Below are 230686 nucleotides of genomic sequence, written 5' to 3' on the forward strand. Positions count from 1 at the left end.
CACGAAGATCGAGGTTGAGACCGCGAAGCCTGCGAGCGCTGCCGCGCCGGTCGTCGCGATGACACCGAAGCGGCCGCCGCGATCGGAGACTTACGCGCGGATGGCGCGGGAGACCGCCGTGCGCGTTATCCCGCCGCTCGTCGTGGTCGCGTTGCTCATGCTGATATGGGAGCTGGTCTGCCGTCGCGCCGGCTCGGCGCTGCCGCCGCCGTCAAAAGTCTTCAAGGACACCAAGGAGCTGATCCTCGATCCGTTCTTCGACCATGGCGGCATCGACAAGGGTCTGTTCTGGCATCTCTCCGCCAGTCTCCAGCGCGTCGCGCTCGGCTATTCGCTCTCCGCCATCGCCGGCATCGCGCTCGGCGTCCTGGTCGGCCAGTCGGTCTGGGCCATGCGCGGGCTCGATCCGCTGTTCCAGGTCTTGCGCACGATCCCACCGCTGGCCTGGCTGCCGCTTTCGCTCGCGGCCTTCCGTGACGGCCAGCCGTCGGCGATCTTCGTCATCTTCATTACCTCGGTCTGGCCGATCATCATCAACACCGCGGTCGGCATCCGCAACATTCCGCAGGACTATCGCAACGTCGCCGCAGTGGTGCAGCTCAACCCGCTCGAGTTCTTTGCCAAGATCATGATCCCTGCCGCCGCGCCCTACATCTTCACGGGACTTCGCATCGGCATCGGCCTGTCATGGCTCGCGATCGTCGCCGCGGAAATGCTGATCGGCGGCGTCGGCATCGGCTTCTTCATCTGGGACGCCTGGAACTCCTCGCATATCAGCGAAATCATCCTGGCGCTGTTCTATGTCGGCATCATCGGCTTCGTGCTCGACCGCCTGATCGCGGGCGCCGGCAAGATCGTCACCCGCGGCACCGCGCTGAACTAAAAGGGGAAGCACATGACCGCTTATCTGAAGCTCGACCATATCGACAAGATTTTCACCCGCGGCGCAGCCTCCACGGAGGTGCTGAAGGATATCAATCTCACCATCGACAAGGGCGAATACGTCTCGATCATCGGCCATTCCGGTTGCGGCAAGTCGACCCTGCTCAACATCATCGCAGGCCTGACCAACGCCACCATGGGCGGCGTGCTGCTCGAGAACCGCGAGGTGAACTCGCCGGGACCGGATCGCGCGGTGGTGTTCCAGAACCACAGCCTGTTGCCATGGCTGACCGTGTACGAGAACGTCCGGCTCGGCGTCGACAAGGTCTTCGCCAAGACCAAGAAGCGCGCCGAACGCGACGCCTGGGTCATGCACAATCTCAACCTCGTGCAGATGGCCCATGCCAAGGACAAGCGGCCCTCGGAAATCTCCGGCGGCATGAAGCAACGCGTCGGCATTGCCCGCGCGCTTGCCATGGAGCCGAAAGTATTGCTGCTCGACGAGCCTTTCGGCGCGCTCGACGCACTGACCCGCGCGCATTTGCAGGATTCGGTGATGGCGCTGCATCAGAAGCTCGGCAACACCATTCTGATGATCACCCACGACGTCGACGAGGCGGTGCTGCTGTCCGATCGCATCGTCATGATGACGAATGGGCCGAGCGCGCGCATCGGCGAGGTGCTGGAGGTGCCGCTGGCGCGGCCGCGCAAGCGGCTCGAACTCGCGACCAACGTCACTTACCTGAAGTGCCGGCAGCGCGTGCTCGAATTCCTCTATGAGCGTCATCGCTTCGTCGAAGCCGCGTAGGCGCGTCACCAACAGATGCTCACGCAACGCCTAATTTTGAATCATCAAGCTCAATCCTTGTGCGGCGCACAGGGATTGAGCGAATCGCAAAATTTGCGTGCGAAATAGTGCTGCAAGAATTTGGGGCACGACGAACAAGCTCCTGAATTTCCTGCGTTTCCGGAATGCGCGCAGTTGGCACGGAAATTGAAACACCGACCGCGACGCCAACGACGACGTCCCTCAACATCATCAATCAGCATCGTGAACTCGCCACCGGGGCTTGGCCTCGGCGCGCGCCTCCGTGGCCGGAGGCTGAGCCTGCAACGACGCAGCGGTGAGGCAAGAAGGGATACTCAATGACGAAGAATCCAACCTGGATTTCAGACTGGCGCCCCGAAGATGAGGCGTTCTGGAATGCGACTGGCAAGACTATCGCGCGACGCAACCTGATCTGGTCGATCGTGGCCGAACATATCGGCTTCTCGGTCTGGCTGATCTGGAGCATCGTCACCACCAAGCTGCCGCAGGCGGGCTTCCACTACACCACCGACCAGCTGTTCCAGCTCGTCGCGGTGCCCGGGCTGATCGGCGCGTTGATGCGCTTTCCCTACACCTTCGCGGTGACGACCTTCGGCGGGCGCAACTGGACCATCTTCAGCGCGGCGATCCTGCTCATTCCGACGCTTTCGCTGGCTTATTTCGTCGGCCAGCCCGACACGCCGTTCTGGCTGATGCTGCTGATTGCCTCGACCGCCGGTCTCGGCGGCGGCAATTTTGCCTCCAGCATGACGAACATCTCGTTCTTCTTCCCCGACCGGATGAAGGGGTGGGCGCTCGGACTGAATGCGGCCGGCGGCAATATCGGCGTCTCCAGCGTGCAGCTCCTGACCCCGATCCTGATGACGCTCGCCGTCATCAACCTGTTCCAGGCATCGCCCGTCGACGGCGTCTTCCTCCAGAACGCCGGCCTGATGTGGGTGCTGCCGATCGCGATCGCGGTGTTCGGCGCAGTGTTCTTCATGAACAACCTGACCACGGCCAAGTCGTCGATCAAGAACCAGCTCGCCGTGGTCAGGCGCAAGCACACCTGGATCATGGCGTATCTCTATATCGGCACGTTCGGCTCCTTCATCGGCTACTCGGCTGCATTTCCGCTGTTGATCAAGACCCAGTTCCCGCAAGTCACCATTGCGATCGCGTTCCTGGGGCCGCTGGTCGGCTCGCTGTCGCGGCCGCTCGGCGGCTGGCTTGCCGACAGGATCGGCGGCTCGGTGATCACGTTCTGGAATTTCATCGTGATGGCAGGCGCGACGATCGGCGTGCTCTACTTCGTCGGGCACAAGGATTTCATCGGCTTTCTGTCGATGTTCCTGGTCCTGTTCGTGACGACGGGCATCGGCAACGGCTCGACCTACCGCATGATCCCCTCGATCTTCCGCGAGCAGAATTTGTTCAGGGTGCGCGGCAAGGGCGATGCGGAGCGCGCGGTCGCCTTGAAGACGGCGAGCATCGAGAGCGGTGCTGCGGTCGGCTTCATCGGCGCGGTCGGCGCCGTTGGCGGCTATCTGATCCCGACCGGGTTCGGCAAGTCGATCGCGCTGACCGGCGGGCCGCAGCTCGCGCTCGCGATCTATCTCGGCTTCTACGCCTCCTGCCTCGCGCTGACCTGGTGGTTCTATCTGCGTCGCAGCCCGCAGGGCGAAGGCGCGTCAAGCCTCGCCGGCGCGCGTGTCTAATACTTGGTACGAATCTCGCTTCTCCCCATACGCGGGGAGAAGCATTGCCCGACAGTTTGACAATGAACCTGGTTCGCAATGGCGCGCACCAAGGCAAACCCAACAGGCAGGAGAACATCATGACGCCGGAACAGATCACCCTCGTGCAGCAGAGCTTTGCCAAGGTCGCGCCGATTTCCGCGCAGGCCGCGGTGCTGTTCTACGATCGCCTGTTCGAGGTGGCGCCATCCGTGCGCGCGATGTTCCCCGAGGACATGACCGAGCAGCGCAAGAAGCTGATGGGCATGCTCGCCGCCGTCGTCGGCGGTCTGTCGAATCTGGACTCGATTCTTCCGGCGGCCTCCGCGCTTGCGAAGCGTCACGTCGGCTACGGCGCCAAGGCCGAGCACTACCCCGTGGTCGGCGCGACCTTGCTGTGGACCCTGGAGAAGGGCCTTGGCGAGGCCTGGACGCCCGAACTCGCTACCGCCTGGACCGACGCCTACGGCGTGTTGTCCGGCTACATGATGTCCGAGGCCTACGGCGCACAGTCGCAGGCCGCTGAATAGGAGATGCGTTGTGAGTGAACCGCTGGTCATTGTCGGAAACGGTATGGCGGCCGCGCGTCTGGTCGACGAGCTCGCCAAGACCGCACTCGGCCGCTACGCGGTCGCCGTCATCGGCGAAGAGCCGCGGCTCGCTTACAACCGTGTTCTGCTCTCCTCCGTGCTGGCCGGCGAGACCGGCTCGCACGAGATCGAGCTCCGACCCGCCGACTGGTGGCGCCATCGCGGTGTCACGGTGCGCTACGGCTATCGGGTCACCGAGATCGACACCGGCCGACGCGAGCTCAAGATCGAAGGCGAAGAGAGCATGGAATATTCCAAGCTCGTGCTCGCCGTCGGCTCGACGCCGCTACGGCTCAACGTGCCCGGCGCCGATCTCGCCGGCGTGCACACCTTTCGCGATACCCGCGACGTCGACCTGCTGCTGACGCTCGCGGCCGCCAGGAAGCGCGTCGTCGTGGTCGGCGGTGGTCTGCTCGGACTCGAAGCGGCCTACGGCCTCGCCAAGGCCGGAGCGCCGGTGACGCTGCTGCACCTGATGGACCGGCTGATGGAGCGCCAGCTCGATGCCTCCGCCGCGGACCTGCTCAAGACACTGGTCGAGCGCAAGGGCATTCGTATCCTGCTCAATGCATCCACAGCGCGCATCCACGGCGAAGGTCATGTCCAAGCGGTCGAGCTTGCCGACGGCAGCCGCATCGAGGCCGATGCGGTGATCTTCGCCGCCGGCATCAGGCCCAACATTGCGCTCGCAAAGGACGCCGGCATCGCAGTCAACCGCGGCATCGTCGTCAACGACGAGATGCAGACGGCGTCACCCGATATCTACGCGCTTGGCGAATGCGCCGAGCATCGCGGCACCTGCTACGGCCTCGTCGAGCCTGCCTACGAGCAGGCGCGCGTGCTGGCGCGGCATCTCGCGGGCCGTCCCGCGGCCTATCAGGGCAGCGTGGTCTCGACCAATCTGAAGGTGTCGGGCGTCAGCGTATTCTCCGCGGGCGACTTCATGGGCGGGGAGGGCAGCGAGAGCCTCGTGCTGTCAGACCGCAGGCGCGGCACCTACAAGAAGCTCGTCATCTCCGACGGCCGGCTCACCGGCGCGGTGCTGATCGGCGATACCGTCGATGCGCTCTGGTATCTCGAGCTGATCCGCAATCGTGACAAGGTGGCGGCGATCCGCACCGACATGATGTTCGGCCGCGCGCTCGCGCGTCCCTCCAAAGCGGCTTGATTGAGGCGGCTCGATATGACGGCGATCGATCCCACGCTCCGCGCTACCAAAACGACCTGTCCGTATTGCGGCGTCGGCTGCGGCGTGCTGGCGACGCCAGACGGCAAGGGCGGCGCGGCGATCGCGGGCGATCCCGATCATCCTGCCAATTTCGGCCGGCTGTGCTCCAAGGGCTCGGCGCTCGGCGAGACGGTCGGGCTCGAAAGCCGGCTGCTCTATCCGATGATCCGCTGCAAGGGCGTGCTCGAACGCGTCGCCTGGAGCGATGCGCTCGATCACGTCGCCCACCGCATGCAGCACATCGTCGCGCGCGACGGCGCCGACGCGGTCGCATTCTATCTCTCGGGCCAGCTGCTGACCGAGGACTATTACGTCGCCAACAAGCTGATGAAGGGCTTTGTCGGCACTGCGAACGTCGACACCAATTCGCGGCTCTGCATGTCGTCATCGGTCGCCGGTCACCGCCGCGCCTTCGGCGCCGACACCGTGCCCGGCTGCTACGAGGATCTCGACCAGGCCGATCTTCTGGTGTTCGTCGGCTCGAATGCCGCCTGGTGCCATCCCGTGCTGTTCCAGCGCATGCTGAAGAACCGGCAGGAGCGCGGCGCGCGCATGATCGTGATCGATCCGCGCCGCACCGACACCGCGACCGACGTCGATCTGTTCCTCGGCCTCAAGCCCGGCACCGACACGGCGTTGTTCTCCGGCCTGTGCGTTCACCTCGCCGACAATGGTGCCCTGGATCAGGACTACATCGGGCAAAACACGTCGGGCTTTGACGACGCGCTGGCGCGCGCACGCAGCATCGCCGGCAGCATCACCGCGACCGCACTGGCGACCGGCCTCTCCGAGCAGGACGTTGCCACCTTCTTCAAGATGTTCCGTGACACGCCCCGCGTCGTCACGCTGTACTCGCAGGGTGTCAATCAGTCGGCGCAGGGCACCGACAAGGTCAACGCGATCCTGAACTGCCATCTCGCCACGGGGCGCATCGGCAAGCCCGGTGCCTCGCCGTTCTCGCTCACCGGCCAGCCCAACGCGATGGGCGGCCGCGAGGTCGGCGGCCTCGCCAACCAGCTCGCCGCACACATGAACTTCACGGCGCCGGACATCGATCGCGTGCGGCGGTTCTGGAAGGCGCCGCGTATCGCGACCCATGAAGGGTTGAAGGCGGTGCAGCTGTTCGAAGCCATCAACCGCGGCGAGGTCAAGGCGCTGTGGGTGATGGGCACCAACCCCGCGGTGTCGCTGCCCGACGCGGACTTCGTGCGCGAGGCGCTGAAGAAGCTCGAGCTGTTCGTGGTCTCCGAGAACGTGCTCTCCAACGACACGGTCGATGCCGGGCCGCACGTGCTGCTGCCCGCGCTGGCCTGGGGCGAGAAGTCGGGCACCGTGACCAATTCCGAGCGCCGGATCTCGCGCCAGCGTTCGTTCCTGCCGGCGCCCGGCGAGGCACGGCCGGACTGGTGGATCCTGAGCGAAACCGCAAAACGCCTCGGCTTCGGCGACAGTTTTAATTACAAATCCGCAGCCGACATCTTTCGCGAGCACGCCGCGCTCTCGGCGTTCGAGAACGATGGCAGCCGCGACTTCGACATCGGCGCGCTGACCTCGCTGTCCGACGAGGGCTTCGACGCGTTGAAGCCCGTGCAGTGGCCCGCGCGCGAAGGCGAGGCGCCCGGCGAGCGCTTCTTCGCGGCCGGCGGGTTCTTCACCAATGACGGCAAGGGCCGCTTCGTCGCGCCGGAGGTGCCGGCGCTGCGCGGCGAGACCGGGCCGTCGCGGCCGCTGCGGCTCAACACCGGGCGCATCCGCGACCAGTGGCACACCATGACGCGCACGGGCCTCAGCCCGCGGCTCGGCGCGCATCTGCCCGAGCCGTTCGTCGAGATTCATCCCGATGACGCCGGCAGATACAACATCGTCCACGACGGCTATGCCCGCATCACCACCGACTACGGCCAGTGCACCCTCAAGGTCGTCGTCAGCGACCGCCAGCAGCGCGGCACGCTGTTCGCGCCGATCCACTGGAGTGCGATGAACGCCTCGCACGGTCGCGTCGGGGCGCTGGTCGCACCGTTCACCGATCCGTTCTCGGGGCAGCCGGAGTCCAAGGCGACACCAGCCGCGATCGTGCCTTGTGAATACGTCTTCCGCGGCTTTGCGTTGTCGCGCAAGCAGCTGGAGCTGCCGCCGAACCTGATGTGGACCCGCGTCACTGTTACCGGCGGCTTCGGCTACCACTTCGCCGACAATGCGGACCTGTCGCGCTGGCCGGCCTGGCTCGGTGGCGTTGCCGGCGAGGACGTCGCCGACTATCGCGACCTCGGCGGCGGCGTTTATCGCGCGGCCTCGTTTGCCGGCGACCGCATCGAAACCTGCCTGTTCGTCGGCCCCGCGCATGATGCCGGGGACTGGGAGGTGGTGAAGAGCCTGTTCGTGGCCGACCACGTCACCGATGAGCAGCGGCGCATGCTGCTGTCCGGCAAGTCGAGCGAGGGCGCGGCTTCGACCGGTCCTGTCGTCTGTGCCTGCTTCGGCGTCGGCCGCGGCACCATCTGCGACACCATCGCCGCAGGCGCGCGCACAGCCGCCGAGATCGGCGCAAAGCTCAAGGCCGGCACCAATTGCGGCTCCTGCATCCCCGAGCTGAAGCGCCTGATCGCGACGACCGAGGTGGCTCCGGCGATGCGGGCGAAGGTCGCGGGCGCTGCCGGGTAGCCGCGACTTTCTCGGTCGCCGCTGCATGCTCCGCCGTCATCGCCGGGCTTGACCGGGCGATCCAGTACACCGAGCCGCCTGTGATCAAGCGGTGAGGCTGCGGCGTACTGGATTCCCCGCTTTCGCGGGGAATGACAGCGATGGCGGCGCGCTATGCCTCAGCCTAATCGACGCACGCCCCATTATGCCCTATGGTGCCGCGCTCTCCCATCAACAACGACAAAAACAACAATGATGTACCTGGAAACGCCGCCGCGCCTGATCGAGACCAGGCTCTTTTCCGCCATGCCCGACAAATTCCGCCGTAAAGGCGAGCGGACGGATTGGGCCGATGCCAACCGGCCGGGTGTGCCGACGGACTCCTTCATCGAGGGCCCGTCGTTCGACAAGGATGCCAATCTCTACATCGTCGACATTCCCTTCGGCCGCATCTTCCGCATTGCGCCCGACGGTGAGTGGTCGCTGGCGATTGAATATGAGGGCTGGCCGAACGGGTTGAAGATCGCAGCCGACGGCCGCATCCTGGTCGCCGACTACAGGCACGGCATCATGGAGTTCGTCGCCCGGGCAGGCCGCATCAAGCCGGTTCTGACGGCGCGCAACTCGGAGTCTTTCCGGGGCTGCAACGATCTGCATCTCGCGTCCAACAGCGACATCTATTTCACCGACCAGGGACAGACCGGCCTGCATGACCCCAGCGGCCGTGTCTATCGCCTGACGCCGGGCGGCCGACTGGATTGCCTGATCGACACCGGTATCAGCCCGAATGGCCTGGTGCTCGATCCAACCGAGACGGTGCTGTTCGTCGCGATGACGCGCGACAACGCGGTGTGGCGGCTGCCGTTCATGAAGGACGGCAGCGTGTCGAAGGTTGGCCGCTTCTGCTCGCTGTTCGGCACCAGCGGCCCTGATGGCATGACAATGGATGCCAAGGGCCGCCTGTTCGTCGGTCACGCCTCACTCGGCCATGTCTTCGTGTTCGCGCCCAACGGCGAATTGATTGCGCGGGTCAAGTCGTGTGCAGGTCCGAATTGCACCAATGTCGCCATTGGTGGCGCGAAGAAGGATCGACTCTACATCACGGAGTCCGCAACCGGTAGCGTATTGGTCGCTGACATCGGCGTATTGAACTCTTGAGCGCGACGGCGGTTGCCTCAGCGAACGAGTGGTATCGGAGCAAATATGAACACGAAACCCTTCGGCAAAACGGGTGCCAGCGTCTCCGTCATCGGGCAGGGCACATGGTATCTCGACCAAGGCGATCGCAAGCGCGCGATCGCGGCGCTTCAGCGCGGGCTCGACCTCGGCATGACCCACATCGATACCGCCGAGATGTATGGCGATGCCGAACTCGTCATTGCGGATGCGATCGCGGGCCGACGCGACGAGGTTTTCTTGGTGTCAAAGGTGCTGCCGAGCAACGCCTCGCGCCGCGGAACCATCACCGCCTGTGAGCGCTCGCTGAAGCGGCTGAAAACCGATCGGCTCGACTGCTATCTGCTGCATTGGCGCGGCTCGTATCCGCTGGAGGACACCGTCGCCGCATTCGAGGAACTGGTGAAGGCCGGCAAGATCAAATCCTGGGGCGTCTCCAATTTCGATGCCGATGATCTAGACGAGATCCTCGACGCCGCCGGCGAACACCGCATCGCCTGCAATCAGGTGCTCTATCATCTGAAGGAACGCGCGATCGAGCACGCGGTGATCCCGTGGTGCGAACGGCATGGTGTCGCCGTCGTCGCCTATTCGCCATTCGGCCACGATGATTTCCCTGCGAGCAACAGCAAGGGCGGCGCGGTGCTGGCGCGCATCGCGGAGGCGCGTCGCGCGACGCCGCGCCAGGTCGCACTGAGCTTCCTCACCCGTGCAACTACGGTGTTCGCGATCCCGAAGGCGTCGTCCGCGGAACATGCCGGCGACAATGCTGCGGCCGGCGATCTGGTGCTGACGAAAGACGAGATCGCGGCGCTCGATGCGGCGTTTCCGCGCGGTCCGAAGCCGCGCGGCCTGCCCATGCTGTAGTGCACAAACGCCCGTTATTAATGGAGTCTTGACGTGCGCGGACGTGAGCGCATATCGGCATCCTGTTTTCGGAAGTTGTGAAAGCGGCGCAATTATCGTTTTTTACGATCATTCCCGATTCGCATTCCTAGGTTCCAGCCGTGACCCCGCCGCCCGCCGCAGCCGCAAGGCTCGACAGTATTCCCATGCCCATGCCGGAAAAGAAGCCGCAGGCGCGACGGGCGCCGGCGCGCGTCGATCACCCGTTCAAAGGCATCGCGCTGGTGCTGCTGTCGACGATCTTTCTCGGCTGCTCCGATGTTACCGCGAAATATCTGTCGTCGAGCCTGCCGTCGATCGAGATCACCTGGATCCGCTTCGTGACGTTTGCGCTGATGTTCACGCCGGTGATGCTGCCGGGCTCGCCGCTCCATGCGATGCGCACCGAGCGCCTCGGCCTGCAGTTGATGCGCGGCGCGGCATTGCTCGGCTCTTCGCTGTTCTTCATCACCGGCCTGAGCTTCCTGCCGATCGCAGAAGCGTCCGCGACCGGCTTCGTCTCGCCGCTGTTCGTCACCGCGCTCTCGATCGTCTTCCTGAGCGAGAAGGTCGGCATGCGCCGTTGGATCGCGACCGCGATCGGCCTGACCGGCGTGCTGATCATCCTGCGCCCGGGCTCCAGCGCGTTTCACGCCGCCGCCTTCTTCCCGATCGTCTCGGCGTTCTGCTGGGCCGCGGCGCTGATCCTGACGCGCATGATGAGCGGGCGTGAAGCCGTCCTCACCACGATGGCCTATTCGGCGCTGACGGGCGTTGCGATCCTCTCCCTGATGGTACCGTTCGTCTGGGTCACGCCGACCTGGACGGCGATCGGGCTTGGCATCGTGATCGGCGTCGCCTCCACCGTCGGCCAGTGGATCATCGTGCTGGCCTATCGCTACGGCGATGCCTCGGTACTGGCGCCGTTCTCCTACACGCAGTTGCTGTGGGTGAGCATCCTCGGCTTCTTCCTGTTCGGCGAAGTGCCTGATGTCTGGACCGTCACCGGTGCGGCCTTCATCGTCGCCAGCGGCCTCTACATCGCCCATCGCGAGCGCATCCGCCGCGCCCAGCTCCTGATCCTGGAAGAGCGTTCCCCGAACCCCTGACGCAAGATCGCGCGTCCGCTTCGTGCTATCGACGGCTCCAACAAGACGGGAGGAGCCGGATGCGCGCTGCGATTTTCAGGAACGGTGAGATTGTCGTCGACCGGATGGCCGAGCCAAAGCCCGGCCCCGGCCAGGTGCTGGTCAAGACGCTCGCCTGCGGCATCTGCGGCTCCGATCTGCACGCGCGCCAGCACGCCCACCGCATGGTGGAGATGGCGCGAAAGACCGGCCGCAAGCCGATGGATCTCGCCCGCGACGTCGTGTTCGGCCACGAGTTCTGCTGCGAGATCGTCGACTTCGGCCCGGGGACCGTGCGCAAGCTCAAGTCGGGCACGCGCGTCTGCTCGCTGCCAGCCCTCGTAACGCCGCAGGGCATCGAAGGTATCGGTTACTCCAACGACAATATTGGCGGCTATGCCGAGGCGATGCTGCTGAGCGAAGCGCTGCTGCTCGAGGTGCCCAACGGTCTCGCGCCGGAGCATGCCGCGCTCACCGAACCGCTCGCGGTCGGCGTTCACGCCGTCGCCAAGGCCAACATCCGAGGCGGCGAAGTGCCGCTCGTGATCGGCTGCGGTCCGGTTGGGCTCGCGGTGATTGCGGCGCTAAAGCTCAAGGGCCTGCATCCGATCGTCGCGGCCGACTATTCGCCGGCGCGGCGCGCGCTTGCGGCAAAACTCGGCGCCGATGTCGTCGTGGATCCACGGGTGTCGCAGCCCTATGCCACCTGGGCCGAGCATGCGCAGATGTCCGATGCCGAAAAGGCGGCCCGGCCGCCGTTCCAGGCGATGCTGCCCGCGCTGAAGCCCGCGATCATCTTCGAATGCGTCGGCGTGCCCGGTCTGTTGCAGCAGGTGTTCGAAGGCGCGCCGCGCGATGCGAGGATCGTCGTGGTCGGTGTGTGCATGGAGACCGACAGGAGCGAGCCCATGCTCGGCATCATGAAAGAGCTCAACGTCCAGTATGTGCTCGGCTACACGCCGGACGAATTCGCGGCGTCACTGCGCCTGATCGCGGAGGGGCAGGTGGATGCGGCGGCAATGGTGACGGCGGAAGTCGGCATCGACGGTGTCGCAAAGGCTTTCGCAGATCTCGCCAACCCTGAGGCTCACACCAAGATCATCGTGCAGCCGTGGCGGTGATGCCTTACACCGGCAGCGCGATCGAATATTTCACCTGGCTGAGCGCAAAGCTGGACTCGATCGAGGCGATGCCGTCGAGCCGGGTCAGCTTGGTCTTCAGGAAAGTCTCGTAGGAGGCGAGGTCGGCGGCGACCACGCGCAAGAGATAGTCGCGATTGCCGGTCATCAGATAGCATTCCAGCACCTCGTCCCATTTCGAGATCGCGCGCGCGAAGCGGTTGAGGTCCTCCTCCTTCTGCCGGGCCAGCTTGATCGAGATGAAGACGCTGACATGCAGCCCCAGCGCCTTCTGGTCCACGGTCGCGATGTAGCGCGAGATGACGCCGCGTTCCTCGAGCAGCTTGACCCGGCGATGGCATGGCGACACCGAAAGCCCGACCTTGTCGGCGAGTTCCTGCATGGTCAGTCGGCTGTCGTTCTGGAGCAGAGCGAGGATTTTTCGGTCAATGGCGTCGAGGTCGGGCATTGGGATGAACCTGTCGTTTTTTCCTGCTGATTGGAAAGCTATCCCAATATTGGCTGGTATTGCGCGAAAAATTGAGAAGTTTGGCGCTTCCTGCAGGGGTATCATCGGGCACCTGTTTTCCGGGAGCATTGCCATGCCCGTTGATACCGCCCGCCTCGACACACTGACCGCGCTGGCTCGCAAGGCGCTGTGGCTGTCGTCATGGACCATCCATCACGCCAACCACATCCGCCCGAATGCGGACGGCCTGAAGGTCGGGGGACATCAGGCCTCGTCGGCCTCGCTCGCCACCATCATGTCGGCGCTGTATTTCCACGTGCTGAAACCCGAAGATCGCGTCGCGGTGAAGCCGCATGCGAGCCCGGTGTTCCACGCCATCCAGTATCTGTTCGGCCGGCAGAGCCGCGAGAAGCTGGAGAACTTTCGCGGCTTCAAGGGCGCGCAGTCCTATCCCTCGCGCACCAAGGACGTCGACGACGTCGATTTTTCCACCGGCTCGGTCGGCCTCGGCGTTGCGCAGACGCTGTTCGCCTCGCTGGTGCAGGACTACGTCAAGGCGCATGGCTGGATGAAGGATCGCCGCGAGGGGCGGATGATTGCGCTGGTCGGCGATGCCGAGATGGACGAGGGCAACATCTTCGAGGCGCTGGCGGAAGGCTGGAAGCACGGCCTGCGCAACACCTGGTGGGTGGTCGACTACAACAGGCAGTCGCTCGATGCCGTCGTCCGCGAAGGTCTCTGGGAAAAGTTCGAGACCGTATTCCGCAATTTCGGTTGGGACGTGGTGATCGTGAAATACGGCCGCCTGATGCGCGAGGCCTTTGCCGAGCCCGGCGGCGAGGCGCTGAAGCGCTGGATCGACAATTGCCCGAACGCACTCTACGCCGCACTGTGTTTTCAGGGCGGCGCGGCGTTCCGCAAACATTTGCACGACGAGATCGGCGATCAGGGCCCCATCACCAAACTGATCGACAAGCGCAGCGACGACGAGCTACTGGCGCTGATGTCGAACCTCGGCGGCCATGACATGGCGAGCATGCTGGACGCCTTTGAATCCATCGATCACGATCGCCCGGTCTGCTTCATCGCCTACACCATCAAGGGCGTCGGCCTGCCGTTCCAGGGCCACAAGGACAATCATGCCGGCCTGATGACGGTCGCGCAGATGGAGAAATATCGCGACAGCCAGAACATCCGGCCCGGACACGAATGGGACAGATACGAGGGTCTCGCGCAAAGTGCCGCCGAGCTCGACGCCTTCCTCGCGGGCGTGCCGTTCAACCAGGACGGCCGCCGGCTCACCGCGCCTGTTATCGAGGTGCCGTCGCAGCTTGCCTTCAAGCCGGCGCCGCAGATGTCGACCCAGCAGGGTTTTGGGCTGGTGCTGAACGAGATCGCGCGCGGCGACAGCGAGCTCGCCAAGCGCATCGTGACGACATCGCCTGACGTCACCGTCTCGACCAATCTCGGTCCGTGGGTGAACCGGCGCGGCCTGTTTGCGCTCGGCGAGAAGGCGGACTTATTCCGCAGCGAGAAAATTCCATCCACCTTCAACTGGGACTTCTCGCCCAAGGGCCAGCATCTCGAACTCGGCATCGCCGAGATGAACCTGTTCATCATGCTCTCGGCGCTCGGCCTGTCGCACCAGATCAACGGCGAGCGGCTGCTGCCGGTCGGCACGCTCTACGATCCCTTCATCGAGCGCGGTCTCGATGCGCTGAACTATGCCTGTTACCAGGATGCGCGCTTCATGGTGGCGGCGACCCCCTCAGGTATCACGCTCGCGCCCGAAGGCGGCGCGCATCAGTCGATCGCAACCCCTTTGATCGGCATGGCGCAGGATGGCCTTGCCTCGTTCGAGCCGGCCTTTGTCGACGAGCTCGCCGTGATCATGGGGTGGGGCTTCAATCACATGCAGCGCGATCCGGGTGAGGGCGGCTCGGTCTATCTGCGGCTCTCGACGCGCTCGATCGAGCAGGCGCAGCGGATCATGACGCCCGAGCTCGCACAGGGCATCACCGACGGCGCGTATTGGTTGCGCAAGCCGGGCCCCAATGCCGAAGCCGTCATCGCCTATACCGGCGCCGTTGCGCCAGAAGCGATCGAAGCGACCGGCTTCATCGGCGAGAGCCGGCGCGACATCGGCCTGCTCGCGATCACGTCCGCAGATCGTCTGCATGCGGGATGGACCGCCGCACGGAAATTGCGCCGTGATCGGCGCGGCGTGCAGCATCTCAGCCACATCGAAAAACTGCTCGCACCGCTGCCGCGCGACTGCGGCATCGTGACCGTGATCGACGGCCATCCGGCGGCGCTCGGCTGGCTCGGCAGCGTCCGCGGCCATCGCGTCGAGGCGCTCGGCGTCGAGCAATTCGGCCAGACCGGCACCATCGCCGACCTCTACCGCCACCACGGCATCGACGCCAACGCCATCATCGATGCGGCCGAAAGCCTCACCACCGGCGCGCCGGTGTTGCATCGGAAGATGGCGGTGTAGTTCTCCGTCGTCGTCCTAGCCCCCGTGCGCAATTGCGCACTAGGCCAGGACGAGGGCAATCGAGACCTTGCCACCCCTCCGCCATCGGCTCATATAACCTCCGTCCGCCGCAATGCTGGCCCCGCACATGGCGGGTTCAATTGCCGGCGCTTTCGTGCAAGGATGCCTGCCGAAACGCCCCCTCCAAGCCCCCAAGAAGAGGTTCACTATGGTCAATCGCATGCAATTCTACATCGACGGCGCCTGGGTCGATCCCGCCGTCAAGAAGTCCACCGCCGTGGTCAATCCGGCGACGGAAGAGGCGATGTACGAGGTTGCGCTGGGCTCCAAGGCCGACGTTGACAAAGCCGTTGCCGCAGCCAAGCGCGCGTTCGTGACGTTCTCTCAGACCAGCCGTGACGAGCGCGTCGCGCTGCTCACCAAGGTCATCGAGATCTACAAGGGCCGCCTTAAGGAGATCGGTGCCGCCGTCTCGGACGAGATGGGTGCGCCGCTGCCGATGGCCGAAAAGCTGCAGGCCGGCGCCGGCCTCGGCCACCTCATGACCACGCTCGACGTGCTCAAGAACTATCATTTCGAGGAACCGGTCGGCACCGCCATGGTGCTGCGCGAGCCGGTCGGCGTGGTCGGCATGATCACGCCCTGGAACTGGCCGCTCAACCAGATCGCCTGCAAGGTCGCGCCCGCGCTCGCCGCCGGCTGCACCATGATCCTGAAGCCGTCGGAGTTCACCCCGACCTCGGCGCTGATCTTCGCGGAAATCCTTCACGAAGCCGGCGTGCCGAAGGGCGTGTTCAACCTCGTCAACGGTCTCGGCCCCGAGGTTGGCGCCGCCATGAGCGAGCACCCCGACATCGACATGATCTCGTTCACCGGCTCAACCCGCGCCGGCATCGACGTGGCCAAGCGTGCGGCACCGACCGTGAAGCGCGTCAGCCAGGAGCTTGGCGGCAAGTCACCGAACGTCATCCTCGAAGGCGCCGACCTCACGAAGGCGGTGACGGGCGGCGTGATGCACATGTTCAACAACTCCGGCCAGTCCTGCAACGCGCCCTCGCGCATGATCGTGCCGGCCTCGAAGATGAAGGAAGTCGCCGCGATCGCGAAGGCTGTCGCCGACAAGACCAAGGCAGGCGATCCGCGCGCCGAAGGCACCACCATCGGTCCCGTGGTCAACCGCGGCCAGTGGGACAAGATCCAGGATCTGATCAAGAAGGGCATCGACGAGGGCGCAACGCTCGTCGCCGGCGGTCCGGGCCTGCCCGAAGGCGTTAACAAGGGCTTCTATGTCCGTCCGACCATCTTCGCCGACGTCACGCCCGACATGACCATCGCCCGCGAAGAGATATTCGGACCGGTGCTGACCATCATCGGCGCCAAGGACGAAGCCGAAGCGGTGCACATCGCCAACGACACGCCCTATGGGCTTGCCGGCTACGTCACGGGCGCTTCCGTCGAGGACGCCAAGCGCGTCGGCCGGCAGATCCGCGCCGGCAACGTCAACCTGCAGGGTGTGCCCAACGACCGCTCCGCACCGTTCGGCGGCTACAAGCAGTCCGGCAACGGCCGCGAGTGGGGCAAGTACGGCCTCGAGGACTTCCTCGAAGTGAAGGCCGTCGCCGGCTTCAACGCGGCGTAAGCGTTAGCGCCTGGGTGAATATGACGCCGGAGCGGCCAACTGCTCCGGCGTTTTGTTTGTTCGTCATTGCGAGCGAAGCGAAGCAATCCAGAAATCTTTCTGCGGAGACAGTCTGGATTGCTTCGTCGCAAGAGCTCCTCGCAATGACGAGGAGAGAGTTGGGAAGACTATCCCCCGACCGCGCCCTGCGTGTTCACATACAACGCGTAGATCGACTGGCTCGCGGCCATGAACAGGCGGTTGCGCTTGACGCCGCCAAAGCAGAGATTGGCGCAGCGTTCGGGCAGCGCGATGCGGCCGATCATGACGCCGTCGGGCGCGAACACCACCACGCCGTCGAGCTCGGGATCGCCCATGCCCCAGCCGCACCAGAGATTGCCGTCGATGTCGCAGCGCATGCCGTCCGGCGTGCCGGGGCCGGCGTCGATGTGGACGCGCTTGTTCGAGATCGTGGTGCCGTCCGCCGAGACGTCATAGGCGAGGATCTTGCGGTTCGGCACGCCGCGTGATTCCACGACGTAGAGGATTTTCTCGTCCGGCGAGAAGCACAGGCCGTTGGGCCCGAGCACGCCTTCGGCAACGATGGTCGCCTTGCCGGTCGCGGGATCGAACCTGTAGACGTTCGGCTCGATCTCGGGCTCGGCCTTGTAGCCCTCGTAATTGCCGAGCAGGCCGAAGGTGGGATCGGTGAACCAAACCGCGCCGTCGGACTTCACCACGACGTCGTTCGGCGAGTTGAGCTTCTTGCCGCCGAACGAGTCCATCAGCACGGTGATACTGCCGTCATATTCGGTTCGGGTGACGCGTCGCCCGCCATGCTCGCAGGTGACGAGCCGGCCCTGGCGATCCCTGGTGTTGCCGTTCGCAAAATTGGAGGGCTTGCGGAACACGCTGACGGCGCCGGTCTCCTCTTCCCATTTGACGATGCGCTGGTTCGGAATGTCGCTGCACAGGAGATAGCGCCCGTCGCCGAACCACACCGGACCCTCGGCCCAGCGCAGGCCGGTCGTCAGCCGCTCCACCGCCGAGAGTTTCAGCCAGTATTTTTCGAAGCGGGGATCGAGTGCCTTTATCGCCGGATCGGGATAGTAGCTCGCCGGCCGCCAGTCTGGCCGCTCCTGGGGATGGGACGATGCCTCATTCATGTCGGTTCTCTCGTTTCGTTCCCTCTGGACAATCCTGCTATCATTAGAGACATGTGACCGCAAATTGGTTGCCAAAGGCGAGGAAAGACATGGCGCGCATCTTGATGACGGGAGCTTCGGGCGGGATAGGAACGCGTCTGCGAAAACTGTTGCCGCCGATCTATCCGGACCTGTTGCTCAGCGACATCCGCCCGCCCGCCGATCTCGGCCCCAACGAACAATTCAAGGCGGCGGACCTCTCTGACCTGGCGCAGTGCGAGGCGATCTGCGAGGGCGTCGACGGCATCATCCATTTCGGCGGCTATTCGGTCGAAGGTCCCTGGAACGACATCCTCCAGGCCAACATCATCGGCGGCTACAATCTGTTCGAGGCCGCGTATCGCAAGGGCGTCAAGCGCGTGGTGTTCGCCTCCTCGAACCATGCCGTCGGATTCTATCCCCGCCACCACAAGATCGGCACCGACGTGACCCCGCGCCCCGACGGCCGCTATGGCGTCAGCAAGGTATTCGGCGAAGCGGTCGGCGCGCTCTATGCTGACAAGCATGGCCTGAAGGTGACTTGCCTTCGCATTGGCAATTTCGGCGACGTGCCGCTGGACCATCGCCGGATCTCGATCTGGCTGAAGCCGGAAGATCTGGTGCAGCTCTGCCGGATCGGGCTCGAGCATCCCGACATTCATTTCGAGATCTTCTACGGCGTGTCCCTGAACGAGCGTGCCTGGTGGGACAACCACCGCGCCTACGAGTTCGGTTACCGTCCGACGGGGCGCTCCGAGGATCATGTGGCACATGCGATGGCCGAGCAGGCCAAGCTGAAGCCCGATCCGGTCGGCGATCACTATCAGGGCGGCGCGTTCTGCAGCAACGAGTTCGACGGCGACACAAGTCGCATCATCGATTGGACCAAGCGGTAGGAGCGCATTCGCAAATCCAGGGCGTCGGAATCGACGCGCTAAACAACGCGTTTGCCGGCCTGGGCCGCGATGGGCCTCTGTACAAAGTACATCAGGATCAGGGAAATCACCGCCGTCGTCACGACGACGTATCCCAGCCGGTCGAAATGCCGGAGCGTACCGTCGGCGTCCTGCGCGATGAGTGCGGCGGCGAGCACGGAGCCGAGCCCGCCGGAGAGCTGTTGCAGCGACGCGCCGACCGCGCTGAAGGAGCCGCGTTGCGCCGGCTCGGGGATTGCCGAAATCAACGCCTGCGAAGGAATCATGCGGGAGAAGATGCCGACGAACATCAGGACGTTGACCAGGATCGCGACCGTCAGGCTCACCTCGCCGAGATGGGTGTAGATCAGCACCATCACGATGGACATGGCGCTGCCGAAGACGAAGGTGGGGTATTTGCCGAAGGCATCGCTCGCGCGTCCCACCAGCGGGCCGATGACAATGCTGAACAGGCCGGAGACGAGATAGATCGTCGGCAGATGCACGATGTCGATGCCGAGATTGTGCACGGTGTAGGCGCTGCCGAACGGCATCAGCATGTAGCCGCCGGTCGCCAGCAGGGTCGTTACCGAAAACGCCATCCAATAACGCGGCTGCGAGACCGTGGCGATCAGATGCCGGAACGGATTTCGATCCTGCTTCAGCCCGAGATGGCCGTTCACCGGCTTCATCAGGAGCATCACTGCGGTCATCCCGATCACCGACAGTCCGACCAGCGCGCCGAACGCGACGTGCCAGTTCCACTGGTTGGCGAGGAAAAGACCGGCCGGGATGCCCAGCACCTGGCTTGCAGCGAAGGCGGTTTGCACGAAACCCATGACGCGGCCGCGCAATTGCAGCGTGAACAAATCGGTGACGATGGCGAGCACGACCGAGCCGATCACGCCGCCGAACAGGCCGGTCACGATCCGCCCCAGCAGCAACAGATGATAGTTGGGCGCGATCGCGCACAGCATCGTGCCAAGGGTGAAGCCGGCGTAGAAGAACAACAGCAGCCGCTTGCGATCAAACCGGTCGGCAAAGCCGGCCGCCAGGATGCCGGAAATCCCCGCGCTGAACGCATAGGCCGAGACCGCCACGCCGAACTGAGCGGCCGAAATATCGAGCGCCGGCATCATGATGGCGCCGAGCGGCGACATGATCATGAAATCGATGATGATCGTGAACTGGACCAGCGCCAGCAGCGCAACGAGGATCGCCTGGTAGCGCGAGAAGCCTCGGGATGGCGCTTGCCGCTCGGCGATCGGCTCCGTCAGGGTTTGTTCGGTCATGGCATTCATTTGGGAGGGAGTGGAGGAGGACGCGCGACGTGGCGCCGGAGCCCGGCCATATTTATTTCCGGCTCTGCGAAATTTCGATGGCTTGACAAACAGTTTTAGTGCCCGTCCCGCCGTGGTGCCTCGATTCACACAGGGCGAGCGACGCAAAGGCCTGAGCCTCGCTTTGGTCGTTCCGGCCATTGATCCAGATCAACGTTGCTCTGGCCGTCTGGCTCTCGATTTTGCGAGACCGCAATTCGGCAATCGGTGCCTCGATCACGGCTCAACGGCGGCAGCGCGAGTCAGGACAATGAAAATCGAATTGCCAGCCGCCGTACTGCTCACGCTGTTCATGTCGGGACCGGCGCGGGCCGCGATGCTCGGCGACGCCGAGGCGACGTTTCTCGACCAGCTCGTCACCGCATCCGCGGTGCTCGAACAACGATGTGTCGGCTACGAGGTCGATGGTGCCGGCAGTGTACAGTTCGGCGCCCGACTTCTCGGCAGCACGGATGCCGCGATGGCGATGATCGACGCCTATGCTGCAGCCATCAAGGCCCGCGATGGCGAGAGCTCCGATCCCGGTAAATTCCGCCCCGAAGTGTCCGACGCTGCCGGCAAAACGTTCAGGCGCGTCCGGACCGATCTGATCAGAAACCCGAAGAGAGCCTGCGCCGACTATGGCGATGCCAGCGTGGATCGCGGTCTGCTGAGGCGGTACTGAACCGGGACTTGAGGGATTCAGATCTGCGCAAACGAAAGGGCCGTCTCGAAAGACGGCCCTTGGTTGTTATTCGACGATCTCAACGATCCGGTGGGTTCGCGGTTCGACCAGAACCGTGCGACCGTTCACCACCGTGTAACGATACTCACGGGCGCCGTACTCGGGCGGCACCTCGTAATAGGTCACGCCCTCTTCCGGAAGAACCGCCCCGACTCTCACATCCTCGCGGTACTGATATGAGGGCCGCCGCTGTTCGACGACGTAGGAGTGAAAGCGAGGACGTTGATCGACACCAAGGACTCCCGCCACGCCGCCAACGACGCCGCCGACGACGCCACCCACAACTGCACCGACAGGCCCTGCCGCTCGCTCACCATCCCGCGCACCGCGTTCGACGCCTCCGGGAACGCCCTGGGCCTGGGTCGTTGCGGGAAGCAGGACGGCGACGGCAACAGCGGCGGCTCCGACTAAACGGCAAATCATGGCAGCTCCTATGGTGGGGGATTGGTGCAAGACCAAGTACCAAGCCGACCATAGGTTCCCCAGAAGTTGTGGACTGCGGGCGTTATTGCCCGAATGGGCTCGTGCGGCCTGCAATTGCGAGCAATCCAGCGCGCCCGTACCGCGTGAACTGCACCACCGCGCGAAGCGAACGTCTCCCATCTATGAACGCGGGCCCTGCTGTTCGGCTTGCTCACCCCCAATCCGCGCCAGATAGTCCGACTTGCTGAACTGCATATGATCGACGCACAGCTGGGCCAGCGCCCAGCTGTCACGGCCTTTCAACAGCTCGATCATCAGCTCGTGCTGGCGCCTTGATTGCGCGAGGCCGTCTCGGTCGGCGAGGTTCTTGGCGCGCATCGGCAGCGTCAGGTTCATGTAGTCCTGCAGCGAGCGCACCAGATAGGGATTGCCGCAGGCCGAGAACAGCGCGAGGTGGAAGGCGTCGTTGGCCTCGTGGATACCGCGCAGGTCCTGCAAATCCGCTCTCGCGCAATATTGCCGTTGCAATGCGGAGAGCTCGTCGATCAGGCCTTGTTGCGCGGGCAGGGGAATCATCAGCGCCGCCTGCCGCGTCAGCATCTCCCGGACCTCGTAGATCTGCCGGACCTCTTCGGCCGAGTAAAACCGCACGGTGGCGCCGACATTCTTCTCGCGGCGGACGATGCCCCGGCGCTCCGCATCCACCAAGGCCTGCCGCACGAAATGGCGCGAAGTGCCGTAAGCCGACATCAGCGCGTCCTCTGTGAGGCGCGCGCCTGGCGCAAGTCGGCCGAAGATGATGTCCTCTTCGAGCCGCGCGACGATGTCGTCCGGATCGTCGCGCCGGACCATCGTGGCGTCTGCGATGTGAATGTCGGACATGCCCTCGGCCTCCCGGCGCTTGGCCGGTCGTCCTGTGGAGCAGGGAAGGCCCTGATTGTCAATAATCTGGTCTCCCACCAGCGCGCAATACGGGTAAATGGCAGGTTTGACGTCTGTCTTATTGACAATCAAGGGGCAGTCTGTAGGACAATGACCCGGTAATGGGAGTGGTATGATGACGAGTGGGTTGCGCAAAGGGCTGACGAGCTATGGCGATGCCGGCTTCTCGCTGTTCTTGCGCAAGGCGTTCATCAAGGCCATGGGCTATTCCGACGACGCGCTGGAGCGTCCGATCGTCGGCATCACCAACACCTATAGCGACTACAATCCCTGCCACGGCAACGTCCCGCAGATCATCGAGGCCGCCAAGCGCGGCGTGATGCTGTCGGGCGCGATGCCGTTCGTGTTCCCGACGATCTCGATCGCGGAGAGTTTTGCGCATCCGACCTCGATGTATCTGCGCAATCTGATGGCGATGGACACCGAGGAGATGATCCGCGCGCAGCCGATGGATTCGGTGATCGTCATCGGCGGCTGCGACAAGACTCTTCCTGCGCAGGTGATGGCGGCGATCAGCGCCGACCTGCCGACGGTGGTCATCCCCGTTGGCCCCATGGTGGTTGGTCATCACAAGGGCGAGGTGCTGGGCGCCTGCACCGATTGCCGTCGCCTCTGGGGCAAGTATCGCGCCGGCGAAATGGATGATGTCGAGATCGAGGCGGTCAACGGCCGCCTTGCGCCGTCGGTCGGCACCTGCATGGTGATGGGCACCGCCTCCACCATGGCCTGCATGATCGAGGCCATGGGTCTGTCGCTGCCGATGAGCGCGACGATTCCCGCCCCGCATGCGGAGCGCTTTCGGCTTGCCGAGGCGAGCGGCAGGGTGGCGGCCGAGATGGCCAAGACCAAGGGGCCGAAGCCGAGCGAATTGCTGACGCCGGCATCTTTCAAGAATGCGCAGGTTGTGCTCCAGGCGATCGGCGGCTCGACCAACGGCCTGATCCATTTGACCGCGATGGCACATCGTTCGCCACACCGGCTCGACCTCGGGGTGTTCGACCAGATCGGCCGCGAGGTGCCGGTGCTGATCGATCTGAAGCCGTCGGGCGAGCATTACATGGAGCATTTCCATCACGCCGGCGGCGTGCCGAAACTGCTGGCGCAGCTCGGCGATCTCATCGATCTCGATGCCAAGACGATCACCGGCCAGACGCTGCGCGATATCGCGGCGAACGCGGAAGACGTGCCCGGCCAGGACGCGATCCGTCCGCGGGACAATCCGATCAAGAAGGAAGGCGGCCTCGCCGTCCTGCACGGCAATCTCGCGCCGCGCGGCGCAGTCATCAAGCAGTCGGCTGCAAGCCCAAAGCTGCTGCAACACACGGGCCGTGCGGTGGTGTTCGAATCCGTCGAGGATATGACGCTGCGGGTGGACGATCCCGATCTCGACGTCACGGCCGATGACGTGCTGGTGCTGCGCAACGCCGGCCCCAAGGGCGCGCCCGGCATGCCGGAGGCGGGCTATCTGCCGATCCCGAAGAAGCTCGCGCGCGCTGGGACCAAGGACATGGTGCGCATTTCGGATGCGCGCATGAGCGGCACCGCATTCGGCACCATCGTGCTGCACATCACGCCGGAATCCGCCGTCGGCGGCCCGCTGGCGCTGGTGAAGAACGGCGACATGATCCGGCTCGACGTCGCCAAGCGCAGCATCGAGCTTCTGGTGGATGCTACCGAGCTGGAACGGCGGCGTACGGCATTGAAGCCCGCGGCTGCGCCGGATGAGGCGCGGCGCGGCTATGCGTGGCTGTTCAACGAAACCATCATGCAGGCCGACGAGGGCTGCGACTTCGATTTCATGCAGAGGACTGGGAAGAAGACTGAGCAGAAAAATAAAAGTGGGTGACCAACCACCCGGAAGCGTAGCCCAGACCGCTAAAGCGGCGGGCGTTAAAACAGGGGGAAACGATGATTGCACGATCCATGCCAAGATTCTTACATCGGCTGGCGGCAACGGCCGCAATCCTGTTCGTCACGGGCGCATCGGCGCAGGAGGTGAAGCATTATCGCTTCGCCTACGACCAGCCGCGCAATACCGGCTACTCCATCGCGGGCGACCTCTTTGCCGAAAAGCTCAAGGAATTGAGCAAAGGCACCATGATCATCGATCAATATCCGGGCGCGCAGCTCGGGCAGGAGCCGCAGGTGCTCCAGCTCGTGAAGGCGGGCGACGTCGAGTTCTCGATCATCTCCTCGGCGAACACCGCGACGATCTCGCCGCAAGCGGGCGTGATGTCGTTGCACTTCCTGTTCCGCGACGAGAACCACGTGGTCAAGGGTCTGGCCGATCCAAAAGTGTTCGAGGCGCTCAAGACCATGATCGACGAGACCACACAGGGTCTGCACGTCATCGCGACCGGCTCGCAGGGCGTGCGCCACATGTACTCGAAGAGGGAGATCCACAATGTCGGCGACATCAAGGGCCTGAAGATCCGGGTGCAGGCGACTGCGACCGAGGACACCATGTTCCCGGCCTACGGCGCCCAGACCGTGCACATGCCGTTCGGCAGCGTCTACACGAGCCTGCAGACCGGCGTCGTCGACGTCGCCGAGAACAGCATCAACGTCTACCTCGTCAACAAGCACTACGAGGTCGCGCCGGTCCTGAACATCACCGAGCACGAAGCCAACAACGCGCTGGTGTTCATCTCGGACAAGCTCTGGCAGAGCCTGTCGGCCGAGCAGAAGAGATGGGTCCAGGCGGCGGGGAACGAGGTCAGCTCCAAGGAGCCGCAGAAGGCCTTCGACCTCGAACGCACCGCGGCAGAGAAGCTGAAGAAGATGGGCGTGAAGATCGTCGACAACGTCGACAAGAAGACCTTCACGGCGATCGCCGATCCCTATCTCGACAAGCTCGCCAAGGAGCTCGGCCCGCACGCCGAGAAGATCAAGGATTTGATCCGCTCGATCAACTAGGCCGCGTACCGTTGCCTCCGCGTCGTCCCGGCGAAAGCCGGGACCCATACGCCGCGGCGGAGCTTGGGGCAGGATAGCCGCCAGCTTGCTTTGACCACACGCAGCTGGGGATATGGGTCGCGGCTTTCGCCGGGACGACGGGGATAGTGATGACAATCGCCGACAAACTGCTGGTGCAACGCCAACGGCACCTCAAATGGCGCGGGCTGGACTGGCTCGAGCTCGCCTTGATGATCCTCTGCGGCGTGCTCTGCTTCGGCTTCTCGCTGTCGGTGACCGCCGACATCGTCACCCGTACCATCGGCCATCCCTGGCTCTGGCTCCAGGAAGTGACCTCGACGCTGTTCATCTATGCGATTTTCGTCGGCACCGCGGCCGCGACCCGGCGCAACGACCACCTCTATCTCACCGCGATCTCCGAGGCGATGCACGGCACGCCGCGTCTGATCGTCGAAGTCATCATCCGGATCGTGGTGCTCGGCGTCGCCTTCTGCCTGATCTTGTACGGATATCAGAACTATCTCCGCGGCTTCGGCAGTTTTCGCCTGCCGTCGGGCACGCCGATCGCCTCGCTCTACGCGATCATCCCGCTGTCGGGCGTGCTGGTCGGCCTGTTCACCATCGAGCAGCTCGTCAACGGTCTGCGCAACGGCTTTGACCACCCCGAGCCGCCCGAAGAGGACGACGGGGCGCCTGTCATCAGCGACGTACAGATGAGGGCGCAGCCGTGAGCGCACCCATTGTTCTGGCGTTGATGACGGTCTGCTTCCTGTCGTTCGGCTATCTCGGCGTGCCCGTGCCGTTCTCGCTGATGGCCGGTGTCTTCATCGGCGCGCTGCTGTCGGACGTCTCGCTCGCCGCAATCATCCAGAAAATCTTCGACGGCGTCGATTCCGAGGCGCTGCTGGCGATCCCCTTTTTCCTGCTGGTCGGCGAGCTCATGAGCTCGGCCAATGTGGTGGTCCGGATAGCCAACCTCTCGGTGTCGCTGGTGGGGCACATCAGAGGTGGCCTGTCGCAGGTCGTGGTGGTCTTCAGCATGTTCTTCTCGGAAATGTCGGGTTCGACCACCGCCGACGTCGCCGTGATGAGCCGCGCTCTGGGCGGCCCGATGAAGCGCGAGGGTTACGAGCCCGCCTTCATCGCCGCGATCATCGCATCCGCATCGACCATCGCGGCGCTGGTGCCGCCGAGCATCACCGCGGTGGTCTATGGCGCCGTCGGCAATGTCTCGATCGCCGGCCTGTTCATGGCAGGCGTCGTGCCGGGCCTGATGATCGGCTTCGGGTTGATGATCTATTGCTATTTCTTCGGCCCGTCCGGCCTGCGCAAGCCGCGCGCGCCGCTGCGGCAGGTGGTGTTCGCGGCCGGCGATGCGGCGCTGCCGCTGATGATTCCGGTGATCCTGTTGGGGGGCATCCTGACCGGCTGGTTCACGCCGACGGAAGCCGGTGTCGTCGCCGTGGTCTGGATTGTCGTCGTCGTGATCCCAGCGCTCAACCGCGGGCATATCAGGAAGATTCCGTACGATTTCTGTCTCGCCGGCCTGATCTTCTCGCTGCCGCTGATCACGATCGGCGCCGCCAATGCGTTCGGCTGGATGCTCGCCTATTTGCGCGGTGCAAGCTACATCGCCGAAGTCATCACCTCGCTCGCCGGCAACGACCCGCATCTGATCATGCTGCTGATGGTGCTGCTGTTCACGGTCGTCGGCGATTTCATCGAGCCGGTGCCGACCATCATCATTTTCATGCCGCTGGTCAACACACTGACGGAAGCCGGCGACATCAACGCCGTGCATATGGGCGTGGTGCTGATCGCCACGCTCGCCTTCGGCCTGATCACGCCGCCTTACGGCTTGGTGCTGCTGATGGCCTCGAAATTCGTCGGCGTCAGTTTCGCAAAGGCGCTACGCGCCGCTTTGCCGATCTATCTGGTGTTCCTCGGGACGATCGCGTTTGCGATCTATTTCCCGAGTGTGGTGCTGTGGCTGCCGCAGAAAGTGCTGCCGGAATCGGTCGGATGCTTCAAGTCGCCGGCGGGCACGGGCTATATCTGTCCCAAGTAAGCCTGCTCGAGTGAACGCTACTTGCTCTTGCTGGTGAATTTCTTCACGGCGGTTCGAAACTCCGCAGTGTTCATCGCCATGATGATCTTGTGCTCCTCGGCATCGAGTTGCTGTTTCACCGGCGTGGTGGCGGCCTGGTAGACCAGCGACTTGGTGTCGGCAATCGCGGCGAGCGGGTTCTGCGCCAGCCGCTCGGCGAGGGTTCGCGTTGCCGCCTTCAGCTCGGCGGCGGGAACGAGCTTCGCAACCAGACCCCATTCATGGGCCTGCTGCGCGGTAAAATTATCCTCTGCCAGGAAAATCTGCAGCGCGCGGCGGGAACCGACCGTGTTGACGATGCCGACCGTAGATCCGCCATCCGGCGACACGCCGATCTTGGCATAGGCCGGCGTGAATTTGGCATCCTCCGCGGCGATGCAGAGATCGGTGACGAACGCGAGGCCCATGCCGGCGCCGGCCGCCGAGCCGTGCACGCTGGACAGCGAGACCTTCGGCATGCGCCGGAGGATCTCGATGAAGGCGTGATAGTGCTTCAACAGCTCGCCGACGACCGGTGTCACCGTGCCCGCTTCGGCGGCGGCGCCGATCGTCTGCAGATCGCCGCCAGCCGAGAAGGCGCGGCCTTCGCCTTCGAGGACCACGACCCTGATGTCGTCGGCGCCCTCAATGTAAGCCGCGAGCTGTTCGAGCTGTTGTGCAATCGCCAGATTGATCGAGTTGAACGCGGCGGGCCGGTTGAGCGTGATGGTCGCGATCGGGCCATCGATCCGCAGCAAGGCGGGATCGTCGGGTCGGGAAACGGGAGCGGTCATCGGAAATCCCCGGCATGAGGTCGATGCACGAACTAAATCGCAGAAGGCGAGGAGTGACAATCCCCGCCTGGTGCTCTTGCGCAAGCCGGAACGATAGGCTCAAATGGGCCGGCCTTCGTTTAGGGACGGACACGAGCGCCGGCTCCTCCTAGGCTAGCAAGCCAAAATCAGCGCGAGAGGAGACGACATGGGTGACGCTCGTGTCTTGCGGAAATGGGCTGTCCAATGACGGACGGTCCGGTGATCATTGTCGGTGCCGGCCATGGCGGCTATCAGGTCGCGGCATCGCTGCGTCAGGCGGGATTTTCCGCTGCTATCTGCCTGATCAACGACGAGGCGCATCTGCCCTATCAGCGGCCGCCTTTGTCCAAGGCTTACATCAAGGGGACCGCCGGGCCGGAGAGCCTGATGTTCCGGCCGGGGAAATTCTACCAGGACCAGAGCATCGAGCTGGTCGCGGGCCGCGCCGTGTCGATCGACCGCGCGGGGCGCAAGGTGCTGCTCGCCTCGGGCAGGCCGCTGCCCTACGGCCACCTCGTGCTGGCGACCGGCGCCCGCAACCGCCTGCTCGATCTGCCCAATGCGAACCTTCCCGACGTGAAATATCTGCGCATCCTTGACGACAGCGAGGCGCTGCGGCAGATCATGCCGTCAAAGACGCGGGTCGTGGTGATCGGCGCCGGCTTCATCGGCCTCGAATTCGCGGCCACCGCGCGCATCAAGGGGCTAGAGGTCGACGTGCTCGAACTCGCCCCGCGCGTGATGGCGCGCGCGGTGACGGCTGAGGTGTCGGAGTATTTTCAGGCGCGGCATCGCGAGGCCGGCATCCGCATCCACCTCGGCGTGCAAGCAACCGCGATCGAGGCGGAGGACGGCAAGGTCACCGGCGTCTCCTTGAGCGACGGAAGGCATTTGCCGGCGGATCTTGTCGTGGTCGGCGTCGGCGTGCTGCCGAACATCGAGCTTGCGGCGGAGGCGGGGCTGCCGGTCGCGGCCGGGATCATCGTCGACGAATATCTCTCGACGGCCGATCCTGATATCTCGGCGATCGGCGATTGCGCGCTGTTCAACAGCCCGCGCTTCGGCGGATCGCAGCGGCTGGAATCGGTGCAGAATGCCACCGATCACGCGCGCTGCCTCGCGGCGCGGCTGACTGGCGACCGCAAGGCCTATGACAGCCATCCCTGGTTCTGGAGCGACCAGGGCGAGGACAAGCTCCAGATCGCGGGCCTCACCACCGGCTACGACCGCGTCGTCCTGCGCGGCGATCCCACCAGGAAGGCATTCTCGGCGTTCTGCTACAAGGGCGACAATCTGCTCGGCATCGAATCGATCAACCGTGCCGGCGACCACATGTTCGGCCGCCGCCTGTTCGGCCTGGATCGCTCGATCACGCCGGAGCAGGCCGCCGACGAAAGTTTCGACCTGAAGGGCGCGCTGGCGTGATCAGTTCGCATTGAGGACGGCGGCGACTTCCGCGGCCGTCGGCATCGACGGCCCCGCGCCCATGCGCCGCACGGAGATCGAGGCGGCCGCATTGGCGAAGGCGAGTGCTGCGCGCAAGTCGAGGCCGTCGGCGAGTTGCGCCGCGAGTGCTCCCACAAAACAATCGCCTGCGCCCGTGGTGTCGACCGCCTTCACCACGCGGCCTTGCACCGAAATCTCCTCGCGTCCCGCGAGCGCCAGCACGCCGCGCTTGCCGAGGGTCACGCAGATGGTCTGGTCCTCGCGCGCCTGAAGTTTTCGTGCGACGTCGAGGATCCGCGCGGCCTCGTCACTGTCGGACAACTCCACGCCGGCGAGGAGGCCGAGCTCGGTCTCGTTCAGCACGAGGATGTCGATCAGCGCGAGCAATTCGCTCGACATGGTTTGTGCCGGAGCCGGATTGAGCAGCGTCGTGGCGCCAATGTCGCGAGCCCGCCGGAAGAACGCGGCGATCGTCGGCAGCGGGATCTCGAGTTGGCTGACCGCGACGTCGCCCTTGGCCAGCGGGACGGCCGCGACGTCATCGACGCCGACAAGCGCATTGCTGCCGGGAATGACGACGATGGTGTTGTCGGCCTCCGCCACCGTGATGATGGCCGTGCCTGTGTGCGCCTCGGCCGTCTCTCGGATCGCGCCGAGATCGATGCCTTGCGCGCCGAGGAACGTCCTCAGCTCACCGCCGAACGAATCCTTGCCCAGCCGGCCGATCAGCGTGGTCCGCGCGCCAAGCCGCGACGCCGCCACCGCCTGGTTGGCGCCCTTGCCGCCCGGAAAATACAGCACCTGCTTGCCGGCGACGGTCTCGCCGACCCTGGGATGGCGATCGGCTGTCGCCACCACATCCATGTTGATGCTGCCGGCGACGAAGACGCGCCCCATGAGAGACCCCTGCGAGCGCTAGACCCTAACCTCGAACTCGTGCCTGACCTTGGCGATGTCGACAAGAGTCGGCAGGCCAGCTTCGTTGCCAAGACGCTGGATCTTGAAGGTCGAGGCTGCCCGGGCAAAATCGAAATGCTCGCGCCAGCTTTTGCCGGGATGGGCGAGATAGGAATAGACATAGGCGCCATGGAAGACGTCGCCGGCGCCGTTGGTGTCGATCACGCGCTCGCGCGGAATCGGCATCGCCGGCATCACCTGCACCGTTCCGGTCTCGTCGTACCAGAGCAGGCCCTTCTCGCCCATGGTGATGCCGCCGATCTTGCAGCCGCGGCTCTTGAGATAGTCCAGCATCTTTTCCGGCGTGAGATCCATCTGCTCGCACAGGCGCTCGGCGACGATCGCGACGTCGATGAATTCCAATAGCTCATGCGTGTTGGTGCGCAGGCCGCCACCGTCGAGGGAGGTCAAGATGCCGGCCTCGCGGCAGACTTTTGCGTAGTGGATCGCGGCATCGGGCTGATGGCCGTCGACATGCAGCGCGCGGCAGCCGCCGAGATTGAGCATCGGGAAGGGATGGATGTGGTCGTCGTCGCGGCAGCGGACGATGGCGCGCTTGCCGTCCTTGGGCATGATGAAGGACAGCGAGGACTGATTGACCTTCCGCCCATGGAGCGAAATCGCATATTTCGCGCACATGTCCATGAACATGCGGCCGAGCCAGTCATTGGCCGCGGTGGCGATCAGATCGGGCACGATGCCGAGCTTGGCGCAGCAGAACGCCGCGGTCACCGCATTGCCGCCGAAGGAAACCGCGTAGTCGGAGGCCACGTGCTTCTCGTCGCCGGTCGGCATGTGGTCGGTGATGAAGACGACGTCGATATAGGTCTGTCCGATGAAGAGAGCCTGCATTGCTTGTCCGTGATGCGCTTTGTGGTCCCGGCCGGCGTGCTTACTGTAACACCGGTTCCGTCGCGGGACCGCTGAAATTATTCGCAAAACCGCCGCTGGGAGTGCTTGAGGTCGGCATGCGGCCGGAATACGACCATCACCGGGCAATGCCAAGCCCGGACAAACGCCGTCTCTCGGTCCACGGTTCCGGGCCGCTCAACAGGGGGAAGCATGATCACCGGCCTCGATCACGTCGTCGCACTGGTCAGGGATATCGGTGCGGCCAAGGCGGCCTATCAGACGCTGCTCGGGCGCGCGCCGGCCTGGCAGAACTCGGGCGAGGGCGCTGACCGGGTGCTGTTCACTCTCGCGAACATGACGATCGAATTGATGGCGCCGAACGGCTTCAGCCTGACCGCCGACCGCATGCGCGCGCTGCTTGGCGACCAGGAAGGCGTGCTCGCCAGCCTGTGCTTTCGTGTCGCGGACATGAGCAAAACGCACCGGCGGCTGGAGCGGGTGGCGCTCAAGCCGGATCCGGTTGCCGAGGTCGAAAGCAGCGACGCGGAGAGCGGCGCGGTCCTGCACTGGAAGCGGACGCGCGCCGCCACGGAGCTCACGCGCGGCGTGCGCACGTTCTTCCTCGAACTGGCTGATGAGCGTCCGCTTTCACCGGCGACCGGTATCGCGCCGATCGATGCGCTCGACCACGTCGTGATCACCACCGAGGACTCCGATCGCGCCGCCGCGCTCTATGGCGCGCGGCTCGGGCTCGATCTGGCGCTCGACCGCTCGCACCAGGATTGGGGCCAGCTGATGTTCTTCCGCTGCGGCGATCTCGTCGTCGAGGTGGTGCGCCGCCCCGTTGCGGGCGGCGATTCCCTGCATGACCGCCTCTGGGGCCTGAGCTGGCGGGTGGCCGATATCGACGCCACGCGCGCCCGCCTGATTGCCGCCGGCCTCGACGTCAGCGACGTGCGCAACGGCCGCAAGCCGGGCACGCGGGTGATGACGGTGCGGACCGGCACCTGCGGCACCCAGACGGTCCTGCTGGAGCGCTCGTCGAAGCCGGTGGATTGAGGTTCAGTCCTCCCCTCGTCATTGCGAGGAGCTCTTGCGACGAAGCAACCCAGACTGCCTCCGTGGTGGCAGTCTGGATTGGGTCGCTACGCTCGCAATGACGAAACTATGCGGCGGGCCGAGCGCGTGTTACACGGCATCCTGATAGCACCCAGCGAGCAACCGGTTTGGCGAAAGCAGCGGCAAAGCGAACTCTGAAATGGCAGCGCGATCCCGAGGGGATGCGGCTGCGCATTCTCGAAGCCGCCAAGCAGGAATTCTCGGCGCACGGGCTTGCCGGTGCGCGCGTCGACCGCATCGCGGCCAACGCCGGCGCCAACAAGCGGATGCTGTATTATCACGTCGGCAACAAGGACGAGCTCTATCTCGCGGTGCTCGAAGGCGCCTATGACAAGATCCGCAGCGAGGAGCGCGGGCTCGATCTCGAACATCTCGATCCGCCCGAGGCCATCCGCCGCCTGATTGAGTTCACCTGGAATTATTTCCTGCGCAATCCCGAATTCCTGTCGCTGCTCCAGACCGAGAATCTCGCGCGCGCAAAGCATCTCAAGAAATCGACCAAGGTGAAGTCGATGCACTCGCCCTTCGTCGAGATGATCGGCACCGTGGTGCGGCGCGGTGTGTCCGGCGGCGACTTCAAGGTCGCGGTCGATCCTGTCCAGCTCTACATCTCGATCGCGGGACTCTGCTTCTTCTATCTGTCGAACTCGGCGACGCTTAGCGTGATCTTCGGTCGCGATTTGCTGGCCAAGGACGCCAAGGACGAGCGGCTGGACCACATGGTCGGCCTCGTGCTGGCAGCGCTGACGGGGCAGTCGGCCGCACTGTTAGCTATGACGAAGGCGCCGAAGTCGCGCGCCGCGGTGGCGCAGACGGTTTAGCGGTGTAACTCGCTACAGCTCGATGGATTATCGGCGCTTCTCCGAACTCAGCCGTCATCGTCCGGCTTGACCGGACGATCCAGTACTCCGAGACGGTTTTGGTTGAGCCGACGGGTCGCGGCGTACTGGATTCCCCGCCTTCGCGGGGAATGACACCGAAGACGTGGCGCTGCCGACGCGTCCCTCAAGCCACCCGGAACCCGCCCAAAACGTCGCAGGAAAACCGCTGGACAGTATTTACCCAACGGGTTAATTTCTCGCCCAACGAACAAGACTGCCGGGAGTGAGACGTGGCTGAGCTGAAGCCGCAGAGTGCGGTGTCCAAGATGCTGAATGCGGCCTGGATTCGGCCGTTTTTGTTCCTGGTGTTCATCGTCGTGGCCTGGGATCTCGCCATCCGGCTGTTCAAGATTCCCGCCTACCAGATCCCGTCGCCGGGCGATGTCATTGCGGTGCTGCGCACCGATTGGCCGGAACTGTTGCGCCAGTCCTGGCCGACGACTTATGCCACCGTCTGCGGTTTCGCGCTCTCGGCGTTGTTTGGCATCCCCATCGCGATGCTGATCGCGGGCTCCAAGACGGTGGAGAGCTACGTCTATCCGCTGCTGGTGTTCTCGCAATCCGTGCCGAAGATCGCGATCGCGCCGCTGTTCGTAGTCTGGTTTGGCTTCGGCATCATTCCGAAAGTGATTTCGGCGTTCCTGCTCGGCTTCTTTCCGGTGGTGGTCTCCGCCGTGCAGGGCTTCAAATCGGTCGATCCAGATATGGTCGATCTCGCCCGCGCCATGCAGGGCAGCCGCTTCCAGGTGTTTTGCGCGGTGAACCTGCCGCATGCGCTGCCCGCGATCTTCTCCGGCCTCAAAGTGTCAGTGACGCTCGCCGTGGTCGGCGCCGTCGTCGGCGAGTTCGTCGGCTCCAATTCCGGCATCGGCTATGTGATGCAGCGCTCGATCGGCACCTTCGACCTGCCCACGATGTTCGCAGCGCTCGTGATCCTCGCGCTGCTCGGCGTCATCCTGTTCTGGATCGTGGACCGGATCGAGAAGCTGGTCATTCCCTGGCATGTCAGCCAGCGCGAGGACGTGATTTTCGCCTCTTAACAGCAACCAAAGCAACGAACGGCCGCCAAAGGCCGGCGCAACAACGATAAGGGAGAGTGACGATGAAGCGGTGGATAGGAGCTGTCTCGGCGGCGCTGATGGTGTTCGCAGCCATGCCGGCGCAAGCGGCCGACAAGGTCGTGCTGATGCTCAACTGGTACGTCTATGGCGAGCACGCGCCGTTTTATTACGGCAAGGCCAAGGGCATCTACGCCGCCGAAGGCATCGACCTCGAGATCCAGGAAGGCCGCGGCTCGGCTGCGACCACGCAGGCGGTGGCCGCCAAGACCGCCGATTTCGGCTATGTCGACGTGCCCACCATGATGCGCGCCGCGATCAAGGGCGCCCCGGTGGTCGCGACCGGCGTGCTGCTCCAGACCAGCCCGATGTCCGCGATGGGTTTCGTCGACAAGAACATCAGGAAGCCCGAGGACATCAAGGGCAAGACGGTGGCGATCACGCCGGCCGATTCCATGACGCAGATCTGGCCGCTGTTCCTGAAGAAGACCAGCCTGAAGGAAAGCGACTTCCAGACGGTGGCGGGCGATGGCCAGACCAAGCTCAACGCGGTCATCAACGGCCAGGCTGACCTCTTGCTCGGCTACGTCATGGACCAGTCGATGAAGATCAAGGACGCCACTGGCAAGGACGTCTATCCGATCAAGTTCGCCGACTACGGCATCAACATGGTCTCCTCGGGGATCATCGCCAACACTGACTATGTGAAAGCCAATGCCGACCTCGTCCGCCGCTTCATGTCGGCGACGACGAAAGCGGTCGAAGCCGCCGAGAAGGAGCCGAAGGCCGCGGCACAGTCGATCCTCGATGCCAACCCCAAGGGCGGCAAGATCGACACGCTGACGCAGGGTTTTGAGCTAACCATTCCGCTCTACCGGACTGCTGAGACCAAGAGCAAGCGGCCGTTCCAGGTCACCGACCAGAACATGACCGACAGCGTCAATCTGATGGTCGAATATGGCGGGCTCGATGCCAAGGCCAAGGAGAACCCGAAGGCGTTCTATACCAACGACTATCTGCCGAAGAGCGGTTCGTGAAACCCGCGACAGCCCTGAGTGAAACCCTGCAACCGGCCGCGCATCTGAGACTGGTGAGCGACCGGGCTGCGGGCGATGCGTCGGGCATCAAACTGTCCGGCGTGTCGAAGACCTATAGGACGCGCGACGGCGATGTGCCGTCGTTGCGGCCGCTCGACTTTCACATCAACGACGGCGAGTTCTTCGTCGTGGTCGGCCCATCCGGCTGCGGCAAGTCCACGCTGCTCAAGCTGATCTCGGGACTGCTGCCGCCGACGACGGGCGAGATCCTGGTCGAGGGTGAGAAGGTGACGACGCCGCACGGCAATGTCGGCATCGTGTTCCAGAACGCGCTGCTGCTGCCATGGCGCAACATCCTGTCCAACGTGATGCTGCCGATCGACATGAAGCGGCTGCCGCGGCAGACATATCTCGACCGCGCCAAGGCGCTGTTGAAGCTGGTCGGGCTCGAAGGCTTCGAGAAGAAGCTGCCGTGGCAGCTCTCCGGGGGCATGCAGCAGCGCGCCTCGATCTGCCGCGCGCTGGTGCATGATCCCAGGATCATGCTGATGGACGAGCCGTTCGGCGCCCTCGACGCGTTGACGCGCGAGCGCATGAATGTCGAGCTGATGCGGATCCAGCGCGAGACCAGAAAGACGGTGCTGCTGATCACGCATTCGATCCCCGAGGCCGTGTTCCTCGCCGATCGCGTGCTGGTCATGACCGAGCGGCCCGGCGCGGTCGCCGCGATCTACGACGTCCCGCTGCCGCGCCCGCGCTCGCTCGACGTGATGGCCGACCCTGTGTTCACCGAACTCGTACAGCGCATACGCAAGCATTTCTTCTCGCAAGGTTCGCTGGACTAAAGCCATGGCGCCGCGTCTGAAGCTGCGAGATATCGCGTTCTTCGAACGTCCCGTGCAGTTCGCGCGGCCGTTCCGCTTTGGCGCGATCACGATCAACGCGACGCCGCAGCTGTTCGTGCGGGTCGAGATCGAGGTGGAGGGCCGGGGAAGCGCGGTCGGTGCCAGCGCCGAGCTGCTGGTGCCGAAATGGTTCGACAAGCGGCCGGAACTGTCGCCGGCGCAGACTGTCGATGATTTGCGCCGCGCGCTGGAGATCGCGCGGGGGCTTTATCTCGCGCGAACCGGGTTTTTGACGGCATTCGATCTGCATGCCTCGTGCATCGGTGCCCAGGTCGCGACATGTGCGAAAAAGAACATTCCGGCGCTTGCGGCGGCTTACGGCCCCGCCGAAATCGACAAAGCGATCCTCGATGCGCTGCTCCGCGCTGCCGAGACCAATTTTTTCGACGGCATGGCCGGCAACATCGCCGGCATCGACGCGCGGCTTTCGCCCGACCTGAAGGAGACGGATCTCACGACGTTTCTATCCGGCCGGAAGCCGCTGCCGCGTGTTGCCATCAGGCATACCGTCGGCCTCGACGACACCGTTGAAGGCGAGGGCGGGGTGGCCGATGCCCGCGAGAACTCCGGGGCAAGATACTTCAAGCTGAAGCTATCGGGGGACCCCGTCGCCGATGCAGCGCGGCTGGCGCGCATCGGCAAGGAGCTCGATGCGCTGGACCGTGACTACAACCTGACGCTCGATGCCAACGAGCAATATGCCGATCTCGCAGCCTTGCATGAACTCATCGGCCGGCTCGACCATGACACTGCGCTGCGATCGATTTCATCCAGGCTGCTCTATATCGAGCAGCCAATGCCGCGCGATGTTACGAGGCTGTCGCCGCTCGGCTCTCTCGCTGCGCGCGGTTTCATCATCGACGAAGCCGACGATTCCTACGATACGTTTCCTGCGGCACGGGCGCTTGGCTATCACGGCATCTCGTCGAAATCGTGCAAAGGGCTTTACAAGTCCATCGTCAACGCGACGCGCGCGGCGAAATGGAGCGTGGCCGGCGAAAGATTCTTCGTGACGGGCGAGGACCTGACCTGCCAGGCGGGCGTCGCCGTGCAGCAGGACCTTGCGCTCGGTGCCTTCATCGGCATCACCCATGCCGAACGTAACGGCCACCATTACGTCGATGGCTTCGGTGATACGCCCGCCGCGGAGGCCCAGGTTTGCGCCGTCGCGCATCCCGATCTCTACGCGGATGCCGGGCAGGGCATCCGCCTCTCTATTCACAACGGCGATCTCCTCACGGGATCGCTCAATGCAACGGGATTTGCGACGTCGGTCCATCCGGACTGGTCGGCGCTACGCCCGCTCGAACAGCCCAAATCACTGCAGGAGCAATCGGCATGACCACCCAACGCCTCGGCCTCATCATGAACGGCGTTACCGGCCGCATGGGCCTCAACCAGCATCTGATCCGCTCGATCGTCGCGATCCGCGAGCAGGGCGGCGTCCGCTTGAAGAACGGCGACCGCGTGATGCCGGACCCGATCCTGGTCGGCCGCAGCGCCGAGAAGGTCGAGGCCCTTGCCAAGCGCTACAACGTCACGCGCTGGACCACCGATCTCGATGCCGCCCTCGCCGACAAGAACGACACCATGTTCTTCGATGCCGCGACCACACAGGCACGGCCGGGCCTTCTGACCCAGGCCATCAATGCCGGCAAGCACGTTTATTGCGAGAAGCCGATCGCGACGAACTTCGAGGCGGCGCTCGAGGTCGTCAAGCTCGCCAATTCCAAGGGCATCAAGCACGGCACGGTGCAGGACAAGCTGTTCCTGCCCGGCCTGAAGAAGATCGCCTTCCTGCGCGACTCCGGCTTCTTCGGCCGTATTCTCTCGGTGCGCGGCGAGTTCGGCTATTGGGTGTTCGAAGGCGGCTGGCAGGAGGCGCAGCGGCCGTCATGGAATTACCGCGACGAGGATGGCGGCGGCATCATCCTCGACATGGTTTGCCACTGGCGCTACGTGCTCGACAATCTCTTTGGCGAGGTCGAGAGCGTGAGCTGCATCGGCAACACCGACATCCCCGAGCGTTTCGACGAGCAGGGCAAGAAGTACAAGGCGACCGCCGACGACTCCGCCTATGCCACGTTCCAGCTCAAGGGCGGCGCCATCGCCCACATCAACATGTCCTGGGTGACGCGCGTCTATCGCGACGATCTCGTCACCTTCCAGGTCGACGGCACGCTGGGCTCGGCCGTCGCCGGCCTTTCCGACTGCATGATCCAGGCGCGGCAGGCGACGCCCCGGCCGGTATGGAATCCCGACGAGAAGCGGCTGCACGATTTCTACGGCGACTGGCAGAAGCTGCCTGACAACGTCACCTACGACAACGGCTTCAAGGAGCAGTGGGAGATGTTCATCCGCCACGTCTACGAGGATGCGCCCTACAAGTTCACGCTGCTCGAAGGCGTCAAGGGCGTGCAGCTCGCCGAATGCGCGCTGAAGAGCTGGAAGGAGCGGCGCTGGATCGACGTCGCGCCGATTAAGGTCTGAGGAGGGAATAATGAACAAGCCCGTCCAGCCCAAGCCCGTTCCGTCAACGTCGTCCCTGTCGCTCAAGCTGCCGAAAGCCGATCGCTCGATCGAGACCTACCGGCTCGCGGCCTCGCGAACGTTTCCGGCAAAGCTCGAGGGGCCGCTGAGCCGCATCGCGTTCTCGGCCGTCCATACCGTGACCGATCCCTTTGCCGACAACGACCCGTGGCTCTCCGCCGCTGTCGACTGGGACAAGACTATCGCCTTCCGCGAGCACGTCTGGGACCTCGGGCTTGGCGTTGCGGAAGCCATGGACACCGCGCAACGCGGCATGGGGCTGGACTGGCCGACCTCGCTGGAGCTGATCACGCGCTCGGTGTCTGCCGCCAAGCGTCGCAACGCGCTGGTGTTTTCCGGAGCGGGCACCGACCATCTCGCGGTGGAGGACGCCAGAAATATGGACGACGTGATCCGCGCCTATGAGGAGCAGACATCGGCGGTCGAGAAGGTCGGCGGCCGCATCATCTTGATGGCGTCGCGCGCGCTGGCGAAGCTTGGCCGTAATGCCGACGATTACGCAAAGGTCTATGATCGCGTGCTGTCGCAGGTTCGCGAGCCCGTGATCATCCACTGGCTCGGCGACATGTTCGATCCGGCGCTGACGGGATATTGGGGCACCAACGATCTCGACAAGGCGATGGATATTGCGGTCGCCATCATCAACGGCAACGCCGCCAAGGTCGACGGTGTCAAGGTATCGCTGCTCGACAAGCAGCGCGAGATCGACATGCGCCGTCGTCTCGACAAGCGCATCAAGATGTATACGGGCGACGATTTCAATTATGCGGAGCTGATCGCCGGCGACGTCGAAGGCTTTTCGCACGCGCTGCTCGGCATTTTTGACGCGATCGCGCCGGCGGCGTCCTACGCCTTGTCGCGCCTGGCAGCGGGTGACGAAGCCGGCTTCCACGACGTGCTGGGGCCGACGGTGCCGCTGTCGCGGCACATCTTCAAGGCGCCGACGCGGTTCTACAAGACCGGCGTGGTTTTCATGGCCTATCTCAACGGCCACCAGGACCACTTCACCATGGTCGGCGGGCAGGAGAGCACGCGCTCGACGCTGCATCTGGCCGAACTGTTCCGGCTGGCCGACAAGGCCGGACTGCTCGCCGATCCGGAGCTGGCGACGCGGCGGATGCAGGCGGTGCTCTCAACGCACGGAATCGAATCCTGATGCGTGATTTCTCGTCCGACCATCGTTGGCTGTCGCTCAACACGGCGACAATCCGGAAACAGGGTGATCTCGTCGAGATCATCCACGCCTGTGCCAGGCACGGTATCCGCGCCATCGACCCCTGGCGCGACCAGGTCGCAACCGTCGGCCTCGATCGTGCCGCGCGTGCGGTGCGCGATGCCGGTCTCGACCTATCGGGCTATTGCCGTGGCGGCATGTTCACCTCCGACGCAGCGCGCCGCGGCGAGGTGCGAGACGACAACCGGCGCTGCGTCGATGAAGCCAAGGCACTGGGCGCCCCCTGCGTCGTGCTCGTCGTCGGCGGCCTGCCGCAATATTCGCGGCCGGGCAGCGAGGCGTCGAAGGACATCGCCGGCGCGCGGACGCAGGTCGAGGAAGCGCTCGCCGATATGCTCGATTACGCCAGACAGGCGCAGCTGCCGCTGGCGATCGAGCCGCTGCATCCGGCTTATGCGGCCGACCGCGCCTGCGTCAACACGACGAAGCAGGCGCTCGACATCTGCGACCGGCTCGACCCTGATCGCAGCGGCATGCTCGGCGTCGCGCTCGACGTCTATCACATCTGGTGGGATCCGGAGCTGATGGGGCAGATCGCCCGCGCCGGCCAAGATCGCCTGCTCGCCTTCCATGTCTGCGACTGGCTGGTGCCGACCAGGGACATTCTCAACGACCGCGGCATGATGGGCGACGGCGTGATCGACATCAAATCGGTGCGCGAAGCGGTCGAAGCGCAGGGCTTTGCCGGCTATTCGGAGATCGAAATCTTCTCCAACGACTGGTGGGGTAAACCGTTGGACGAGGTGCTGCAAACCTGCATCGCGCGGCACAAGACGGTGGTTTAGGCCTTCCGGCAATTGTTGCGCGCGGCGGCGCTGATGGCCTGAGATGTCAAATGGTTGCGCGGAATCGCTGGCCCATCCCGCGCCGGTAACCTTCTACTGTGCATGGGGTTGTTTTCGCGTTTTTTCGTTTGAGGCCTCAGCCGATCGCGCAGGGCACGCTCAAAAAGCCGCGGAACCGCACCCGTCCACCCCTGACCGGCCGTCCGCTCACGGCATAGTTCGGGAAGCGCGCCAAGAAGCGTGAGACCGCGATGGCGCCTTCCAATCGTGCCAGCGCCATGCCGGCGCATTGATGCGCGCCGGTGGCGAAGGCGAGATGCCGGTTCGGCGTGCGCGCGATGTCGAATCTCTCGGGGTCCGGAAACTGCGCCGGATCGCGGTTGGCAGCGCCGATGCACAGCGTGATCGACGTGCCCGCTTCGAGCATGACGCCGCCGAGCTCGACCCGCTCCGTGGTCATGCGGTTGCCGAGCTGGTTCGAGGTCTCGTAGCGCAGCATCTCTTCGACCGCAGTCTTGATCAGCTCGGGATGGTCGATCAGCCGCCGCTTCTGATCCGGGTTCCGGTCGAGCGCCACGAGGCCGTTGCCGATCAGGTTGGTGGTGGTCTCGTGGCCGGCATTGAGCAGGAAGATGCAGTTGTGCAGCAGCTCCTTCTCGGTCAGCCGCTCGCCGTTGTCTTCACCGTGTATCAGGCGCGTCAGCACGTCGCGCTCGGAGTTGCCGGGCCTTTCGCGCCGGCGCGCGACCAGCGTTCGGAGGTAGGCGAGGAAGTCCGTCACCGCCTTGTTGCCGCGGGCAGCCACTTCAGGCGACACCACCGGTTCGAGGGCGCCCAGGATCGCCAGCGACCAGTCGCGCAGCGGCGCGCGCTCGTCATGGGGCACGTCAAGCAGATTGCCGATCACCTCGATCGGGATCGAGGCGGCGAAGTCCTCGATCAGTTCGCAATCACCTTTGGCGGCAATGGCGTCAAGCAAGCTGTCGACCAGCTTGATGATGTCAGGCTCCATCCCCGCGATCGCGCGCGGCGACAGCGCGCCCATGATCAGACGCCGCACGCGGGTATGCGCCGGCGGATCGTTGAAGACGAGGCTCGTGGTGTGGTGCTCGTAGAGCGGGGTGTCGCCGTATTTCGGCGCGAACTCGCGCTTCTTGTCCGAGCTGAACGATTTTGTGTTCTTGTAGGTCGTAACGAGGTCGTCATAGCGGGTCAGGAACACGGTGCCGTTGCGCAGGCGCTTGACCGGCTCGTTCTCCCGCAGTGCACGATAGGTCGGGTAGGGATTGTCGTAGAATTCCGCCGTCAGCTGTTCCAGATCGAAACTGGCCGCCAGTTCATTCGCACTTGCGTTCATGCCGCCATACTCGCCGGTTGAGTCCGATATGCTGTATTCGCTCTTTTGAGCGGCTCGGTTCACCGTCTACAGTCGAGCCGCGATTTGCAAGCCGACCGGACAGGAAAATGCACGCCCGCGCTGACGCTGCCGACACGGCCGCCGAGTCCAGCACTCATTGGCCCGACGATATTTTCGCGACCTTGCAACGCTTCGACGTTCGGCAGGTGCCCTACGTGCCCGACGCCGGCCATTCAAAGCTGATCCAGCGCGTGCTGGCATCGTCCACGATGCGCGGCATTCCGCTCACGACGGAGGAGGAGGGCGTGGCGCTTCTCGCCGGCGCATGGACGGGGGGCCAGCGCGGCGTGCTGTTGATGCAGTCGAGCGGGGTCGGCAATTGCATTAACATGCTCTCGCTGATCCCGATCCTGCGCTTTCCCTTCCTCACGCTGGTGACGATGCGTGGCGAGTGGGGCGAGTTCAATCCATGGCAGGTGCCGATGGGATCGACCACGCAGGGCGTGTTCGAACTCTCGGGCGTCAAGGTGCTGCGGGCTTCGACCGCAGCAGAGGTGCCGGCCGTGCTCGAGGCGGCGGCCGCGCAGGCCTACAACGCGCTCACACCCACCGCCGTCCTGCTGTCGCAGCGCCTGATCGGCGCCAAGGTTTTCACCAAATGAGCAAGGCCAATCTCCTCGACCGCCGTCAGGTGGTGTCCACGCTTCTCGCGGACCGCAAGGACGTGGTTGCGATCGGCGGCCTCGGCGCCTCCACCAACGACATGTGCGCAGCCGGCGACCATGCGCGCAATTTCTACCTCTGGGGCGGCATGGGCGGGGCGGCGATGATCGGGTTGGGCCTCGCTCTGGCGCAGCCAAAATTGCCGGTGCTGGTCATCACCGGCGACGGCGAGATGCTGATGGGCATGGGCAGCCTTGCCACTATCGGTCTGCAAAAGCCGTCCAATCTCTCGATCGCGGTGCTCGACAACGAGGCCTATGGTGAGACCGGCGGTCAGACCAGCCACACGGCCGCGGCCGCCGACCTGGTCGGCGTCGCCCGGGCCTGCGGCATCGGGGATAGCCGGTCTGTGACGACCATGGCCGAGGTCGAGGCCTTTGCCAAAGCCGTCCACGACGTCACGGCCGGGCCGCGCTTTGCCAATGTGAAGATCGACAGCGCCAATCTGAAGCGGATTTTGCCCAGCCGGGATGGGACTTACATTCTCAACCGGATCCGCGGCGACCTCGGCTTCCGCCCGATTTAGAACTTGGGATACCTCTAAGAGACGATTCTTGTAGGTTGCATCGCACCATTCGGCTTGACTTTTGCGTGGGTGAGTGCTTACTCACTAGCATGAGCTCATTGCGTATGACGAGCGACCTGAGGCGTCAATTGATCCTCGGCGCCGCAAAGCGTTGCTTTGCCCGACACGGCTATACCGGCACCACGACCAAGAGCGTGGCGGCCGCCGCTGCCATTTCCGAAGCGCTGCTGTTCAAGCATTTCCCGTCCAAGGCCGCGCTTTACGCCGAAATTCTCAGCGATGAATGCGAGGCGGACCCGGCGCTCATGGAGCTGCTCGAACGTGAGCCGTCGACCGCTACGTTGGTCGAAGTGATCCGCGGCATGGTCGGGCATTTCATGCACATCGCCGATGGCCCTGACCAGGAAGAGGCCCAGCGCCTGCGACTGATGACCACGAGTCATTTGGAGGATGGCGAATTTGCCCGGTTGCTATATGCCAAGATCGAGGCGCTGATCGGGGCGGCCTTCGTCGCCTCGCTCGAGCGTGCGGTTGCCGCGGGGGACGCGCGGCCATACAACGGCGAACCGCTCAACCTGTTCTGGTTTGCGCATCACACCGTGATGACGGCTGCGCTGACCAGGCTGCCGGCCACGCCGTGTCTCGCTTACGGCAAGGCGAACGACCTCGAGCGGCAGCTCTGTGAGTTTCTCCTGAGGGGTATCGGACTTAACGACGCCGCAATTGTTTCGCATTTGGGCCGCGATCAGGCCGGTTGTGCGGGCAAGACGGCGATTGCAGAAAGTGCATGACATGAACATCGTGACCGAACACAAGATTTCGGGCGAACCGATCGACAACAAGGCTCCCAAGCGTCCGGTCCGGCCGGTGCTCTGGTTCATCGTCGTCGGCACGCTTCTGGCCGTGCTCGTCGGTGGCCTCGTCTGGTTCAATTATTTCCGCGGCCAGATGATCAAGCAGTTCTTCGCCAACAACAAGCCGCCGCCGGTCGCGGTCAGCGCCGCCGAGGCGAAGTCCGAGGTGGTGCCGAACCTGTTGACCGCCGTCGGTGGTCTCGCCGCCGTGCACCAGGTCGACGTCAGCGCCGACGTCAACGGCCGTGTCACCGAGATCAAGTTCGAGCCGGGCACGCATGTCGAGGCCGGCACACCGCTCGTGCAGATGTTCGACGCGCCGGAGCAGGGCGACCTCGCCAATTACAAGGCGCAGGCCACCGTCGCACAGCTGTCGCTCGATCGCGCCAAGCAACTGGCGTCGCGCCAGTTCGGGCCGCAGGCAACCGTCGACACCGCGCAGGCCGCGTACGATCAGGCGCAGGCGGGTATCGCCAAGACCGAAGCGTTGATCTCGCAGAAGCTGGTCCGCGCGCCGTTCTCCGGCGATCTCGGCGTCCGCAAGGTCGAGGTCGGCCAGTATCTGACCGCCGGCACGGCCATCGTTTCGCTGACGGATCTGTCGGAGCTGTGGGCCAACTTCACGGTGACGGAAAAGGACTCGGGCAGCCTCAAGGTCGGTCAACCGGTCCGGTTGAAGGTCGACGCCTATCCGGGCCGCACCTTCGACGCCAAGATCACCACGATCGAGCCGCAGATCTCGGCCGACACCCGCAACATCCGCGTGCAGGCGACCATCTCCAATCCGGAGAAGATCCTGAAGCCCGGTATGTTCGTGACCACCACGGTGGTGCTGCCGGACAAGCCGGCCGTGGTCACCGTGCCGGAGACGGCGGTCGACTACACTCTGTACGGCGACTCGGTGTTCGTGATCACCGAGAAGAAGGAAGCCGACGGCAAGACCAGCCTGAGCGCGGTGCGCACTTTCGTGCAGACCGGCAACCGGGTCGAAGGCCGCGTCGAAATCGTCAAGGGCGTGAAGCCGGGCGACAAGGTCGTCGCCGTCGGCCAGCTCAAGCTGCAATCGGGCGCGGCGGTGTCGATTTCGACCGACCCGGCTCCGCAGATCCCGGCGCAGCCGCCGCGCTACTGACATCGTACACGTTGCAGCATGATCCGGCACGGCCGGGTCATGCGCTTTGCAAGTCAAAGAAATCGAGATCGCCGCGATGCGCTTTACTGATATTTTCATCAAACGCCCGGTCCTGTCGGTCGTCGTCAGCCTGCTGATCCTGCTGATCGGCCTGCGGGCGGCGACGACGCTGCCGATCCGGCAATATCCGAAGCTGTCGAACACGGTCATCAACATCACGACCGTCTATCCGGGCGCGTCCGCGGACCTGATCCAGGGCTTCATCACCACGCCGATCGAGCAGGCGGTCGCCTCCGCCGAAGGTGTCGACTACATCACCTCGTCCTCGGTGCTCGGCACCTCGACGATCCAGGTCTACATCAAGCTGAACTTCGATCCGAACCAGGCGCTGACCGAGGTTCTGGCCAAGACGAACTCGGTCAAATACCTGATTCCGAAAGAATCCAACGACCCGATCGTCACCAAGACCACGGGCCAGACCACGGCCGTGATGTATCTCGGATTCTCGTCCGAAGAGCTGTCGGGCTCGGCGATCTCGGACTACCTGACGCGCGTTGTGCAACCGGTGCTGTCGACCGTCGACGGCGTCGCCTCCGCCGACATTCTCGGCGGCCAGACCTTTGCGATGCGGCTGTGGCTTGATCCCCTGAAGATGGCCGGCCGCAACGTGTCGCCTGCGGATGTCGCGACCGCGATCACCGCCAACAACTTCCAGTCTGCGGCGGGGCAGACCAAGGGCTATCTCATCGTCTCGAACGTATCGACCAATACGGGCCTGACCGACGTCAACCAGTTCAAGAAGATGATCGTCAAGGCCAAGGACGGCGGCTTCGTGCGGATGGAGGACATTGCCACCGTCGAACTTGCGGCCCAAAGCACGGACGCGAGCGTCGCCTTCAACGGCGAGCACGCCATCTTCATCGGTGTGCAGGCGACGCCGCAGGGCAACCCGCTGACGCTGGTCAAGGGCGTGCGGGCGCTATTCCCCGAGCTGGAGCGCAATCTGCCACCGTCGATGAAGATGAAGGTCGCCTACGATTCGACCAAGTTCATCCAATCCTCGATCGACGAGGTCGAGAAGACACTGGGTGAAGCCGTGATCATCGTGATCGTGGTGATCTTCCTGTTCCTGGCGTCGTTCCGTTCGGTCATCATTCCCGTTGTCACCATCCCGTTATCGATGATCGGCGTCTGCACGCTGATGCTGGCGCTGGGCTTCAGCTTCAACCTGTTGACCCTGCTCGCGATGGTGCTGGCGATCGGCCTCGTGGTCGACGACGCCATCGTCGTGGTGGAAAACATCCATCGTCATCTGGAGGAAGGGAAAACGCCGGTCCAGGCGTCGCTGGAAGGCGCGCGCGAAATCGTGGGTCCCGTCGTCTCGATGACCATCACGCTCGCAGCCGTGTACGCGCCGATCGGTTTCCTCGGCGGCCTGACCGGCTCGCTGTTTCGCGAATTCGCCTTCACGCTTGCGGGCTCGGTGATCGTGTCCGGCGTGATCGCGCTGACGCTGTCGCCGATGATGTGCTCGGTGCTGCTGAAGAACACCGAAGAGGGGCGCTTTGCGAAGCTCGTCAACAGGGTGTTTGGCGCGCTGACGCGGTGGTACGGGCGCAGGCTCGACCGGTCGCTCGACTACAAGGCCATCACCGGCCTGTTTGCGGTGACCATCCTCGGGCTCGTCGGCTTCCTCTACATGCACACGTCGAAGGAGCTGGCGCCTGAGGAAGACCAGGGCATCGTGTTTGCGGTGACCAAGGCGCCGAAATACGCCAACATCGACTACGTCGACTTTTATGGCGAGAAGCTCGACACGGAATTCCAGAAATTCCCCGAGACCGATCTGCGCTTCGTGCTGAACGGGATCAACGGCCCGCAGGGCGGTATCGCCGGCATGCTGCTCAAGCCCTGGGAGGAGCGCAAGCGCTCGTCGATCCAGCTGAAGTCGTTGGTGCAGGCCGAGCTTTCCAAGATCGAGGGCGTGCAGGCGTTCGCGTTCAACCTGCCGCCGCTGCCGGGCGGCCCGGGCGGCCTCCCGGTGCAGATGGTGATCAACTCCACCGCCAGTTTCCAGACTGTCTACGAACAGATGGAGAAGCTGAAGGCCGCCGCCCGCAAGAGCGGAATGTTCATCGTCTCCGACAGTGATCTTGCCTACAACCAGCCGAACGTGAAGGTGACGATCAACCGCACCAAGGCGCAGGATCTCGGCGTCAACATGCAGAACCTCGGCAGCACGCTCGCGGTGCTGCTCGGCGGCAACTACATCAACCGGTTCAACCTCGAGGGCCGTTCCTATCAGGTCATCCCGCAGGTGCCGCGCGGCCAGCGGCTCTCGCCGGAATCGCTTGCCGGCTACTATGTGACCACCAACACCGGCCAGCAGCTTCCGCTCTCGACGGTTGTGTCGATCGAGACCAAGACCGAGCCGAATTCGCTGACACATTATAATCAGCTCAATTCGGCGACCTTCTCGGCCGTGCCGATGCCGGGCGTGACCGTCGGTGCGGCGGTCGACTTCCTCGAGAGCGAGGCCAAAAACCTGCCGCAAGGCTTCAGCCATGCTTATCTGGCTGACAGCAGACAGTATGTGCAGGAAGGCAACCAGCTTGCGATCACCTTCGGCTTCGCGCTGATCATCATCTTCCTGGTGCTGGCGGCGCAGTTTGAGAGCTTGCGCGATCCGCTGGTCATCATGATCTCGGTGCCAATGGCGATCGTTGGCGCACTGATCCCGCTGTTCTTCGGCGTGGCGACCATGAACATCTACACCCAGGTCGGCCTGCTGACCTTGGTGGGCCTGATCACCAAGCACGGCATCCTGATGGTGGAGTTCGCCAACGAGCTCCAGATCAACGAGCGGCTCGATCGCCGCTCCGCCATCGAAATGTCGGCCCGTATTCGTCTGCGGCCGATCCTCATGACCACGGCCGCGATGGTGACGGGCCTGATCCCGCTCCTGACCGCGACCGGCGCAGGGGCCGCCAGCCGCTTCTCGATCGGTCTGGTGGTCGTGGCCGGCATGTCGATCGGCACGTTGTTCACGCTGTTCGTGTTGCCGGCGGTCTACGTGGTGCTGGCGACCGACCATCGCGCGGCGGCCGATTCCGAGCGGAACAAGCAGGTCAACGACCTCGACCTCAACGCCAAGGCGCTGCGGCCGACCTGAGGCCACCGATAAAGCGAACCCGAGGGCGGCAGCGGCCAATCCGCTGCCGCCCTTTTCTATTTGCCTCGGGGGCCCGGCTGCCATCAGGCTTTCCCGCGCTCGCGAGAGACAAGGTCCGGTCTTCTTGCTAGGTTCAGCGGGATGAGCCTTCCCCTCCATCCCGACACCCCGCAAGCACGGACGCTGCCGAGCGCCGCGGGGGATGGCGTCGCGTCCGGTACGATGCCGGGGCAGGGAATCAGGACGCGGCTGTTCACCAAATATGTCGCGTTGTTCGTGGCCGTCGTCGCGATCGCGCTGCTGGCCAACGGCCTGTTCGAGGTCGTCTTTTATTATCGCGAGCACAAGGCCGCGCTGATCCGCGTTCAGCATGAACAGGCCGAGGCGGCCGCTGCCAAGATCGGTCAGTTCGTCAAGGAGATCGAGAGCCAGCTCGGCTGGACCACGCAGCTGCCCTGGTCGGCGGGCTCGCTCGAGCAGCGCCGCTTCGATGCGCTGCGGCTGCTGCGCCAGGTCCCTGCGGTCACCGAGCTCGCGCAGGTCGATGCGACCGGCAAGGAGCGGCTGCGGGTCTCGCGGCTTGCCATGGACGCGACCGACAGCGGGATCGACCTGTCGGAGGATCCGAAGTTTACCGAGGCGGTCGCGCACAAGGTCTATTACGGTCCGGTCTATTTCCGCAGGGAGTCCGAGCCGTATATGACCCTGGCGCAGGCTGGGTCGCGCAAGGATGCCGGCGTCAGTATCGCGGAGGTCAATCTCAAGCTGATCTGGGACGTCGTCTCCCAGATCAAGGTCGGCGAGCACGGACACGCCTACGTGGTGGGTCCGGAGGGACGCCTGATCGCGCACCCCGATATCAGCCTGGTCCTGCGCAACACCGACATGTCTGGTCTCACCCAGGTGCGCGCCGCGCTTGCCGGAGGCAGCGCCGCGTTCGACCCGCTTTCCGAAGCGCGCAATCTCCAGGGACAGACGGTGCTGACCGCGTCGGCCCCGATCGCGCCGCTGCACTGGACCATGTTCGTCGAGCTCCCGGTCGAGGAGGCCTATGCGACGCTCTATGCCGCGTTGGAACGGCTTGCATTCGTGCTGCTCGCGGCGTCGATCTTCGCGGTGCTTGCCGGGATATTCCTCGCGCGCCGCATGGTCGGGCCGATCCAGGCGCTGCGCAGCGGTGCCGAGCGCATCGGCAGTGGCGATTTCTCCCAGCGCATCTCGATCCGAACCGGAGACGAACTGGAGGGGCTCGCGGACCAGTTCAATGACATGGGCGAGCGCCTGCAGGAATCCTATGCGGACCTGGAGAAGAAGGTCGAGGTGAGAACCGCCGAGTTGACCGAGTCGCTCGAGCAGCAGACGGCGACGTCGGAAGTGTTGCAGGTCATCAGTTCGTCTCCGGGCGAACTCGCACCGGTGTTCCACAAGATGCTCGAGAATGCCACACGAGTCTGTGGCGCGAGTTTCGGCGTCATGAATTTGTGGGATGGAGAGAATTTCACAATTGCTGCGGACTACAATGTGCCGCCTGCGTTCGCGGCTTCGCGGAAAGATATGGCGATCCGTCCCCATCCGGAGAGCGCGCTTGCCGTGGTCGTCAGAACACGTCAAGTCGTCCACGTTCACGATGTGCAACAAACTCCGGCCTATCTTGCCGGAGGTCCGACCATTCGTGGAATCTCAGACGTCGCCGGCGCCCGTACGATCGTAATCGTGCCCATGATGAGGGAAAGCGAGCTGATCGGAACCGTCGCGGTTTATCGCAAGGAGGTCCGGCCGTTCACCGACAAGCAAATCGCGTTGGTTGAGAACTTCACGAAGCAAGCCGTCATCGCCATCGAGAATACGCGACTGCTGAACGAATTGCGCAAGCGCACGACGGAGCTGTCGCAATCCCTCGACGATCTTCGCACCGCGCAGGACCGCCTGGTCCAGACCGAGAAGCTCGCGTCGCTCGGCCAGCTCACGGCGGGAATCGCGCACGAGATCAAGAACCCACTCAATTTCGTCAACAATTTCTCGGCGGTGTCGACCGAGTTGATCGACGAGCTCAACGAGGCGCTGCAGGCGGCCTCGCTCGACGGCAAGACGAAGGCGGAGGTCGACGAGCTGACTGGCATGCTCAGGAGCAACCTCGAAAAGGTGGTGCAGCACGGCAAGCGCGCCGATTCCATCGTCAGGAACATGCTCCTGCATTCGCGCGAGGGCTCCGGAGAGCGCCGTCCGGCGGACATCAATGCCATCGTCGAGGAAAGCCTCAACCTCGCCTATCACGGCGCGCGAGCCGAGAAGCCTGGCTTCAACGTCACGATAGAGCGCGGCTTCGACCCCGCCGCAGGCATGGTCGATATCTATCCGCAGGAAATTACGCGAGTCGTCCTCAATCTGATCTCGAATGGCTTCTACGCCACTGCCCAGCGCAAGGAGAGCGCCGCAGACGCCTTCGAGCCCACCCTGCGCGCAGCAACCAGAACGCTCGGCGACAGGGTCGAAATCCGCATTCGCGACAACGGCACCGGGATCCCGTCCGAGGTGAAGGAGAAGATGTTCAATCCCTTCTTCACCACCAAGCCGGCCGGCGAGGGCACCGGGCTCGGCCTTTCCATGAGCCATGACATCGTGGTGAAACAGCACGGCGGCACGATCGACGTGAACACCGCACCAGGCGTATTCACCGAATTCATCATCACCCTGCCGCGCGTAATGGCGGCGGACGGCACTTCCGGAGGCAAGACTTGAACGTTTACATCCTGGTCGTCGATGACGAGCCCGACGTCGAGGCGCTGTTCCGGCAGCAGTTTCGGCGCGATTTGCGCGCCGGCCGCTTCCAGATGGAATTCGCGTCGTCGGCACCCGATGCGCTGAAGCTCGCCGCCGAGGTGCGCGATCCCTCGTTGATCCTGATTTTGTCCGACATCAACATGCCCGGCATGAGCGGGCTCGACATGCTGCCGAAGGTGCGTCTTGCGCATCCGGACGTTCCCGTCATTATGATCACCGCCTATGGCGACGCCGAGACGCGCCGGAAGGCGATCGAGCGCGGCGCGGTCGCACTCCTCACCAAGCCGATCGATTTCGCGCTGCTGCGGCAGGAAATCGACACAAGGCTCGAGAAAGCCGCATGACCGCGACCATCCTCTTCGTCGACGACGAGCCGGATCTCGAGGCGTTGGTCCTGCAAAAATTCCGCAAGCAGATTCGCGATGGGTCGGTGACCATCATGTTCGCGCGAGACGGCGTCGAGGCGTTGCAATCGCTCGAGCAGAATCCGCATGTCGACGTGGTGGTCTCCGACATCAACATGCCAAGGATGGATGGGTTGTCACTGCTGGCGAAGCTCCAGGAAGCGGACGACAAGAAGTCCACCATCATCTTGTCGGCCTATGGCGATATGAGCAACATTCGCACTGCGATGAACCGCGGCGCGTTCGACTTTCTGACCAAACCGATCGATTTCGCCGACCTGGAGATGACGATCGAGAAGACCATCCGCCATATCGAGATGCTGCGGGAGGTGCGGCGCCGCCAGACGGAAGCCGAGCGCGCTCACGCCGCGCTCTCGCGTCATTTCTCGCCCGAGCTCGCCAAGCGTCTGGCGGCCGGCGGTGAGAGCGAGGGAATCGAAGTGCAGTGGCGCGATATCGCGACCATCTTCACGGATATAACGGGCTTCACCTCGCTGGTCGAGAGTGCGCCGCCGGAGACGCTGGGCGCGCTTCTCAACGAATATGTCGGCGGCATGACCGAAATCGTCTTCACGCATGAGGGGACGGTTGCCAAGATCATCGGCGATGCAATCCAGGTGCTCTTCAATGCGCCCGGAGATCAGCCCGATTATGCGACGCGTGCGGTTGCCTGCGCGCACGATCTCGACGCCTGGGCGGAGGATTTTTCCGCGCGCTGGAAGCCGAGAGGGGTGAATTTCGGCACCACCCGCATCGGCATTCACGCCGGGCCGGCACTGGTCGGAAATTTCGGCGGCAACCGGTTTTTCGACTACACCGCGTATGGCGACTCCATCAACATCGCGGCGCGACTGGAAGCCGCGAACAAGCATCTGGGCACGCGGATTTGCGTCAGTACCGGCATCGCCGAGGCGGCTGAGAATTTTCGAGGTCGTCCCGTCGGGGAGCTGATGCTGCGCGGACGCAGCGAAGCGTTGCGCGCGTTCGAGCCGCTGACGCCGGCCCAATTCGCTGCGCCGGAAACGGCGCTGTATTCCGAAGCTTTTGCCAAGATGGAAGCCGGTGATGCCGCCGCCATGCCGGCTTTCGCGGCGCTGGTCGGCATGCATGCCGGCGATTCCCTGGCCGGCTTTCACCTGAAGCGCCTGCTTAACGGCGACAAGGGCATTCGCATGCAACTGGAATAGGAGTCCGACATGATTGGTGAATTCTCCGCCGGCAACTACCGTTTCATTCCGTCCGTATTCCAGTATTCGGCCGGTGCGGCCGCAGACGATGGCTATGAGATCGAGCGCGTCCGCTTCGACCGGCTGGTGCCGCTCGCCGAAGGCTTTGCGCTTGCCGCGAAGTATATTCAGGAGGCGGGGCGGCCGCTGACGGCCTTCTGCGCTTGCGAACTGCGCTCGCCCGCGGCCTTCAGCGAAGAAGGTTTTCGCGCGTTCAACCTGCACTATGTGAAGACGTTGTCCGAATGGGGCATCTTCGACGGCACCACCAATCCGGTGGCGCGCAGCAATGTCTGTCCAGAGATCGATCCACCGGCCGAGCCGTCGTTCTACGCGTTCTCCTTCACGCGGCCGACAAGCTCGAAGACGCCGAGCTTCGTGATTTCCGGCGGCGCCGAGGCGCGCGAGGGCGGCGGGACCTATGTCGAGCGCACCGTGCGCTACCGCGACCTCAGCCCGGAAGGCCTTCGCGAGAAGGTGCGCTTCACGGCGACGTCCCAGATGGAGAACAGGATGACGGCCTTCGGCTTCGGCTGGAAGGACACGACCGGCGTGCAGGCCTATTCCGTGCACGACTTCCACCACGCGCTGGTCGACGAACTCGTCCGCCGCGGGGCGTTGCGGTCCGGCCTGACCTGGCACTATGCCCGGCCGCCGGTGGTCGATCTCGAATACGAGATGGATTGCCGCCGCGTGATGCGCGAGGTCGTGATCTAGCGCTGGCGTGGATCGAGCGCGTCGCGCAGGCCGTCGCCGAGTAGGTTCAGCGACAGCACCACGAGGAAGATCGCAAGCCCCGGCCAGATCGCCATCCACGGCGCCTGGGTCAGGAAGCGCTGCGCTGCGTTGAGCATGCTGCCCCAGGATGGCGCCGGCGGCTGCTGGCCGAGGCCAAGGAAGGACAGCGCGGCTTCGGCGATAATGGCGGCCGCAATCGACAGCGTCGCCTGCACTAGCAGCGCCGGCAGGATGTTCGGCAGGATGTGCGAGAACGCAATCCGCCACGGCGGATTGCCGAGCGCGCGCGCCGCCTCGACATAGTCCTCAGCCTTGACAACCAGCACCTGGCCGCGGGTCAGGCGGATGAAAATCGGGGTTGCCGAGATGCCGATCGCGATCATGGCGTTGCCAAGGCTCGGACCGAGGAATGCGGCGAGTGCGATCGCCAGGATCAGGAATGGGCAGGCCAGCATCGCGTCAGTCATCCGGCTGATCAGTGCATCGACGAAGCCGCCGCGATAGCCGGCAAGCAGGCCGAGCGGAACGCCGACGCCCAGAGCGATCGCCACCGAGGTGAGGCCGGCGAGCAGCGAGGCGCGGGCGCCGTAGACCACGCGGCTCAGGATGTCGCGACCGAGCTCGTCGGTGCCGAACCAGTGCGCCGCCGTGGGCGGCTTGCGAACCAGGCTCCAGCTCGTCGCGATGGGATCGTAGGGAACGACGAGCGGCGCGAGAGCCGCGAAGCCGACGAACAAACTGATCATGACAAGTCCGAACACTGCGGCCTTGCGTTTAAACAGGCGCCGCCGGGCGCGACGCGCCGGGCTGTCCAGCTCGTCAGCTTGCGCGATGGGAGCAGCGGGCAGGGCGGCATCGGTCATGAGTCTAGCCCCGTAGCCGCGGATTGACGAGGATGTAGGCGACATCGGCAACCAGGTTCAGTGTGATGTAGACCGTCGCCGTCACCAGCACGACGCCCTGTACCACCGCGTAGTCGCGGTTGAACACGGCGTCCACGATCAGTTTGCCGAAGCCCGGAATGGAGAAGATCTGCTCAGTCAGAACCGCGCCCGACAAGAGCGTGCCGAGCTCGAGCGCGCCGAGCGTAATGATTGGCGTGAGTGCGTTGCGCATGGCGTGCTTGAGGATGACCGAGCGTTCGGACAATCCCTTGGCGCGCGCGGTGCGGACATAGTCGCTTTCCAGCACCTGCAGCATGGCGCTCCGGGTGTGCCGCATTAGGACCGCGGAAATTGCGTTGCCGAGCACGAAGGCCGGCATGATGGTGGCGGCGAGGCTCGCGCGCCAGTTCTCAGTCAACGGCACGTAGCCGGACGCCGGCAGCCAGCCGAGTTCGATCGAGAACAGGAAGATCAGCATGATGCCGAGCCAGAAATTCGGCGTCGAGATGCCCCACAGCGCGAACAAATTGGCACCATAATCCCAGACGGTGCCCCTTTTCACGGCGGAGACGATGCCGGCGGGAATGCCGATCAAGAGCGCGATCAACATTGCCATCGAGCCGAGCTGGAGCGTCACCGGCAGCTTCTGCGCGATCAGCTCGCGCACCGGCATCTTGTTGCGCAGCGATTCACCGAAATTGCCTGATAGAACGCCCTTGAGCCAATAAACGTACTGCACGGGGATCGGCTGATCGAGCCGGTATTGCTGGCGGATCTGCTCGATCACGGCGGGATCGCGCTCCTCACCGGCCATCACCAGCGCTGGATCACCTGGCAACAATTGCTGGAGCGAGAAGATCAGCACCGACACGAAGAACAGTGTCGGCACGATCTGCGCGATGCGGCGGGCGAGGAAGTTCAGCATGGCGCCAGCCGCGTGTCAGGCGAGGCCACGCTCACTTGAACTTCAGCCCGACCACGCGCACGAGGCCATCCGGCATCTGCTTATAGCCCTGGAGTTTAGTCGTATGCGCAATCAGAAGCGTGCGGTGGTAGATGTAGATGATCGGCAAATCGTTGAGCACGATCCCGGTCAGCTTTTCGTAGATCGCCTTGCGCTCATCGAATTTGGCGGTCAGCCGGCCGTCTTCCATCAGCTTGTCGGCTTCCGGGTTCGAATAGACGCCATCGTTCTGCGGTGCCTTGCTGCGCATGAAGATGTAGGAGTTGCCGTCGGGATCGATGCGGCCGCTCCAGTTGATCTGGAAGATCTGGAACTCGCCGGCCTGGGCCTGCTTGAAGGTGGTCGCGAATTCGACCGCGCGGATCTTGATGTCGAAGCCCGCTTCCGCCGCCATCGACTGGATCACCTGGGCAACCGCTTCGTTCTCCGCGCCCTTGGGGATCATGTAGTCGACGGTCACCGGCGAGGTGATGCCCGCTTCCTTCAGCAGCGCCTTGGCCTTCGCGACGTCGCGGCCGTGGACCGGGAACGCCTTCTGGTAATAGGGATGTGTCGGGCTGACCCATTGATTGCCTGGGGTGAACTCGCCGTTAAAGACAACTTGGTTGAGAGCTTCGCGATCGATCGACAGATCGAGCGCTTGGCGTACTTTCGCCGACTGGCTGAGCGGCCCCTTTGCTTTGTCGTTGCCGATATTGACGGTCAGGCCGTAATAGCCGAGCTCCGGTGCCGTCGACAGCACGAGCCGCGAATCCGCACGCACGTCCTTGATGTCGGTGGCGAGCACGCGCTCGATTAGATCGAGTCCGCCGGACTTCAGGTTGGCAAGGCGCACCGTGGCGTCAACGATCGGCAGGAAGACCACCCGGTCGATATGGATGTTGTCCTTGTTCCAATAGTCGGCGAATTTTTCGAAGACCATGCGGTCCTGCTGCACGCGCTCGACGAACTTGTAGGGACCGGCGCAGACCGGATGCAGGCCGAACTTGTCGCCGGCCTCCTTGGCAGCCTTCGGCGACACCATCATGCCGGAGCGGTCGGTCAGCTGGGCGATCAGCGGGGAGTAAGGTGTCTTAAGCACCAGCTTGATGGTCAGAGGGTCTACGATTTCGACATGGTCGACGCTGGCGAGCTCGGACTTGCGGAACGAGGTCGGCAGCGTCATGTGACGCTCGATCGAGAACTTTGCGGCTTCCGCGTCGAGCGGCTCGCCGTCGTGGAATTTCACGTTGGGCCGGAGCTTGATCGTCATCTCCTTGCCGTCGGGCGAGGTCTCATGCGACAGCGCGAGCTGCGGCACGATGTTGAGCTTCTCGTCGATGTCGAACAGCTTGTCGCAGAAGGCGGAGAACACGATGCGGCCGACATAGGTGCGGCCGATGCTGGGATCGAGGATGTCAGGATCCTCGGCGATGCCGATGCGAAGTGTGGTCTGGGCTTGGGCCGCGCCTACGAGCGACGTCAGCAATGCCGACGCCAGGAGTGCCAAACGCATAGGACTCATCGCTCTCAACCTCTGTTTTACGGCTATGCCGGGTTCGTCCCCAATGAACTAACCCCGCTGCCGCGGGCTGCTTCCGGGCCGCCGCTGAAGGCGGCGACCAATTTTTCGAGAACCGGGGAGAAGCCGCCGTCCGTTGGGACGATCGCTTCGGACGACGGCAGTTCCGACGTTCGGTGGCAGGCCGTTGCATGTCCGATGCCATAAGGCACGAGCTGAGGCATTTCGTTGCGGCAACGGTCGACCACGTAGGGGCAGCGGGTGTGGAAGCGGCATCCCGGCGGCGGACTGAGCGCGCTGGGGATTTCGCCCTGCAGCACAATGTGGCTGCGCTTTGCCCGCGGTTTAGGCACGGGAATCGCGGACAATAAAGCCCGGCTGTAGGGATGACGCGGTGCGGCAAACAGCGCGTCCGCCGCCGCCGTCTCGACGATCTGGCCGAGATTCATCACCGCCACGTGGTCGGCGATGTGCTTGACCACCGCGAGGTCGTGCGAGACGAAAATGTAGGCCAGCCCGAGCCGGTCCTGCAGCTCGCGCAGCAGATTGAGGATCTGCGAGCGGATCGAGACGTCGAGCGCCGAGACCGGCTCATCGCAGATGATCAGTTTCGGCTCGACCGCGAGCGCGCGGGCGATGGCGATACGCTGGCGCTGGCCGCCGGAAAACTCGTGCGGGTAACGACGCGCCAGCCGCGGCTCCAGCCCGACCAGCCGCAGGATCTCCTCGACGCGTTCGCGCCGCCGGGCGGGCGGCACCAGATTGTGCAGCGCCAGCGGCTCGGTCAGGATCTGGCCGACGGTCATGCGCGGATTGAGCGAGGCGTAGGGGTCCTGGAAGATGATCTGCGCCTCGCGGCGAAAGGCGCGCAGTGCGCCGGCGTCGAGCGAGAGCAGATCGCGGCCTTCGAAACGGATCGTGCCTGCATCCGGCTCGATCAGCCGCAGCACCAGGCGGCTAACGGTGGATTTGCCGCAGCCGGATTCACCGACCAGCGCTAGCGTCTTGCCGGCATCGAGCGAGAAGGAAACGCCATCGACGGCTTTGACATGCGCCAGCGCCCGGCCGAACAGCGAACGCTCGGCGACGAAATGCTTGAGCAGACCCTGAACCTCGAGCAGAGCCATCACGACACCAGACGTTCGAGCGGGGCGCGCAGGCAGCGCGAGAGGTGGCCGGGGCTGACTTCGAGCAGCGGGGGCGGCGCCTTGGTGCAGGCGTCCAGCACGAAGGGGCAGCGTGCGGCGAAGCGGCATCCCGCGGGCGGCTGCATCATGTTCGGGACCATGCCCTCGATCGTGGCGAGCTGGTCGGCGCGATGGTCAAGCCGCGGGATCGAGCCGAGCAGGCCGACGGTGTAGGGATGCTGCGGCGCTGAGAACAGCTCGTCCACCGGCGCGCGCTCGACGATCTCGCCGGCATACATCACCGCGACCTCGTCGCAGACTTCGGCGACGACGCCGAGATCGTGGGTGATCAGGATGATGGCCGCGCCGCTCGCCGCCTTCAATTCGCGCATCAGCTCCAGGATCTGCGCCTGCAGCGTGACATCGAGCGCGGTGGTCGGCTCGTCCGCGATCAGCAGCCGCGGGTCGCAGGCGAGCGCCATCGCGATCATGACGCGCTGGCGCATGCCGCCGGAGAGCTTGTGCGGATATTCGTCGATCCGCCGCTCGGGCGAGGGGATGTGGACGCGGCGCAGCAGATCGATCGCCCGCTCGCGCGCACTCCTGCGCGAACCGCCGCGGTGGCGCAAAATCGTCTCGATGATCTGGTCGCCGATGGTGAAGCTCGGATTGAGCGAGGTCATCGGCTCCTGAAAGATCATCGCGAGCCGGTTGCCGCGAAGGTCGCGCAGCGTCTGGTCCGACGTCTTAAGCAGGTCGAAACCGTCGAAGCTGATCGCGCCGGAGATCTCCGCACTCTGCTTTGGCAGCAGGCCCATGATCGCCAGCGACGTCACGCTCTTGCCGCAGCCGGATTCGCCGACGAGGCCGAGCGTCGCGCCATTGGCGACGCTGAGATCGACGCTGTCGACCGCATGGGTGACGCGGCCGTCGTCGCCGTGAAAACGAATGCGCAGATCGCTGATCTCGATGAGAGGGCTCGGGTTCATGAGCGTTTTGCGCGCGCTGCGGCGATGCTGGCGTCGATGACGCTGCGATCGGTGTTGCCGGCAGGGTTCTGCCGGGTTGGCATGGAAGCGCGGAAGTGGACCCAGAGCTCGTGGCTGACGCGCTCGAGCCGCTCGAGCTCGCCGAGCGGATCGGGATGATCGTCGGCGCGCAGGTCCAGCGCCGGCCATTCCTCCTCGCCGTGGATCAGGAGCGCGGCGGACTGCTTGCCGCGCTTGTCGCCGCCAGCGGCCTCGCCTGCGTGCATCGCGGCGAGCAGGCGGCGCGGGAAGGGCAGGCTGTCATTGGCGATATAGGTTTTTGCGGTCTCGTCGAGCACATCGGCGCCCGCGAGCATGTTGCCGGCGATCGAGAAGCCGCTGCCCGCGATGTGTCCGCACCAATCGACGCAGTCGCCCCCGGTATGCGCGGCAATCGCGCCGCTGGCGTCCATGATGTGGATCTGGCGACTCTCGCGGCCGTCGTCGGTCGCGAGCAGGGCGGCCAGCACGTCGTGCGCGTTGAGGCCCTCACGCAGCAGCTTGACGCCATCGATGCCGTAGTAGGGATTGACGAAAGCCTGCGTCGCGATGGCGCCAAGGCCCGCCGCGACGTAGGGGACACGCGCGCCGACGGCGAAGAAGCGCGTGGCAACGGCGATGCCAAACTGGCCGGTAGCGGAATCGCGCGCGATGATCGACCAGGTCATGTGCTGCCTTTAGCGCCCTGCGGCGTAGCCCTGCATGCCGCGCGGATTGGCGGCGGCGCGGCGGCGCGGACCGACGCGCGAGGCCGCGGTGAGGCGGCCTTCCGACCAGTCCGGTCCGACCTCGACGATATGTCCGCGTTCGCGAAGATTCGCGATCGTCGCCTTCGGCACGCGGTTCTCGACCACGAGCACGCCGGGGCGCGCGGTGCGGGGCCAGAACGAGATCGGGAAATGCTCGGAATGCCAGGCCGGCGCGTCGATCGACTCCTGGAGATTGAGATTGCAGTGGACGTGTCGAAGGAAAAACTGCGTGATCCACTGGTCCTGCTGGTCGCCGCCGGGCGAGCCCCAGGCGAGATAAGGCTCGCCGTCGCGCAGTGCCATGGTCGGCGACAGCGTGGTGCGGGGCCGTTTGCCCGGCGCGAGCGAGCTCGGTTGGTTCTCCTCCAAATCGAACATTTGTGCGCGACTGCCGAGGCAGAAACCCAGCTCGGGAATGACAGGCGAGGATTGCAGCCAGCCTCCCGACGGCGTCGAGGACACCATGTTGCCGACCTTGTCAATGATGTCGAAATGCACGGTGTCGCCGCGCACCTCGCCGAAGCGCCCCACGGTTGGCTCGCCGGCGCCGAGCGCGCCGACGGCCTCGCGCTGGCCCTCGGCTCGGCGCAGCTTGACCACGCCGCCAAGGCCCTCGACCGTGCCGGGCCGGAGATCGAGCGAAGCTTTCTCGGTAACCAACTTACGACGTTCGTCGTTATAGGCATTAGACAGCAGCGTTGCGATCGGGATTTCGCTGAACTTGGGGTCGCCGTAGAATTTTTCGCGATCGGCAAAGGCGAGTTTTGCGCATTCGATCTGGAGATGGATGAACTCCGGTCCGGTCGGATCGAGCCCATCGAGGGCAAAGCCCTTCAGCAGCGCGAGTTGCTGCAGCGTCACGGGACCCTGGCTCCAGACCCCGGCCTTGCAGACCGTGTAGCGGCCATAATCGTAGGTGAGCGGAGCCTCGACCGTCGGCTGCCAGCGCGCCATGTCGTCGGCCGACAGCACACCGCGATGCGGCGAGCCGCTGACGTCCATCACGTCCTGCGTCCGGCAGAATTTGTCGATGGCTTCCGCGACGAAGCCCTGCGACCAGGCCTTGCGTGCGCGCTCGATCTCGGCATCGCGGCCGCCGCCGCCGCTTTCGGCCTCGCTCAGGATTCGCGCATAGGTCGCCGCAAGTGTCTTGTTGGTGAAGAGCGTGCCGGGCTTTGGCACTTCGCCGTTCGGGAGATAGACGGCGGCCGATGTCGGCCAGTGCGTGCGGAATAATTGCTCGACGGTCTGGATTGTGGCGCAGGCGCGCTCGACCAGCGGATAGCCGTCGCGCGCATAGGAGATCGCGGGCTCCAGCACGTCGCGTACGCGCATCGTGCCGTAGTCACGCAGCAGCATCATCCAGGATTCGAAGGTGCCGGGGACGCAGGCCGCGAGCAGGCCGGTGCCGGGCACCATGTCGAGGCCTTCGCTCTTGTAATGCGCGATGGTGGCGCGGGCCGGTGCCGGGCCCTGGCCGCAGATCACCTCGGTGCGGCCGCGCTTCACGTCGTGCACGATGATCGGAACGTCGCCGCCGGGGCCGTTCAGATGCGGCTCGACCACCTGGAGCGTGAAAGCGGTGGCGACGCCGGCGTCAAAGGCATTGCCGCCCTTTTCCAGGATGGCCATCCCGATAGCGGTCGCGATCCAGTGCGTGGTCGCAACGACCCCGAAGGTGCCTTCGATCTCGGGGCGTGTCGTGAAGGGATCGGGATTGACGATGCTGGCCATGGACTACCTCATTTGCGGCGCGCGCAATTGATCACAGGGCCAGGCCGCCGCCAAATGCGCAGGCTGCATGGCACGCGCGCGTCACGCCGGTACCGGCGCGGTGTTGACCGCGTGGCAGGCGACGCCGTCGATCAATTCAGGTGCTTCCCTGCGGCAGAGATCGAACGCCAGCGGGCAGCGCGGATTAAAGGCGCACCCGGACGGCGGGTTGATCGGGTTCGGGATCTCGCCCTTCACGGGGATGCGCTGGCGGCCGCTCATGGCAAGATCAGGCACGGCGCCAAGCAGCATCTTGGTATAGGGCATGCGCGGATGGGCAAACAGCTCGCGCCCTTCCGCGATCTCGACGATGCGGCCGAGATACATCACACCGACGCGGCTCGCCATGTGGCGGACGACGGCGAGGTTGTGGCTGATGAACATGTAGGTCAAGCCGAACTTGTCCTGGAGGTCGCGCATCAGGTTCAGGATCTGCGCCTGCACGGAGACGTCAAGCGCGGAGGTCGGCTCGTCGCAGACGATGAATTCGGCGTCGGAGGCGAGCGCGCGCGCGATCGCGATGCGCTGGCGCTGGCCGCCCGAGAATTCGTGCGGAAATTTCAACCTGTCGTCGGGATGCAGCCCGACGAGGGTGAGAAGCTCTCCGACCCGCGCCTGGATGTCGCGCTCGCCCTCGATCAGGTCGAACGCGCGGATTGGCTCGGAGATGATGGCGTCGACTCGGAAGCGTGGGTTCAGGCTCGCATAGGGATCCTGAAAGATCATCTGGATGCGGCGGCGCAGTTTCCGCCGCGCCTGGGCCTGCCGCGGATCGGTCATTGAGATGCCGTCGATCAAGACGTTGCCGGAGCTTGGCGGCAGCAAGCCGACGACCATCCGCGCCACCGTGGTCTTGCCCGAGCCGGATTCGCCGACCAGTGCAAAGGTCTCGCCCTTCCTGATATCGAAGGTGACGCCATCGACGGCCTTGAGATATTCGAGCTGCCCGCCTTCGAGCATGCGGTTGAGCCAGGGTTTCGAGACGTCGAAGACGCGGCGCAGATTCGTGGCCTGGACGAAGGGAGTGCTCATGCCGCGCTCTCGGCCGGCACGCCGTCATAGAGATGGCAGGCGACGGATTGCGTGCCGCGCGGCAGCGGCTCCGGCCTCTCCACGCGGCATCGGTCGAATGCGAATGCGCAGCGCGGATTGAACGAACAGCCGCGCGGGATCGCCGACAGGCGCGGCATGGAGCCGGGGATCTGCACCAGACGCTTGTCGTCGCCGGCAAGGGTCGGGATCGCGCCCATCAGGCCCTTGGCGTAGGGGTGCAGCGGGTTTCTGACCACGTCCTGCACCGGACCGATCTCGGCGACGCGGCCGGCATACATCACCGCGACCCGGTCGGAGGTCTCGGCGATCACGCCCATGTCGTGGGTCACCAGCATCACCGCAGTGCCATGATCGCGGCCGAGACGCTTGATCAGCGAGATGATCTGCGCCTGCACGGAAACGTCGAGCGCGGTGGTCGGCTCGTCGGCGATGATCAGCTCCGGTTCGGCGCAGATCGCGAGCGCAATCACAACGCGCTGGCGCATGCCGCCGGAGAATTCGTGCGGATAGCCGTCGATGCGCTTTTCCGGAGCCGGGATTCCAACTTCGGCGAGCAGGTCGATGGCTCGGCGGCGGGCGGCGGTCTCGGACAGGTTCAGATGCGTTCTGATCGTCTCGATGAGCTGGTCGCCGACGCGGTAGAGCGGATTGAGCGAGGTGAGGGGGTCCTGGAAGATCATGCCGATCCGTTTTCCCCGGATACGGCGCAGCTCCTCCGCCGGCAAATTGTCGATGCGCAGGCCCGCAAGGCGAATCTCGCCGCCGGCGATGCGGCCCGGCGGATCGATCAGGCCGATCACAGCCAAGCCCGTCACGGACTTGCCGGCGCCGGATTCGCCGACCACGCCGAGTACCTCGCCCTTGGCGATGTCGAAGGAGACGCCATCGATGGCGCGTAGCGTGCCGCGGCGGGAGGCGAACTCGACCTGAAGATTACGCACGGAGAGGATGGGGTCGGTCATGAGCGAGACGCTCTCATCCAGGTTTTGCTCATCCGAATCATGCTTGTCCAGGTCTTGCTCATCCAAGTCTTGCTCATCCGAGTCTTGCCCATCGAAATGTTGCTCATCGGAGCTTGGGGTTGAGCGCGTCGCGCAGCCAGTCGCCGAGCAGGTTGATCGACAGGATCAAGGCAGCGAGCGCGATACCAGGAAAGGCCACGATCCACCATTCGCCCGCGAACAGGTAGTTGTTGCCGATGCGGATCAACGTGCCGAGCGAGGGCATTGTGTCGGGCAGGCCGACGCCAAGGAAGGACAGCGTTGCCTCGGTGATGATGGCGAGCGCAAGGTTGATCGTGGCGATGACCAGGATCGGACCCATCGTGTTTGGCAGCACATGGCGGAACATGATCTTTGGTGCGGGAAGGCCGATCAATTGCGCGGCCGCCACGTAATCCTTGTTCTTCTCGACCATCACGGAACCGCGCACCGTGCGGGCATACCCGACCCAGAAACTCAGGCCAATCGAGATCACCAGCACCACCAGCATGCTGGTTGCATCCAGCCGGTTGCCGAGGATCGATTTGGCGATGCCGTTGACCAGCAGCGCGATCAGGATGGCGGGGAAAGTGAGTTGCACGTCGGCGATCCGCATGATCACGCCGTCCACCGCGCCCCCGAAATAGCCGGCGACCAGGCCAAGCGCGATGCCGAGCGCGCCGGCGAAGATCACGCCGGCCACGCCGACGGCGAGCGAGATGCGCAGCCCGTAGAGAATGGCGGAGAACACGTCGCGGCCCTGCTCGTCGGTGCCGAGCAGGAACGGGCTCTGCCCCTCGGCGGTCCAGAGCGGTGAGATCCGGGAATTCATCAATTGGAGCTGTGCCGGATCGAACGGGTCCTGCACCGCGAGCGCGGAGGCAAAGATCGCGAGCAGGAAGAACAGCACGGTAATGACTGCCGCCACCATGGTCAGCTTGGATCGGCGAAACGAATAGAAGATGTCGCTGTTGAGTGCGCGACTGAACCAGCTGCGGGCGGCATGCGTCGGCAGCGTGCTCGGCTTGTCGGGATGAGAGGCGACCACTTCGGACATACAGGCTGCCTTATGTGGCGCGGCCGACGGTCGCGCGCAGGCGCGGATCGACGACGGTGTAGAGGATGTCGACCACCAGATTGATGGTGACGAAAATCAGTGAGACCATCAACAAGTAGGCGGCCATAATCGGGATATCGACGTTTTGCACGGCCTGTACGAACAGAAGTCCCATGCCGGGCCATTGGAACACGGTTTCGGTGATGATCGAAAATGCAATAACCGAGCCAAACTGCAGGCCGGCTACCGTGATCACCGGAATCAGCGTGTTCTTCAGCGCGTGGCCGAAATGAATGGCACGGGTTGTCAGCCCGCGGGCGCGGGCAAAGCGGATATAATCTGTCCGAAGCACTTCCAGCATCTCCGCGCGCACCAGCCGCATGATCAGGGTCATCTGGAACAGGCCGAGCGTGATCGAGGGCATGATCAGCGCCTTCAGGCCCGACAATGTGAGCAGGCCCGTGGTCCACCAACCCAGCTTGACGACTTCGCCCCGGCCGAACGAGGGCAACCAGCCCAACGTCACCGCGAACAGGTAAATCAGAAGGATGCCGATCAGGAAAGTCGGCAGCGAGATGCCGATCAGCGAAACCGCCTGGAATAATTTGGCGAGCAGGGTGTCGCGCCTGAGCGCCGAATAGACGCCCATCAGGATGCCGGAGACCATTGCAAATACGGTCGCGCAGATCGCAAGTTCCAGCGTTGCCGGCATACGCTCCATCAACAGCGTCGAGACCGGCTGGCGGAACTGATAGGAGACGCCGAACTTGAATTGCGCCGCATCGGCGAAATAGCGCACGAACTGCACCGGCACGGGATCATCGAGGCCCAGCGACTTGCGCACGGCGGCGCGTTCGGCCGCCGGCGTATCAAGCGAGACGATCTGGTTGATGGGGTCGCCGGCGAAGCGGAACATCGAGAACGCGATGATGCCGACGGCGAACATGACGCCGATGGCCTGAACGGCCCGGCGAAGCGTGAAAGCGAGCATGCCTTCCACTTTCCTTGAGTGTGCGTCTGGCCGACGTCTTTGTCAGCCGAAAAAGGAAAGGTCCCGGTAGCCTGACGCTGCCGGGACCTTGTGTTCAACTGACGCTATTCCTTCTTGGTCGCCCAGTGGAACATGACCAGATTGTCGGCGCGCTGCGGCAGGTTGACCTTTTTCGATACGCCCCAGGCCAGCGCCTGCTGGTGCAGCGGAATATAAGCCCAGTCCTTGATGCTGATCTCATACGCTTGCTTGATCAGCTGGTTGCGCTTGGTGGTGTCGGTTTCGACCAGCACCTTGTCGGTGATGGCGTCGAATTCCTTGTTGCAATAGCCGCCGAGATTGGCCTCGCCGCGCGATGATTTCGCATCGTCGCGACAGCCCATGATGTCGTAGAGCACGTTATGGGAGTCCATCGTGCTCGGCGTCCAGCCCAGCATGTAGAACGAGGTCTGATAGCCGCCCTGCTTCAACACCTTGGCGAAGTATTGCGCCTTGGGCTGCGCCAGCAGATTGATCTTGACGCCGATGCGGGCAAGCATGCCCACGACGGCCTGGCAGATCGCCGCGTCGTTGACGTACCGATCGTTCGGGCAATCCATGGTGACCTCGAAGCCTTCGGGGTACCCGGCCTCGGCCAGGAGCTTCTTGGCACCATCTGGATCGAACTTCGGCCGGGTGAACTCCTTGGACAGCACGAACAATTCCGGAGCGATCATCAGCGCCGAGGGCGTGGACAGCCCGCGCATCACCCGCGTCTTGATCAGCTCGATGTCGATGGCTTTGTAGAAGGCTTCGCGGACCTTGACATCCTTGAACGGGTTCTTGCCCTTGATGTTGGAGTAGAGCAGCTCGTCACGCGTCTGATCGAATCCGATGAAGATGGTGCGCAACTCAGGGGCCTTCAGCACCTGGGCATTCGGGCTCGCATCGACGCGGGAGATGTCCTGGATCGGCACCGGCTCGATCACGTCCACTTCACCCGAGAGCAGCGCGGCGACGCGGGTGGCATCGGACGAGATCGGGGTGAAGATAATCTCCTTCAGGTTACCTTCCATCTTGCCCCAGTAGTTGGGATTGGCCTTGAACACGGTCTTCACACCGGGCTGATGGCTTTCGATGATGAAGGGACCGGTGCCGTTCTCGTGAAGCGAGGCATAGCTCGGAGAGGTCGCGGACACCGGCGTCGGCTCGACCGCTTTGTTCTCCTCAGCCCATTTCTTGTCCATGATGTACCAGACATCCCACGACGAATTTAGGATGGGATTGGGCGAGGGCAGGACGAAATCGACTGTGTAGTCGTCGACCTTGACGACCTTGACGTTGGGCGCCAGCCGGGTCTGCATGTTCGAGTTCTTGTTGCGGACGCGATCGGCGGAGAACAGCACGTCGTCGGCGGTGAAGGGGTCGCCGTTATGAAATTTGACGCCCTTGCGCAAATGGAAGCGCCAGCGGGTCGGCTCCGGTGTCTCCCAGCTCTCAGCCAGCGCCGGGATGATCTTCAGGTCCTTGTCGCGCGCGGTGAGGCCTTGATAGACGTGACCGAGATGAGCGTGCGTGGTGGACTCGTTCAGCGAATACGGATCAAGCGACTTGAGATCGCCCTGGTTGGCGTAGCGCAGCGTCTGGCTCGACGCCGGCGAGACCGCCAACGCAAGCATACTGGCGAGCGTCGCCGCAAACAGACTTCGTCCGACTGACATTCTTGACCTCTCCACTCGCCCGCACCGTCATTTTTGATTGTTCGGCGGGGCTGATCGAACCATGTTGCCCAGAGTTCTCGACCCGTGCAAGCGCCATTCCAGCAAGGAACGCGCCAAGTTGCACCGCTGTGCAGCAATGCTGACCGGCATGACGGGAGGACGGGCGCGGCCGCGGCCGATTTTGATTGACCATATCCGCCGATCGGGGAAGCCGGAGCGCCGCCACCGGCTTCAGGTCGCTTGCGTTGTACACCGCCTCGCGGCGATACTGCAGTAGGCCGCTCGAATCTCATCTGGAGGGGACATGAAAGTTAACATCGAAATCGACTGTACCCCCCTCGAAGCCCGTCAGTTCATCGGATTGCCCGACCTGGCACCAATGCAGACGGCGGTCATGGACAAGCTGCAGCAGCAGGTTCTGAGCAACATCGACAAGGTCTCGCCGGAATCGCTGATCCAGAGCTGGTTCACCTTCGATCCAAAGCTTGCCGAGCGATTTCAGGACATGTTCGTCACCATGGCCGGCCTCGGCGGCACGCGCAGCGGCGATAAGAAGAAATAATGCCGCCCGGTCCGGACGGGCCGCAGACCTCAGGCCGGCTTCGTCCGCCGGGCCTTGCTTTGCTGCTCGCCGAAGCCCGTGGGTTGCTCGAACTCAACGCCAGCCTGCTGCTGTCGCCGGTCCTGATGCGGGCGCCAAAAGGCGACGGCCATCCGGTGCTGGCGCTGCCTGGCTTCCTCGCCAGCGATCTCTCGATGGCGCCGATGCGGCGCTATCTCAGCGAGCTTGGCTATGAGGCACATGCCTGGCGGATGGGCCGAAATTTCGGCGGGTTCGGACGGATGCGGGATTCGTTGCGCGCCCGTCTAGCCGAAATCCATGCTGCGAGCGGCCGCAAGGTCAGCCTGGTCGGATGGAGTCTCGGCGGCGTCTATGCGCGCGATCTCGCGCTCCAGGCGCCCGACATGGTCCGCAATGCCATCACGCTCGGCAGCCCTTTTGCCAATGACATACGGGCGACCAATGCGACGCGGCTCTACGAGATGATGTCCGGCGAGCGTGTCGAGGATTTCGCCGAGCTGCGCGTGGCGATCGCCGGCGATCTTCCGGTGCCGGCGACGTCGATCTATTCGCGCGCCGACGGGATTGTGAACTGGCGGACCTGCCTGCTGCGTCCCTCCGACCGTGCCGAGAACATCGAGGTGCACCTGGCGAGCCATATCGGGCTTGGGGTGAATCCCGCGGCGCTGTGGGCCGTGGCGGACCGCCTTGCGCAACCGGAGGGAGAGTTCTGGCCATTTGACAGGGCAGGGCCGTTTGCCATTGCATATGCCCCGCCGGAACAGGCAGTATCGGCCTGACGAGAAGCGCCGCCTAAGGCGCCCGTCAAATACTCGGGAGGGAACTATGGCTGACGGTAAGAAGCTGTCGTCGCTGGACGCGTCGTTTCTCTATCTGGAAACGCCGGAAATGCCGATGCATGTCGGGAGCATGGCGATCTTTCGTCTGCCGGACGACTACAAGGGCGACTTCTTCGAAGATTTCAAGGCGATGATCGTCTCGCGCCTGCACATCGCGCCGATCCTCAAAGCGCGGCTGGAGAAGGCGCCGCTCGATATCGATCATCCCTCCTGGATCGAGGACGATCAGTTCGACATTGACCGTCACATCTTCCGCGCCAGCCTGCCGCAGCCGCGCGACCGCGCTACGCTCGAACGCATAGTGGGCTGGATGCACGCCAAGCTCTTGAACCGTGCCCGCCCGCTCTGGGAGTTCTACGTGTTCGAGGGCATGAAGGACAACGAGGTCGGGCTCTATTCCAAGATGCATCATGCCGCCATCGACGGCGGCGCCGGTGCGGCGCTGACCAACATGATCTACGACATCTCGCCGATCCCGCGGAAGGTCGATCCGCCGACCGCGGGAGCGAAGCCCGGGCAGGAGCCGCGCGACATCGCAGCGAACCTGGTCGATTCCTACCAGCAGCTTTTCACCCAGCCGCTCGATGCATCGGCGGCCGCGAAGAATCTGCAGCTGCCACGCACCGGCAAGAGCGATATCGGTTCGATCCTGTTCGACAATGCGATGTACCAGATCGAGAGTGCGGTGCGCTTTGCCGGCAACATCCCAACCATGGTCAAGAGCGTCTCGGACGTGCTCGGCAAGATATCCGATCCAAAATCGCGCGAGAGCCTCGCCAGCATGGTCTCGCCGCCGACCATGCTCAACAAATCGATCTCGTCCGAGCGCAGCTTCGCCGGTGTCTCGATTTCGCTGTCGCGATCCAAGGCGCTGGCCAAGCAGGCCGGCGGCAAACTCAACGACGTCGTGCTGGCGCTCGCTTCCGGGGTGGTCCGGCGCTACCTGCAGCAACATGGAACGCTGCCGGCGAAGTCCTTGACCGCTGCCGTACCGATCTCGCTGCGCGAGGAGGGCAACACCGACGCCAACAACCAGGTGTTCGGCATGATCTGCTCGATCGCAACCAACATCGACGATCCCAAGGCACGCCTGGAAGCCATTATCGCGCAATCGACCAAGTCCAAGGAGATGTCGCATCCACTACGGGCTCTGATGCCGCAGATCTCCAATATCTCGATGCTGGGCGCGCCGATTGTCGTGCAGATCATGGCGCTGCTCTACAGCCGCTCCGACTTGTCGAATGTGTTGCCGCCGGCTGCGAACATTACGGTGTCCAACGTGCCGGGGCCGCGGCAGACGCTCTACGCCGCGGGCGCGGAGCTGTTGCACATCTTCCCGGTATCGATCTCGACGCACGGACAGGCGCTCAACATCACCGTGCAGAGCTATCGCGACCAGCTCGATTTCGGCTTCATCGTCGGCGCCAACATCATTCCGCACGTGGAGGTGATGTGCGACATGCTGCCGGAAGAATTCGCCGCGCTCGAGGCTGCCTATGCTTCGCCCGCGGCGGACATCAAGGGCGCCGCTGAGTAGGAATGTTCCGATGATTGAAATGCCACCGCTCAAGTTCGTACAGACGAACGGAATCCGCATGGGCTATTACGAGGCGGGCCCGGTTACAGACAAGCCGCCGATGGTGCTGTGCCATGGCTGGCCCGAACTCGCATTTTCCTGGCGCCACCAGATCAAGGCGCTGAGCGAGGCCGGCATCCGCGTGATCGCGCCGGACCAGCGCGGCTACGGCGCGACCGACCGGCCAGAGCCGGTCGAGGACTACGACATCGAGCACCTGACCGGCGATCTGATCGGCCTGCTCGACCATCTTCAGATCGACAAGGCGATCTTCGTCGGCCATGACTGGGGCGGTTTTATCGTCTGGCAGATGCCACTCCGGCACATCGACCGGGTCGCCGGCGTGGTCGGCATCAATACGCCTCATACCAACCGCGCCTGGGCCGATCCGATCGAGCTCCTGCGCGCGCGCTTCGGCGAAAAGATGTATATCGTGCAGTTCCAGGATCCCGCGCGTGAGCCCGACAACATCTTTGGCAGTCGCGTCGAGCAGACCTTCGATGCCTTCATGCGCAAGCCCGTAGCGCGCCCGGCAGATGCTCCGGCGGAGGAAGTCGTCGCGGGTGTCGGTGCCTCCCCGCGACTGAACCTGGCATTTCCGCAGATGATCGCGGGCTACGATGCGAAGCACGATCCTCGCACGCCGATCCTGTCGCCGGAAGAGAAAAAGGTGTTCGTGGACAATTTCACCAGGACGGGCTTCACCGGCGGCATCAACTGGTACCGCAATATGTCCCGCAACTGGATGCGCGCCGAAGGGCTCGATCATACGGTGCGCGTGCCGTCGCTGATGATCATGGCCGAGAACGACGCGGTGTTGCCGCCGTCTTCCGCCGATGGCATGGACAAGCTGATCCCCGATCTGGAAAAATATCTGGTCCGCGACAGCGGCCATTGGACGCAGCAGGAGAAGCCGGAGGAAGTCAGCGCCAAGCTGATCGAATGGCGTAGAAGGCGGTTTGGCTAGCTCGCAACGACGGCGTTGAATACCGAGGCAGGGGAAGCACTTTTAATGTCATCGAAGAACCGTCTGGACCCGATCCCGCAGCCGCCGACCAAGCCGGTGGTCGGCAACATGCTGTCGCTGGATTCGGCCGCACCGGTGCAGCATCTGACCCGGCTTGCCAAGGAGCTGGGGCCGATCTTCTGGCTCGACATGATGGGCTCGCCGATCGTGGTCGTCTCCGGCCACGATCTCGTCGACGAGCTCTCCGACGAGAAGCGTTTCGACAAGACGGTGCGCGGTGCCCTGCGGCGGGTGCGCGCGGTCGGCGGCGACGGCTTGTTCACGGCCGACACCAGGGAGCCGAACTGGAGCAAGGCGCACAACATCCTGCTCCAGCCTTTCGGCAACCGCGCCATGCAGTCCTATCACCCGAGCATGGTCGACATCGCGGAGCAGCTCGTGGGCAAATGGGAACGGCTCAACGCCGACGACGAGATCGACGTCGTCCACGACATGACGGCGCTGACGCTGGATACGATCGGCCTGTGCGGCTTCGACTACCGCTTCAATTCGTTCTACCGGCGCGATTACCACCCCTTCGTCGAGTCGCTGGTGCGCTCGCTCGAAACCATCATGATGACGCGCGGCCTGCCGTTCGAGCAGCTCTGGATGCAGAAGCGGCGCAAGACCATGGCTGAAGATGTCGACTTCATGAACAGGATGGTCGACGAGATCATTGCGGAGCGCCGCAAGGGAGGCGAGGCGACCGACGACAAGAAGGATATGCTTGCGGCGATGATGACGGGCGTCGATCGCTCGACCGGCGAGCAGCTCGACGACGTCAACATCCGCTACCAGATCAACACGTTCCTGATCGCAGGCCACGAGACCACCAGCGGCCTGTTGTCCTGCGCGCTCTATGCGTTGCTCAAGCACCCCGACATTCTAAAAAAAGCCTATGACGAGGTCGACCGCGTCCTCGGTCCCAATGTCGACGTGCGTCCGACCTATCAACAGGTCACGCAGCTCACTTACATCACGCAGATCCTCAAGGAGGCGCTGCGGCTATGGCCGCCGGCGCCGGCCTATGGCATCTCCCCACTGAACGACGAGGCTATCGGCGGCGGCAAGTACAAGCTCAGGAAGGGCACGTTCACCACCATCCTGGTGACCGCGCTGCATCGCGATCCCTCTGTCTGGGGTCCCAACCCGGATGCGTTCGATCCGGAGAATTTCAGCCGGGAGGCGGAAGCCAAACGGCCGATCAATGCCTGGAAGCCGTTCGGCAACGGCCAGCGCGCCTGCATCGGCCGCGGCTTCGCCATGCACGAGGCCGCGCTCGCGCTCGGCATGATCCTCCAGCGCTTCAAGCTGGTCGACCACCAGCGCTACCAGATGCATCTGAAGGAAACGCTCACGATGAAGCCGGAAGGCTTCAAGATCAAGGTCCGTCCGCGCGCCGATCGCGAGCGCGGCGCTTATGGTGGACCTGTAGCGGTGTCGTCGGCGCCGAAGGCACCGCGCCAGCCCACCGCGCGTCCCGGCCACAACACGCCGATGCTCGTACTTTACGGCTCCAATCTCGGCACCGCCGAAGAGCTGGCGACGCGGATGGCCGACCTTGCCGAGATCAACGGCTTTGCCGTGCATTTGGGGCCGCTCGACGATTACGTCGGCAAGCTGCCGCGGGAGGGCGGCGTCCTGATCATCTGCGCCTCCTATAACGGCGCGCCGCCGGACAATGCGACACAATTTGTCAAATGGCTCGGCGACGAGCTGCCGAAGGATGCGTTTGCCGATGTGCGCTACGCCGTGTTCGGCTGCGGCAACAGCGACTGGGCCGCGACCTATCAATCGGTACCGCGCTTCATCGATGAACAATTATCGGCGCATGGTGCGCGCGCGGTCTATCCGCGTGGCGAAGGCGATGCGCGCAGCGATCTCGACGGCCAGTTTCAGAAATGGTTCCCGGCGGCCGCCCAGGTCGCGACCAAGGAATTCGGCATCGACTGGAATTTCACCCGTACCGCGGAGGATGATCCGCTCTACGCGATCGAGCCGGTCGCGGTGACCGCCGTCAACACCATCGTCGCCCAGGGCGGCGCGGTGGCCATGAAGGTGGTGGTCAATGACGAGCTTCAGAACAAGGCCGGTTCCAATCCGTCGGAGCGCTCGACGCGCCACATCGAGGTGCAGCTGCCGTCCAACATCACGTACCGCGTCGGCGATCATCTGAGTGTGGTCCCGCGCAACGATCCGACGCTGGTGGATTCGGTTGCCCGTCGCTTCGGCTTCCTGCCGGCCGACCAAATCAGGCTTCAGGTCGCCGAAGGCCGCCGCGCGCAATTGCCGGTCGGCGATGCCGTGTCAGTGGGCCGCCTGCTCAGCGAGTTCGTCGAGCTCCAGCAAGTGGCGACACGGAAGCAGATTCAGATCATGACCGAGCATACGCGTTGTCCGGTCACGAAACCAAAACTGCTGGCCTTCGTTGGCGAGGAGGCTGAAACACTCGAGCGTTATCGCAGCGAGATTCTGGCCAGGCGAAAATCGGTGTTCGATCTGCTGCTCGAATATCCGGCCTGCGAATTGCCGTTCCACGTCTATCTGGAAATGCTCTCGCTGCTGGCGCCGCGCTATTACTCGATCTCGTCTTCGCCGTCGGTCGACCCGGTTCGTTGCAGCGTCACGGTCGGGGTGGTTGAAGGACCGGCCGCCTCCGGCCGCGGCACCTACAAGGGTATCTGCTCGAACTATCTCGCCAATCGACGCGCGGGCGACGTGATCCATGCAACCGTGCGTGAGACCAAGGCCGGCTTCCGGCTCCCGGACGATCCATCCGTGCCGATCGTCATGATCGGCCCGGGCACGGGACTGGCGCCGTTCCGCGGCTTCCTCCAGGAGCGCGCCGCGCGCAAGGTCAAGGGCGACGCGCTCGGTCCGGCCATGCTGTTTTTCGGCTGCCGTCATCCCGATCAGGATTTTCTCTACGCGGACGAGCTGAAGGCGCTGGGGGCGAGCGGCATCACCGAGCTGTTCACGGCGTTCTCGCGCGCGGAGGGGCCAAAGACCTATGTGCAGCACGTCCTCGCTGCGCAGAAGGACAAGGTCTGGCCGCTGATCGAGCAGGGCGCGATCGTCTATGTCTGTGGCGACGGCAGCAAGATGGAGCCCGACGTGAAGGCGGCGCTGGTCGCGATCCATCGCGAGAAGAGCGGCAGCGATGCCGCCACGGCTGCCCGCTGGATCGAGGAGATGGGTGCAAAGAACCGGTATGTGCTGGACGTATGGGCGGGTGGATAACCCGGCAGCCGGACGTGCTAAAGCTCTCGCATGATTCCCTGGGAAAAGATCGACACCGCCAAAATCCCCGGCTCCGATGAAGAGCTTCGCCTGATGCGGCGAGGCAAGGAGTTCTCCATCAAGCTCGGCACCAACGAGCTGATGAACAACCGCCTGTCGGGCTCCGAGGCCGCGCTCGCCACGCTCGCGGCGAAGCAGATCGAGACGGTCGCAAAACCTGTCGTCCTCATCGGGGGCCTGGGCATGGGTTTTACGCTGCGTGCTGCGCTGACCGTGCTCGGAAGCAAGGCGAAGATCGTTGTCTCCGAGCTCGTGCCGGCGGTGGTCGCCTGGGCGCGGGGTCCGATGGCGCAGGTGTTCGGCGACAGCCTCGATGACTCCAGGGTGAGCATTCGGGAAACCGACGTTGGCGAAATCATCCGGGCGCAGCGGTCGGCATTCGATGCCATCCTCCTCGACGTCGATAACGGGCCGGAAGGGCTGACCCGGAAGGGCAATGATGCGCTCTACAATGCGAGCGGGTTGAAGGCGGCGAAGACGGCGCTGCGGACGGGCGGCGTGCTCGCGGTCTGGTCCTCGGGGCCCAACCCGGCCTTCACCAAGCGGCTCGGGAGCGCCGGATTCGACGTCAACGAAGTCAATATCCGCGCCACCGGAAGAGGCGGTGGCGCACGTCACGTGATCTGGATGGCGAGGAAGAGCTAGGCCGCCTGCCCAGCAACCGGTTCGATCCGTCAGAACATCGTGTTGTTGTTCGCCGGATTTTCCGGGATCGGTTGCACGACGTCCCAGTGTTCGACAACCTTGCCGTTCTCCAGCTTGAAGATGTCGACGATCGCATTGCCCCTGCTGCCGGGCTCGCGAACCGCGTGAACGTGCAGGATGACGTAGTCGCCATCCACGAAGCTGCGCTTGATCTCGCTGTGCGAGTTCGGGAATTTATCCCGGAGGAAGCCGATGAACTTTCGGAATCCGTCCGGACCATCGGCCGCGTTTGGATTGTGCTGGACGTAGCGGTCGCCGACATAGGCGAGGGCTGCATCGGCGTCCTTTTGGTTGAGCCCCTTCTCGTAGAACGCAAGGACAGTTTTGCGATTGGCTTCTTCTTGCGCGCCACCCGCCATCGCGGCGCCGCTGGCGAGGGACAGCGTGAGGACTGAAGCAGCGACGATTGCGGCCGACCGGACGATGAGATGCATGTGAACTCCGAGAGGCCGCGGCCTCTTTGTTGGCGATTGAGGTTCTCGGCGATTGAAGGAGGCCTGTATAGCTTTCGCACCGGCACGCGTTAAGAGAGTAACCGGCAGCTCACATGGTCACCGTGAGGAGACTGTCTGCGTCGGTCAATCTACGCCGCCTGCACCGCCGCGCCATGGGCGTGCTTGGCGATGGCGTCGATGATGTCCGGCCAGAATCGCATCGGCAGCGCGTGGCCCATGCCGTCGATCATCAGCAGCTTGGCCCCCGAAATTGACTCTGCCGTGTCCCTGCCGCCCTCGGGACGGACCAGCGGATCGACGGTGCCGTGGATGACGAGTGTCGGCGTCTTGACGCCATGCAGCCGCTCCTTGCGGCTACCCGAGGCGAGCACCGCGCGGAGCTGCCGGCCGACACCGGCCGGATTGAGCCCGCGCGCGAACACGCGCTCGGCACGACCGGGATCGAGCGCCTCTTCCTCCGGGAAGGACCCGGCCCGCAACACCTTCCAAGTCTGGCCGTAGCGGACGATGAACTCCTCCTTGCTGCGCGGCGGCGGCGCCATCAGCATCGCGGCGGCCTCGCGAGTCGGGGGCGGCAGGCGCGGATTGCCGGTCGTCGACATGATCGAGGTGAGCGAGCGCACCCGCTCGGGAAACGACAACGTCACTTCCTGCGCAATCATTCCGCCCATGGACGCCCCGACCAGGTGCGCCGACTTGATGCCGAGCGCATCCATCAGCCCGACAGTGTCTTTTGCCATGTCGATCAGCTTGTAGGTTGCGGCCACGGGAATCCTGAGGAATCGGAGCTTCAACAGCTCGAGCGGCGTCAGACGCTTGCCGCCTGTGAGATGGCTCGACTTGCCGATGTCGCGATTGTCGAACCGGATGACGCGAAAGCCGTGCGCGGCGAGCTGCTCACAGAACGCATCGTCCCAGTGGATCATCTGGGCGCCTAACCCCATGATCAGAAGCAGCGGCTCGGCACTGTCGTTGCCGAAAGTCTCGTAACAGATGTCGATGCCGTTGGCGTGGACGGTTTGCGGCGGATGATAGGCGTTCACGGGTGCGTTCCCTCGGCTTTTGATTAATGCTGTATCGCACGGTTTCCCCTCGCAATGAAGCCGCGTTCGCGACACCGGACCCGCTGCTTGCCGGTTGACCGGCACCGCGCAACGGTGTGGTATGGCGAAAAAGGAAGGGCATCGAAGCTCTCGCTTTCAGGAGGACGCCGATGACCGACAAAAGCAACGACCCCATTGCCATGTGGCAGAAGATGGTTGGCGAGATGGAGAAGGGGTTCAACTCCTTCGCCAATCAGGCCATGTCGTCGCCCGAGTTTTCGCAAGCCGTGAACCGAGCCGGCGGCGTTGCTGCAGGTGCTCAGAAGCAGCTCGGCGACCTCATGGAGAAATATCTGGTTTCCATGAATCTGCCGAGCCGGGACCAGGTCACCGGCCTTGCGGAACGGCTACAGTCCATCGAAGGACAGATCGGTGAGATCAAGTCGATGCTGAGCCAGATGGCGGCAAGTTCCGGCATTTCTCAGGGCTCCGATACTGCATTGCGCCCGCCGCGCACCAAGCGCCCGCCGTCTGAAGGCGGAGAGAAGACATGAATGCACCCGCCGGATTAGACTTCGCAGGGATCCCGGAGCGCATCCAGTCCGAGGTGCAACGCGCCATCCAGCGAAGCATCAAGGGCGTCGAATATTTCTCGACGTCCGGCCCCACGCTCGGCTCGACGCCGAAGGACGTGCTGCATTCACGCGGCACGATGAGCCTCTATCACTATCGACCGATGTCCGACGAGATCTATCGAATTCCGATCTTGATCGTGATGGCGACCACCAATCGCGGTTACATTCTCGACCTCGTGCCCGGCCAGAGTTTCATCGAGTTCCTGTTGAAGCGCGGCTACGACGTCTACATGCTCGACTGGAGCGCGCCACGGCCGGAGGAGAAGAGCCTCCGCATGGAGGACTATGTCCTCGACTTCATCCCGGACTGCATCCGCCGCGTGCAGCAGGATTCCGGCGAACAGGACGTCTCCGTCATCGGCTATTGCTTCGGCGGCGTGCTGTCGCTGCTCTACGGCTCGATCCACAAGGACGGGCCGATGAAGAATTTGATCTGCTTCACCACGCCGATCGACTTTCGCGAGATGAAGCTGTTCTCGAACTTCTCCGACCGTCGCTATTTCGACGTCGATCGCCTCGTCGACAGCGTCGGCAACGTGCCGCCCGAGATGATCCTGTCGTCGTTCGAGATGCTGCGCCCGGCCTCCCGCACCGTCAGCCAGATCCAGCTCTGGGAAAACATCTGGAACGACGAGTTCGTCAAATCCTACCGGATGTTCGACCGCTGGGCGACCGACACGCTGCCGCTGGCCGGCGAATATTTCCGCACCATCACCAAGGACCTGATGTGGGACAACAAGCTGTTCAACGACACCATGTCGGTCGGCGGCCGTGCTGCGAAGCTCGAGGACATCAAGGCGCCGTTCCTGCATGCGGTCGCCGAGCATGACCACATCGTGCCTTATGAGGCTGCAAAGCACCTGATCGCCAAGATCGGATCGGCGGACAAGGAGGAGGTGATGCTGAAGGGCGGTCACGTCTCGCTCGTCGCCGGCGCCAATGCGGTGAAGCGGCTATGGCCGAAACTGGATTCCTGGCTGGGGAAGAGATCGACATGAGTGAGCAGCGTTCCTATCCGCGCCATGTGAAGACGGACGCGGGCGATATCGAGATCCGCCTGATGTCCCCGGCGGACGAAGCCGCGGTGCTCGCCTTCGGCAAGGGCCTGCCGACCCACGACCTGTTGTTCCTGCCGCGCAACATCAGTGAGCCGAAAGTGCTCTCCGCCTGGGTCAAGGAGATCGCGCGCGGCGCGATCACGAGCCTGCTCGCGGTCAGGGACGGCACGGTGGTCGGCTGCGGCACGCTGGTGCGCGATCCGCACTCCTGGTCGCCTCATGTCGGCGAGATCCGGATGGTGGTTTCGCTCGACGTGCGCGGGAAGGGGGTAGGAAGGACGCTGTCGCAGGAGACCTTCGCCCTCGCGCTCGGGGCCGGCCTCGAGAAGCTCTCGGTCCAAATGACGGTCGATCAGCAGGCGGCGATCACGCTGTTCGAGAGCCTCGGCTTCAAGGCCGAGGCACTGCTGCGCGACCATGTTCGCGACGTCGACGGCAAGACCCACGATATCGTCGTGCTCGGGCACAACATCGCGCAGGTCCAGGCCCAGATGGAGGCCTATGGGCTGCCTGGCGCCGTCCAGCATTGAGAACCGCTGGACGGATGTTCGGGAACCCGGATGGTCGGGGAGGCGCCAGTTGCCTATGGCTATTCACGGTTTCGTGATATCGCACTGCAATATGGATATTGCATCGCACAATTAACTATGGCATATAAGCCGTGCCCCGGGCCAAACCGGACGGGGTGAGCCCATAGCTCAACCAATGAGGATGGAGAGACCCCAATGACCACCGAAACCAACACCGCTTTCGCAGGCTTCAAGGACGCGTTCAAGAACATCCAGAACCTGGAAGTTCCCGAGGCCGCCCGCGAGTTCGTCAAGAAGTCCGCCAACACTGCCAAGGACCGTGCTGCCGAGGTGTTCGCTGGCTCCGAGCGCGTGACCGCCGCCGTCGAAAACGCGGTGACCGAGTCCGTCACCGAAGCCGGCAAGATCAGCCGCAACATCCAGCAGGCGATCTACGAGGACGCCGAGGCATTCTTCGCGGGCATCGACAAGCTCGCGTCCGCCAAGTCGTTCAGCGAAGCTGTCGAGATCCAGTCCGGCCTGCTCCGCGCCCGCGGCGAAGCGTTCGTCTCGCGCGCCAAGGCGACCACCGACTATTTCGGCAAGCTCGCCGCTAACGGTGCGAAGTCCGCTCAGGACAATTTTGCCAAGGTCTACAACAAGACCGCCTGATACGGCCCCCTGAGTAAAAACTGAATTTGAGGCCCGCTTCGGCGGGCCTTTTGTTATTCCGCCGTAGCTGTCATTGCGAGCGAAGCGAAGCAATCCAGTCTGCCTCCTTGGAAAGACTCTGGATTGCTTCGCTTCGTTCGCAATGACGGATAGGGTGATGCTGTGATGACTCCATCAGGCGCCTTCTCTTTCGACACTCCCGGCGACGCCGAACGCGCAGCCGAATTGCGCCGCGTGAAAGCGCTGGCGACGCTGGTGTTGGGCTCGACGCTTGTCCTGTTCGTCGTCGCGAAATGGCTGCTGCCCGTGCATCCCGTGTTCGGATTCATCGCTGCCTTCGCGGAAGCCGCGACCATCGGCGGGCTCGCCGATTGGTATGCGGTGGTGGCGCTGTTCAAGCGTCCACTCGGCCTGCCGATCCCGCACACCGCGATCATCCAGAGCAACCAGGCCCGTATCGCCGACAAGCTCGGCGAATTCATCCAGGTGCATTTCCTCGAGGCTGCTCCCGTCGAGGCCAAGCTGAAGGAGATCGATTTCGGCTCCTTCGTCGCCGACTGGCTGCGCGATCGCAAGCGCAGCGATGACCTCGCGCGCTTTGCGCTGCGCCTGCTGCCGGAGGCTGTCTCCGCGACCGAGAGCTCCGGTCTGATGACCTTCATCATCCGCCGCATGTCCTCGCAGCTCCAGGCCGTCGATCTGGCGCCGCTCGCGGCCGGCACGTTGCGCGGCTTCGTCGCGGAAGGGCGGCACCAGATCCTGTTCGACGATCTTCTGCGCGTGATGCACGAGACGCTGAACCAGACCGAGACGATGGCGATCATCCGCGAGAAGGTGCGCGCGGAATTGCCGACCTTGCTCAGGCTCTATCGCGCCGACAAGTTTCTGGTGAACAAGATCGTGGCCTCCGCCACCGCGTTCTTCAATGAAGTGCGCAGCGATCCCAAACATCCTTTTCGCGGCGAGTTCGATCGCATGGTGCTGAGCTTCGTCGACCGGCTCGGCACCGACCAGGCCTATATCGACCGCATCGACGGCTTGAAGCGCGATCTGCTCGCGCGTCCCGAGCTTGCCGATCTCGCCCGCACCGTCTGGGCCAATACGCGGTCCTTCATCCAACGTAGTGCAAGCGGCGAGACGCAGGTGCTGCAGCATCATCTCGCGGGCATGTGTGTCGCGGCGGGCGAAGCGCTTGCGGGCGATGCCGAGCTGCGCGGCGAGATCAACAAGGGGCTGGTCGCGGTGCTGCGCAGTTTCGTCGCGGACCAGAAGAGCGGCGTCTCGACCTTCATCTCCGACCAGGTCAAATCGTGGGATATGGCGCAGCTGATTTCGCTGATCGAAATCAACATTGGCCGCGACCTGCAATACATCCGCTTCAACGGCTCGCTGATCGGCGGGCTGGCGGGTCTTGCGCTTTACTCCGTAGAATTCCTGCTTCGATTGTTGTGACTTTTGCGTCACGGACGTCAGCATTAACGCGCGGGCCTATTGTGGCCCGGGGTGTCTCCCGCTTGAATGTCGGGAACCCGCTGCCTAGCTGATTCATGTTGCGTTGCGGAACGATCAAGAAGCCGGCGTGTTGGAATCCCATACCCATTTGCCGGCAAACAACCGGTGGCCTTTTCAGCAATTTTCCCAAGGGGACCATTGATGACCGCTACTGCCCAGACGCTGAGCCCGCCGTCTCGCACCCTGATGTTCCTGGAAGGGCGAGCGATCCACGAGTTCGGCGCCTTCCTCGGCGCGCTGCCGCTGCTCAGCCTCGCGCCGCGCGGCGATGGGCATCCGGTGCTGGTTCTGCCGGGCCTCGTGGCCTCCGACGGGTCCACGCGTGCACTGCGCACCTTTCTGTCCGGCAAGGGCTATGCGGTGAGCGGCTGGCGCCAAGGCCGCAACTATGGCCTGCGCGAGGGCGTGCAGCACGCGATGGTGGATCTGGTTCAGGAGCTCAGCGACAGGCACGGCCGCAAGATCAGCCTGGTCGGCTGGAGCCTCGGCGGTCTCTATGCGCGCCAGCTCGCCAAGATGATGCCCGACCGCGTACGTCAGGTGATCACGCTCGGCAGCCCCTTTGCCGGCGATCCGCATTCGACGAATGCCTGGCGCGTCTATGAATGGGCGAGCGGGCGGAAGTCCAATGAGGTCGATCCGCAGTTCGGCGGCGATCTCGCCGTTCCGCCGCCGGTGCCGACCACGGCGATCTTCAGCCGCACCGACGGCGTCTGCGCTTGGCAGGGCTGCATGGAGAAGACGGGCGCGCAGACCGAGAGCATCGAGATCGAGAGCAGCCATTGCGGCATGGGCCATCATCCCGCCGCTGTCTTCGCGGTGGCTGATCGCCTTGCGCAGAAGGAAGGCAGCTGGCGGCCCTTCGACCGCAGCGGCTGGCGCAGCGTGGTCTATCCCGATCCGCATCGGTAATTCTTTGCCTCCGTAAGACGGGGCAAGGGAGAAGAGCGTCGCACCCGTCCATTGTCGTGCCCGCACCAAACGCGCTATGCCTCGCGCATGGCGCATCCGTTGTCCCGCATCATCGATCAGCTCAAGCGCGAGCCGTCGCGCACCGGCTCTATCGTCATCACGGTATTCGGTGATGCCATCGTGCCGCGTGGCGGTTCGGTATGGCTCGGCACGCTGCTGGAATTCTTCGAGACCCTGGACATCGACAGCGGCGTGGTGCGTACCGCGATGTCGCGGCTTGCTGCCGATGGCTGGCTGACGCGCGAAAAGGTCGGCCGCAATAGTTTTTACCGCTTGGCCGACAAGGGCCGCCAGATCTTCGAGGCCGCGACACGCCATATCTACGATCCGCCGCCATCCGACTGGACCGGGCGCTTCGAGCTGCTTCTGATCGGCAATGGCGAGGATCGCGATGCCTCGCGCGAGGCGCTCCGCAACGCCGGCTTCGGTAGCCCGCTGCCGGGCGTGTGGGTCGCCCCGTCAGGCGTGCCAGTGCCCGGCGAGGCCGCGGGCGCCATCCGTCTGGAGGTCTCGGCCGAGGATGACAGTGGTCGCCGGCTGCTCAGTGCGAGCTGGCCGCTGGAGCGCACCGCGGACGCCTATCTCAAGTTCATGAAGACGTTCGAGCCGCTGCGCGCCGCGATCGCGCGCGGCAGCGACTTGTCCGAGGCCGACGCCTTCACGGCGCGCATCCTCCTGATCCACCATTATCGCCGAGTCGTGCTGCGCGATCCGCTGCTGCCCGAAAGCCTGCTTCCGGCGAACTGGCCAGGCAAGGCCGCCCGTGCGTTGTGCGGCGACATCTATCGCGCGCTGCTTGTCCCATCGGAACAATGGCTTGATGGTCATGGGACCAATGAAAAGAGGCCATTGCCGCCGGCGCGGAAACTCCTGGAGAGGAGATTCGAGACTTGATTGTTATGTTACAGAAATATCTTGCGTGATCTGATTCTTGTTATATATTGCCCCTCGATAAAATGGGAGGATGCGCATGTATACCCAGGCGCTGAACACGGCCGAGACCGATGATCGCGGCCTCGAGGATGCGGCCAACGCTGCGCAGTTCCAGACGCGCATCGATGCCGAGGAGCGCATCGAGCCGAACGACTGGATGCCGGCGGCTTATCGCAAGACGCTGACCCGCCAGATCTCCCAGCACGCTCATTCCGAAATCGTCGGCATGCTGCCCGAAGGCAACTGGATCACGCGAGCGCCGTCCTTGCGCCGCAAGGCCGCGCTGCTCGCCAAGGTGCAGGACGAGTGCGGCCACGGGCTTTACCTCTATGCCGCGGCCGAGACGCTCGGCACTTCGCGCGAAGAGCTGGTCGACGCCATGCTCGCGGGCAAGGCAAAATATTCCTCGATCTTCAATTATCCGACGCTGACCTGGGCCGACATCGGCACCATCGGCTGGCTGGTCGACGGCGCCGCGATCATGAACCAGATCCCGCTGTGCCGCTGCTCCTACGGTCCCTATGCCCGCGCGATGATCCGCGTCTGCAAGGAGGAGTCGTTCCACCAGCGCCAGGGCTACGAGATCATGCTGACGCTGTGCCGTGGCTCGGACGAGCAGAAGGCGATGGCGCAGGATGCCTTGAATAGGTGGTGGTGGCCGGTGCTGATGATGTTTGGCCCGCCCGATGCCACCAGCCAGCACAGCGACACCTCGACGAAGTGGAAGATCAAGCGCTTCTCCAATGACGAGCTGCGGCAGAAGTTCGTCGACGCCACCGTGCCGCAGGCGCAATATCTCGGCCTGACCATTCCCGATCCCGGCATGATTCAGGACGCCGACGGGCACTGGCGCTACAGCGAGATCGACTGGACCGAGTTCAAGCAGGTGCTCGCCGGCAACGGCCCATGCAACCGGGATCGCATCGCGGCACGCCGCAAGGCGCACGATGAGGGCGCCTGGGTGCGCGAGGCGGCAGCTAGCTATGCCGCAAAGCGCACGCAGCGTCGAACTGCACAAGCGGCAGAGTAGGGAGATCGCGATGGCCACGCCGAACACGCCGCTGTGGGAAGTCTTCATTCGCAGCCGCAACGGGCTCGCGCACAAGCATGTCGGCTCGCTGCATGCGAGCGACGCCACGATGGCTTTGCAAGCCGCCCGCGATATCTACACGCGTCGCGGTGAGGGCCTTTCGATCTGGGTGGTGCCGTCGACGGCGATCACCGCAAGCGATCCCGCCGAGAAGGGCATGATGTTCGAGCCGGCGGAATCAAAGATCTACCGCCACCCGACGTTTTACGAGGTGCCTGAGGAAGTAGGACACATGTGATGGCGAACATCGAGGTCTCCGAAACACCGCTGGTGCTCTACGCATTACGCCGCGCCGACGACGCGCTGATCCTCGGCCACCGCCTGTCGGAATGGTGCGGGCATGCGCCGATGATGGAAGAGGACATGGCGCTCTCCAACATCGCGCTCGACCTTATCGGCCAGGCCCGGGAGCTCTACACCTACGCAGCCAAAGCCGAAGGCAAGGACAACGACGAAGACAAGCTCGCCTACCTTCGCGATGTCAGGCAGTATCGCAATCTGCTGCTCCTCGAGCAGCCGAACGGCGACTTTGGCCAGACGCTGGTGCGGCAGTTCTTCTATTCCGCCTTCGCCGATCTCTACTGGCGCGCCATGATGACCTCGCGCGATACGACGCTCGCTGCGATTGCCGCGAAGTCGGAGAAGGAGAGCGCCTATCACTTGCGGCATTCCTCGGAGTGGATGATCCGGCTCGGCGACGGCACCGACGAGAGCCATGCCCGCGCGCAGGCTGCGATCGATCATCTCTGGGCTTTCACCGGCGAGATGTTTGCCGTCGACGACGGCGAGCACGCCTTGATCCATGCCGGTATCGCCGTAGACCCAGGCACCTTGCGGGGTCGTTGGCTGACGACACTTTCGGATGTGATCGGCGAAGCAACGCTCAAGCTGCCGCAGAACGACTGGATGCAGCAGGGCGGCCGCGTGGGCCGGCACAGCGAGCATCTCGGCCATCTCCTCTCAGAGCTGCAATCGATACAGCGTACCTTCCCGGGGCAGACATGGTGACGGTGCTGGAGCCCCATAGCGACCTGCGCCGACGGGCCTGGGATGCCGCGGCGAGCGTGGTCGATCCCGAAATCCCGGTTTTGACCATCGCCGATCTCGGCGTGCTCCGTGATGTCGTCCTCGACGGCGATCAGGTCGAGGTCGCGATCACCCCGACCTATTCGGGCTGTCCGGCCATGAACATGATCGCGCTGGAAATCGAGGTCGCGCTGGAGCGCGCCGGTTTCCGCAGTCCAAAGGTCCGCACCGTGCTGTCGCCGGCCTGGACCACCGACTGGATGAGCGAAGAGGGCCGCCGGAAGCTTCATGCCTACGGCATCGCACCGCCGCAGGCCTCGAATTCACGCCGCGCGCTGTTCGGCGAGCAAGCCGTTGTGTGCCCGCAATGCGGCTCGGCGAATACCGAGCTGCTGTCCGAATTCGGCTCCACCTCCTGCAAGGCACTCTGGCGCTGCAGGGCGTGCCGCGAACCCTTCGATTATTTCAAGTGTCATTGACTATGTCAGCAGTCGCACCACGCTTTCATCGCCTGGCCGTCAACGACCTCCGCCGCGAGGCGTCGGACGCCATATCGCTGACATTCGCCATCCCGACGGAGCTTGCGACCGACTACGCTTTCACGCCCGGCCAATACCTCACACTCCGCACCATGCTGGATGGCGAGGAAGTGCGCCGCTCCTATTCGATCTGCTCCGGCCCCGACGACGGCGAGATACGGATCGCCGTCAAGAAGGTTGATGGAGGCGCGTTTTCGAGCTGGGCAGCGGACGATTTGAAGTGTGGCGACGCGCTGGACGTGATGACGCCCACGGGACGCTTCGGCGTGATCCCGCCGGCCGGCGGCGGCCGCATCCATGTCGGCTTTGCCGCTGGGTCCGGCATCACGCCGATCCTGTCGATCGTCAAGGGCGTCCTCGCGCGCGAAGCCGACAGCCGCTTCTTCCTGTTCTACGGCAATCGCACGACCGACAACATCATGTTCCTCGAGGCGCTCGAAGAGCTCAAGGATCGCTTCATCGACCGCCTCTCGATCTTCCACGTCATCTCGGGCGAGGAACAGGACATTCCGATCCTGCACGGCCGGCTCGACGGCGACAAGGTGAGGGTGGTGCTGCGCTCGCTGGTACCGGCGGAAAGCGTCGATCACGTCTTCATCTGCGGTCCGTCCGGCATGAGCGAGGACATCGAAGCGACCTGTCGCGATCTCGGCATCGCGGAGGAGCGTATCCATGTCGAGCGGTTTGTCTCGAAGTTCGGTGGCAAGCCGCGGCCGAAGAAGATCGTTGCGCCGGACGCGCCGCCGAAAGCGATCGCGTCGCTGATCATCGACGGCAAGCGCCGCGACGTGCCGGTGGCAGAGGACGAGGCGATCCTCGATGCCGCGCTACGCGCCGGTGTCGATCTGCCCTTCGCCTGTAAGGGCGGCATGTGCTCGACCTGCCGTGCCAAACTGGTGGAGGGCGAGGCGCCGATGGACATCAACTACTCGCTGGAACCCTGGGAGCTGAAGGCCGGCTTTGTCCTGACCTGTCAGGCCAAGCCATCGTCGGAGCGGGTCGTGGTCGACTACGACCACGTTTGACAGTTTTAGCCAGGCAGCAGAACATCGTGTCCAAACAATCGGACGGGAGAAGCGCGTGAACGTCAAAGCCGCCTTGTCGCCCGAGGATATTGCCCGCGCCTGCGCCGATGCGATGTGGGCGGAGGACGATGCCTCCAAAGGACTCGGCATGGAGATCGTCGAGATCGGCCCGGGGTTCGCGACGCTGGCGATGAATGTGCGGCCGGATATGGTCAACGGTCAGCGCATCGTCCATGGCGGCTTCATCTTCACGCTGGCCGATTCCGCCTTCGCTTTCGCGTGCAACTCGCACAACGACCGCGTCGTGGCGGCGCAGGGACAGATCACCTTCATCAAGCCGGGCAAGCTCGGCGATCGCCTCGTCGCAAAGGCCCGCGAGGTTACGCGCGGCGGCCGCTCCGGCATCTATGACGTGCGCGTCTCCGCCGGCGATACAGTCATCGCCGAATTTCGCGGGCATTCGCGGGCGATTCGCGGAAATTGGCTGCCGGCGCAGGATCAATAAAGAAAAGCAATGATACGGGGAAACGAGGATGGCTCTGACGAGGCTCAAGGAAGGTGGCAACACCTATAAGGCCGAGCTGGATGCGCACGAGCGTGCATCGCGCGACGAGATCATGGCGCTGCAGGTGCAGCGGCTGGCTTGGTCGCTGAAGCACGCCTACGACAACGTGGCGCACTATCGCAAGGCTTTCGACGCGGCCGGCGTGCGCCCGTCCGACTTTCGCGAACTCTCGGATCTTGCGAAATTTCCGTTCACCGTAAAAACGGACCTGCGCGACAACTATCCCTTCAACATGTTTGCCGTGCCCCGTGAGAAACTGGTGCGCGTGCATGCGTCCTCCGGCACGACGGGCAAGCCGATCGTGGTGGGCTATACGCAACGCGACATCGACACCTGGTCGGACGTGATGGCACGCTCGATCCGCGCCGCGGGCGGCCGCACCGGCATGATCATCCACAATGCTTATGGCTACGGTCTTTTCACGGGCGGGCTTGGCGTGCACTACGGCGCCGAAAAACTCGGCTGCACTGTGGTGCCGATCTCCGGGGGCATGACCGAGCGGCAGGTGCAGCTCATCAACGATTTTCGGCCCGACATCATTACGGTGACGCCGAGCTATATGCTGGCGATCCTTGACGAGTTCAAGCGTCAGAAGCTCGATCCGCGCCAATGCTCGCTCAAGGTCGGCATCTTCGGCGCGGAGCCGTGGACCAATGCGATGCGCGGCGAGATCGAAGATGCCTTCGACATGGACGCGACCGACATCTACGGTCTCTCCGAGGTGATCGGCCCCGGCGTCGCGCAGGAATGCATCGAGACCAAGGACGGCCTGCATATCTGGGAGGATCATTTCTATCCCGAAGTGATCGATCCCGACACCGGTGCGGTGCTGCCCGACGGGGAGAAGGGCGAACTGGTGTTTACATCGCTCACCAAGGAAGCCTTTCCGGTGATCCGCTATCGCACCCGCGACCTGACGCGGCTTCTGCCGGGCACGGAGCGGCCCGGCATGCGGCGGATGGAGAAGGTCACGGGGCGCTCGGACGACATGATCATCCTGCGCGGCGTCAACCTGTTCCCGACCCAGATCGAGGAGGTTCTGCTCGCCACCGACTGGTGCGGCGGGCATTTCATTCTGGAATTGACTCGGGAAGGACGCATGGACGAGTTGACCATCATTGCCGAGGCGCGGCCGGAGAGTTGGGATGGCCGTGGTCTCCTCGACCATGCCGATCGGATCTCAACCCATATCAAGAACACGATCGGGATCAGCTCCAACGTGCGGGTGGTTGCGCCTGCGACGCTGGAACGCTCGCTCGGCAAGGCGAAGCGGCTCTACGACAAGCGGCCGAAGGATTAAGTTGACGGGATTGACTTGACGGATTGACTTGACTGCCCTCAGAGGCGACAAGGCCCGCGAGAAATCGCGGATCTTTTCCATGTCATCAGCCAATCCCAAAGCCGTCGAGGCGCGCTGCGTCCGCGTCCATGCCAAGGCCGAGAACGCCGCTGGGATTGCACCTCGCGTCGAGCCTCATACGCTCGCGCGCGGTCCGAACGATCTCCTGATCGAGGTCAAGGCCGCCGCCGTCAATCCGTCCGACGTCAAGGCCGCGACGGGGCTAATGCCCTATGCCATCTTCCCGCGCACGCCGGGGCGCGATTACGCCGGCGTGGTGATCGACGGGCCGGCCGGTACGATGGGCCGCGAGGTGTTCGGCTCCTCCGGCGATCTCGGCATCCGCCGCGACGGCACTCACGCCAGCCATCTCGTCGTTGAATCCGACGCGGTGGTGGAGAAGCCGAAGACCGTGTCTTGGGAGGAGGCCGCCGGCATCGGCGTGCCCTTTGTCACCGCCATGGAGGGTTTTCGCCGCGCCGGCATTCCAAAGCCCGGGGAAACGGTGCTGGTGTTCGGCGCCAACGGCAAGGTTGGTCAAGCGGCGGTGCAGATCGCGACCTGGCAGGGCGCGCGTGTCATCGGCGTGGTGCGCAAGGCGGAACCTTATGAGGGCCACACCAACGCATCCATCGAGGTGATCGACGCTTCCGCGACCGACGTCGCCACACGCGTGCGCGAGTTGACCGATGGCAAAGGCGCCGACATCGTCTTCAACACGGTCGGCGATCCCTATTTCCAGGCGGCGCACAAGTCGCTCGCGCTTCGCGGCCGCCAGATCCTGATCGCCGCCATCGACCGCATCGTGCAGTTCAACATTCTCGAATTCTACCGCGGGCAACACACCTATGTCGGCATCGACACGCTCGGCCTGTCGTCGATCGCGACAGGCGCTGTGCTGCGTGACCTCGGCCCGGGCTTCGCGAGCGGGCACCTGAAACCGTTTCCGATCAACGCGAACGCCGTCTATCCGCTCGAACGCGCGAAGGAGGCCTATGTCGCCGTTGCAGGCTCCTCGCGGGATCGCGTGATCCTGAAACCTTGATCATGGATTCGTCTCCCCAACTCATCATCCTCGCCGGCCTCGTCATCGGCCTGGTCTACGGCGCTGTCGGCCTGCTCAGCGGCTTCTGCCTGATGAGCAGCATGCGCGGCTGGTTGTCGGAGGGGGATGGGCGGTTGGTCCGAACCTATGCGCTGGCGATCGCGGTTGCGACCACAGCGAGCCAGTTCCTCGCCGGCACCGGCATGGTCAATCTCGGCAAGTCGATTTACCTGCAACAGTCCTTCTCGATGCCGGTGCTGTTTCTCGGCGGACTTCTGTTCGGATACGGCATGGTACTGTCCAACGGCTGCGGTTCGCGCGCGCTGGTGCTGCTCGGTCGTGGCAATCTCCGCTCCTTCGTCGTGGTGGTCGTGCTCGCCATCGCCGCGCAGATGACGCTCAAGGGCCTGATCGCGCCGGCGCGCATCGCCCTTGTCCAGGCCTCGCAAACCACGGTCAACGTGAATTCGCTGCCGTCATTGTTGGCCATGTTCGGTCCGGCTGAAGCGCTTTCGCGCGCAATGGCTGCTGCTGTCGTTGTCGTCACGCTGATCCTGTTTGCTTTCGCGCACCCAGCGTTCCGACGTTCGCCCGGCCAGATTGCAGCCGGTGTCGTCGTCGGTCTCCTCGTCGCCGGCGGCTGGTTCGTCACCGGCTATCTCGGCGCGGATGATTTCAACCCCGTCCCCGTGACCTCGCTTACCTTCGTCGCGCCGATCGCGGACAGCCTGCAATATGTCATGCTCTCGACGGGCCTGACGCTGAATTTCGGCATCGCGACGGTTGCAGGTGTCTTCGCCGGCAGTCTGGTCACCGCGCTTGCGACGGGCCGTTTCCATCTCGAAGGCTATTCCTCGCCACGCCATATGCTGCGATCGGCGGCTGGCGCCGCACTGATGGGCATCGGCGGCGTGATGGCGTTCGGCTGTTCGATCGGCCAAGGGCTCACCGGCGTGTCGACGCTCGCGCTCGGCTCATTCGTCGCCGTCGCCGGTATCCTGCTCGGCACGACGGCGGGATTGCGCGGGATGCTGCGCGTTCAGCCGTTCGCGGTAGCCTGACCACGCACCAGGCGATCGCCGAGCGTCGCGAGACCGATGCCGGTGATGATCAGCGCGGCCGCTATCACCAGACTCATGTCGATCGGCTCGCCCAGCAGGATCGCGGCGCTGGCGATGCCGACGAGCGGCGTTGCGGTGGTGCCGAGCGAGGTCGTCAGGGCCGAGATGCTCTTATTCACCATCGACATCGCCCAATAGGCGAGCACCGTCCCGATCAGCCCGGAATACAGGAACAGCAAAACGAGTCTCCACGACCACTCCACATGCGGCAGGCCATCCGCGATGGTCGCGCTCACCGATAGCACGATGGTTGCCACGAGCACTTGCCAGATCAGAAGCTGGAGCGGCGAGGCAATCCAGCGATGGGCGCGGATATAGATAATGTTCGCGGCCCATGAGATCGCGGCCAGGATCACCATGCCGGCGCCGAGCACGACATTGGTGTTGGTCCAATCGATCGAGGCTGGGTTCAGGATGACGATCAGGCCGATCAGGCCCAGCAGCGCGCCGGCGAGCTTCGGCGCCGTCAAAGTGTCCTTCCCGAGTAGCGGCGCGGCGATCGCGACCCAGAGTGGCGTGGTGTAGCCGAGCACAACGGCCTTGCTCGCGGGTAGGAAGCGCACACCGGCCGCAACCAGGACCGAGAACACGGTCATGTGCAGCAGTGCAACACTCAGGACCACCGGGATGTCGCGACGCTCCGGAATCATCAGATTGTTGCTGAGCCCGAGAATCACGAACAATCCAGCCAGCGCGATCCAACTCCGGATCGCTGAAGCCCACAGTGGTGGAAGGAATTGGACGAGTTGCTTCGTCACCGACCAGTTTATGCCCCAACCCAGCACGACGATGAGAAACAGGCCAACGGCTGCGCGGGGGGATAGGGAGTTCATTTCGGAGGTCCTTGAAGCAGTCCAATCCAGCGGATAGCATCTCGTCTGGCACCTGAAACAGTGCCAGATAGGAAAGGAATAGGGTGCCAGTTCCGGACAGCATGATCTCCGCCCTGATCGACCTGAACCGGGCCGACGACGAGGGGCTGGTGGCTCAACTGACGAGCCAGCTCCGAAGCTTGATCGCGACCGGGCGTCTCGTCAAAGGCCGCACGCTGCCGTCGAGCCGTGGGCTTGCGAGCGATCTCGGCGTCTCGCGCAACACCGTCAGCTATGCGTTCGAGCAGCTCGCCGCCGAGGGATATCTCGAAGCCTCGCACGGCCGCCGTCCGATGGTTGCGGTCGACGGCGGCGAGCGCGTCACAGAGGCTGGCGCCGTCGCATCTCGCATACGCCCTGGCAAGCCGCGGCTTTCGCCCTGGGCGTCGAGCCTCACGCAGACCGACTGGCCGATGTCTTATCAGGCGCGACTGAGACCCTTGCGTCCCGGACATGGCGATTTCAGGGAGTTTCCCAACGAGGTCTGGGCGCGCTGCCTGCGCCGCAGCGCTGTGCGCGCGGCGAGGCGCGAGCTCGGACCGGTCAATCGGCCGCGCCTGAGCGAGGCACTGGCGCATTATCTTGCGACCAGCAGGGGCGTGCGCGCGACGGCGGATCAGATCCTGATTCTGCCGAGCGCGCAGGCTGCGCTGACTTTGATCGCGGCCGCCGTCATCACCCCCGGCGACGATGTCTGGGTCGAGGATCCCGGCTATCCCGGCGCCGCGGCCGCCTTCCGCGCATCCGGTGCGCGCGTGATCGGGATGAGTTTGGACGAGCAGGGCATGCAGCGGATTCGTGGCTTGGCGGCCCCGACCTTGATCTTCATGACGCCGTCGCATCAGCACCCGACCGGTCGCCTGATGTCGCTCTCGCGCCGCACGGAGTTTCTTGGCCTGAGCAGGCCCGGCAAGACCTGGATCGTGGAGGACGATTACGACGGCGAATTCCACTATGATAGCCGGCCGGTGCCGGCCCTGCAGGGACTCGATGCCCACGGCCGCGTGTTCTATGTCGGCACGTTCTCCAAGGTCATGACCTCGGATATCCGGCTCGGCTACCTCGTCATACCGCGGGCCATGGTCGGTACTCTCGAGATCGTACAGCGGCACATCGGACTGATCGCCGCGAGCCACATCCAGGAGGCGCTGGCCGAGTTCATTGCCGACGGGCATTTCCTGGCGCATCTGCGCCGGGTGCGCAGGATCTATCACGCCCGCCGCGATCACCTCGTGGAGGGATTGGAGCGCCATTTGGGCGATGTGCTCTCTGCCGAAGTGTCCCCCGGTGGCATTCAGCTCGTCGCGCGTCTCAAGCGCGGTCGCGCTGATCAGGTGGCGGTCAAGCGGCTGGTCGAAGCGGGCGTTGAAACGCGTGCCCTGTCCGGCTTGGCACTGGGCAGGCCGCTCGACCACGGCCTGCTGCTCGGCTTCGCGGCCTGGCGCGAGAGCGAGATCACCGCGGCGGTGCGAACAATGGCGTCGTGCTTCTAGCGCAGTCGCGCTAATCCACGGCCTTGGTCACGATGCGGATTTCCGACGTCAGCGTCCGGTGCACCGGGCACTTGTCGGCGATCTCCATCAATTTCTTGCGCTGCTCGGGATCGAGCGCGCCGTCCATCGCGATGTCGCGCTCGATCTGGTCGAGCATGCCATCGCGCGTCTCGCATTCCGCGCAGTCTTTTGCATAGATCTTGGAATGCTTCAGTGAGACGGTGACACGATCGAGCGGCAGCGACTTGCGGTCGGCATAGAGGCGCATGGTCATCGAGGTACAGGCCCCGAGGCCAGCGAGCAGGAGATCGTAAGGACCAGGGCCGGCATCCTCGCCGCCGGCGGCGACCGGCTCGTCCGCGACGAGCTGATGCGGACCGACGGAGATGGTCTGGTTGAACTTGCTCTTGCGGGTCTCCTGCACCACGACCCGGCGCGGCGCCTCGGGGAGATCCATCGCCTTCGCAGGTTTGGCCGCGTCGATGTACCGGCTCGCCCAGGCCGCGATCACGTCGGCTGCATAGAGCGCGTCGGCCGGCTTGGTCAGGAGATGATCGGCATGGTCGAGCGAGACGAAGCTCTTGGGATGCCTGGCGGAGACGAAGAGCTTCGTCGCATTGTCGATACCGACGGTATCGTCGACCGGAGAATGCATCACCAACAGCGCCTTGTGCAGGCCGGCGACGTCTTTCATCAGCTCGTGCTCGGCGATGTCGTCGAGGAATTCGCGCTTGATCCGGAACGGGCGTCCCGCAAGCGAGACTTCGACCTCACCTTGCGTGCGAATGTCGCCGAGATGCTCTTTGAAAAGGCCGGTGACGTGGGCGGGATCGGATGGTGCCGCAATGGTCACAACCGCCTTGGCTTCCGGGATTCGTCCTGCTGCCGCAAGGATCGCGGCGCCGCCGAGGCTGTGACCGATCAGAATCGACGGCGCCTTGCGGACGCTACGCAGATGATCGGCGGCGCGCACGAGATCGGCAACGTTGGAGGAAAACGTCGAATTGGCAAAATCCCCCTCGCTGGAGCCGAGCCCGGTGAAGTCGAAGCGCAGCACCGCGATGCCCATGGCGGCCAGCGCGACCGAGATGCGTTTGGCGGCCAGCGTGTCCTTGCCGCAGGTGAAGCAATGCGCGAACAGCGCGAAGGCCCCGGGCTCGCCGTCGGGTAGCTCCAGCGCGGCCGAAAGCTGATGGCCGCCTTCGCCGGTGAATTGAAAGCGCTCTGTCGGCATGGGTTTCCCCCGTTCCTTGCTGAACCTAGTCGCCCGAATAGCGTTGCTCTGCCCAGGGATCGCCGCGGTTATGGTAGCCACGGACTTCCCAGAAGCCCGGCGCGTCCTCGGTCAGGAATTCGATCGACTGAACCCATTTGGCGCTCTTCCAGAAATACAGATGCGGCACGACCAGCCGTACCGGGCCGCCATGTTCGGCCGACAATGGCTCACCGGACCAGCTATGGGCGAGCAATGCGTCCTCGGCGGCAAAGTCGTCCAGCGCGAGGTTGGTGGTGTAGCCATCATGGGAATGCAACACGACGAAGCGCGCGTCCGGGCGCGGCTGGCAGGCCGCGAGCAGCTCGCGCGTGGCGAGCCCCTCCCACTCATTGTCGTAGCGCGACCAGGTGGTGACGCAGTGGATGTCGGAGATGAACTGCGCCTGCTTCTGGGCGGCGAACTCGGCAAAGGTCCAGAACACGGGGTTCTCGATCGCGCCGTAGACGTCGAGCCGCCAGCGCTCGCGCGAAATCGGCGGTACGACTCCGAGATCGAGCACTGGCCAGTCCTTTGTCTGGTGCTGGCCGGGCGGCAGGCGCTGATCTTCCGGGCGCGTGATCTTGCCTGTCAAAAAGCGGCCCTCGCGCGCCCATTTTTCCTTGGTGCGCGTCAGCTTGCTGTCGGGCGGCTCGTTATCTTCGGCCATCGGCTACTCGTGGCGGTGCATCGCGGAGGCATGCTTGGTGTCGCGCATGGTAGATGCTCAGCGACAGGCAGATGATACCAGCGAGATAATAGTAGAACCACTCCTCATGCCCGATGGTCTTGAAATAGAGCGCGATCGCCGGCGCCGTGCCGCCGAACATCGAGACGGTGATCGCACAGGGCAGCCCGACGCAGAGGTTGCCGATCGAGCCGATGAAGATCGCCTTGATCCGCGCTGGGCGCTGGCGATATCAAAATGCTCAGAGGCCGGTTTGATTGCTTGCTCAGTCAAGTCCGGCCTCTCCGTATCACTGTTTGGAGAGGTCTACATCGCCTTTCCAAGCAAAAATGGCAACTGGCGGGGGCCTCTGACGGTTCCTTGGGACCAGGTCACCGTGCCTGCCGGATCGAGGGCGAAGTCCGGAATGCGCTTCAGCCATTCCTCCAGCGCAACCTGCATCTCCATGCGCGCAAGGTTCGAGCCGACGCAGCGGTGGATGCCGAGGCCGAAGGCGGCGTGGCGGTTCTCGCGGCGGTCAATCACGACCTTATCAGCATCCGGAAACATCTTCGGATCCCGGTTGGCGGCCGGGAAGGACAGCAGCACCATGTTGCCTGCCTTGACCGGGCAGCCTGACACCGTGGTCTCCTTGACCACTTCGCGCGCCATCGTCACCGGCGAATAGGCGCGCAGCAGCTCCTCCACCGCGGTCGGGATCAGCTCGGGCTCGGCAACCAGGCGCTCGCGGTCGGCGGGCGTCCGGGCAAGGTGCCAGAGCGAGGAGCCGATCGCGCTCCAGGTGGTGTCGATGCCGGCGATCAGGAGCAGGCGCAACGAGCCCAGCACATGCGAATCCTCGAGCGGATTGCCGTCCTTGTCCCTGGCATTCATCAGGTAGGAAATCAGATCGTCGGTTGGCTTGTTCTTGCGCGCTTCGATATGGGCGCTGAAATAGGCGCTCATCTCGTGCACCGCCTGGAGCAACGTGTTTTCGTCCTTAATGCCAAGTTCCAGGATCATGTGGATCCATCGGATGAAGAGATCGCTGTCCGTCTCGGGGATGCCGAGCATGTGTGCGATCGCGCGAACCGGAATGTGCTTGGTGTAGCGCTCTGCCGCGTCAAGTCGGCCTTCGGTGATGAAGCCGTCGATCAACTCGTTGCAGATCGCGCGCACCCGCGGCTCCAGCTTCTTCATCGCGTCCGGCGTGAACGGCGGCAGCAGCAATTGCTTGGCTGGCTTGTGCACCGGCGGATCGGACGTGATCGGCGGGGCGGAGTTTCTGCTGGTGATCTCCGGCCGAACGTCCCGGACGATGATGCGGCGCGAGGAGAAATGCTCGCTGTCGTTGGCGATCTCGCGCACTGCCTCATAGGTCGTCGGCATGTAACAGCCGAGGAAGCGTTCGGTATGCACGACCGGGCTTGCGGCGCGCAGCTCGTCCCAAATCGGGAAGGGATCTTCCGTCCATTGCGGATCGGTGTGGTCGAAATCATGGACCCAGTCGGTCACGGGCGGATGGGCGGTGGGCTGGCTGATGTCGGACATCTCGAAATCCCTCGAAATCCCTTGGGGGCTCGTGGTCGCGGGCAGAAGCGGGCGCGTTACTCCTCGATCACGTCGATCGCGATTTCCGGGCAATTGGACTTGGCGAGCCAGGCCTTGTCTTCGAGGCCGGGCGGGACCGTGCCGTCGCCGGCTTCGTGGGCGTTGCCGTATTCGTCCAGCTCGAACAGCTCCGGCGCCAGCGCCTTGCAGCGCGCGTGCCCCTGGCATTTGTCGGGATCAACGTGAACCCTCAGTCGCTCTGTCATGGCGGCTTCCTCGATCGTGTGCACTCCGGCCCGAAGACGGCGCGCGCTCCCATTTGAGTTTTTGTTCAAGTTATAGGCTATTACATTCGCGGCAGGCTTCCCCTGTCAAGCGCAAACTTATAGGCTCTGCGCAACATGCGTTCACAACTTGCCCGCAAGCCCGAGAATACCTACCACCACGGCGATCTCCGCGACGCCTTGATCAAGGCCGCGCTGCGCGAAGCCGAGCAGGGCGGGACGGAGGCGATCAGCATCAAGGCGCTGGCAAAGCAGCTGGGTGTTTCGCAGCCGGCGCCCTACCGGCATTTCGCCGATCGCGAGGCGCTGCTTGCGGCGGTGACGGCGGAGGCGTTCCGGCAGCTCAACGGGATATTGCGGGCGGCGATGGCAAAGCCGTCGAAGCGGTCGAAGCTGTCGCTGCTGGCGCAGGCGACGCTGGATTTCGGCTTACGCCGCAATGGCATCTACCGCTTGATGTTCGCCTCGCGCACGGTGTCGTGTGCGGCGAAAGGCAGCGAGCTGCACGAAGCGACCCGCGAAACCTTTGCGCTCGTGGTCGACGCATTGGAAGCCCCGGCCGTTGATTATCTGCGCGAGCGGCAGGCGCTCAAGATCTGGGCGGCGGTGCACGGCGTGGTGATGCTGGCTGAGCAGGGACTGTTCACCGGCGAGGCGGCCCATGCCACGCGCGAAGACCTGGTCGAGGATTTTGTCAGTGAAACCAAGGCCGCGCTTGCGGCGGCGATCAAAGGCGCGCGGCGCCGGAAACAGGCTGGCGCTTAAGCCCTCGCCGCCAACAGCTTCATCAGCTTCTCGACGGCGCTGTCGGGCGTGGTCACGACAGGGCGGCCGGTGGCTTCTGCCACGAGAGGCGCGGTTGCCGCGATGCTGAACTGCGCGAGCGCGACGACGTCGCAATCGCGCAAATCGCGTGCGGCTTCCACGATCAGCCGGTCATGCGTAGCGCGGTCGCCACGGTCGAGCGCGGCCAGCGCGCCTTCGGCGAGTTTCGGCACGATCTGGACGGAGGCCGGAAATTCCGGCGGCATCGAAGCCAGCGTCGGCGGGAAGGTCGAGAGCAGGCCGATCCGCCGCCCCATCGTCATCGCGCGCTCGATCATGGCTTCGTTCGGCTTGAGCACCGGCATCGGCGCATGTGCGCGCGCAACCGCCTCGATGCAGGAACCGAAGGCCGAGCAGGTGAACAGGATCGCGTCCGCGCCTGTCGCCGCGGCGTAGTGGCCGAGCGCAAGAAAGCGTTCGGTCATGGCATCATTGAGCTTGCCGTCACGCGCCAGATCCGACGACAGGCTGTCGTCGAGCAGGTTCATCAGCCGCGCTTCCGGCCACACCTTCGCGAACGCAGCTTCGATCGGGGCGATGGAATGCTTGAGGGCGTGGATCAGCGCGACGCGAGGAGACTTCGTCATTGAACGTTACCTGATGGAAGGTCGCGAGCCCCGGACGCAACGCGTCCGGGACACGCAAAACGTTTACTTGAACGGCACCGCGTACATCAAGCCGCCCTTGCTCCAGAGACCGTTGAGGCCGCGCTCGAGCTTGAGCGGGCTCGCCTTGCCGACATTGCGCTCGTAGATCTCGCCGTAATTGCCGGTGGCCTTGATGGCCGTGACCAGCCATTTGTTGTCGAGCCCGAGCCGCGAGCCGAGATCGCCGGAGGCACCGAGCAGGCGTTGGATCGCGGGCGTCTGCGACTTCGCCATCTCATCGACATTGCCTTGTGTGACGCCGAGCTCTTCGGCCTCGATCAAGCCGTAGTGCAGCCAGGTGATGATGTCGCTCCAGACCTCGTCGCCATTGCGGGTGAAGGGGCCGAGCGGCTCCTTGCTGATGGTCTGCGGCAGCACGACGTAGTCGGCCGCGTTCGGCGCCGCGGTCGTCACGGCGCCAGCAAGCGCGGAAGCGTCCTGGGTCATGGCATCGCAGCGGCCGCCGAAGAAGGTCTGGTACATGGTGTCGACGCGGTCGAACACCAACGGCTTCCAATCGATGCCGTTGGCGCGGCCGTAATCGCCGAGCGTGACCTCATGCGTGGTACCCTGCGCGACGCAGACGGTGGCGCCCTTGAGGTCCTTGATCTCCTTCACGCCGAGGTCTTTCTTCACGACAAAGCCCTGACCGTCGTAGAAGTTGATTGGACCTTGCCGCAGGCCCAGCGTGACACCGCGCAGATAGGTCTGCGTCGAGTTGCGGTAGAGCACGTCGATCTCGCCGGACTGGAGCGCGGTGAAGCGGTTCTGCGCGGTCAGCGAGACGTAACGCACCTTGCTGGCATCGCCGAGCACGCCGGCGGCGAGCGCGCGGCAATAATCGACGTCGAGACCCTTGTAGTTGCCTTGCGAATCCGGTGCGGAGAAGCCGGCGAAACCGGCGCTGACGCCGCATATCAGCGTGCCGCGGCTCTTCACCGTGTCGAGCGTTGCCGCCGACGCCACCACCGTCGACGCCGCGAGCACGCCGGCTATGATAACCACTTTCCTCATCATGCTTTTCTCCCCTCAGTGATTGACACGACGCAATACGCTGTCGACGGCCGTGCCGAGCTTGTCGACGATCAGATCGATCTCCTCCGCGGAGGTGATATAGGGCGGCGCCAGCAGCACGTGGTCGCCACGGATGCCGTCTGCGGTGCCGCCGCCGGGATAGCAGCCGAGGCCGTTGGCGAAGGCCTCCGCCTTGATCTTCTGATTCAGCTTCAGCGCGGGATCAAACGAGGTTCGGCTGGCGCGATCGGCGAGGAGCTCGATCGCCCAGAACAGGCCGCGGCCCCTGATGTCGCCGATATGGCGGTGATTGCCGAAGCGCTCGGTGAGCCGCTGCTCGAGCTGCTTGCCGCGCTCCTTGACCCGGTCGAGCAGGCCGTCCTCGCGGATCACGTCCTGCACCGCGAGCGCGGCGGCGCAAGCGAGAGGGTGCGCCAGATACGTGTGGCCGTGCAGGAAGGCGCCCGAACCTGAGCGGATTGTGTCGATGATCCTGCCGCTCGCGAGCATTGCACCGATCGGCTGGTAGCCGCCGCCGAGACCCTTGGCGATCGCCTGGATGTCGGGTGCCACGCCTTCCTGCTCCCAGGCGTGCGTGGTGCCGGTGCGGCCCATGCCGCTCATGACCTCGTCGAGAATGAGCAGCGCGCCGTGTCGGTCGCAGATCTCGCGCACCGCCCTGAAGTAGCCGTCCGGCGCCGTGACGGCACCTGCGGTGGCCCCGACGACGGGCTCTGCGAGGAACGCGGCGACGGTGTCGGGGCCAAGCCGCTGAAACTCGGCTTCGAGTTCGGCGGCGAGCCGCGCCACGAACTGCGCATCCGATTCACCTTCGTGCTTCTCGTGATAAGCGAAGGCCGGGGTCACATGGCTGAAGGCGTTGGAGAGCAGCGGCGCGTAGGGCGCGCGGCGCCAGGCATTGCCGCCCGCCGCGAGCGCGCCGAGCGTATTGCCGTGGTAGCTCTGCCGCCGCGCAATGAAGTGCTGCCGCTGCGGCTCGCCGCGCTCGATGAAATATTGCCGCGCGAGCTTGATGCTGGCTTCAACCGCTTCCGATCCGCCGCTGACGAAATAGGCGTAGGCGAGGCCACCGGGCTCGTGGCCGACCAGCGTCTCGGCAAGCGCCTCCGCCGGCTCCGACGAGAAGAAGGCTGTGTGGGCATAAGCGAGGGTCGAGGCCTGCTTCGTCAGCGCCGCGATGACGCGTGGATGCTGGTGGCCGAGGCAAGAGACCGCCGCGCCGCCGGAGGCGTCGATCACGCGGCGTCCGTCCTCGGCAAAGAGATAGACGCCTTCGCCGCCGATTGCCTTGGGCGGCGTTTCGCGCAGCGAGCGATGCAGCACGCGGCTGGTGCGGGCGGCCATGGGTCAACCTTTCTCTGATACGTAAGTTGAAGCCGCGGCCAGCCGGGCCTCGGTATTCTCCAGGCGCTTTTTCGCGGCCGTGCCGCCGAGCGAAAACGTCACGGCGGCGAGCGATTGCGCGATCGCGATGGCGCCGGTGAGGCTCGGGAAAAAGCCGGGAGAGGAGGCCGCCTCGAACAGCAGCACGTGGTCGGCACCTTCAGCCATCGGCGCCGATGGGCTATCGGCGATCGCGATCAGGGCCGCGCCGGCACGATAGGCGGCCTGCGCGACCCGGACGCTCGCGTGGGTGTAGGGCATGAAGCCGATGACGATGACGGCCTCGCCGGGCCGGAACGCGCCCATATCGAGATCGTCGGGGCCGGACGCGCCGACGAGCTGCACCTGTTCGGGACGAAACAGCCGGAGCTCGTAGTTCAGCAATTCCGCGACGCTGCGGCAGCTTCGGTAGCCGGTGATCCAGATCCGCTTGGCGTGGTGGAGTGCGCGCGCCGCCTCCGCGATCGGCCGAGCCGGGATGCGCGGAAGGCCGGCGGCCTCGGCCTCCAGCTTGTCGGTGATGAGCGCGACATCGGCGTTCGGGCCGTGGCAGCGGCCCTTGGCGCGGCCGGAGAAAGGCGCTAGCTGCGAGGGCCGCCGCGCCTCCGTCAACGCCGCGCGCAATTCATCCCAACCCGAATAGCCGATCGCCTTGGCAAGCCGCGTGAACGCGGCGGGATCGGCGCCGGCAACCGCTGCGAGATCGCGCATCGAACGCGTGGTGGCGTCGTAATCGTTGGCTGCGACGAAACGCCCGACCTCCTGCAACCGCATCGGAAGCGATGGCAATGCAATGCGCAGTTCGCTCAGTGGCGAGGATTTCGCGGGCTCGGCCATGAAACATTTGTTGCACGAAGCTGAGTTTGGTGCAACAGTTGACGTGCGCTGCCGGAAATCGCCGTCTTGAGAAGGATTTTTGTGCTGTGACGTCAGACGGTCCGAGACCGCCGCCGCGCCGTCGCTTCTTCGGCGCCTTCGGGCAGCGCGAGCTGAAAGGCCTGTTCTGGCAGGTTCTGGTGGTGGGGATCGTAGTCGCGGTCATCGTGTTCCTCTGGTCCAACACGGTCACCAATCTCTCCGTGCGCCGCATCACGACCGGTTTTGCCTTCCTCGGCCGTGAGGCCGGCATGCCCATCGCCGACAGCCTGCTCGCCTACAATCCGAGGGACTCATATCTCTGGGCCTTTGTCGTCGGCATCGCCAATACCCTGCGCGTCGCCGTGATCGGAATCGTGCTTGCAACGATCCTGGGCACGGTGATCGGCATCTCGCGGCTGTCGGCCAATTGGCTGCTGTCGCGGCTCGCCGCGGTGTACGTCGAGACGCTCCGCGACATCCCGCTGCTGCTCCAGCTCCTGTTCTGGTACGTGCTGATGCAGGCGCTCCCGGCCGCGCGCGCGGCATGGCGTCCGATTGAGGGCGTGTTCCTGTCCAATCGCGGGTTGATCCTGCCGGCGATTCCCATCGGGACGCCGCAGCTTTGGGTGCTCGGCACCGCAGTGCTCGGACTTGTCGTGTTCTATGTGATCCGGCGGCGGCTCATCGCGCAGCAAATGCGCGACGGCAAGCCGCGGCCGGCCTGGCCTTTTGCACTCGGCTTGCTCGTTGTGCTGCCTGCGGCGGTGTCCGTGCTGCTGGGCGTGGCCTGGACGATCGAATGGCCTGAGTTGCGCGGCTTCAACTTCGTCGGCGGACTGACGCTCGCGCCGGAATATTTCGCGCTGCTGATCGCGCTCGTCACCTACACCTCGGCCTTCATCGCCGAGATTGTGCGCAGCGGCATCCAGTCGGTGCCGCGCGGCCAGTGGGATGCCGCCAACGCGCTGGGACTGCGCCGCAGCTTCATGCTGCGGCAGATCATCCTGCCACAGGCGCTACGCGTCATCGTGCCGCCAATGACGAGCCAGTACCTCAACCTGACCAAGAACTCTTCGCTCGCGGTGGCGATCGGCTATCAGGACGTGGTCTCGATCGCCAACACGACATTGAACCAGACCGGGCAGGCGATCGAGGCCATTGCCTTGATCATGGCGGTGTTTCTCACCATCAGCCTCGGCATCAGCTTTTTCATGAACTGGTACAATTCGCGCATCGCGCTGGTGGAGCGCTGACCATGACGGCGATCGCCGACATTCCGGAAGCACCGCGCGCCGCCCGCCGCCCGCAGATTGGTAACCCGGTGCTGCGCTGGCTGCGCACCAATCTGTTCTCGTCGATCCCGAACGGCATCCTCTCGGTCGTGTTGCTGGCGGTGCTTGCAAAGGGCCTCTTCAGCTTCGTGCAATGGGGTATCGCCAATGCGGTCTGGGTCACCCCGGCGAACGATTCCAGCGCCTGCCGCGCGGTACGCGGCCTCGGTGCATGCTGGGCAATCATCCCCGAAAAATACCGCTTCATCCTGTTTGGCACCTATCCGTTCGACGAGCAGTGGCGGCCGGCACTGGCGGTGCTGCTGTTCATCGCCCTGTTCTATCTCTCCAGCCGCCGCGCCTTATGGCGGCGCGAACTGGCCTATCTCTGGATCGGAGCGCTCGCGCTGATCAGTATGCTGATGTGGGGTGGCATACTCGGTCTGTCGTTCGTCTCGCAGGACCGTTGGGGTGGTTTGCCGGTGACGCTGATCCTGGCGACCTTTGGTCTGGCCTTCGGCTTCCCGCTCGGCATCCTCGTCGCACTAGGCCGGCGCTCAAAACTGCCGGCGATCCGCTCGCTCAGCGTGCTCTATGTCGAGCTGATCCGCGGCGTGCCGCTGGTCAGTCTGCTGTTCATGGCGAGCGTGATGTTTCCGCTGTTCATGCCGAACGGATTCAACATCGACAAGCTCTTGCGCGCGCAGGTCGCGATCATCCTGTTCGCGGGTGCCTATCTTGCCGAAGTCATCCGCGGCGGCCTCCAGGCCGTGCCCCGCGGGCAATACGAGGCCGCCGAGGCGCTCGGCCTGTCCTACTGGCGCAAGAACCGGCTGATCGTCCTGCCGCAGGCGATCCGTCACGTCATCCCGCCGCTGGTCAACACCTTCATCGCCTTCTTCAAGGACACCAGCCTCGTTCTGATCATCGGTATCTTCGACCTGCTCACCACGGCCAAGACCGCGATCATCGATCCGGCGTGGCAGCAATTCTCCGTCGAAGTCTACATCTTCGTCGCCGTGATCTATTTTGTCTTCTGCTTCGCGATGTCGCGGTATAGCCGGAGCCTGGAGGCGACGAGCGGAAGGTGAAGGCCGCGCGTGTTCCGGACAAGGTGCGGCGCAAAGCGCTGCACCGCAGAGCCGGGACCCAGGGATACACGGGAAGTCCTGGAGACTTGGGCCCCGGCTCTGCAGCGCACCGCCGAAGAGGCGCTGCGCCGCGTGCGGGGCACGAGAGCGGGAACCTAGTTCTTCACCCGCGGATCAATCGGCGTCGTGCCACGCACGCCCAAAATATCCTCCAGCGTCTTCGCGCCGGCGATCACCTGCGCATCCGCGCGCGGAGCCCCGACGACCTGCAGGCCGACCGGAAGTCCCGATGCGGTGAAGCCGCACGGCAACGACAGCGCGGGACAGCAGGCGAGCGTGATGGCATAGACGATGCCGAGCCACTCGACGTAATTGTCGAACTTCTTGCCGGCGCATTCGGCGACATAACGGTGCTCGATCGGGAAGGGCGGCACGATCGTGGTCGGTACCAGCAGCAGATCGTAGCGCTTGAAGAACTCGATCGCACGCGCTGTCATGCCGACGCGCTGCGCCTCGGCGCGTTCGAGCTGCTCGATCGTGAGCTTGAGGCCTTCCTCGATGTTCCAGATCACCTCGGGCTTGAGCAGGTCGCGCTTGGTGCGCAGCAGCTGCGCCTTGCTGATCGCGAAGTCGAACGCGCGCAGCACGTGGAAGCACTCATGCGCATCGCGCCAATCCGGATGCGCCTCCTCGACGATGGCGCCGGCTTCGGCAAAGCGTTCCGCCGCTTTCCGCGTGATCGATTTGACTTCGGGATCGACCGGTGTGATGCCGAGATCCGCCGAATAGGCGATGCGCTTCGGTTTGCTGCCTGGCTGCGCCGCCGAGAGAAACGACGTCAAGGGCGTCGGCAGCGACAGCGGGTCGGCGGCATAGTCGCCGCTCATGGCGTCGAGCAGCAGCGCGAGATCCTCGACGTTGCGTGCCATCGGACCGACGACGCCGAGGTTACGATCGATGGCCGCTTTCGGCGTGTGCGCGACGCGGCCGATGCTCGGCCGCATGCCCACGACGCCGCAGAAAGCTGCCGGACTGCGCAGACTGCCGCCCATGTCGGAGCCTTGCGCGAGCCAGGCCATGCCGGTGGCGAGCGCAACGGCCGCGCCGCCTGACGAGCCGGCTGCCGATTTGGACGTATCCCAGGGATTGAGGGTTGCACCGAACACCTCGTTGAAGGTGTTGGCGCCCGCACCGAATTCCGGCGTGTTCGACTTGGCATAGACGACCGCGCCGTTGGCCTCGAGATTTTCGACCAGGATGTCGGACGTCGCCGGGATGTTGTCCTTGAAGATCGGCGAGCCCTGTGTGTTCAGCACACCTGCAACATCGGTCAGATCCTTGATCGGCACCGGCAGGCCTGCGAGCAATCCGCGCGCACCGGCCGGCTTCCGCATCAGCGCCTTTGCGCTATCCCGCGCGCGATCGAAGCACAGCGTCGGCAGCGCGTTGACCTTGCCATCGACTTCGGTGATGCGCTTCTCCAGCACATCCAAGAGCTCCAGCGGCGAGACGTCGCCGGAGCGCAGCTTGTCGACGACGGCGCAAGCGGATTCGCGGATCAGGTCCTGAGACAACTATTCTACTCCTGTGCATATTTTAGGCGTTATTGCGAGGAGCGAAGCGACGAAACAATCCAGACTTTTGCCGCAGATACATTCCTGGATTGCTTCCGCCTTCGCTAAAGCTTCGGCGGACAAGTCGCTGCGCTCGCAATGACGAGGATAAAGTTAACCCCATCCTGCGCTGATTCCGCCATCCACCGTATAGATGACCCCCGACGTATAGCCTGCGCGATCCGACGCCAGGAACGCCATGAGATCGCCGATCTCGCGCGCATGCGCAGGCCTGCCGAGCGGCAGGCTCTTCTGGAATTCCTTGTAGCGGCTCTCGTCGCCGAACTGGTGGTTTGCCCGCGTCTTCAGCAGGGTGACGTGACGGTCAGTGCCAACCGGGCCGGGATTGATGCCGACCACACGGATGTTGTCGGCGAGGCTCTTGCCCCCGAGCGCGCGGGTGAAGGCCATCAGCGCGGCATTGCCGGCGCTGCCGCAGATGTAGTTGGCGTCGAATTTCTCGCCGGCGGCGCCGATGTCGTTGACGATCACGCCGCCGCCCTTCGCCTTCATCTGCGCATAGATCATGCGCGTGAGGTTGATGTAGCCGAACACTTTCAATTCCCAGGCGTGCCGCCAGGTGGCCTCGTCGATCTTGTCAATGGAGCCGCCGGGAATGTCGCCGGCATTGTTGACGAGCACGTCGATGTCGGCGGCTTCCTTGGCGAGCCGCGTCAAATCCTCGCTCCTGCGCAAATCCACAATGCTCGTGGCGGCATCGATCTGGTGCGCCGAGCGCAAGCGCTCGGCCAAAGCCTTGAGCTGATCGCCATTGCGGGCCGCGAGGAGGAGATGGCAGCCTTCCTCGGCAAAGGCCTCGGCGGCGGCTGCGCCGATACCCTTGGACGCGCCCGTGATCAGGACGCGCTTGCCACGCAGGTGCAGATCCATGGGAGTTACTCGCAGGAGAGGAACGGGAATAAAATCAGTAGGCGGTCGGCCGCGCCATGGTCAACATTGCAGTGCAGCGTTGCACTGCCGTCGCGTTTGGTCCATTGCAGTGCGGTCAAAAAGACGGCGGCTGCCGGACCAATCAAGGACGTTCTCGATGAGCAAGAAACAATACCGGATCGCGGTCATTCCCGGCGACGGAATCGGCAAGGAAGTGATGCCCGAGGGCCTGCGCGTTCTGGAGACCGCGGCGAAGAAGCACGGCGTGTCCCTTCATTTCGATCATTTCGACTTCTCGTCGTGGGACTATTACGAGAAGCACGGCCAGATGATGCCGGACGATTGGAAGGATCAGATCGGCAAGCACGATGCGATCTATTTCGGCGCGGTCGGCTGGCCGGCCAAGATTCCGGATCACGTCTCGCTCTGGGGATCGCTGATCAAATTCCGCCGCGAGTTCGATCAGTACGTGAATTTGCGCCCGGTGCGGCTGATGCCGGGCGTGCCGTCGCCGCTGGCCAACCGCAAGCCCGGCGACATTGATTTCTGGGTCGTGCGCGAGAACACCGAAGGCGAATATTCCTCCGTCGGCGGCCGCATGTTCCCGGACACCGACCGTGAATTCGTGACGCAGCAGACGGTGATGACCCGCATCGGCGTCGATCGCATCCTGAAGTTCGCATTCGAGCTCGCGCAGTCGCGGCCGAAGAAGCACCTGACCTCGGCGACCAAGTCGAACGGCATCTCCATCACCATGCCCTATTGGGACGAGCGCGTGGAGGCGATGGCGAAGAAGTATCCAAGCGTGAAGTGGGACAAGTATCACATCGACATCCTGACCGCGAACTTCGTGCTGCATCCGGATTGGTTCGACGTCGTGGTCGGCTCCAATTTGTTCGGTGACATCCTGTCGGATCTCGGCCCGGCCTGCACCGGCACCATCGGCATCGCGCCGTCCGGCAACATCAACCCCGACGGCAATTTCCCGTCGGTGTTCGAGCCGGTGCACGGCTCGGCGCCCGACATCGCGGGGCAGGGCATCGCCAATCCGATCGGCGCAATCTGGTCCGGCGCGATGATGCTCGAGCATCTCGGCGAGAAGAAAGCCGGCAAGTCGATCGTCGATGCGATCGAGCGCACGCTGGCAGAGCGCACGCTCCGCACCAAGGATCTCGGCGGCAATGCCGACACTACGGCTTGCGGCAAGGCGGTCGCGGATATGGTGGATTAGAGCGCTGCTTTCCCTCCCCCCTTGTGGGGGAGGGTGGCTTCGATGCGAAGCATCGAAGACGGGTGAGGGGTTGTCTCCGCGGAGACAGACCTCTCAATTGTGCATTTCCCTTCGCGGACAGAACCCCTCATCCGGCGCTTCGCGCCACCTTCTCCCACAAGGGGAGAAGGGAAGAGCACCGTGCTCCGCCTCACTACCCCGCGATCTTCTCGATCGCCGCCTGATCCAGCCCGAACTTCTTTCCGGCCTCCAGAATCTCCTGCCAGGTGGTCGGATCGACAGGGATGCCTTCCGCGAGCCGCTTCTTCTTCGTCGCGCGCTCGGGCTCACCCGCGATCTTCACCTTGTCGACGCCTGGGGCCGGAGGTGAGCCGGTGTGCCAGGCGACGAAGCTCTCGACTTCGCGCGCGAGATTCTCCGCGGTGCCGAGCTTGCCGGGGTCGATGATGATCGAGAGCATGCCGTTGAGGACGTTGTGCTTGCCATCGGACGGACCCTTGACCACCTGCCCGCCGGAGAGCGCGCCGCCGAGGATTTCGCAAACCAGCGCGAGCCCTGAACCCTTGTGCTCGCCGAACGGCAGGATGGCGCCGTATGGCGGGATCACGGTGTAGCGCGGGTTGGTGGTCGGCTTGCCCTCATTGTCGATGATCGTGCCGGGTTCCAGCTCGACGCCCTTGTTGTGGGCGACGCGGGTCTTGCCCTGCGCGATCCTGCTGGTGGCGAAGTCGAGCACGATGGGGTCCTTGCCCGCGCGCGGGATGCCGACGCAGAACGGGTTGGTGCCGTGGCGCGCATCGCTGCCGCCCCAGGGCGCCACGATGGGACGCGAGATCACGTTGACGAAGTGGATCGAGACCAGCCCATGGTCGATGCACTGCTCGGCCCAGTGGCCGATGCGGCCGATATGGTGCGAGTTTGAGAGGCCGACGAGACACACGCCGTTGCGCTTGGCGCGCTCGGCTGCCAGCTCCATCGCTTCATGGCCGATCACTTGGCCGTAGCCGGTGAGCCCGTCGAGGGTGAGAAGCGGACCGGTGTCGAGCACGACCTTGACGTGCTGGTTCACGGCGAGGCCGCCCGTGGTGACGCTCTGGACATAGCGCGGGATCATGCCGACGCCGTGCGAATCGTGTCCCTTGAGGTTGGCCTCGACCAGATTGGTGGACACGAGCTCGGCCTCGCGGTCCGTAGACCCGCCGGCCTTGACGATGGCGCTGATAGCTTCGATGAGCGGCTGTGCCTTGATGGTGCGATAGTCGGCCATTGTTGGTGCTCTTATCCCTTCACGATCCGTCGGCAGTGCTCCCACGCCGCGCCAATCAGATTCTCGCTCGCCTCCGGGGTTCGGAACGCCGAATGCGCCGACAACGTCACGTTCGGCAGTTTTGTCAGCGGATGATCGCCGGGCAATGGCTCGATATTGAACACGTCGAGGCCGGCATGGCGGATGTGGCCCGACTTCAGCGCGTCGATCATGGCGGGCTCGTCGACCACGGCGGCGCGGGCGGTGTTGATGAGGATGACGCCCGGCTTCATCTTCGCGATCATCTCGCGGGTGATCATGCCGCGTGTCTCGTCGTTGAGCAGCAGATGCAGCGATACGACGTCTGCTCTCGCCAACACCGTGTCGAGATCGGCGAATTCCACGCCCGGATAGCTCTTCGGCGAGCGGTTCCAGGCGATCACCTTCATGCCGCTGCCCAAGGCAATGCGCGCGACCTCCGCGGCAATACCGCCGAAGCCGATCAGGCCGAGCGTCTTGCCAGTGAGCTGCATGCCGTCTTCGCGGAGCCAGTTTCCGCCGCGCATCTCGCGGTCCATCATCGCGATGACGCGGGCCGAAGCCCACATCAGCGCGATCGCGCATTCCGCGACCGCCGTGTCGCCATAGCCCTTGATCAGGTGCACGGAGATGCCGAGCTCAGCGAGCTCCTCCGGGTTCATGTAGCTGCGCGCGCCGGTGCCGAGGAACACGACATGCTTCAACCCTGTGCACTTCTTTGCGACGTCGGTAGGCAGCGCGGTGTGGTCGACGATCGCGATCTCGGCGCCGTCGAGGATTTCAGGATATTGTTCGGGTTTGATGTCGGGATCCCTGTGGATCCGCACCTTGGGATCGCCGGGCTGCTCCAGCCGCTCCATGATCACGGCGAGAGCTTCATTGGCGTCGACGAAAACTCCGCGCATGGTTCTCTCCGGTCAGGATGCGACGCCGGCGATCGCCAGCACCGTGTGCATGAGGACGTTGGTGCCCGCGGCGCAATCGGGCTGCGTGGCGTCTTCCAGCTCGTTGTGGCTGATGCCGTCCTTGCAGGGCACGAACACCATTGCGGCCGGCATGATTGTGTTGAGATTGCAGGCGTCGTGGCCGGCGCCGGAGGTGATGCGGCGAGAGGAGTAGCCGAGCGTCTTCGCCGCGTTCTCGACTGCGGCAATCAATTTGGGATCGAAATGCGTCGGCGGCTTGCGCCAGACCAGGTCGATCTTCACCTCGACCTTGCGGCGTGCGGCGATCTCGGCAATCGCGCTGCGCAGATCGCGATCGAGCGCATCCATGATCGCGCCATCCGCACTGCGGCAATCCATCGTGAAGGCGATCTCGCCGGGAATGACGTTGCGCGAGGGGTTTGCGATCACGGCCTCGCCGATGGTACCGACGGCCTTCGGCCCGTGCTTCCTCGCAATGGCCTCCATCGCCAGCACGATCTCGGACAGCGTCGCCAACGCGTCGCGCCGCAGCGGCATCGGCGTCGATCCGGCATGGCTCTCGAAGCCGGAAATCTTGCCGTCGTACCAAAGCACGCCCTGGCCGGAATCGACGACGCCGATGGTCTTGCCTTCGGCCTCCAGGATCGGGCCCTGCTCGATGTGCAATTCGACGAAGCAACCGAGCTTCTGGAACCCGACCGGCTTGTCGCCGCGATAACCGATGCCATCGAGCGCCTGGCCGACGGTGGTGCCATCAGCGTCCTTGCGCGACAAGATGTCATCGGTGGTGAAGTCGCCGACATAGGCAGCGGAGGCCATCATCGCGGGAGCGAAGCGCGAACCCTCTTCGTTGGTCCAGTTGACGACGCAGATCGGCGCCTCGGTTTCGATCCCGGCGTCGTTCAGCGTGCGGATCACTTCGAGCGCACCGAGCGTTCCCAGAATGCCGTCATACTTGCCGCCGGTCGGTTGCGTGTCGAGATGCGAGCCGATGCCGACGGGCGGCTTCGACATGTCGCGTCCCTTGCGCAGCCCGAACTGCGAGCCGAGCGCATCGGTGTGCACCTCCAAGCCGGCGTCCTCGCAGGCCTTGCGGAACCAGTCGCGTACCAGCTTGTCCTCCGCGCTCAGCGTCAGCCGCCGCACGCCGCCCTTGGCCGTCGCGCCGAACTGCGCGGTCTCGTGGATGGAGCCCCAGAGGCGGGCGGAATCGATTTGCAAATTGGTGGCGGCTCGGCTCATGCGGTCAGTCTCTCAATTGTCCGGCGCCTGTTTCAATGACGCGCCGGCGCGGGCGCGTCAACTGCGAGGCTGCTCTGCGCAATCTGACATGCAAGCTCTGCGACCCGCTCCACCGCCACGACATCGGGCGAGGCGAGCCAGCTCGCGGTGAATGTCAGCGGCGCGATTTTGAGATCGGTGTCGAGCAGTTGCAACCGCCCGTCTGCGAGCTCGTTCTCGACGATGGCGTCGGGGATCACGGCGATGCCGAGGCCCTCGACCGCCATGTGGATGACGGTCGCAAGCGAGGCGGAGGCGTGCAGCCGGATCGGAGGCAGCTCCGGCCGGTCGAACACTTCGCGCACGACCTCGTAGGGACGCGTCTTCCGCGGGAAGGTAATGATCGGAAACCGCGCGAGCTCAGCCCGCGTCACCGGTCCATCGCCGAGGCGGAGCGAGGGGCTGGCGAGAAAACCGATCGGATAGTCGGCGAGGACGCGATTGTGCACCCCGGAGGCCGAGAGCGGACCGACGACGAAGGCAAGCTCGATCTCCTGCGCAAGCAGGCGCGCGGTCAGGTTCGGCGTGATGTCGACCTCGATCTCCAGCGACAGGTTTGGGTAGACCTCGTTCATGCTCTTCACCAGCCGCGGCAGCCAAGTGTGCACGATGGTTTCGGCGACGCCGAGTCGCATCACGCCGCGCATCGCCGAGCGGTCGCCGATCTCGGCGATCATCGCGGCGCGCAGGCCGATCAGCTTCTCCGCATAGACCATCATCTGTCGGCCGCTCGGTGTCGGCGAGGCCACGCGGTGGTCGCGATTTAGGAGCTTCACCCCCATCTCGCGCTCGAGCTGGGCGATGCGCTGGGAGATCGCCGGCTGAGTCGTGTTGAGGCGTGCTGCGGCGCCGCGAAAGCTGCCGAGCTTCACAACCCAAAGGAACGTCTCGATCGATCTGAAGTCCAGCATTGGAAGGATTTCCCAGGCCGATAAATGAAATTTATCGATATTGATTAGAAAGGAAGATTAGACTTTATAGCATGCGTGGTGTTGGCTTGTCTTTGTCGAGTTTATAGGCAGGTCGATCTCATGACTGTTTTGGTGGCAGTGCAGCAAACTGAAACGCCCGACACGCTCCCGAGCCGCAAGGCGCGGCTTGCCTATCGGGAGGGGCTGGTTGCCTCCACTGCCGGCGTCGCCCCCGGCTTCGTCCAGGGCAATCTGGCGATCCTGCCGGCGGAATATGCCGGCGCCTTTCACCGCTTCTGCCAGCTCAACCCCAAGCCTTGCCCGATCATCGGCATGTCCGATGTCGGCAGTCCGCACATCCCCGCGCTTGGCGCCGATCTCGACATCCGCACCGACGTGCCGCGCTACCGCCTCTGGCGCGACGGCGAGGTCGTGGACGAGCCGACCGATGTGACAAGGTATTGGCGCGACGATCTCGTGACCTTCGTGCTCGGCTGCTCGTTCTCGTTCGAAGAGGCGCTGCTCGACGAGGGCATGCCGATCCGCCACATCGAGCACAATGTGCGCGTGCCGATGTATCGCACCAACATCGCCTGCGGCGAGTCCGGTCCCTTCGCCGGCCCCATGGTGGTGTCGATGCGTCCGTTCAAGCCGGCGGATGCGATCCGTGCGGTGCAGATCACCTCGCGCTATCCGGCCGTGCACGGTGCGCCCGTGCATCTCGGCCATCCGCATCTGATCGGTATCAGGGACATCGCCAAGCCCGACTACGGCGATCCGGTGCCGGTCGCCGACGACGAGATCCCGGTGTTCTGGGCCTGCGGCGTGACACCGCAATCCGTCATCAACGCCGCAAAGCTGCCGTTCGCGATCACGCATTCGCCGGGCCTGATGCTGGTGACGGATCTCAAGAACAGGACCATGGCCGTGATTTAGTGGGCAGCGTTTGCTGCTTCTTCGAGCTTTACCGCATCCATCAATCGCTTCATTCGATCAGCCGAAATTCAGTAACAGGGGACTTTGCCATGACGATCACTCGCCGCGACATATTGTTGGGAGCCACCGCTACGGCCGCGCTGGTGCCGCTGGCAGCGCGCGCACAGACTTCGGAAGTCGTGATCGGCGTGATCTATCCGTTCTCCGGCGGCAGCGCGCAGCAGGGCGTCGATGCGCAGAAGGCCTATGAGACCGCGCTCGAGGTCATCAACAAGGACACCGATTTCGACCTGCCGCTGGCGAAGGGCGAAGGCCTGCCGGGTCTCGGCGGCGCCAAGGTCCGCCTCGTTTTCGCCGACCACCAGGCGGATCCGCAAAAGGGCCGCGCCGAAGCGGAGCGCCTGATCACGCAGGAGAAGGTCTGCGCCATTATCGGCACCTATCAGAGCGCAGTCGCCGTTACCGTCAGCCAGATCTGCGAGCGCTATCAGATCCCGTTCGTCTCCGCCGACAACTCCTCGCCGAGCCTGCATCGCCGTGGCCTGAAATATTACTTCCGCGCCGCGCCGCATGACGAGATGTACTCGGCCGCGATGTTTGACTTCTTCGATGCCTTGAAGAAGAAGGGGACCAAGATCGAGACGCTGTCGCTGTTCCACGAGGACACCATCTTCGGCACCGATTCCGGCAACGCCCAGGCCAAGATCGCCGGCGAGCGCGGCTACAAGATCGTCTCCGACATCAAGTATCGCGCCAACTCGCCCTCGCTCTCGGCCGAGGTGCAGCAGCTCAAGAGCGCCAACGCCGACGTGCTGATGCCCTCGAGCTACACCACCGACGGCATCCTGCTGGTCAAGACCATGGGCGAGCTCGGCTACAAGCCGAACGCGATCGTGGCGCAGGACGCCGGCTTCTCCGAGAAGGCGCTCTACGACGCCGTGGGCGACAAGCTCGAAGGCGTGATCTCGCGCGGCACCTTCTCGCTCGACCTCGCGCAGAAGCGCCCGATGGTCGGCAAGATCAACGAGATGTTCAAGACGCGGTCGGGCAAGGATTTCAACGATCTCACCTCGCGTCAGTTCATGGGCCTGATCATCCTCGCCGATGCCATCAGCCGCGCCAAGTCGACCGACGGCGAGAAGATCCGCGACGCGCTGGCCGCCACCGACATCCCGGGCGAGCAGACCATCATGCCCTGGAAGCGCGTCAAGTTCGACGAGATGGGCCAGAACAACGACGCCGACCCGGTGCTGCTGCAATATGTCGGCGGCAAGTTCGTCACCATCTTCCCGCCGCAGGCCGCGATTGCCGAGGCGATCTGGCCGATGAAGTGAGCGCTGCGGGAGCACAGATCGTAGCTCCCGCCCTCATCCTGAGGAGCGGGCGCAACCCGCGTCTCGAAGGACGAGGGCTGGGCCATCCTTCGAGGCGCGCGCGGTGCGCGCTCCTCAGGATGAGGACGTAGTTCGGGGGACAGACTTTTGACAGCCCAAACCATTATCCAAAGTCTCGCGAGCGGCCTCCTCATGGGCCTGCTCTACGGACTGATCGCCGTCGGCCTCGCGCTGATCTTCGGCCTGATGGACGTCGTGAACTTCGCTCACGGGGAGTTCCTGATGATCGCGATGTATGTGAGCTTCTTCCTGTTCACGTTCTTCGCCATCGACCCCTTGCTGTCGGCGCCGCTCGTGGCCGCCGCGCTGTTCGTATTCGGAGCGGTCGTCTATCTGTTGATCGTGCGCTTCGCCATGCGGGCCAAGGCCAACGCGGGCATGGTGCAGATCTTCTCCACCTTTGGCCTCGCCATCGTGATGCGCGGCCTCGCGCAGTTCTTCTTCACGCCTGACTATCGCAGCGTTCCGCAGTCCTGGCTCGGCGGCAAGACGATCTCGATCGCCGGCGTCTTCCTGCCGGAGCCGCAGCTCATGGGTGCGCTGGTTTCGATCCTGGCCTTTGCTGGCCTCTACTTCTTCATCCATCGCACCGATTTCGGTCGCGCGCTGGAGGCCACCCGTGAAGATCCCGGCGCGGTGGCCCTCGTCGGCATCGACAAGAACCGCGTGTTCGCGCTCGGCTGGGGGCTTGGTGCCGCGCTGGTCGGCCTCGCCGGAGCGATCATGGCAAGCTTCTTCTATATCTATCCCGACGTCGGCGCGTCCTTTGCGCTGATCGCCTACGTCACGGTCGCGCTCGGCGGCTTCGGCAGCGTGTTCGGCGCGTTCGCCGGCGGGATCATCGTGGGCCTCGTCGAGGCCACCACCGCGCTGGTGCTGCCGCCGTCGCTGAAATCGGTCGGCATCTACGCCGTCTACCTGCTGGTCGTCTTCATCCGGCCGCGTGGCCTGTTCGGATCGATGTGATGGACAAGGATTTTGCCGCGCGGCGCCGCCGCGACCTCATCATCGCCGCGGTGCTGACCGCCCTGGCGGCGCTCGCTCCGCTGTTCATCAAGGACGTCTACGTCCAGAACATCCTGATCCTGACCTTGATGTATGCGGCGCTGTCGCAGAGCTGGAACATTCTCTCTGGCTATTGCGGGCAGATCTCGCTGGGACATGCGCTCTATTTCGGCATCGGCGCCTACACCACCGAACTCCTGTTCACCAAGTTCGGCGTGCTGCCATGGTTCGGCATGCTCGCCGGCGGCGCGGTCGCGGCCGCGATTGCGATGGGGCTCGGCTATCCCTTCTTTCGGTTGCGCGGCCATTACTTCGTGATCGCGACCATCGTTATCGCCGAGATCGGGCTGCTGTTGTTCCAGAATTGGGAATGGGCGGGGGCTGCGATGGGAATCACCATTCCGGTGCGCGGCGACAGCTGGCTGAAGTTCCAGTTCATGCGCAGCAAGCTGCCTTACTTTTATTTCGCGCTGGTGCTGTGCAGCCTCGCCTGGTTCGTCACCTGGTGGCTGGAGGACTCCAAATGGGGCTTCTGGTGGCGCGCGGTAAAGGACAATCCGGAAGCGGCCGAGAGCCTCGGTGTCGTCGTGTTCAACTCCAAGATGGGCGCGGCCGCCGTCTCCGCTTTCCTCGTCGCCATCGGCGGCGCCTTCTATGCCCAGTTTCTCGCCTATATCGATCCTGAAAGCGTGATGGGCTTCCAGTTCTCGCTGCTGATGGCGTTGCCCGCCGTGCTTGGCGGCATCGGCACCCTCTGGGGACCCGTGTTAGGGGCGGCCATCCTGATCCCGATGACGGAGCTGACGCGCTCCTTTATCGGCGGCTCCGGCCGCGGCGTCGACCTCATTGTCTACGGCACGCTGATCGTGCTGATTTCGCTCGCCCTGCCGCAGGGTCTGGTGAGCCTGTTCTCTCGTGCGAAGCGGAAGGGAGCCACGCGATGACCCCGCTGCTTGAAACCCGCGGCGTCTGGCAGCGTTTCGGCGGCCTCGTCGCCAACAGCGACGTCTCGATCTCTGTGGGTCGCGGCGAGATCGTCGGCCTGATCGGCCCGAATGGTGCCGGCAAGTCGACGCTGTTCAATCTCATCGCCGGCGTGCTGCCGCCGACGCAAGGCTCGATCTGGTTCGACGGCGAGGATGTCACCAGCATGCCGGCCGCCGAGCGCTGCCAGCGCGGCATCGGGCGCACCTTCCAGGTCGTCAAGAGCTTCGAGACCATGACGGTGATCGACAACGTCATCGTCGGTGCGCTGGTGCGCAACACCGTGATGCGCGAGGCACGCCGCAAGGCGCATGAGGTGCTCGAATTCACCGGCCTTGCTGCGCGCGCCAACGTGCTCGCGAGCGACCTCGTGCCGGCCGAAAAGCGCCGCCTCGAAGTCGCGCGCGCGCTTGCGACTGAACCAAAGCTGCTGCTGCTCGACGAAGTCCTCACTGGTCTTACGCCGACCGAGGCGCAGACCGGTGTCGCGCTGGTGCGCAAGGTGCGTGACGCCGGCATCACCGTGCTGATGGTCGAGCACGTCATGGAGATCGTGATGCCGCTGGTCGATCGTGCCATCGTGCTCGACCTCGGCAAGGTGCTGGTCGAGGGCAAGCCCACTGAAATCGTCCGCGATCCCAAGGTGATCAGCGCATATCTGGGAGATCGTCATGCTGTCGGTGCGTGAAGTCACGACCGCCTATCAGGGCCTGGTCGCGATCTTCGCGGTCAGCATCGAAGTCGCCAAGGGCGAGATCGTCTGCGTCGCCGGCGCCAACGGCGCGGGCAAGTCGACGCTGCTGAAATCTATCGCCGGCGCCGAGCGCCCGCGCTCGGGCACGGTGACGTTCGACGGCAAGCGCCTCGACGGCATGGCGCAGCACCACATCACGGCGACCGGCATCGCCTATGTGCCGGAGAACCGCCGCTTGTTTCCGCGCCTCTCCGTGCGCGACAATCTGCGCCTCGGCAGCTATCTCTACCGCGGCGAGGCCGACCGCGAGAGCCCGCTCGATCTCGTGTTCCAGCTATTTCCGCGCCTCTCCGAACGCCTCGAGCAGCGCGCCGAGACGCTAAGCGGCGGCGAGCAGCAGATGCTCGCGATCGGCCGTGCGCTGATGACGCGCCCGCGGCTGTTGATGCTGGACGAGCCCTCGCAGGGCATCATGCCGAAGCTCGTCGACGAGATCTTCCAGGCCGTCAAGCGCATCCGCGACGCCGGCATGACCGTGCTGATCGTGGAGCAACGCATGGCGGAGTGCCTGGAGATCGCCGACCGCGCCTACATCCTGCAAACCGGCCGCGTGCTGATGCAGGGCGCCGCAAGCGAGATCAAGGGCAATCCGGACGTGCGCAAGGCGTATTTGGGGCTGTAGTTGCGAAGCGTTGGGCACGACTCGCGCAACACACTCGGCGTCATCGCCCGCAAAGGCGGGCGATCCAGTATTCCAGAGGCCGTTGTGATTGAGCCGAGAAGCCGCGGCGTACTGGATTCCCCGCCTTCGCGGGGAATGACAGCGGAGTAGGGGGGGTTAGTTCGCCCGCGGCTGCACGAGGCTCATTCCTCGTGCCGGTGCGCCGGAAGTGTCACCCCGAACACCTTCACCAGATCCGCCACCTGCTCCGGCGACAAATACCGTGGGTTCAGCCCGCGTAACAGCAGGTACAGCTTCGCCGTCTCTTCCAGCTCCTCGGTTGCGAACACGGCTGCTTCCAGCGTGTCGCCCGCGACGACCGGACCGTGATTGGCGAGCAGCACGGACGAATATTCCCCCGCCAGACCCCTGATCGCATCGGCGACCGCGGGATCGCCAGGGCGGTAATAAGGCACGAGCGCGGTGTTGCCGCATTTCATCAGATAATAAGCGGTCATCGGCGGCAGCGCGGCGCGCGGGTCGATCTCCGGCAGCATCGACAGCGCGACCGAATGGGTGGAATGCAGATGCACGATCGCCCTTGCGCTCCCGCGCGTGGCGTAGAGTGCATTGTGCAGCGGAACTTCCTTGGTCGGCGCATCGCCCGAAACCAGTCGGCCCTGATCGTCCAGCCGCGACAGTTTTGCGGGATCGAGGAAGCCGAACGAGGCATTGGTCGGCGTCACCAGCCAGCCGCCGCCGTCCAGCCTGGCGCTGATATTGCCGGAGGAGCCGGGCGTCAGCCCACGCTCGAACAGGGACCGTCCGAAGCGGCAAATGTCTTCGCGCAGCAATGTCTCGTTGCTCATGGCCGTCATGTCCGTTTGTCTCACGCTTTGGCAGCGCGGCCAAGCCGTGTTATTCGGTTGCCAAGCTGCCGCAAAAGGCGGCCGTCCGGGAAACGTTGCAAGGATCAGTTGTATGTCCGCCTCCACGTCACAGAATCAGCGCATCGCCGTCATCGGGCTCGGCTCGATGGGGTTCGGCATGGCGAGCTCGCTGAAGCGCGCCGGTCATGTCGTCACCGGCTGCGACGTCTCGGCTGATGCGGTCGCGCGCTTCGTGACGGAGGGCGGCGCCGGCGCCAAGACGCCGGCCGAAGCTGCCAAGGGCGCCGACATCGTCGTCAGCGTCGTCGTCAATGCCGCGCAGACCGAGACGATCCTGTTCGGCAAGGATGGCGTCGCCGAAACCATGGCGAAGGACAGCGTCTTCCTGTCGTCGGCGACTATGGATCCCGACGTGGCTCGGCGTCTCGCCAAGCAGCTGGAGGCGACCGGCCGGCACTATCTGGATGCACCGATCTCCGGCGGGGCGCAGCGCGCAGCGCAGGGCGAGCTGACGATCCTTGCCTCCGGCAGTCCGGCTGCGTTTGAGAAAGCGCGGCCCGCGCTCGATGCCATGGCCGCGAAGCTCTACGAGCTTGGCGATGCCGCAGGCCAGGGCGCCGCCTTCAAGATGATCAACCAGCTGCTCGCCGGCGTGCATATCGCCGCTGCGAGCGAGGCGATCGCGTTCGCGGCCAAGCAGGGTCTCGACATCCGCAAGGTCTATGAGGTGATCACGGCGTCCGCCGGAAACTCCTGGATGTTCGAGAACCGCATGCCGCACGTGCTCGACGGCGATTACACGCCGCGCAGTGCGGTCGAGATCTTCGTCAAGGATCTCGGCATCATCCAGGATATGGCGCGCAGTGCCAGATTCCCGGTTCCGGTCTCCGCCGCAGCACTTCAGATGTTCTTGATGACGGCAGCCTCCGGCATGGGCCGCGACGATGATGCGTCGGTGGCGCGGATGTATGCGCGGGTCACCGGCGTGAAACTGCCCGGCGACAAGTAAAGGATAAGAGGATTCCGATGCCCCGTTTTGCCGCCAATCTCTCGATGATGTTCACCGAGGTGCCGTTCCTCGACCGCTTCGACGCCGCTGCCGCAGCCGGCTTCACCGCAGTCGAGTTTCTCTTTCCCTATGAGCATTCGGCCGAGGCGGTCGGCGAGCGGCTCAAGCGCAACGGCTTGACTCAGGCGCTGTTCAACCTGCCACCGGGCGACTGGAATGCCGGCGAGAAGGGCTTTGCGGCGCTCCCGTCGCGATTCCCCGAGCTGAAGGCGAGCCTGGAAACTGCGCTGCCCTACGCCAAGGCGACCGGCGTCAAGCGGCTGCATTTGATGGCGGGCATCGCCAACCGTGGCGAGCGCGTCGCGATCGAGGCGTTCTACAAATCAGTGGCGTGGGCCGCCGAGTTCTTTGCGCCGCACGGCATCGACATCGTGCTCGAGCCGATCAATGCGCGCAACGTGCCCGGCTATTTCCTCAATGATTTCGGCTTCGCGCGCGACCTGATGCAGGAGCTGCGGCTTCCGAACCTGAAACTCCAGTTCGACATTTATCACTGCCAGATCATCCATGGCGACGTTACGATGCGGCTGCGCGAGATGATGCCGGTGATCGGTCACATCCAGATCGCCAGCATTCCCTCGCGCAACGAGCCTGACGGCGAGGAGCTGAACTATCCGTTCCTGTTCGACGAACTCGACCGGCTCGGTTATGCCGGCTTCGTCGGCTGCGAATATAATCCGCGAGGCAAGACCACCGACGGCCTCGCCTGGTTCAGGCCTTATGCGGGAGTGAAGCCGTGACATTTGCAGCGAAAATATCTCTTGGCTGCATTGCCGACGACTACACCGGCGCCTCCGACCTCGCCAACACGCTGACGCGCGCCGGCCTGCGCACGGTGCAGACCATCGGCGTGCCCGCGGACGATCTCGCGCTGCCCGAGGTCGACGCCGTCGTGGTGTCCTTGAAGAGCCGTTCAATCGAAGCCGGTCTTGCCGTATCGCGCTCGCGCGCGGCGGACAAATGGCTGCGCAGCCGTGGCGCCGGCCACGTGCTGTTCAAGATCTGCTCGACCTTCGATTCCACCGATGCCGGCAATATCGGCCCGGTGATGGACGCGCTGCGCGCCGATTGCGACGAGACGGCCGTGCTGGTGACGCCGGCCTTTCCGGAGACCGGCCGCACCGTCTACCAGGGCAATCTGTTCGTCGGCGCCGTGCCGCTGAACGAGAGCCCGCTGAAGGACCATCCGCTCAACCCGATGCACGATTCCAACCTGGTCCGCGTGCTGGCGCGCCAGAGCAAGGCGCAAATCGGCCTGGTCGACCTCGCCATCGTCACGTGCGGCGCGGATGCCGTGCGGGCGCGGCTGGCCGAACTCGCGGGCAAGGGCATTGGCGCGGCGATCATCGACGCCGTGTTCGATCGCGACCTCGAGACCATCGGCCTCGTCGCTGCCCAGCATCGGCTGTCGGTCGGCGCTTCCGGCATGGGTCTTGGGCTGGCGCGGGCGCTGATGTCCACAGGCAAGGTCACATCGACCGCGGCGAGCAGCGGCGCGGGAGCCGCCGTCGGCGGACCGGCGGCGTGCCTTGCCGGAAGCTGCTCGCAGGCGACGCTTCAGCAGATCGCCAATGCCGAGCGCGTCATGCCGGTGCTGCATCTCGACCCGGACCGTATTACTACGGGCGAGGACGAGGCGCAGCGCGCGCTGGCCTGGGCAAAGCCGCGGCTGGCGGACGGTCCGGTCCTGATCGCATCGAGCTCGACGCCCGATCAGGTCGCCGCCCTCCAGGCGCGCCATGGTCGCGACGCGGCCGGTCACGCCATCGAGCAGGCGATGGCCGACATCGCCGAGGGTCTGGTGCGGGCCGGCGTGAAGCGCCTGGTCGTCGCCGGCGGGGAGACATCCGGCGCCGTGGTCGACCGGTTGAAGATTCCCGGATTTCTCGTGGGAGCAGAGATCGCCGCGGGCGTTCCAGTGCTGCGCGCGGTCGGTGCTGAAAAAGGCGACATGTTGCTCGCCTTGAAGTCCGGAAACTTTGGCGGCCCGGAGTTTTTCTCCGACGCGCTTGGGCTCATGCGCTGAGCGCAGGGCATTTTTAGCGCCCTGTTCATTTGTTTCGGGCTTCGTACTCGTACGGAGTCGTCGTTAACATCTGCTCAGGTGCTCTCGTGTTGGATGTCGGTTCTGCTCCCTTAGGTTGATTCGTAAAAGTTCCGGACGCCGCCGCGCCAACGCAAAGAGACCGATTATGCTCGCCACCATTTCCATTCGTGCCAAGATCATCAGTGTCGTGGCGTTCCTGCTGGTCGCGATGGCCGGCATGGGCCTGCTCGCCGTCATGAAGATGCGGTCGATGAATGCCAACACCGTCGACATCACCACGAGCTGGATGCCCAGCGTGCGCGTGCTCGGCGACCTGCGTGCCGGCGTGATCACTTACCGCAACGTCATTCGAGAGCACATGCTGTCGGAAACGCTGGACGAGAAGCTCGCGATGGAAAAGACGCTCGCGACCGTGATCGAGGCCAATGCCAAATTCCGCAAGGCCTACGAGCCGATGATCACCTCTCCGGAGGAACGGAAGCTCTACAACGATTGGGCCACGCTCTGGGAGGACTACAAGAAGGGCACCGAAGTTGTCATGGCGCTCTCGCGCAAGGAGGCCGGCAAGGTTCCGCATGAGGCCCAGGAGCTGAACACCAAGACGGTCAACAAGATCGGCCTTGAGGCCGACGCGATCCTGACCAAGGACATCGAGCTCAACACCAAGGGCGGAGACCAGGCCGCGCAGGATGCCGCCGACAGCTACTACTATGCCTTCATGCTGGTCTCGATCATCCTCGGCGCGGCCGTCGTCGTCGGCATCGGCGTCGGCTTCTACCTCGTCCAGGACGTCTCCAGCGGCATCAATTCGATCATCGAGCCGATGCAGGCGCTGGGCAAGGGCGAGCTTTCCGCCGAAGTCCCTCATCGCGGCGAGAAGACCGAGATCGGCGCCATGGCCGACGTGCTCCAGATCTTCAAGGAAGCGCTGATCGCCAAAAAGGCCGCCGACGAGGCTGCCGCCGCCGATGCCGAAGCCAAGATCGAGCGCGGCCGCCGCGTCGACAACATTACCCGCGAATTCGAAACGATGATCGGCGAGATCGTCCAGACCGTGTCGTCGGCCTCGACCCAGCTGGAAGCCTCGGCCTCGACGCTGACCTCGACCGCCGACCGCTCCCAGCGGCTGGCGACCACCGTTGCCGGAGCGTCGGAGGAAGCCTCGACCAACGTGCAGTCGGTGGCCTCGGCGACCGAGGAGATGGCCTCGTCCGTCGGCGAGATCAGCCGCCAGGTCCAGGAATCGGCGCGCATGGCGGGCGATGCCGTCGGCCAGGCCCGCGCCACCACCGAACGCGTCAGCGAGCTCTCGAAGGCGGCCTCGCGCATCGGCGACGTCGTCGAGCTCATCAACACCATCGCCGGCCAGACCAACCTTCTGGCGCTGAACGCGACCATCGAAGCCGCACGTGCCGGCGAAGCCGGCCGCGGCTTTGCGGTCGTCGCCTCCGAGGTGAAGGCGCTCGCCGAGCAGACCGCGAAGGCGACCGGTGAGATCGGCCAGCAGATCTCCGGCATCCAGGCGGCGACCAACGACTCGGTCGGCGCCATCAAGGAGATCTCCTCGACCATCGAGCGTCTGTCGGAGATCTCGTCGGCGATCGCCGCGGCCGTGGAAGAGCAGGGCGCGGCAACCCAGGAGATTGCCCGCAATGTCCAGCAGGCGGCGCAGGGCACCCAGCAGGTCTCCTCCAACATCACCGACGTGCAGCGCGGCGCAACCGAGACCGGCACGGCCTCCTCGCAGGTGCTGTCGGCGGCACAGATGCTCTCCAACGACTCCGGCCGGCTCAAGACCGAGGTCAGCAAGTTCCTGACCAACGTTCGCGCGGCGTAACTGCGTCCGCGCGGCGTAAGCTGAAAATCACGGCATTGTTCGAAAGCGGCGCCTTTGGGCGCCGCTTTTTTTGCGCACATGAAAGCTGTCTCCCGTCATCTTTCGGCGCGAGGTGCATATCTGGAATGCTATTTCGCAGTGCGATAGCAGGGAATTGACCGCTCGTGACGCAGTGCCGTTGGCCATTTGGGCGGTCTTCAGGTAAATCAACCGAGAAACCCGCGGGGGCGGTGTTTCCTGTCCCTGATCTGGAATTGCCCAACGAATGATTGCTCTGGTCCGTATTGCCCTGAGCCGGCCCTACACATTTGTCGTGCTCGCGCTCCTGCTCCTGATCATCGGACCGCTGGCGGCGCTGCGGACGCCGACCGACATCTTCCCGGACATCCGCATCCCTGTGATCGGCGTGGTCTGGCAATACACCGGCCTGCCGCCCGATCAGATGTCGGGCCGCATCACCACGCCGTTCCAGCGCGCGCTGACGACAACGGTCAACGACATCGAGCACATCACCGCCAATTCCTATAATGGCTTTGGCATCATCAAGATCTTCTTCCAGCCGAACGTCGACATCCGCACCGCCAACGCGCAGGTCACCGCGATCTCGCAGACGCTGATCAAGCAGATGCCGCCGGGCGCGACGCCGCCTCTGATCCTGAACTACTCCGCCTCCACCGTGCCGATCGTCCAGGTGGCGCTGTCGGGTGACGGGCTGACCGAGCAGAACCTCGCCGATATCGGCATCAACCAGCTCCGTACGCCGCTGGTCACCGTGCCTGGCGCCGCGATCCCGTACCCATTCGGCGGCAAGCAGCGCCAGGTCCAGATCGATCTCGACCCGACCGCGCTCCAGGCCCGCGGCCTGTCCGGCCAGGACGTCGCCAACGCGCTCGCGGCCCAGAACCTGATCACGCCGGTCGGCACCCAGAAGATCGGGCAGTTCGAATACATCATCCAGCTCAACAACTCGCCGCTGAAGATCGAGGAGCTCGGCAATCTGCCGATCAAGACCGTCAACGGCGCGATGGTCTATGTGCGCGACGTCGCGACCGTCAGGGACGGCAACCCGCCGCAGACCAACATCGTCCATGTCGACGGCAACCGCTCGGTGCTGATGATGGTGCTGAAGGCGGGCGCGACCTCGACGCTCGACATCATCGCGGGCATCAAGCAGAAGGTGATCGACGTCAAGGACCAGCTGCCGGACGCGCTCAAGATCGGCTTCATCGGCGATCAGTCGGTGTTCGTCCGCGGCGCCATCGAAGGCGTCGCGTTCGAGGGCGTGATCGCGGCGCTGCTCACCAGCGTCATGATCCTGCTGTTCCTCGGCAGCTGGCGCTCGACTGTGATCATTGCGGTCTCGATCCCGCTCTCGGTGCTCGGCGCCATCATTATGCTGTCGGCGATCGGGGAGACGCTGAACATCATGACGCTCGGCGGCCTGGCGCTCGCGGTCGGCATCCTCGTCGACGATGCCACGGTCACGATCGAGAACATCAACTACCATCTGGAGCAGGGCAAGCCGGTCGAGCAGTCGATCCTCGACGGCGCCAACCAGATCGTGACGCCGGCCTTCGTCTCGCTGCTCTGCATCTGCATCGTGTTCGTGCCAATGTTCTTCCTCACCGGCGTGGCGCGCTTCCTGTTCGTGCCGATGGCGGAAGCGGTAATGTTCGCGATGATCTGGTCGTTCCTGCTGTCGCGCACGCTGGTGCCGACCATGGCGAACTATTTATTGCAGGCGCATGTCCATCACGAGAACGGTCCGCCGAAGTCGCGCAATCCACTGGTCTGGTTCCAGCGCGGTTTCGAGGCTCGCTTCGAGCGCATTCGCGGCGGCTACCACAATTTCCTCGGGCTCGCGCTCGCGCACCGTCCGGTGTTCGTGATCGGCTTCCTCTGCGTGGTCGGCGCGTCCTTCGCGCTGGTCCCGTTCCTCGGACGCAACTTCTTCCCCGCGGTCGATGCCGGCAACATCCTGATGCACGTCCGCACCCAGGTCGGCACCCGCGTCGAGGAGACAGCGAACCAGCTCGCCGACGTGCAGAAGGCGATCCGCAAGCTGATCCCGGGTGAGATCGAAACGCTGACCGACAACATCGGCATGCCGATCTCCGGCATCAACATGACCTACAACAACACCGGCGTGATCGGCCCGCAGGATGGCGACATCCAGATCAAGCTGAAGGAAGGCCACAAGCCGACCGAAGAGCATGTGCGCGTGCTGCGTGAGCAATTGCCGCGGCTGTTCCCCGGCGTCAGCTTTGCCTTCCTGCCGGCCGACATCGTCAGCCAGATCCTGAACTTCGGCGCGCCGGCGCCGATCGACCTGCAGATCCGCGGCGCCAATATCAGCGCCAACTTCGTTTATGCCAACAATCTGCTGGCCAAGGTTCGCAGGATTCCCGGCGTCGCCGATGCGCGCATCCAGCAGTCACCGAACAATCCGACCTTCAATATCGATGTCGACCGCACCCGCGCGCAGTATGTCGGGCTGACCGAGCGTGACGTCACCAACAGTCTCGTGGTCAACCTTGCCGGCTCCTCGCAGGTGGCGCCGACCTACTACCTCAATCCGGACAACGGCGTATCCTATTCGATCGTGATGCAGACGCCGCAATACCAGATGGATTCGCTCAGCGCGCTTCAGACGTTGCCGATCACGGCGGCCGGCAATTCGCAGTCGCCGATCCTCGGCGGCATCGCCGATATCAAGCGATCGACTTCGAGCGCGGTGGTCTCGCAATACGACATCCAGTCGATGGTGCAGATCTTCGCCACGACCTCGGGCCGCGATCTCGGTGCGGTCGCGACCGACATCCGCCAGGTGATCGCCGACACCGCCAAGGAGGTGCCGAAAGGCTCTTCCGTGGTGCTGCTCGGCCAGGTGCAGACCATGAACAGCGCCTTCACCGGCTTGTTGTTCGGCCTGCTCGGCGCGGTCGTCCTGATCTATTTCCTGATCGTCGTGAACTTCCAGTCCTGGTCCGATCCCTTCGTGATCATCACGGCGTTGCCCGCAGCACTCGCCGGCATCGTCTGGATGCTGTTCGCCACCGAGACGACGCTGTCGGTGCCGGCGCTGACCGGCGCGATCATGTGCATGGGCGTTGCCACCGCCAACAGCGTGCTCGTGATCTCGTTCGCCCGCGAGCGCTACGAAGAGCTCGGCGATCCCATCGCCGCGGCGCTCGAAGCCGGCTTCGTCCGGTTCCGCCCGGTGCTGATGACCGCGCTCGCCATGATCATCGGCATGGCGCCCATGGCGCTGGGGCTCGGCGAGGGCGGCGAGCAGAATGCGCCGCTCGGCCGTGCCGTGATCGGCGGCCTGATCTTTGCAACCTTCGCCACGCTGATGTTCGTTCCCGTGGTGTTCAGTATGGTACACAAGAAGCAAGGCGCCAAAGGCGCCGCCTCCCTGGAGCCCCCGCATGTCGCCCACTGAACCCCGCTCCCCGGTGTCGCACCGGAAACTGGGCATTTTCGGCGTGGTGGCGCTAATCGCGGCCGGCTTGGTCGTGGGCACCGGCATCCGCGCCCGCGAGGAGCAGGGCTCCAAATTGAAGGCATGGACCGATGATCAGGCTGTTCCCAGCGTCGCGGTGACGCTGCCTAATGCCAAGGCTCTCAATGCGACCATCGACTTGCCGGGCCGTCTCGAAGCCTATTATCGCGCGCCGATCTTTGCCCGTGTTCCCGGCTATCTCAAAAGCTGGAGCGCTGACATCGGTGCGCGGGTGAAGGCCGGTCAGGTGATCGCCGAGATCGAGGCGCCCGACCTCGACCAGCAACTGCTTCAGGCCCGCGCCGACCTCGCCAGCCAGCAGTCCAGCGCCAGGCTGTCGGAAGCCACCCTCAACCGCCGCAAGACGCTGGTCGCCTCCAACTTCGTCTCCGCGCAGGAGATCGACGAGCGTACCGCCGATCTCTCCAACAAGAACGCGGCGGTTCGCTCGGGCCAGGCCAACGTCGAGCGCCTCGAAGCGCTGGCCGGTTACAAGAAGATCACCGCTCCGTTTGACGGTGTGGTCACGGCGCGCGACACCGACGTCGGTGCGCTGATCAATTCAGGCGGCGGCTCGGGCCCGGCAATGTTCGTGGTCTCCGACATCACCAAGCTGCGCGTCTACATCAACGTGCCCCAGAACTACGTGCCCGCGATCAAGATCGGCGCCAAGGCCGCCATCGTGCTGCCGGAGTATCCGAACCGGACCTTCCAGGCGACGGTGGAGGCCTCCTCGCAGGCGGTTGACGTCGCCTCCGGCACGACGCGCATGCAGCTCGGTCTCGACAATTCCTCAGGCGAGCTGATGCCCGGCGGCTATGCTAGCGTGAAGCTCAGCCTGCAGCGCGACGCCGCGCCGCTCAGCATTCCCGCCAGTGCGCTGATCTTCAACGGCAGCGGCCTGCGCGTCGCAACCGTCGGTCCGGACGACAAGGTCCTGTTCAAGCCCGTGACCATCGCCCGCGATCTTGGCAAGGAGATCGAGCTCGCCTCGGGAATTGCAGCGGATGACCGCGTCATCACGGCACCACCGGACGGCCTCTCCGACGGCGACCAGGTCCGCGTGACCGGCGCCGGCGCCAAGGGCAAGCCCGCGACGGCGTCGGAGAAGCAGGCGCCGAAGGGGTAGCCTCGGTTTCGTAGGGTGGGCAAAGCGAAGCGTGCCCACCATCTCTCTGCGATCCTAAAAAAGATTGGTGGGCACGGCGCAAGAGCGCCTTTGCCCACCCTACGAGAGCTACGCCACCCTCCATTCCGGCACGCCATCTACCGTCATCGTGATCTCGCCGCGCGAACCCACCGGCGTGCGATCCATGTCGAGCAGATGCGCCAGCGTTGCCGCATCGCTCGCGGGAATCCGCGCCAGCGTGCGCCTATCGTTTTCCGTCCGCAGCATCACCACGCCATGCTCGACCTCGCCGCCGCGGCCGTAGAGCACCGTAAAGCTCTCCACCTTGCCCTTGCCTGAGACATCCGTGACGAACTCCGGCACCGCGCGCTTGTTGCTGTCCGCCGCCGCCTGCACGCTCGTCTCCTGTGCCAATGCTTCGCGCGGCGGCACCTTCGACACCACCAGCGCATGATGCTTGGTGACGAAACCGCCCTGGCCGTAGAGCAGGCCGAGCTTTGCGCCGTCGCGCACGCGCCGGACCGTCGCGCAGGCCGCGTGCGTCATGTAGGTGTTGAGCGGCGCGCCGAAGAAGGTGAGGCCGCCAGTCACGGTCGGCTGCACGTCCGCACCTAGACCCAGCGTCCGCCGCGCCATCTTGGGCACGCACGGAAAGCAGCTATAGAGCTCGATCGCGTCGAACTTCCTGCCGTCGCCGCCGGCGAGATCCATCACGGCCTTCAAAACGGCGTTCTGCGGATGGCTCTCGTAAAACTGGTCGCGCAAGAGATAGTCGCGCGGCTCCTCGGCCGAGGCGCCGCCGAGCGGATAGACCAGTCTGTCATCGGCGATGCCGGCCGCACGCGCTTTGGCGAGGCTGGTCAGCAGCAGCGCGCCGCCCATGTTGACGCTCGGGTTGGCAACCATGAGCTTGTTGTAAGGCCACGCGATGAGACGGTTGTCCGCGGTGGGCGTCGTGATTTCGTCAGGCGTATAGCGCCGCTTCAGCCAGGCGTTGGGATTCTGCGCGGCGGCCTCGGAATAGCGTGACCATAGTGTACCCGACTCTGCCATCGCCTCGCGCGGCGTCTGTCCCCAATGGGCGGACGATGCCGCTTCGTAGAACGGATAGACGGTGACGGGGCGGAACACGCCGAGCTTCACGGCCAGCGGCTTCTGGAATGCCGCGCCGCGCTTCGGCTCCTCGACGTCATGGGCGAACGGGGTCCATGGCAGCTTTGCCCCGGCGCGCTCCGCCTTGGTCGCCGTCGACTGTGCCTCCGCGCCGCAAACCGCGGCGACGCTGCATTCGCCGCGCGCAATGCGCTTTGCTGCCTCGTGGATGTAGCGGATCGGGCTCTCGCCGCCGACCGGGCCGTAATAGCAATGCGAAGGCGTGATGCCGAGCCGTTGCGCCAGCAGCTGCTCCGGATCGCGATAGCGCCAGCTCAGGAAGTTGACGATATCGAGCGATTGCACCTCGTCGAGCAGCTTTGCGCCGGCATCTGCTTCCGCGCGCCGCAGCGCCTGTTCGAGCAGGTCGAGCGGCTCGAGGCCATCGGTGACCTCCTTGGGACGGTCGACGATCTCGCCGACGCCGACGATGACGGGGATGCGGTCTTCGGGGGTATGCTTCTTATCTGTCATGCTTCAATTCACGATGTCAGTTTTTTGTCATTGCGCGCGTAGCGAAGCAATCCAGGGTCTTTCCGCGATGGTAGTCTGGATTGCTTCGCTGCGCTCGCAATGACGGTGTGTGGCAATCACTCCGCCACCAGCGCATTCATGTGCTCGACGGCTTCGGCAAACTCTTCCTTGAACTCCTGCACCACCGCACCGGCCGACTTCACGCTGTCGATCAGCCCGACGCCCTGGCCGACGAAGTAACTCACGAGATCGCGCGCCTTGGCGTTGCCGCCCGCCGCGGCGCGGTCGATCGAGTTGAAGGCGTCGCGGCTGACGATACTTTGCAGCGGCATCGGCAATGCGCCGGGGCTCTCGGCTGCGCGGTCCCAGGCGTCGGTCCAGACCGAACGAAGTTGCCGTGCCGGCTTTCCAGTGCGGCCCTTAGAGCGCACCGCATCGCGCGACGATGCCGCGATCATCTTCTCGCGAAAGATCTCCGTGGTCTCGGACTCGACGGTCGCAAGCCACACCGAGCCGGTCCAGGCGCCCGCGGCACCCATCGCCATGCAGGCCGCCATCTGTCGTCCCGTCATGATACCGCCGGCCGCCAGCACCGGCACGTCGCGGATATTCTTGATCGCCTTGATCACCTCGGGCACCAGCACCATGGTCGAGACCTCGCCGCAATGGCCGCCAGCTTCGGTGCCCTGGACCACGAGGATATCGACGCCGGCCGCGACCTGGCGCAGCGCGTGCTCCTTGGCGCCGACCAGGGCCGCGACCGGCACGCCGTGCTTCCTGCCCATCTCGATCATGGCCTTCGGCGGCACGCCGAGCGCATTGGCGATCAGGCGGATCGGGTGGTTGAACGAGACCTCCAGCAGCTCCAGCGCGGTCCTGCCATCGAACGGCTGCGGCTGGTTGTCGGCGACCTCGGTGGTCGTGAGTTCGATGTCGTATTTCTTCAGGAGATTGCGCGTGTAGTTGCGGTGCTCCTGTGGCACGCGCGCCTCAAGGCTCTTCCAGGTGACGTCCTTCTCGCCCGCAGTCGAGATGTTTTCGGGGATCAGCACGTCGACGCCGTAAGGCTTGCCGTCAACGTGCTTGTCGATCCATCTCAGCTCGCGTTCGAGCGTATCCGGCGTGTGCACGGTCGCACCTAACACGCCAAACCCACCGGCGCGGCTGACAGCCGCGACGACATCGCGGCAATGGCTGAAGGCGAGCAGCGGGAAATCGATGCCCAGCATGTCGCAGATCGGCGATTTCATCGTTCTCTCCCGGCGGCCTCGCGTTGCTCTTGTCGCAATCTTGAGCGAAGGCTCATCGACGCTAGACCATCGTCTTGCGCTATGCCAATCCGGATTTGGCGGCGCATCTTGCGTGCACACGCCGTGTTGCGCGAAGCCGTACGCCCGGCTCGACAGATGCGGCTTCTCGTGATGGCCGTCCTCGGCAACGTCGGACGCATGACGCGGTCGCGAGGCCCGCGCCGGACGCAGGGCCGGCAGGGCTTGCCATCCGCCGTCCGCGGGCTAATTAATGCAGACGCATCTTTTTGCCGGAGCCCTCGCATGACCGACACCCCCGCCTACGTGCCGCCCAAGGTCTGGACCTGGAACAAGGAGAACGGCGGACAGTTCGCCAGCATCAACCGCCCGATCGCCGGTCCCACCCATGACAAGGAGCTGCCGGTCGGCAAGCATCCCTTCCAGCTCTATTCGCTGGCGACGCCGAACGGCGTCAAGGTCACCGTGATGCTGGAGGAGCTTCTGGCGCTCGGCCACAAGGGCGCGGAATACGACGCTTGGCTGATCAGAATCGGTAACGGCGACCAGTTCGGCAGCGGCTTTGTCGACATCAATCCGAATTCCAAGATCCCGGCGCTGATGGACCGCTCCGGCCCGGAGCCGATCCGGGTGTTCGAGTCCGGCTCTATCCTGTTCTACCTCGCCGAAAAGTTCGGCGCCTTCCTGCCGAAGGACATCAAGAGCCGCACTGAAGCGATGTCGTGGCTGTTCTGGCAGATGGGCAGCGCGCCCTATCTCGGCGGCGGCTTCGGCCATTTCTACGCTTACGCGCCGACCAAGATCGAATATGCCATCGACCGTTTCGCGATGGAAACCAAGCGCCAGCTCGACGTGCTCGACCGCCGGCTCGCCGACAACGAATATCTCGCCGGCAGCGAATACACCATCGCCGACATGGCGGTGTGGCCCTGGTACGGCGCGCTCGCCAAGGGGCTGGTCTACGGCGCCGGCGAATTCCTGTCCGTGCAGGACTACAAGCACGTGCAGCGCTGGACCGACCAGATCGCCAAGCGCCCGGCCGTCAAGCGCGGCCGCATGGTCAACCGTGTCTCCGGAGATCCCGCCAGCCAGCTTCACGAGCGGCATGACGCTAGCGATTTCGAGACCAAGACGCAGGACAAGATCGGCGAGGTGGCCGCGTCGTAGCCCCTTCGCCTCTCCCCGCGTGCGGGGAGAGGGGAAGAGAGGCAGTTGTTCACGCCATGCTCAGCTCGTGGCGTCCCACCACCATCCAGTGCACCTCGTCCGGACCATCCGCGAAGCGGAGATGGCGCACGTCCTGATACATCTCCGCGAGCGGGGTCCAGTGCGAGATGCCCGTGGCGCCGTGCATCTGGATCGACTGGTCGATGATCTTGCAGGCTCGCTCCGGCACCATGGCCTTGACCATGGAGACCCAGACGCGGGCCTCCTTGTTGCCGAGCACGTCCATGGCCTTGGCGGCCTTCAGCACCATCAGCCGCATCGCCTCGATCTCGCAGCGCGCCTGCGCGATGATCTGCATGTTGCCGCCGAGATGGGCGATCTTCTTGCCGAAGGCTTCACGGGTGAGGCCACGCTGCACCATCAAATCGAGCGCCTTCTCGGCCTTGCCGATAGTGCGCATGCAGTGATGGATGCGGCCCGGGCCTAGCCGAAGCTGCGAGATCTCGAAGCCGCGGCCTTCGCCGAGCAGAATGTTCTCCTTGGGCACGCGCACGTTGTTGAAGCGCATGTGCATGTGGCCGCGCGGCGCGTGGTCCTGGCCGAACACGTACATGGGACCGAGCACCTCGACGCCGGGCGTGTCGCGCGGCACCAGAATCTGCGACTGCTGCTTGCTCGGCGCCGCATCCGGGTTGGTCTTCACCATCACGATGAGGATCTTGCAGCGGGGATCGCCTACACCGGAGATGTAATACTTCTCGCCGTTGATGACCCATTCGTCGCCAACGAGCTTTGCGCTCGTCGAGATGTTCTTGGCATCGGAGGAGGCGACGTTCGGCTCGGTCATGACATAGGCGGAGCGGATCTCGCCGTTCATCAGCGGCTTCAGCCACTTCTCCTTCTGCTCCTTGGTGCCGACGCGCTCCAGCACCTCCATGTTGCCGGTATCAGGCGCCGAGCAGTTCATGCTCTCCGATGCCAGTGGGCTCTTGCCGAGCTCGGATGCGATATAGGCGTAGTCGAGATTCTTCAGGCCCTGGCCGGTCTCGTCGTCGGGCAGGAAGAAGTTCCAGAGGCCTTCCTGCTTGGCCTTGTTCTTGGCCTTCTCCAGCACCTCGAGCTGCTTCGGCGTGAAGCTCCAGCGATCCTCTTTGCCTTCGCCGGCCTTGGCGAATTCGATCGACATCGGCTCGACGGTGTCGCGGATGAACTTCCTGACGTGATCGTAGAGCGGCCGGACCTGGTCCGACATCCTGAGGTCGTTGAGCTCGTCGCCGGGATTGAGGGTGTAGTTGGTGGTGCGGGGAATATAGGTGTGTTTTGTCATTGTTCCTCCCGGGGTCGCTGAGATCGCGTTGCGCCGGAGAATAGTCGCAGCGTCGCCAAAGTGCGAGCGCGCATTTTTTCCAACGCGAGCCATGCCATGCGATGGAATATCGCGGACGTTTGAAATGTTGTTTGAATGGGCGGCATTCTCGCTGTCATCGCCCGACTTGGTCGGCCGATCCAGTACTCCGAGGCGTATGTGATCTATCGAGAAGCTGCGGCGTACTGGATGCCCCCGGTCAAGCCGGGGCATGACAGCGGTGCTTGCGGCCGGCCTAGCTTGCCATCCGGTGCATCGCGCAGATCTTGTTGCCGTCGAGGTCACGCAAATAGGCAATATAGAGGTTGACGCCCGGGCCTTGACGGATACCAGGAGGATCTTCGCAAGGAACGCCGCCGGCGGCGATGCCGGCCGTATGCCATGCATTGACCTGTTCCGGCGAGTTGGCGGCAAAGCCGATGGTGCCGCCATTCGCAGGCGTCGCCGCTTCGCCGTTGATCGGCTTCGTCACCGAGAACACGCCGGTCTTGGTAATGTAGAAGATGCGATGGCCGTCGACCCGCGCCGGCCGCACCTCGAGCGTTCCGAGCAGGCTGTCGTAGAACGCCTTGGCCTTGTCAAGGTCGTTGGTGCCGATCATGACGTGTGAAAACATGTGTCCGTTCCCCTCATTATGATTTGTAGCCCGGATGGAGCGAAGCGTAATCCGGGTCTTGTTTGCTTTTGGCGGTCCCGGATTGCGCTGCGCTCCATCCGGGCTACGAGAATCAGAACGCCGTATAACCGCCGTCGATCACGAACGTATCCGCCGTGTGATACGACGACGCCTTGCTCATCAGATACACCGCGATACCGCCGAAATCGCTGGCCTCTCCGAAGCGCCGCACCGGAATTCGCGGCATCACGTTGGCGACGAATTTCTCGTTGGCCATCAGGCCCGAGGTCATGTCGCTCTTGATCCAGCCCGGCAGGATCGCGTTCGCGGTGACGCCGTGACGCGCCAGCTCGACGCCGAGCGCACGCACCAGCGCGTTGATCGCGGCCTTGGTCGCGGCATAGTGCTCGTTGCGCGCGGTGCCGAAGATCGAGGCGAGGCTCGAAGTCGCCACCAGCCGGCCGAAGCGATCGCCGGCCTCGGCGCGCGCGGTCATGTGTTTTGCGGCAGCCTGGAACGCGTGGAACACGCCGTCGAGATTGGTCGCAAACATCGTGCGCCATTCTTCCTCGGTGCGTTCGATAAAGGAGCGCCGGCCGCCGCCGCCGATGCCGGCATTGGCGAAGCAGCCGTCGACCCGGCCGAATGTGTCGAGCGTGGCCTTCATCGCGGCGTTGACCGAGGTCGGGTCGGTGACGTCGCAGACCCGCGTGTCGACCTTGCCTGATAGCCCGGCCAGGCTCGCGGCAGCGGCCTTGTTCTTGTCAGCATTCCGGCCCCAGATCGAGACGTTGCAGCCCTGGCCGGCGAGCGCCTGCGCGATGCCCAGCCCGATACCGCCATTGCCGCCGGTGATCACGGCGACGCGTCCCGAAAGGTCGAAAAGGTTCATGGCGCGTTTCCTGTTTTTGCTTCGTGCGCATCAGCCGCTGCGCGCAAGATTGCTTGCTATGCTCCGATCACCATGGACAAGACCGCGCCAAAAATCAAATATGCGCCCCGGCAAAATCAATTCCGGTCTGCGAAACTGGTGCAGGCCGCAACTCACGAGGAAACCATGCAGTTCAAACACGTCACGCTCGATCTCGATGGTTCGGTCGCGATCCTCAAGCTCGACCATCAGGAGGTGATGAACGCGGTCTCCGTGGACATGCTGGGCGGTCTCTCAGAAGCGCTCGACACGATCGAGGAGAAGAAGGACGAGGTGCGCTGCGTGGTGCTGACGGGCGCAGGGCGGGCGTTCTGCACCGGGGCGAATCTCCAGGGCCGCAACAACCAGTCGAAGAAGACCAAGGCCGGCCTGACGCTCGAGACCGGCTTCCATCCCTTCCTGCGCCGCATCCGCAATCTGCATTGCCCGATCGTGACCGCGGTCAACGGCCCGGCGGCCGGCGCCGGCATGAGCTTCGCGCTGCTCGGCGACATGATCCTGTGCGCGCGCTCGTCCTATTTCCTGCAAGCGTTCCGCCGCATCGGTCTGGTGCCGGATTGCGGCTCGACCTGGCTCTTGCCGCGGCTGATCGGCAAGGCACGCTCGATCGAATTGTCGCTGATGGGCGAGCGGCTCCCGGCCGAGAAGGCGCTGGAATGGGGTCTCGTCAACCGCGTCTATGATGACGGCGTGCTGATGGAGGAGGCGATGAGGCTTGCGCGCGACCTCGCCAGCGGCCCGACGATCGCGCTGTCGCTAATCCGCAAGCTCTATTGGGACAGCCCGGAGAATTCCTTCGAGGATCAGCTCAATCTCGAATTCCAGTGCCAGCTCCGTGCTGGCGACACGGATGATTTCCGCGAAGGTGTTGGTGCCTTCCTGGAGAAGCGTCCGGCGCAGTTCAAGGGCAAATGATCGAGGCGGAGCTTTCCCGCGGCGTTGCGCGCTGGTGCGAGGGGGCGACTGGCGTGACCGGCGCGGCCAAGCTGTCCGGCGGCGCCAGCCAGGAGACCTGGCGCTTCGACATCGCGCATCCCGATGGCGTGATCGGGGCAATCCTGCGCCGCTCGCCGAAAGGCTATGGCGCAGCGCCGACGCGCGCGGCAGGTCTCGGCGCGGAAGCGCAGCTGATGCAGCTTGCCTATGAGGCAGGCGTACCGTCGCCACGCGTGATGCATGTGCTGACGCCGGACGACGATCTCGGCACCGGCTTCATCATGCAGCGGGTCGAGGGCGAGACCATCGCGCGCAAGATTCTGCGCGACGATGAGTTCGCGGCGGCGCGGCCGCGTCTCGCGCGGCAAATCGGCGGCGTGCTCGCGAAGCTGCACAGGCTGCCGCTGGACAAATTGCCCGAGCTGCGCAGCCGGTCCGCGACGGAGGAGATCTCTGAGTTCGAACGCGATTATCGCAGCCTGGACTGGCCCAAACCCGTCTTCGAGCTGGCGCTGCGCTGGCTCCGCGACCACGATCCGGGCCCTTCGGCCGAGACGACGCTGGTGCATGGCGATTTCCGCAACGGCAATCTCATCGTTGGCGCCGACGGCGTGCGCGCGGTGCTGGACTGGGAGCTCGCCCATCTCGGCGATCCCATGGAGGATCTCGGCTGGGTCTGCGTCAACTCCTGGCGCTTTGGCGAGATCGACAAGCCGGTCGGCGGCTTTGGCTCGCGTCAGGAGCTGTTTGCCGGCTATGAGGCGGCTGGGCGCAAGGTCGATCCATCGCGTGTCAAATTCTGGGAAGTGATGGGCACGCTGCGCTGGGGCATCATGTGCGGCGGCATGATGCAGCGTTTTCGCGAGGGCCCGGACCATTCGATGGAACGCGCCATGATCGGCCGCCGCGCTTCCGAGACCGAGATCGATCTGTTGCGGCTGCTGGCGCCGCGGGGGAGTTGACCATGCAGGACGAGCCGACCCCGATCGAGCTGACGAAGTCAGTCGCCGATTTCCTCCGCAACGACATCGCGCCGCTGATCTCCGGCCACCAGGCCTTCAAGCTGCGCGTCGCCATCAACATCCTCGACCTCGTGACGCGGCAATTGACGCTGGAGGAAGGGAGCGACGCCGCTGAGGCGGAGCGGCTGCGTGCTCTGCTCGGCATGGACGGCTCGGTGACCGATCTCAACCGCACGCTGGCCGAGCGCATCGCCAAGGGCGAGGTCGATCTAGCGACGCCCGGCCTTGCCGAGCATCTGTGGCAAACGACCATGGACAAGCTTGCGGTGGACCAGCCGAATTACGCGTCGTACAAACGCGAACTCTCGCGAAGCGGGTAGGCGGTACTACACTCTCTGCTGTCATCGCCCGCGAAGGCGGGCGATCCAGTATTCCAGAGGCGGCATTGATTGAGCCGAGAAGCCGCGGCGTACTGGATGCCCCGGTCCAGCCGGGGCATGACGGCGGTGATGAGCCGAGCGACCCTTCACTTCCCCACCCATTTCGGCGGCCGCTTCTCCGCAAACGCCTTCGGACCCTCGATGTAGTCCTGGGACGCAACCATCGCCTTCACGGCCGGATATTCCCGCTGCTCCTCGATCGCCTCCTCCAGCGACACGCCGAGGCCCTTCTGGATCGCCTGCTTTGACGCGCGGATCGACATCGGAGAATTCTTGGTGATCATCTCGGCCCAGCGCAGCGCGGCCGTGAGCGCTTCGCCCTGCGGCACCACCTCGTTGACGAATCCGAGTTCGAGACCCTCCTTGGCGCTGACATGACGCGCGGTGAGGATCATGCCCATGGCGCGCTTCAGCCCGATCTGGCGCGGCAGCCGGTGCAGGCCTCCGGCGAGTGCGGCCAGCCCGACGCGCGGCTCGGGCAAGGCGAAGGTCGCGTTCTCCGAGGCGATGATCAGGTCGCAGGCCAGCGCAATCTCGAAACCGCCGCCCATCGCCACGCCATTGACCGCGGCGATGATCGGCTTGTCGCAGTCGAAGCGCGCGGTGAGGCCGGCGAAGCCGCCCTTGTCCCAGCCCCGCTTGCCGCCGGCGGCCTGCCATTTCAGATCGTTGCCGGCGCAGAACGCCTTGTCGCTGCTACCGGTGACGATCGCGATCCACTGCTCGGGATCGGCGGAGAAATCGTCAAACACCTTGTTGAGCTCGAAATGCGCGTCGGTGTGCAGCGCGTTGTAGACCTCGGGCCGCGACAGCGTGACGATCGTGATCGGCCCCTTGCGTTCCACCTTGGAAAATTTCAGCTCCATCGCGCGCTCCCGCAGTTTCTCGTGAAGGAATATTGCCGGAATACTACCGCGCCTCCGCGCTGGAGCACCATCGAATTGCGCAATGCGCCTTGCGCATCTCACACGCCTCCCATTGCTTGACTTGGCGGCGCTCTTCTCACCTTAATCGTGCGAAGCAAAGCTGCGCCCAGCGCCTTAACGCAAAACGAAAAAATCATCCGGGAGAGAGCCGTGGATTTCTCGCTGCCTGCCGATCTCGTCGCCTATCTCGCAAAGCTCGACCTCTTCATCGAACAAGAGATCAAGCCGCTGGAGGCGGCCGACGATAACATCCGCTTCTTCGATCACCGCCGCGAATGGGCGCGCACCGATTTCGAGAATGGCGGCCTGCCGCGCCACGAATGGGAGGCGCTGCTGCGCAAGGCCAAGGATCTCGCAGACGCCGCCGGTCATTTGCGTTTTGCGGTGCCGAAGCAATATGGCGGCAAGAATGGCTCCAACCTCTGGATGGCGGTCATCCGCGAGCACTTTGCCGCCAAGGGGCTCGGCCTGCACAACGACCTCCAGAACGAGCATTCCATCGTCGGCAACTTCCCCGTCGCCACCATGCTCGATCGCTACGGACGCGACGACCAGAAGGCGATGATCGACGGCTCGATCAAGGGCAAGTACCGCATCACCTTCGGCCTGACCGAGCCAAATCACGGCTCCGACGCCACCCATATGGAAGCGCGCGCGGTGCCCGCGACCCGTGACAACGTCAAGGGCTGGATCATCAACGGCGAGAAGATGTGGACGACCGGCATGCACGTCGCCACGCATTGCGCGCTGTTCGCGCGCACGTCAGGCAATGACGGCGATGCCCGCGGCATCACCTGCTTCCTGGTGCCGGCCACGAGCCATGGCGTGAAGATCGAAGAGTATATGTGGACCTTCAACATGCCGACCGATCATCCCCGCGTCAGCTTTACGGACGTGTTCGTGCCGGAGGATGCGCTGTTCGGCGAGGACGGTCGCGGCCTGTCGCTGGCGCAATGTTTTGTCCATCAAAACCGCATCCGGCAGGCAGCGAGTTCGTTGGGGGCAGCGGTCTACTGCATCAACGAGAGCGTGAAGTATGCGCGCGAGCGAAAACCGTTCGGCAAGGCGCTGGCCGAGAACCAGGCGATCCAATTCCCGCTGGTCGAGCTTGCGACGCAGGCCGAGATGCTGCGCCTGTTGATCCGCAAGACCGCCTGGGAAATGGACAAGCTCACCGAGGAGCAGATCGAGCGGACGCTCTCCGACCGCGTCTCGATGTGCAACTACTGGGCAAACCGCCTGTGTTGCGAGTCTGCCGACCGCGCCATGCAGGTTCACGGCGGCATGGGCTATTCACGCCACAAGCCGTTCGAGCACATTTACCGCCATCACCGCCGCTATCGCATCACCGAGGGCAGCGAGGAGATCCAGATCCGCAAGGTAGCGGGATTTTTGTTCGGCTATATGGGGCCGGGGAAGCATTGAGAGATTGTTGCGCGCAGTCTCTCCCCGGAGTCGTCCCGGCGAAGGCCGGGACCCATTACCCCACGGAGAAGTCGTTGCGCCAGACGGCAACTCCGAGTTTTCGCAAAACCCAATCCTGTGGCTATGGGTCCCGGCCTTCGCCGGGACGACGATGTGGCTGGAGTGGTGCTAATTCACCCTTCTATCCTTCCCCGCCCAATACGGCTCCCGCAACTGCCGTCGCAAAATCTTGCCTGAGGGATTGCGCGGCAGCGCCGGCAAAAACTCCACGCTCTTCGGCGTCTTGAAGCCGGCGATGCGCTCGCGCGTGAAGTTGATGATGTCGGTGGCGGTCGCCTGCTTGCCGGGCTTCATCACCACCACGGCCTTCACCGCCTCGCCCCATTTGTCGTCGGGGATACCGATCACGGCAGCTTCCGCGACGTCGGGATGATCGCACAGCGCGCTCTGGACCTCGGCCGGGTAGATGTTTTCGCCCCCGGAGATGATCATGTCCTTGATGCGGTCGTGGATGTAGAGATAACCGTCTTCGTCCATGTAGCCGGCATCACCCGTGCGCAGCCAGCCGTCGCCGCGCAGCGTCGCGGCGGTCGCTTCCGGCAGGTTCCAGTAGCCGGCCATGTTGGAGCCCGAGCGCGTCGCGATCTCGCCGACCTCGCGCGGCGGCAGCGGCTTGCCGTCAACGTCTAGGATCGCGATCTCGACGCCCGGCAGCGCCTTGCCGGCCGAGCGCATCCACTCCAAGCCCTCGATATGATCCTCCGGCGGCAGCGCGACGATGGTGCCGGTGGTCTCGGTCATGCCGTACATTTGCACGAACCCGCATTTGAAGATCTCGATGCATTCTTTCAGCAGCGCCGCCGGTATCGGCGAGGCGCCGTACAGCATGTATTTCAACCGGGAGAAATCGATTGTCTTCGCGCGCGGCTGCCGCACCACGAACTGCATCGCCGCCGGCACCATGAACAGCTTTGTGATGCCGGACTGCTCGAAGAAATCCAGCACCTTGGTCGGATCGAACTCGCGCGCGATCACGCCGCGGGCGCCGTGGTAGAGCCCCATCACGCCCCAGCCGGAGCCGCCGATATGGAAGATCGGCATCGCGACCAGCGACACGTCGTCGGTCGACCATCGGTTCCACTCCGGCTTGTCCTCGGCATTGCCTGTTTGCACCAGGTTGAGGAAGTTCGCATGCGACAGCATCGCGCCCTTCGGCTTGCCTGTCGTACCCGAGGTATAGAGCTGGATCGCGATGTCCTTAGTGTCGATCGGCACCTTGGGATCGTCGCCACTCTGTGCATCGCGCCAAGCTGTAAAATCCTGCCATTCCGGCGCGCCGCCTTCGGTGGTGATGACGCTGCGCACGCCCGGCAACTGGTCCTTGATCTGGCGGACCTGGGTGATGAACTCAGGTCCCACGAACAGCACCGGCGCTTTGCAGTCGCTCACGATGAAGGCGACCTCGGGGCCCGCGAGCCGCCAGTTCACCGGCGCCATCACCACGCCGGCCTTCATGGCACCCATCAGCAGCTCGAAATAGTTGTCGCTGTTCTTGCCGAGATAGGCGATGCGCTCGCCCTTGTTCACACCCATCGCGATCAGCGCATTGGCGACGCGATTCGTCTTGATGTCGAACTCGGCGAAGCTGGTGACACGACCTTCGAACTCGAAGGCGATGGCATTGCCGCGGCTCTTGGCGCGCTCGCGCACCATGTCGGCGAGGTCAGCCAATGGCTGTGTGGTGGACATGTCTCTCCCGTGACGTCTTGTTCTTATGCCGCGGAGTGTGGCGTCATCCGCGGGCGAAGACAAGATGGCAGAGGGTACGCCTGGCTTCAGCGTCGTCGTCTTGGCGAAAGCCAGGACCCATAGCCACAAAACGCAATTCGGCGAAGACTGGCCATGGCCAATCTTCGCCAAAGAACATTCGGTGATAATGGGTCCCCTGAGTTCACAAACGAAGTGCAACACTTCCATCTGGAGGTGTTGCCATGGGGCGGACTTACAAACAGCTCTCCCTTGACGATCGATGCGAGATTGCCCGCCTTTCGGCCAATGGCGGCTCGGTCGGGCAAATCGCGGCAGCTTTGGATCGGCCGCCATCAACGATCTCTCGGGAGCTGAGGCGGAACCGTGGCAGGCAAGTCGGCTACAAGCCAAGCTATGCTCAGCAGCAGACCCGGGCGCGGCGCTGGAAGGGCTCTCGCCTCGAGCGGGACGCCAGCTTGCGCCGCGAGGTCTTGGCAGGCTTGAGCCGCGGTTGGTCACCCGAACAGGTCGCAGGCAGGCTGGCCCGGGAACGTGGCCGTAGGGTGATCTCCTACGAGAGCATCTACCGCTTCATCTACGCCCAGATCACACGCACGACGGACTTCACCTGGCGGCGCTATCTGCCTCGGGGCAAGAGCAAGCGAGGCCACCGCGGCAAACGAGGCGGGAGCCCCGCAAGCTTCATCGAAGGCCGTGTTTCGCTGGCAGAACGGCCTGCCGAGGTCGCCGATCGCAAAGTCCCGGCCACTGGGAAGCCGATCTGATGATGTTCTCCAAATACCGGCAGGCCATCCTGGCCGTCCACGAGCGAACCTCGCGCCTGCTGCTCGCCGTTCCCATCGAACGCAAGTTCGCCGCCGGTATCGCTAGCCATCTCGTACGCCTGTTCAAAGCCGTACCGGAGGCACTGCGCCGTACCGTCACCTTCGACAACGGCACCGAGTTCGCCGCCCACCTTTCCTTGCAGAGCCTCTTGATGAAGACCTTCTTCTGCGACCCGCACGCGCCGTGGCAAAAGGGCGGCATCGAGAACGCCATCGGCCGCTTGCGCCGCTTCATCCCCCGAAAGACCGACCTCGAAAAGCTCCCAACCAGGCGCTTCCCTCAGTCCATTGCCGCCTACAACAACACCCCGCGCAAATGCCTTGACTTCAGAACCCCGGCCGAGGCCTTCTCCTCTCAACTGTTGCACTTCGAGTGTGAATCCACCTCCTGGCTTTCGCCAGGACGACTACGGAGAGAGCCTCAGCCCCGCTTCGCACGGTCCTTTTCATTCTGCGCCATGATGCTCTCGCGTGCGGTTTTCCAGTCGTCGTCGCTCCAGTCGCGGAGCTGGTAGAAATTGCCGCCCATCGCGAGCGCCTGCGCGCCGTCCATGGCGATGGTCTCGCCGCTGATCCAGTCGCAACCGCCGGAGATCAGGAACACGGCGACGTTCTGCAATTCCTCCATGGTACCGACGCGGCCCATCGGGTTCATCGCCTTGGTGCGCGCGCCCGCTTCGTCGCCGGGCTTGATGCGCTTGCTCATGCCCTCGGTCGGGATCTCACCCGGCGCGATCGTGTTCAGCCGGATGCCATAGCGGCCCCATTCGGTCGCGAGCGACATCGTCATGGCATGGATCGCCGACTTGCTCATCGCCGACGGCACCACGTAAGGCGATCCGTTGCGCACCCAGGTCGTGGTGATCGAGACGACGTTGCCGGGCTGCTTCAACGCGATCCAGCGCTTGCCGACCGCCTGCGTCACGTAAAACGTGCCGTGCATGACGATGTTGGCGACGGCGTCAAAGCCGCGCGGCGACAGCTCCTCGCTGCGCGAGATGAAATTGCCGGCGGCGTTGTTGATGAGGTCGGTGAGGGGGCCGTCGCGAAAGATGGTCTCGATCATCTCCTCGACCGCGAGCGCGTTGCGGATGTCGACGCCGTGGCTGGTGACGCGGCCGCCATGCTCAGCCATCAGCTCGGTCGCGGTCTCGTCGCAGACGATCTTGCGCCGGCCGCAGATGTGCACTTCCGCGCCGAGCTGGAGAAAGCGCGCCGCCATCGACTTGCCGAGCCCGGTGCCGCCGCCGGTCACGAGGATGCGCCGCCCCGCCAGAAGATTTTCCTTGAACATGGCTGTTTCCCCCGTCGCGATTGTCGGTTAATTGATCGATTGACTAAATCCGGCCGCCGGCTTCCTGTAAAGCGGCACCGAACAAGAACAGCCGGGAACCAGGGGAGAATTCATCCATGGAAGAGCGCGTCTCGATCTCGATCTCGGAAGGCGTCGCCGACGTGCGGCTGGTGCGCGCGGACAAGATGAATGCGCTGGATCAGGCCATGTTCGAGGCCCTTGTGGCCGCAACGGATCGGCTTTCGAAGGAAAAAGGCGTGCGCGTCGTGGTGCTGTCCGGCGAGGGCCGCGCCTTCTGTGCCGGTCTCGACATGGGGCGTTTTGCCGCCATGAAGGAAAAGGGGGGCAATGGAATTCCGGGTGGCGAAAATCGCGACCTCACCAAACGCACGCACGGCCAGGCGAATTTTGCGCAACAGGCCGTGTGGGGCTGGCGCCAGCTTCCGGTCCCCGTGATCGCGGCGATCCAGGGCGTCGCCTTCGGCGGCGGCTTCCAGCTCGCACTCGGCGCCGACATGCGCTTCCTCACGCCCGATGCGCGAATGTCGGTGATGGAAATCAAATGGGGTCTGGTACCCGACATGGCGGGCACCCCGATCCTGGCTTCGCTCGTGCGCGACGACATCTTGCGCGATCTCACCTACACCGGCCGCATCTTCTCCGCGCAGGAGGCGATGGCTTACGGTCTCGCCACGCGCATCTGCGACGACCCGCGCGCTGCCGCGCTCGACGTCGCGCGCGAGATCGCGGGAAAAAGCCCCGATGCGATCCGCGCCGCGAAACGCATGCTCAACAATCTCTCGGTCGATCCGGGCCCCGCGCTACTCGCCGAGTCCGTCGAGCAGCAGAAGTTGATCGGCAGCGCGAACCAGACCGAGGCGGTGCGTGCCAATCTGGAGAAGCGCGCGCCGAAGTTTGCGGATTAGCGCAGACCTCATCCCGAGGAGCCGCGAAGCGGCGTCTCGAGGGATGGGCCACGGGCTCTCATGGTTCGAGACGGCGCCTTGCGCCTCCTCACCATGAGGGGCAACTTCAACAACAAAGAAAAACAACAATGAGCGAAACCTCAAATTTCCTCGGCATCGTCTCCGGCGGGCGCAGCCGCTCCCATGCCGAGGTCGCTGATCGTGCCGACCGCATCGCGAGCGGTCTCAGCCAGATCGGCGTCAGGCAGGGCGATTGCGTCTGCATGCTGATGCGCAACGACATCGCCTTCATCGAAGCCGCCTATGCCGCCATGCGGCTGGGCGCCTACGGCGTGCCGATCAACTGGCACTTCAAGCCGGAGGAGATCAACTACATCCTGAACGACACCGGCACCTCCGTGCTGATCGGCCATGCCGACATGCTGCATGCCTTGCGCGATGCGATTCCCCAAGGCGTCACCGTGCTCAGCGTGCCGACGCCCCCGGAGATCCTGTCCAGCTACAAGATCGATCCCGATCATCTGAAGACGCCGGACTTCGCGATCGATTTCGAATCCTGGCTCGCAGAGCACCAGCCCTATGACGGCCCGGTCGTGCCGCAGCCCATGAACATGATCTACACCTCGGGCACGACAGGCCACCCCAAGGGCGTACGGCGCAACGCGCCGACGCCGGAGCAGGCGGCTGCCGGCGAGCGCATGCGCGCGATGATCTACGGGCTCAAGCCCGGCGCCCGCACGATCCTGCCGGGCCCGCTCTATCACTCCGCGCCGAACTCGTTCGGCATTCGCGCGGGAAAACTCGGCGGCGCACTGGTGCTGATGCCCCGCTTCGAGCCCGAGGAATTTCTCGAGCTGATCGAGCGCTACAAGATCGAGACCATCTTCATGGTGCCGACCATGTTCATCCGCCTGATGAAGCTGCCGGAGGAGGTGCGCAAGCAATACGACGTCTCCTCGCTCCGCCACATCATTCACGCCGCAGCACCCTGTCCGGCGGACGTCAAGCGCGCCATGATCGAATGGTGGGGGCCGGTGATCTATGAATTCTACGGCTCGACCGAATCCAGCGCCGTCACCTTCGCGACCTCCGAGGACGCGCTGAGGAAGCCCGGCACCGTCGGCAGGATTTCGCCCGGCGCCGAGCTGCGCTTCATCGGTGAGGACGGACGCGTGCTGGGTGTAGGCGAGATCGGCGAGATCTACTCGCGCATGGCCAGGATGGCCGATTTCACCTACCACAACAAGCCGGAGAAGCGCGCCGAAATCGATCGCGACGGCTTCATCACCTCCGGCGACGTCGGCTATATCGACGAAGAGGGCTACGTCTTCATCTGCGACCGCAAGCGCGACATGGTGATCTCGGGCGGCGTCAACATCTATCCGGCCGAGATCGAGTCCGTGCTGCACGCGGTGCCCGGCGTGCATGATTGCGCGGTGTTCGGCATCCCCGATGCCGAGTTCGGCGAAGCGCTGATGGCGGTGGTCGAGCCGCAAGCCGGCGTTACGCTGGATGCCGCCGAAATCCGCACCCGCCTGAAGGCCTCGCTTGCCGACTACAAGGTCCCAAAGCACATCGAGATCCGCACCGGGCTGCCGCGCGAAGACTCCGGCAAGATCTTCAAGCGGCGCCTGCGCGATCCCTATTGGGAGCAGGCGGGGCGGAAGATCTAGCGGTGCGTAGCCCGGGTGAGCGAAGCGATACCCGGGATAACAACCAGTAAGACCCGGATGTCGCTTCGCTCATCCGGGCTACACGAGCACGCGAATACGTGAGCGGCTTTATCGATCGCAACCTCGCGCATCGTGCTATACTCACGGGATCATCGACCTTCGGATCATCCCATGGCTCCCGTTTCCATCCTGCTCAACCTGCTCTGGATTCTCATTGGCGGCGCCTGGATGGCGCTCGGCTGGCTGGTCGCCGCGGTCATCATGGCGGTCACCATCATCGGCCTGCCCTGGGCGCGGGCGGCGTTCAATATCGCCGTCTACACGCTGATGCCGTTCGGCTCGCGGGCGGTCAGCCGCTATGAGGTCACCGGTGTCGAGGATGTCGGCACCGGCCCGCTCGGGGTGATCGGCAACATCATCTGGTTCGTGCTCGCCGGCTGGTGGTTGGCGCTCGGCCACCTCTTCACCGCCGTGGCCCTCGCGATCACCATCATCGGCATTCCCTTCGCCTGGGCCCACCTCAAGCTCGCCGGCATCGCGCTCTGGCCGATCGGCAAGGTGATCGTGCCGGCTTAAGGCAAACTCGTAGGATATCCTACGCCTCCGCAATGCGTCACATTTCATTGCAACTTTTTCCCGGCTTCATTGTTGACGAGCGGGAGCGAACGCGGCCGCAATGTGCCGCGGCTGGCCCTTGGTTCATTCTTATCGGGAGGCGATTGCATGAAGTGGCTTTGCTTGGTGGGCTTTGTGGCGGGGGCCGTTGCTTTGACACCCACACCTTCTGCTTCGGCGATGCCCGTTGCCAAGCCGGACACACTGGGCGCGTCTCAGACTGACACCATCGAGGTCAAGGGCGGCCACGGACATGGCGGTGGCCACGGGTGGGGTCATCGCGGCGGCCGTGGTCATCATTACGGCTGGGGCAGAGGCCGAGGCCATCACTATGGTTGGCGGCACCATCGCCACTGGTAAGCGTCACTATTTGGAGTTGGGTGGGCCGCTCAATGCTTCCGACCCACAATCCCTCGCGTTGCCCGACGGGCAAAACCCGCCACATGCAGGTCAATCGATCGGTTCTCCAATATTCTGATTGACCGAATTCGCTTCTTCGGGTAAACCGCAACTATTCTGGCCCGCTAAAAAGGGCGTTTCGCGATCGTCACGATACGTGAGCCGGGATGCGATGGACGCGGCAGCGCCGGCGCGTGACGAGATGGCAGGGCGGGCTACGCCTGTGAGTCATCGCGATCCGCGCGAACGACCCGGCGCGGTCACAGCGGTTCTTTTCGGCTTCGGTGACGAGCACGCGCGAGCTTCCGGATGTCCGGGGAGGGACGTCCGCGGACGGCAAAAGCGTGTGGTCCTGACGCCCGGGGTCTGTGCGTCAAGGCTTGCGGTGATGTGCGGCCCGACCGGGTGCGCGCATCGATCATCTGCAAGGCGACGGGGGCAATAGTGCGTCGCTCCCCGGGGAGAGCGCGCCATAAGCCGTAAACCATTGCGCAGGGAAGGCCGGGATGTTCCGGCATCACCTGTGGTCACCCCCGCGTGCGTCTTTCGCGTGCGGACCCTGGGTGCCAGCCGGCGCCCGGCCTTCCCTGCGCCCTTTCTTATCGATGAGGGCGAAACGGACAGCAAAACTCGGGCCCCTGCGCCGCGAGACCGCGGACGTGTGCGCGCGCCGTTCAGCAAGGCGCATTTCTCCCATGATCGGTGATGTTGCCGCGCCGCCCCCAACTTCATCTTGCGCTGCGACAAAAAACTTGCACACTCGGCTGAGCCGGGCAGCGAAGCGAGCTCGAACAGCGGAGCGAGCCATGTCCCTCCAGACCGTATCATCCGACGCCGCCGAGCAGCGCCCCAATCGCCCTGAGGACGTCCAGGCGCTGGAAGCGGACGTGCGGCTGCGGGACGACATCCGCCTGCTCGGGCGCATTCTCGGCGACACGGTGCGCGACCAGGAGGGGCCTGAATTGTTCGATCTGGTCGAGCGCATCCGGCAGACCTCGATCCGATTCCACCGCGACGAGGACCGGCTCGCCCGCCGCGAGCTCGAGCAGATCCTCGACAGCATGTCGACCTCCGAGACGGTGCGGATCGTCCGCGCCTTCAGCTATTTCTCCCACCTCGCCAACATCGCCGAGGACCAGAACAACATCCGCCAGATGCGCGCCAACAAGGGCGGCGGCTCCGGCGTGCTGGCCGAGACGCTCGCCCATGCGAGGGCTGCGGGCATCGGTGCCGATGCCCTGCGCAACTTCTTCAAGAGCGCGCTGGTCAGCCCGGTTTTGACGGCGCATCCGACCGAGGTCCGCCGCAAGAGCACCATGGACCGTGAGATGGAGGTCGCAGCCCTGCTCGATCGTCGCGAGCGCGTCGCGCTGACGGCGGAAGAGGCTGCCGCCAGCGACGAGCAGCTCCGCCGCGAGGTGCTGACGCTGTGGCAGACCAACCTGCTGCGCCGGACCAAGCTCACCGTGCTCGACGAGGTCGCCAACGGCTTGTCGTTCTACGATTACACGTTTCTCCGCGAGGTGCCGCGGCTGGTCAACGCGCTGGAGGACCGGCTGGAGGAGGGCGGCGAGCAGGCGGCCGGCGAGCTCGCCTCGTTCCTGCGCATGGGCAGCTGGATCGGCGGCGACCGCGACGGCAATCCCTTCGTCACCGCCGACGTGATGCGCGGCACGCTGCGACTGCAGTCGAGCCGGGTGATGCAGTTCTATCTGAACGAGCTGCACGTGCTCGGCTCGGAATTGTCGATCGCGGCGCACCTCGCCGACGTCTCCGAGGAGCTGCGCACGCTGGCGGAGCGCTCGCCCGATACCTCGCCGCACCGGAGCGGCGAGCCCTATCGCCTCGCGGTCTCCGGCATCTATGCGCGCCTCACCGCCACGGCCGAAATGCTTCAGGTCGAGATTACGCGCCGGCCGGTCGGCAAGGGCGCGCCCTATGACAGCGTCGGGGAGCTAAAGGCCGATCTCGACGTGCTGCACCGCTCGCTGATCTCCAACAACGCCGGCGTCATCGCCCGCGGCCGGCTGCGGCTGCTGCGGCGTGCGGTGGACTGCTTTGGATTCCATCTGGCCCGGCTCGATATCCGGCAGAACTCGGCGGTGCACGAGCGGACCATTGCCGAGCTGATGGATGCCGCCAATCCCGGCATGTCCTATCTCGCGCTCGGCGAGGACGCCCGCATCTCGCTGCTCACCAACGAGTTGCGCTCAACGCGCTCGCTGGTGTCGCCGTTCGTCAAGTACAGCGACGAGACGATGGGCGAGCTCAACGTGTTCCATGCCGCCGCCGAGGCGCACGCGAAGTTCGGCTCGGACGCCATCCCCCAATGCATCATCTCGATGTGCAAGGGCATGTCGGATATGCTCGAGGTCGCGGTGCTCCTGAAGGAGGTCGGTCTCGTCCATCCCTCCGGGCGCAGCGCCATCAACATCGTGCCGCTGTTCGAGACCATCGAGGATTTGCAGGCTTCCAGCGCCATCATGGACCGCATGCTCTCGCTGCATGATTATCGCCGCCTGGTCGACAGCCGCGGCAGCGTGCAGGAGGTCATGCTGGGCTATTCCGACTCGAACAAGGATGGCGGCTTCGTCACCTCGGGCTGGGAGCTCTACAAGGCCGAGATCGGCCTCGTCGACGTGTTCGAGCGCCACGGCGTGCGCCTACGCCTGTTCCATGGCCGCGGCGGTTCGGTCGGCCGCGGCGGCGGACCGAGCTATGATGCCATCATCGCCCAGCCCGGCGGCGCGGTGAACGGCCAGATCCGCATCACCGAGCAGGGCGAGATCATCTCGTCGAAATACTCCAACGCCGAAGTCGGCCGCAACAATCTGGAGATCCTGGCAGCCGCAACGCTGGAGGCGAGCCTGTTGCATCCGCGCCAGAGCGCGCCGCGCCGCGAATATCTGACCGCGATGGACGAGCTTTCAAATCTCGCCTTCAAGGCCTATCGCGGCCTCGTCTACGAGACCGACGGCTTCGTCGATTATTTCTGGGCGTCCACGGTCATCAACGAGATCGCGACGCTCAACATCGGCAGCCGCCCGGCCTCGCGCAAGAAGACCCGCGCGATCGAGGACCTTCGCGCCATTCCCTGGGTGTTCTCCTGGGCGCAATGCCGCCTGATGCTGCCCGGCTGGTACGGCTTTGGCAGCGCGGTCGAGCAATGGATCGCGGAGCATCCCGACAAGGGCATGCCGTTCCTCAAAGAGCTCTACAAGGAATGGCCGTTCTTCCGCATGCTGTTGTCGAACATGGACATGGTGCTGGCCAAGAGCTCGATCGCGATCGCCTCGCGCTATGCCGAACTCGTGCCCGACGAGGCGCTCCGCGAAAAAATCTTCAGCCGCATCCGCCGCGAATGGCATTCCTGCATCGAGACGCTGCTGGACATCATGGGCCAGGACCGGCTGCTGCAAGGCAACCCGCTGCTGGAGCGCTCGGTGCGCCACCGCTTCCCTTATCTCGACCCGCTCAACCATGTGCAGGTCGAGCTGCTGAAAGAGCATCGCGCGCAGAACCCGGATGAGCAGGTGCTGCGCGGGATTCAGCTGACGATCAACGGGATCTCGGCGGGATTGAGGAATACGGGGTAGAGACATGGTGAGTGGCGAGTGGAATCCATTCGCCACTCACCATTCGCTGCACTCAACAGAAATGTGCGCCCTGCGTCTCCACATACACCGCATAGAGCGACTGGCTCGCGGTCATGAACAGGCGGTTGCGCTTCTTGCCGCCGAAGCAGACGTTGGCGCAGGTCTCGGGCAACAGGATCTGCCCGATGCGCGCGCCGTCGTTTGGCGCGAACACCTGCACGCCGTCATAGCCGGGGCCGACCCAGCCGGCGCCGACCCAGATGTTGCCTTCGGTGTCGACGCGCAGGCCGTCGGGGAAGCCTGATTTGCCGTCGAGCGTCATGTCGATCAGCTTCTTCGGGTTCGAAAGCTTCGCCCCATCGATGTCGTACGACCACACCACGTTCTTGGCTTCAGGATAATGCGTGATGCCGGTGTCGCAGACATAGAGCTTCTTGTAGTCCTGACTAAAAGCGATGCCGTTCGGCTTGAACGGCTCGTCGGCCACCTTCGCGACCTGGCCGCTCTGCGGATCAATGCGATAAACCGCTTCCTTCTGATGGGGCTGCAGCGAGCCGGTATTGGCCAGCTTGCCCTCGTAGATACTGATCGCGCCGTAGCCGGGATCGGTGAACCAGATCGCCTTGTCGTTGGGATGCACCACCATGTCGTTGGGGCCGTTGAGCGGCTTGCCGCCGGCCTGCTCGGCCAGGGTCGTCACCGAACCGTCGTGCTCATAGCGGACGAGCCGGGTGCGCTCGGCACTGAGCTGGCGCCCCTCGGTGTCGAACGAGTTGCCGTTGGCCTCGTTCGACGGCTTGTGGAACTGCTCGGAGATGTGGCCGTCGTCATCGAGGTAGCGCAGCTGCCGGTTGGCGGGGATGTCACTCCAGACCAGATATTGCCCTTGCGCATTCCACGCTGGCCCTTCCGCCCACAGGCAGCCGGTATAGAGCCGCTTGATTGCGGTGTTGCCGACCTTCGCCTTGAAGCGCTTGGGATCGATGGCAATGATGTCAGGATCGGGATAGCGCTGCGGCTCGGCATTGGCGCCGAAGTCGCGGGCGTCCGCGCGTGAGGCGAGCAGGGCGGATGCGGCAACGGTCGCGGCGCCCTTGAGGAGCGTGCGGCGGGCGAGGCCGCTGCCTGCAGTCGTGTCGTCGGAGTCGGTCAGCATTCTTGTCATGGTTTCCTCCCAAAGTTGTGTTGGGAGGAAATGATCCGCCAGCAATCGGGCGTAAAGCGGAGCGATCTCCGGACAAGGCAGCCGGAGATCGCAGAGCAGGAATGCCGGAAGTGCGGCTCGACGGGATCCTTACACGGGATCCCACGGGAAGATGTCGGCGGAACGGTCGAGCTTGTAGAACGAACCTTTCAGCGCCGGCATGCCGTGTTCCGCGATCGATTGCGGCGTCCAGCCTTCGCTCCGATGCACCGAGCGCAGCGGCCGGTTCTGGCTGAAGAGGAACAGCTCGTTCATGCGTGCGCCGAAGATCTGCCCTGAGACGTCCTTGGCGGCATCGGAGAGCAGATAGGCGCAGACCGGCGCGATCTTCTCCGGGCCCATCTGCTTGATCTTCTCGACGCGCGCCTTCTCGGCTTCGGTCTCAGTCGGGATGGTCCCGATCATGCGGGTCCAGGCGAACGGCGAGACGCAGTTGGAGCGAACGTTGAAGCGGCCCATGTCGAGCGCAATAGACTTCGACAGGCCGACGATGCCGAGCTTGGCGGCGGCGTAATTGGCTTGTCCAAAGTTGCCGATCAGGCCGGAGGTCGAGGTGAAGTGCACGAACGAGCCGGACTCCTGCTCGCGGAAAATCCGCGCCGCGGCGTGGCTGACGTAGAACGAGCCCATCAAATGCACCTTGATGACGGCCTCGAACGCTTCCACGCTCATCTTGTGGAAGATCATGTCGCGCAGGATGCCGGCATTGTTGACCACGCCGTCGAGCCGGCCGAAATGATCGGTCGCGGTCTTCACGATCTTGCTGGCGGGGATGGCTTCGGCCACCGACTCGAAATTGGCGACGGCGGTGCCGCCGCGCTTCTTGATCTCCTCGACCACTTCCTCGGCGGGCGCGGCGCTGGTGCCAGCGCCGTCCGCGGCGACGCCGGGATCGTTGACGACGACCTTGGCGCCCTCGCCGGCGCAGAGCAGCGCGATTTCGCGCCCGATGCCGCGGCCTGCGCCGGTGACGATGATGACCTTGTCTTGCAGTGATTTCGTCATGTGGATTACCTCTCGTTCGTAAACACGATCGTGCCCGACGCGGCGAACATGCCGCCGACGCCGTGACACACCGAAATCTTCGCGTTGGCGACCTGCGCCGGCGCGATACCGCGCATCTGCCGCACGCTCTCCTGGAGCGCGTACATGCCGTACATGCCCGAATGCATGTAGCTCAGGCCGCCGCCATTGGTGTTGAGCGGCAGCTTGCCGCCGGGCCGCGTGTTGCCGTCGGCGATGAACTTTCCGGTCTCCTCGTGCGGCATGAAGCCGAGGTCGCCGAGGCCGAACAGCGGCAGATGCGCAAAGGCGTCGTAGATCATGAGATGGTCGACATCCTTATGCGCGATGCCGGCCTCCTTGAAGGCGAGGGGCCCCGCGGTCTTGAACGCGCGCGAGGAGTTGAACGTCTCCATCTGGCTGACCATCGGCGTCTCCACGCTCTCGCCGGTGCCCATGATGTAGACGGGCTTGCGCGGAAAATCCCTGGCACGGTCCGCCGAGGTCAGGATCAGCGCGCCGCCGCCGTCGGTGACGAGGCAGCATTGCAGCAGGCGGAACGGATAGGCGATCATGCGCGAGTTGAGGACGTCCGCGACCGTGATGGGATCCTTCATCATCGCGCGCGGATTCTTCGCCGCCCACTCCCGCTGCACCACTGCGACCGAGGCGAGCTGCTCGTGCGTGATGCCATAGGTCTTCATGAAGCGAAGCACGGGGATCGGGAACATGCTGGGCGGGCCGTAGACACCGAACGGCGCCTCGAACTGGCCTTGCAGGCTGTCGGCAGGAATCGAGCGCGGCGCCTTGCCGATCATCGACTTGCCGCTCTCGGCATGGGTGATCAGCACCGTCTTGCATAGGCCGGCCTCGATCGCTGCGGCGGCATGGCGGACGTGCAGCATGAAGGAGCAGCCGCCGACCGAGGTGCCGTCCACCCAGGTCGGCTTGATGCCGAGATAGTGGCAGACCTGCTGCGGCGTTTCGACGGCGGTGGCGAAACCATCGATGTCGGACAGCTTCAGCCCGGCATCGGCAATGGCATTGAGCGCCGCATCCGCGTGAAGCTGGAGCTGCGAGACGTTGGGGATGACACCGAGTTCGGTGGTCTCGGCCGCGCCGACGACGGCAACCTGATTGCTGCGCATGCTCTATCCCTTCGCCGGACGGAATACGGGGAGGGTGATCTTGTCGTCGAGCGCCTCGAAGGCGACCTCGAGCTTCATGTCGAGTTCGAGCGCCTCCGGCGTCTGCGGGCAGTCGATGATGTTGCTCATCATCCGCGGTCCCTCTTCGAGCTCGACTACCGCAATCGCGTAAGGCGGCGTGAAGCCGGGCGCGGCGGGACGGTGGTTGATCACGTAGCTGTAGAGAAAGCCGTTGCCGCTCGCCTTGAAGATGCTGACCTTGCGCGAGGCGCAGGACGGGCAGAACGGGCGCGGCGGGAAATAGACATGCGCACAGGCGTCGCAGCGCTGCAGGCGCAACTCGCCCGCCTTGGTGCCGTCCCAGAAATGCTGGGTCTCCGGCGTCGGTTTCGGTCGCGCGCGATGCGGTTCGGCCATCTCGGCAGGTCCTCCCAAGGCCAAGCGAAGCCCGGCTGTTGCGATCTTGATGCGACAATCGACCATGGCGCGTCAACGGTCCAGCAATGCGCATGCATGCCATCATGCGCACAATGCTTGTGTCGAAGTGAGGCAGCGCTATACATTGCGCGCAAATATTCCGTGAGACAGACATGCCCGATTTTTCGACACTGAAGAAGCTCGCCGAAGACCTCGAAAGCGGCCGCACCAGCTCCCGCAAGCTGGTCGAGGCTTGCATCGCCAAAATCGCCGATCCGGCCGGCGAGGGGCAGCGTACCTTCATCCATGTGGACAGGGACGCCGCGCTTGTGGCGGCGGATGCGATGGACGGTTTGCGCAAGGTGAAGGCGGCGCCGTCGCGCTACGCCGGTATCCCGGTCTCGATCAAGGATCTCTTCGACATCAAGGGCCAGGTGACGCGCGCCGGCTCCCGCGCGCTCGATGATTCCTCGCCGGCCGAGCAGGATGCCCCCACGGTAGCGCGGCTGCGCAAGGCCGGCTTCGTCGTGATCGGGCGCACCAACATGACCGAGTTCGCCTATTCCGGCATCGGCATCAATCCGCATTACGGCACGCCAAAGGGCGCCTGGAACCGGGCCGAGGGCCACGTGCCCGGCGGTTCGTCCTCGGGTGCCGCGGTGTCCGTGCTCGACGGCATGGCGCATGGCGCGCTCGGCACCGACACCGGCGGCTCCTGCCGGATTCCGGCGGCCTATAACGGCATCGTCGGCTACAAGCCGACGCAGCGGCGCGTGCCGCTCGACGGGGCTGTGCCGCTGTCGTTCTCGCTCGACAGCATCGGGCCGCTGGCACGATCGGTCAGTTGCTGTGCCATTCTCGATGCCGTGCTCGCCAACGAGCTGATCGGCCCGCTGAAGCCGCGACCTGTCAAGGGCATGCGGCTGGCGGTGCCGACCACGATCGCGCTCGATGACCTCGACGCGGCTGTGGCCGGGACATTCGAGCGTGCGCTCAAGAGCCTTGCCGATCACGGCGCGATCATCGAGCGCATGGAGATGGCCGAATTCCACGACATCGGACCGATGAACGCCAAGGGCGGCTTTGCGGCTTCCGAAAGCTACGCCTGGCACCGCTACCTCCTCACATCCAAGGGTGACGTCTACGATCCCCGAGTCTCCGTGCGCATCATGCGCGGCGAGGCGCAGAGCGCGGCGGACTACATCGATCTTCTCCACGAGCGCCGCTCGCTGATCGCCCGCGTCAATGCGCGGATCGCGCCCTATGACGCGCTGGTGCTGCCGACCACCGCCAACACGCCGCCGAAAATCGCCGATCTCGCCGACGACAAGGAGTTCACCAGGGAAAACCTGCGGGCGCTCCGCAATTGCACCCTGATCAACATGATCGACGGTTGCGCCATCTCGCTGCCGGCGCATCGCGAGGGCGAAATTCCCGTCGGCCTGATGCTGGCGGGCGCGGGCGGATCGGACCGCCGTATCTTCGAGCTTGCTGCCGGCATGGAGGCCGTAATTCGTGTTTGACCTGACCTTCACCGTTGACGCCCAGGACACCACCACGCCGCTGACGCTGGCGATCGACCAGATGGTCATCGCCGGCTGGACCGGCCGCGATCCGGTCGCGCGCGACAAGCACATTGCCGAGCTGCAGGAGATGGGTATCGCGCCGCCGGCCTCGACGCCGATCTACTACCGTGCCTCGGCGCGGCGGCTGACGCAGGAGGACAGCATCGAATGCACCGGCGGCGATTCCTCCGGCGAGGTCGAGTTCGTGCTGATCGGCTGGCAGGGTCGCATTTTCGTCGGCTGCGGTTCCGACCACACCGACCGCAAGGTCGAAGCCTACAACGTCACGGTGTCCAAGCAGATGTGCGACAAGCCGATCGCATCCACCGTGTGGGAGCTCGAGGACGTCATCGGCCATTGGGACAGGATGATCCTGCGCTCCTGGGCCACGATCAAGGGCGAGCGCGTGCTCTACCAGGAGGGCACGCTCGACGCGATGCTGCCGGTCGTCGACCTCATCGCGCGTGGCTTCGAAGGTGGGAAATTCCCCGACGGCTGCGCCATGTTCGGCGGTACGTTTGCGGCGAAGGGCGGCATCCGTCCCGCCGATCGCTTCGATTTCGAGCTGGAGGACCCCGTGCTGAAGCGCACGATCAAGCACGGCTATGACGTGGTGACGCTGCCGGTGCGGGGCTAAAGTCTCTCCTTCGTCATTGCGAGGAGCTCTTGCGACAAAGCAATCCAGACTGGTTCCGCGGAGGAATTCTGGATTGCTTTGCTCCGCTCGCAATGACGGGGAGAGAGACGGAAATCGGGTGGTAGAGGACGGGGCGGTCCTGCGAAGGTCAGAGCCATGACAGCAACAGCACGCAAATCGCTTGATAAGCCAGCCACGGACCCCGCCGCCCGCGTCGATGCCCTCGACTGGCCTCAGATCACCGCCGAACTCGACACCCAGGGCTGCGCGCTCCTGAAGAGCCTGCTCACGCCGGAGCAATGCCGCGCCGTCGCCGCGCTCTATCCCGACGACGCCAACTTTCGCAGCCGCATCGTCATGGGCCGCCACGGCTTTGGCCGCGGCGAGTACAAATATTTCTCCTATCCGCTGCCCGACCTGATCGCGCAGTTGCGCCCGGCGCTCTACGCGCATCTCCAGGGCGTCGCCAATCGCTGGAACGAGGCGATGGGGATCGACATCCGCTATCCCTCCGAACACGCCGCGTTCCTGAAGCGCTGCCACGAGGCAGGCCAGGCGCGGCCGACGCCGCTGCTGCTGCAATACGAGGCGGGCGATTTCAACTGCCTGCATCAGGATCTCTATGGCGAGCACGTGTTCCCGTTGCAGGTCGCGATCCTCTTGTCGGAGCCCGGCCGCGATTTCACCGGCGGCGAGTTCGTGCTGACCGAGCAGCGCCCGCGCATGCAGTCCCGCGCCGAAGTGGTTCCACTCGCGCAAGGCGACGCCGTGGCCTTCGCTGTGCATCACCGCCCGGTGCAGGGGACACGCGGCACCTACCGCGTTAACCTGCGCCATGGCGTCAGCCGGATTCGCTCTGGCCAACGCCACACGCTGGGTGTGATCTTTCACGATGCGAAATAGACGCTGCCGCTGATGGCGGATTTGTTCGACCATGTCGCCGAAGCCCAGCCGTCGCGCGAGGAGATCGCCGACGGCGCCGTTCTGCTGCGCGGCTTCGTCAAGCCGATCGAAAGCGAGTTGATCGAAGCGGTGCGCGCCATCGTGGCGCAGTCGCCGTTCCGGCGCATGACCACGCCCGGCGGGCATCTGATGTCGGTCGCCATGACCAATTGCGGCGAGCGCGGCTGGATCACCGATCATACCGGCTATCGCTATGATCCCATCGACCCGCGGACCGGGGCGCCGTGGCCGGCGATGCCACCCGTGCTCCGCGATCTCGCCCGCCGCGCGGCGGAGCAGGGCGGCTTTACTGGCTTTGCGCCCGATGCCTGCCTCGTCAACCGCTATGAGCCTGGCACGCGGCTGTCGCTGCATCAGGACAAGGACGAGCTGGATTATTCGGCGCCGATCGTCTCGGTCTCGCTCGGCCTGCCTGCGACTTTCTTGTTCGGCGGCATGGCACGCAGCGACAAGCCGCGCCGCTACCGCTTGGTGCATGGCGACGTCGTGGCCTGGGGCGGCCCTAGCAGGCTGGCCTATCACGGCGTCGCGCCGCTCGCCGACGGCGAGCATGCGTTGCTCGGCCGCAAGCGGGTCAATCTGACGTTCCGCAGGACGCGCTGATCTTCCTTCTCCCCTTGTGGGAGAAGGTGCCTTCCCGAAAGGGAAGGCGGATGAGGGGTCTCCATCCGCGGAGACAGCCCCTCATCCGTCTCGCCGCCGCTGCGCGTCAGCGATCCACCTTCTCCCGCAAGGGGAGAAGGAAAGAGATCCGGAACGACGATGCTTCGTTTACGGCTTCGGCGGGTGAATGAACGCCCACGGGCTGACTTCCGAATCCCGCGTCACTTCCACCGAGATCAGATAAGGCCCGCCATGGGCCAGCGCCTTCTCCATCGCCGCCTTGAACTGGTCAGGCGCGGTGACGCGCGCGGATGCGACGCCAAAGGACTCCGCCAGCTTGACGAAATCCGGATTGACCAGATCGGACGCCACCACGCGGCCGTCGAAGCGCTCGCGCTGGTCGCGGCGGACATTGCCATAGGCGTTGTTGTTGAACACCAGCGTCACCACGCCGATGTTGAACTGCACGGCGGTGGCGAGCTCCTGCACGCCGAACATGAAGCCGCCGTCGCCGGTGATCGCCACCACCGGCTTGTCGGGATTGGCGACCTTGGCGCCGAGCGCGGTCGGGAAGCCCGAGCCGAGCGTGCCCTGATAGCCTGATGTGATGAAGGTGCGCGGCTCGTAGATCGGAAAGCCGTACCAGGAGGCGAAACCGAACTGGGACAATTCATCGGTCACGATCGCGTTCGCCGGCAGCACCTCGCGCAGGATGTTGAGATACGCCATCTGCGGCTGGATGCGTTGGATCTCGGCGTGCGCTGTCGCAGTGGCCTCGCGGATCGCTCCCCGCCGGCCGCTGGTCCTGGCATAGCCGGCCTTCTTCACGGCTGCGACCAGATCGGCGGTGCCGGCTTTGGCATCGGCGACGATAGCGACATCGGAGGCGAGCCGGCGCATCTCGGCCGGATCGATATCGACACGAATGGATTTCAGTCCCTTCGGCTGATACGGCCAGCGGAAGCCCGATGCTGGCAGTTCGGCGCGCGTGCCGATCGCGATCATCAAATCGGTTGTCGGCCACAGCTTGTAGGCCGCCGCCATCGTGAGTCCAAGCTCATGCGCATTGGAGACGATGCCGCGGCCGCTGCGGAAGGCGACGACAGGCGCGTCGGTCATCTCGGCGAGTTCGAGAATCTCCTCGCGCGCTTCGATTGCGCCGCTACCGACGAAGATCATCGGCGCCTTGCTGTTCCTGATCAGCGCGGCCGCTTGCTTGATCATGTCAGGGTCGGGCTGCGGCGCGGGCAGCGGCTCCAGCACTTGCGCAGCCGCGGTGTCGGCGCGCTGGGTGAAGACGTCCCAGGGCATCTCGACCGAAGCGGGGCCACGCCGTCCGGACGTCATCTCCTGGAAGGCGCGCGCGACGGTGGTCGGCGCGTTGCCGGGATATTCGATCCGGTCCGCCCATTTCACATAGGTGCGTAAGGTCGCGAGCTGGTCCGGCATCTCATGCAGATGGCCGCGGCCCTTGCCGAGAAATTGCGTCGGCACCTGGCCGGTGACGCACAGCACCGGCTCGTTGCAGCCGAAGGCGGTGAGCAGCGCGGCGCTGGCGTTGAGCACGCCGGGGCCGGGCACCACGCTGAACACGCCGGGCCTGCCGCTGGAACGGGCATAGCCGAACGCCATGTAGCCGCAGGCCTGCTCGTGCCGCGCGCCGATCACCTTGAGCTGGGCCTGGTGGAAGGCGTCGAACAGGCCGTAGACCTGCGCGCCGGGCAGGCCGAACACGGTGTCAACGCCATGAGCGACAAGGCCGCTTACGATCGCTTCGCCGCCGGTGAGGGTGGTCATGGCATTATTCCATTTCAATCGGTGTTCAGGCTTCGTTGACGACGCCGTTTCGCAAGGTCCCGATGCCATCGGACGCGACTTCGATAACATCGCCCGGCTTCAGATAGCGCGGCGGATCGAACCGCGCGCCGGCGCCGGTCGGCGTGCCCGTGACGATGACGTCGCCGGGGACAAGCGTTGCGAAGGTCGAGATATAGCTGATGAGATAGCGGAACGGGAACATCAATCGGCTGGTGCGGTCGTCCTGGCGCAGCTCGCCATTGACATGCGTGGTGAGGCGGATGTCGGCAATCTGCGATTCCTGCGTGTAGGGCACCAGCCACGGGCCAAGGCTGCCGCTGGAATCGAAGTTCTTGCCCTGCGTGACGTTGAACTTGGCATGGCGCAGCCAGTCGCGCACCGAGCCTTCGTTGCAGAGCGTCAGCGCGGCGATGTGATCGAGCGCAGAACTTTCCGGAATGTGTCGGCCTTGCTTGCCGATCACCAGCACGATCTCGCCCTCATAGTCGAGCTGCGCTGAGGCGCGCGGGCGCACCAGCGGCGTGTCGTGGCCGACAAAGGAGCGCGGCGAGCGCATGAACATGCTCGGATATTTCGGTGCGTCCTGGCCGTCCTTGTACTCGGCATTGCGGTCGGGATAGTTGACGCCGATGCAGATGATTTTTTCCGGCGCGGGCACCGGCGGCAGCCAGATGATGTCGCCGAGCGCGAGATCGGGCGTGCGGCCGGTGGCCTCCTCGGCGAGGCTCGCGAGCTGTCCTGCCGCGATCACCTCGCGCAGCGTCGGATAGTCCTTTGCGTGGCGCGCGGAGAGATCGACAATGCCGCCGTCGACGACGGCGCCGTACTTCGTAGCACCCTTGACGGAATAGGTGGCGAGGCGAGGGAGATTCATTGCTTAATCCGCCACCAGCACGTCGGCCACGAACTTCGGTTCACGCACGGTCTGCCCGGCGAACGGCGAGCCCTGCTCGAACCACGAGCGCGGGGCCGGCGCGCCCCACAATGTCTGGCGGCGCGGATCGCGCAGCGACCAGCGCAGCGGCTCGTGGTCGTGATCGCCGGTGAAATAGTCGCTGGTGTAGAGCTCCAGCCGGTGGCCATCGGGGTCGCGAACATAAAGGAAGAACGCATTCGAGATGCCGTGGCGGCCGGGGCCCCGCTCGATGTTCTTCACGAAGCCCTGCGAGGCCATGACATCGCAGAGATGGATGATGTTCATCGCCGTCGGCGTCCAGTACGCGAAGTGGTGCAGCCGCGGGCCCTTGCCGTTGGTGATGGCAAAGTCGTGGACATTGCCCTTGCGATGCATCCAGGCGGCGGCGATGCGCCCGTTCGGTCCGTCCTCCTCCGCGTATTCGGTGAGGCGAAAGCCGAGCCGGGCGTAGAATTCGACGGTGTCCTGCACCTCGGCGGCGAACACGTTGAAATGGTCGAGCCGCTGCGGATGGCAGCCCCTGTAGAGATCGTAGCGGCGCAGCAGATGCGGCCGCCGGTCCATCGACGCATATAGCTCGATCTGGAAGCCGAACGGATCGGTGAACTGCAGCGTGCGGCCCTGGAACGGCTGATCGACGAAGGCGTAGCCAAGGCCGTTCTCGGACAGGAACTTCGCAGCCTTGTCCAGATCCCCGTCGTTGCCGACCTTGAAGCCGAGGCGGTTGCAGGCAGGCGCGGCCGCCTTGCGCAACACCAGCGAGTGATGCTGATGCTCCTCGGCGGCGCGCAAGTAGACGACCTTGTCGTCGGCGTCCTCGACATGCAGGCCGACAACGCTTTCATAGAACTCGCGGCTGAGCTTCAGGTCGGTGACGTCCAGCACGGCGTGGCTGGAGCGGATGATGTTGAACGGCGGCTCGAAGATATGTTGCGGTACGGGCATTGCGTTTCCCCTCTCTAGACCCAGCCATTCCTCGTTGGCGCTCCGCGCGCCGAGGAACCGCGGGCGTTAGATTCCCAGCTTCTGAATCTTATGCGTGCCCCGCGCCAGCGAGACGTGCTTGGTTTCCATGTAGAAATCGAACGAGTAATCGCCGCCGTCGCGGCCGATGCCGGAGGCCTTCATGCCGCCGAACGGCGTCGGCAGATGGCGGACGTTTTCCGAGTTCAGCCAGATCATGCCGGCTTCCAGCGCATCCGCGACACGCAACGCGCGGCCGACATCGTTGGTCCAGACATAGCCGGTCAGGCCGTAGCGGATGTCGTTGGCGATCTCGATCGCGTCTGCTTCGTCCTTGAAGGGCAGCACGGTGAGGAAGGGGCCGAACACCTCTTCCTGCGCCACGCGCATCTTGCCGTGTGCGCCGGTCACCAGGGTCGGCTCGACATAATATCCGCCGCCCGGGCCATCATAGGCCTTGCCGCCGACGGCAATCGTCGCGCCGTCCTGGCGTGCGACGTCGAAATAGGAGCAGACCTTCGCGAGATGACGTTCGTGGATCAGCGGCCCGATCTCGGTGGCGGGATCGAGGGGATGGCCGACCTTCAGCGCTTTCACCCGTGCGGTCAGCTTTTCGACGAATTTTTCGGCGATGCCGGCCTGGATCAGCAAGCGGCTCGACGACGTGCAGCGCTCGCCGTTGAGCGAGTAGATCATGAACACGACCGCATCGAGCGCGCGGTCGAGATCGGCGTCGTCGAACACGATCACCGGGTTCTTGCCGCCGAGTTCGAAATGCACGCGCTTCAAGGTCGGCGCGCCCTGAACCATGATCGCCGAGCCCGTCGAACTTTCGCCGACGAAGCCGATCGCCTTGATGGCGGGATGCTCGGTCAATGCCTTGCCGGCCTCTTCGCCAAAGCCATGTACGGTATTGAGCACGCCGTCGGGCACGCCGGCTTCCTTGACGAGCTTCGCAAGAATGGCCGCCGTGACCGGCGACCACTCCGCCGGCTTGTGCACGACGGTGCAGCCGGCCGCGAGGGCAGGGGCGATCTTCCAGGTCGAGAGCATGAACGGCGTATTCCACGGCGTGATCACGCCGACCGGGCCGATCGGCACGCGCGTCGAGACGTTCCAATGCTCGTCGCTCGGTGTGTTCTGGCCGTCGCGCGCCTCGCCGCATCGATCGGCAAAGAAGCGGAAATTCTCGGCGGCGCGGATCGCGGCCTTGGCCATGAAGCGATAGGCCTGGCCGGTGTCGATGCATTCGAGCACCGCGATGTCCTCGGCATTGTCCTCGATGGCGTCGGCGACCCGATGCAGCAGCTTCTTCCGCATCGCCGGTCCCATGTCGCGCCAGGACTTGAAGGCCAGCGCGGCAGCGGTGGCGGCGCGATCGACATCCTCGGCATTGCCGCGGGCGACGCTCGCCAGCGTCGCGCCGTCGACCGGCGATTTCGTCTCGAACGTCTCGCCGGAGATCGACGGCACGATCTTGCCGTCGATCATGTGGCCGATACCGTCGGCACGCAGCGTCTTCAGCAGCGGTGCGATGCGGTCGCGATTGGCCTGGAATACGTCGGTTTTCGGCGTGGGCTTATCCATGGGCGGCCTCCGCTTTCAGGGCGTCGTGGATGTTGTTGCGCTTCCAGCTCGTATCCTTGTCGTTGATCTGCATGTCGAACGAGAGCGCGAATTTCGAGCTTGCGAAGACGGGATCAAGATGGCGGGAGAGCGCATGGAAGATTTGTTCGCCGGCTTTCTTGCGGGTTGGCAGATCGCGGCCTTCGCCGATGCGCAGCACCATGTCGAGAAAGCCGTAGTCCTGCCGCGCGTCCGCAATCGCATAATGCTCGCATTTGACAGCGCGGACGCGGATGCCGCCGAGCGGGAAGATGCCGGTCTCGACCGCAGCCTTGCGCACCACCTCGCACGCCGCGCCGATGTCGAGGCGGTCGTCGAGATTGGCCGAATATTCGATCGTGAAATGCGGCATCGCGGTTTCACTCCCTGTCTTTTTGGTCGTCTAAGCGAAGTAGCAGCTCACCGAGCCGTAGGCGCCATAATCGGCTTGAATTGTGTCGCCCTTGCGGGTCTCGATCGGACGGATGAAAGAGCCGGCGAGCACGATTTGCCCGGGCTCAAGCGCAAGGCCGAGCGGTGCGATCTTGTTGGCGAGCCAGGCGACTGCAGTCGCGGGATGATTGAGCACGCCGGCGGCAAGGCCGGTCTCTTCCAGCTGGCCGTTCTTGAAACAGAGCGCGCCGATCCAGCGCAGGTCCGCGTCCAGCGGGCGGATCGGCCGTCCGCCGAGCACGATGCCGGCATTGGCCGCGTTGTCGGCAATGGTGTCGAAGATCTTTCGGGTCGCCTTGGTCTGGGGATCGACGCGCTCGATCCGCGTGTCCAGAATCTCCAGCGCCGGCACCACGAAGTCGGTGGCGTTGAGCACGTCGAACAGTGTGCAGTCGGGGCCCGCGAGGCGCTTGCTCATGACGAAGGCGAGCTCGGCTTCCACGCGCGTCGCGATGAAGCGCTCCGTCGGGACGAGGCCACCATCGGCGAAGAACATGTCGTCGAGCAATACGCCGGAATCCGGCTCGTTGATGCCAAGCGCGCTCTGCATCGCCTTCGAGGTCAGGCCGATCTTGTGTCCCCGGACGATGCGCCCCTCGGCGACCTTGACGTCGACCCAGGCCTTCTGAATCGCGTAGGCGTCAGCGATGCTGATGTCGGGAAAGTCCTGCGAGAGCTGCCGGATCTGCGTACGGGTCTTTTCCGCGTGGTGCAGACGGTTCGCGCAAGCTCGGATATCGTCGTTTGAAAGCGCCATGTGTAATCTTACAAATCGTCGTGCCGGAAGATACTTAACATGTTAAGTGAATGCGTCAATCGCAAATTGGCTTGCTGCACTGCAAACGTTTCGCGGCTTGAAAGGGCGTCATGACGAAGAGACCGGCTGATCCTGCGAACGGAAGTGAGCCCGCCGTGCGGCAGGTGCCGATGCGCGACTTCTCGCGTTCGCTGCCGATGTCGTTGCTGCGGGCACGCGAGGCGGTGATGCGGCAATTCCGTCCCTCGCTGCGCACGCATGGCCTGACCGAGCAGCAATGGCGCATCCTGCGCGCGCTCGCGGCGATCGACACGGTCGAGGTCACGGAACTCGCGCGCACCGCGTTCCTGCTCGGCCCGAGCCTGTCGCGCATCCTGCGTGATCTCGAGGCGCGCAATCTGATCGAGCGCAAGACCGCCAAGGCGGACCAGCGCCGCAGCATGGTCTCGATCTCGGAAAAGGGCGTGAAGCTGATGGCTTCCGTCGCGCCGTCCTCCGAAGCGATTTATGCCGAGATCACGCGCCGCTTTGGCGCACGCAAGCTCGTCGAATTGCAGGAGATGCTCAGCGAGCTCGAACAAAGTCTCGCAGGGCTCGGCGCGGGCGAGGAGGCAAGTGCCGTGGAGTGAAAGCAGATATGCGCGAGCGCGCGGCAACAATCATGGACATCGCCGCAGTTTTTCGCTCAAAGTGCCCCGCAGCCGATGCGCAAAAATCGGCGCGCCGGGACGGATTGCGCCGCCTTTGCCAAGTGAAACCTTGCGTCATCGCGAGCGTAGCGCGGCGGTCGGGTTCGCGCTAATAACGGCATCGTGCTGTCGCGGCGCTCGTCATGGTGACGAAGGTCCAAAACAAAGAAGGAAGGCAACGTGGCGAACAAGGTCAAGGAAATCTGGAAGTCGGGCAAGGCCGTGGTCAACGCGTGGCTCGCGATTCCCTCCGGCTTCTCGGCCGAGATGATCGCGCAATGCGGCTTCGACAGCGTCACCGTCGACATGCAGCACGGCGTGCAGGATTATCTGTCGATGGTGCAGTGCTTCCAGGCGATGGACAAGCATCCGATCACGCCGATGGTCCGCGTGCCCTGGAACGAGCCCGGCATCATCGGCAAGGTGCTCGATGGCGGCGCCTATGGCGTGATCTGCCCGATGGTCAACACGCCGCAGGAAGCCAGGAACCTCGTCTCCTATGCCAAGTACCCGCCGAAGGGCGTCCGCTCCAACGGCCCGATCCGCGCCGGCATGTACGGCACCGCGGGCTCCTACCAGAAGACGGCCAACGACGACATCGTGCTGCTGCCGATGATGGAGACCAAAACCGCGGTCGAGAACATGGAAGCGATCTTCGACGTCGAAGGCATCGACGGCGTCTATATCGGCCCGTCCGACCTCGGCTTCTCCTACGGCCTCGAACCGAAGCTCGATCGCACCGAGCCCGAGATCCTTGCGATCTACGAGAAGATCATCAAGGAGTGCGGCAAGCGCGGCCTCAATCCGGGTATCCATTGCAGCGGCGCCGAAGGTGCCGCGCGCGCCATCAACATGGGCTTCAAGCTGGTGACGCTCTCGAACGAGGTCGGCCTGATGACGACCTACGCCAAGATGCAGGTCAACGCCACCCGGAAGGATTCCGGCGGCAAGGCCTGAGAACTCGCGAATGGCGATGGGGAGTAGCGAATGAGCTGCTCCCCTTTTCCATTCGCCACTCGCTACTCACTATTCGTCTGAAGGAGACCTCCCATGACCATCAGCCCCGTCATTCGCCTGCATCCCGATGATGGCGTGCTGATCGCGCGCGCGAGCTTGCCGCCGGGAACATTGGTGGCCGACGGCGTGACGACGGTCGAGCGCATTCCTTCCGGCCACAAGGTCGCGATCAAGCCGATCGCATTGGGCGAGCCGGTGATACGCTACGGCCAGATCATCGGCTTTGCGACGGTGCCGATCGCGCCGGGCCAGCACGTGCACGTGCAGAACTGCGGCATGGGCGATTTCGCCAAGGACTATGCCTATTGCGTCGACGTCAAGCCGACGCCGAATTTCGATCTGCCGGCGAGTTTCGAAGGCATCCGCCGTCCGGACGGCCGCGTCGCCACGCGCAACTACATCGGCATCCTCACCTCGGTGAATTGCAGCGCGCATGTCGCAAGCCTCGTCGCCGACGTCTTCAAGAAGAATCCGTTCACCGGCGACAATCCGCTGGCCGACTTCCCCAATGTCGACGGCGTGGTCGCGCTGACCCACAAGACCGGCTGCGGCATGACGCAGAACGAGCCCTTAGCGCTGCTCCGCCGCACGCTCGGTGGTTATGCACGGCACGTGAACTTCTCTCATGTGATCGTGCTCGGCCTCGGCTGCGAGGTGAACCAGATCGGCGGCCTGATGGAGGAGCAGAAGCTCGCGGGACGTCTGCGTGCGATGGACATCCAGGAGGTCGGCGGCACCCGCAAGACGGTGGAAGCCGGAATTGCCTTCGTACGCGAGGCACTCGCGGAGTCCAACAAGGTCAAGCGCGAGTCCGTTCCGGTGAGCGAATTGACCGTGGCGCTGCAATGCGGCGGTTCGGACGGCTATTCCGGTGTTTCCGCCAATCCGGCGCTGGGTGCGGCCAGCGATCTCATCGTACGTCACGGCGGCACCGTGATCTTGTCGGAGACGCCGGAGACCTATGGCGCCGAACATTTGCTCACGCGCCGCGCCGTCAGCCGCGAGGTCGGCGAGAAGCTGGTCGATCTCATGCGCTGGTGGGACGAATACACGACGCGCGAAGGCGCCGAGATGAACGCCAATCCCAGCCCGGGCAACAAGGCCGGCGGCCTCACCACCATTCTGGAGAAGTCGCTCGGCGCGATGGCGAAGGCCGGCACAACCAACCTCGTCGAGGTGCTGCGCTACGCCGAACCCATCACCAAGAAGGGTTTCGTGTTCATGGACACCCCCGGCTACGATCCGGTCGCCGCGACCGGGCAGGTCGCCGGCGGCGCCAATCTGGTCTGCTTCACCACGGGCCGTGGCAGCGTGTTCGGCTGCAAGCCGGCGCCCTCGATCAAGCTCGCCACCAACACGCCCATGTACAAGCGCATGGAAGAGGACATGGACGTCAATTGCGGCACCATCCTCGAAGGCGAGGAGAGCGTCCAGCAATGCGGCCAGCGCATTTTCGATCTCATCCTCAAGACCGCGTCGGGCCAGCCCACCAAGAGCGAGAGTTTTGATTTCGGCGGCGCCGAGTTCGCGCCCTGGGTACTGGGCGCGACGATGTAGCAAAGGCACAGCCCGTGCCGTAGGCACGGTCTGCCCGTTGTTAGTGCTTGATCGAGGTCACCAGCGGTGTTCTGCTCAAAAAAGCTGCTGGAGTACCGCACCCCGTGTCGATCTACGTCGCACTACACCACGTCACGCACTACAAATACGACCGTCCGATCGATCTCGGCCCGCAGACCATCCGTCTGCGGCCGGCGCCGCATACCCGCACGCCGATCCTGAGTTATTCGCTCAAGGTCACTCCGGCCAATCATTTCGTGAACTGGCAGCAGGATCCGCTGGGCAATTGGATCGCCCGTTACGTCTTTCCGGAGAAGACGACCGAGCTCAAGATAGAGGTCGATTTCACGGCGCAGATGACCACGGTCAATCCGTTCGACTTCTTCGTCGAGCCCTATGCCGACAGCTTTCCGTTCGAATATACGCAAGATCTCAAGACGGAACTCGCGCCTTATCTCGAGACCGTCAAGCCCGATCGGCTGTTCGCGAAATATCTCGATACGATCCCGCACGAAGCCCCGAACACCGTCAACTTCCTGGTCGATCTCAACAGGGAGTTGCAGAAAAGGATCGGCTACGTCATCCGCATGGAGGCGGGCGTGCAGACGCCGGAGGAGACGCTCTCCTCCGCGGCCGGCTCATGCCGTGACTCCGCCTGGCTTCTGATCCAGACCTTCCGTCACCTCGGTCTCGCCGCCCGTTTCGTCTCCGGCTATTTGATCCAGGTCCGTCCCGACATCGATCCGATCGAGGGGCCGCCGGAGGTCGAGAACGATTTCACCGATCTGCACGCCTGGGCCGAGGTCTACCTGCCGGGCGCGGGCTGGATCGGCTTCGACGCGACCTCGGGCATGCTTGCGGGCGAGGGCCACATCCCGGTCGCCGCGACGCCGCACTACCGCTCGGCGGCGCCGATCTCCGGCGGCGCAGGCTTCGCCGAGGTCGAATTCGCCTTCGACATGAGCGTCAAGCGCATTCGCGAGGCGCCGCGCATCACAAAGCCGTTCTCCGACGAATCCTGGATACGGCTGAACGATCTCGGCGAGCAGGTCGACGGCGATCTTGCGGCCCAGGACGTGCGTCTGACCATGGGCGGCGAGCCGACCTTCGTCTCCGTCGATGATCTCGAAGGCGCCGAGTGGAACACGGACGCCGTCGGCCCGACCAAGCGCGGGCTCGCCGACGATCTGATCCGCCGCCTGCGCGCGCGTTTCGGACCCGGCGGCCTGCTGCACTTCGGGCAAGGCAAATGGTATCCCGGCGAAAGCCTGCCGCGTTGGGCGTTTGGCCTGTACTGGCGCAAGGACGGCGTGCCGATCTGGAAGAATGCCGACCTCATCGCCAGCATCGAAAATCCGCGGTCGGCGCAGGCCAAGGACGTCCAGGCGTTCGTGGAGGGCACGGCGCTGCGGCTCGGGCTCGATCCCGGCTACATCATGCCAGCCTATGAGGACACCGCGTACTGGCTGCAGAAGGAATCCGAGCTTCCCGTCAACGTCGATCCTTCCGATTCCAAATTGTCCGATCCGGAGGCCCGCGCGCGGATGGCGCGGGTGTTCGAACAGGGGCTCAACAACCCTCGCGGCTTCGTGCTGCCGGTGCAGCGCTGGAATGCGGCGCCACGCTGGCGCAGCGAGCGCTGGCAGCTCCGGCGCAGTCATCTGTTCCTGATGCCGGGCGATTCGCCGCTCGGCCTGCGCTTGCCGCTGGACTCGCTCGGCTATGTCCCGCCCGATCAGTATCCCTACATCGTCGAGCGGGATCCGATGGAGGCCCGCGGCAAGCTGCCGGTGTTCAGCCTTCCGGCGCGTCCGGACGCGCCGGAGCGGCTCGAGCCCGAACAGCTCAACACCTCGGTCCCCGTCCGCACCGCGATGTCGGTCGAGGTCCGCGACGGCGTGCTCTGCGCCTTCATGCCGCCGGTCGAGCAGATCGAGGATTATCTCGAGATGATCGCGGCGCTCGAAGCGACTGCCGAGGAGATGCAGCTCCAGGTCCATGTCGAGGGTTATCCGCCGCCATTCGATCCGCGTGTCGACGTCATCAAGGTGACGCCCGATCCCGGCGTGATCGAGGTCAACGTCCAGCCGGCAAAGAACTGGCGCGAGGCGGTCGACATCACCGTCGGGCTCTATGAGGATGCCGGCAAGACACGCCTCGGTGCCAATCGCTTCCTGGTCGATGGTCGCCACACCGGCACCGGCGGCGGCAATCACGTCGTGGTCGGCGGCTCGAGCCCGCAGGACTCGCCGTTCCTGCGCCGGCCTGATCTGTTGAAGAGCCTGGTGCTGCACTGGCAGCGGCATCCGTCGCTGTCCTATTTCTTCTCCGGCCTGTTCATCGGCCCGACCAGCCAGGCGCCGCGCATCGACGAAGCCCGCCACGACAGCATTTACGAGCTCGAGGTCGCGCTCACGCACGTGCCGCCGCCGGGCACTCAGGCGCCGCTGTGGCTGGTAGATCGCTTGTTCCGGCATCTCCTCGTCGACATCACCGGCAACACCCATCGCGCCGAGATCTGCATCGACAAGCTCTATTCACCGGACGGCACGACCGGCCGCCTCGGTCTCGTTGAATTCCGCGCGCTCGAAATGCCGCCGGATCCACGCATGTCGCTGGCGCAGCAGCTGCTGATCCGCGCGCTGATCGCAAAATTCTGGCGCGAGCCGCAACAAGGCAAGTTCGTGCGATGGGGCACCGCGCTGCACGACCGCTTCATGCTGCCGCACTTCATCTGGGAGGATTTCCTCGAAGTGCTCACCGAGTTGAAGCAGTCCGGGTATCCGTTCGAGCCTGAATGGTATCTGGCCCAGCTCGAATTCCGCTTCCCCGCGTTCGGCCGCATCCATCATGGCGGCGTGACGCTGGAGCTGCGGCAGGCGCTGGAGCCTTGGCACGTCCTCGGCGAGGAGGGCTCGGCCGGCGGCACCGTGCGCTATGTCGACTCGTCGGTCGAGCGGCTTCAGGTCAAGGCGGAAGGCTTCGTCGCGGGCCGCCATATCGTCGCCTGCAACGGCCGCCGCCTGCCGATGACCGCCACCGGCCGCTCTGGTGAAGCCGTGGCCGGCGTCCGCTTCAAGGCCTGGCAGCCGGCCTCAGGCCTGCACCCGACCATTCCCGTTCATGCGCCCCTGACCTTTGACCTCATCGACACCTGGAACGGCCGCTCGCTCGGCGGCTGCGTCTATCATGTCGCCCATCCGGGCGGCCGCAGCTACGACACCAAGCCCGTCAACACCTACGAGGCCGAGGCGCGGCGGCTGGCGCGCTTCCAGGACCATGGCCATACGCCGGGTCCGATGCAGCCGCCGCCCGAGGAACGCACAAATGAGTTTCCGCTGACCCTCGACTTGCGGACCCCGCTCCTGCAATGAGTATGATGCCGGGGCAGGGAGTGGCGCATGGCCGAGGGCGCAGCCGAAGAGGACGACAAGGCGGGTCAGGCGCAAGGTCAACGTGATGGCCAGCGCGAAGGCCAGCGCCGCTTCGCGCAATGGGTCCGCGACTACAGGCGCCTGCCCGACATCCCCGACGAGTTTCTCGGCCCGGACGGCAAGCCCCGCGCGGTCTGGAGCCGCTTCTTCGATGCCTTCGGTGCGCTCGCGCCCGATGAGGTTGAGCGGCGGTTTGGCATGGCCGACCGTCATCTCCGCGAGGCCGGCGTCACCTATCGCGCGCCCGGCGAGAGCGCCGACCGGCCCTGGTCGATCAGCCATCTGCCGCTGCTGATTGACGAGGCCGACTGGAAGCAGCTGTCCGACGGCATCACCCAGCGCGCCGAGTTGCTCGAGCTCGTGCTGCGTGACATCTATGGCGAGGGCCGCCTCGTCGCCGAAGGCGCGCTGCCGGCGGCCGCGATCGCGGGGAGCCCCGAATATCTCCGTCCCGCCTGCGGCGTGCCGCCGCCGGGCGGGCGCTATCTCTCGCTCTATGCCGCCGATGTCGGCCGCGGGCCCGACGGACGCTGGTGGGTGCTCGGCGATCGCACGCAGGCGCCGTCGGGTGCGGGCTATGCGCTGGAGAACCGCCTGGTGCTCTCGCGCGCCTTCTCGGACCTCTACAAGTCGATGAACGTGCCGCGCGTCGCGCCGTTCTTCGAGGCGTTTCGCGACAGTCTTCGGGCGCGCGCCGACCGCGACGAGCCGCGGATTGGCGTGCTCACGCCGGGCAGCTTCAGCGAGACCTATTTCGAGCACGCGACGTTGGCGCGCTATCTCGGCTTCCTGCTGGTCGAGGGCGACGATCTCGCCGTCAGCGACAATCATATCCACATCCGCACGGTTGCAGGCCTCAAGCGCCTCGACGTGCTGCTGCGCCGTGTCGATTCCAATTCGCTCGATCCGCTCGAGCTCGATGCCTCGTCACGGCTGGGCGTCCCCGGCCTGATCGACGTGCTGCGCAAGGACGGCGTCGTCGTCGCCAACATGCCGGGCTCGGGTGTCCTCGAGGCGCGCGCGATGCTCGGCTTCCTGCCGGCGCTCAGCCGCCGGCTGCTCGGCGAAGAGCTGAAGATGCCGCACATCGCGACCTGGTGGTGCGGCCAGCGCTCGGCGCGCGACGAAGTGTTGTCGCGGCTCGACGAGGTCGCGATCGAAGGCGCGTATCGGCGCGGCGTTCCCGGTTTCGACAGCAACGGTCCGGTGCTCGCGAGCGAACTCGACGCCGCCGGGCGCCGGCGCCTGAGCGACGCCATCGCTGCGCGCGGCATGGACTATGTCGGCCAGGAGGTGGTGCGGCTCTCGACCATGCCGGTGTGGGAACAGGGGCAAATCACGCCGCGTCCCTTCGTGCTGCGCGTGTTCGCAGCCGCGACGCCGGACGGCTGGGCCATCATGCCCGGCGGCTTCTGCCGGATCGCCGAGCAGCCGGATGCGCGCGCGGTGTCGATGGGCGACGGCGCGCGCTCCGCCGACGTCTGGGTGGTCTCGGACAAGCAGGTCTCGACCGCGACGCTGCTGCCTGCGGTCGACAAGGTGCGCATCCGCCGGATCGCCGGCGTGCTGCCGAGTCGCGCCGCCGACAATCTGTTCTGGCTCGGCCGCTATCTCGAACGCGCCGAGGCGACGCTGCGGCTGGTGCGGGCGCTGGGCTCGCCGAGCGGGCCCAACAAGGGCACCGCGGCCTCGCTGCAATCGGCGGAGCGTATCCAGCGCCTGCTGGTGACCTGGGGCGCGATCTCGCAGACCTCGCGCGCGGCGCCCGGCCGCATCGTTGCCGAAGCGCTGCAGAGCCCGGAGCGTTTCGGCTCGGCACTGTCGCTGGTCCGCGCGGCCCAGCGCACGGCGACCTCCTTGCGCGAGCGGCTGTCGCCCGATGCCTGGCAAGTCATCACCGAGATGGTCGAGCGGCTGGCCGTCGAGGTCGAGGACGACGACAGCGTGCTGAGCGCGGCCGAGTTGACCTTGCAGGAGCTCGCGAGCTTTGCCGGCCTTGCGCATGAGAACATGAACCGCGCCGCCGGCTGGCGCTTCCTCGATATCGGTCGGCGCACCGAGCGCGCCATCAACACCACGCGCTTTGCCCGGCAGTTTGCCTATGACGAGGCCGGCGACGAGGATCTCGATATCCTGCTGACGCTGGTGGATTGCCAAATCACCTACCGCTCGCGCTATCTGCTGGCGCCGATCCTGGCGCCGGTGCGAGACCTCGCCGTGCTCGACAATTACAATCCGCGTTCCGTGGCGTTCCAGGTGACGACGCTGAACGAACACATCGCCGCACTGCCGAGCCTGAAGGAGCACGGCCTGATCGAGAAGCCGCAGCGGCTTGCGGTCGCGCTGCAGGCGATGCTCGCGACCGCGCAGGCCGAGAAGCTCGAGGTCAAGACGCTGTTCGCCCTGGAGCAGGATCTGCTCAGCCTCGCCGAGGCGGTCGGGCAGCACTACTTCCCGCACGGTCCCAATGCGAGCCGGCCGGAAAAGCTGACGGGGCTGGCGTGATCTACGATATCCGTCACGTCACCACCTACGAATACGAGAGCCCGGTCAGCTTCGCGCGCTGCACGCTGCGGCTGGAGCCGAGGAGCGGCCATGGCCAGGAGCTGATTTCGCATAAGGTCGAGATCCGTCCGCGCCCCGCAGAGCGTAGCGTCCGGCGCGATTTCTTCGGCACCCTGACCGAGAGTGTCGTGATCGAGGCCGCGCATCGCACCCTGCGCATCGATTCCCGCTCTCGCGTGAAGGTGTCGCGCCAGCCGCCGGCGCGCGCCGCTGTCAGCCCGGCCTGGGAGAACATTCGCGACATCGCCTTCGAGGCGACGAGCCTCGGGCCGTCCTCGCCGGTCGGCTATGTCTTTGCGAGCCCGCTAGTGCCGGTGCTGGGACCGGTCAGCGCCTATGCGGCGGAAAGCTTTGCGCCCGGCGCGGGCATCCTTGCCGGGGCGGTCGATCTGATGCGTCGCATCCGCACCGAATTTCGCTACGACCCCAAGGCGACGGTGATCTCGACGCCGCTCAACGAGGTCTTCGTCAAGCGCCATGGCGTCTGTCAGGATTTTGCCCATGTGATGATCGCGGGCTTGCGCGGGCTGGGCCTGCCCGCGGCCTATGTCAGCGGATATTTGCGCACCATTCCGCCGGCGGGCCAGCCGCGCCTGCAGGGCGCCGACGCCACCCATGCCTGGGTGTCGCTGTGGTGCGGGGACGAGCTTGGCTGGGTCGATTTCGACCCGACCAACGATCTTATGGTTGCTGGCGACCATATCGTGCTCGCAGTCGGCCGCGACTTCTCCGACGTTTCGCCGGTCGACGGCATCATCGTCGGCTCGCCGAAGCAGAAGCTCGACGTCGCCGTCGACGTGCTGTTGGTGGAATGATTGCGGGTCCTGCCCGCGACACCCATCCCGGGTGTGGCGGGTCCGCACGCAACCGCGATATCGCGGGGCACAAACCGCAACATATTTCCGAGTTTGCGCCCCCGGGTTTGGCCAGTCGGCCAAGATGGGCTATGCTGGCGCCTGCGTCGAGGACGAGAATGAGATGTCGGGAATTGGCGTGGAAAACCACCGACAGACGGGGCTGCATCCATGATGACGTTACCGAAACTGGCGGCGGACTCCCTTGAAAAATTGCTGGGCTCGTTCATGCGTCGTCGGTTCGACGAGCCCTCTGCGCGCATCGTCGAGAGCGCAACCCGCACGGCGATGGAATGCATCGGCAATAGCGACGCGCTTTATCACAATATCGAGCATACGATGCTGGTGACGCTGGCGGGTCACTCCATCCTCAGCGGCCGATATCTTCACGCCCATCTGTCGGCGGAAGACTATGTCCATGTCCTGATCGCCTGCCTGGCCCATGACATCGGCTATGTGCGCGGCCTGTTCGAGGAGGATGACACCGATGGCTTCGTCATCGATGCAGCCGGCACCAAAGTGTCACTGCCGCGCGGCGCCTCGGATGCAAGCCTGATGATGTATCATGTCGACCGTTCCAAGCTTTATGTCTCGCGGCGGCTGCGACACATTCCGGGGCTCGATCCGGAGCGCATCGCCCGCGCCATCGAGGGCACCCGGTTTCCGGCCCGGGAAGGCCAGGACTATGACGACGAGGCCTCGATCCTGCGCGCGGCCGACTTCATCGGCCAGCTCGGCGACCCCAATTATCTGCGCAAGGCCAATGCGCTCTACTACGAGTTCGAGGAAGTCGGCATCAACCGCCAGCTCGGCTACGATTCGCCGGCCGACATCGTGAACCGCTATCCGCAGTTCTATTGGAATAGCGTCGCGCCGCACATCCAGACCGAGATCGGTTACCTCAACAAGACCGAGATCGGTCGGCAGTGGATCGCCAACCTCTACAGCAACGTGTTCCGCGCCGAACGTGACATCACGTTATCCGGGCCGCAAAAATAGCTCCGCTTTCTAATGCAACAAAAAACGGTCACCACCGATATCCTCGACATCGCCTATCGCGAATACGGCGCGCCGGACGGCTGGCCCTGCATCATGGGTCATGGCTTTCCCTACGACGTGAACGCCTATGCCGAGACTGCGCCGATCATGGCGCAAGCAGGCGCGCGGGTGCTGATGCCCTGGCTGCGCGGCTACGGGCCGACGCGATTCCGCTCCGCTGCGACGTTGCGCTCCGGCGAGCAGGCGGCGCTGGGCGCCGATCTGCTGGCCTTCATGGATGCGCTTGGAATTGCGCGCGCGGTCGTCGGCGGTTACGACTGGGGCGGGCGCGCAGCCTGCGTGGTCTCGGTGCTGCATCCGGAGCGCGTGATCGCGCTCGTCTCGGGCAATTCCTACAACATCCAGAACATCGCGCGCTCGATGGAGCCGGCTTCGCCACCGGAGGAGGCGGCACTCTGGTATCAATATCTCTTCCACAACGAACGCGGCCGCCGTGCGCTGGAGCGCAACTGGCGCGGTTTTGCGCGCCAGCTCTGGTCGATGTGGTCGCCGACATGGGCCTTCGACGACGCGACGTTTGAGACCAGCGCCATCTCGTTCGACAATCCCGATTTCGTCGATGTCGTGATCCACTCCTATCGACATCGTTACGCGCTGGTCGCGGGCGATCCCGCCTATGCCGCGATCGAGGCGAAGCTCGCCGCCCTGCCCCCGGTTCGGGTACCGACCATCGCGATCGACGGTGACAGCGACGGCGTCAATTCCGGCACCGCTCACCACGCAGGCAAATTCGTGGGCTTTTTCGAGCGGCGCGTCTTTACAGGGGCCGGCCACAATTTACCGCAGGAGCGGCCGGCCGAATGGGCCCAGGCCGTGCTCGATGTGCGGAAAGCGGCCTCGTAGAGCCGGGTTTCTCGTCCCACTGTCTTGCCGCTCTCACAGCTTCCAATTTTTCCTGATTCCGGGAACCTTTTCCGATCGCAGCCGTCCAAGCTGTGGGCCGCCTTCTGTATGCGGTTCGTTGCAGGGGAGTTTTCGATGAAGACGCAAACGCGCAGGCTGGAACGTGTCGCGGTCGCGCAGGCGCCGAGCGAGCGGCCTGAGAGGGCGGAGGTCGAGCAGGCGATCCGGACCATGATCCGCTGGGCCGGCGACGATCCCGCGCGCGACGGTCTGCGCGATACGCCGGACCGGGTCGCGCGCGCCTTCGAGGAGTATTTCTCCGGCTATGCGCAGGATCCGACCGAAATCCTGCAAAAGACCTTTGAGGAGATCGAAGGCTATGACGAGATGATCGTCCTGCGCGGCGTTCGCTTCGAAAGCCATTGCGAGCACCACATGGCACCGATCGTCGGCCGCGCCTGGGTCGCTTATATCCCGCAAGGGCGCGTCGTCGGCATCTCCAAGCTCGCGCGTCTCGTCGACATCTACGCCAAGCGGCTTCAGATCCAGGAGAAGATGACCGCGCAGATCGCCAACACGATCAACGATGTGCTGAGGCCCGAAGGCGTCGGGGTCATCATCAAGGCGACGCATCACTGCATGACCACGCGTGGCGCACATAAGCCCGGGACAGATCTCGTCACCAGCCGCATGCTCGGCGTGTTCCGCGACAATGCGCTGACACGCCAGGAGCTGCTGGGGCTGGCCAATTCGGACGATTGATCCGCGACGGCTCAAGGAGGCAACGGATGACCGAAGACAAGAAGCCAAGCGGGCCCGACCTGAGCCGAGGCGTGACGCTCGCCGAATTCAAGGACGGCAAATTGCTCGGCCATGTCGGCGAGGAAGACGTCCTGCTGGTGCAGGCCGGCAGCGAGATCTTTGCGATCGAGCCGGCCTGCAGCCACTATCACGGTCCGCTCGCAGAAGGACTGGTGGTTGGCGACACCATCCGCTGTCCCTGGCATCACGCCTGCTTCTCCTTGCGGTCAGGCGAGGCGACCCGTCCGCCGGCGCTGAATGCGCTGGCGTTGTGGGAGGTCTCGCGCGATCAGGACAAGATCATCGTTCAGCGCAAGCGCGAGATGCCGAAGCCTCCGGCGCGTCACCGGACGGCGCCAACGCCGGAAAAATTCGTCATCATCGGTGGCGGCGCGGCGGGTTTCGCGGCGGCGGAGACGCTCCGTCGCGAGGGCTTTGCCGGCGCCATCACCATGCTCAGCAATGACAGCGCGATGCCGGTCGACCGGCCCAATCTTTCCAAGGATTACCTCGCGGGCAACGCGCCGGAGGATTGGCTGCCGCTGCGGGGCCAGGACTATTATCGGGACGCCGGCATCGATCTCAGGCTCAACACGAATGTTGCCGCGATCGAGGCGAAGACGCGCAGCGTGACGCTGGGCAACGGCGACAGGCTGCCGTTCGACCGGCTGCTACTCGCGACAGGCGCCGAGCCGGTCCGATTGCAGATTCCGGGTGCCGACCAGCCTCATGTCTACACCCTGCGCTCCGTCGCCGACAGCCGCGCCATCATCAAGGCGGCCGGCACCGCCAGGCGTGCACTGGTGATCGGCGCCAGCTTCATCGGCCTCGAAGTTGCGGCCTCCTTGCGGGCACGCAAGATCGAGCTCCACGTGGTCGCGCCGGACGAACGGCCGATGCAGAAGGTGCTCGGTCCCGAGATGGGCGACTTCGTGCGCGCGCTGCATGAGGAGAACGGCGTCAACTTCCATCTCGAGGACACCGTGGAAAAGCTGGACGGCACGCGCGCCACGTTGAAGAGCGGCGGCGTGATCGAGGCCGACCTGGTCGTGGTCGGGATCGGCGTCAAGCCGCGCCTTGCGCTTGCCGAGCAGGCGGGGCTTGCGGCCGATCGGGGCGTCAGCGTGAGCGAATATCTGGAGACCAGCGTATCCGGCATCTTCGCCGCCGGCGACATCGCGCGCTGGCCCGATCCGCATTCGCGGCAAACCATCCGCGTCGAGCACTGGGTGGTGGCGGAGCGGCAGGGCCAGACCGCGGCGCGCAACATGCTCGGCAAGCGCGAGCGCTTCGAGGCCGTGCCGTTCTTCTGGTCGCAGCACTATGACGTGCCGATCAACTATGTCGGCCACGCCGAGAGCTTCGACGACATCGCGATCGACGGCAGCATTTGTGGCAAGGACTGCCTGCTGAAGTATCGCAAGGGCGGCCGCGTTCTTGCGATTGCTTCAATTTATCGCGATCTCGACAATCTCAAGGCCGAGTTGGAGATGGAGCGGACACGCGGCTGAGGCGCGCATCCGTCTCGATTTGCGTCAATGGTGCTGCCCGCGAGGGCGGCTGTGCACCGGCTGATCAGCAACTCGACGCAAGACCGCCTTGCGGAACTCCGCTGATCTGACGTGCTGGCAAGAAGCAGCACGCCGCGCGCCTTCCGAGTCGCGCGGCGATCATCACCGGGGAGAAACCATGAAAGCCGCTTTGGTCCTGGCTGCAGCCTTGGCTGCCTGCCTGTCCACGCCTGTCTCCGCGCAGAAATCCTACGGTCCCGGCATCAGCGACACCGAGATCAAGATCGGCAACACCATGCCCTATAGCGGCCCCGCTTCGCCCCTCGGTATCACCGGCAGGGTGATCTCGGCCTATTTCGACGAGGTCAATGAGAAGGGCGGCATCAACGGCCGCAAGCTCAATCTCCTGTCGCTCGACGACGCCTTCTCGCCGCCGAAGACCATGGAAGCGGCGCGGCGGCTGGTCGAGGGTGACGGCGTCGCCTTCATCTTCGCGACCATGGGCACGGCGCCAAGCTCGGCGATCGCGAAATATCTCAACAGCAACAAGGTGCCGCAGCTGTTTCTGATCAGCTCGGCCTCGAAGTGGAACGATCCCGCCAACATGCCCTGGTCGATGGCGCTGCCATGGGCACCGAACTACACCAGCGAGGCCGCGATCGACGTCGCCTATGCCCGCGCCAAGAACCCGAATGCGCGCTTCGCGGTGCTCTATCAGAACGACGACGCCGGCAAGGAATATCTGCGCGGCGTCAAGGAAGCGCTTGGTGCCGACGCCGACAAGGCGATCGCGATGGCGTCGAGCTTCGAGGTCGCCGACCCCACCGTCGATTCCCAGGTGCTGACGCTCGCCAACACCAAGGCCGACGTGTTCATGATCTATTCGGTGACGCCGCGCGCCTGCGCCCAGGCGATTCGGAAAGCGCATGAGGTCGGCTGGCAGGCGACGCGCTTCCTCGCCTCGGGCTGTGCCAACAAGGCGACCGTGATGGTCCCGGCCGGCCTCGATGCCGGCAAGGGCGTGCTCTCGCTCGGCTCGCTCAAGCCGTTCGTCGAGGCGCCGAAGGACGATCCGGCGATGACGGCCTATATCGATTTCATGAAGAAGCGCCTGCCCAATGCCGACGTCAACAACGTCGCGGGTCTCTACGGCTACACCGTCGCCGAGGCATTGGTGGTCTTGCTGAAGCAGTGCAAGGACAATCTGACGCGCGAGAACATCATGGCGCAGGCGGCCAATTTGAAGAACGTGCCGCTATCGCTACTGATGCCCGGCATCACCCTCAACACCACGCCGCAGGATTTCCGCCCGATCAAGGACGGCTATATGCTCCAGTTCAATGGCAACGACTGGATCGTCGCCAGCGAGCTGCTGCGCGGCACGTGAGGGGCACGCGAGCGGCAGCATAGACAGTGCACCCTCTCCCCTTGCGGGAGAGGGTGGATCGCCGCGAAGCGGCGAGCCGGGTGAGGGGTATCTCTCCGCGAGTCGTCTCTACATTTGAACTCGCGGATACAACCCCTCATCCGGCGCTTCGCGCCACCTTCTGCCACAAGGGGAGAAGGGAACAGGAGGACCCCATGGATTTTCAACACTCCGAACGTTCGCTGGAGCTGCAGGAGCGGGTCCGCCGGTTCATGCGGACGCATGTCGAGCCGGTCGAGGAGCTCTACTACGAGCAGGTGAAGCCGGAAGCGACACGCTACAGGACGCCGCAGATCCTTCAGGACCTGAAGCGGCTGGCGCGCGAGCAGGGGCTTTGGAACCTGTTCCTCTCCGGCGAGCACGGCCAGGATCCCAACAACACTGGCTTGACCAATCTCGAATACGCGCCGGTGAAGGAGATCATGGGCCGCATCCTCTGGGCGCCGGAGGTGTTCAATTGCTCGGCGCCCGACGTCGGCAACATGGAGGTGCTGGCCAATTACGGTACGCCGGCGCAGCAGGAGCGCTGGCTGAAGCCACTGCTGGAAGGGCGCATCCGCTCCGGCTTCTCGATGACGGAGCCGCAGGTTGCCTCCAGCGATGCCACCAACATCCAGTGCGAGATCAGGCGCGACGGCGGCGACTACGTCATCAACGGCCGCAAATGGTTCACCTCGGGCGCGATGAACGAGGATTGCGAGATCCTGATCGTGATGGGCAAGACCGCGCCCGACGATCCCGATCGCCACCGCCAGCAATCCATGATCCTGGTGCCGAGAGCGACGCCTGGCGTGCGCATCGTCCGCGACATGCTGACCTACGGCTATGACGACGCGCCGGTCGGCCATCCCGAGATCGTCTACGAGAACGTTCGCGTGCCCGCGGAGAACATCCTGCTCGGCGAGGGCCGCGGCTTCGAGATCGCGCAAGGCAGGCTCGGCCCCGGCCGTATCCACCATTGTATGCGGCTGATCGGCTGCGCCCAGCGCGCGCTCGAATTGATGTGTCAGCGCGCGGTCTCCCGCACGGCCTTCGGCAAGCCGCTCGCAGAACAGGGCTCGGTGCGTGAGGACATCGCGCACTCATTCTGCGAGATCGCGCAGGCGCGGCTCTTGACGCTGCAAGCCGCCGACAGGATGGACCGCGAGGGCAACAAGATCGCGCGCGACCTGATTGCGGCCGCCAAGATCGTGGTGCCCAGCATGGCCGCCCGCGTTATCGACCGCGCCATCCAGATCCACGGCGCTGCCGGCGTCTCGCAGGACACGTTCCTGGCGCGTGCTTACGTCTACGCCCGCTTCATCCGCATCGGCGACGGACCGGATCAGGTGCATCTGGCCGCGGTGGGGAAGGAGCTGATCAAGCGTGGCGGGGTGATGGGCTAGCAAACGCCATCACTGACGGCCCCATTTCTTCTTTCCCGCGCAAAGCAAGGCGGCATGAACACCTTGCCGGCGGCGCCTTGACCACCGTCACTGGACCAGATGTGCGGGCCGAAGGGGCCTGAATGCGGCGCGCAGCTCGGCGGAGAAAAGCGCCGGCTGCTCCCAGGCAGCAAAATGACCGCCTTTGTCGACCTCGTGGAAGTAGGTCAGGTTGCGATAGGCGCGCCGGGCCCACGTCTCCGGGGCTTGATAGCTCTCGCCCGGGAAGACCGTGATGGCCACCGGCAGTGAGATCTCCGCAGTCTTCTCCGGACCTGCAAGGGCGGGACTGCGCCCGCTATATTCCCAGTAAAGTCGCGCTGAGGAGGTGGCGCTGTTCGTCAACCAGTACAGCGTGATGTCGTCCAGCACCTCGTCGCGGGATTTTTCGGAGTCGGTGTCGTCGAACTTCCAATGCGAGAAGCCGGGATGTCCGAGCATCCAGGCTGCCAGGCCCGCGGGAGAATCCGTCAAGCCATAGCCGATCGTTTGCGGCCTCGTTCCCATCATCAGCGCGTAGGACCGGTTGCCCATCTTGCCGGCCGCACTGAATGCATCGAACGCCGCGCGTTCCTTGGCGGAGAGGTCTGCCGGAGCAGGCCCGCCGGCCGCGAGGATCGCGGCGATATCGGGCGGGACGATCGCCGGCAAGTTGATATGGATGCCGAGCAAGCCTGCCGGCGCCAGCCGTGCCATCGCACTCGAGACCGGCGAGCCCAGTCGCCGCCCTGCGCGACATAGTGGGTGTAGCCCAGGCGCTTCATCAGTTCCGCCCAGATGCGCGCTGTGTGGTCGGGACCCCAACCGGTATCGACCGGCTTGCCGGAGAAGCCATAGCCGGGCATCGAGGGGATCACGACGTCGAACGCGTCTTCGGCCCGGCCCGCATGGGCCGTCGGATCGGTGAGTGGATCGATCAGCTTGAGCTGCTCGAAAACCGATCCCGGCCAGCCATGGGTTATGACGACAGGGAGGGCATTGGGATGTTTGGAGCGGACATGAATGAAGTGGATGTCGATGCCGTCGATGTTGGTGACGAACTGCGGAAGTCGATTCATCCTCGCTTCGATCTTGCGCCAGTCGTAGGCCGTCCCCCAATAGTTGACGAGGGGCTGGAGCTTCGCCAGCGGGATACCTTGGGACTGATCGGAAACAGTCTCGCGATCAGGCCATCGCGTCGCCAAAACGCGCCGCCGAAGCTCGACAAGGTCCTCCTCCGGCACGGCAATGTGGAAGGGGTGAATTGTGCTTTCGCCCGCGGCCGCCGCTGCACGCAGCGGAAACACGCTCGCGGAAATCGCCGCTGAAACTCCAATCGCTACGGTGCTCAAAAGCGCGCGCCGGCTTCTGTCGATGGTGTTCTCGGAATTGTATGGCATCGGCATGGGACACCCTCCTGGCTTCAGGCGATCGGAGCCTGCGGAGCAGGGCAGTCCTTCGTCTGGCTCTGCAACATGGCTCGGAAGCCGGTCAATAGCTCGTTAAGGCTTGTTAGATGCTGTGAGCAGTTGCGACTGATGCAGGGGCAAGGTGAAGAAAGACAAGTTCAGCAGTTCTGTCCCTTGTCCCCCGACAAGGACGGAGTAGACAAGCTGATCGGATCTGTGCGTCGGCTCCTTGTCCATGAACGCATTCAGCAGCGGGCCTTGCTGCGCGAGGACATTGCAAACTCCCTCTGTGACATCGCGCAAGCAAGCCTTCTCACGCAGGTGGCAGCCTCCGTCGCTGCGATGATCGCTTCTGCGAAAACCCGCCGATGAGAATGAAAACACGGTCAGGCGGGCGAGCGCACCGATTATCCTGATTGGTCGCGCTATGAGAGTCATGTCGCGCTATTTCGCCGCGGCTCTCGTCGTCATGCTGTTGACGCAATGTCTGTCTTAGACGGCGACAACTAAAACACGGTGCTGGAACTATTGCGGTTCCTCCAACGGTTCCGGAGCCAGGGGTTGGCTCGACCCGCAAAACGATTTGCGGCATCGGAACTGAACAATCGAAAATCACAGGAGATATAATGGGGTTCCGATCGAGCGCCGCAATTTGCGGCGCCATGATTGCGCTTGCCGTTTCCGTTTCTGTAGCGCGATGTGAAGCTGGTGGGGTTCACTCAAACGCTGTCGACGATGCCGCTTCCGGGGAAGCGATCGTTGGCGCGGCATCCATGTACAATCCGTTCAAGCCGGGCAAAGAGGAGGGCGGCCCGAAGACGGCTTCCGGCGAGCGCTATGATCCCTCGGTGTGGTCGGCTGCCATCAAGACGAGCTTGCGTAAGAAATTCGGTGGGGTCCAATTTGGCGCGAAGCCGAAATACGCCCTCGTCGAGGCCGTCGGCAAGAAGGTCATCGTCAGGATAAATGACGTGGGACCGCTAAGGCCTGGCCGCATCATCGACTTCAATGAGCGGACGATGCGCCATTTCGATCCGAGCCTGGAGCGCGGGGTCATTCCTGACGTAAAAGTCCGACCGCTTGCCGGCGGCGATTGGACCCCCGGACCGGTTGGCTGAACGTCGCACCAGAAGGTCGCGCAGTACGACCGAAGGTCCCGACGCCATCGCCATGATGACATCACGGTTTGCTGCGCGCCCGCAGCAGCCATGTCTACGCGTCTAAACTACTAAGCGGCCGTGATCTTCGAAATCTGGCCTTCGGCTCCTGTGCCAAGGCCATCCACACCTGTCGCCTCTATGCAGAGTTTAAGCGCTCCGCCCAGAGTTGCAGCAGCCAGATCCGCCTTGGCACCTTCCCGCAGGCTTTCCAGCGCCGCTGGCTCGATGTCCTTCATCCAGCAACCCAGAATGATTGTGGCCTTCGGCAATTTACGGCGAAGCCGTCGCACCGAGTAACGCATATGGGCAGGGCTGCTTGCATCCATATAGACGAGGCAGACAATGGCGACCCCGTCGGTCTCCAGCCGGAAGATATTCGCCGTCGACAACGCTTCCGCTGCCTCGACTCTGGCCGACAAGCCATGCGCGCCGGTCAGTTGAGCCAGCATGATCGCAGCGGCTTCGTCGATCGGATTTCGCCCGGCCACACAGAGGACGGGATGTTCGCCTTGCCATCCAGCGGGCAAGTCCTCCTTGCGCAGAACCCGCAGACTCTCATAAGGCGCGTCCTCAGCCACGCCTTCTATGGCAGATGTAGCTTCGACATCTGTTGTCGGGCCGACCTTCGGCGGCAGACGCTCATCCTGCTCCGAAATGTTATTGGCAAATTCCTGGACCGCATCCCTGATTTTGGTCAGCCGGTCGGGAGCCAGAGCGCCGCGCTCGGCATCCACTTGAGCCAGTTGCAGTCCTCGCAGGGCGACTTCGTCGTAATAGGAGCTAAGAGATCGCTCCTTCAAGAACTCCTCGGCTTTTGCCGATGCTTCTGTCGGATCGCCGGCGAGCATCCGCTGATAGAATATCTCGGGCGGAGAGAGTGCTGGTCGGTCTCCAAACATGACGTCCAGGAACTCCAGCCGCTCGACATGGCGGCCCAGTACGACGAGACACACCGTGAGTGGTGTCGCCAGAACGAGGCCGATCGGACCCCAGAGCGCCGTCCAGAACGTCGCAGAAGCCACAACGGCCACCGGCGACAGTCCCGTGCTGTGTCCATAGACCATCGGCTCCAGCACATGGCCGACGACGGGCTCCACCACCACGAACAGCGCGATCGTCCAAAGCAGCATCGTCCAGGTTGGATCGACCGCGACCGCGAGAGCGAGAGGAAAGGCGGCGGCGATGACCGCCCCGATGTAAGGCACGAAGCGCAGCACTGCTGCCAGAATACCCCACAGGATCGCGCTTGGAACGCCGATCAGCCAGAGACCCGTTCCGATGATGATGCCGAAGCTGCCGTTCACGAGAAGCTGGATAAGGAAAAGCCGGCTGAGGCGGCTCGCCGCGTCATCAAGGGCAGCCGTGGTGCGCTGCAGGTCATCCGAACCGGCCAGCCTGATCAGACGATTACGAAGATCCTCGCGTTGAAGCAAAATGAAGATCACGAATATGACGATGATCCCGGTCGTTGCGAGCGGATGAAGCAAGGGTGAAATCAGCGTTTGCAAGCTCTCCAGCGCGCCGGGATCGGGCTGAAGCACTTCCACAGGAACGGGCCTCGGCGCGGCCGCTTTCGGAGCTGCTATGGTGCCCAACGAATTCGCGGCCTCCTTGGGCTTGTCGAGTTCTTTGCTGAGGTCCTTCAACATGCTCGAAGCCCGCTCGAGCGTGCCTCGACCAGCGGTGGTCTCACGGAAGGATTGGATCTTCTCGCTTATTGTGGACTGATATCGCGGCAAATCGCCAGCCAGCTGCGTGAGTTGGGTAGCAAGGAGACTGCCCATCGCAAATATGAATGCGAAGGCGATCACGACCACGCTCACCACAGCCAAACTGCGTGGAATGCGCAGACGCTGAACCAGTCGAACCAGGGGCGCCAGCACGAAGCTGAGCAAGACGGCCAGCGCTATGGGGATGATGATCTCGCGACCATAATACAGCACCATGACAATGATCGCGGCGAGAATGGCCATCGCCACGGCGCTCAATAGCGAAATCAATTCTTCCGGTGTTCGTGCTTTGAATGGCTGCCTGATCACAGCTCCTCGCTAGGCCGGGAAAAGCGGCGAGTTTGTTGACGTCCAGTGAGTTCAAAAAAGCCGCGGATTGCTCCGCGGCTTTTGCATTCACAGGATTCGTATCTCAGTAGCGGTCGGTGCCGATCCCGACGCTCACGCCGGGAGCGCGGAAGCCGATGCCGCTGCGCTCTTCATAGCCGCGCCGCTCGATGTAGCGCTCGCGAGGCGCATATCCGTAGGAATCGCGCCCTTCGCGGATGATGACACGGCGTTCGCCGCGCTCACGCCAGCAACGACCGTCTTCGTTGCAGACCATGCGCACGTTCTGAATGTTGCTGTCCGGAGCGACAGACAGGGTGGGAGACAGCGGGGCTGCAGCAGCGGCGGTCACGAGAAGGGTACTTGCTGCGGCCGCCAGAGCGGCTGTGAAAAATTTCATCGTGTTTCTCCCAAATGTGATGTGTCAGTGAGGCAATAGACTGGGAACCCAATGGTTCCATGGCAGAACAGATATCGTCAGCTGCCGCCATTCTGTTCGCAGGCATTCCCTGCCCGAAAGACAGGTGAACTCGCCATGATTGGCGATCATGACCTGGAAGATGGGATTGCGGAGAGAGGCATCGCGCGGTCTCTGTGAAGATCGGCTTCGAGATCCTGCCGGCCCAGCGCGGAAAGCTCCAACATTGACATCATGCTCCTGTTTCGCCCGACGGAGCAAGTAGATTCGTCAAATCCGCAGAGGATCGGGGCGGTGGCCAAGCCATTGAAATCGCTGTCCCCGGCTACTGTGCATGGGGTTGTTTTCGCGTTTTTGATGGAGCGACCCCACCGCCGGCTCTGTTGGCGATGGACGTGCGGCTACCCGGCCTTGGCGATGCGGCCGTCCGCCGCGCCCGAGCGCAGGTTCTGGAAGAACTTCTCCACCTCGCACGACAGCGTCTCCGCCGTCTCGGTCACGCTGCTCGCAGCCCTCAGCACCGAGGAGGCCGCAGTATCGGTCTCGCCGATGGCGTCGCGGAGCGAGCTGATGTTGGCGACGAGGGTCTCGTTGCCTTGGGCAGCCGATTGCGCGTTGGACGAGATCTCGCGCGTGGCGGCGTCCTGCTGGCCGATGGCGCCGGCGATCGCCGAGGTGACGTCGTTGATCTCGCGCACCGCGCCGCCGATCTCGCGGACGGCGTCGACCGCGTTGCGGGTGGAGGACTGGATCATCGAGACGTTTTCGCTGATGTCGGCGGTCGCTTTCGCGGTCTGCCCCGCGAGCGCCTTCACTTCGTGTGCGACGACGGCAAAGCCGCGGCCAGCATCGCCCGCGCGCGCCGCTTCGATGGTGGCATTGAGCGCGAGCAGATTGGTCTGCTCGGCGATCGCCTGGATCAGGCTGAGCACGCCGTCGATGCGTTGCGTGGCGGCCGCCAGGCTCTCGATCTCGGCAATCGATTTCTCGGTGCGCTGCCCGGTCTGCTCGACCGCGCTGGCGGATTGCCGCACCTGCCGGCCGATCTCCACCACCGACGCAGACAGCTCCTCGGCCGCGCCTGCCACCGCCGTGACGTTGTGCGATGCCTGTTCGGTGGCGTTCGCCGCCGTGCCGGCGCGACTGCTCGCGTCCGCGGTGACGCGGGTGATGGTCTGCGCCGTCTCGCGCATGACGGAGGCGTTGTCGCTGAGGCCGCGCATGATCGCGCCGATCGCCTCGCGAAACGCGTCGACGGATTGCTCGATGTGGCGGGCGCGCTCCTCGCGCGCGGCGGAGTCCTGCGAGACCTGCGAGGCGAGGTTGCGGTTGCGCCCCATCGCGTCCTGGAAGATCTGGATCGCGCGCGCCAGTGCGCCGATCTCGTCGGCGCGGTCAGAGTGGGGCACCACGACGTTCTCGGCGCCGTCAGCGACCTGCTTGATGGTCGCGGTGATGGCGGAGAGCGGGCGTGCGATCGAGCGGGCGATGATGACGATGCCGATCACGACGAGGGCGAGCGCCACGCCGGCGAGGCAGGTCAGGACGAAGGACAGGATGCGATTGGTCTCGGTCTCGTGCGCGATTTGCCTCGCGCGCTCGGAATAGACTTTGGACAGCGCCTCGAGATCCTTGTTCAGCGCCGAGCGCACGGCGCGGTTGGCGTCGTTGTCGCCCCATTCGCGGCCCGCGGCCGCATTGATCTCGACGCCGCGGCGCACCAGCTCCTTGCGAAACTCGACGAACTGCTCGATGCGCTTCTTGAAGGTGGCGAACTGCTCGGCATCGTCAGCCTTGACGATGGTCTCCCAGCGCTTCACGACGTCGAGGATCTGGGCGTTGAACTTGAGCAGGCCCTCGCCGTATTTCTTCACCACGGCCGGTTCGGTCGACATGTAGACGCCGCGCGATTCCATCACGACCGCATAGACCAGCGAGTTGACCCGCTCAACGTTCAGCGCGGCGGCGTTCGCGGTCTCGATCGCGGTGGTCAGCTCGGCACCGCGGCGGCTGTTGTAGTCGGACAGCATCGCGATCGCGGCCGTGAGCAGCGCGAACAGCGCGAAGATCGCGTAGAGCTTGTTGGCAAGCGTGAAGCGGCCGGCGAGGCCGGCGGCATTCCCAGATTGGTCGGTTTTCATGGTTTCAGGGGCCCGAATGGCCGGGAGCGGCCGGAGAGCGCGGTCGTAACAAATCGATGCAAAACTATGCAGAATGAAGATGGACGCAGCGTTAACGCCGGGTTTGGCCTCCTTCGCCCTCGGTCGAAAGAAAGGTCGATATTTCAGCGTCTTGATCTGAAGGTATAGTCTTGGGATTGCCCTGGAGTCGGCCTTTGGCCGACGAACCCCGGAGAGACCCTTGGTCTACCGCCACACCATCGACGCCACGACGTACGCATTCCCTGATCTGCGCGATCTGCTCGCCAAGGCGACGCCGCCGCGCTCCGGCGACCGGCTGGCCGGGATCGCCGCCGCCAGTGCCGAACAGATGATCGCGGCGCGGATGGTGCTGGCCGACGTCCCTCTCGGGCAGTTCTTACAGGAAGCCGTCATCCCCTATGAGACCGACGAGGTCACCCGCCTCGTTATCGACAGCCACGACGCCAAGGCGTTCGCGCCGGTGGCTTCGCTGACGGTCGGCGCCTTTCGCGACTGGCTGCTATCGGACGCCGCGACGCCCGAAATCTTGCGCAAGCTGGCCGGCGGCATCACTCCGGAGATGGCCGCCGCGGTCTCGAAGCTGATGCGCAACCAGGATTTGATCCTGGCGGCGCGGAAATGCGAGGTCACCACCGCTTTCCGCAACACCATCGGCCTGAAGGGCCGGATGAGCACCCGGCTCCAGCCCAACCATCCCTTCGACGACGCCAGGGGCATCACCGCCTCCATCCTCGACGGCATCCTGCTCGGCGCCGGCGATGCCTGCATCGGCATCAACCCGGCGAGCGACGACCCGGCCGTGATCGGCCAATTGCTGCGGCTGCTCGACGAGGTCATCGCGCGGCTCAAGATCCCGACCCAAGGATGCGTGCTGACCCATGTCACCACGACATTGTCGCTGATCGGGCAGGGGGCGCCGGTCGACCTCGTGTTCCAGTCGGTCGCCGGCACCGAGGCCGCCAACCGCAGTTTCGGCGTCAACCTCGCGCTCCTCAAGGAGGCCCAAGAGGCCGGGCTGTCGCAGAAGCGCGGCACGGTCGGGCAGAACGTGATGTATTTCGAGACCGGGCAGGGCTCGGCGCTATCGGCCAATGCCCATCACGGCGTCGACCAGCAGACCTGCGAGGCCCGCGCCTATGCGGTGGCCCGCGCCTTTGCGCCCCTCCTGGTCAACAGCGTGGTCGGCTTCATCGGCCCGGAATATCTCTACGACGGCAAGGAAATCATCCGGGCGGGGCTGGAGGATCACTTTTGCGGCAAGCTGCTCGGCCTGCCGCTTGGGATCGACATCTGCTACACCAACCACGCCGAGGCGGACCAGGACGACATGGACAATCTGCTGACGCTGCTTGCGGCGGCCGGCGTCACCTTCATCATGGGTGTCCCCGGCGCCGATGACGTCATGCTGAACTATCAATCCACGTCTTTTCACGACGCGCTCTATGTCCGCGACGTCTTCGGATTGCGTCGTGCGCCGGAATTCGACGACTGGCTGGCGCAGTCGGGCATTGCGGGCGCTGACTTCCGTCTTGCCGGCGATGCAGGCCTGCTGCCCGATTTTGCCTCACGGTTGATCGCGTGACGTGGCGGAAGCACCCGGTGGCCCGAGGAAACCATTGGTGCCCAAGGGAATTAAGCTCTGCCACAATATTGAGAAATTCCGGCGGCAGCATTACGCTATGTAGCTGTCTGGCAATTTCCGCAGCTAAGTCGAGCGTGGCGGGGGAGCTTTGATGCGAGCTGAAAGTAACGGGACGTCCCGGCGGATTCTCTGCGTGTTTCCGCGATACACATCCTCGTTCGGGACGTTCGAGCATTCCTACCCCCTGACCGATGGCGTCCGCGCCTTCATGCCGCCGCAGGGACTTTTGCTGCTCGCGGCCTATCTGCCCAGGGAATGGCAGGTCAAATTCGTCGACGAGAACCTTCGCCGTACGACCAGAGAAGAGTTCGAATGGGCCGAGGCGGTCTTCGTCAGCGGCATGCACATCCAGCGCCAGCAGATGAACGATATCTGCCGCCGCGCCCACGAGTTCGATCTGCCAGTCGCGCTCGGCGGTCCCTCCGTCAGCGCCTGTCCGGACTATTATCCGTCGTTCGACTATCTCCATGTCGGCGAGCTCGGCGATGCCACCAATCAGCTGCTCGAGATCTTGTCGCGCGATACCTCCCGTCCGGAAGCGCAGGTGGTGCTGACCACCAAGGACCGCGTGCCGATGACGGAGTTTCCGATCCCGGCCTACGAGCTCGCCGACGTGAAGAAATACTTCCTCGGCAGCATCCAGTATTCCAGCGGCTGTCCGTATCAGTGCGAGTTCTGCGACATCCCCGGCCTCTATGGCCGCAACCCGCGCCTCAAGTCGCCGGAGCAGATCATCGCCGAACTCGACCGCCTGCGGGAATGCGGCATGACCGACACGGTCTATTTCGTCGACGACAATTTCATCGGCAACCGCAAGGCGGCGCTCGACCTCCTGCCGCATCTGATCGAATGGCAGAAGAGGACCGGCTACATGGTGCGGCTCGCCTGCGAGGCGACGCTCAACATCGCCAAGCGGCCGGAAATCCTCGAGAAGATGCGCGAGGCCTATTTCGTCACCATCTTCTGCGGCATCGAGACGCCCGACCCCGATGCGCTGAAGGCGATGCACAAGGACCACAACATGATGGTCCCGATCCTCGAGGGCGTGCAAACCATCAACTCCTACGGCATGGAGGTCGTGTCCGGCATCATCATGGGGCTCGACACCGACAAGCCGAACACTTCGGAGGCGCTGCTCGCCTTTGTCGAGGAGTCCCGAATTCCGCTGCTCACGATCAACCTGCTTCAGGCGCTGCCGAAGACGCCGCTGTGGGACCGTCTGGAGCGCGAGGGGCGCCTGGTCGAGGACGACGGGCGCGATTCCAATGTTGACTTCCTGTTGCCCTACGACGACGTCGTTGCGTCCTGGAAGCACGCCATGGCCGTCGCCTACGAGCCCGAGAAGGTCTACGGGCGCTTCCAGTATCAATGCGACCACGTTTACGTGCACCGCCTCAAGATGCCAACGCCGGACGAGATGAAGACCTGGACCAACATCAGGCGCGGCCTCGTCATGCTGCGAAACATCTTCTGGAAGGTCGGCGTGCTCGGCGACTACAAGCGCGTGTTCTGGAAGTTCGCGCTGGGCCGCATCAAGCGCGGTGATCTCGAAGGGCTGATCGGCTGCACCCTGATCGCGCACCATCTCATCACTTTTGCGCGGGCGGCCTCGACCGGCCAGCAAAACGCCTCGAACTATTCGATCCGGCTACGCGAGGCCTCCGTCCCCGCCGAATGATGCGACATGTCTGATCCGGCCATCCCGCGTCGTCCGACCCTCGATCTGCGTTCGCTCACGCCCGCGCGCGTGGCGCTGGGGCGCAGCGGCGCGAGCCTGCCGACGCGGGCACTGCTCGATTTCACACTGGACCACGCCCGCGCCCGCGATGCCGTACACGCCGTGTTCGATGCGCCGCGGCTGGTCGCGGATCTCTGCGCGCTTGGCCTCGTCGTCACCGAGGCGAACAGCCGGGCGGTCGACCGCGGGGACTATCTGCGGCGGCCCGATCTGGGCAGACGGCTCGATGCCGGATCAGCCGAGTCCTTGGCGCGGAGCGCCTCGGAGCCGTGCCAACTCGCACTCGTGATTGGCGACGGCCTGTCGGCGGCGGCGGTCCACGCCCATGCGGCCGCGCTGGTGATGCGCCTGCTGCCGTTGCTCGCGGCCGACGATGGTGTCGCGATCGGCCATGTCGTCGTCGCCTCAGGCGCGCGCGTCGCGCTCGGCGACGAGATCGGCGCCATTCTCGGCGCGCGCATGGTCGTGATGCTGATCGGCGAGCGGCCGGGCCTGTCGGCGCCCGACAGTCTCGGCGCCTATCTGACGTTCGCCCCGAAGCCGGGCCGTACCGATGCCGAGCGCAATTGCGTGTCGAACATCCACAAGGCCGGGTTGAGCTATGACGAGGCTGCCTTCAAGATCGCCTGGCTGGTCCGCGAGGGGCTCGCGCGGGAAGTGAGCGGTGTGGCGCTGAAGGACGAGAGCGCAGACCGGGCGCCGCGTCGAATTGGCACGGCTTTGCCCGGATGAAGGGCATTAAGGCAAAATCGCCACATCTTGATCGATTCGGCCACACTCCGCCTGCTTGCGAGAAGGGCGATTGACCTGCTAAACCCCTCGCAGCGATTTTCTGCGCATTTTCAAAGGGCAAGCCTCCCATTGGTATGGCATTTTCAAGCCGTTCGCGGGGCGCGACAAGCTCACAGACCCGAGCCGATTTAGGAACTGGACAAGGCATGCTCGAAAAGCACAGCGAGAGTGAGGTTCATGTCGACAAGGTCGAGCAGGGACCTGCGTCCTCGATCGCCTTCGGGCTGGAGCGCATCGGGCTGATCGCAGTCCGGGCGCCCATCGTCTCCTGCGTCGTCCTGCTCGTGCTGATCGTCGGCGCCGTGTTTGGCATCCACCGGATCAAGATCGACGATTCGCTGTCGCAGCTGTTCCGGTCCAACACGCCGGAATTCCGCCAGTACGAAGCGGTGACCAAGAAGTTCCCGGCCGAGGAATTCGATGTCCTCGTCGTAGTCGAGGGCAAGACCCTGCTGGCCCGGAACAACCTCGAGAAGCTGCGCGACTTCGTCACCGACATGCAGCTGGTCGAGGGTACGCGCGGACTGGTCTCGCTGTTCTCCGCGCGTCAGGCGCCCGCTCCGGGCAAGCTTCCCGCCGCACTGTTCCCGCCCGAGCTGCCCGAGGGCGAGGCCTATGACAAGTTCATCGAGGGCGTCAAAGCCAACGAGATCATCCGCGGCAAGCTGTTGTCCGAGGACGGCACGCTGGCGCTGATCGTGCTGTCGCTCGATCCGGAGGTGGTCGCCTCCAACAAGCTGACCAAGACCGTCGCCGACATCCGCGCGCTGATAAAGGAAGACCTCAGTGACACCGGGCTCAACGTGCAGCTTTCCGGCGTGCCGGTGATGCAGCTCGAGATCCGCAACGCGGTCGAGCGCGACGGGCTCACCTACAACATCCTCGGCATTCTCGCCGGCTGTGTCATCGCCATCATCTTCTTCCGCAAAATCTCGTTCATGGTGGCGGCGGCGTTCCCGCCGATGATCGCGATCCTGCTGGCGCTCGGCGCGCTCGGCTGGGCCAATTTCAATCTCAACATGTTCCTGAACGTGATGACGCCGCTCATCATGGTCATCAGCTTCTCGGACTCGATGCAGCTCACCTTCGCCGCGCGCGACCGGCTGATCGCGGGCCAGGACAAGTTCACCGCATTCAAGAACGCGGTGCTGGTGGTGGGACCGGCCTGCGTGCTGACGCACGGCACCGCAGGCATTTCCTTCATCGCGCTCCAGTTCTCCGACTCCGATCTGATCCGCAAGTTCGGCGAGGCGGGTCTCGCCGCCACCATCATCGCGCTGGTTGCGGTGTTGTCGCTCGTGCCGGTGTTCGGCGTGCTGCTCGTGCGCAACGAGAAGGTCTTTGCGACCAAGTTCCAGAGCGCGGATGCCGGCGTACAAGCGCTGCGTAATTTCTGCTACTGGATCGCGGTGCGCATGGTGGGCCGTCCCGGCCTGTTCAGCCTGATCGCGGTGGTGTTCGTGGCGGGCCTCGGCGTCATCTACGCAAATCTGGAGCCGCGCTACCGGCTCGCCGACCAGGTGCCGGACAAGCGCCAAGCGGTCGCGGCCAGCGACCGGCTCGACGCCAAGCTCACCGGCGCCAACCCGGTCAACGTTCTGATCCAGTTCCCCAAGGGTGAATCGCTCTATTCGCCGGAGACGCTGCAGACCATCGCGGACGTGCACGCGACGGTGGAGAAGGCCGCCGGTGTCGGCAATGTCTGGTCGGTCGAGACCCTGCGCCGCTGGCTCGCGGACAAGGCCGGCAGCGCCGACGTCGCGACCCTGAAGGAATATGTCAGCGTCATTCCGGAGCATCTGGTGCGCCGGTTCATCGATGCCGAGCAGGACGCGGTCGTGGTCGCAGGTCGCGTGCCGGACAAGGATTCCAGCCAGCTCCTGCCGATCGTCGACAAGCTCGATACCGAGCTCGACGCCGTCCGCAAGAAGCATCCCGGCTATGAAGTGGCGGTCACGGGTCTTGCCGCGATTGCCGCGCGCAATTCGGCCGGCATGATCGAGAAGCTCAACCGCGGGCTCACCGTCGAATTCGCGCTGGTCGCGATTTTCATCGGCCTTGCCTTCCGTTCCTGGGTCGTGATGTTCGCCTGCATCCTGCCGGGCATCTTCCCCGTCGTGATGTCGGGAACAGTGCTGTGGGCGATGGACGAGGGACTGCAATTTGCCAGTGTCGTAGCTCTGACCGTTTCGTTCGGCCTGGGCTTAAGCGCCACCATCCACTTCCTCAACCGCCTCAGGCTCGAGAGCAAGCCGGGCGTCGGCTCGGCGCTCGCAGTGGAGCGCGCGACCGTGCTGGTCGGCCCGGCCTTGATCCTGACCACGTTGGTGCTGGCCTGCGGTCTCGTCGTCACGGTGTTCTCCGATCTGCCGTCGCTACGGCTGTTCGGCTGGCTCAGCGCCTTCTCGATGGTGATGGCGCTCGTCGCCGACCTCTTCATCCTGCGGCCGACGGCGATGTGGTTGATCAATCTGCACGCCAAGCTTCAGGGCACCGACAAGCCGGCGATCTGAGCGGCTGCATCCATCGGACACGGAATCGGCGCGGTCCGGACGATTGCGCCGCGCCTCCGAAAAACAACAAGCCCCGGTTCGCGAGAACCGGGGCTTGTCGCTTTCGGAGCGGAAAGAGCTGTCAGCCCTTCGTCATCGTGATGTTGACGCCGCGAATCTCGCCCTTGGATGAGATCTGCACCGTCTGCTTGGTGCCGTTGGTGCGCAGCGACAAATTGGCGGCAAAGCCGTTGGCCTCGACGAACACCTCGATCTGGCCGCCACCGGCAGTGCCTTGGAGATTGCCGAAGATGTTGCGGTTGGTCTCGCTCCAATTGCCGGAGATGCGCTCGCCTTGGCTGGTCACATCGCTGGTGAGGTCGAACTTGTAGCTGTCGGAGGCGCAGTGCAACGCCTGCTTGAGACTGAGACCGGTGCCGGCAACCTTGTAGTCCGCCTTGCAGCGGATGCGCTCGGTCGAGCCGTCGGACAGCGACACCGTACCCGTCCCGGTCCATGCGCCCTCGAAACCTGCAAACGGTCCGGACGACTGAGCCTGACTTGTCGAAACCGAGAAGAGCAGCGCAGCGCCGATGCCGGCCGCCTTGATTGCCAGTTCAGTCCGTCCAAAGAATTTCATCTCAAAATATCCCGTTTAGAACGACGTCCGCTTCTCACGAAGAACGTCTCGCTACATCGAAAGTTTAGTGTTCCGAGCCAGTGACAGGTTCAATGCCCGACTGCCAGAGATGGCAGTTCACGACGCCTTGCGCCATGCTTCCACCTCTCGATTTGTCGTATTTCGGCATGTTTCTTGGTCCCGAGGCGGTATCGAGAGATGCAGCTCTGCAACAGGTGCGCAGCAAAACGCGGCGCACCTGAATTATGACGTAGTATCAGTCTCTTACATTTGCCAGAGAAGGCGCAGGGAAGCCCTGATTTGGTGGACGTGGCGCCAATTTGGCCGCATTTGCCAGTGCTTGTGCCTTCTCCGAGGCCGCTCCTCCCGCGGCGACTTGCCATCAGAACAATCCGTTCCGGTCGTCGCCCTGTGCTGACCGGGATTGGTGCGATTCTGCCGTCAGAATGAAGGAATACAATGCGTAAGCTTCTCGTCGCTCTCACCTTGCTGTCGGCCTCCCTCTCGACCGCAGCGTTCGCCCAGCAAGGGCGCGGCACGGACGCCGAGCAGAAGGCCTGCTCGCGCGATGTGCAGAAGCTCTGCCGTCCGGTCATCGACCAGGGTGATTTCACCATCCTGGCCTGCCTCAAGGAGAACCGGGCCAAGATCTCTCAGGCCTGCGACCAGGTCCTGAAGAACCACAACCAGTAAGCTCGGCCACTGGCCCACAAAAGGCGGCCCCGGGGCCGCCTTTTCGGACCTGATCCGCAAAGGGCAGCCATCGAGAGACAGGATTGGTTTTGCGGCCGTATTCCCCTATATGGGGGCCGCGGCGGCATCGCCCGCACGGGCTCGCGCGAGCGAAAAAGCCCTTCCTGTCCAAACGATTGTAGACCAGCCCTCGATGACCTCTGCGAGCGAATTGCGATCCGGCAAGGGTGAGCGCGACGAGAATTTTCCCGTCGCGTCCTGGATCATTCATCCGCGTCATCGCGCGCTGATCCTGGCGTATTACAATTTCGTCCGCACCGCCGACGACATCGCCGACCACGCCACGCTGCCGCCGGACGAGAAGCTCGCTTATCTCGACCTGATCGAGGCGGAATTGCTCGGCAAAGGCGACACCCAGGCCGAGGCCGTCAGCCTGCGGCACGCACTGGCCGAACGCGGCATGGCGCCGCGCCACGCGCTCGACGTGCTCATCGCGTTCCGTATGGACGTGACCAAGTTGCGCTACGAGAATTGGGACGAGGTCATCCATTATTGCCGCTACTCGGCGATGCCGGTCGGCCGCTTCATGCTCGACGTCCATGGTGAGAGCACCTCGACCTGGGCCGCGTCAGATGCGCTCTGCGCAGCGCTGCAGATCAACAACCACCTCCAGGATTGCGGCAAGGATTTCCGCGAGCTCAACCGCGTCTATCTGCCGCGCGATGCGCTGGCCGCGAGTGGCGCCTCGGTCGAGCAGCTCGGACTGGCGCAGTCGCCACCGGCGATGCTGGCCTGCCTTCAGGCTCTCGCCGTCCGCAACGAAGCGCTGCTCGCCGAGGGCAGGTCGCTAGCTGCGGAGATCCGGGATTTCCGCCTCGGCGTCGAGGTCTCGGTGATCCAGGCCTATGCCGACCGCATCGTGCGCCTGTTGAAGGTGCGCGATCCCCTGCGCGAGCGCGTGCACCTGAACAAGCTCGAGCTCCTCACCTTCAGCCTCGCCGGCATGATCGGCGAAGTCGGCCGCCGCACGGTCGGACGCAAGGCCATTTCCAGACCGGGGACTGCACATGACGCTTGAGGCGACCTCGCCCGGCGCCAATTATGGCTCGACCGCATCCGGCAGTTCGTTCTACGCCGCGATGCGCATCCTGCCGCACGACCAGCGTGAAGCGATGTTCCAGATCTACAGCTTCTGCCGCCAGGTCGACGACATCGCCGATTCCGATGGCCCGCGCGACGAACGGCTCGCCGCCCTTCAGGCGTGGCGCAACGACATCGATGCGCTCTACCAGGGCAATCCGCCGCCGCGGCTGAAGGACTACGTCACCTCGGTGAAGACCTTCGGCCTCAAGCGCGAGGATTTCCTCGCCATCGTCGACGGCATGGAGATGGACGTGCCGCAGGACATCCGCGCGCCCGACATGGCGACGCTGGATCTCTACTGCGATCGCGTCGCGAGCGCCGTAGGGCGGCTGTCGGTCCGGGTCTTCGGCTTGCCAGAAGAAGACGGCATCGAGCTCGCCCATCATCTCGGCCGCGCGCTCCAGCTCACCAACATCCTGCGCGACATCGACGAGGACGCGGGCCTCGGCCGGCTCTATCTGCCGCGCGAAGCGCTGCTGCATGCCGGCATCACCTCCAACGATCCGGACCGCGTGATCGTCGAGCGCGCGCTGCCGAAGGTCTGCCTGCCACTGGCGCAGCGCGCAAAGGTGTATTTCGAGAAGTCGGACGAGATCATGAACCGCAACCGGCGCCGCGCGGTGCGCGCGCCGCGGATGATGTCGAAATACTATCATGCCATTCTGGATCTCCTGATCGCGCGCGGGTTCAACGCGCCGCGCGAGCCGGTGCGTGTGTCGAAGATCACACGTATCGCCATCCTGCTCCGATACGCTCTCATCTGATGCAAAAAACAGCTCACATCATTGGCGCTGGAATCTCCGGCCTCTCCGTCGCCGTGCGACTTGCCAATGCCGGCTTCAAGGTCGCCGTGCACGAAGCGACGCAGCAGGCCGGCGGCCGTTGCCGTTCCTATTACGACGGCGCCACCAATCTCACCATCGACAACGGCAACCATCTGCTGCTGTCCGGCAATAGCCATGCGCGCGCCTATGCGCGTTCGATCGGGACCGAGGCGGGCCTCGTCGGTCCGGAGCGCGCGCAGTTTCCCTTCGTCGATCTCAAGACCGGGCAGCGCTGGCAGATCGACCTCGGCGACGGCCGGCTCCCGACCTGGGTGCTCGACGAGAGCCGCCGCGTCCCCGACACTGGGCTGACCGATTATCTGAAGCTGGCGCCGCTGATCTGGGCATCGGAAGAGACGCTGGTCGGCAAGTCAATTCCGTGCGAAGGCGTTCTCTATCAGCGCCTGGTGCAGCCTCTGCTGCTCGCGGCCCTCAACGTCGATCCACCCGAAGGCTCGGCGGGGCTTGCCGGCGCGATCGTGCGCGAGACGCTGCTCGCCGGCGGGCAGGCCTGCCGTCCCCTGATCGCGCGCGACGGGCTCAGCGCGGTACTGATCGAGCCCGCCGTGACGTTCCTGCAGGGGCGCGGGCACAGCGTTCAGCTCGGCCATGAGCTGCGCTCGTTTGCGACCCATGACGGCAAGGTCGGCGCGCTGAATTTCGGCGGCGAGGATGTGATCCAGATCAGCGAAGGCGACGTCGTCGTGATGGCGGTGCCGCCGCGCGCTGCCTCCAACCTGCTGCCGGGCCTGAAGACGCCGACCGAATTCCGCGCCATCGTGAATGCGCATTTCCGCGTCGAGCCGCCGGCGGGATCGGCACCGATCCTCGGCGTGATCGGCGGCGTCGTGGAATGGCTGTTTTCGTTCCCGAACCGGCTGTCCGTCACCATCAGCAACGGCGACCGTCTGGTCGACATGCCGCGCGAGGAACTCGCGCAGGCGATCTGGAACGACGTCTGCAAGGCGGGCGGTGTTTCCGGCGAGCTGCCCCCTTGGCAGATCGTGCGCGAGCGCCGTGCCACATTTGCGGCGACGCCGGCGCAGAATGCCCTGCGTCCAGGGCCGGTCACTGCGCTGAAAAACCTGTTTCTTGCAGGCGATTGGACTGCTACGGGATTGCCTGCAACCATCGAGGGATCGGTCCGATCCGGTGATCGCGCCGCCGATCTGGTTCTGGCCGCCAAGGGATAGTGACAGGCGGCCCTGACGGGCATTTGTCCCAGTCAATTTCGGCCCATTCAATCGACTATCGGAGCAATCGAGCGAGATGGATTCCGTGAACGCGACCAGCCGCGAAGCCCAAGAATTCAGGAACTTGGAATCGAGCATTGCGTCGGCCACCGAAGGCGTCCTCGGCTTCCAGCAACCCGACGGCCATTGGGTGTTCGAGCTCGAGGCAGATTGCACGATTCCGGCCGAATACGTCCTGCTGCGCCATTATCTCGCCGAGCCGGTCGATGCCGTGCTCGAAGCCAAGATCGCCAATTATCTTCGCCGCGTGCAGGGCGCCCATGGCGGCTGGCCGCTGGTGCATGACGGCGAGTTCGACATGAGCGCCAGCGTCAAGGCGTATTTCGCGCTGAAGATGATCGGGGATTCCATCGACGCGCCGCACATGGTGCGTGCGCGCGAGGCGATCCATTCCCGCGGCGGCGCCATTCACAGCAATGTCTTCACGCGCTTCATGCTTGCGATGTTTCGCGTCGTGACCTGGCGCGCGGTACCGGTGCTGCCGATCGAGATCGTGCTGCTGCCGTTCTGGTCGCCGTTCCACATCAACAAGATCTCCTACTGGGCGCGCACCACCATGGTGCCGCTGATGGTCATCGCCGCGCTGAAGCCACGGGCGAAGAATCCCAAGGGCGTCGGCATCGACGAGCTGTTCCTGCAGGATCCGCGCTCGATCGGCATGACCGCCAAGGCGCCGCACCAGAGCATGGCCTGGTTCGTGCTGTTCCGCGCGCTCGACGGCATTTTGCGCGTGGTCGAGCCGATGTTTCCCAAGAGCCTGCGCAAACGCGCCATCGACGCGGCGCTCGCCTTCACCGAGGAGCGGCTGAACGGCGAGGACGGCATGGGCGCGATCTATCCGCCGATGGCCAACATCGTCATGATGTACGACGCGCTCGGCAAGGACGAGAACTTCCCGCCGCGCGCGATCACGCGCCGGGGCATCGACAAGCTGCTCGTGATCAAGGACGACGAAGCCTATTGCCAGCCCTGCGTCTCGCCGGTGTGGGACACGACGCTGACCGCCCACGCGCTGCTCGAAGCCGGCGGCGACAAGGCGGTGCCGGCCGCCAAGCAGGGTCTCGACTGGCTGATCCCGAAGCAGGAGCTCGAGGTGAAGGGCGACTGGGCGGTGAAGCGGCCCGACGTACGCCCGGGCGGCTGGGCCTTCCAGTACAACAATGCCCATTATCCCGATCTCGACGACACCGCGGTGGTCGTGATGTCGATGGACCGGATGCGCCGGGAGCACGGTGCGACCGGCTATGACGCCGCGATCGACCGTGCCCGGGAGTGGATCGAGGGCATGCAGAGCGACGACGGCGGCTGGGCCGCCTTCGACGTCAACAACCTCGAATATTATCTGAACAACATCCCGTTCTCCGACCACGGCGCGCTGCTCGATCCGCCGACCGAGGACGTCACCGCGCGCTGCATCTCGATGCTGGCCCAGCTCGGCGAGACCGCGGAGACCAGCAAGCATGTCGCGGACGGGATCGCCTACCTCCGCAAGACCCAGCACCCGGAAGGGTCCTGGTACGGCCGCTGGGGCATGAACTTCATCTACGGAACCTGGTCGGTGCTGTGCGCCCTCAACATGGCCGGCGTCCGCCATGACGACCCGATGATGCGGAAAGCGGCCGGCTGGCTGGCCTCGATCCAGAACCAGGACGGCGGCTGGGGCGAGGATGCCGTCAGCTACCGGCTGGACTATCGGGGATGGGAGGCCGCCCCCTCGACCGCCTCGCAAACGGCATGGGCCTTGCTTGCCTTGATGGCTGCTGGCGAGGTTGATCACCCGGCCGTCGCCCGCGGGGTGGAGTACCTGATTGCAACACAGAACGAAAAAGGACTGTGGGACGAACAGCGGTACACCGCCACAGGCTTTCCCCGTGTATTCTATCTACGGTACCATGGTTATCCGAAGTTCTTCCCGCTGTGGGCGTTGGCGCGGTATCGGAACTTGCGGAACACCAACAGCAGGGTGGTAGGGGTCGGAATGTGACTTTGGGGACGGGGGACTATCTTACCGCGGGTCAAACCGTTGATCCGCGGCCGATATTGATCGTGACTGGACTGGTTCAGGAGGCCCGCATCGCGGCCGGGCCTGGCATGGCGGTCATCTGTTCGTCGAGCAGCCCCACCCAGTTGCGGGCGCTGTTGACGGTGCTGGATCCCGAGACGATTCGCGGTGTGATCTCCTTCGGCGTGGCCGGCGGGCTCGACCCGACGCTGCGCTCCGGCGACGTCGTGCTGGCGACCGAGGTGCTCGCGGGCGATACCCGCTGGGCCGCTGGCCTCTCGCTCGGCGACGACCTCATCGACCGCCTGACGTCGGGGCGCCGCCGCGTTGTGCGCGGCAGCCTCGCGGGTGCCGAGGAAGTGGTCACGGGGCGCTCCTGCAAGGCGGCGCTGCATTCGGAGACGGGAGCGGCCGCCGTCGACATGGAAAGCCACATCGCGGCGGCCTACGCCGCCGAGGCCGGCTTGCCGTTCGCCGCGGTCCGCGTCATCAGCGATCCCGCCCATCGCGCGCTGCCGGCGCTCGCCCGCGCCGCCATCAAGCCGAATGGCCAGATCGACGTGCTGGCCGTGCTGCGCGGCATCGCGCGCAACCCGACTGCGCTGCACGGACTGGTCTCGACCGGCCTCGACTTCAACCGCGCGCTACGCAGCCTGCGCGGCTGCCGCGACTTCCTGATCGGCACCGAACTGGTCGACAGCGAGGCGCTGGTCTCCGAGGCGGCCTGAGCGGGTTCTGCGATCACTAAAAACAAAAGGCCCGGTCGCCATTGGCGATCGGGCCTTTTCTTGTTGGTGGGACTAGCGCGCTTACGCGGCGGTCGACGCCTTCCGTGCGGCCTTCTCCTGTGCGGCGGCGGCCTCGTCCTTGCGGATCTCCGACAGGCGCTTCTGCACTTCCGCGGAGAAGATGTACTGCGCAGGACGCTGCTTGGACATGTCGATCTCCGGCGCCATCGGACCCGTGGTCCTGATGCCGCGCAGCGACACCCACATCGCCTTCAGCGGGTTGTTGATGGCGGCGGTCGCCGCCGTCGGCTCGTAGCCGCAATGGGCCATACAGTCGGCGCACTTCTCGTACTTGCCGGTGCCGTAGGTCTCCCAGTCGGTGGTGTCCATCAGCTCCTTGAAGGTTTTTGCATAGCCTTCACCGAGCAAATAGCAGGGCTTCTGCCAGCCGAAGATGTTGCGCGCGGGCATGCCCCAGGGCGTGCACTCGTATTCCTGGTTGCCGGCGAGGAAGTCCAGGAACAGGCCGGAATGCATGAAATTCCACTTCTTGCCCTTGCCCATCGCAAAGACGTCGCGGAACAGCTTCTTGGTCTTGGTGCGGTTGAGGAAGTGCTCCTGGTCCGGCGCGCGCTCATAGGCGTAGCCCGGCGACATCGAGACGCCGACGCCGAGCTCGACGGTCAGGTCGAGGAATTTGGCGATCTCTTCGGCCGGGTGGCCGTCGAAGATGGTGGCGTTGACGTTGACGGTGAAGCCGCGGGCCTTGGCCGCCTTGATCGCGGAGACGGCGCGGTCGAACACGCCCTTCTGCGACACGGCCTTGTCGTGGTGCTCCTTCAGGCCGTCGAGATGCACGGAGAAGAACAGGTAGGGCGAGGGCTCGAACAGATCGAGCTTCTTCTCGAGCAACAGCGCGTTGGTGCAGAGCGAGACGAACTTCTTGCGCGCGACGAGGCCGCGCACGATCTCGCCGATCTCCTTGTGGATCAGCGGCTCGCCGCCGGGAATGGCGACCATAGGCGCACCGCACTCGTCGGCCGCGTCCCAGCACTCCTGCGCCGTCATGCGGCGGTTGAGGATCGCATCCGGATAATCGATCTTGCCGCAGCCGACGCAGGCGAGGTTGCAGCGAAACAGCGGTTCCAGCATCAGCACGAGCGGATAGCGCTTGCGGCCAAGCAGCTTCTGCTTGATCAAATAGCCGCCGATACGCATTTCCTTGAAGAAGGGGATAGCCATTACAAGTTTCTTTCTGGGCTTGAAATTCGGGTGGGTCAGCTCGCAGCCAGTTCGGCCGGAAGCCGGAATTCGATGTTTTCCTCGCGGCCCGGGAGCACCGAGACCTTGACCGGTCCGATCCGCCGCATTGCTTCGATCACGTCATCCACGAGTACCTCGGGCGCCGAAGCGCCAGCCGTGACACCGACGGTTCTGGCATCTTTCAACCACTCCGGATTGAGCGCGCTGCCGTCGGCAATCAGATAACTCGCGACACCGGCCTCAGTGCCGATTTCGCGGAGCCGGTTCGAATTCGAGCTATTGGCAGCGCCCACCACCAAGATCACGTCGACCAGCTTGCTCAAGTCCCTTACCGCAGATTGGCGGTTCTGTGTCGCATAGCAGATATCCCGGATATCCGGGCCTTGAATATCTGTAAAGCGGGCCTGCAGGGCCGAAATGATGTCCTTTGTGTCATCCACCGACAGGGTGGTCTGGGTGATATAGGCCACTGGCGTATCCGCCGGCAGCTCAAGGGCCTTAACCTCTTCAACGCTTTGGACCAGCAGTACGGGGGCGGGAACCTGGCCCATCGTACCCTCGACCTCGGGGTGGCCGGCATGGCCGATCAGGATCAGGGTGCGGCCCCTGGCGATGTAGCGCTTCCCCTGATTGTGAACTTTCGTGACCAAGGGGCAGGTGGCATTGAGCACCGGAAGGTCGCGCGCGGCCGCTTCTTCCTCGACGCTGCGGGCGACGCCATGAGCGCTGAAGACCGTCACCGCCTTCGGCGGCACCTCCGACAGTTCCTCGACGAAGATCGCGCCCTTGTTCTTCAGGCTCTCGACGACGTACTTGTTGTGCACGATCTCATGGCGCACGTAGACGGGCGGGCCGTACTTCTCCAGCGCCCGTTCCACGATCTCGATCGCACGCACTACCCCCGCGCAAAAGCCGCGCGGTTGCGCCAGATAAACTTCCATTGGACGGCCATCACGCAAGTTGCACCAATCCGCTCTCAAGTTCAGGGGACACCCCGATACGAACCAATGAGTTGCAATATCCGCACCATCGGTTCGGCGCACGCGGTAGCCGCCCACCCCTGCCGGGGCCCCGGTGCATGGAGGTGCAGTACTTTGTGTCAAAAAATCGGCAGTAAGGAAAGGTGGAATGAACTTTGGTTCCCTGCCGGATCAGTTTGGCGGTATTATAGTAGAGGGTGCCCGTGGCAGCAACGTGGCGACATTTGTGCGCACGCTTCGTCACTTTCCCGCCTCAACTCCTCGGCTATACCGATGGCCCGCATGATAATGCCATGGTCTTCCGCCGTTTACCTCGAAGCTTCTGACGGCGATAACCACTCAAAACAGCAATAGGTTTCGGCCGGGAACTCCGTTAAACAGCGGGCGTTTCCGGCAAGCTGTTAACCGCAGAAAGAAAAGTAGTGCTGCAAAGCGTCGTCGTTGCCATCGTCAGGGCCTGCACCCGGTTTGCCTCCCTCGTCGTCGTTCTCGGGCTCCTGCTGGCGGTGGGGGCGGGCTATTACACGTCCCAGCATTTCGCCATCAACACCGACATCAACTCGCTGATTGCCCAAAATCTGGACTGGCGCCAACGCGACCAGCAGTTCGATCGCGCCTTCGACCGCGATGCGACGATTACGGCGGTGGTCGAAGCCAAGACGCCGGAGATGGCGACCGCGGCGTCGGACGCGCTCTATGCCAAGCTGAAGGACAACAAGACCGAATTCCAGTCGATGCAGCAGCTCGGCACCGGCGAGTTCTTCGAGAAGAATGGTCTGTTGTTCCTGCCGACAGAGGAAGTTGCCAAGGTCACCGGCCAGTTCGAATCCGCAGCACCCCTGATCGAGATCATGGCGGGCGATCCCTCGATCCGCGGCCTGACCGGCGCGCTCGAGACGGGACTTGCCGGCGTCAAGCGCGGGCAGGTCAAGCTCGACAACACCGAACGGCCCTTCAACCAGATCGCGCAAACGGTCGAGACCGTGCTCAACAAGGGCAATGCGACGTTCTCCTGGCGCCAGCTCGTCAGTGACGAGCCGCTGACGGATTCGGACAAGCGCGCCTTCATCGAGTTCAAGCCGATCCTCGACTACAACGCGCTTGAGCCCGGCAAGGGCGCAACCGACGCGATCCGCAAGGCCGCAGCCGATCTGGATTTTGCCACCAAATATCAGGCGCGAGTCCGGCTGACCGGGCCGGTCCCGATCGCCAACGAGGAATATGCAACCGTCCAGGAAGGCGCCGTCGTCAATGGCATCGGCACGGTCCTCGTCGTGCTGCTCATCCTGTGGCTGGCGCTGCATTCGGCGAAGATCATCTTCGCGGTGTTCGTCAATCTCTTCGTCGGTCTTGCGCTGACCACCGCCGCCGGCCTGATGATGGTGGGCTCGCTCAATTTGCTGTCGATCGCATTCGCCGTGCTGTTCGTCGGCCTCGGCGTCGATTTCGGCATCCAGTACAGCGTCCGCTATCGCTCCGAGCGCTACAAGCACAACGATCTCTCCGGTGCGCTGATCCTGGCCGCCAAGCGCTCGGCAATTCCGTTGTCGCTGGCGGCAATGGCGACCGCGGCTGGCTTCCTCTGCTTCATCCCCACGGACTACAAGGGTATCGCCGAACTCGGCCAGATCGCCGGCGTCGGCATGCTGGTCGCGTTCCTCACTAGCATCACCGTGCTCCCGGCGATGCTGAAGCTGTTGAACCCGCCCGGTGAGAAAGAGCCGGTCGGCTATGCCTTCCTGGCGCCGCTCGATCACTTCCTGGAGAAGCACCGCGTGCTGGTCGTCGGTGGCACCATGTTTCTGGCGGTCGCCGGCCTGCCGCTGCTCTATTTCATGAAGTTCGACTTCAACCCGATGAATCTGCGCAACCCGAAGGCAGAGTCGATCGCGACCTTCCTCGACTTGCGCAAGGATCCCAACACGGGCGCCAATGCCATCAACGTGATGACCACGTCGGAAGAGCAGGCAAGGCAGGTGGAGGCGAAGCTGGAGAAGGTGCCGGAGGTGTTGCGGGTGATGTCGCTCAACAGCTTCGTTCCTGAAGACCAGCCGCCGAAGCTGAAGCTGCTCGCGCAGGGCGCCAAGGTGCTGAACCCCGCGCTCAATCCCGACCAGATCGACGCCGCGCCGTCGGACAAGGAAAACGTCGATGCGCTGAAATCGTCGGTCGACAATCTGCGCCGGACCGCAGGCGATGCGAAGGGCCCGGGTGCGGTTGCCTCGCGTCGGCTCGCGGATGCGCTGGAAAAGCTCGCCAATGCCGATGAAGCCACACGGAACAAGGCGCAGGACGTGTTCGTCGCGCCGATGAAGATCGTGTTCGACCAGCTCCGGAACGCGTTGCAGGCCGAGCCGGTCACCCTGAAGTCATTGCCGGCAGATCTCGTCAGCGCCTGGAAGAGCAAGGACGGTATCATCCGCGTCGAGGCGCTGCCGAAGGGTGATCCCAACGACAACGACACGCTACGCAAATTTGCGGCGGCGGTGCTCGTTGCCGAGCCGACCGCGATCGGCGGTCCGGTCTCGATCCTGAAATCCGGCGACACCGTGGTGAAGGCGTTCATCCATGCCGGAATCTATGCGCTGCTGGTGATCGGCCTATTACTGTGGATCACGCTGCGCCGGTTCGTCGACGTGTTGATGACGCTGGTGCCGCTGTTGGTGGCAGGCGCGGTCACGCTCGAGATCTGCGTGCTGATCGGCTTGCCGCTCAACTTCGCCAATATCGTCGCGTTCCCGCTGCTGCTCGGCGTCGGCGTGGCCTTCAAGATCTACTATGTCGTGGCCTGGCGCTCGGGCAGGACAAACCTGCTCCAGACCAGCCTGACGCGCGCGATCTTTTTCAGCGCGCTGACAACGGCCACCGCGTTCGGCAGCCTTTGGCTGTCGAGCCATCCCGGCACGTCCAGCATGGGCAAGCTGCTGGCGTTGTCGCTGGTGACGACGCTCGCCGCCGTGCTGCTGTTTCAGCCTGCCCTAATGGGCAAACCCCGCAATCTCAGGGAGTAGGCAGATGTCGCCGACCTGGTCGGCGGCGCCCTTCTGACCGGGTTTGGCGGTGCCGGCGGCCTTCGGGGCTGCGGGCGCAGGCTGCGCCACCGTAGCGCCGGTCGTTCCCGGGGCTTTCGACGCCGCGCCGGTGGGCTTCGGCGCGCCCTTGGCCATGGCGTTGGCGGAGCTCAAGGGAATCGGGGGGCTGACCCGGGTCCAGGTCTCGCCACCGCACAGGAACCCCATCACGCAGCCCTTGATCTCGAGCTGGTCGGTGCCAACCGGCGTGATGGTTGCGCTGTAGAGCTGGCCGTCCTTGGCATTGTAGACCTGACCTTCCCATTGATCGGCGCCGGGCTTTTTCTTCATGTCGATCAGGGTCGCCATGCCCAGCGTGGGCCGGGTCTTTTTCGACGCGTCCGGATTGTTCTCGTCGCGGCCCCCGGGCTGTTTTTCCCAGGAAACCGCGCCCCACATGCTGCCATTGCATTGGGCGACACGAATGTTGGCGACGCCGTCGGCAACCCGCCAGTCGCCGGTCGGATCGGCCGCGAGCGCCGGGTTCAGGCAGGTGTAACCGCCAGCCAGTATTAGTCCGGTGTAAAGGGCTAAACGCATGATAGTTCCTTGGCAGTGCAACATGGTCTAAAGCTCTGCTTGCGAAGATGGTCCGAAAAAGGGCAAAAGGCCGCACAGACCGTTTTCAGCGACGTTCCGTTTTCAGTTGACGAGACGGCCCTCAACCGAAGTATGTAGCGGATGCACAGCCCAAATCCAGACATGTCTCAGCTGTTCGCGGACCGCCAGGCCCAGCGCAGCGCCCTGCATAATCGGCATCTGAACGAGCAGTTCGTTCGGGTTCTGAAGACCATCGGCTACGATGTCGGCTTCCAGAAGGGGCAGGGACAGTATCTCTACGACCGCGACGGGGCGCGCTATCTCGACCTCTTGTCCGGTTTTGGCGTGTTTGCGATCGGGCGCAATCATCCTGTCATGCGCGAGGCGCTCAAGAGCGTGCTCGATGCCGACCTGCCCAACCTCGTCCAGTTCGACGTCTCGGTGCTCGCCGGCGTGCTCGCCGAGCGGCTCCTGAAATACGTCCCCTATCTTGATAAGGCGTTCTTCGCCAATTCCGGCGCCGAATGCGTCGAAGCGGCGATCAAGTTCGCCCGCGGCGCCACCGGTCGTCCGGGGATCGTCTATTGTGCCCACGGCTATCACGGCCTGACCTATGGCGCGCTGTCGCTGACCGGTGATTCGAACTTCCGCACCGGCTTCGAGCCGCTGCTGCCGGGATGCACTTCGATCCCGTTCAACGATCTCGCCGCGCTCGAAAAGGCGCTGGCCTCGCGCGAGGTGGCGGCCTTCGTCGTCGAGCCAATCCAGGGCAAGGGCGTCAACATGCCCACCGACGAGTTCCTGCCGGGTGCAGCTGCGCTCTGCAAGAAATACGGCACGCTGTTCGTCGCCGACGAGATCCAGACCGGCATGGGCCGCACCGGCCGCTTCCTCGCGGTCGAGCACTGGAACGTCGAGCCCGACATGGTGCTGCTGTCGAAGTCGCTGTCCGGCGGCCATGTGCCGGTCGGCGCGGTGCTGACGCGCAAAAGCATCTTCGACAAGATATTCAACCAGATGGACCGCGCCGTCGTGCACGGCTCGACCTTCTCCAAGAACGACCTGGCGATGGCTGCGGGCATCGCCACGCTTGACATCATGGAGTCCGAGAAGCTGATCGAGTCCGCCGCCAAGCGCGGTGCCGAGCTGCGCCTCGCGCTCACGCGCATGGTGCCCGGCTACGAGCTGTTGAAGGAGGTCCGCGGCAAGGGCCTGATGATCGGCGTCGAGTTCGGTCCGCCGAAATCGCTGCGGCTGCGGGCGTCCTGGAACGTGCTGGAGGCAGCCAACAAGGGTCTGTTCTGCCAGCTCATCACCGTGCCGCTGTTCAAGGACCACAAGATCCTCACGCAAGTCGCCGGCCATGGCAGCCACACCATCAAGCTTCTGCCGCCGCTCACCATCACCGAGGAAGATTGCGGCTGGATCGAGCGCGCCTTCGACGACGTCATCGCCGGCAGCCACAAGGTCCCCGGCGCGATTTGGTCGCTCGGCAAGACGCTGGTGGACAATGCGGTGCGAAGGTCTGCGTAAGGCCTCTGCTGCGGCCTGATGTCGCGACGTGCGACCTGCTGAAGCAGTCCGTCTCCCGAAATTCCAAATCGACGCTTATTTCCCGGCATTGACCTGACCGGGAGAGGAGTGGGCGATGCCTTTGACTGGCGGCTGTCATTGCGGCGCCATCCGCTATGAAGTGAACGGCGACATGATGGTGCATGCGCTCTGCCATTGCGCGGATTGCCGCCGTCACTCCGGGGCACCGATGGTTGGCTGGGTGATGTATTCGCTCAAGGCGGTCAAAGTCGTGCGCGGTCAGCCGAAGATCTATCAATCATCCGAACATGGACGACGTCACTTCTGTGCCGATTGCGGCACGGGGCTGTTCTACATCAACGAAAACCTGATGCCCGATATCATCGATATCCAGAGCGGCACCTATGATGACCCTGATGCCGTTCCGGCGACGATGCACATTCAGGTCGCCGAGCGGATTGGCTGGATGGTGCGGGCTCACGAACTGCCCGTCTTCGAACGATTTCCTCCGCTCGAATGACGGCATGCGCAGAAGCTAACCGTTCATCGCCGCCTCGAACTTGTCGACGAATTCGGCAAGCTCGTCTGCGCCGAGATCGCTGACGGCCCAGAAGTTCAGGCCGCGATTGCCCCAGCGCCGGCAGTTGAAGCCCTGCATGGCTTCGGTCCTGGGTGCGCGGTATTCCGCGTTCGATGTCTGCGATACGAACAAATTCACCACGTGCTGCCGGCGCTTATAGACGACCGCACCGATGGCGCGGGCGTCGATATAATCGAGCCTGCCGCCGACCAGCGTAAAGCCTTGTGCGGTGAGGTCGATCACGGGCGGGGCGACGTCGAGCTTGCCGTTGAACCACGGCTTCACCGTGTGCTGGTCGGTCGAGACCACGTCGATGAGGTGGCCGGCCTGGAGCGAGCGCAGATGCGCGGAGACGACCTCCGACAGGATGCGCTGCTGGTCGTCCTGGCGCAGCACCAATGCGACGACGCCGGAGGCGGCGAGCGCGGAGACTGCCGAGCCCATCGCAAAGCCGCGCAGCACGGAGCGGCGGCTCGGCTGTTGATGCTGCGGCTGCGGCAGCGAGGCCTCGATACGCGCACGCAGGCTCGCCGGTGCGGTGTAGCGCAAATCGGCGTCTGCGAGCACGCGCTGCATCTCGCGCTGCGCGGCGAACTCCGCAGCGCAGGCCGGGCAGCCGGCGATATGGGCTTCGACCTCGCGCGCGTGGCCGGCATCGAGCTCGTTGTCGAGCAGCGCGTGAAGCAGGATTCTTGCTTCGTCGCAGGTCATCTTGCTTGCTCCTCATCCGCCGTCCAGGCCGCGCGCAGCATGGCACGGGCGCGGGCGAGGCGGGACATCACAGTGCCGACGGGCACGCCGGCGGCCTCGGCGATTTCACGATAGGACAGGTTGTTGATCTCCCGCAGCACGAACGTTTCCTTGAACGGCTCGGCGAGCGCGTCGATCAGCTTGCGGATCGCGCCCGCATCGCGGCTGCGCAGCACTTCGGTTTCGGGGCTGGCCTCGGTCTCCTGCCAGATCGGCGTCTGCTCGGCAGCGCCGGGCGTATCCTCGATCGCGCTGTGCCTGTGTGCGCGCCGTGCATATTCGGCATTGCAGACGTTACGCAGGATCGCGAATAGCCAAGGCTTTATCGCCGGCCCGCGATAGCTGTCGAAATGCTTCAGCGCGCGCAGATAGCACTCCTGCACCGCGTCCTCGGCATCGGAGGGGTCACGCAAGAGATAGCGCGCGAGCGTGTAGACGTCGTCGAGATGGGGGAGCGCCGCCTCGCGGAAGCGTTGCGCCTTCTGCAAATCGTCGTTGGCGGGCATCGCTCCTCGCTTTGCCTCTTGTTCTGCTCGTTGCTTGGTTTCGTCGCTGTTCGTCTCGTCCCTATTCGTTTCGTCCCTGAGTGTGACCGAAGGCACACGGGCCCGGCCGGTGTGGGACCACCGGCCGGGCAAGACGTTGATGCCTTGGTTCGAGGTGTTACTCAACCTTGATCATCCCCGTCATGTGCGGGTGCAGAGAACAAAAATATTTGTAGTCGCCCGCATTGGTGAAGGTGAACGAGAACTTGTCGTCAGTGTCCAGGGTCTTGGACCTGAACTTCCCGGCCGACACCACGGTGTGGGGGATGTCGTCCCGGTTGGTCCAGGTCACGGTGGTGCCGACCTTGATCTTGAGCTCGGCCGGCTGGAAGACGAAATTGTCGATATGCACCTCCATGTCGTCGGCATGGGCGGTTGTGGCGGGTAACAGCATGGCCGCGGCCAAAGCAAGACCGAAGGCGACACCGAGGTCGCGGCGATTGAGAGTCTTCATTGTCAGCTTCCGTTAGTCCTGCATCAACTCTGGAGCGGCGTGTCGATGATCGCGAGCCGCTGCTCGTTCTGCTTGAAGTTAATGCTGGCAACGCCGAGCATCGCGCGGAGCTTTGCGTCCTCGACCTTCATCGGTCCGGGCGAGGGGGCAGCTCCCGGCGCCGGCTGCGGAAAGGCGGTGGAGCGTGCGGTGTGGAAGGTGACGTTGCCTTCGACCTTCTGCATCACCTGGTGAATGTGGCCATTGAGCACGGTGACCGAACCGAAGCCTTTCACCTGTTCCAGCGCGCGGGCGCCGTCCTCAGTGCCCCAGCCCCATTCGGGGTAGACGGTCCAGAGCGGGATGTGGGCGAACAGCACGATCGGCGTCGATTTCGACTTGCCGCGCAGATCGTCCTCGAGCCAGGCGAGCTGCTCGGCGCCGAGATTGCCGAGGCCTCCGGCCTTGAGGTCGACGACATTGACGAGGCCGATGAAGTGCACGCCGCCGGCGTCGAACGAATACCAGCCTGCGCCCTTGGTACCGCGGCCGTAGCGCTCGCGATAGAACTTCACGTCCTCGTCGAGGAAGTCATGCTCGCCGGGCACGTAATGCACGTCGAGCTTGCTCTGCGAGATGATGCGATCGGCATTGTCGAACTCGGCGGCCTTGGAGAGATGCGTGATGTCGCCAGTGTGGATCATGAAGGACGGCTTGACCGGCATCGCGTTGATCTTGTTGATGGCTTCCTCGAGCGTGCCGAGCGCGTTGGGATTGGCCGGCTTGTCGAAGCCGACATGGCTGTCGCTGATCTGGAGGAAGGTCATTCCGGGCGCGGCCGCGGTCGCGGCTTGCGCGGAATCGATGATGCCGAGCGAGCGCGGGACGCCACCGGTGATGGTCCAGAGCACCCCGGTGCCGGCCCAGGTCATGCATTCCAACACCTTGCGGCGGCTTAAGCCGTCCTCGCCGTGATCGTGTCCGCTCATCGCGCAGCTCCACTTCGCCCGGAATTGGGCTTCGGGGAGGTGATTGGGGGAGCGGGGGTGTTATTCCCGGACGCGATGACGTTTTCGTGAGGTGGTTGGACGCGTAGCCCGTATGGAGCGTAGCGGAATACGGGACCAATCGAGCGTCCTCTCCCGGATTTCGCTACGCCCCATCAGGCTACGCATTCACTTCGAATCCTCCAAAATCATTGTTGCGCCCTTTTCGGCGATCATCGCGGTCGGCGTGTTGGTGTTGCCAGACGTGATGGTCGGCATGATCGAGGCATCGACAATGCGAAGGCTGCCGAGACCGTAGAAGCGCAGGCGTTCGTCGACCACCGCCATCGGATCATTTGCTGCGCCCATCTTCGCGGTACCGACGGGATGGAAGATGGTGGTGCCGATGTCGCCGGCGGCCTTGGCAAGAGAGGCATCGTCGTCGCCGACGGCGGGGCCGGGCAGATATTCGCTTGGGCGGTATTTTGCCAAGGCCTTCTGCTGCATCAGGCGGCGGGTGGTGCGGATGGCATCGGCGCCGACCTGACGGTCGTCGTCCGTTGAAAGATAATTCGGCGCGATGATGGGCTTCTCGTCCGGCGCCGCCGAACGCAGACGTACGGTGCCACGCGATGTCGGCTGGAGATTGCAGGCGCTCACCGTGATCGCGGGAAAGCGGTGCAGGGGATCGCCGAACTTGTCGAGCGACAGCGGTTGCACGTGGAACTGGATGTTGGCGCGTGCGCGCGTCGCATCGGAGCGGGTGAAGATGCCGAGCTGCGACGGCGCCATGGTCAACGGCCCGCGGCGGCGGAAGGCGTAGTCGAGGCCCATCAGGCCGCGTCGAACCAGGTTGTAATAGGTCTCGTTCAGTGTGCGCACGCCTTCGACCTTGTAGATCGCGCGCTGCTGCAGATGATCCTGCAGATTGCGGCCGACGCCGGGCTTGTCCATCACGATGTCGATGCCGAGCGGCGACAGCCAGTCGGCAGGTCCGATGCCGGAGCGATGCAGCACCTGTACCGAGCCAATCGCGCCTGCCGAGAGGACCACCTCGCGTTTCGCACGCGCCTCGATGATCTCGCCATTCTGGATGAAGCGCACGCCGACGGCGCGGCCCTGTTCGATGATCAGACGATCGACCAGCACATGCTTTTCGAGCCGCAGGTTCGGGCGGTTCAATACCGGCTTGAGAAAGCCGCGCGCCGACGACCAGCGCCGGCCGCGCTTCTGATTGACGTGGAAATAGCTGGTGCCTTCGTTGTCGCCGGTATTGAAATCCGGGATGCGCTTGATGCCCATCTCCTCGGCCGCATCGCCCACGGCATCGAGTATGTCCCAGGACAGCCGCGGCGCCTCGATGCGCCAGCCGCCGCCGGCGCCGTGATGCTCGCTTGCGCCGAGGAAGTGATCCTCGAGCCGTTTGAACAGCGGCAGCACGTCGTCATAACCCCAGCCGGTCATGCCGAGCTGGCGCCAGTGATCGTAATCGGCGGCCTGTCCACGCATCGAGATCATGGCGTTGATCGCCGAGGAGCCGCCGATCACCTTGCCACGGGGATAGGCGAGCGAGCGGCCGTTCAGGCCGGGCTCGGCCTCGGTCCTGAACATCCAGTCCGAGCGCGGATTGCCGATGGCGAAGAGATAGCCGACGGGAATGTGGAACCAGATCCAGTTGTCGTCGCCGCCGGCTTCGAGGAGGAGGACGCGATTGCTGGAATTGGCCGACAGCCGGTTGGCGACGATGCAGCCCGCCGTGCCGGCCCCAACGACAATATAGTCAAACTCACCTTCGAGCCGCCTTGGCATTCTGCTTCCACCCAATAGGCATTATGCCCAGGCTTGTCCCAGGCATCCACGCACTTTCCGTTCTAATAGTCAGACGTGGATGGCCGGGACAAGTCCGGCCATGACGGGAGGACAGAGCTACCCCAGATCCCCGCCAGTTGGGTGGACTGGTGCTTGCATGGTAGACAGGCCTGCATTTTCAACAAAGCTTGAGACCCTCCATGCCCATCGTGAACCGCGTCGCCGACCTTCAACCCGATATTCAGGCCTGGCGCCGGGACATCCACCAGCATCCGGAGCTGCTCTACGACGTCCACCGCACCGCAGCATTCGTCGCGGACCGCCTGCGCGAATTCGGCTGCGATGAGGTCGTGACGGGCATCGGCCAGACCGGCGTGGTCGGCGTGATCAAGGGCAGCAAGCCGGCCGGCGAGGGCCTCAAGGCCATCGGCCTGCGTGCCGACATGGATGCCCTGCCGGTCGAGGAACAGACCAACCTGCCTTACGCTTCGAAGACTCCCGGCAAGATGCACGCCTGCGGCCATGACGGCCACACCGCGATGCTGCTCGGTGCTGCGCGTTATCTCGCCGAGACCCGCAACTTCGCCGGCGATGCGGTGGTGATCTTCCAGCCGGCCGAGGAGGGCGGCGCGGGTGGCTTGGCCATGGTCAAGGACGGCATGATGGAGCGCTTCGGCATCGAGCAGGTCTACGGCATGCACAACGGTCCGGGCATTCCGGTGGGCTCGTTCGCGATCCGGCCGGGTCCGATCATGGCGGCGACCGATGAGGTCGATATCATGATCGAGGGCCTCGGCGGCCATGCCGCGCGGCCGCACAAATGTGTGGATTCCGTTCTGGTCGGTGCACAGGTGATCACGGCGCTGCAGTCGATCGTTGCGCGCAGCGTCGATCCGCTGGAATCGGCCGTGATTTCGATCTGCGAGTTCCACGCAGGCAATGCCCGTAACGTGATTCCACAAACCGCGACACTGAGGGGCACCATCCGCACGCTGTCGCCGGAGGTGCGCAAGCTGGTGGAGAAGCGCGTCCACGAGGTTGTGGCGGGCGTGGCGCAGATCACAGGCGCCAAGATCGATCTGCACTACAAGCGGAATTATCCCGTGGTGAACAATCACGCCGCGGAGACCGAGATCGCACGTCGCATCGCGGGGCAAGTTGCGGGCGAGGCCAATGTGCTCGAGATGTCGCCGCTGATGGGCGGCGAGGATTTCGCCTATATGCTGGAAGCGCGCCCCGGCGCCTTCATCTTCTGCGGCAACGGCGACAGCGCCGGCCTGCATCACCCCGCCTACAATTTCGACGACGACGCCATCGTTTACGGCACATCGTATTGGGTTAAGCTGGTCGAGGAATCGCTCGCGGCATCGTAAGGCCAAGCGCAAGATCAAGCCGAAAGCACAAACGAAAAAGGGCCCGCGCATCGCACGGGCCCTTTGTCTTCGAGTGACTGATCGGCTTCAGAAGATCCGCGAGAAGATCACGTACAGCGTGCCCGACAACAGGATAGCGACGGGCAAGGTCAGCACCCAGGCCATCACCATGTTCCTGATGGTGGCGACCTGGAGACCCGAACCGTTCGCGGCCATGGTGCCGGCGACGCCGGACGACAGCACGTGGGTGGTCGAGACCGGCAGGCCGAACGCGTCGGCGGCGCCGATCGTGGCGGCGGCGACGAGCTCGGCGGAGGCACCCTGCGCGTAGGTGAGATGGGTCTTGCCGATCTTCTCGCCGACGGTGACGACGATGCGCTTCCAGCCGATCATGGTGCCGAGACCGAGCGCGATCGCGACCGCGACCTTCACCCAGGTCGGGATGAACTTGGTCGCGCTGTCTAGCCCGCCTTTGTAGGCGTTCAAGGTCGCGACCTCTTCCTTGCTGAGGTCGTTTTCCTTGTCCTTCATCAGGAATCGGATCGCTTCCGAAGTCAGGTACATGTCGTTGCGGGTGTTGCCGACGACTTCCGCCGGCACCTTGTTCAGCGAACCGTATTTCGCGACCTGCTCGCCGACATCCTTCACCAGCACTGACAGCGAAGGGTAGGTGCCTTCGCTGATGTGATGCGAGGTGACGTACTGCGTCACCGCAGGACGGGGATCGCCGATGATCGCATGGCCGGCGCCCTTGGCCGCAACCACCTTGGAGGCGGCATCCGAGACCTTCGCGAACTGGGCGACCTGCGACTCCGGCAATGCGCGGTTGAGCGCATAGGCTGTGGGCACGGTGCCGATCAGGATCAGCATGATCAGGCCCATGCCCTTCTGGCCGTCGTTCGAACCATGGGCGAAGCTGACGCCGGTGCAGGTCAGGATCAGCAGGCCGCGAATCCACATCGGCGGGGCTTTGTGACCCTCAGGGGCGGCATAGAGCGCCGGGTTCTTGATGATCAGCTTGAGCAGCAGAAGCAGGCCGGCGGCGCAGATGAAGCCGACCAGTGGCGACAACAGAAGCGCATAGCCGATCTCCGTAGCCTTGCCCCAGTCCACGCCCGAGGTGCCGTCGCGGCCGCGCATCAGCGCGTTCGCAACGCCGACTCCGATGATCGAGCCGATCAGCGTGTGCGAGGAGGAGGCCGGCAGGCCGAAATACCAGGTGCCGAGGTTCCAAAGGATCGCGGCGATCAGCAGCGCGAACACCATCGCGAAACCGGCGCTGGAGCCGACCTGCAGGATCAGCTCGACCGGTAGCAGCGAGACGATGCCGAAGGCGACCGCGCCGGACGAGAGCAGCACGCCGAGAAAGTTGAAGAAACCCGACCACATCACCGCGACTTCGGCCGGCAGCGAATGGGTGTAGATCACGGTCGCTACCGCGTTGGCGGTGTCGTGGAAGCCGTTGACGAATTCGAAGCCGAGCGCGATCAGCAGCGCGACAAACAAGAGGATGTAGGGCAGATAGCTCGTGACCCGCGTGCCGGTCGCATCGACATCCGAATAGATGCTGTAGGCCACATAGAGCAGGCCCGCGGCGAGGATGCCGAAGAACAGGATCATCGTCAGCGGATTGAAGCCCTTGTCGAGATTTGGCCGCGAGGCCGGCTGGATCGGCGCGGGATCGGCTACCGCGCGGTCGAATGCAACATCGGTCATGTCTGGAGGCCCCTTAACTTTCTGTAGGGGCTATTGTCCGCGATGGATTTGAAGGCTGGATGACAGGCGAGGCATGAAAGGGGTTTTCCCGCCCGTATTCAGGCGGCGCGCGCGGCTTTCTTCTGCAACCCGGCGACGATCTTCAAATCTTCGACAAAGCGCCGATATTCCAGCACCTTGGCTTCCGGATCGGGCAGCCGCAGCAGATAGGACGGGTGCACCGTCACCAGCGCCTTGTGACCGTCGGGCAGGTCGATGAGCCGGCCGCGGTTCTTTCCGATCGGGGTGATCTTGCCGAACACGCTCTGCGCGGCGGTCGCGCCCATCGCGACGATGAGATCGGGCTGGATGACGGAGACCTCCCGCTCATACCACTGCCGGCAGGCCTTTATCTCCGGCGTATTCGGCTTCTGATGCAGGCGAATCTTGCCGCGCGGCACGAATTTGAAGTGTTTCACCGCGTTGGTGACATAGACCTTCTTGCGGTCGACGCCGGCCTCCTGCAGCGCCTTGTCGAGCATCTGGCCGGCTGGACCGACGAAGGGATGGCCGGCGAGGTCTTCCTTGTCGCCAGGTTGTTCGCCGACCAGCATGATATTGGCGGACTTCGGACCCTCGCCGAACACGGTCTGGGTGGCGTCCTTGTAGAGATGGCAGGCGCGGCAGTGGGCGGCCTCCTCGCGGAGCGCTTCGAGATCGTCGGCAGCGGTCTTGCGTTTCATCGGAGCCTCCGGCCGCTTTTGAGGCTTGTGCGGATCGGTTGGGGCATTGGCGATCATGGCGCCGGTCATGCGCTCGGCGTCCTCAATCAGGGGCTTAATGATCGAAGCCTCGGGCAGGTTCCTCCAATATTTCTTCGGCATCTCGGTCTGCATTGCCTTCACCTTCAGGCGGGCCGGATTGAAGATGCTGGCATAGTAGCGCCGCCAGGTTTCCTCCAGCCGGTCTTCGTTCGGCGCCTCGCTCTTGCCGACGCCTGACGTGAACGAGAGCGCGTGGCCATCCCAATGCGCGCACAAATCCGGCGTCAGGATCGACCAGGGCATATCGGCGAAGCGCTTGGCGAAGAACGGCGCGGCGAGCTCGACGATATGATGCTCCGGCTCGAACCAGGCGACGTAGTGTGCTTCGCGTTCCCTGCCGATCTCGCGGAAGCGCACGAAGGCATGCATCTTGTGCTCGTCGCGGTAGACCGCCTTTGCCATGGCCGTGACTTGCGCGACATCGAGATCGGTCGCGACCTCGATGAGGTCGTGATTGTCGTTCAGCCGAAACAGCAGGCGATAGAGGATCGCGAAACGCTCGGGATCGCGATGCAGGATCGCGGCCTTGGCGAGCTCGACGAATTTTGCTGGCACGTTGAAGGTGCTATCGCCACCGGCCGGCAGCGGAGACGGCGAGGGTGGCGCGAACAGCTCCGCTTCGCCGCCCTGCACGGTCCAGGTGACATCGACCGGTTTCATTTGGTGAAGCACGAGGCTACGCGCGGCTTTGCGCCAGCCGTCGAAATCGGTTTCGTTCTCGAGGGTGATGTACTGCATCAGAAGCCAAATCCCAGTTGTGTGGCCTTCGGCTTGAACCGTTCGATCAGCCGTGCCTCGTCGAGGCGGTGCGGCGCGGGCCGGTGATCGCTCAGCACGATGAACGGCAGCGCTTTGTTCCGGGGCACATGCAGCCGCGCGAGATCGGCGACGCGGATGGTGGTCGTGCGGCGCGCCGCGATGATGCGCTCGACCGCCTTGGTGCCGAAGCCCGGCACGCGCAACAATTCCTCGCGGCTGGCCCGGTTGACGTCGAGCGGGAAGCGGTCGCGGTGGCGCAGCGCCCAGGCGAGTTTTGGATCGATGTCGAGCGGCAGCATCGCACTGTCGTCGACGATCTCGCCGACGTCGAAGCCGTAGAACCGCATCAGCCAGTCGGCCTGGTAGAGTCGGTGCTCGCGCAGCAAGGGCGGCGCGCGCAGAGGCAGCGCGCGGCTGGCATCGGGGATCGGGCTGAACGCGGAATAATAGACGCGCCTCAGCCTGTATGAACTGTAGAGATTGGCGCTGGTGTGGAGGATAGTGTGGTCGGAGGCCGCGTCGGCGCCGACGATCATCTGCGTGCTTTGGCCGGCCGGTGCGAAGCGCTGCGGCTTGGCTTTCGTCTTCGCGCTACGGCTTTCCTCGGCCTCGTCCAGCTTCAGCCGCAGTCGGCCCATTGTGCGGCGGATCGCGCGCACGTCCTTCTCGGGCGCGAATTGCTGCAGGCTCGTCTCCTGCGGCATCTCGATGTTGATAGAGAGACGGTCGGCATATTTGCCGGCCTCGGAGATCAATGTATCGTCGGCCTCGGGGATTGTTTTGAGATGGATGTAGCCACGGAAGTGATGCTCCTCGCGCAGTTTGCGCGCGACGCTTACCACCTGCTCCATGGTGTAGTCGGGGTTGCGGATGATGCCGGAGGAGAGAAACAGTCCTTCGATGTAATTGCGCCGGTAGAAGTCGAGCGTCAGCTTGACGACTTCGTCGATGGTGAAGCGGGCGCGTGGCACGTTGGAAGAGGCCCGGTTGACGCAATAGAGGCAGTCGTAATTGCAGGCGTTGGTCAGCAGCACCTTGAGCAGCGAGATACAGCGACCGTCCGGCGCGTAGGAATGGCAAATGCCCATGCCGGGCGCGGTCGATCCCATGCCCTTGCCGTCGCTGGAATCCCGCCTCTCGGTGCCGCTGGAGGCGCAAGACGCGTCGTACTTGGCGGCGTCGGCCAGGATTTCCAGCTTGCGTTGCACGTCCATATTGGATCCCTTTGATTCAGCTCATGAATCCCAAGGCCCGCCAATTCGATTGACTCCTGGGGCGTCGTTAGCTTTATATTAGAACATATCATGAACAAATGAGCTAGCCGCTGGTTCTCTTTTTGAGAGCCACCGGCAATCACTCCTGAGGAGCGGCGTATATGAGCGGCGCACGAACAAGCGCGCTTGCAGCCTTGCGCGGCCAGATCGAGCGCATCGAGACGGCGGAGGTCGTGCATCATCGCGACCGTGTCGCGCTCGGCCATCGCGAGGCCGACAGCGCGCTAAAGGGCGGGCTCGCACGCGCGGCAATCCACGAGGTATTTTGCGAAGGACGTCAGGGCGCGGCCGCGACCGGCTTTGTCACCGGACTTGCGGGGCGCATGACGGCACGCAAACCGCTGCTGTGGGTGCGGCAGGATTTTTCAGAAATTGAAACCGGTGCGCTGTCGATGAGCGGGCTCACCGAGATCGGTCTCGATCCGCGCCGTATGGTGATGGTGCGCGCCGCCGACGTGGAGAGTGCGTTGCGCACGTCGGCCGATGCGCTCGCCTGCGACGCGCTGGGCGCCGTCGTGCTCGAGCTCTGGGGTGAGACCAGGCAGTTCGATCTTGTGGCGAGCCGCAAGCTGACGCTGGCTGCGCAGTCTTCCGGTGTCACCGGCTTGCTGCTGCGGATGGCCGCACAACCTTTGCCATCGACCGCGGAGACCAGATGGATGCTGCGCGCGGCGCATTCGCCGCCGGGCGCGATGTGGAGCGCCTGGGGCGCGCCGCGCTTCGATGCCGAGCTCTTGCGCAATCGTCATGGCCCGTGCGGCCGGTGGATCATGGAATGGAAATGTGATGAGTGCCAGTTCTCTGAATCGTCGACGTATCCTCAGCCTGTGGCTGCCGCGCCTGCCTATCGACCGGATCCAGCGGTTCTTCGGCAACGTCGGACTGCATAAAAACAATGAGCCCAGCATCGTCGTCGCCAAGGACAGCAACGCGCTGGTGATCCATGCGCTGGACGAGGCCGCCGAGCGCCTCGGGCTGCATATCGGCCAGCCCTTGGCCAATGCCCGGGCGATGTGTCCGGATCTAAAGGTGTTCGATGCCGATGCCGTGGCCGATGCCAAGACGATCGGCGACATCGCCGACTGGTGCGACCGCTTCACGCCGCTGGTGGCGCTCGATCCGCCGCACGGGCTGTTCCTCGACATCACCGGCTGCGCGCATCTGTTCGGCGGCGAGGCTACGCTGTTGCAAACCCTTGTCCGTGCCCTCGATCGCCAGGGCTTTGCCGTCAGCGCGGCGATCGCCGGCACCTCGGTCTGCGCGCGCACGCTGACGCGGCAGGCATCCGGTAGCATCGTTGCCAATGGCGGGGAGGCGGCGGCAATCAGCCGGTTTCCAGTGTCCGCGCTTGGTGCGGGTGAGGCCATCAGCACCGGCCTGCGCCGCGCCGGCCTGAAAACCATCGGCGATGTCGCCTCGCGCACGCCGAGCGAAATCACGGCGCGGTTCGGTGCGCGGTTCTCCACGCTGCTTGCGCACGCGCTGGGACAGGGCGATGCGCCGATCAATCCACGAAAGCCGCTGCCCGATTACATCGTAGAGAAACGCTTTGCCGAGCCGATCGCGACCGACACCATGATCGCGATGACGCTGTCGCGCCTCGCCGACACGCTGATCGCGTCGATGGAGAAGCAGGGCAAGGGCGCGCGACGGTTAGAAGCCACATTCTTCCGTACCGACGGCGCGGTGCGCGCCATCATGGTCGAAACCGGACGTCCCGTGACGCGGAGCGCGGTCGTCGACCGGCTGTTCCGCGAGCGTCTCGATGCACTCGCCGATCCCCTCGATCCCGGCTTCGGCTTCGACATGGTGCGGCTGTCGGCAAGCCGCACCGAGATCGTGGTGCAGGAGCAGCGCGATCTCGACGCCCATGTCCACGACAATGACGAGCTTGCCGCGCTGATCGACCGCATCGCCGCGCGCATCGGCGGAAAGCGCGTCGTCGTGCACCTGCCTGAGGATACCCATATCCCTGAATGTGCGGTGCTGGCGGCGCCTGCCCAGCATCATCTCGCCGTGGCCATGCAGGCCGAATGGCCCGCGCGCACCGAGGGTGAGCCGCCGCTGCGTCCGTTGCGGTTGTTCGACAAGCCTGAGCCGATCAATGTGCCGTTCGCGACCGTGCCCGACGGGCCGCCGCATCAATTCACCTGGCGCCGCGCGCAGCATGCGGTGGTGCGGGTGGAGGGCCCCGAGCGCATCGCCATGGAATGGTGGCGGCAGGACGGCAAGCAACTGACACGGGATTATTTTCGTATCGAGGATGCCGAAGGCCTACGCTTCTGGATCTTTCGCGACGGTCTTTACGAGGGGGAGTGCTTCGACGACGACGGCAAGCCCGCTCCTCCCGGTTGGTATGTGCACGGTCTCTTCGCATGAACACGCCCGCTTATGCCGAGATCGGCATCACCACGAATTTCTCCTTCCTGCGCGGCGGCTCGGATCCGCGCGACTATGTACACCAGGCCAGCATCCTGGGCATTCCCGCGATCGGCATTGCCGATCACAACACGCTCGCCGGTGTGGTGCGTGCCTACAAGGAGCTCGACAATGACAAGGTGCTGCACAAGCCGAAGCTTCTGATCGGCACCCGCATCGTCTTCATCGACGGCACGCCGGATATCCTGGTCTATCCGTGTGACCGCGCCGCCTATGGCCGGCTGTGCCAGCTTCTCACCCGGGGCAAGCGCGGCGACGACATCACGCGGATCGCGAAGGGCGAATGCCATCTCACCTTCGCCGATCTCCTTGCGTTTTCCGAAGGCCAGCTCCTGATCCTGACGCTGCCGCATCGCTTCGATGCGGCGCAAGCGCAGGACATCCTCGCCAAGCTGAAGGCAAGTCGCGCCGAGGGCGTGTGGCTGGCGGCGAGTCTGGTCTATCGCGGCGACGATCGCCGTCGCCTCGCGCAGCTCGATGATCTCGCCGCAAAAGCAAAAGTGCCGCTGCTTGCGAGCAACGAGGTGCTCTATCACCACCCCGCGCGCCGTCCCCTCCAGGACGTTCTGACCTGCATCCGGGAAAAGACCACGATCGAGGCGGTCGGCCGGAAGCTGGAAGCCAATGCCGAGCGATTTCTGAAGACGCCCAGGGAGATGGCGCGGCTGTTCCGCGATTTCCCCGAAGCTATCGCGGAGACCATGCGCTTTGCGGACAAGATCACCTTCTCGCTCGACCAGCTCAAATACCAGTATCCGGATGAGCCGGTGCCACCGGGGAAGACCGCGCAGGGGCATCTGGAGAATCTGACCTGGGCCGGTGTCGACAAATATTTCGGCGGCAAGATCGACGACAAGCTGCGCGCCACCCTGAAGAAAGAACTCGCGCTGATCGCCGATCTGAAATACGCGCATTACTTCCTCACCGTGCACGACATCGTGCATTACGCCCGCAGCCAGAACATTTTGTGCCAGGGGCGGGGATCGGCGGCGAATTCGGCGGTCTGCTACGTGCTCGGCATCACCTCGGTCGACCCGACCAAGGTCGATCTGCTGTTCGAGCGCTTCATCTCCAAGGAGCGGCTGGAGCCGCCCGACATCGACGTCGATTTCGAGCATTCGCGGCGCGAGGAGGTGATGCAATATGTCTATCGCCGTTACGGCCGCCATCGCGCTGCGATCATCGCCACCATCATTCATTATCGCCCGCGCAGCGCCATCCGCGACGTCGGCAAGGCGCTGGGCCTGACCGAGGACGTCACCGCGGCCCTTGCCGACACCGTCTGGGGAAGCTGGGGCAAGGGCCTCAACGACATGCAGGTCAGGCAGGCCGGCCTCGATCCGCAAAATTCAATGATCAACCTCGCAGTCGAGCTCGCGACCGAGCTGATCGAATTCCCCCGTCATCTGTCCCAGCATGTCGGCGGCTATGTGCTCACGCAGGACCGGCTCGACACCTATGTGCCGATCGGCAATGCCGCGATGGACGATCGCACCTTCATCGAATGGGACAAGGACGATGTCGACGCACTCAGCATGATGAAGGTCGACGTGCTCGCGCTGGGCATGCTGACCTGCATCCGCAAGTGCTTTGATCTGATCGAGCAGCACAAGGGCGAACGCTGGATGCTGGCGAGCGTCCCGCAGGATGATTCCAAAGTCTACGACATGCTGTGCGACGGGGAGTCGCTCGGCGTGTTCCAGGTCGAGAGCCGCGCCCAGATGAACATGTTGCCCCGGCTGAAGCCACGGACCTTCTACGATCTCGTCATCGAGGTCGCGATCGTGCGGCCTGGTCCGATCCAGGGCGACATGGTGCATCCTTATCTGCGGCGGCGGAACGGCTTGGAAAAAGTGAACTATCCATCGCCGTCACCGGAGCATGGCGACAAGGACGAGCTTTACAGAGTGCTGCACAAGACCCTCGGCGTGCCCTTGTTCCAGGAGCAGGCGATGCGGATCGCGATCGAGGCCGCGAAGTTCACGGCCGAGGAGGCCAACGGCCTGCGCCGTGCGATGGCAACGTTCCGCAATGTCGGCACCATCGGCAAGTTCGAAGACAAGATGATCGGCAACATGATCGCACGCGGTTATGCGCCTGATTTTGCCAGGAACTGTTTCGAACAGATCAAGGGTTTTGGCAGCTACGGTTTTCCGGAGAGCCATGCCGCAAGCTTCGCGCAGCTTGTCTATATCTCCTCATGGCTGAAGCATTATCACCCTGATGCATTCTGCTGCGGCCTCCTGAACTCGCAGCCGATGGGTTTTTACGCCCCGGCGCAGATCGTCAGCGACGCTCGCAAGAATGGCGTCGAGGTGCGCGATATCGATGTGTCCTACAGTTTTGCGCAGAACACGCTGGAAGAAGGAAGTAGCAAATATTGCGCCGTGCGCCTGGGCTTCCGCCAGATCGACGGTTTTCATTGGCTCGATGAGGATGAGGAAAGGCTGAAAAGAGGCGCGTCCCGGAATGACCGTGTGGAGAGAGCGCCCGACTGGGCCGACCGCATCGTCTCCGCGCGCAACCGCCGGCCCTTCACCTCGCTGGAAGATTTCGCCCGCGACACCGGACTGCCCAAGCGCGCGCTGATCCTGCTTGCCGATGCCGACGCGTTTCGCTCGCTCGGGCTCGATCGCCGCGAGGCGCTGTGGCAGGTGCGGCGCCTGCCCGACGATGTGCCGCTGCCGCTGTTCGAGGTGGCCACCGCACGCGAGCAGCCGGACGAGCACGCCAGGCCGTTGCCGGTGATGCCGCGCGCCGAACAGGTGGTCGCGGACTACCAGACCATTCGCCTTTCGCTCAAAGGCCATCCGATTGAATTTTTGCGGGAGATGTTTACGCGCGAGCGCATCGTCGCCTGCAAGGACATCAATCACGACAACGAGCGGCGCCGTGTCCGCTGTGCCGGCGTCGTGCTGGTACGGCAGCGGCCGGGCAGCGCCAGCGGCGTCGTGTTCATGACACTGGAGGACGAAACCGGCATCGCCAATGTCGTGGTGTGGCCGAAGATCATGGAGCAGTACCGGAAGGAGGTGATGGGCGCACGCCTCATCCTGGTCGAGGGCTACATCCAGAGCAGTCCCGAAAAGGTGACGCATCTGATCGCCCAGCGGATGATCGACCGTTCGCACGATCTGGCCGGCCTTGCCAACGACGCCCTCGGCCGCAAGCATCCGGTGCCGGCAGGCGCCACCGTGGTCGAACCGCTCAACGACGACCCCCGCGCCCACACGGATGCGCCCGCGCAAAAAATCCGTCATCCCCGCAATGTCCGCATCCTGCCGCCGTCGCGGGATTTTCATTGAGGGTGGGGGCCGCGCCCCTCTCGCCCCGTCATTGCGAGCGCAGCGAAGCAATCCAGACTGTCACCGCGGAGAAATACTGGATTTGCTTCGCTACGCTCGCAATGACGAGTTTGTTCTAAAAATTCACCCGGTTCGAGATCGCGCCGTCCACCACCAGATTGGAGCCCGTGGTGAACCCCGACACCGGGCTCGCCAGAAACACCGCTGCGCTCGCGATCTCCTGCGGCGTCGCCATGCGGCCGGTGGGGTTACGCTTCATCGCATCATTGTAGCGCTCGGGCATGTTATGCTCGATCGTATTCCAGACGCCGCCCTTGAAATAGACCGTGCCTGGCGAGACCACGTTGACGCGGATCTTCTTCTTCGCGTACTGCCGTGCCAGCCCCTTGGCCATGTGGATCAACGCAGCCTTGATCGGGCCGTAGGAACTCGCCGTGTCCGCTTGCGCCGCGGAGATCGATGAGATGATCACGAAGGCGGCGTCGCCACCCTTGTCGCCACTAGCCTCGAGGAACGGCCGCGCGGCGTCGAACGCGTGCACGGCGCCGAGCAGGTCGAGTCGAAAATTCTGCTCCCACGACGCGGCATCATGGCCTTGTGCCATTGCGCCCGCGTTAGAGAACAGCATGTCGATGCCGCCAAGCTCCTTTGCAGCATTCTCGATCCAGGATTTCAGTGCCGCGCCGTCCGTGACATCCACCGGACCGCCGGTCGCGCGGATCCCGCTGGCCTTCAACTCCGTAACCGTGGCGGCAACCTGGTCCGCGTTGCGTGCACACACCGCGACATTGCTGCCTTCGCCGGCCAGCGTCGCCGCAATCGCCCGCCCGATGCCGCGCGTCCCGCCAAGTACGATGGCGTTCTTGCCTTTGAGACCGAGATCCATTGGTTGGTTTTCCTTTTTTGTTGGTCGCAGCTAGTGTAGCTGTTTCGAGAGATGCCCAAAAGCCTCCACATCGTCATTGCGAGGAGCTCTTGCGACGAAGCAATCCAGACTGCCACCGCGGAAAGACTCTGGATTGCTTCGCTTCGCTCGCAATGACCGTGTGGAAACAGCGGCCCTCACTCCGGTGCCGCCCCCACCGGCGGGCCGCCGGGCGGGCGGTGCAGGAATGTCAGTGAGACGTAGGCGCCGGCCCAGGAGCCGATCGCCGCGAAAGCCACATAGAAAGCGTTTTCGGTGTAGCTGATCACCGCATAGGAGGAGAGCATGTACCAGACCGCGCTCCAGTTCGCCGCGGGCACGCGCTTGCGCGCGATCACGGCCGAGGTGAACATGACATAGACCGCGTCGGTGGCCGCCGTTGCGATGAACACGGCGCCTGCGGTGAGAGGATCGATGGCGGCCATTGCATGTCCTTGTGTGCTAATGCGATGGTCGCAAACTAAAGGGAGAGAAGGGTCATGCAAAGCCCCACCGAGATTCTCAGCAACATCTGGACCTCCGCTGGCGGTGACGCCGCCGCGCTCGCGCGCGTCCGGCTGACGGGCGAGGAGCCGCAGATCCCGTCCTCATTTCGCGTCGCAATTGCCGGCCAGACAACGATCGCCGCCGCCGGCCTTGCCGCCGCCGAAATCTGGAGATTGCGCAGCGGCGAAGCGCAGGACGTCAGCGTCGACCTGCGCCATGCCGTCGCCGAATGCCGCTCCGAGCGCTACTTGCGCGTCGACGACAAGCCGCCGCCGCCCGCTTGGGACGCCATCGCCGGCGTCTACAGAACCGGCGACAACCGCTTCGTCCGCTGCCACACCAATTTCCCGCATCATCGCGACGCCGTCTGCAAGGTGCTCGGCTGCGAACCCGAGCGCGAGAAGGTGCAGGCCGCATTGATGCAATGGAAGAGCGAGGATTTCGAGACTGCGACCTACGCCGCGGGCGGCGTCGTTGCCCTGATGCGTTCGTACGACGAATGGTCGGCGCTGCCGCAGGCCCGCGCGCTCGCCGAATTGCCGCTGGTCTCGATCGAGAAGATCGGCGAGGCCCCGCCGAAGCCATGGCCGCAACGATTGCCAAAAGGCGATCGCCCGCTCGCAGGCCTGCGCGTGCTCGATCTCTCTCGCGTCATCGCGGGGCCCGTCGCCGGCCGCACGCTCGCCGCGCATGGCGCGGATGTGCTGCTCGTGTCAGGCCCCGAACTGCCGGCCATTCCGTGGCTGACCATCGACACCGGGCGCGGCAAGCTCACCACCTTCATCGAGCTGAAAAGCGAGGCCGGGCGTGCGCAGTTGCGCGAGCTCTTGAGAGACGCCGATATCTTCTCGCAAGGCTATCGCCCGCGCGCGCTTGCCGCTCTCGGCTTCACGCCGGAGGACGCAGCGACAATCAACCCCGGCATCGTCTACCTAACGCTGTCAGCCTATGGCCATGCCGGTCCCTGGGCTGAACGGCGCGGCTTCGATTCGCTGGTGCAGACCACGACCGGGTTCAACCATGCCGAAGGACAGGCTGCCGGCATCGATGGACCGAAGGAATTGCCGGCGCAGATGCTCGACCACGCCACCGGCTATCTGATGGCGTTCGGCGCGATGATGGCCAAGGCCCGCCAGGCCCGCGAAGGCGGCAGCTGGCACGTGCGCGTGTCGCTGGCGCAGACCGGGCGCTGGCTGTGGAATCTCGGACGGCTCGAAAAGGGCCTGAATACCCCGGATATTACGGGCGAGGCCGTACACGCTGCA

195 protein-coding genes and 3 pseudogenes (2 of these 198 running past the window's edge) are annotated in these 230686 nt (G+C 64.2%); 122 read left to right on the top strand and 76 right to left on the bottom strand.

The window, feature by feature from the left end:
• From ntrB to IVB19_RS10885, 10 genes are all read left to right on the top strand, one after another.
• Positions 1–883: the 3' portion of a nitrate ABC transporter permease gene (gene ntrB, locus IVB19_RS10840; RefSeq protein WP_018457091.1), read on the top strand. The gene continues 14 nt to the left of window position 1, outside the view; 883 of the gene's 897 nt are visible here — the last part of the coding sequence; the start codon falls outside the window, past its left edge; its stop codon occupies positions 881–883.
• 12 nt (positions 884–895) lie between these two features.
• Positions 896–1690, top strand: a complete 795-nt coding sequence (locus IVB19_RS10845) for an ABC transporter ATP-binding protein (protein ID WP_085362269.1) — start codon at positions 896–898, stop codon at positions 1688–1690.
• A 338-nt stretch (positions 1691–2028) separates the two neighbouring features.
• Positions 2029–3408 (top strand): MFS transporter, encoded by a 1380-nt coding sequence (locus IVB19_RS10850; RefSeq protein ID WP_018457089.1) that lies wholly within the window; start codon positions 2029–2031, stop codon positions 3406–3408.
• A 119-nt stretch (positions 3409–3527) separates the two neighbouring features.
• Positions 3528–3956, top strand: coding sequence for a globin family protein (locus IVB19_RS10855; RefSeq protein ID WP_026233298.1), 429 nt, complete (start codon positions 3528–3530; stop codon positions 3954–3956).
• A gap of 10 nt (positions 3957–3966) precedes the next feature.
• A complete protein-coding gene (locus IVB19_RS10860; RefSeq protein WP_085385885.1) occupies positions 3967–5184 on the top strand; it encodes an NAD(P)/FAD-dependent oxidoreductase in 1218 nt (405 codons plus the stop codon).
• A gap of 15 nt (positions 5185–5199) precedes the next feature.
• Complete coding sequence (locus tag IVB19_RS10865; RefSeq protein WP_247488796.1) at positions 5200–7905, top strand: nitrate reductase; 2706 nt, start codon at positions 5200–5202, stop codon at positions 7903–7905.
• A gap of 234 nt (positions 7906–8139) precedes the next feature.
• Positions 8140–9042, top strand: coding sequence for an SMP-30/gluconolactonase/LRE family protein (locus tag IVB19_RS10870; RefSeq protein ID WP_247821676.1), 903 nt, complete (start codon positions 8140–8142; stop codon positions 9040–9042).
• Between the two features lie 45 nt (positions 9043–9087).
• A complete protein-coding gene (locus IVB19_RS10875; protein ID WP_247488795.1) occupies positions 9088–9927 on the top strand; it encodes an aldo/keto reductase in 840 nt (279 codons plus the stop codon).
• A 185-nt stretch (positions 9928–10112) separates the two neighbouring features.
• Entirely contained in the window at positions 10113–11054 is a 942-nt protein-coding gene (locus tag IVB19_RS10880) for a DMT family transporter (protein WP_018457082.1), read from the top strand.
• 59 nt (positions 11055–11113) lie between these two features.
• Entirely contained in the window at positions 11114–12193 is a 1080-nt protein-coding gene (locus IVB19_RS10885; protein WP_085352129.1) for a zinc-binding dehydrogenase, read from the top strand.
• Between the two features lie 4 nt (positions 12194–12197).
• Here the strand turns inward: IVB19_RS10885 and IVB19_RS10890 are convergent, their stop codons facing one another.
• Entirely contained in the window at positions 12198–12659 is a 462-nt protein-coding gene (locus tag IVB19_RS10890; protein ID WP_014497003.1) for an Lrp/AsnC family transcriptional regulator, read from the bottom strand.
• A 133-nt stretch (positions 12660–12792) separates the two neighbouring features.
• Between IVB19_RS10890 and IVB19_RS10895 the strand changes: the two genes are divergently transcribed.
• Together IVB19_RS10895 and IVB19_RS10900 are read left to right on the top strand one after the other, a co-directional pair.
• Positions 12793–15156 (top strand): thiamine pyrophosphate-binding protein, encoded by a 2364-nt coding sequence (locus tag IVB19_RS10895; protein WP_247821391.1) that lies wholly within the window; start codon positions 12793–12795, stop codon positions 15154–15156.
• 208 nt (positions 15157–15364) lie between these two features.
• Complete coding sequence (locus tag IVB19_RS10900) at positions 15365–16795, top strand: aldehyde dehydrogenase family protein (protein WP_247488791.1); 1431 nt, start codon at positions 15365–15367, stop codon at positions 16793–16795.
• Positions 16796–16962: 167 nt separating this feature from the next.
• Here IVB19_RS10900 and IVB19_RS10905 read toward each other — a convergent pair whose 3' ends face one another.
• Entirely contained in the window at positions 16963–17940 is a 978-nt protein-coding gene (locus IVB19_RS10905; RefSeq protein ID WP_247488790.1) for an SMP-30/gluconolactonase/LRE family protein, read from the bottom strand.
• 89 nt (positions 17941–18029) lie between these two features.
• Here IVB19_RS10905 and IVB19_RS10910 point away from each other — a divergent pair, with 89 nt between their 5' ends.
• Entirely contained in the window at positions 18030–18854 is an 825-nt protein-coding gene (locus tag IVB19_RS10910) for an NAD-dependent epimerase/dehydratase family protein (RefSeq protein ID WP_085362272.1), read from the top strand.
• Between the two features lie 38 nt (positions 18855–18892).
• On the opposite strand, the gene IVB19_RS10915 is transcribed toward IVB19_RS10910, so the two are convergent.
• Positions 18893–20164: an MFS transporter gene (locus IVB19_RS10915; protein WP_085362273.1), complete on the bottom strand. Its 1272-nt coding sequence runs from the start codon at positions 20162–20164 to the stop codon at positions 18893–18895.
• A 298-nt stretch (positions 20165–20462) separates the two neighbouring features.
• On the opposite strand from IVB19_RS10915, the gene IVB19_RS10920 reads away from it, so the two are divergent.
• Positions 20463–20876, top strand: a complete 414-nt coding sequence (locus tag IVB19_RS10920; protein WP_247821393.1) for a hypothetical protein — start codon at positions 20463–20465, stop codon at positions 20874–20876.
• A 66-nt stretch (positions 20877–20942) separates the two neighbouring features.
• Here the strand turns inward: IVB19_RS10920 and IVB19_RS10925 are convergent, their stop codons facing one another.
• Together IVB19_RS10925 and IVB19_RS10930 are read right to left on the bottom strand one after the other, a co-directional pair.
• A complete protein-coding gene (locus IVB19_RS10925) occupies positions 20943–21359 on the bottom strand; it encodes a DUF1236 domain-containing protein (RefSeq protein ID WP_247488786.1) in 417 nt (138 codons plus the stop codon).
• A 180-nt stretch (positions 21360–21539) separates the two neighbouring features.
• Positions 21540–22241 (bottom strand): GntR family transcriptional regulator, encoded by a 702-nt coding sequence (locus IVB19_RS10930; protein WP_085352224.1) that lies wholly within the window; start codon positions 22239–22241, stop codon positions 21540–21542.
• 175 nt (positions 22242–22416) lie between these two features.
• Between IVB19_RS10930 and IVB19_RS10935 the strand changes: the two genes are divergently transcribed.
• From IVB19_RS10935 to IVB19_RS10950, 4 genes are all read left to right on the top strand, one after another.
• Positions 22417–24147 carry an IlvD/Edd family dehydratase gene (locus IVB19_RS10935; protein WP_247821394.1) on the top strand — a complete coding sequence of 577 codons (1731 nt, stop codon included), beginning with the start codon at positions 22417–22419 and terminating at the stop codon, positions 24145–24147.
• A gap of 62 nt (positions 24148–24209) precedes the next feature.
• The gene (locus IVB19_RS10940; protein WP_204510592.1) at positions 24210–25217 is read left to right on the top strand and encodes a TRAP transporter substrate-binding protein; all 1008 of its coding nucleotides are present in this window, start codon (positions 24210–24212) and stop codon (positions 25215–25217) included.
• 149 nt (positions 25218–25366) lie between these two features.
• Positions 25367–25948 (top strand): TRAP transporter small permease, encoded by a 582-nt coding sequence (locus IVB19_RS10945; RefSeq protein WP_247488782.1) that lies wholly within the window; start codon positions 25367–25369, stop codon positions 25946–25948.
• Positions 25945–27285 (top strand): TRAP transporter large permease, encoded by a 1341-nt coding sequence (locus IVB19_RS10950; RefSeq protein ID WP_204510594.1) that lies wholly within the window; start codon positions 25945–25947, stop codon positions 27283–27285. The genes IVB19_RS10945 and IVB19_RS10950 overlap by 4 nt, the downstream gene beginning before the upstream one ends.
• A gap of 17 nt (positions 27286–27302) precedes the next feature.
• On the opposite strand, the gene IVB19_RS10955 is transcribed toward IVB19_RS10950, so the two are convergent.
• Positions 27303–28097: an enoyl-CoA hydratase/isomerase family protein gene (locus IVB19_RS10955; protein WP_247488780.1), complete on the bottom strand. Its 795-nt coding sequence runs from the start codon at positions 28095–28097 to the stop codon at positions 27303–27305.
• A 225-nt stretch (positions 28098–28322) separates the two neighbouring features.
• Between IVB19_RS10955 and IVB19_RS10960 the strand changes: the two genes are divergently transcribed.
• Entirely contained in the window at positions 28323–29543 is a 1221-nt protein-coding gene (locus tag IVB19_RS10960) for an NAD(P)/FAD-dependent oxidoreductase (RefSeq protein ID WP_247488778.1), read from the top strand.
• Here IVB19_RS10960 and IVB19_RS10965 read toward each other — a convergent pair whose 3' ends face one another.
• Both IVB19_RS10965 and IVB19_RS10970 read right to left on the bottom strand, forming a co-directional pair.
• Positions 29544–30461, bottom strand: coding sequence for a ribokinase (locus tag IVB19_RS10965; RefSeq protein WP_247821396.1), 918 nt, complete (start codon positions 30459–30461; stop codon positions 29544–29546).
• 18 nt (positions 30462–30479) lie between these two features.
• The gene (locus tag IVB19_RS10970) at positions 30480–31373 is read right to left on the bottom strand and encodes a sugar kinase (RefSeq protein ID WP_007593904.1); all 894 of its coding nucleotides are present in this window, start codon (positions 31371–31373) and stop codon (positions 30480–30482) included.
• Between the two features lie 210 nt (positions 31374–31583).
• Here IVB19_RS10970 and IVB19_RS10975 point away from each other — a divergent pair, with 210 nt between their 5' ends.
• The 9 genes from IVB19_RS10975 to IVB19_RS11015 all read left to right on the top strand — a co-directional run bounded on the left by IVB19_RS10975 (position 31584) and on the right by IVB19_RS11015 (position 40942).
• On the top strand, positions 31584–32432 hold the full coding sequence (locus tag IVB19_RS10975; protein ID WP_247488774.1) for a VOC family protein: 849 nt from the start codon (positions 31584–31586) through the stop codon (positions 32430–32432).
• Positions 32433–32653: 221 nt separating this feature from the next.
• Positions 32654–33313: a TetR/AcrR family transcriptional regulator gene (locus IVB19_RS10980; protein WP_018457063.1), complete on the top strand. Its 660-nt coding sequence runs from the start codon at positions 32654–32656 to the stop codon at positions 33311–33313.
• A 290-nt stretch (positions 33314–33603) separates the two neighbouring features.
• Positions 33604–34413: an ABC transporter permease gene (locus IVB19_RS10985; protein WP_007593901.1), complete on the top strand. Its 810-nt coding sequence runs from the start codon at positions 33604–33606 to the stop codon at positions 34411–34413.
• A 62-nt stretch (positions 34414–34475) separates the two neighbouring features.
• Complete coding sequence (locus tag IVB19_RS10990) at positions 34476–35468, top strand: ABC transporter substrate-binding protein (protein WP_247821398.1); 993 nt, start codon at positions 34476–34478, stop codon at positions 35466–35468.
• Complete coding sequence (locus IVB19_RS10995; RefSeq protein WP_204510598.1) at positions 35465–36313, top strand: ABC transporter ATP-binding protein; 849 nt, start codon at positions 35465–35467, stop codon at positions 36311–36313. Before IVB19_RS10990 ends, IVB19_RS10995 begins: the two co-directional genes overlap by 4 nt.
• 4 nt (positions 36314–36317) lie before the next feature.
• Positions 36318–37715 carry a hypothetical protein gene (locus tag IVB19_RS11000; RefSeq protein WP_247300248.1) on the top strand — a complete coding sequence of 466 codons (1398 nt, stop codon included), beginning with the start codon at positions 36318–36320 and terminating at the stop codon, positions 37713–37715.
• Positions 37712–38863: a Gfo/Idh/MocA family protein gene (locus tag IVB19_RS11005; protein ID WP_204510600.1), complete on the top strand. Its 1152-nt coding sequence runs from the start codon at positions 37712–37714 to the stop codon at positions 38861–38863. Before IVB19_RS11000 ends, IVB19_RS11005 begins: the two co-directional genes overlap by 4 nt.
• A gap of 10 nt (positions 38864–38873) precedes the next feature.
• Complete coding sequence (locus tag IVB19_RS11010) at positions 38874–40079, top strand: dihydrodipicolinate synthase family protein (RefSeq protein ID WP_018457057.1); 1206 nt, start codon at positions 38874–38876, stop codon at positions 40077–40079.
• Entirely contained in the window at positions 40079–40942 is an 864-nt protein-coding gene (locus IVB19_RS11015; protein WP_247821400.1) for a sugar phosphate isomerase/epimerase family protein, read from the top strand. Before IVB19_RS11010 ends, IVB19_RS11015 begins: the two co-directional genes overlap by 1 nt.
• Before the next feature lie 136 nt (positions 40943–41078).
• On the opposite strand, the gene IVB19_RS11020 is transcribed toward IVB19_RS11015, so the two are convergent.
• Positions 41079–42299: a cytochrome P450 gene (locus tag IVB19_RS11020; RefSeq protein ID WP_247821401.1), complete on the bottom strand. Its 1221-nt coding sequence runs from the start codon at positions 42297–42299 to the stop codon at positions 41079–41081.
• Between the two features lie 107 nt (positions 42300–42406).
• Between IVB19_RS11020 and IVB19_RS11025 the strand changes: the two genes are divergently transcribed.
• The 9 genes from IVB19_RS11025 to cnbZ all read left to right on the top strand — a co-directional run bounded on the left by IVB19_RS11025 (position 42407) and on the right by cnbZ (position 53834).
• Positions 42407–42961, top strand: a complete 555-nt coding sequence (locus tag IVB19_RS11025) for a phosphonopyruvate decarboxylase (RefSeq protein ID WP_204510602.1) — start codon at positions 42407–42409, stop codon at positions 42959–42961.
• Positions 42958–43548, top strand: coding sequence for a thiamine pyrophosphate-dependent enzyme (locus IVB19_RS11030; protein WP_247488768.1), 591 nt, complete (start codon positions 42958–42960; stop codon positions 43546–43548). The genes IVB19_RS11025 and IVB19_RS11030 overlap by 4 nt, the downstream gene beginning before the upstream one ends.
• 89 nt (positions 43549–43637) lie before the next feature.
• Complete coding sequence (locus IVB19_RS11035) at positions 43638–44339, top strand: TetR/AcrR family transcriptional regulator (protein ID WP_083926457.1); 702 nt, start codon at positions 43638–43640, stop codon at positions 44337–44339.
• Position 44340: 1 nt separating this feature from the next.
• Positions 44341–45534, top strand: a complete 1194-nt coding sequence (locus tag IVB19_RS11040; protein ID WP_247488767.1) for an efflux RND transporter periplasmic adaptor subunit — start codon at positions 44341–44343, stop codon at positions 45532–45534.
• A 76-nt stretch (positions 45535–45610) separates the two neighbouring features.
• Positions 45611–48706, top strand: a complete 3096-nt coding sequence (locus tag IVB19_RS11045; RefSeq protein WP_247488764.1) for a MexW/MexI family multidrug efflux RND transporter permease subunit — start codon at positions 45611–45613, stop codon at positions 48704–48706.
• Positions 48707–48847: 141 nt separating this feature from the next.
• Positions 48848–51445: an ATP-binding protein gene (locus IVB19_RS11050; protein WP_026233288.1), complete on the top strand. Its 2598-nt coding sequence runs from the start codon at positions 48848–48850 to the stop codon at positions 51443–51445.
• Positions 51442–51831 carry a response regulator gene (locus IVB19_RS11055; RefSeq protein ID WP_018457048.1) on the top strand — a complete coding sequence of 130 codons (390 nt, stop codon included), beginning with the start codon at positions 51442–51444 and terminating at the stop codon, positions 51829–51831. Before IVB19_RS11050 ends, IVB19_RS11055 begins: the two co-directional genes overlap by 4 nt.
• Positions 51828–53078, top strand: coding sequence for an adenylate/guanylate cyclase domain-containing protein (locus IVB19_RS11060; protein WP_247821403.1), 1251 nt, complete (start codon positions 51828–51830; stop codon positions 53076–53078). Before IVB19_RS11055 ends, IVB19_RS11060 begins: the two co-directional genes overlap by 4 nt.
• A gap of 9 nt (positions 53079–53087) precedes the next feature.
• Positions 53088–53834 carry a 2-amino-5-chloromuconate deaminase CnbZ gene (gene cnbZ, locus IVB19_RS11065; RefSeq protein ID WP_247821404.1) on the top strand — a complete coding sequence of 249 codons (747 nt, stop codon included), beginning with the start codon at positions 53088–53090 and terminating at the stop codon, positions 53832–53834.
• Here cnbZ and IVB19_RS11070 read toward each other — a convergent pair.
• The 12 genes from IVB19_RS11070 to IVB19_RS11125 form a co-directional block, all read right to left on the bottom strand.
• Positions 53831–54718: an ABC transporter permease gene (locus IVB19_RS11070; protein ID WP_247488758.1), complete on the bottom strand. Its 888-nt coding sequence runs from the start codon at positions 54716–54718 to the stop codon at positions 53831–53833. The two genes, cnbZ and IVB19_RS11070, sit on opposite strands and share 4 nt — an antisense overlap.
• A 4-nt stretch (positions 54719–54722) precedes the next feature.
• The gene (locus IVB19_RS11075; protein WP_018457044.1) at positions 54723–55664 is read right to left on the bottom strand and encodes an ABC transporter permease; all 942 of its coding nucleotides are present in this window, start codon (positions 55662–55664) and stop codon (positions 54723–54725) included.
• Positions 55665–55695: 31 nt separating this feature from the next.
• The gene (locus IVB19_RS11080; protein ID WP_026233287.1) at positions 55696–57207 is read right to left on the bottom strand and encodes an ABC transporter substrate-binding protein; all 1512 of its coding nucleotides are present in this window, start codon (positions 57205–57207) and stop codon (positions 55696–55698) included.
• Between the two features lie 23 nt (positions 57208–57230).
• Positions 57231–58331 (bottom strand): ABC transporter ATP-binding protein, encoded by a 1101-nt coding sequence (locus tag IVB19_RS11085; protein ID WP_247821406.1) that lies wholly within the window; start codon positions 58329–58331, stop codon positions 57231–57233.
• On the bottom strand, positions 58331–59320 hold the full coding sequence (locus IVB19_RS11090) for an ABC transporter ATP-binding protein (RefSeq protein WP_247821408.1): 990 nt from the start codon (positions 59318–59320) through the stop codon (positions 58331–58333). The genes IVB19_RS11085 and IVB19_RS11090 overlap by 1 nt, the downstream gene beginning before the upstream one ends.
• Positions 59317–60027 (bottom strand): DUF1028 domain-containing protein, encoded by a 711-nt coding sequence (locus tag IVB19_RS11095; RefSeq protein WP_247488753.1) that lies wholly within the window; start codon positions 60025–60027, stop codon positions 59317–59319. The genes IVB19_RS11090 and IVB19_RS11095 overlap by 4 nt, the downstream gene beginning before the upstream one ends.
• A 9-nt stretch (positions 60028–60036) precedes the next feature.
• Positions 60037–61842 carry a gamma-glutamyltransferase family protein gene (locus IVB19_RS11100; RefSeq protein WP_247488750.1) on the bottom strand — a complete coding sequence of 602 codons (1806 nt, stop codon included), beginning with the start codon at positions 61840–61842 and terminating at the stop codon, positions 60037–60039.
• Between the two features lie 81 nt (positions 61843–61923).
• On the bottom strand, positions 61924–62913 hold the full coding sequence (locus IVB19_RS11105; RefSeq protein ID WP_247363485.1) for an ABC transporter ATP-binding protein: 990 nt from the start codon (positions 62911–62913) through the stop codon (positions 61924–61926).
• Positions 62910–63896 (bottom strand): ABC transporter ATP-binding protein, encoded by a 987-nt coding sequence (locus tag IVB19_RS11110; protein ID WP_247363484.1) that lies wholly within the window; start codon positions 63894–63896, stop codon positions 62910–62912. The genes IVB19_RS11105 and IVB19_RS11110 overlap by 4 nt, the downstream gene beginning before the upstream one ends.
• A gap of 103 nt (positions 63897–63999) precedes the next feature.
• Positions 64000–64971 carry an ABC transporter permease gene (locus tag IVB19_RS11115; protein WP_018457036.1) on the bottom strand — a complete coding sequence of 324 codons (972 nt, stop codon included), beginning with the start codon at positions 64969–64971 and terminating at the stop codon, positions 64000–64002.
• Between the two features lie 10 nt (positions 64972–64981).
• On the bottom strand, positions 64982–65962 hold the full coding sequence (locus IVB19_RS11120; RefSeq protein WP_007607877.1) for an ABC transporter permease: 981 nt from the start codon (positions 65960–65962) through the stop codon (positions 64982–64984).
• Between the two features lie 104 nt (positions 65963–66066).
• Positions 66067–67662, bottom strand: a complete 1596-nt coding sequence (locus IVB19_RS11125; RefSeq protein WP_018457035.1) for an ABC transporter substrate-binding protein — start codon at positions 67660–67662, stop codon at positions 66067–66069.
• Positions 67663–67966: 304 nt separating this feature from the next.
• Between IVB19_RS11125 and IVB19_RS11130 the strand changes: the two genes are divergently transcribed.
• From IVB19_RS11130 to IVB19_RS11155, 6 genes are read left to right on the top strand one after another with little or no spacing between them, the layout of a single operon-like run.
• Positions 67967–68224, top strand: a complete 258-nt coding sequence (locus IVB19_RS11130) for a DUF6489 family protein (protein WP_007593837.1) — start codon at positions 67967–67969, stop codon at positions 68222–68224.
• Complete coding sequence (locus tag IVB19_RS11135; RefSeq protein WP_018457034.1) at positions 68224–69024, top strand: esterase/lipase family protein; 801 nt, start codon at positions 68224–68226, stop codon at positions 69022–69024. Before IVB19_RS11130 ends, IVB19_RS11135 begins: the two co-directional genes overlap by 1 nt.
• Positions 69025–69070: 46 nt before the next feature.
• Positions 69071–70621 carry a WS/DGAT/MGAT family O-acyltransferase gene (locus IVB19_RS11140; protein WP_247394401.1) on the top strand — a complete coding sequence of 517 codons (1551 nt, stop codon included), beginning with the start codon at positions 69071–69073 and terminating at the stop codon, positions 70619–70621.
• A gap of 10 nt (positions 70622–70631) precedes the next feature.
• Positions 70632–71627, top strand: a complete 996-nt coding sequence (locus IVB19_RS11145) for an alpha/beta fold hydrolase (RefSeq protein ID WP_247821409.1) — start codon at positions 70632–70634, stop codon at positions 71625–71627.
• Positions 71628–71672: 45 nt separating this feature from the next.
• Positions 71673–74906 (top strand): bifunctional cytochrome P450/NADPH--P450 reductase, encoded by a 3234-nt coding sequence (locus IVB19_RS11150; protein WP_247488745.1) that lies wholly within the window; start codon positions 71673–71675, stop codon positions 74904–74906.
• A 30-nt stretch (positions 74907–74936) separates the two neighbouring features.
• Complete coding sequence (locus IVB19_RS11155; RefSeq protein ID WP_247488743.1) at positions 74937–75611, top strand: spermine/spermidine synthase domain-containing protein; 675 nt, start codon at positions 74937–74939, stop codon at positions 75609–75611.
• A 29-nt stretch (positions 75612–75640) separates the two neighbouring features.
• Here the strand turns inward: IVB19_RS11155 and IVB19_RS11160 are convergent, their stop codons facing one another.
• Entirely contained in the window at positions 75641–76105 is a 465-nt protein-coding gene (locus IVB19_RS11160; RefSeq protein ID WP_018457029.1) for a nuclear transport factor 2 family protein, read from the bottom strand.
• A 149-nt stretch (positions 76106–76254) separates the two neighbouring features.
• Complete coding sequence (locus tag IVB19_RS11165; protein WP_247488741.1) at positions 76255–77169, bottom strand: alpha/beta fold hydrolase; 915 nt, start codon at positions 77167–77169, stop codon at positions 76255–76257.
• Between the two features lie 170 nt (positions 77170–77339).
• Between IVB19_RS11165 and IVB19_RS11170 the strand changes: the two genes are divergently transcribed.
• The 16 genes from IVB19_RS11170 to IVB19_RS11245 all read left to right on the top strand — a co-directional run bounded on the left by IVB19_RS11170 (position 77340) and on the right by IVB19_RS11245 (position 91150).
• Complete coding sequence (locus IVB19_RS11170) at positions 77340–77723, top strand: hypothetical protein (RefSeq protein WP_018457027.1); 384 nt, start codon at positions 77340–77342, stop codon at positions 77721–77723.
• Positions 77720–78802 (top strand): PHA/PHB synthase family protein, encoded by a 1083-nt coding sequence (locus IVB19_RS11175; protein ID WP_247821410.1) that lies wholly within the window; start codon positions 77720–77722, stop codon positions 78800–78802. Before IVB19_RS11170 ends, IVB19_RS11175 begins: the two co-directional genes overlap by 4 nt.
• Positions 78799–79392 carry a GNAT family N-acetyltransferase gene (locus IVB19_RS11180; RefSeq protein ID WP_018457025.1) on the top strand — a complete coding sequence of 198 codons (594 nt, stop codon included), beginning with the start codon at positions 78799–78801 and terminating at the stop codon, positions 79390–79392. Before IVB19_RS11175 ends, IVB19_RS11180 begins: the two co-directional genes overlap by 4 nt.
• A 195-nt stretch (positions 79393–79587) precedes the next feature.
• Positions 79588–80043, top strand: a complete 456-nt coding sequence (locus IVB19_RS11185) for a phasin (protein WP_247488735.1) — start codon at positions 79588–79590, stop codon at positions 80041–80043.
• Positions 80044–80208: 165 nt separating this feature from the next.
• Positions 80209–81495 (top strand): DUF445 domain-containing protein, encoded by a 1287-nt coding sequence (locus tag IVB19_RS11190; protein WP_247488733.1) that lies wholly within the window; start codon positions 80209–80211, stop codon positions 81493–81495.
• A gap of 201 nt (positions 81496–81696) precedes the next feature.
• Positions 81697–82467 carry an esterase/lipase family protein gene (locus IVB19_RS11195; protein WP_018457022.1) on the top strand — a complete coding sequence of 257 codons (771 nt, stop codon included), beginning with the start codon at positions 81697–81699 and terminating at the stop codon, positions 82465–82467.
• Positions 82468–82554: 87 nt separating this feature from the next.
• Positions 82555–83421: a phenylacetic acid degradation operon negative regulatory protein PaaX gene (paaX, locus tag IVB19_RS11200; protein ID WP_247488731.1), complete on the top strand. Its 867-nt coding sequence runs from the start codon at positions 82555–82557 to the stop codon at positions 83419–83421.
• Positions 83422–83497: 76 nt separating this feature from the next.
• Entirely contained in the window at positions 83498–84490 is a 993-nt protein-coding gene (gene paaA, locus IVB19_RS11205) for a 1,2-phenylacetyl-CoA epoxidase subunit PaaA (protein ID WP_085385947.1), read from the top strand.
• 10 nt (positions 84491–84500) lie between these two features.
• Positions 84501–84788, top strand: coding sequence for a 1,2-phenylacetyl-CoA epoxidase subunit PaaB (gene paaB, locus IVB19_RS11210; protein ID WP_008136594.1), 288 nt, complete (start codon positions 84501–84503; stop codon positions 84786–84788).
• On the top strand, positions 84788–85558 hold the full coding sequence (paaC, locus tag IVB19_RS11215) for a 1,2-phenylacetyl-CoA epoxidase subunit PaaC (protein WP_247821411.1): 771 nt from the start codon (positions 84788–84790) through the stop codon (positions 85556–85558). The genes paaB and paaC overlap by 1 nt, the downstream gene beginning before the upstream one ends.
• Positions 85552–86055: a 1,2-phenylacetyl-CoA epoxidase subunit PaaD gene (gene paaD, locus IVB19_RS11220; protein WP_018457018.1), complete on the top strand. Its 504-nt coding sequence runs from the start codon at positions 85552–85554 to the stop codon at positions 86053–86055. Before paaC ends, paaD begins: the two co-directional genes overlap by 7 nt.
• 2 nt (positions 86056–86057) lie before the next feature.
• Positions 86058–87140, top strand: coding sequence for a 1,2-phenylacetyl-CoA epoxidase subunit PaaE (gene paaE / locus IVB19_RS11225; RefSeq protein ID WP_247821412.1), 1083 nt, complete (start codon positions 86058–86060; stop codon positions 87138–87140).
• A 55-nt stretch (positions 87141–87195) separates the two neighbouring features.
• Positions 87196–87645: a hydroxyphenylacetyl-CoA thioesterase PaaI gene (gene paaI, locus IVB19_RS11230; protein ID WP_247488727.1), complete on the top strand. Its 450-nt coding sequence runs from the start codon at positions 87196–87198 to the stop codon at positions 87643–87645.
• 28 nt (positions 87646–87673) lie between these two features.
• Complete coding sequence (gene paaK / locus IVB19_RS11235) at positions 87674–89005, top strand: phenylacetate--CoA ligase PaaK (protein ID WP_247821413.1); 1332 nt, start codon at positions 87674–87676, stop codon at positions 89003–89005.
• A 79-nt stretch (positions 89006–89084) separates the two neighbouring features.
• On the top strand, positions 89085–90089 hold the full coding sequence (locus IVB19_RS11240; protein WP_247394622.1) for a quinone oxidoreductase family protein: 1005 nt from the start codon (positions 89085–89087) through the stop codon (positions 90087–90089).
• A 2-nt stretch (positions 90090–90091) separates the two neighbouring features.
• Positions 90092–91150, top strand: a complete 1059-nt coding sequence (locus IVB19_RS11245; protein ID WP_247394272.1) for a YeeE/YedE family protein — start codon at positions 90092–90094, stop codon at positions 91148–91150.
• On the opposite strand, the gene IVB19_RS11250 is transcribed toward IVB19_RS11245, so the two are convergent.
• Positions 91129–92043: a DMT family transporter gene (locus tag IVB19_RS11250; protein WP_247488725.1), complete on the bottom strand. Its 915-nt coding sequence runs from the start codon at positions 92041–92043 to the stop codon at positions 91129–91131. The two genes, IVB19_RS11245 and IVB19_RS11250, sit on opposite strands and share 22 nt — an antisense overlap.
• Before the next feature lie 101 nt (positions 92044–92144).
• Here IVB19_RS11250 and pdxR point away from each other — a divergent pair, with 101 nt between their 5' ends.
• A complete protein-coding gene (gene pdxR / locus IVB19_RS11255) occupies positions 92145–93575 on the top strand; it encodes a MocR-like pyridoxine biosynthesis transcription factor PdxR (RefSeq protein WP_247821677.1) in 1431 nt (476 codons plus the stop codon).
• Positions 93576–93585: 10 nt separating this feature from the next.
• Here the strand turns inward: pdxR and IVB19_RS11260 are convergent, their stop codons facing one another.
• From IVB19_RS11260 to IVB19_RS11280, 5 genes and pseudogenes are all read right to left on the bottom strand, one after another.
• On the bottom strand, positions 93586–94809 hold the full coding sequence (locus tag IVB19_RS11260) for a bifunctional alpha/beta hydrolase/OsmC family protein (protein ID WP_247488723.1): 1224 nt from the start codon (positions 94807–94809) through the stop codon (positions 93586–93588).
• Positions 94810–94834: 25 nt separating this feature from the next.
• Positions 94835–95497 carry a sulfite oxidase-like oxidoreductase gene (locus IVB19_RS11265; protein WP_247488721.1) on the bottom strand — a complete coding sequence of 221 codons (663 nt, stop codon included), beginning with the start codon at positions 95495–95497 and terminating at the stop codon, positions 94835–94837.
• Between the two features lie 3 nt (positions 95498–95500).
• A pseudogene (locus tag IVB19_RS11270) lies at positions 95501–95693 on the bottom strand (alpha-ketoglutarate permease); the annotation flags it as partial.
• 128 nt (positions 95694–95821) lie between these two features.
• Positions 95822–97045, bottom strand: a complete 1224-nt coding sequence (locus IVB19_RS11275; RefSeq protein WP_247394263.1) for a cytochrome P450 — start codon at positions 97043–97045, stop codon at positions 95822–95824.
• A 56-nt stretch (positions 97046–97101) separates the two neighbouring features.
• Positions 97102–97311 (bottom strand): ferredoxin, encoded by a 210-nt coding sequence (locus tag IVB19_RS11280; RefSeq protein ID WP_007607931.1) that lies wholly within the window; start codon positions 97309–97311, stop codon positions 97102–97104.
• A 135-nt stretch (positions 97312–97446) separates the two neighbouring features.
• Here IVB19_RS11280 and IVB19_RS11285 point away from each other — a divergent pair, with 135 nt between their 5' ends.
• Positions 97447–98094 carry a TetR/AcrR family transcriptional regulator gene (locus IVB19_RS11285; protein WP_018457006.1) on the top strand — a complete coding sequence of 216 codons (648 nt, stop codon included), beginning with the start codon at positions 97447–97449 and terminating at the stop codon, positions 98092–98094.
• On the opposite strand, the gene IVB19_RS11290 is transcribed toward IVB19_RS11285, so the two are convergent.
• From IVB19_RS11290 to IVB19_RS11305, 4 genes are all read right to left on the bottom strand, one after another.
• Complete coding sequence (locus IVB19_RS11290; RefSeq protein WP_247488717.1) at positions 98091–98741, bottom strand: aspartate/glutamate racemase family protein; 651 nt, start codon at positions 98739–98741, stop codon at positions 98091–98093. The two genes, IVB19_RS11285 and IVB19_RS11290, sit on opposite strands and share 4 nt — an antisense overlap.
• A 63-nt stretch (positions 98742–98804) precedes the next feature.
• Complete coding sequence (locus IVB19_RS11295; RefSeq protein ID WP_085352170.1) at positions 98805–99818, bottom strand: amino acid ABC transporter substrate-binding protein; 1014 nt, start codon at positions 99816–99818, stop codon at positions 98805–98807.
• A 12-nt stretch (positions 99819–99830) separates the two neighbouring features.
• The gene (locus IVB19_RS11300) at positions 99831–101180 is read right to left on the bottom strand and encodes an aspartate aminotransferase family protein (protein ID WP_247488715.1); all 1350 of its coding nucleotides are present in this window, start codon (positions 101178–101180) and stop codon (positions 99831–99833) included.
• A 3-nt stretch (positions 101181–101183) separates the two neighbouring features.
• Positions 101184–102056 carry a MurR/RpiR family transcriptional regulator gene (locus IVB19_RS11305; protein ID WP_018457002.1) on the bottom strand — a complete coding sequence of 291 codons (873 nt, stop codon included), beginning with the start codon at positions 102054–102056 and terminating at the stop codon, positions 101184–101186.
• Between the two features lie 86 nt (positions 102057–102142).
• Here IVB19_RS11305 and IVB19_RS11310 point away from each other — a divergent pair, with 86 nt between their 5' ends.
• Positions 102143–103330, top strand: a complete 1188-nt coding sequence (locus IVB19_RS11310) for an amino acid ABC transporter permease (RefSeq protein ID WP_018457001.1) — start codon at positions 102143–102145, stop codon at positions 103328–103330.
• A gap of 2 nt (positions 103331–103332) precedes the next feature.
• Positions 103333–104439 carry an amino acid ABC transporter permease gene (locus IVB19_RS11315; RefSeq protein WP_018457000.1) on the top strand — a complete coding sequence of 369 codons (1107 nt, stop codon included), beginning with the start codon at positions 103333–103335 and terminating at the stop codon, positions 104437–104439.
• A 155-nt stretch (positions 104440–104594) separates the two neighbouring features.
• Here the strand turns inward: IVB19_RS11315 and IVB19_RS11320 are convergent, their stop codons facing one another.
• Together IVB19_RS11320 and IVB19_RS11325 are read right to left on the bottom strand one after the other, a co-directional pair.
• Entirely contained in the window at positions 104595–106013 is a 1419-nt protein-coding gene (locus IVB19_RS11320; protein ID WP_247821414.1) for an amidase, read from the bottom strand.
• A gap of 153 nt (positions 106014–106166) precedes the next feature.
• On the bottom strand, positions 106167–106943 hold the full coding sequence (locus IVB19_RS11325; RefSeq protein WP_247821415.1) for an SDR family oxidoreductase: 777 nt from the start codon (positions 106941–106943) through the stop codon (positions 106167–106169).
• 157 nt (positions 106944–107100) lie between these two features.
• On the opposite strand from IVB19_RS11325, the gene IVB19_RS11330 reads away from it, so the two are divergent.
• Positions 107101–108174: a tartrate dehydrogenase gene (locus IVB19_RS11330; RefSeq protein ID WP_085362309.1), complete on the top strand. Its 1074-nt coding sequence runs from the start codon at positions 107101–107103 to the stop codon at positions 108172–108174.
• Positions 108175–108367: 193 nt separating this feature from the next.
• On the opposite strand, the gene IVB19_RS11335 is transcribed toward IVB19_RS11330, so the two are convergent.
• From IVB19_RS11335 to IVB19_RS11350, 4 genes are read right to left on the bottom strand one after another with little or no spacing between them, the layout of a single operon-like run.
• The gene (locus IVB19_RS11335; protein ID WP_018456996.1) at positions 108368–109441 is read right to left on the bottom strand and encodes a malate/lactate/ureidoglycolate dehydrogenase; all 1074 of its coding nucleotides are present in this window, start codon (positions 109439–109441) and stop codon (positions 108368–108370) included.
• A gap of 11 nt (positions 109442–109452) precedes the next feature.
• Entirely contained in the window at positions 109453–110364 is a 912-nt protein-coding gene (locus IVB19_RS11340; protein ID WP_247488707.1) for an NAD(P)-dependent oxidoreductase, read from the bottom strand.
• A gap of 12 nt (positions 110365–110376) precedes the next feature.
• Complete coding sequence (locus tag IVB19_RS11345) at positions 110377–111627, bottom strand: Zn-dependent hydrolase (protein ID WP_247821416.1); 1251 nt, start codon at positions 111625–111627, stop codon at positions 110377–110379.
• Positions 111628–111659: 32 nt separating this feature from the next.
• Positions 111660–112577 (bottom strand): LysR family transcriptional regulator, encoded by a 918-nt coding sequence (locus IVB19_RS11350; protein ID WP_247488703.1) that lies wholly within the window; start codon positions 112575–112577, stop codon positions 111660–111662.
• Between the two features lie 120 nt (positions 112578–112697).
• On the opposite strand from IVB19_RS11350, the gene IVB19_RS11355 reads away from it, so the two are divergent.
• The 6 genes from IVB19_RS11355 to IVB19_RS11380 all read left to right on the top strand — a co-directional run bounded on the left by IVB19_RS11355 (position 112698) and on the right by IVB19_RS11380 (position 118272).
• Complete coding sequence (locus IVB19_RS11355) at positions 112698–113513, top strand: putative hydro-lyase (RefSeq protein WP_247488701.1); 816 nt, start codon at positions 112698–112700, stop codon at positions 113511–113513.
• Between the two features lie 89 nt (positions 113514–113602).
• Positions 113603–114847 (top strand): ABC transporter substrate-binding protein, encoded by a 1245-nt coding sequence (locus tag IVB19_RS11360; RefSeq protein WP_247488699.1) that lies wholly within the window; start codon positions 113603–113605, stop codon positions 114845–114847.
• Between the two features lie 147 nt (positions 114848–114994).
• On the top strand, positions 114995–115873 hold the full coding sequence (locus tag IVB19_RS11365; RefSeq protein WP_026233279.1) for a branched-chain amino acid ABC transporter permease: 879 nt from the start codon (positions 114995–114997) through the stop codon (positions 115871–115873).
• Positions 115873–116856, top strand: coding sequence for a branched-chain amino acid ABC transporter permease (locus IVB19_RS11370; protein WP_247821417.1), 984 nt, complete (start codon positions 115873–115875; stop codon positions 116854–116856). Before IVB19_RS11365 ends, IVB19_RS11370 begins: the two co-directional genes overlap by 1 nt.
• Entirely contained in the window at positions 116853–117584 is a 732-nt protein-coding gene (locus tag IVB19_RS11375) for an ABC transporter ATP-binding protein (protein ID WP_018456988.1), read from the top strand. Before IVB19_RS11370 ends, IVB19_RS11375 begins: the two co-directional genes overlap by 4 nt.
• Complete coding sequence (locus IVB19_RS11380) at positions 117568–118272, top strand: ABC transporter ATP-binding protein (protein WP_018456987.1); 705 nt, start codon at positions 117568–117570, stop codon at positions 118270–118272. Before IVB19_RS11375 ends, IVB19_RS11380 begins: the two co-directional genes overlap by 17 nt.
• 182 nt (positions 118273–118454) lie before the next feature.
• Here the strand turns inward: IVB19_RS11380 and otnC are convergent, their stop codons facing one another.
• Positions 118455–119129, bottom strand: coding sequence for a 3-oxo-tetronate 4-phosphate decarboxylase (otnC, locus tag IVB19_RS11385; protein ID WP_247488695.1), 675 nt, complete (start codon positions 119127–119129; stop codon positions 118455–118457).
• A 103-nt stretch (positions 119130–119232) separates the two neighbouring features.
• On the opposite strand from otnC, the gene ltnD reads away from it, so the two are divergent.
• The 6 genes from ltnD (at position 119233) to IVB19_RS11415 (ending at position 128728) form a co-directional block, all read left to right on the top strand.
• Positions 119233–120150 (top strand): L-threonate dehydrogenase, encoded by a 918-nt coding sequence (ltnD, locus tag IVB19_RS11390; RefSeq protein ID WP_018456985.1) that lies wholly within the window; start codon positions 119233–119235, stop codon positions 120148–120150.
• Between the two features lie 17 nt (positions 120151–120167).
• Positions 120168–120950, top strand: coding sequence for a 2-oxo-tetronate isomerase (otnI, locus tag IVB19_RS11395; protein WP_247488691.1), 783 nt, complete (start codon positions 120168–120170; stop codon positions 120948–120950).
• Positions 120947–122236: a 3-oxo-tetronate kinase gene (otnK, locus tag IVB19_RS11400; RefSeq protein WP_247821418.1), complete on the top strand. Its 1290-nt coding sequence runs from the start codon at positions 120947–120949 to the stop codon at positions 122234–122236. Before otnI ends, otnK begins: the two co-directional genes overlap by 4 nt.
• 166 nt (positions 122237–122402) lie before the next feature.
• Positions 122403–124094, top strand: a complete 1692-nt coding sequence (locus IVB19_RS11405) for a methyl-accepting chemotaxis protein (protein ID WP_018456982.1) — start codon at positions 122403–122405, stop codon at positions 124092–124094.
• A gap of 265 nt (positions 124095–124359) precedes the next feature.
• Entirely contained in the window at positions 124360–127539 is a 3180-nt protein-coding gene (locus IVB19_RS11410; RefSeq protein WP_204510633.1) for an efflux RND transporter permease subunit, read from the top strand.
• Positions 127526–128728: an efflux RND transporter periplasmic adaptor subunit gene (locus IVB19_RS11415; protein ID WP_247363463.1), complete on the top strand. Its 1203-nt coding sequence runs from the start codon at positions 127526–127528 to the stop codon at positions 128726–128728. Before IVB19_RS11410 ends, IVB19_RS11415 begins: the two co-directional genes overlap by 14 nt.
• Positions 128729–128836: 108 nt before the next feature.
• Here the strand turns inward: IVB19_RS11415 and IVB19_RS11420 are convergent, their stop codons facing one another.
• Positions 128837–130354: an acetyl-CoA acetyltransferase gene (locus IVB19_RS11420; RefSeq protein ID WP_247488688.1), complete on the bottom strand. Its 1518-nt coding sequence runs from the start codon at positions 130352–130354 to the stop codon at positions 128837–128839.
• Positions 130355–130470: 116 nt separating this feature from the next.
• Positions 130471–131604 carry a nitronate monooxygenase gene (locus tag IVB19_RS11425; RefSeq protein ID WP_018456978.1) on the bottom strand — a complete coding sequence of 378 codons (1134 nt, stop codon included), beginning with the start codon at positions 131602–131604 and terminating at the stop codon, positions 130471–130473.
• Positions 131605–131907: 303 nt separating this feature from the next.
• On the opposite strand from IVB19_RS11425, the gene yghU reads away from it, so the two are divergent.
• Entirely contained in the window at positions 131908–132789 is an 882-nt protein-coding gene (yghU, locus tag IVB19_RS11430; RefSeq protein WP_085362319.1) for a glutathione-dependent disulfide-bond oxidoreductase, read from the top strand.
• Between the two features lie 49 nt (positions 132790–132838).
• Here the strand turns inward: yghU and IVB19_RS11435 are convergent, their stop codons facing one another.
• From IVB19_RS11435 to IVB19_RS11445, 3 genes are all read right to left on the bottom strand, one after another.
• Entirely contained in the window at positions 132839–134116 is a 1278-nt protein-coding gene (locus IVB19_RS11435) for an acyl-CoA dehydrogenase family protein (RefSeq protein WP_027516797.1), read from the bottom strand.
• A gap of 274 nt (positions 134117–134390) precedes the next feature.
• Positions 134391–134771: a VOC family protein gene (locus tag IVB19_RS11440; protein WP_247488686.1), complete on the bottom strand. Its 381-nt coding sequence runs from the start codon at positions 134769–134771 to the stop codon at positions 134391–134393.
• A gap of 112 nt (positions 134772–134883) precedes the next feature.
• The gene (locus IVB19_RS11445; RefSeq protein WP_204510639.1) at positions 134884–135663 is read right to left on the bottom strand and encodes an SDR family NAD(P)-dependent oxidoreductase; all 780 of its coding nucleotides are present in this window, start codon (positions 135661–135663) and stop codon (positions 134884–134886) included.
• A 165-nt stretch (positions 135664–135828) separates the two neighbouring features.
• Between IVB19_RS11445 and IVB19_RS11450 the strand changes: the two genes are divergently transcribed.
• From IVB19_RS11450 to IVB19_RS11460, 3 genes are read left to right on the top strand one after another with little or no spacing between them, the layout of a single operon-like run.
• The gene (locus IVB19_RS11450; RefSeq protein WP_247821419.1) at positions 135829–136617 is read left to right on the top strand and encodes an enoyl-CoA hydratase/isomerase; all 789 of its coding nucleotides are present in this window, start codon (positions 135829–135831) and stop codon (positions 136615–136617) included.
• Positions 136614–137600 carry a phosphotransferase family protein gene (locus tag IVB19_RS11455; protein WP_247488682.1) on the top strand — a complete coding sequence of 329 codons (987 nt, stop codon included), beginning with the start codon at positions 136614–136616 and terminating at the stop codon, positions 137598–137600. The genes IVB19_RS11450 and IVB19_RS11455 overlap by 4 nt, the downstream gene beginning before the upstream one ends.
• A 2-nt stretch (positions 137601–137602) precedes the next feature.
• A complete protein-coding gene (locus IVB19_RS11460; RefSeq protein WP_026233275.1) occupies positions 137603–137980 on the top strand; it encodes a DUF6285 domain-containing protein in 378 nt (125 codons plus the stop codon).
• A gap of 146 nt (positions 137981–138126) precedes the next feature.
• On the opposite strand, the gene IVB19_RS11465 is transcribed toward IVB19_RS11460, so the two are convergent.
• Positions 138127–138906, bottom strand: a complete 780-nt coding sequence (locus IVB19_RS11465) for an enoyl-CoA hydratase-related protein (RefSeq protein WP_247488681.1) — start codon at positions 138904–138906, stop codon at positions 138127–138129.
• Positions 138907–139116: 210 nt separating this feature from the next.
• Here IVB19_RS11465 and IVB19_RS11470 point away from each other — a divergent pair, with 210 nt between their 5' ends.
• Positions 139117–140391 carry an acyl-CoA dehydrogenase family protein gene (locus tag IVB19_RS11470; RefSeq protein WP_247488679.1) on the top strand — a complete coding sequence of 425 codons (1275 nt, stop codon included), beginning with the start codon at positions 139117–139119 and terminating at the stop codon, positions 140389–140391.
• A gap of 168 nt (positions 140392–140559) precedes the next feature.
• Here IVB19_RS11470 and IVB19_RS11475 read toward each other — a convergent pair whose 3' ends face one another.
• Positions 140560–142140, bottom strand: coding sequence for a fatty acid--CoA ligase (locus IVB19_RS11475; RefSeq protein ID WP_247821420.1), 1581 nt, complete (start codon positions 142138–142140; stop codon positions 140560–140562).
• A 242-nt stretch (positions 142141–142382) separates the two neighbouring features.
• On the opposite strand from IVB19_RS11475, the pseudogene IVB19_RS11480 reads away from it, so the two are divergent.
• A pseudogene (locus IVB19_RS11480) lies at positions 142383–143500 on the top strand (IS30 family transposase).
• Here the strand turns inward: IVB19_RS11480 and IVB19_RS11485 are convergent.
• Positions 143407–144279 carry an SDR family oxidoreductase gene (locus tag IVB19_RS11485; RefSeq protein WP_018456968.1) on the bottom strand — a complete coding sequence of 291 codons (873 nt, stop codon included), beginning with the start codon at positions 144277–144279 and terminating at the stop codon, positions 143407–143409. The pseudogene IVB19_RS11480 and the gene IVB19_RS11485 sit on opposite strands and share 94 nt — an antisense overlap.
• A 116-nt stretch (positions 144280–144395) precedes the next feature.
• Between IVB19_RS11485 and IVB19_RS11490 the strand changes: the two genes are divergently transcribed.
• The 5 genes from IVB19_RS11490 (at position 144396) to ppc (ending at position 151488) form a co-directional block, all read left to right on the top strand.
• Positions 144396–145205 (top strand): crotonase/enoyl-CoA hydratase family protein, encoded by an 810-nt coding sequence (locus IVB19_RS11490; RefSeq protein ID WP_018456967.1) that lies wholly within the window; start codon positions 144396–144398, stop codon positions 145203–145205.
• 128 nt (positions 145206–145333) lie between these two features.
• Positions 145334–146878: an acyl-CoA synthetase gene (locus IVB19_RS11495; protein WP_247821421.1), complete on the top strand. Its 1545-nt coding sequence runs from the start codon at positions 145334–145336 to the stop codon at positions 146876–146878.
• A 171-nt stretch (positions 146879–147049) separates the two neighbouring features.
• Entirely contained in the window at positions 147050–147454 is a 405-nt protein-coding gene (locus IVB19_RS11500; RefSeq protein WP_018456965.1) for a YccF domain-containing protein, read from the top strand.
• Between the two features lie 292 nt (positions 147455–147746).
• Positions 147747–147971 carry a hypothetical protein gene (locus tag IVB19_RS11505; RefSeq protein ID WP_247488116.1) on the top strand — a complete coding sequence of 75 codons (225 nt, stop codon included), beginning with the start codon at positions 147747–147749 and terminating at the stop codon, positions 147969–147971.
• A 727-nt stretch (positions 147972–148698) separates the two neighbouring features.
• Entirely contained in the window at positions 148699–151488 is a 2790-nt protein-coding gene (gene ppc / locus IVB19_RS11510; RefSeq protein ID WP_247488114.1) for a phosphoenolpyruvate carboxylase, read from the top strand.
• A gap of 52 nt (positions 151489–151540) precedes the next feature.
• Here the strand turns inward: ppc and IVB19_RS11515 are convergent, their stop codons facing one another.
• The 4 genes from IVB19_RS11515 to IVB19_RS11530 all read right to left on the bottom strand — a co-directional run bounded on the left by IVB19_RS11515 (position 151541) and on the right by IVB19_RS11530 (position 155259).
• A complete protein-coding gene (locus IVB19_RS11515; protein ID WP_026233273.1) occupies positions 151541–152653 on the bottom strand; it encodes an SMP-30/gluconolactonase/LRE family protein in 1113 nt (370 codons plus the stop codon).
• A gap of 129 nt (positions 152654–152782) precedes the next feature.
• Positions 152783–153697, bottom strand: a complete 915-nt coding sequence (locus tag IVB19_RS11520; RefSeq protein WP_007593675.1) for an SDR family oxidoreductase — start codon at positions 153695–153697, stop codon at positions 152783–152785.
• Between the two features lie 5 nt (positions 153698–153702).
• Positions 153703–154842, bottom strand: coding sequence for a thiolase C-terminal domain-containing protein (locus IVB19_RS11525; protein ID WP_247394128.1), 1140 nt, complete (start codon positions 154840–154842; stop codon positions 153703–153705).
• Between the two features lie 3 nt (positions 154843–154845).
• Positions 154846–155259, bottom strand: a complete 414-nt coding sequence (locus tag IVB19_RS11530) for a Zn-ribbon domain-containing OB-fold protein (RefSeq protein ID WP_247394590.1) — start codon at positions 155257–155259, stop codon at positions 154846–154848.
• A gap of 173 nt (positions 155260–155432) precedes the next feature.
• On the opposite strand from IVB19_RS11530, the gene IVB19_RS11535 reads away from it, so the two are divergent.
• From IVB19_RS11535 to alkB, 4 genes are all read left to right on the top strand, one after another.
• On the top strand, positions 155433–156782 hold the full coding sequence (locus IVB19_RS11535; RefSeq protein WP_085352193.1) for an amidase: 1350 nt from the start codon (positions 155433–155435) through the stop codon (positions 156780–156782).
• Complete coding sequence (locus IVB19_RS11540) at positions 156775–157461, top strand: DUF2848 domain-containing protein (protein ID WP_247821422.1); 687 nt, start codon at positions 156775–156777, stop codon at positions 157459–157461. Before IVB19_RS11535 ends, IVB19_RS11540 begins: the two co-directional genes overlap by 8 nt.
• Before the next feature lie 156 nt (positions 157462–157617).
• Positions 157618–158364 (top strand): 2OG-Fe(II) oxygenase, encoded by a 747-nt coding sequence (locus tag IVB19_RS11545; RefSeq protein ID WP_018456956.1) that lies wholly within the window; start codon positions 157618–157620, stop codon positions 158362–158364.
• A gap of 9 nt (positions 158365–158373) precedes the next feature.
• Positions 158374–159027 (top strand): DNA oxidative demethylase AlkB, encoded by a 654-nt coding sequence (gene alkB, locus IVB19_RS11550; RefSeq protein WP_026233271.1) that lies wholly within the window; start codon positions 158374–158376, stop codon positions 159025–159027.
• A 168-nt stretch (positions 159028–159195) separates the two neighbouring features.
• Here alkB and IVB19_RS11555 read toward each other — a convergent pair whose 3' ends face one another.
• The 6 genes from IVB19_RS11555 to hpaH form a co-directional block, all read right to left on the bottom strand.
• Positions 159196–160824, bottom strand: a complete 1629-nt coding sequence (locus IVB19_RS11555) for a thiamine pyrophosphate-dependent enzyme (protein ID WP_247821423.1) — start codon at positions 160822–160824, stop codon at positions 159196–159198.
• A gap of 25 nt (positions 160825–160849) precedes the next feature.
• The gene (locus IVB19_RS11560; protein WP_085352198.1) at positions 160850–161719 is read right to left on the bottom strand and encodes a fumarylacetoacetate hydrolase family protein; all 870 of its coding nucleotides are present in this window, start codon (positions 161717–161719) and stop codon (positions 160850–160852) included.
• Between the two features lie 3 nt (positions 161720–161722).
• Positions 161723–162706, bottom strand: a complete 984-nt coding sequence (gene hpaD / locus IVB19_RS11565) for a 3,4-dihydroxyphenylacetate 2,3-dioxygenase (RefSeq protein ID WP_247474698.1) — start codon at positions 162704–162706, stop codon at positions 161723–161725.
• A 66-nt stretch (positions 162707–162772) separates the two neighbouring features.
• Positions 162773–164311 (bottom strand): 5-carboxymethyl-2-hydroxymuconate semialdehyde dehydrogenase, encoded by a 1539-nt coding sequence (gene hpaE / locus IVB19_RS11570; RefSeq protein WP_085352200.1) that lies wholly within the window; start codon positions 164309–164311, stop codon positions 162773–162775.
• Positions 164304–164702, bottom strand: coding sequence for a 5-carboxymethyl-2-hydroxymuconate Delta-isomerase (locus IVB19_RS11575; protein WP_018456950.1), 399 nt, complete (start codon positions 164700–164702; stop codon positions 164304–164306). The genes hpaE and IVB19_RS11575 overlap by 8 nt, the downstream gene beginning before the upstream one ends.
• A 30-nt stretch (positions 164703–164732) precedes the next feature.
• Positions 164733–165539, bottom strand: a complete 807-nt coding sequence (gene hpaH / locus IVB19_RS11580) for a 2-oxo-hept-4-ene-1,7-dioate hydratase (protein WP_018456949.1) — start codon at positions 165537–165539, stop codon at positions 164733–164735.
• 110 nt (positions 165540–165649) lie between these two features.
• Between hpaH and hpaR the strand changes: the two genes are divergently transcribed.
• From hpaR to IVB19_RS11640, 12 genes are all read left to right on the top strand, one after another.
• On the top strand, positions 165650–166168 hold the full coding sequence (gene hpaR / locus IVB19_RS11585) for a homoprotocatechuate degradation operon regulator HpaR (protein ID WP_247488107.1): 519 nt from the start codon (positions 165650–165652) through the stop codon (positions 166166–166168).
• A 240-nt stretch (positions 166169–166408) separates the two neighbouring features.
• Positions 166409–167185, top strand: coding sequence for an HpcH/HpaI aldolase family protein (locus tag IVB19_RS11590; protein WP_018456947.1), 777 nt, complete (start codon positions 166409–166411; stop codon positions 167183–167185).
• 93 nt (positions 167186–167278) lie between these two features.
• A complete protein-coding gene (locus IVB19_RS11595; protein ID WP_018456946.1) occupies positions 167279–168802 on the top strand; it encodes a D-arabinonate dehydratase in 1524 nt (507 codons plus the stop codon).
• 104 nt (positions 168803–168906) lie between these two features.
• Positions 168907–172176, top strand: coding sequence for a transglutaminase family protein (locus IVB19_RS11600; protein ID WP_247488103.1), 3270 nt, complete (start codon positions 168907–168909; stop codon positions 172174–172176).
• 27 nt (positions 172177–172203) lie between these two features.
• Complete coding sequence (locus tag IVB19_RS11605; protein ID WP_018456944.1) at positions 172204–174741, top strand: circularly permuted type 2 ATP-grasp protein; 2538 nt, start codon at positions 172204–172206, stop codon at positions 174739–174741.
• A complete protein-coding gene (locus IVB19_RS11610) occupies positions 174738–175616 on the top strand; it encodes a transglutaminase family protein (RefSeq protein WP_018456943.1) in 879 nt (292 codons plus the stop codon). Before IVB19_RS11605 ends, IVB19_RS11610 begins: the two co-directional genes overlap by 4 nt.
• 210 nt (positions 175617–175826) lie before the next feature.
• Positions 175827–176654: a metal-dependent phosphohydrolase gene (locus tag IVB19_RS11615; protein ID WP_026233269.1), complete on the top strand. Its 828-nt coding sequence runs from the start codon at positions 175827–175829 to the stop codon at positions 176652–176654.
• A 12-nt stretch (positions 176655–176666) separates the two neighbouring features.
• On the top strand, positions 176667–177557 hold the full coding sequence (locus IVB19_RS11620; protein WP_247821424.1) for an alpha/beta fold hydrolase: 891 nt from the start codon (positions 176667–176669) through the stop codon (positions 177555–177557).
• Between the two features lie 135 nt (positions 177558–177692).
• On the top strand, positions 177693–178319 hold the full coding sequence (folE, locus tag IVB19_RS11625) for a GTP cyclohydrolase I FolE (RefSeq protein ID WP_018456940.1): 627 nt from the start codon (positions 177693–177695) through the stop codon (positions 178317–178319).
• A 26-nt stretch (positions 178320–178345) separates the two neighbouring features.
• Positions 178346–179869, top strand: coding sequence for an FAD-dependent oxidoreductase (locus IVB19_RS11630; protein WP_018456939.1), 1524 nt, complete (start codon positions 178346–178348; stop codon positions 179867–179869).
• A 178-nt stretch (positions 179870–180047) separates the two neighbouring features.
• Entirely contained in the window at positions 180048–181256 is a 1209-nt protein-coding gene (locus tag IVB19_RS11635; RefSeq protein ID WP_018456938.1) for an ABC transporter substrate-binding protein, read from the top strand.
• A gap of 194 nt (positions 181257–181450) precedes the next feature.
• Positions 181451–182680 (top strand): acyl-CoA dehydrogenase family protein, encoded by a 1230-nt coding sequence (locus tag IVB19_RS11640; protein ID WP_018456937.1) that lies wholly within the window; start codon positions 181451–181453, stop codon positions 182678–182680.
• Between the two features lie 87 nt (positions 182681–182767).
• On the opposite strand, the pseudogene IVB19_RS11645 reads toward IVB19_RS11640, so the two are convergent.
• Positions 182768–184104 (bottom strand): annotated as a pseudogene (locus IVB19_RS11645) (alpha/beta fold hydrolase).
• 629 nt (positions 184105–184733) lie between these two features.
• Here IVB19_RS11645 and IVB19_RS11650 point away from each other — a divergent pair.
• Complete coding sequence (locus IVB19_RS11650) at positions 184734–185225, top strand: septal ring lytic transglycosylase RlpA family protein (RefSeq protein WP_026233268.1); 492 nt, start codon at positions 184734–184736, stop codon at positions 185223–185225.
• Positions 185226–185335: 110 nt separating this feature from the next.
• Here IVB19_RS11650 and IVB19_RS11655 read toward each other — a convergent pair whose 3' ends face one another.
• The 3 genes from IVB19_RS11655 to IVB19_RS11665 all read right to left on the bottom strand — a co-directional run bounded on the left by IVB19_RS11655 (position 185336) and on the right by IVB19_RS11665 (position 189883).
• Complete coding sequence (locus IVB19_RS11655; protein ID WP_377787669.1) at positions 185336–187306, bottom strand: AI-2E family transporter; 1971 nt, start codon at positions 187304–187306, stop codon at positions 185336–185338.
• 103 nt (positions 187307–187409) lie between these two features.
• Positions 187410–187724, bottom strand: coding sequence for a hypothetical protein (locus tag IVB19_RS11660; RefSeq protein ID WP_018456931.1), 315 nt, complete (start codon positions 187722–187724; stop codon positions 187410–187412).
• A gap of 419 nt (positions 187725–188143) precedes the next feature.
• Positions 188144–189883: a methyl-accepting chemotaxis protein gene (locus IVB19_RS11665; protein WP_247300202.1), complete on the bottom strand. Its 1740-nt coding sequence runs from the start codon at positions 189881–189883 to the stop codon at positions 188144–188146.
• Positions 189884–190103: 220 nt separating this feature from the next.
• Between IVB19_RS11665 and IVB19_RS11670 the strand changes: the two genes are divergently transcribed.
• The 4 genes from IVB19_RS11670 (at position 190104) to IVB19_RS11685 (ending at position 196589) form a co-directional block, all read left to right on the top strand.
• Positions 190104–191486: an ethanolamine ammonia-lyase subunit EutB gene (locus IVB19_RS11670; protein ID WP_247300201.1), complete on the top strand. Its 1383-nt coding sequence runs from the start codon at positions 190104–190106 to the stop codon at positions 191484–191486.
• A 151-nt stretch (positions 191487–191637) separates the two neighbouring features.
• The gene (locus tag IVB19_RS11675; protein WP_247300200.1) at positions 191638–193224 is read left to right on the top strand and encodes a B12-binding domain-containing radical SAM protein; all 1587 of its coding nucleotides are present in this window, start codon (positions 191638–191640) and stop codon (positions 193222–193224) included.
• Between the two features lie 6 nt (positions 193225–193230).
• On the top strand, positions 193231–194016 hold the full coding sequence (eutC, locus tag IVB19_RS11680; RefSeq protein WP_085362342.1) for an ethanolamine ammonia-lyase subunit EutC: 786 nt from the start codon (positions 193231–193233) through the stop codon (positions 194014–194016).
• Between the two features lie 206 nt (positions 194017–194222).
• Positions 194223–196589: an efflux RND transporter permease subunit gene (locus IVB19_RS11685; protein WP_018456926.1), complete on the top strand. Its 2367-nt coding sequence runs from the start codon at positions 194223–194225 to the stop codon at positions 196587–196589.
• Positions 196590–196710: 121 nt separating this feature from the next.
• On the opposite strand, the gene IVB19_RS11690 is transcribed toward IVB19_RS11685, so the two are convergent.
• The gene (locus IVB19_RS11690) at positions 196711–197208 is read right to left on the bottom strand and encodes a hypothetical protein (RefSeq protein WP_018456925.1); all 498 of its coding nucleotides are present in this window, start codon (positions 197206–197208) and stop codon (positions 196711–196713) included.
• A gap of 459 nt (positions 197209–197667) precedes the next feature.
• Between IVB19_RS11690 and IVB19_RS11695 the strand changes: the two genes are divergently transcribed.
• The 6 genes from IVB19_RS11695 to IVB19_RS11720 all read left to right on the top strand — a co-directional run bounded on the left by IVB19_RS11695 (position 197668) and on the right by IVB19_RS11720 (position 203851).
• On the top strand, positions 197668–197901 hold the full coding sequence (locus IVB19_RS11695) for a hypothetical protein (protein WP_007593627.1): 234 nt from the start codon (positions 197668–197670) through the stop codon (positions 197899–197901).
• Positions 197902–198094: 193 nt separating this feature from the next.
• Positions 198095–198979, top strand: coding sequence for a squalene synthase HpnC (gene hpnC, locus IVB19_RS11700; protein ID WP_247821425.1), 885 nt, complete (start codon positions 198095–198097; stop codon positions 198977–198979).
• Positions 198969–199808, top strand: coding sequence for a presqualene diphosphate synthase HpnD (gene hpnD, locus IVB19_RS11705; protein ID WP_018456923.1), 840 nt, complete (start codon positions 198969–198971; stop codon positions 199806–199808). The genes hpnC and hpnD overlap by 11 nt, the downstream gene beginning before the upstream one ends.
• On the top strand, positions 199808–201061 hold the full coding sequence (gene hpnE, locus IVB19_RS11710) for a hydroxysqualene dehydroxylase HpnE (RefSeq protein ID WP_018456922.1): 1254 nt from the start codon (positions 199808–199810) through the stop codon (positions 201059–201061). The genes hpnD and hpnE overlap by 1 nt, the downstream gene beginning before the upstream one ends.
• A gap of 76 nt (positions 201062–201137) precedes the next feature.
• Complete coding sequence (gene shc / locus IVB19_RS11715; RefSeq protein ID WP_018456921.1) at positions 201138–203105, top strand: squalene--hopene cyclase; 1968 nt, start codon at positions 201138–201140, stop codon at positions 203103–203105.
• Positions 203102–203851 (top strand): phosphorylase, encoded by a 750-nt coding sequence (locus IVB19_RS11720; protein WP_026233265.1) that lies wholly within the window; start codon positions 203102–203104, stop codon positions 203849–203851. Before shc ends, IVB19_RS11720 begins: the two co-directional genes overlap by 4 nt.
• Positions 203852–203932: 81 nt before the next feature.
• On the opposite strand, the gene hpnH is transcribed toward IVB19_RS11720, so the two are convergent.
• On the bottom strand, positions 203933–205093 hold the full coding sequence (gene hpnH / locus IVB19_RS11725) for an adenosyl-hopene transferase HpnH (protein WP_007593619.1): 1161 nt from the start codon (positions 205091–205093) through the stop codon (positions 203933–203935).
• A 35-nt stretch (positions 205094–205128) separates the two neighbouring features.
• Entirely contained in the window at positions 205129–206055 is a 927-nt protein-coding gene (gene ispH, locus IVB19_RS11730; protein WP_035993095.1) for a 4-hydroxy-3-methylbut-2-enyl diphosphate reductase, read from the bottom strand.
• A 461-nt stretch (positions 206056–206516) separates the two neighbouring features.
• On the opposite strand from ispH, the gene hpnN reads away from it, so the two are divergent.
• Entirely contained in the window at positions 206517–209105 is a 2589-nt protein-coding gene (gene hpnN, locus IVB19_RS11735; RefSeq protein ID WP_018456918.1) for a hopanoid transporter HpnN, read from the top strand.
• On the opposite strand, the gene IVB19_RS11740 is transcribed toward hpnN, so the two are convergent.
• Entirely contained in the window at positions 209073–209705 is a 633-nt protein-coding gene (locus tag IVB19_RS11740; protein ID WP_018456917.1) for a DUF2147 domain-containing protein, read from the bottom strand. The genes hpnN and IVB19_RS11740 overlap by 33 nt on opposite strands.
• A gap of 141 nt (positions 209706–209846) precedes the next feature.
• On the opposite strand from IVB19_RS11740, the gene hpnO reads away from it, so the two are divergent.
• Together hpnO and IVB19_RS11750 are read left to right on the top strand one after the other, a co-directional pair.
• Positions 209847–211238 carry an aminobacteriohopanetriol synthase HpnO gene (gene hpnO / locus IVB19_RS11745; protein WP_026233264.1) on the top strand — a complete coding sequence of 464 codons (1392 nt, stop codon included), beginning with the start codon at positions 209847–209849 and terminating at the stop codon, positions 211236–211238.
• A 115-nt stretch (positions 211239–211353) separates the two neighbouring features.
• Positions 211354–211758 (top strand): GFA family protein, encoded by a 405-nt coding sequence (locus tag IVB19_RS11750; RefSeq protein ID WP_085362347.1) that lies wholly within the window; start codon positions 211354–211356, stop codon positions 211756–211758.
• A 15-nt stretch (positions 211759–211773) separates the two neighbouring features.
• Here IVB19_RS11750 and IVB19_RS11755 read toward each other — a convergent pair whose 3' ends face one another.
• From IVB19_RS11755 to IVB19_RS11775, 5 genes are all read right to left on the bottom strand, one after another.
• Positions 211774–212529, bottom strand: coding sequence for an anti-sigma factor family protein (locus IVB19_RS11755; protein WP_085362348.1), 756 nt, complete (start codon positions 212527–212529; stop codon positions 211774–211776).
• Entirely contained in the window at positions 212526–213074 is a 549-nt protein-coding gene (locus IVB19_RS11760) for a sigma-70 family RNA polymerase sigma factor (RefSeq protein ID WP_018456913.1), read from the bottom strand. Before IVB19_RS11760 ends, IVB19_RS11755 begins: the two co-directional genes overlap by 4 nt.
• Positions 213075–213231: 157 nt before the next feature.
• Positions 213232–213567 (bottom strand): cupredoxin domain-containing protein, encoded by a 336-nt coding sequence (locus tag IVB19_RS11765; RefSeq protein ID WP_018456912.1) that lies wholly within the window; start codon positions 213565–213567, stop codon positions 213232–213234.
• Positions 213568–213590: 23 nt separating this feature from the next.
• Positions 213591–214535 (bottom strand): metallophosphoesterase family protein, encoded by a 945-nt coding sequence (locus IVB19_RS11770; protein WP_018456911.1) that lies wholly within the window; start codon positions 214533–214535, stop codon positions 213591–213593.
• A gap of 186 nt (positions 214536–214721) precedes the next feature.
• Entirely contained in the window at positions 214722–216341 is a 1620-nt protein-coding gene (locus IVB19_RS11775; protein ID WP_018456910.1) for a GMC family oxidoreductase, read from the bottom strand.
• Between the two features lie 200 nt (positions 216342–216541).
• On the opposite strand from IVB19_RS11775, the gene IVB19_RS11780 reads away from it, so the two are divergent.
• Entirely contained in the window at positions 216542–217714 is a 1173-nt protein-coding gene (locus IVB19_RS11780) for a M20 aminoacylase family protein (protein WP_018456909.1), read from the top strand.
• 87 nt (positions 217715–217801) lie between these two features.
• Here the strand turns inward: IVB19_RS11780 and IVB19_RS11785 are convergent, their stop codons facing one another.
• The 3 genes from IVB19_RS11785 to IVB19_RS11795 all read right to left on the bottom strand — a co-directional run bounded on the left by IVB19_RS11785 (position 217802) and on the right by IVB19_RS11795 (position 222206).
• The gene (locus IVB19_RS11785) at positions 217802–219430 is read right to left on the bottom strand and encodes an inorganic phosphate transporter (RefSeq protein WP_085385867.1); all 1629 of its coding nucleotides are present in this window, start codon (positions 219428–219430) and stop codon (positions 217802–217804) included.
• 98 nt (positions 219431–219528) lie between these two features.
• Positions 219529–220971, bottom strand: a complete 1443-nt coding sequence (locus tag IVB19_RS11790) for a UdgX family uracil-DNA binding protein (protein ID WP_018456907.1) — start codon at positions 220969–220971, stop codon at positions 219529–219531.
• On the bottom strand, positions 220971–222206 hold the full coding sequence (locus IVB19_RS11795) for a putative DNA modification/repair radical SAM protein (RefSeq protein WP_018456906.1): 1236 nt from the start codon (positions 222204–222206) through the stop codon (positions 220971–220973). Before IVB19_RS11795 ends, IVB19_RS11790 begins: the two co-directional genes overlap by 1 nt.
• A gap of 161 nt (positions 222207–222367) precedes the next feature.
• Here IVB19_RS11795 and IVB19_RS11800 point away from each other — a divergent pair, with 161 nt between their 5' ends.
• The 3 genes from IVB19_RS11800 to IVB19_RS11810 are packed head-to-tail and all read left to right on the top strand — an operon-like array spanning position 222368 to position 228010.
• Positions 222368–223156: an ImuA family protein gene (locus IVB19_RS11800; protein WP_018456905.1), complete on the top strand. Its 789-nt coding sequence runs from the start codon at positions 222368–222370 to the stop codon at positions 223154–223156.
• Complete coding sequence (locus tag IVB19_RS11805; RefSeq protein ID WP_018456904.1) at positions 223053–224645, top strand: Y-family DNA polymerase; 1593 nt, start codon at positions 223053–223055, stop codon at positions 224643–224645. Before IVB19_RS11800 ends, IVB19_RS11805 begins: the two co-directional genes overlap by 104 nt.
• A complete protein-coding gene (locus IVB19_RS11810; protein WP_247821426.1) occupies positions 224642–228010 on the top strand; it encodes an error-prone DNA polymerase in 3369 nt (1122 codons plus the stop codon). The genes IVB19_RS11805 and IVB19_RS11810 overlap by 4 nt, the downstream gene beginning before the upstream one ends.
• Before the next feature lie 115 nt (positions 228011–228125).
• On the opposite strand, the gene IVB19_RS11815 is transcribed toward IVB19_RS11810, so the two are convergent.
• Both IVB19_RS11815 and IVB19_RS11820 read right to left on the bottom strand, forming a co-directional pair.
• Entirely contained in the window at positions 228126–228896 is a 771-nt protein-coding gene (locus IVB19_RS11815; protein ID WP_018456902.1) for an SDR family NAD(P)-dependent oxidoreductase, read from the bottom strand.
• Positions 228897–229072: 176 nt separating this feature from the next.
• Entirely contained in the window at positions 229073–229360 is a 288-nt protein-coding gene (locus tag IVB19_RS11820) for a hypothetical protein (protein ID WP_007593600.1), read from the bottom strand.
• Positions 229361–229414: 54 nt separating this feature from the next.
• On the opposite strand from IVB19_RS11820, the gene IVB19_RS11825 reads away from it, so the two are divergent.
• A protein-coding gene (locus IVB19_RS11825) for a CoA transferase (RefSeq protein WP_018456901.1) crosses the window boundary here: on the top strand, positions 229415–230686 show its 5' portion. 141 nt of this gene lie beyond the right edge of the window; 1272 of the gene's 1413 nt are visible here — the first part of the coding sequence; it begins with the start codon at positions 229415–229417; the stop codon falls past the right edge of the window.

It is taken from the genome of Bradyrhizobium sp. 187 (genome assembly GCF_023101005.1).
Lineage (GTDB): Bacteria > Pseudomonadota > Alphaproteobacteria > Rhizobiales > Xanthobacteraceae > Bradyrhizobium > Bradyrhizobium canariense_D.

Bases quoted from the DNA above. Each gene is read 5' to 3' on its own strand.
- hpnH (WP_007593619.1), bottom strand. From the start codon at position 205,093: ATGGCTATCCCCTTCTTCAAGGAAATGCGTATCGGCGGCTATTTGATC.
- IVB19_RS11140 (WP_247394401.1), top strand. From the start codon at position 69,071: ATGGCTGACGGTAAGAAGCTGTCGTCGCTGGACGCGTCGTTTCTCTAT.
- hpaH (WP_018456949.1), bottom strand. From the start codon at position 165,539: ATGGCGCTTTCAAACGACGATATCCGAGCTTGCGCGAACCGTCTGCAC.
- IVB19_RS11315 (WP_018457000.1), top strand. From the start codon at position 103,333: ATGACGGCGATCGCCGACATTCCGGAAGCACCGCGCGCCGCCCGCCGC.
- IVB19_RS10890 (WP_014497003.1), bottom strand. From the start codon at position 12,659: ATGCCCGACCTCGACGCCATTGACCGAAAAATCCTCGCTCTGCTCCAG.
- IVB19_RS11120 (WP_007607877.1), bottom strand. From the start codon at position 65,962: ATGCTCGCTTTCACGCTTCGCCGGGCCGTTCAGGCCATCGGCGTCATG.
- IVB19_RS11135 (WP_018457034.1), top strand. From the start codon at position 68,224: ATGCCGCCCGGTCCGGACGGGCCGCAGACCTCAGGCCGGCTTCGTCCG.
- paaX (WP_247488731.1), top strand. From the start codon at position 82,555: ATGGCGCATCCGTTGTCCCGCATCATCGATCAGCTCAAGCGCGAGCCG.
- IVB19_RS11305 (WP_018457002.1), bottom strand. From the start codon at position 102,056: ATGGCCGAGCCCGCGAAATCCTCGCCACTGAGCGAACTGCGCATTGCA.
- IVB19_RS10920 (WP_247821393.1), top strand. From the start codon at position 20,463: ATGAAAATCGAATTGCCAGCCGCCGTACTGCTCACGCTGTTCATGTCG.
- ispH (WP_035993095.1), bottom strand. From the start codon at position 206,055: ATGGAAGTTTATCTGGCGCAACCGCGCGGCTTTTGCGCGGGGGTAGTG.
- IVB19_RS11010 (WP_018457057.1), top strand. From the start codon at position 38,874: ATGAACAAGCCCGTCCAGCCCAAGCCCGTTCCGTCAACGTCGTCCCTG.
- hpnD (WP_018456923.1), top strand. From the start codon at position 198,969: ATGACGCTTGAGGCGACCTCGCCCGGCGCCAATTATGGCTCGACCGCA.
- IVB19_RS10855 (WP_026233298.1), top strand. From the start codon at position 3,528: ATGACGCCGGAACAGATCACCCTCGTGCAGCAGAGCTTTGCCAAGGTC.
- hpnE (WP_018456922.1), top strand. From the start codon at position 199,808: ATGCAAAAAACAGCTCACATCATTGGCGCTGGAATCTCCGGCCTCTCC.
- IVB19_RS10915 (WP_085362273.1), bottom strand. From the start codon at position 20,164: ATGACCGAACAAACCCTGACGGAGCCGATCGCCGAGCGGCAAGCGCCA.
- IVB19_RS11820 (WP_007593600.1), bottom strand. From the start codon at position 229,360: ATGGCCGCCATCGATCCTCTCACCGCAGGCGCCGTGTTCATCGCAACG.
- paaA (WP_085385947.1), top strand. From the start codon at position 83,498: ATGTATACCCAGGCGCTGAACACGGCCGAGACCGATGATCGCGGCCTC.
- IVB19_RS11075 (WP_018457044.1), bottom strand. From the start codon at position 55,664: ATGCTGAACTTCCTCGCCCGCCGCATCGCGCAGATCGTGCCGACACTG.
- shc (WP_018456921.1), top strand. From the start codon at position 201,138: ATGGATTCCGTGAACGCGACCAGCCGCGAAGCCCAAGAATTCAGGAAC.
- IVB19_RS10975 (WP_247488774.1), top strand. From the start codon at position 31,584: ATGATCACCGGCCTCGATCACGTCGTCGCACTGGTCAGGGATATCGGT.
- IVB19_RS11160 (WP_018457029.1), bottom strand. From the start codon at position 76,105: ATGCATCTCATCGTCCGGTCGGCCGCAATCGTCGCTGCTTCAGTCCTC.
- IVB19_RS11530 (WP_247394590.1), bottom strand. From the start codon at position 155,259: ATGGCCGAACCGCATCGCGCGCGACCGAAACCGACGCCGGAGACCCAG.
- IVB19_RS11190 (WP_247488733.1), top strand. From the start codon at position 80,209: ATGACTCCATCAGGCGCCTTCTCTTTCGACACTCCCGGCGACGCCGAA.
- IVB19_RS11520 (WP_007593675.1), bottom strand. From the start codon at position 153,697: ATGACGAAATCACTGCAAGACAAGGTCATCATCGTCACCGGCGCAGGC.
- IVB19_RS11545 (WP_018456956.1), top strand. From the start codon at position 157,618: ATGACAGCAACAGCACGCAAATCGCTTGATAAGCCAGCCACGGACCCC.
- IVB19_RS11775 (WP_018456910.1), bottom strand. From the start codon at position 216,341: ATGCCAAGGCGGCTCGAAGGTGAGTTTGACTATATTGTCGTTGGGGCC.
- paaK (WP_247821413.1), top strand. From the start codon at position 87,674: ATGGCTCTGACGAGGCTCAAGGAAGGTGGCAACACCTATAAGGCCGAG.
- hpnO (WP_026233264.1), top strand. From the start codon at position 209,847: ATGCACAGCCCAAATCCAGACATGTCTCAGCTGTTCGCGGACCGCCAG.
- IVB19_RS11195 (WP_018457022.1), top strand. From the start codon at position 81,697: ATGACCGCTACTGCCCAGACGCTGAGCCCGCCGTCTCGCACCCTGATG.
- IVB19_RS11060 (WP_247821403.1), top strand. From the start codon at position 51,828: ATGACCGCGACCATCCTCTTCGTCGACGACGAGCCGGATCTCGAGGCG.
- IVB19_RS11350 (WP_247488703.1), bottom strand. From the start codon at position 112,577: ATGCTGGACTTCAGATCGATCGAGACGTTCCTTTGGGTTGTGAAGCTC.
- IVB19_RS11070 (WP_247488758.1), bottom strand. From the start codon at position 54,718: ATGACCGATGCCGCCCTGCCCGCTGCTCCCATCGCGCAAGCTGACGAG.
- IVB19_RS11495 (WP_247821421.1), top strand. From the start codon at position 145,334: ATGAGCGAAACCTCAAATTTCCTCGGCATCGTCTCCGGCGGGCGCAGC.
- IVB19_RS11380 (WP_018456987.1), top strand. From the start codon at position 117,568: ATGCTGTCGGTGCGTGAAGTCACGACCGCCTATCAGGGCCTGGTCGCG.
- IVB19_RS10910 (WP_085362272.1), top strand. From the start codon at position 18,030: ATGGCGCGCATCTTGATGACGGGAGCTTCGGGCGGGATAGGAACGCGT.
- IVB19_RS11130 (WP_007593837.1), top strand. From the start codon at position 67,967: ATGAAAGTTAACATCGAAATCGACTGTACCCCCCTCGAAGCCCGTCAG.
- paaE (WP_247821412.1), top strand. From the start codon at position 86,058: ATGTCAGCAGTCGCACCACGCTTTCATCGCCTGGCCGTCAACGACCTC.
- IVB19_RS11015 (WP_247821400.1), top strand. From the start codon at position 40,079: ATGCGTGATTTCTCGTCCGACCATCGTTGGCTGTCGCTCAACACGGCG.
- IVB19_RS11785 (WP_085385867.1), bottom strand. From the start codon at position 219,430: ATGACCGATGTTGCATTCGACCGCGCGGTAGCCGATCCCGCGCCGATC.
- IVB19_RS11355 (WP_247488701.1), top strand. From the start codon at position 112,698: ATGACTGTTTTGGTGGCAGTGCAGCAAACTGAAACGCCCGACACGCTC.
- IVB19_RS11665 (WP_247300202.1), bottom strand. From the start codon at position 189,883: ATGAAAACCGACCAATCTGGGAATGCCGCCGGCCTCGCCGGCCGCTTC.
- IVB19_RS11485 (WP_018456968.1), bottom strand. From the start codon at position 144,279: ATGTTCAAGGAAAATCTTCTGGCGGGGCGGCGCATCCTCGTGACCGGC.
- IVB19_RS11780 (WP_018456909.1), top strand. From the start codon at position 216,542: ATGCCCATCGTGAACCGCGTCGCCGACCTTCAACCCGATATTCAGGCC.
- IVB19_RS11685 (WP_018456926.1), top strand. From the start codon at position 194,223: ATGCTCGAAAAGCACAGCGAGAGTGAGGTTCATGTCGACAAGGTCGAG.
- IVB19_RS11090 (WP_247821408.1), bottom strand. From the start codon at position 59,320: ATGAACCCGAGCCCTCTCATCGAGATCAGCGATCTGCGCATTCGTTTT.
- IVB19_RS10935 (WP_247821394.1), top strand. From the start codon at position 22,417: ATGACGAGTGGGTTGCGCAAAGGGCTGACGAGCTATGGCGATGCCGGC.
- IVB19_RS11035 (WP_083926457.1), top strand. From the start codon at position 43,638: ATGAGCTCATTGCGTATGACGAGCGACCTGAGGCGTCAATTGATCCTC.
- IVB19_RS11595 (WP_018456946.1), top strand. From the start codon at position 167,279: ATGACCATCAGCCCCGTCATTCGCCTGCATCCCGATGATGGCGTGCTG.
- hpaR (WP_247488107.1), top strand. From the start codon at position 165,650: ATGACGAAGAGACCGGCTGATCCTGCGAACGGAAGTGAGCCCGCCGTG.
- IVB19_RS11105 (WP_247363485.1), bottom strand. From the start codon at position 62,913: ATGAGCACTCCCTTCGTCCAGGCCACGAATCTGCGCCGCGTCTTCGAC.
- IVB19_RS11005 (WP_204510600.1), top strand. From the start codon at position 37,712: ATGACCACCCAACGCCTCGGCCTCATCATGAACGGCGTTACCGGCCGC.
- paaD (WP_018457018.1), top strand. From the start codon at position 85,552: ATGGTGACGGTGCTGGAGCCCCATAGCGACCTGCGCCGACGGGCCTGG.
- IVB19_RS11415 (WP_247363463.1), top strand. From the start codon at position 127,526: ATGTCGCCCACTGAACCCCGCTCCCCGGTGTCGCACCGGAAACTGGGC.
- IVB19_RS11435 (WP_027516797.1), bottom strand. From the start codon at position 134,116: ATGACAAAACACACCTATATTCCCCGCACCACCAACTACACCCTCAAT.
- ppc (WP_247488114.1), top strand. From the start codon at position 148,699: ATGTCCCTCCAGACCGTATCATCCGACGCCGCCGAGCAGCGCCCCAAT.
- IVB19_RS11805 (WP_018456904.1), top strand. From the start codon at position 223,053: ATGAGTGCCAGTTCTCTGAATCGTCGACGTATCCTCAGCCTGTGGCTG.
- IVB19_RS11260 (WP_247488723.1), bottom strand. From the start codon at position 94,809: ATGCCGACAGAGCGCTTTCAATTCACCGGCGAAGGCGGCCATCAGCTT.
- IVB19_RS11650 (WP_026233268.1), top strand. From the start codon at position 184,734: ATGGGGTTCCGATCGAGCGCCGCAATTTGCGGCGCCATGATTGCGCTT.
- IVB19_RS11300 (WP_247488715.1), bottom strand. From the start codon at position 101,180: ATGGCCGCCCGCACCAGCCGCGTGCTGCATCGCTCGCTGCGCGAAACG.
- IVB19_RS11475 (WP_247821420.1), bottom strand. From the start codon at position 142,140: ATGTCCACCACACAGCCATTGGCTGACCTCGCCGACATGGTGCGCGAG.
- IVB19_RS11240 (WP_247394622.1), top strand. From the start codon at position 89,085: ATGTCATCAGCCAATCCCAAAGCCGTCGAGGCGCGCTGCGTCCGCGTC.
- IVB19_RS10900 (WP_247488791.1), top strand. From the start codon at position 15,365: ATGGTCAATCGCATGCAATTCTACATCGACGGCGCCTGGGTCGATCCC.
- IVB19_RS11325 (WP_247821415.1), bottom strand. From the start codon at position 106,943: ATGGATCTGCACCTGCGTGGCAAGCGCGTCCTGATCACGGGCGCGTCC.
- IVB19_RS11800 (WP_018456905.1), top strand. From the start codon at position 222,368: ATGAGCGGCGCACGAACAAGCGCGCTTGCAGCCTTGCGCGGCCAGATC.
- IVB19_RS11770 (WP_018456911.1), bottom strand. From the start codon at position 214,535: ATGAGCGGACACGATCACGGCGAGGACGGCTTAAGCCGCCGCAAGGTG.
- IVB19_RS11085 (WP_247821406.1), bottom strand. From the start codon at position 58,331: ATGGCTCTGCTCGAGGTTCAGGGTCTGCTCAAGCATTTCGTCGCCGAG.
- IVB19_RS11145 (WP_247821409.1), top strand. From the start codon at position 70,632: ATGATTGAAATGCCACCGCTCAAGTTCGTACAGACGAACGGAATCCGC.
- IVB19_RS10965 (WP_247821396.1), bottom strand. From the start codon at position 30,461: ATGGGGCGCGTCTTCGTCGCCGGCAGCATCAACATGGATGTGGTGGCG.
- IVB19_RS11345 (WP_247821416.1), bottom strand. From the start codon at position 111,627: ATGAGCCGAGCCGCCACCAATTTGCAAATCGATTCCGCCCGCCTCTGG.
- IVB19_RS11760 (WP_018456913.1), bottom strand. From the start codon at position 213,074: ATGCCCGCCAACGACGATTTGCAGAAGGCGCAACGCTTCCGCGAGGCG.
- IVB19_RS11185 (WP_247488735.1), top strand. From the start codon at position 79,588: ATGACCACCGAAACCAACACCGCTTTCGCAGGCTTCAAGGACGCGTTC.
- IVB19_RS11440 (WP_247488686.1), bottom strand. From the start codon at position 134,771: ATGTTTTCACACGTCATGATCGGCACCAACGACCTTGACAAGGCCAAG.
- IVB19_RS11175 (WP_247821410.1), top strand. From the start codon at position 77,720: ATGAATGCACCCGCCGGATTAGACTTCGCAGGGATCCCGGAGCGCATC.
- IVB19_RS11080 (WP_026233287.1), bottom strand. From the start codon at position 57,207: ATGAGTCCTATGCGTTTGGCACTCCTGGCGTCGGCATTGCTGACGTCG.
- IVB19_RS10945 (WP_247488782.1), top strand. From the start codon at position 25,367: ATGACAATCGCCGACAAACTGCTGGTGCAACGCCAACGGCACCTCAAA.
- IVB19_RS11125 (WP_018457035.1), bottom strand. From the start codon at position 67,662: ATGTCAGTCGGACGAAGTCTGTTTGCGGCGACGCTCGCCAGTATGCTT.
- IVB19_RS11360 (WP_247488699.1), top strand. From the start codon at position 113,603: ATGACGATCACTCGCCGCGACATATTGTTGGGAGCCACCGCTACGGCC.
- IVB19_RS10885 (WP_085352129.1), top strand. From the start codon at position 11,114: ATGCGCGCTGCGATTTTCAGGAACGGTGAGATTGTCGTCGACCGGATG.
- IVB19_RS11370 (WP_247821417.1), top strand. From the start codon at position 115,873: ATGGACAAGGATTTTGCCGCGCGGCGCCGCCGCGACCTCATCATCGCC.
- IVB19_RS11660 (WP_018456931.1), bottom strand. From the start codon at position 187,724: ATGAAATTTTTCACAGCCGCTCTGGCGGCCGCAGCAAGTACCCTTCTC.
- IVB19_RS11275 (WP_247394263.1), bottom strand. From the start codon at position 97,045: ATGTCCGACATCAGCCAGCCCACCGCCCATCCGCCCGTGACCGACTGG.
- IVB19_RS11795 (WP_018456906.1), bottom strand. From the start codon at position 222,206: ATGGACGTGCAACGCAAGCTGGAAATCCTGGCCGACGCCGCCAAGTAC.
- IVB19_RS11525 (WP_247394128.1), bottom strand. From the start codon at position 154,842: ATGCGCAGCAATCAGGTTGCCGTCGTCGGCGCGGCCGAGACCACCGAA.
- IVB19_RS10955 (WP_247488780.1), bottom strand. From the start codon at position 28,097: ATGACCGCTCCCGTTTCCCGACCCGACGATCCCGCCTTGCTGCGGATC.
- IVB19_RS10880 (WP_018457082.1), top strand. From the start codon at position 10,113: ATGCCCATGCCGGAAAAGAAGCCGCAGGCGCGACGGGCGCCGGCGCGC.
- IVB19_RS11750 (WP_085362347.1), top strand. From the start codon at position 211,354: ATGCCTTTGACTGGCGGCTGTCATTGCGGCGCCATCCGCTATGAAGTG.
- IVB19_RS11815 (WP_018456902.1), bottom strand. From the start codon at position 228,896: ATGGATCTCGGTCTCAAAGGCAAGAACGCCATCGTACTTGGCGGGACG.
- IVB19_RS10940 (WP_204510592.1), top strand. From the start codon at position 24,210: ATGATTGCACGATCCATGCCAAGATTCTTACATCGGCTGGCGGCAACG.
- IVB19_RS11810 (WP_247821426.1), top strand. From the start codon at position 224,642: ATGAACACGCCCGCTTATGCCGAGATCGGCATCACCACGAATTTCTCC.
- cnbZ (WP_247821404.1), top strand. From the start codon at position 53,088: ATGATTGGTGAATTCTCCGCCGGCAACTACCGTTTCATTCCGTCCGTA.
- IVB19_RS11030 (WP_247488768.1), top strand. From the start codon at position 42,958: ATGAGCAAGGCCAATCTCCTCGACCGCCGTCAGGTGGTGTCCACGCTT.
- IVB19_RS11245 (WP_247394272.1), top strand. From the start codon at position 90,092: ATGGATTCGTCTCCCCAACTCATCATCCTCGCCGGCCTCGTCATCGGC.
- IVB19_RS11620 (WP_247821424.1), top strand. From the start codon at position 176,667: ATGCAACAAAAAACGGTCACCACCGATATCCTCGACATCGCCTATCGC.
- IVB19_RS11405 (WP_018456982.1), top strand. From the start codon at position 122,403: ATGCTCGCCACCATTTCCATTCGTGCCAAGATCATCAGTGTCGTGGCG.
- IVB19_RS11410 (WP_204510633.1), top strand. From the start codon at position 124,360: ATGATTGCTCTGGTCCGTATTGCCCTGAGCCGGCCCTACACATTTGTC.
- IVB19_RS10970 (WP_007593904.1), bottom strand. From the start codon at position 31,373: ATGCAGGCTCTCTTCATCGGACAGACCTATATCGACGTCGTCTTCATC.
- IVB19_RS11695 (WP_007593627.1), top strand. From the start codon at position 197,668: ATGCGTAAGCTTCTCGTCGCTCTCACCTTGCTGTCGGCCTCCCTCTCG.
- IVB19_RS11690 (WP_018456925.1), bottom strand. From the start codon at position 197,208: ATGAAATTCTTTGGACGGACTGAACTGGCAATCAAGGCGGCCGGCATC.
- otnC (WP_247488695.1), bottom strand. From the start codon at position 119,129: ATGACGGCCATGAGCAACGAGACATTGCTGCGCGAAGACATTTGCCGC.
- IVB19_RS11045 (WP_247488764.1), top strand. From the start codon at position 45,611: ATGCGCTTTACTGATATTTTCATCAAACGCCCGGTCCTGTCGGTCGTC.
- IVB19_RS11630 (WP_018456939.1), top strand. From the start codon at position 178,346: ATGACCGAAGACAAGAAGCCAAGCGGGCCCGACCTGAGCCGAGGCGTG.
- IVB19_RS11425 (WP_018456978.1), bottom strand. From the start codon at position 131,604: ATGAAATCGCCGATCTGCGACATGCTGGGCATCGATTTCCCGCTGCTC.
- paaC (WP_247821411.1), top strand. From the start codon at position 84,788: ATGGCGAACATCGAGGTCTCCGAAACACCGCTGGTGCTCTACGCATTA.
- IVB19_RS11420 (WP_247488688.1), bottom strand. From the start codon at position 130,354: ATGACAGATAAGAAGCATACCCCCGAAGACCGCATCCCCGTCATCGTC.
- IVB19_RS11095 (WP_247488753.1), bottom strand. From the start codon at position 60,027: ATGACCTGGTCGATCATCGCGCGCGATTCCGCTACCGGCCAGTTTGGC.
- IVB19_RS11765 (WP_018456912.1), bottom strand. From the start codon at position 213,567: ATGAAGACTCTCAATCGCCGCGACCTCGGTGTCGCCTTCGGTCTTGCT.
- IVB19_RS11635 (WP_018456938.1), top strand. From the start codon at position 180,048: ATGAAAGCCGCTTTGGTCCTGGCTGCAGCCTTGGCTGCCTGCCTGTCC.
- IVB19_RS11515 (WP_026233273.1), bottom strand. From the start codon at position 152,653: ATGACAAGAATGCTGACCGACTCCGACGACACGACTGCAGGCAGCGGC.
- IVB19_RS11755 (WP_085362348.1), bottom strand. From the start codon at position 212,529: ATGACCTGCGACGAAGCAAGAATCCTGCTTCACGCGCTGCTCGACAAC.
- IVB19_RS11615 (WP_026233269.1), top strand. From the start codon at position 175,827: ATGATGACGTTACCGAAACTGGCGGCGGACTCCCTTGAAAAATTGCTG.
- IVB19_RS11465 (WP_247488681.1), bottom strand. From the start codon at position 138,906: ATGGAGCTGAAATTTTCCAAGGTGGAACGCAAGGGGCCGATCACGATC.
- IVB19_RS11265 (WP_247488721.1), bottom strand. From the start codon at position 95,497: ATGGCCGAAGATAACGAGCCGCCCGACAGCAAGCTGACGCGCACCAAG.
- hpaD (WP_247474698.1), bottom strand. From the start codon at position 162,706: ATGCCCGTACCGCAACATATCTTCGAGCCGCCGTTCAACATCATCCGC.
- IVB19_RS10960 (WP_247488778.1), top strand. From the start codon at position 28,323: ATGACGGACGGTCCGGTGATCATTGTCGGTGCCGGCCATGGCGGCTAT.
- IVB19_RS11115 (WP_018457036.1), bottom strand. From the start codon at position 64,971: ATGTCCGAAGTGGTCGCCTCTCATCCCGACAAGCCGAGCACGCTGCCG.
- IVB19_RS10895 (WP_247821391.1), top strand. From the start codon at position 12,793: ATGCCCGTTGATACCGCCCGCCTCGACACACTGACCGCGCTGGCTCGC.
- IVB19_RS11335 (WP_018456996.1), bottom strand. From the start codon at position 109,441: ATGGCCGACTATCGCACCATCAAGGCACAGCCGCTCATCGAAGCTATC.
- IVB19_RS10930 (WP_085352224.1), bottom strand. From the start codon at position 22,241: ATGTCCGACATTCACATCGCAGACGCCACGATGGTCCGGCGCGACGAT.
- IVB19_RS10925 (WP_247488786.1), bottom strand. From the start codon at position 21,359: ATGATTTGCCGTTTAGTCGGAGCCGCCGCTGTTGCCGTCGCCGTCCTG.
- IVB19_RS11740 (WP_018456917.1), bottom strand. From the start codon at position 209,705: ATGCGTTTAGCCCTTTACACCGGACTAATACTGGCTGGCGGTTACACC.
- otnI (WP_247488691.1), top strand. From the start codon at position 120,168: ATGCCCCGTTTTGCCGCCAATCTCTCGATGATGTTCACCGAGGTGCCG.
- IVB19_RS11605 (WP_018456944.1), top strand. From the start codon at position 172,204: ATGGCCGAGGGCGCAGCCGAAGAGGACGACAAGGCGGGTCAGGCGCAA.
- hpnC (WP_247821425.1), top strand. From the start codon at position 198,095: ATGACCTCTGCGAGCGAATTGCGATCCGGCAAGGGTGAGCGCGACGAG.
- ltnD (WP_018456985.1), top strand. From the start codon at position 119,233: ATGTCCGCCTCCACGTCACAGAATCAGCGCATCGCCGTCATCGGGCTC.
- IVB19_RS11295 (WP_085352170.1), bottom strand. From the start codon at position 99,818: ATGATGAGGAAAGTGGTTATCATAGCCGGCGTGCTCGCGGCGTCGACG.
- IVB19_RS10980 (WP_018457063.1), top strand. From the start codon at position 32,654: ATGCGGCTGCGCATTCTCGAAGCCGCCAAGCAGGAATTCTCGGCGCAC.
- IVB19_RS11555 (WP_247821423.1), bottom strand. From the start codon at position 160,824: ATGACCACCCTCACCGGCGGCGAAGCGATCGTAAGCGGCCTTGTCGCT.
- IVB19_RS11455 (WP_247488682.1), top strand. From the start codon at position 136,614: ATGATCGAGGCGGAGCTTTCCCGCGGCGTTGCGCGCTGGTGCGAGGGG.
- IVB19_RS11500 (WP_018456965.1), top strand. From the start codon at position 147,050: ATGGCTCCCGTTTCCATCCTGCTCAACCTGCTCTGGATTCTCATTGGC.
- IVB19_RS11490 (WP_018456967.1), top strand. From the start codon at position 144,396: ATGGAAGAGCGCGTCTCGATCTCGATCTCGGAAGGCGTCGCCGACGTG.
- IVB19_RS10845 (WP_085362269.1), top strand. From the start codon at position 896: ATGACCGCTTATCTGAAGCTCGACCATATCGACAAGATTTTCACCCGC.
- IVB19_RS11535 (WP_085352193.1), top strand. From the start codon at position 155,433: ATGCCCGATTTTTCGACACTGAAGAAGCTCGCCGAAGACCTCGAAAGC.
- IVB19_RS11505 (WP_247488116.1), top strand. From the start codon at position 147,747: ATGGCGGTGGCCACGGGTGGGGTCATCGCGGCGGCCGTGGTCATCATT.
- IVB19_RS11340 (WP_247488707.1), bottom strand. From the start codon at position 110,364: ATGCGCGGAGTTTTCGTCGACGCCAATGAAGCTCTCGCCGTGATCATG.
- IVB19_RS10875 (WP_247488795.1), top strand. From the start codon at position 9,088: ATGAACACGAAACCCTTCGGCAAAACGGGTGCCAGCGTCTCCGTCATC.
- IVB19_RS10870 (WP_247821676.1), top strand. From the start codon at position 8,140: ATGTACCTGGAAACGCCGCCGCGCCTGATCGAGACCAGGCTCTTTTCC.
- IVB19_RS11375 (WP_018456988.1), top strand. From the start codon at position 116,853: ATGACCCCGCTGCTTGAAACCCGCGGCGTCTGGCAGCGTTTCGGCGGC.
- IVB19_RS11290 (WP_247488717.1), bottom strand. From the start codon at position 98,741: ATGACGAAGTCTCCTCGCGTCGCGCTGATCCACGCCCTCAAGCATTCC.
- IVB19_RS10850 (WP_018457089.1), top strand. From the start codon at position 2,029: ATGACGAAGAATCCAACCTGGATTTCAGACTGGCGCCCCGAAGATGAG.
- paaB (WP_008136594.1), top strand. From the start codon at position 84,501: ATGGCCACGCCGAACACGCCGCTGTGGGAAGTCTTCATTCGCAGCCGC.
- hpaE (WP_085352200.1), bottom strand. From the start codon at position 164,311: ATGGATAAGCCCACGCCGAAAACCGACGTATTCCAGGCCAATCGCGAC.
- IVB19_RS11040 (WP_247488767.1), top strand. From the start codon at position 44,341: ATGAACATCGTGACCGAACACAAGATTTCGGGCGAACCGATCGACAAC.
- IVB19_RS11180 (WP_018457025.1), top strand. From the start codon at position 78,799: ATGAGTGAGCAGCGTTCCTATCCGCGCCATGTGAAGACGGACGCGGGC.
- IVB19_RS11250 (WP_247488725.1), bottom strand. From the start codon at position 92,043: ATGAACTCCCTATCCCCCCGCGCAGCCGTTGGCCTGTTTCTCATCGTC.
- IVB19_RS11170 (WP_018457027.1), top strand. From the start codon at position 77,340: ATGACCGACAAAAGCAACGACCCCATTGCCATGTGGCAGAAGATGGTT.
- IVB19_RS11100 (WP_247488750.1), bottom strand. From the start codon at position 61,842: ATGGCCAGCATCGTCAATCCCGATCCCTTCACGACACGCCCCGAGATC.
- IVB19_RS11330 (WP_085362309.1), top strand. From the start codon at position 107,101: ATGAGCAAGAAACAATACCGGATCGCGGTCATTCCCGGCGACGGAATC.
- IVB19_RS11640 (WP_018456937.1), top strand. From the start codon at position 181,451: ATGGATTTTCAACACTCCGAACGTTCGCTGGAGCTGCAGGAGCGGGTC.
- folE (WP_018456940.1), top strand. From the start codon at position 177,693: ATGAAGACGCAAACGCGCAGGCTGGAACGTGTCGCGGTCGCGCAGGCG.
- IVB19_RS11050 (WP_026233288.1), top strand. From the start codon at position 48,848: ATGAGCCTTCCCCTCCATCCCGACACCCCGCAAGCACGGACGCTGCCG.
- IVB19_RS11150 (WP_247488745.1), top strand. From the start codon at position 71,673: ATGTCATCGAAGAACCGTCTGGACCCGATCCCGCAGCCGCCGACCAAG.
- IVB19_RS11285 (WP_018457006.1), top strand. From the start codon at position 97,447: ATGCGTTCACAACTTGCCCGCAAGCCCGAGAATACCTACCACCACGGC.
- IVB19_RS11675 (WP_247300200.1), top strand. From the start codon at position 191,638: ATGCGAGCTGAAAGTAACGGGACGTCCCGGCGGATTCTCTGCGTGTTT.
- IVB19_RS11110 (WP_247363484.1), bottom strand. From the start codon at position 63,896: ATGACCGACCCCATCCTCTCCGTGCGTAATCTTCAGGTCGAGTTCGCC.
- IVB19_RS10990 (WP_247821398.1), top strand. From the start codon at position 34,476: ATGAAGCGGTGGATAGGAGCTGTCTCGGCGGCGCTGATGGTGTTCGCA.
- IVB19_RS10905 (WP_247488790.1), bottom strand. From the start codon at position 17,940: ATGAATGAGGCATCGTCCCATCCCCAGGAGCGGCCAGACTGGCGGCCG.
- pdxR (WP_247821677.1), top strand. From the start codon at position 92,145: ATGATCTCCGCCCTGATCGACCTGAACCGGGCCGACGACGAGGGGCTG.
- IVB19_RS11155 (WP_247488743.1), top strand. From the start codon at position 74,937: ATGATTCCCTGGGAAAAGATCGACACCGCCAAAATCCCCGGCTCCGAT.
- IVB19_RS11280 (WP_007607931.1), bottom strand. From the start codon at position 97,311: ATGACAGAGCGACTGAGGGTTCACGTTGATCCCGACAAATGCCAGGGG.
- yghU (WP_085362319.1), top strand. From the start codon at position 131,908: ATGACCGACACCCCCGCCTACGTGCCGCCCAAGGTCTGGACCTGGAAC.
- IVB19_RS10865 (WP_247488796.1), top strand. From the start codon at position 5,200: ATGACGGCGATCGATCCCACGCTCCGCGCTACCAAAACGACCTGTCCG.
- IVB19_RS11000 (WP_247300248.1), top strand. From the start codon at position 36,318: ATGGCGCCGCGTCTGAAGCTGCGAGATATCGCGTTCTTCGAACGTCCC.
- eutC (WP_085362342.1), top strand. From the start codon at position 193,231: ATGTCTGATCCGGCCATCCCGCGTCGTCCGACCCTCGATCTGCGTTCG.
- IVB19_RS11450 (WP_247821419.1), top strand. From the start codon at position 135,829: ATGCAGTTCAAACACGTCACGCTCGATCTCGATGGTTCGGTCGCGATC.
- IVB19_RS11020 (WP_247821401.1), bottom strand. From the start codon at position 42,299: ATGAACGCAAGTGCGAATGAACTGGCGGCCAGTTTCGATCTGGAACAG.
- IVB19_RS11025 (WP_204510602.1), top strand. From the start codon at position 42,407: ATGCACGCCCGCGCTGACGCTGCCGACACGGCCGCCGAGTCCAGCACT.
- IVB19_RS11575 (WP_018456950.1), bottom strand. From the start codon at position 164,702: ATGCCGCATTTCACGATCGAATATTCGGCCAATCTCGACGACCGCCTC.
- IVB19_RS11790 (WP_018456907.1), bottom strand. From the start codon at position 220,971: ATGCAGTACATCACCCTCGAGAACGAAACCGATTTCGACGGCTGGCGC.
- IVB19_RS11445 (WP_204510639.1), bottom strand. From the start codon at position 135,663: ATGAACCTTTTCGACCTTTCGGGACGCGTCGCCGTGATCACCGGCGGC.
- IVB19_RS11560 (WP_085352198.1), bottom strand. From the start codon at position 161,719: ATGAATCTCCCTCGCCTCGCCACCTATTCCGTCAAGGGTGCTACGAAG.
- IVB19_RS11460 (WP_026233275.1), top strand. From the start codon at position 137,603: ATGCAGGACGAGCCGACCCCGATCGAGCTGACGAAGTCAGTCGCCGAT.